Below are 227,645 nucleotides of genomic sequence, written 5' to 3'. Positions count from 1 at the left end.
AACTCGGTCGCGACAGAGAAACTCTCGGCCGCAAGGTGATCAGGACCCTCTCCGAACGAGGCATTCTGGTCGGGACCGTCGACACTGCCCAACTGCCGGCCCTGTACGCCGCGACCTCTTCCGATGCCGAACGGGGAAAGTTCTACGGACCACGCGGGCTCGGGCATGTGGGCGGCGGTCCCGGGGAGCAGAAGCTGTACTCCCGGCTTCGTGACCCCGAGGCCGCCACGCGGATCTGGCAGATCTCCGAGCGACTCACCACATCATTTACCTCGTGATCGGGCGGCTTGTTCGCCCTCGATGAACACGACCACGTGATGGAACAAAGCTTCGATTCCAGAAGTTGAGTCCGAAGTACTTAACTTTGGAGGAAACATGACCGAACTCAACCGCCTGCCGGTGTTGTTCCTGACCGATCCTGTCCTGCTTCCCGGCATGGTGGTTCCGGTCGAGCTGGATGATGCCGCACGCGCCGCCGTCGACGCCGCCAAGGCGTCCGACGCCGGCAAACTCTTGGTCGCTCCACGCCTGGACGACCGTTATCCCGCCTACGGCGTCGTCGCGTCGATCGTGCAGCTCGGCCGGATGGCCGGCGGCCAGTCAGGCGCTGTGCTCAAGGGCGAGTCCCGCGCGCACATCGGCTCCGGGACAACCGGTCCCGGCGCGGCGCTGTGGGTCGAGATCGAAGCCGTCACAGAACCCGAACTCACCGACGAGATCCGGGAGCTCGCGAGCGAGTACAAACAGCTGGTGCTGGCCATGCTGCAGCGCCGCGAGGCATGGCAGGTCATCGACTCGGTGAACAAGCTGACCGATCCTTCGGCGTTGGCCGACACCGCCGGCTACGCGTCATACCTGACCGACATCCAGAAGCGCGACCTGCTGGAGACCCCCGACGTGGGCGACCGCCTGCGCACCCTGATCACCTGGACCCGCGACCACCTGGCCGAGGTGGAGGTCAACGACAAGATTGCCGGCGACGTCCGCGACGGCATGGAGAAGACGCAGAAGGAGTTCCTGCTGCGCCAGCAACTCGCCGCCATCCGCAAGGAACTCGGCGAAGACGAACCCGACGGCAGCGACGACTACCGAGCCCGTGTCGAGTCGGCCACACTGCCCGACAACGTCCGCGAAGCAGCGATGCGCGAGGTCGGCAAACTGGAACGCGCCAGCGATCAGAGCCCCGAAAGCGGCTGGATCCGAACCTGGTTGGACACCGTTCTGGATCTGCCGTGGAACGTCACCACCACCGACTCCACCGACATCAAGGGTGCCCGTGCGATCCTCGACGCCGATCACCACGGTCTGGACGATGTGAAGGATCGCATCGTCGAGTACCTCGCCGTTCGCGCCCGCCGGGCCGAACGCGGCCTGCAGGTGGTCGGCGGACGTGGCTCCGGTGCCGTCATGGTGCTGGCCGGGCCTCCCGGCGTCGGCAAGACGTCGCTCGGTGAGAGCGTCGCTCGGGCCCTGGGTCGCAAGTTCGTCCGCGTCGCCCTCGGCGGCGTCCGCGACGAAGCCGAGATGCGCGGACACCGACGCACATACGTAGGAGCGCTTCCGGGTCGTATCGTGCGGGCCATCGGCGAGGCGGGTTCGATGAACCCCGTCGTCCTGCTGGACGAGATCGACAAGGTGGGCGCCGATTATCGCGGCGATCCCAGCGCGGCACTGCTCGAGGTCCTCGACCCGGCGCAGAACCACACGTTCCGCGACCACTACCTCGACCTTGATCTCGACCTGTCGGATGTGGTTTTCCTGGCGACTGCCAACGTGATCGAACAGATCCCGTCGGCTTTGCTCGACCGCATGGAGCTCGTCACGATCGACGGCTACACCGAGGACGACAAAGTGGTCATCGCCCGCAACTACCTGCTGCCCCGGCAACAGGAACGCGCCGCCATCACCGCCGACGAAGTCGAGGTCACCGACGACGCGCTCCGCAAGATCGCGGCCGACTACACCCGTGAGCCCGGCGTTCGCCAGTTCGAGCGTTTCCTTGCCAAGCTGATGCGCAAGGTGACGACATCGCTGAGCGGTGCGGCAGAGGGTACAAAGATCACGGTTGATGAACCCGACCTCGTCGGCTACCTCGGCAAGCCCCGGTTCACCCCCGATTCGGAAGAACGTACGGCAGTGCCGGGCGTGGCGACCGGACTCGCGGTCACAGGGCTCGGCGGCGACGTCCTCTACATCGAGGCCGGCTCGACCGAGGGTGAAGGGCTGGTCCTGACCGGGCAGCTCGGCGACGTGATGAAGGAATCGGCGCAGATCGCGTTGAGCTACGTTCGCTCGCACGCCGCGGACTTCGGTATCGAGCCGAAGTCGCTCGAACGCAGCATCCACGTGCACGTCCCGGCCGGAGCGACACCGAAGGACGGACCCTCCGCCGGTGTCACCATGGTCACCGCCCTGGTGTCGATGGCGACAGGCCGCAAGGTGCGGGCCGACGTCGCGATGACGGGCGAGGTCACCCTCAACGGCCGGGTTCTGCCGATCGGTGGCGTCAAGCAGAAGCTCCTTGCAGCGGCGCGATCGGGAATGACCACTGTATTCATCCCGAGCCGCAACGAGCCGGATCTCGATGATGTTCCGGCCGAGGTCTTGGAAGCACTGACCGTGCATCCAATGACCGATGTCGCGGACATCATCGCCCAGGCCCTCGAGCCGATCGGCGAGGTTGCCGTCACCGCAGCATGATTCTCGGTAGCGAAAGTCGCTGAGCATCAGACAATTTCATTCAGCATCAGCAAGCCCACCCGCGTCGCGGGTGGGCTTGCTGCGTTTCCGAGGTAAACACAACATTACGAAACGAAACGGACACCGGCCGTCACACTGCCGCAACAATCCATCCCTATTTTTATGCGCGTACAAGTAATCGTATTCATGTTTCGGACATCTCGGGTTCACCGTTCCGCATCTCTCCCCTGTTTGCGCACGACAATCGAAAGGTCGGCACATGCCGCAATCTGACGCTTCACCACCGAGGCCTCGTTTCCGCCGGTCGGCTCTCATCGCCCCCGCCGCGCTCACCGCGGTGGCCCTTGTCCTCACTGCCTGCGGCAGCTCGGCGAGTGAGGAGACCAGCAGTTCGGCAACGTCATGCGTGGACACCTCGGGCAGCACGGTCAAGGTCGGTTCGCTCAATTCCTTGTCGGGAACCATGGCGATTTCCGAAGTCACCGTGCGTGATTCGATCGCCCTCGCGGTCGAGGAGATCAACGCCGCAGGTGGCGTCATGGGCAAGCAGGTGGAGATCATCGGAGAAGACGGCGCCTCCGAACCCACCATCTTCGCCGAAAAGGCCGAAAAGCTGATCAGCAGCGACTGCGTCGCAACGGTATTCGGTGGCTGGACCTCATCGAGCCGCAAGGCGATGCTCCCGGTGTTCGAGGACAACAACGCACTGCTGTACTACCCCGTGCAGTACGAGGGTCTCGAGTCGTCGAAGAACATCTTCTACACCGGCGCAACCACGAATCAGCAGATCGTCCCAGCCCTGGACTACCTGAAGGAGAAGGGCGTCAAGTCGCTCTATCTGGTGGGCAGTGACTACGTGTTCCCGCAGACCGCCAACCGGATCATCAAGGCCTACGCCGAAGCAAACGGCATGGAGATCAAGGGCGAGGACTACACCCCGCTCGGATCCACCGACTTCTCCACCATCGTGAACAAGGTCCGCACCGCTGACGCAGATGCAGTGTTCAACACCCTCAACGGCGACTCGAACGTGGCGTTCTTCCGCGAGTACAACAACGTGGGCCTGACGGCCGCAGACATGCCCGTCGTGTCGGTGTCCATCGCCGAAGAGGAAATCGGTGGCATCGGCGTACAGAACATCGATGGACAGCTCACCGCATGGAACTACTACCAGACGATCGACACACCGGTGAACAATGCCTTCGTCGCCGCGTACAAGGCGAAATACGGTGCGAACAAGCCGACCTCGGATCCGATGGAAGCTGCCTACGTCTCGGTGTACCTGTGGAAGAACACCGTCGAAAAGGCACAGTCATTCGGAGTGCCCGAAATCCAAGAAGCCGCTGGCGGCGTGACATTCGATGCTCCCGAAGGCCTGGTCACCATCGACGGTGCGAACAACCACATCACGAAGACCGCACGCATCGGCGAGATTCGTCCAGACGGTTTGATCTACACCATCTGGGAATCACCGCAGCCGATCCAGCCGGATCCCTACCTCAAGGGATACCCCTGGGCGGAAGGTCTGGGCGGCTGAGCAATCGGTTCTGACATCAACTCACGAGGAAGCCGGCAAGTTGTGATCGGGAAGGGACAGCCATCGTGGATGTGCTGATCGGACAGACGTTCACCGGGCTCAGCCTGGGGTCGATCCTGCTACTGGCGGCGTTGGGACTCTCACTGACCTTCGGTCAGATGGGCGTCATCAACATGGCCCATGGTGCGTTCATCATGACCGGGTCATACACCGCTTATGTGGTGCAGGAGTACGTGATCTCCAATACCGGTGTTTCCCTGATCGTCTCGCTCTTTGTCGGCTTCCTCGTGGGTGGCCTGATGGGGGTGGCGCTCGAAGTCACCCTCATCAAACGCATGTATCACCGACCACTCGACACCTTGCTGGTCACCTTCGGTGTCGGGTTGGTGCTGCAACAGGCCGCCCGCGACATCTTCGGCGCACCCGCAGTCAACGTCGCCGGCCCGGAATGGCTCAGCGGAGGTGTCGAGATACTGGGCGCTGTCGTCCCCAAGAGCCGGATCTTCATCATGATCCTCGCGGTGGTCTGCGTGACCGCCCTCGCCGCGACGATGAAGTACACCTCCATGGGACGCCGGATCCGAGCGGTCGTCCAGCATCGCGAATTGGCGGAGACCAGCGGCATCTCCAGCCGCAAAACCGATATCACCACCTTTTTCATCGGCTCCGGCCTCGCAGGCATCGCGGGCGTCGCGCTGACCCTGATCGGCTCGACCAGTTCCAATACCGGAACCACCTATCTGATCGATGCCTTCCTGGTCGTGGTCATCGGCGGCCTCGGACAGATCAAGGGCGCCGTCATCGCGGCCCTCGCGCTCGGATTGCTGAACTCCTTCATCGAATACAACACCACCGCCTCCGCTGCGAAAGTCGTCGTGTTCGTGCTCATCGTGATCTTCCTGCAGATTCGCCCGCAGGGACTCTTCACCGTCAAGACGAGGAGCCTGGTGTGAAACAATTCGTATCGACTCGCTGGCAGGTCTACGCAGGTTTCGCGATCGCAGCGGTGCTGCTCTTTGCCGTCGCCCCTGCCGTTCTCAGCGACTTCCGGCTCAACCTGCTCGGCAAGTTCCTCTGCTTCGGTATCGTTGCGGTCGGCATCGGATTGGCATGGGGCCGAGGGGGAATGCTCGTCCTCGGCCAGGGCGTGTTCTTCGGTCTCGGCGCCTACATCATGGCGATGCACCTCAAGATCTCCGATGCCGAACTCCGCGGCGACACCGTGCCCGACTTCATGCAGATCGCCGGGATCGCCGATCTGCCCGGATACTGGCAACCGTTCACCTCGCCGGTCGTCACCATCCTCGGCATCATCTTCATCCCCACCGGGGTCGCGGTGGTCCTCGGTCTCGGCATCTTCAAGCGCCGGGTCAAAGGCGCCTACTTCGCGATCCTGTCGCAGGCGTTGGCCGCCGCGTTCGCCATCCTGCTGGTCGGTCAGCAAACGACCGGGGGTAGCAACGGGCTCAACCGCTTTCGGAGCTTCTTCGGGTTGGCGCTCAATGACCCGGCCAACAAACGACTTTTGTTCTTCATCGCGGCCGCCGCGTTGCTGATCGTCGTCGCCGTCACGCGGCAGTTGATGTACAGCCGCTACGGTGAGCTGCTGGTCGCGGTCCGCGACCAGGAAGAGCGCGTTCGCTTTCTCGGCTACGACCCCGCCAACATCAAGCTGGTTGCCTACACTGTCGCGGCACTGTTCGCGAGTATCGCAGGCGCACTGTTCGTTCCGGTCGTCGGAATCATCTCACCCGCCGACGTGGGCATCGTCCCGTCGATCGCCTTCCTCATCGGCGTCGCCATCGGTGGCCGCACCACTCTGCTCGGGCCGGTCCTGGGCGCCATCGGTGTCGCATGGGCTCAGACCAACCTGTCGGAAAGCTTCCCTTCGGGATGGGTCTACGCCCAGGGCCTGCTCTTCATCGTCGTCGTCGGGTTCTTCCCTGCCGGCCTGGCAGGCCTCGGCGCGCTGGCGAGATGGCGCCGAAAACGAGCCGAACCCGATCCGCCCGACCCTGAGCCGGACAAGGCCGAAGCGACGCCGGTGGGAGCATCCTCATGAATCCGAACGAATCACCCGTCATCGACAAGGCTCCCGTCCTCGGCGGCAACGCCGGCATGTCCAGCGACTACCTCCAGGTCCGCGGGCTATCGGTCAGCTTCGACGGCTTCAAGGCGGTGACCGACGTCGATCTGACTCTCTTGCAAGGCGATCTACGGTTCCTCATCGGGCCCAACGGCGCAGGCAAGACAACCATCATCGACGCCATCACCGGACTCGTCCCGGCAACGGGGTCGATCCAGAAGTCCGGCGTCGAACTCGTCGGCAAGAAAGTGCACCGGATCGCGCGCCTCGGTGTCGGACGTACGTTCCAGACGGCCAGTGTGTTCGAGCAGCTCACCGTCCTACAGAACCTGGACATCGCCGCAGGTGCGGGCCGCTCGCCCATGACATTGCTGCGACGTCGATCCGGCATCCTCCCTGAGATCGAGGAGGCACTGGAAACCATCGGACTGCAGGGCCTCCGCGACAAACCGGCAGGGGTACTGGCACACGGACAGAAGCAGTGGCTCGAGATCGGCATGCTGCTGGTCCAGAACGCGTCGGTGCTGCTGCTCGACGAACCGGTGGCCGGAATGAGCCATGAAGAACGTGAAGAGACCGGAAACCTGCTGCGCCGCATCGGTGGCGAACGCACAGTCGTGGTGGTCGAACACGACATGGACTTCATGAGAGCCTTCGCGACCTCCGTGACCGTCTTGGCCCGCGGCAAGGTGATCGCCGAGGGATCGGTGGCCGAAGTGCAGGCGAATCCCCAGGTACAGGAGGTCTACCTCGGCACCGCTGCAGGCGGCGCCGAACTCGAAGAAGTCGCCGCCGAAGCCGAAGGGACCGCATGATGCTCGAATTGATCGACGTACGAACCGGTTACGGTCGCTCCGAAGTCATCCACGGCGCGAGTATCGAAGTTCCGGCCGATGGTGTCGCAGCGGTCATGGGACACAACGGAGCCGGCAAGACCACCCTGCTGCGCGCAGCAGTCGGACTGCTGAAGGTCACCCAGGGAACGGTTATGTTCGACGGCGCCGACATCACCTCGATGCGTCCCAGTGCCCGCGTCAAGATGGGTCTGGCCTACGTCCCGCAAGGTCAGCAGAGCTTCGGCTACTTGACCACCGCGGAGAACCTCCAGGTGGTCGCCGATGGCCGCAAGCGCGGGAAACAGCTCATCGACGAGATGCTGGATCTGTTCCCTGCGCTCAAGGACCTCCTCACCCGTCGCGCCGGCTTGCTCTCCGGTGGTCAACGGCAGCAGCTGGCCATCGCCCGTGCGCTGATCACCGAGCCCACCATGCTGATCCTCGACGAACCGACAGAGGGCATCCAGCCGTCCGTCGTCGCGGAAATCGAGAACACCATCAGCACTCTGACCCAACGCGGCGGTATGGGCGTATTGCTGGTCGAACAGCAGATCGGCTTCGCTCTGGAAGCCGCCGGTCGCTATTACATTCTCGAGAGCGGCCGGATCACCTCGACCGGCGAAGGTGGTTCTGGGGCAGAGGCAAGTGTCCGCGAGGCGATGACCATCTGAGTTCTCCGAACATCCGGTACCTGGCGCAAATAAGCGGCGCGCCTGGGCTGTGTATCGCAGACTGAGGAGATGGCGTACGACGACGACCTCGCGAACCGGATCCGTGAACTGCTCGGTCCTGAGCCGGGACTGTCCGAGAAGCGCATGTTCGGTGGCCTCGCATTCCTGGTCAACGGTCATATGGCCGTCGCCGCCAGCGGGCAGGGTGGACTCATGGTCCGCGTGAGCCGAGACGAATACGAAACGCTGCTCACCCGCACGTTCGTGTCACCGATGATGATGCGCAACACGGAAACCCGTGGATGGCTCCGCGTCGATGCAGGCGGCTTCAAGACCAAGCGGCAGCTGCAGACCTGGGTTGCGCGTGGTGTCGAACAGGCCCGGCTCGCGACCTGAGCGCCACCGAGGACAACGCTGTCAAAGGACAACGTCGTCACCGTCCGAGCATCAGCAACCCGAGCGCGATGACGATGCCGTAGCCGGCGAAGCTCACAATCGTGTGGGATCCGGAACTGATGCGTGCCCCGAGCCGGAAGCCGGCTCCTGCCAACAGGAGTTGCCACATGAGCGACGCTGCCGACACACCCAGCACGAACATCGTCCCGGTGGTGATCTCTCCTCGCGGCAACGTGGCGGCCAGTGCGGTGAAGTAGAGCAGGGTCACTGGATTCACTGCTGTCAGAGCGACAAAGAGCGCGAACGTACGCGGATGTGACGGCGCCGCGAATGGAGAACGGGCGCCGGTCACCTCGCCGCGCGTCCGGAACATCCCCCACGCTCCCACAGCGATCAGCACCAAGGCGGCAACAGCCGTGGGCGCCCCACCCGCCGCCTCGAGCCACCGCGCGATCAATCCGCCGAGCACGAGCGCCGCAACGCAGTAAGCCGTATCGACCATCGCCACCGCCGAAGCGGCCACTGCACCCGACCGAAGGCCCGAGACAGCGCTCTGTCGGACGATGAGGATTCCGATGGCGCCGAGAGGCACGGCGACGCCCAGTCCGGCGAGCATCCCGGTTCCGAATGCGCTGGCGATCGACATGGACAAAGTTTGGCGCGTGGCTGGGTGAGTGACCGAACGATGTGCGGCGGGACCGTTATTGTTCTCGTATGGACGCGATTGACGGCGCAATTCTAGCGATCTTGCGCGGGGATGCGCGGATTTCGTTTCGCGCCCTCGGTGAATCCGTGGGCCTGAGCACCAGTGCCGCGGCCGCCCGCGTACACAAACTCGAGTCGGACGGGACGATCGTCGGATATCGGGCGGTGATCGCCGACCACAGCAGTCGTGCGCCCGGTGGACTGGAGGCTTTCATCGATGTCCGGCTAGGCGCCGACACCACCTACGACGCTTTCCTGGGCCGCATCGAGCACCTTCGTGAGATCAGGGACGCGGTCCACATGACCGGACCCTACGACTACCTACTGCACATTCAGGTCGTCGACACCGCACACCTCGATCGATTCCTGCGAGCGCTCAAGTCCGAAGCGGGTGCAGCGCAGACGCAGACGCGGATTGCGCTGCGCCCGACCTGATCGGGGAAGTGCCCGCTCTGGTCCTCACGAACACCACGGCGGTGGCGATCGTCGCCTCCACCACGGCCGCTCCCGCCGCGATCGCGGCGACCGTGCTCCCGGAGTGAGACGACATGTCCATGGCGGGCTGGGCACCGTGGACGTGCGTGCCACCGCCCATCAAGAACAGGTGAAGCCCGACCATCCCGAGGTTCATGACGGCCACCAGGCCCCAGTCCCGGACCGATGCCGGACCCCACAGATGCCAGGCGCAATACACACAACCCGCGGCCATCGCCGCCATGACGCCCATCATGGCCGGCGACGACCCGTGCCCGCCGAGCACCAACAGATGGAGCACGGCCGAGGTGGCACCGAGCATCGCCACCCCGCGCCGTACGACAACAACCGGTGCGGCCACGATCAGTCCGCGCAGCAGTGCTTCGTCGGGGACGCCGGCAGATCCAGGGACGGGTTGCGATCGAAGAAGTTCACCGGCTTGAGCTTGAACCCCGCATAGTCGACCGGCATGACCGGCCAATCCTCGGGACGCGGAAAGTGCGTCAACCCGAAGGTGTGCCAGAGGACCACGTCTTCACCATCGACACTGCGGTCTTGCGCCACGAAGGCCGGGAGACCCGCCTGGCCGGGATGCTGGTTCACGAAATCTCCTGCCGGGTAACGCTCGTCGTCCGCGTAGCGGGTGACCCACAGATGCTTGGTCGCGAACGCCGCACGCCCCGCGATGGAACTGGCCGGGTCTGCGAGCAACACTGGCTGGCCCTCGGGATGCAGAGCGTATCCGACATCCTGCCCGAGCCGGTTTTGTTTGGTCGGATTCGTGACGTGCCAGACGCGGGCCTTGAGGTTGTCGGCCAGACGTTGGGCGTCGGACTCTTTGCTCAGGCGCGTCTTCTGCGCGCGGAACGCGTTGCCCCACGGGTTCTCCGGACCCATCGGCACCGGGACCGCGTCCACTTCGTCGACGGCGTTGACCGACCCGTCGACGGCCATGTCGAGTCGCGCGGAGAACAGATGCTGGTGGAACGGGGCTCCGAGGCCGGGCGCCATCTCGGTCGAATAGCCGTCTTCCCCGCGGTAGGCCGACGTGAAGACGATTCCGGTGGCCTTCGCCTCGAACTCGATGGTGCCGTCGAGGTACAGGTACCAGTAGAAGCCGTAGTCGTAGTTACCGATGGTCAGGAAGAAGGAGATGACCAGCCGGCGCGACCTCCGGGTCTCGGTCATGCCGTTGAACATGTCGGTGTGCTTCCAGAGCACGCCGTAGTCCTCTTCGTGCAGGCAGATGGCATTCTTCATCGCTCGCGGCTTGCCGGATTCATCGGCGATGGTGACGTCGAAATACTGGATCTCACCGAGGCAGTCGCAGCCGAGTTCGAGCGAGTTCGTGTAGCGGCCGAACAGGTACTCGCCCTGATCGAAGTAGTTCTGCCAATACCGAACCGGTGACGGGTCGGCGTAGGGAACAACCATTTCCGCGATCGAGGCCCGGTAGATGACCGACCGGTCGACGCCCCCATCGGCGAACGACAGCTGGTGCAAGGTCAACCCCTCGCGCACGTCGAACCCGAACCGGAACTTCCAGTCGGCCCAGGTGATCTGGTTGCCGTGGACACTGAAGCTCGCCCCGTCGGGTTGGGTGATCTCGATGGGCTTGAGGTCCGTTCGCGGGGCGCTCGCGTGCGGTGCGGCATTCCACTCGCCGCGCTCGGCCGGCACGGGCAGCTCGATCTCATCGACCACCTTGGCGATCCGGCGTTCGGTCAGATTCACGTAGGCGACGACACCGTCGATCGGGTGAGCCCACGGTAGATCAGCGCAGTCCTCCTGAAAGAAGGCCAGTACCCGGACAATCCGCTGCCCCACCTCGTCTTCGTGGCCGAACACGCCGGCCGACAGCGGAACCGCACGCACCTTCGAGGGATCGATCGAACGCTTCTCCATGGCCGCCAGCCAGTCCGGGCTCTCGAGCAGGAACGACTCGATGTCTTCGAACTCCACGTCGAGGATCGGGACGTGGCCGTCGGCGGTGGAGTCGACCTCGGTGCTCGTGACCACGCTACGCTGCGTCACCGAGACGACGGTGTCGGTGCCGAGCCCGGTCGCGCGATCGAGGAGCAGAACGCGCAGTCGCCGCTCGACATCGTCACCGTCTTTGTGGCCCAGCACTGCTGCCTTGGCGGGCTCTTCGAGTCCGACGTATACGAAGCGGGTGCTGTCGTTGACCAGACCCTCACCGGCGAGGACCTCACGGGCGGTGTCGATCTCGTCTGCCGTGAGCGGCGCGAGTGGATGGGTGGTGCGTACGAGTGCGGTACTCATCAGATGTTCTCCTTCTCGAGGGTGTTGTCGGTGGTGGTGTCGATACGGGCAGCGTGAGGGCGCATCACCGCGACGGCCACTCCGCCGGCAAAGGTGGCGAGCAGGATCACTCCGATGATCGCGGCAAGGGTTGTCGATCCGCCTACCAGCAGCGGAAGATTTCGAATTGTCATGTACAGCAGCGCAAGCAGTCCGATCAGTCCGATGGCCGGTGCGATCACGGTGTTCCAGATCCTGGTGTCGGCACGGGTGCGGCGGAAGTACACCAACACGGCAATCGACGTGAGGACCATCAGCGCCACCACCCCGACCGCAGCGACGCCGGCGTACCAGGCGAACACCTCGGTCACAGGATCGAGACCAGCGAGCGCCGATACGCCGACCAGGATCGCGGCCGTCACGGTCTGGACGACAGAGGCGATGTGCGGGGATTCGTGCTTCGAATGGGCCAGCCCGCACTGACGTGGCAACGCCTTGCTGTTGCCCAGCGAGAACATGTACCGAGACAAGACATTGTGGAACGAGAGCAGAGCGGCGAACAGGCTGGTGATCAGCAGGATCTGAACCAGGTCACCCGCAACGGACCCGACGTACTCGGTGGCGGTCTCGGTGATCATCCCTTCCGGGTTGGTGCCGGCGAGTTCGACGGCGCCTTCGTCACCCCAGGCACTGACCATCGCCCAGCTCGAGAGGGCATAGAACCCTCCGATCACGAGTAGGGCGAGGTAGGTGGCCCTGGGAATCGTCCGCTCCGGGTCCCTGGCCTCATCGCGGAAGACAGCGGTGGCCTCGAAACCGATGAATCCGGCGATCGCGAAGATGAGCGCGATACCCGGTGCACCGGAGAAGAATTCGGACGGCTGGAACATCGCGGTGGACATACCGGTGTCGCCGCCACCCTGACCGATCACCGCTGCATCGATGACCAGCACGATGCCGACCTCACAGACGAGGAGGACAGCCAGCACCCGACCGGACAGATTGATGTGCCGATATCCCAGCACACCGACCACCGCCATCGACAGCAATGCCCACAGCCACCACGGGACCGACGGTCCGCCGTGCGAGGTGACGAGGTCGTTGATCGCAGCACCGATGTACCCGTAGACGGCGCCCTGCACCGCTGTATAGGAGATCAGGGCGAGGAACGCGGTGCCGAGTCCGGCGTGACGGCCGATCCCCTCTGTGACATAGGTGTAGAAGGCACCGGCGCCGGGGATGTACCTGCTCATCGCGGTGAACCCGACCGCGAAGAACATCAGGACCACCGTGCACACGATGTAGGAGGCCGGGAAGGCCGGCCCGTTGCCGGCGGCGATGCCGAGCGGCACGGTACCTGCGATCACGGTCAGCGGCGCCGCTGCGGCGACAACCATGAAGACGATGGCGGCGGGTCCGAGGGTGCCCGCCAATCGTCGCGGTGGAGTACTCGCGGCGGTACCGGGCGGTACCTGTGCGTTGAGGGTCATGTTTCGGCTTTCTGGTTCGCGTCGGGAAGGTTCGGAAAGAGAATGTGGTCATCGTGGTGCGACAGATTGTCGGCACCGTTGCGCGTCGGTCACGTTCTGCTGTGCTCTGAACGAGAAGGCGGCGGTGATCGGTTCTCATTCGGCCGATACGCCACCCACCCGGGTACCAAATCTGTTGCGGTGAATCATTTTTCACCGCCGTTGTCGAGCTCATCGGGTTGCTCTGGTTCGGACGTTAGTTCACGCATGTGTCCTGTGTCACCCCTTTCTCCGAGTGGGAATTCGCCTGTTTCTCTTTCTCATTCGGCTTTCGGCGCGGATCTTGTGGGGGATTCCCATTCCACTTCTGGTTGTTCTCGCAGTACCGTGCGTTTCCAGGGCCGGCTGAGACGGACCTGGATCTCTCCCGGCCGGCCGATTCTCATTTGAAATCACTCGAAATTGACCGGGGAGCGCCTCGCGACCGCCGTTTCCGGACTAACGTCTCCCCACAGAACGGAAGTGGGTGCTCGGTGTCGCAATCGAACAGGGTCCTGGCGGTCCAGACGTCGCCGCTGGCCGGGCTCGATCGCGCCCAATTGTCCTTCGCGCAGGTTCTCGGCCAGTCGGTGGCGGCGGTGGCTCCCTCCGCCGTCATGGTGACGGTGCCGGCCCTGGTGATCGCCGACGTCGGGAATCTGGCCATCGCCATCTTCGGCGTGGCGACGCTGCTGATGACCGCCGTCGGCTACTGCGTCGGCCAGTTCAGCACCCGCATGGCCGCGGTCAGCGGGCTCTACAGTTACGTGGTCAAAGGCCTCGGTCCCGTCGGTGGCGTCATCGCCGGGTGGTCCGTCGTCATCGGCTATGCCGCTGCCGCAATGGCGAGTGTGCTCGGCGCCTCGAGTTACCTTGCCGCCCTCCTGTCGAGGATCGGCGTCCCCAACGGCACGGTCACCGTGTGTCTACTCGCGGTACTGGTCGGCGTACTCACGGTCGGCCTGATGGTGCGCGGCGTCCGCCTGTCCGCCCGGATCACGTTGGTGGTGGAGTTCTTCGCCATCACGATCGCCGCGGTCGTCCTCGTAGTGGCATTCGTACACGCCGGCGGCCGGGTCCGCGCACCGCCCGATCCGGAGATCAGCGGTTCCACATTGGCGTTCACCTTGCTGCTGTCGATTGTGGCCTTCGTGGGATTCGAAAGTGCCGGCACGCTGGCCCGCGAGGCGCGGAATCCGTTCGTCGCGGTGTCCCGCGCCGTTCGGTGGACGCCACTGGTGCTCGGTGCGCTCTACCTGTTCGCCTCGTCCATGCAGACGCCCGCACTGCTCGGTGACGGCAATGATCACCTGCCCTTCGTGCTAAACCTCCCGAACTCGTCAGGCGCGGCCTCGACCACCTTGTCGGTGTTGCTCGAAATCGGCATCACCGCATCCTGGTTGGCCTGCATCGTCGGTTCGACGACAGCCCTGTCCCGGACGCTGTTCGCCATGGGCCGCGAAGGTGTTGTGCCCAAGGTTCTCGGCCACACCCACCCCCGGTTCCGGACACCCCACGTCGCATTGCTCACCGCGATGCCGATAATGGTCGCCGTGACCATCACGTTCCTGGTGGCATCCTCACCGCGGTCTGCGCTGCTCGCGCTGCTGACCGCGTCCGCACACGGCTACGTCCTCGCGTACGTGCTGCTCTGCGTGGCGACCCCTGCGTTCCTGAACCGGATCGGGGAACTGACGCCGATCCCGGTCGTGATCGGAGGGCTCACCGCCGCGATCCTGGTTGCGCTGATCACGTGGGCGGCCTTTGCCCAGACCTTCGTGGCGGGCACGACGACAGCGGTGTTCGCCGCGCTTCTCATCCTCGGTCTTGTCGTCTACCTGTGGCGGGTGAAACGCGATCCCGGGGTGCGTACACGGGTCGGTCTCTACGACGAGCCCGTAGGCCGTGACATCGTCGACAACTACCGCCCGTGGGAGGTCAGGCGATGACACCTCCCGAGATGACGTTGTCCGGGCGACAGCCACGAGCCGTGCAGAGTGCGCTCCACGTCCTCGAAGAAGTCGCCCGCGCGGGTGCCGGCGTCACGGCCAAGGAGATCACGACCCGACTCGGCATGCCCACGGCCACCACGTACCGCCTACTGAACCTGCTTGTCGGCGAGGGCTATCTGGTTCGGCTACCCGACCTGTCCGGCTTTGCACTCGGCCGCAAGGTCGGCGTGCTGGTGGACGCCTCGGTGGCCCCGGTGGTGTGTGAGGCCGCGCGGGACATCTTGACGGAGCTACGGCTGACCGTTCGGTTCGGGGTGCATCTCTATCTCTTCACCAACACTGCGGTCCGGGCGGCCGATATCGACCACGAGTACGCCCCGCCCGCCGACGAGCAGACCATCAACCGCAATCTGCACGCCAGTGCCGTGGGCAAACTGCTGATCGCGGAAAAAGACGACCCGACAACTCTTCTGGGTCAGGAACGACTGCGCCGCCTGACACCCCGGACCATCACGGCGATCCCCGATCTGCAGGCCCATCTCGCGCTGACCGTCGGACGTGGATACGCGGTCGAGATCGGCGAACTGATCGAGGACGCCGCGTGCGTCGCAGTCCCGATCCGTTCGTCCCGCGACGCACTCGTCGGCGCCGTCGAGATCTCGGGTCGCGCCGAGCACGAGCAGATCATGCAGCGGCAGGTCGATGCGATTGCGCCCGTGGTCGTGCAGCTGTCCCGGCTCCTCGCCTGAGACCAGAAATGGGTGAGATGACCGATGGTCACCTCACCCGAGGGCGTCGTACGGTCGTGACAGTCCACGATCTGTGGCCCTCCCGACACCTGGAGTCACCATGACCGAATCCGTTTCCTGGCTCACTGCAACAGAACTCGCCGAGTCCGTCCGCGCTGGGAGCACCACCCCAGCCGATATCGCCGAGGAGATGATCGAGCGTGTCGACGCGGTCAACCCCGGCATCAACGCCATCGTCGACTTCGACCGCGCGCAGGTGCGCGCCGACGCGAAACAGCTGACCGAGAGTATTTCCGACGGCACACCACTGGGCCCGCTGCACGGGGTGCCCTTCACCATCAAGGATCTGACCGCGGTGGCCGGGCGACCGTTGACCTTCGGAATGGTCCCACTCAAAGACAACATCGCAGAACACGACGCGGTCATCGTGCAGCGTTTGAAGGCCGCCGGCGGGCTGTTCCTCGGGAAGACGAACACTCCGGAGAGTGGCTACTACGGCGGGACCGACAATCACCTGTTCGGTCCGACCCACAACCCGTGGAAGCCAGGGCACAGCGCCGGTGGTTCGAGCGGTGGAGCCGCGGCTGCCGTCGCAGCGGGGCTCGGTCCCCTCGCCGAGGGCAGCGACGGTGCAGGATCGGTCCGCATTCCGGCCTCACTCTGCGGAGTGGTCGGCTTGAAACCGTCGACCGGGCGTGTGCCACAGACAATTCTGGCCGGCCGCTACTACAGCTGGGCCTACCACGGACCGATCACCCGAACAGTCGAAGACAACGCGCTCATGCTCAGTGTCATCGCAGGCCCCGACTCCGCAGATCCGCTCAGCCTTCCCTCCTCGGACATCGATTGGGTGGCCGAGACGAAAAAGGGCATCACCGGATGGCGCATCGCGTGGTCACCCGACCTCGGGTTCGCACAGGTGGATCCGGAAGTCCGGGACATCTGCGCCTCGGCGGTCCAAACCTTCGAGGAACTCGGTGCTCACGTCGAGGAGGCCACCCCGGCATGGGGCGACCCGGAAGAAGCGATGTGGAACGGCATCTGGGTACCTGGTTTCGCCGCCGAACACGACATGGTCGAGTGGGATCAGCTCCACGGGCAGGTCGACGAGAACCTGATCGAGCTGATGCGTGAAGGGGAACGGCTCACCGGTGTCGACGTGGGCCGGGCAGATCTGTTCCGTGGTCAGATGTGGGACAGCTTCTCGACGTTCATGCGCGATTACGACCTCCTGGTCTCGCCCACACTGTGCGAGGCGACGTTCACCCTCGACCAGTTCGCGCCGACACGGCTCGACGGCGCATCGCTGCGTTCGCAGTTGCTCGGATGGTTGATGACCTATCCCTTCAACATGATGACAACCCCTGCGATCACGGTGCCGGCCGGATTCACCTCAGACGGTCGGCCGGTCGGTCTGCAGATCGCCGGCCGACTGCACGACGACGCCGCCGTCCTGCGCGCCGGCGCCGCGCTCGAGAGGGTGCGGCCCTGGGCCGACAAGATTCCATCCCTGTGATCCGGAAGCGTGCACAGTCGTTCCGAAATTTCCATCCCCGTAACAGAATTCGGCCATCTCGAGCACCGGTGGAGACTATCGTCGACCTATGTCTCCGCTGGTGTTCGAGGGCCTACTCGGGGTGATGACCCGTGGCACCCCCGAGGAACGGATGAGCGGCCTGACGCGGTTTGTGACCGGTCACCTCGCCGATTCCGCCGCGGCGGTCACCTGTGTCGACCATGGCAGGCATCGGCTCGTCGCCAGCTCCGGGTACAGGCCGCCGGTCATCGACTACCTGCTCACCGAGTTCGTCGAGTCCGACCCCGGCATGAAGGTGGTTCAGCGCGAGCCCACCGGGATCCTGACGTGGCGGGACATTCCCGACTACCGCACCGGGCACACGGTGCAGGACATTCTGCAACCCGCCGGATTCGACGAGGGCACCTCGATCGCGCTCACCGGCGAACAGGGCGAGATGATCGGTGCCGTCCATGTGAGTGTCGCTCAGCATTCGGTGCCGCACTGGGTCAAAGCGCTACTGGCCGAGGTCCGTCCCGTGGCCGCCGACACCGTGACCATGGTGCGCGGGCAACGAGAAGTGGCCCTGAGCACCCGTGAGGGCGAAGTGCTGCCGCTGATGGCACGAGGCATGTCCAATGCAGAAATCGCGGCGGCCCTGTTCATTTCCCGGAGCACTGTGAACTCGCACGTCGAACACATCCTGGCCAAACTCGGGGCCGCCAACCGGGTCTGCGCTGTCGTGCGGGCGATCGAACTCGGTTTGCTCTGAGGGTCAGCCGTGCATCTGAGGTCAGCCGACCACAAGCGTCACGGGGCCTGCTTCCACCAGGCGACCACGTACAGTGCCAGCGACGCTACGAGCCCGCCGAGAACCCAGAGCACCACCGAATAGTCGACCCATGATCCGAACGGGGGTGCACCCGGGAAGATGTTGCGCAGGGGGAGCACGGCGAACAGCATCACCGCGAACCAGGTGACCATCGGGGGTTGAAATGCCTTGCGCCGACGCACGGTCTGGATCGAAACGAACAGGGTGCAGATGGGCAGGATGATGAGCATCACGCACAGGGCGAGGTCGAATGTCAGGGATCCGGCCGTCCTGGACGAGGTGATCGAGAACACCTGGCCCTCGGTGGGGTCGGTGTCCCCGGCTTCGACGTCCCAGCCGATGAGGGAATCGGTGATCGCGACTTCGGTGGGCAACTCCGCGTCGTTCGGACCATATGCCTGCACCGCCACCGATTCCGACGTGTAGGTGTCGAAAGGCCAGTGCCGTATGTCGCCGTCGCTGTACAACGTCACCGGCACTGTGCCCGGGCGCGACCCGCTCGAGAACTCGAGGGCGGACGTGGAGACCATCGGGGACACGTCGATGATCAGATCTTCTTTCAGATCCCCTCTCGCGTCGAGGAGATCCGGGCCCGGGTAAACCGATACGTGGCCGCCCACCGAGAAGTCGGCTCCATTGACGGCATCGACGTCCAGGTAGATCAGCACCCCATTCGCTGACGGCTCCCGCGAGTCCGCATCGTCGTCCGTGTTTCCTGCGGCGTAGGCCACCAGCACAGCGATGTAGACGATCAACAGCCCGACGACAATCGCCAAACCCCTCAGCCATGTTGGTCGTTTACCGGTCTGCGCCACTTCGCCGCCCCTCTGCGATCTTTCACCATTCGGCGGCCGTGAACAGGCGCCGGTCCTGGCGGTGAGTGTATCGGCTAGAGCTCGAAATAGAGGACGTTGTCGGACCAGTTCGCATCGCCGTTCGAGGTGGTGACGACGTGCAGGAGCCTGCGGGAGAAACCGCAGTCGAAGGTGCTGGCAACGGACGACTCGCCGGGATCAAGGGTGCCGAAGGCGTAGGGCCCCCACCCTGGCAAGACCTGTACCGTCACATCTGTCGCTGGTCGATCGCCACGGTTGGTCACCCGGACGGTGCAGGCGTTGAGTCCCTCCCCCTGGGCGCGCTCGATGCCGACGTCGGGCACCCCTGTACTCCCCCACGGTGCCGCGCCGGCGGTGCCCGCACCGGCCGCCGCGATGGCCAGGCCCGCAATGATCCCCAGCCCGGCCCCGAGCCGTCGTCGTACTGTCATCGGATTCCTCCCCACAGTGACCTTTTGCCTGGGTAGGTTACTCGGCAGGTAGTACACACGAGGGGAAGTTCGGGCATGGGAACAGTTCGGCACAGCTCGCAGGTCAGCGCGCCGCGGGAACGCGCGTTCGCCTACGTCAACGACCACGAGCACGTTCCGGAATGGATGTTCGGGGTGAAGAAGTTCGAGCCGGTCTCCGAGGTCACCTACGGGCTCGGTTCCTCATTCGACGTCGTGATGAATGTGGGTCCGAAGGCGTTGTCCGCGACGGTCGAGGTCACCGAGTTCGTCGAGAACGAGTTGATTCGTCTCGAGTCGATCAAAGGCTTCACAGCGGCGACCGTCTGGCGTTTCGACGACGCCGAGAGCGGCACGAACGTGTCCGTGGAGTTCTCCTACGAGCTGCCCGGGGGCATCGCCGGACGCGCGTTGGGTGCGATGATCGAACCCTTTGCAGGACAGGTCATCCGGCACACCGACTCGACGCTCAAAGCGAAACTGGACGCGTCCGCCTGAGCCCCGCCTTTCGGGGGTCAGGGGACGATGTTGACCATCCGGCCGAGGACGACGATGACCTTACGGGGCTCTCCGTCGAGGAGCTCGACGATCTTCGGGTCGGCGAGCGCCGCGGCGCTCACCGTCGCCTCATCGGCATCAGCGGCCACCGTGATCCGGCTCTTGACCTTGCCCTTCACCTGAATCGCGTACTCGATGGTGTCGTCGATGAGCCAAGCCGGATCTGGAGTCGGGAACGGGCCGTGCGCCAGTGACTCGGTACCACCGAGCCGCTCCCACAGCTCTTCCGCAGCATGGGGAGCGACCGGTGCAAGCATCAACACCAACGGCTGCACCGCATCCCGAGGAGCGCCTCCCGGATACTGCTTGGTGAGGTGATTGGTCAGCTCGATCAACTTGGCGACCGCGGTGTTGTCGCGGAGATTGCTGTAGTCCTCGCGGACGCCGGCGATCGTCTTGTGCAGCAACCGGTTGGTGTCATCGGTCAGCGCATCCTCGGTGACCCGCGTCGCTCCGGTCTCCTCGTCCACCACGAGCCGCCAGGCGCGCTGCAGAAACCGCTGGGCTCCGACGACGTCCTTGGTGGCCCAGGCCCGCGACGTGTCCAAAGGGCCCATCGACATCTCGTACACCCGCAAGGTATCGGCGCCGTAGTCTCGGCAGATGTCATCGGGTGCAACGGAATTCTTGAGCGATTTGCCCATTTTCCCGTACTCCCGATTGACCTCATTGCCCTCGTAGAAGAACTTGCCGTCCTCTTCGACGACCTCTTCGGCCGGCACGTAGATCCCCCGCGAGTCGGTGAATGCGTACGCCTGGATCATGCCCTGGTTGTACAGCCGGCGGTATGGCTCGGCCGACGAGACATGACCCAGATCGAAGAGGACCTTGTGCCAGAAGCGTGAGTAGAGCAGGTGCAGCACCGCGTGCTCGACACCGCCGACATAGAGATCGAGGCCACCGGGATCGGTCGGGCCATGCAGGTCCGGCCGCGGACCCATCCAGTACGCCTCGTTCTCTTTGGCGCACAGTTCTTTCGAGTTCTCGGGGTCGATGTAACGCAGCTGGTACCAGGAACTGCCCGCCCATTGCGGCATCACATTGGTGTCGCGGGTGTAGTCCTTGAGCCCATCGCCCAGGTCCAACTCCACGTTGACCCAGTCGGTCGCCTTCGCCAGCGGCGGCGAGGGTTCACTGTCCGCGTCATCGGGGTCGAACGAGATCGGTGCGTAGTCGACGACGTCCGGCAGTTCGACAGGCAGCATCGAGTCAGGGATCGAATGTGGCGCGCCGGCAGCGTCATAGACGATGGGGAACGGCTCGCCCCAGTACCGCTGCCGGGCAAACAGCCAGTCCCGCAGCTTGTACTGGATGGTGCCGTGACCGGCGCCGTCCGATTCCAGCTTCTCGATGATCGCCACCTTGGCGTCGTCGACGGACATCCCCGTCAAGAACCCGGAGTTCACCAGGGGACCGTCGCCCGAATACGCCTGCTCTGCGACACCCTGCTGCGATCCGATCACCTCGATGATCGGCAGCCGGAAGGCGGTGGCGAACTCGTAGTCGCGGCCGTCATGGGCCGGAACGGCCATGATCGCCCCGGTGCCGTAGCCGATGAGTACGTAGTCGGCGATGAACACCGGAACCTGCTGGCCGTTCACCGGATTGGTGGCGTAGCTGCCGGTGAAGACGCCGGTCTTCTCCTTGTTCTCCTGGCGCTCGAGATCCGACTTGGCAGCGATCGTCTCGCGATACTTCGCCACGGCGGCAGCGGGTGTCGCGGCGCCGTACGTCCACAGCGAGTCGACGTCGTCGCCCCACGCCGCGGTCGTCAGCTGATCCACCAACTCGTGCTCGGGGGCCAGCACCATGTACGTCGCACCGAACAGCGTGTCCGGGCGGGTGGTGAAGACCTCGATGGGTCCGGCCGGCGAACCGAATGCCACCTGCGCGCCGCGGGATCGGCCGATCCAGTTGCGCTGCATGGTCTTGACCTTGTCCGGCCAATCGAGCAGATCGAGGTCGTCGAGGAGCCGATCGCTGTACGCGGTGATACGCATCATCCACTGCCGCAGATGCTTACGGAAGACCGGGAAGTTGCCGCGGTCACTACGGCCGTCGGCGGTGACCTCTTCGTTGGCCAGCACGGTGCCCAATCCTGGGCACCAGTTGACGAGCGAATCGCTCTGGTAGACGAGGCGGTACTCGTCGATGACGTCGTTCTTGGCCGCCTGGTCGAGATCGGCCCACACCCGCCCGCCGGTCAGAGTCCTCGTGCCGGCGTCGAGTTCGGTGATCAGCTCCGGAATGCGACGAGCCCTGCCCTGCTGGGCGTCGTACCAGGCGTCGTAGATCTGCAAGAAGATCCACTGAGTCCAGTGGTAGAACTCGACGTCGGTGGTGGCCACCCGGCGGCGCTCGTCGTGACCGAGACCGAGCCGACGGATCTGCTCCAGATACCGCTCGATGTTGGCCTCGGTGGTCGTGCGCGGATGGGTACCCGTCTGCACCGCGTACTGCTCGGCGGGGAGGCCGAAGGAGTCGAAGCCCATCGTGTGCAGGACGTTGTGCCCGTTCATCCGGTGAAAGCGCGCGTAGACGTCGGTGGCGATGAAGCCCAGCGGGTGGCCGACGTGCAGGCCGGAGCCCGAGGGGTACGGGAACATGTCCTGGACGAACAGCTTCGCGTCGGGTCCGTCGAATGCCGAGAGGTCACCGGCCAGCTCACCGACAGGATTGGGTGCCTCGAAGGTGCGCCGCTCGGTCCAGTTCCGCTGCCAGCGCTCCTCGATCTGCCCCGCGAGCTGCGCCGTATAACGGTGCTGCGGGGAATCGTCAGGGCCAGGAGTCGTCGAACCAGTCACTTGACCAGCGTAAAGCGTTGCTCGCGCGCAGCTCACCGCGGCCTGCGCAGTGCTGATTTGCACCGGGCTCGTATCCTGTTGTGGTGACCGTTGCTGCCCTGATCTTCGCTGCTCTCGCGCTGGTGCTGGCGCTGGTCTGTCTGACCGCAGGCGTCCTCGGAACCGTGTCCCGACTGCCGCGCAATCGCTGGCTAGGGGTTCGCTCGGCCGAAACACTGCAGAGTGATGAAGCGTTTGTCCTCGCCAACCGCGTCGCCGGACCCGGCGTGATCTGCGCCGGAGTGGTGCTGACCATGGGCGCGGCTCTGGCCGCAGCGCTCGGCGGTGGAGTCGGCCTGATCGTTGCCCTCGCGGCGATCACCGTCGGTATCGGCATCGCCGGTGTCGTCGGCTCTCTGGCCATCCGCGCCGCCGCCGCAGCAGCGCCCGACCCGGCATCCGACTGCGGCGTGTCCGGTGGATGCACCAGTTGCTCGCTGCAGAGCATGTGCGTGACCGAGGACAGCGCCGCGGGCCCGAAGGCCTGAGGCGCCGACCTCACCGCATCCTCACTCCCGGTCGGTGGCCTTGCGTAGTCGTTCGATGTGCTCGGACGCCTCGGCTTTGGTCAGGTCTGCCGTGATCGTCTCGCCCGCGTCGCGGGCCAACGTGTCCAGGTAACTGCGCTGAGCCCCGGTCATCGGCTCATCCCCGGTCACCCAATCGTCGGGATCCTTTTCCGTGGTGTTGCCCGCGCCCGCGCCCAGGACCTCGCCCGTATCAGCGTCCGAGGAGCTGGCGTTCTCCGAATCTTTGTTCGATGTCATAACCCCCGGCTACCCAGAAGTTCAGGGAACCAATCGTGACACCGGCACATTGACATAGCTCGGCGCGTTCGGGTCCAGCTGGATGTGTTCCGGCTTCAGTTCGGATTCGTTCAGGAGCGGCCGCAGCGGCAGTCCCTTCGGGAAGTTCATCGCGAACACATCGATGCGCAGCCGATGCCCGGGCTTGATCAGCGCGTCAGTGGCCAGCAGACCGACATCGAGTTGCACCGGCCGACCGGGGACCACGGGCTGACGGGTTTCCAGGGTCAGTGTGTTCACCGGGTCGATCACATCGCCGTTCGGCGCGTACCCGGTCTTCTCCTCATCGAGAGCGCGCAGGGACGCCATCACCTGACCGGAGGTCAGCACCGTCGAGGTGCCGTCCGGTGCGACATCGTTGAGTGTCGCCGTCCAATAGCCGTCCGTGGCGTCCATGATCGTGTTCAGGTGCAGATTCACCGGCCCGCTGAGCGTCGTCGCCGTCGTGACCGGCGCAGTGGTGAAGGTGAGAGCGTTGGTCTCCGCTATCCGGGCGTCGTCGGCGCAGAAGGAGAACACTCCGACGATCCCTGCGGTCTGCTGCGCGGCGTCCCTGGAACACAGGGTCGTCAGGCCCGGTGCGATCGTCAACCGGCCACGACCGGTCGGCGGCGCCGTGGACAGAGATCCATCGCGGACCGCGTGCGGCGCCGTGCCACTCGGCCGGTCGGACAGGTACAGCCGCTGGTTCTCCATCCCCGGCTGCGGGAAGTCAGGGGCGGTGGTCCACCCGTTGCCCTGCTGATAGAGCGTAGCCGGGCCGTAGTTCTCGATTCCGTTGTCGATTCCCTTGAGCCACTTGTCGAACCAGGCCTGCTGCAACACATCCAGACGAGGCGGGTAGCCCGGTTCACCGAATCTGGTACCCGGATTGATGTGGTAGGTCGGACCCATGATCAGCTGCTTCTTGCCGCCCGAGAGCGGGATGTTGTCGAACATCCGCCACTCACTGTTGGTGAACAGGTCGTGCCAGCCGCCGTAGATCATCGTCGGGACCTTGATGTTCTGGGCGTAGTCCTGCCACCCGGTACGTTCGGCCGAACTCTCGTCGAGCAGATTCATCGTGCGGGGCGGGAGTTCACCGATGCTGGGTGCGGTCAACGCGTCGAGCAGCTGGGGTGCGAACACCGCGGGGTCGGACAATCGCGACGACAGCCACTTCCAGTCGAAGGTGCCGTCGAGCATCGAACCCACGTCGGGCACGAACTTCAGACCGTTGACCAGCGTGAGCCACAGCGGCAGGAATCCGAAGCCGAGTGCGCCACCGGGAGCGACGATGTCGCGGATCAGGTCACCGCCTGGCTCCACCGGGAAGATCGCCTTCAGGGCCGCCGGGTTCTTGTTCGCGGCGTGGATCTGGTTGATCGCCGAGTACGAGATACCGCTCATCCCCAACTTGCCGTCGGACCACTTCTGGTTCGCGGCCCAGTCGATGACCTCGAGGGTGTCCTGCTGTTCTCGCGCGCGGAAGACATCCCAGACGCCTTGGGAGAAGCCGGTGCCGCGAACGTCCACGACGACCTGGGTGTAGCCGGAGCGGACGAGTTTCGAATCGACCGAGAAGGCCTGTACTCCGCCGCCTTTGAGCGCCTGGATGAGATCGGCGAGACCATCGATCGGGGTACCCGAGAAGTTCAGCAGGTCAGCGAGCTGCAGGGCCAGCGGTCCGAGCACCGGGTTGGACAGCGCGGCCTCGGCGACCGCGGAGACCAATTTGGTGTACGGCGTCATATTCAGGATCACCGGCGTCTTGGTGTCGACCGGACGACCGGCCGCATCAGCGGGCCGGTAGACGTTCGCCTTGAGCACGGTGCCGTCGCTCATCGTGATCGGGACATCCCACTGCACGTGAGTTCCCGGGTACTGCAAATTTGTGTCGTGCTCTGCAGTCCAGCGCTTGCCGTCCGCGCCTCCGCTCGGATGCGCCACTGCGGCAACAGGATTGACCAGTCCTGCTGTCAACGCCAGTGACATCGCCCCTGCGACAATCCCCACGAACCGTACCGAAAGCCTCATCGGCTCCCCCTCTGATGCACCCCGACCCCAAGCACCGCCGATGAGACGACGCTCACAACTGCTGAGGAAGAGTAACAGGCTCACAACAAGGTGTGAACGGGGCGTCAGTTTTTCTCGAGTTCGATCGGGTGGGTCGACAGCAGCGGCAGCGGCCAGGGTTGGCGGCGGAGCACCTGCGACCACAGGTCCGTCTCCGCCGGGGCGAGGACGTCGTCCGGCAGCGACGGCGCCACGATCCAGCTGCCGGTTCTCAGTTCGTCACCCAGTTGTCCAATTCCCCAGCCTGCGTAACCCGCAAAGATCCGCACGCCGGAGAGAGCGGCCGCTAACTCCTCGGCGTCGGCGTCGAGATCGACGAGCACCACGCGGCCTTCGACATGTCGCAGCGCCGGGAGATGATCGATGCTCACGCCGGGCCGGACCACTCCCAGACACAAGGCCGAATCCTGCTTCACCGGACCGCCCACGAAGATCGCCTTGGGCCGGGCAGCGGTGTCGGTCCATGCCGGCAACAGATTGTGGACGGCCGTCTGGCTCATGCGGTTGAGGACGACCCCGAGACTGCCCGCGTCGTTGTGCTCGATGATGTAGATCACCGTGCGCCGAAAGGTCGGCTCGGCCAGATCCGTCGAGGCCATGAGCAAGCTGCCTGCAGACACCTCGGTTGAACTGGGTGACATCGCTTCATCATGTCACGGCGAAGGTCGGTTTTCGCGGGCGCACTTCGGCTGCGGCAGCACACCGGGGCGCCAAGGTTTGTACGCTGGTGATGGTGAACGTCGAACCGACCGCGGCGGCCTGTGGGCCGCCCTCCTGCTCCGGTAGCCATCGCCTGCCGCTGCGGCAGTTCGTGCGGTCATTCCGCGATTCACCTGGACTTTTTCGCTTGCTCTCGGTGCGACTGGGCAGTCAGTTCACCGATGGCCTCTTCCAGGCCGCGCTCGGTGGAGCCATTCTGTTCAACCCCGAACGTCACGCCGATCCCATGGCCGTGGCCGGAGGTATGGCGGTACTGCTGTTGCCCTATTCGGTGATCGGTCCGTTCGCCGGTGCCCTGCTCGATCACTGGGATCGCCGCACGGTCCTCGTCTGGGCCAACGTGCTGCGTGCGGTGCTGGTGTCACTGGTCGCCCTGGTGATCGCAACCGGCGCCAACGACACCGGCGTCCTGATCGCGGCACTGGCCGTCACCGGCGCGAGCCGGTTCGTGGCATCAGGTCTGTCCGCAGGTCTGCCCCATGTCATCGAACGGGACCTGCTGGTCGGGATGAACTCTTTCTTCACCACCATCGGGGCAGGCGCGCTCGCTCTTGGTGCAGGTGGCGCCCTGGCATTGCGAGAGATCTTCGGATCCGACAACTCCGGTAGCGCGGCGACGGTCATGGGAGCCGTGGTCGTCGCGTTGGCCGCCGCGGCGATCGCGCACCGGTTCGAACCCCTGCAACTCGGTCCGGATCATCCCGACGTCGTCGGCAAGGTCACCCCGCAGCATCCGAGCGGATCCGCCTTTCGTGCGGTCACAGTAGGTCTCGGCCACGGTGCCCGCGCCGTGTGGCAGGCCCCACCCGTCGCTGCCGCGCTGGCCGGGGTCGGTGCGCACCGGCTGGTGTTCGGCTTCAACACCCTGATGTTGTTGGTCTTGACCAAGAACTCGACGCTCGGTGGAGGTCTGTCCGGATTCGGTCTTGTCGCGGCCATGACCGCCGTCGGAATGTTGTTCGCGGCGCTGCTCACCCCGTTCCTGGTCGCGCGGTTCGGACGCCGCCGAGCAGTGGTCTCCGCCTTGGCGGTCGGCGTCGTCGCCCAGCTCACCCTGTGGAGCTTCAACGGGATCGTGATCTGCGTCGCCGCCGCGGTACTCGGACTGATCGGACAGGTGTGCAAGCTGTGCGGTGATGCCGCGATGCAGATGGATGTGGCAGACGCCCGGCGCGGGCAGGCGTTCTCGTTCCAGGACGCCCTGTTCAACTTCGCATTCGTCGGCGCCATCACGGTCGGCGCCCTGACCATCGCCGAGGATGGCCGCTCGCCGAGCCTCGTCGTGGCCGGCGCCGCCATCTACGCGATCGCGATCGTTGTCGTAGGCCTGATCCACAATCGGGAGAACGCAACCATCCCCGGGGCCGAACATCCAGGAGACCGACATGCGATACGGAATCGTCTTTCCCAAAGGTGACGCCGCGGATTTTGCGGCGATGGCGGTTGCGGCCGAGGACGCAGGCTGGGATGCGGTGTTCGGCTGGGAGGCCCTCTGGGGCAACGACCCGTGGATCTCACTGACCGCTGCGGCGATGCGTACCGAACGCATCGGGCTCGGGACCATGCTGACTCCCCTCCCCCGACGCAAACCGTGGGACCTCGCGTCCACCACGGCGACTCTCGACCGACTCAGCGGCGGCCGGGTGATCCTCGGCGTCGGGATGGGAGCGCTGCACCCCGGGTGGCTGGCGTTCGAGCGAGATCAGGGTCGCAAGACCCGTGCCGAGTTGTTCGACGAAGGTCTGGACGTACTGTTCGGACTCTGGGGCGGACAGCCTTTCGAGTACTCGGGCAAGCACTACCAGGTACAACCGACCGATTTCGAACTCCCCGACCCCATCGTCTCCACGCCGCGGATCACCACGTGGTGTGTGGGGCTACAGGGTGCGCGCACGTCCATGGCGAGGGCGGCGCGATGCGATGGACTGCTGCCCAACTTCCGTAAGACGGACGGCTCGATGCCGGACGGCCCGGTTACGGTCGGGGTGGAGCAGTGGGCGGCCATCGCGACGGAGATCCGTCGACTGCGGGACGAGCTCGGTTTCACGGGAAACTACGACATCGTGTTCGAGGGCACCTCTGATCTCACCGATCGCGACTCAGAGCGTCGCAAGGCCGCGCAACTCGCCGATGCCGGCATCACCTGGTGGCTCGATTCCGACTGGGCGGCACAGCCGGCAGATCCGATCGCGTACCAACTCGAGCGCATCAAGGCCGGGCCTCCCACGTTCTGACCGCGGAAGTCAACGGACGAACGGGTCCCGATAGAGGTAGTGACTCGTCGGCACGGTGTCGATGTTCTGGTCCGCTCCGAAGGCGCCGGTGCTCGCAAGCATCCGGGTCATCCGGTCGGTCAGTTCTTCGTCGTCCGCGGCGCCGAAGAAGGCATGGACGTCGTGGACCGCCTCGATGGGAAAGAACTCCTCGACGATCGCGTCGACCGTCGGTGCGTCAGGAGTCAATGACCGGACGACGGTGTTCTGCACGTAGCCGAACGTCGCCTGGGTCTCGATCGCAACGGGAGTGTGGTCGAGATGCCAGCGCCGTCGCCATGTCGCCTCGTCGAGGTCGACAGGTCTACGGAGAAACGCGATGTTCGCGAGCCCCGGGGTCCGCTCACCGGGGTCGACGCGGGGCACTGGCAGCGGTACCGATTCCGTCACCAGATACGCCGAAATGAGACCAAATGAGCTGTCGAGAAGGTCGATGAGTTCTGCGACCGACTGCCCGTAGGACTGTTCCGTCCAGACACTCACCACCGCCACAATCGGTGGATCGAGCGTTGTCAGAGTCATTTTAGAACCCGATACCAGATTGTCTCGAACGTTGATCGCGACGCCACCGAAACCGATCTTCGCACCCTGTTCGCGCAGGTCAGAGCACCATTTCGCACTCGGCACCGGACCCCTCACGGCAAGCATGACCTTCTCCATCTGAGTGACCTTAGCCTCTGACATAGCGACAAAAGGGCTATTCACCTGGCACTATGGTGCGCATGCGCAATCGTGATGAGGTGTCTGAGTTCGCAATAGAGCTCAATAGGCTCTGTGCGTCCCGCTGGCCAGGTGGCTCTCGGACGGCAAACGCAGAGATCGCCGATTGGGTCACGGCCGAAACCGGCCGGACCATCGATCGGCAGTTCGTGTGGCGGATTCGCAAGGGCCGCGTGATGAAGGTCGACGGCGCCGTACGTGACGCCATCTGCTCGTTCTTCGGTGTCTCGAAGGACCACTTCTCCTCCAGTCCTCGGACCCTCGGTGAAGAGGTCCAGGCAGCGATCGAAGAAACCGGGTTGCAGGTTGCGGGTCTCCGCGCCGATCAACTGTCCTCGACCGGGCGGGCCGAACTGGTCACCTTGCTCCGCGAGGTGAGCCGGGTACTCGAGGCCGAAAAGAGCGTCGGGCAATGATGACCCGCCAGAAGATGTTTCGGCTCGCCGCCGCGATCTCACCCGAGGGTGACTGGTCGTGGGAGGCGTTCGAGAACCGGTTGGCCAAGGAACTCGGCTGCCCGGTCCGATGCATCACTTCTGACAGCCTCGTCTCAGGTGAGGTCACCGGCGCGGCGTTGCGCACCAGTCGCGGAACCGCCGTCATCGTCATCCCGGCAAACGTGTCCGAGGCGCATCGAATTCACATCGCGGCGCACGAGGCCTGGCACCTACTCGCCGGTCACGAGGGTTGCGATCAGAACTCCCGGCGGGAAGCGCAGTCGGAGGCGTTCGCGACCACGGTCGGCACCCTCGCCGAGGGCCGCGGCAACCAGCCCCGTAACAACCGCGCCTTGACTGCTGCGTTCGGAGCTGTTGGCATCGTGGCATGAGAGATGCGCTCGGCGCACTTGCCTGGATCGGCGTTGTCCTGGCGGTGCTGGTCGCGCTGCGTGGAGGGTGGTATCGCCACGCAACCACCATTTCCTTCGGCGTCTGCATGGCGTTTTACTCCCTCACCGGTGAGAACTACATCAGCCTGATCCCCGTCGACGGCGTCCGCGATCCCCTCAACACCTCGGAGCGCATCTGGGGCGCCACCTCGGCCGTCATTGCCGGGTGTGCCCTCATGGGCGCCTTGATGGCGATCCGCCGTAAGAGTCGCGATCCCGACGGCGACGAATGGACCGATCCCGACCTGCATCAGCGCCTGATGATGCTGGTGCTCGGGGCCGCCGGCTCGGTCGCGATCATCAACCTGACCCTGGTGCATTCGACTTTTGCTCCGAGCACCGATTTTCTCGCGGACTACGGGAACATCTTCAACGTCGTTCTCTACGAGGCCGTGTTCTCCATCTGGATCGGATTGCCTGCGGGTTTCCTCGCCTGGACCGTCGTACGGTCTGAGCTCGGAAAGCTGCGATTCATCGTCGGAATTGGTGGCATCTTTGCCGTCGCCTGGTCCGTGTGGAAGATCATCGGCACCGGTCTCGTCTGGGCGGCCGATGTTCACATCGCCGAGAACAGTCCGGTCAGTGTCGCCCTGGGATTGCTCGCGCTCAGCTTCTGCATGGTGGGAACACTGCTGCTCGGCCTGGAGGCCGCCTTCCGGGTATGGCGCGCCGGTCGCACCTATCGCACCGCACGGGCACTGGAGGATCGGCGCCTGCGACACCGCACCGGAGAAGAAGCGGCCTGACCGCCAAGTGTTGCGCTGACCAGGGCCTCATGGTTGACTGGGCCCTACTTCGCTTTGTGATCTTCACGGTCACGATGAAGGCGCGAGGGGTGGTTCTCAGGGTGGCTGCCGACAGGGGACGGCAACCGCCCTGAGAATCCTCGCCTACACCTTGAATCCTGGCTGTCCGACGGAGAACGCAGCGTCGGCGGTGCCGTCGCGATCGCTGTCGACGAGTACCTGGTCGAGTTGCGAGTCCGCGTCGGTGTCGAGGTACAGCCTCCCACCGGACCGCATCAGGACGATCTCGGCAAGTCCATCGGAATCCCGGTCGCACACCACGTCGTCGGTGCCGTTGTCTCCGACGACGTCCACCTCTGCGCAGGCGCCCTGTGGGTCCGTGATGGCAGGACTCGTGTGCCGCTCCCCCGTCGGATCGCTCCAGCGCACTTCCTCGTCCCCGCGAGGCACCGGGTCCGAGTGGTCGAGCCCCTGACCCCACACCCCGGAGCCGTCGTCGGTGAACCAGGCGTCCGGTCGGCCGTCGTCGTCGAGGTCCAGGACGCTGCAATCGGCGCGCCCGTCCCGGTCGCGGTCCCACATTGCATCGTCGAAGCGGCCGTCGCCGTCGAAGTCGATGCGGACCGCGTCGGGCCCGCCCGAACCCAGGGTCAGGGCGGCCGGAGACGCCCACGACTGTGTCGTGCCGTCACCCGGTCCGAAGACGTACTCGATTGTCGGCTCCATGCCGGATATGACGGCGCCACCGGGTGTCTCGGTTCCATCGGGTGCGTCGCGGTAGCGTGAGAGCCGACAACCACCCATCGCCGGTCCCCCAGCCCAGGAGGTTCTACGGATGTACGTGAGCGAGCTCGGTGAACTCTGGCATCGCGCCCGTACCGAGCCGGTGAGCATCCACCTGGATTCGGCGTCGGCGTCCCGATCGTCGAAGCGGGTCATCGAAACCATCACTTCGCATCTGTGGCGCGAGGCGGAGCGCGGTGCGTACGTCGCCGAGGAACAGATCGCCGAATCGCTCGACAGGTGCCGCAGCGACATCGCGGCGCTGGTCGGGCACCAGGCGAGTGAGCTCGCGTTCCGGGAGTCCGCCAAGGCCGCGCTGCGGGCTCTGCTGACCCACTGGAATCTGCCCATCTCCGCATCGGTGTGGGTGGCCAAGAACGAGTTCGGGCCCAACCTCGACGAGTTCGAGCGTCGCGGTTACGCCGTGCACACCATTCCGTCGGCGGACGTCTACGGCCACGTCGACACCGACGCGCTCGAGAACATGCTGCAGTTCGAGCAACCCGACTTCATCCACATCTGCCACATCGGATCGCACAGCGGTGTGGTGCAACCGGTCTCGAAGATCGTCGATCTCGCCCGCGCAGCGGGTGTCCCGGTTGTCGTCGACGCCGCGCAGGCTCTCGGTCAGCGCGACTGCGCGTCCGGGGCAGACGTGGTCTACGGGACAAGCCGCAAGTGGCTGGCCGGACCCCGCGGCGTCGGATTCCTCGCCGTACGCGCCGATTCAATCCGGCCCGTCGACGTCGAGAGCTCCGAGGCGTTCATCGCCGGGCGGCTCGGACTCGGTATCGCAATCCAGGAACTGCAGAGTTTCGGGCCGGCGCGGGTCAACCGAGAACTCGCCGCCATCGGGCAGTTCACCAGGGAGCGGCTGACCGGCATCGGCAGCTGGGAGGTCCTCGAGCCGATCGACGAACCGTCGGCGATCGTCACGCTCGCACCGCCCCCGGGCTGGGAGGCCGGTGACGTATTGGCCGCTCGCAACAAGCTGCGATCGATAGGCATCCTGGTCACCAGTGCCGATCCCTGGCGGGCGCCCCTGAGTTCGGAGCAGACGGTACTGAGGATCTCACCGCACCTCGACGTGCAGCGGTCGCACCTCGACCAGCTCGCGAACGAATTGCGCGGGATGGGTTACTGATTCCGCTTCTTCTCCGCGCGCACCAGTCCCCCGCCGATGATCAGTCGCTGGATCTCGCTGGTGCCCTCGTACAGTCGCAGTAACCGGGCGTCTCGGTAGATCCTCTCCACCACAACGCCGTTCATGTACCCCGCACCGCCGTGGATCTGTACGGCCAGGTCGGCGACGTTGCCGAGCATCTCGGTACAGAACACCTTCGCCACCGACGGCGCGATCCTCCGGTCTTCGTCGGCGACCCACTTCCGCGCGGCCTCGACCACGAGCGCCCGGCCCGCCATCACCCCGGTCTGCTGATCGGCGAGCATGGCCTGCACCAGTTGGAAGTCGCCGATCGCACTGCCACCCTGAGTGGTCAGCGCCGCATGGCGCACCGATTCATCCAGCGCGCGCTGTGCCTGACCGACCGCAACCGCAGCGATGTGGATCCGGCCCCGGGCCAGAATGGTCATCGCCGCCCGGTAACCCACATCGGCGTCGCCTCCGACCAGAGCCGACCCGGCTACCCGGACGTCATCGAAGTACACCTCCGCCGTCTGCGACCCGGACTGGCCCATCTTCTTGTCCGCGGGGCCGACCCTGACCCCCTCGGCGTCGGCAGGCACGAGGAAGACCGCGATGCCCGGGCCGTCCGCGTCGGCGTCGCGATAGCGGGCGAAAACGACGAACAAGTCGGCGGACGGGGCGTTGGTGATATAGCGCTTCGATCCGCTGATGACCCAGTCATCCTTGTCGGCAACAGCTTTCGTACGCAAACCCGCCGGGTTGGACCCCGCGCCGTCCTCGGTGAGCGCGAACGAGGCGACCACCTCCCCGGAGGCGATCCTTGCCAGCCACTGCTGCTTCTGCTCGTCGGTCCCGAACTGCACCAGCACCTGTCCCGCGATGCCGTTGTTGGTCCCGAACATCGATCTCACCGCGAGTGAGGTGTAGCCGAGCTCGAGGGCCAGTGCCACGTCCTGCTCGAGGTTCAACCCGAGACCACCCCACTGCTGCGGAATGGCGAACCCGAACAGGCCCATGTCCTTGATCGCCTCGCGCAGATCGTCGGGAATGGCATTCGCGTCGGCGATCTCCTGTTCACGCGGGATCACCTGCTCGCGGACAAAAGTGCGCGTGGCCGCCACGATGTCGGCGAGATCGTCAGCACTGACTTCGCTCATGAGAGCCCACACTAACCGCACTCACCGCGGTTCGGCTCGACGCTTGCTCAGGCGGATGTCTCGGCGGCACCCTCGAAGATCTCCGCGACGGCTCCCGTCGCCCGATCGGCGTCGCCTGACACCAAACCGATCCGGGTCCGTCGGGCCAAGATGTCGGAGATCGTGCACGCACCCTCGTGAGTGATCGCGAACTCGATCTCGGCGCGCGTGACGTCGATCCCGGGAGCGATGAGCGCGGTCGGACGATCCGTGGTGGCGACGGCCAGCACGTGCTCCGACTCCCCACCGAACCGCGCGACCAACGATGCGGGCAGAGCCGAATCGGTCGCGGCGCCGGTGGCACCTATCAGGGGCAGGGTTGCGGTGATACACGGTCCGGCGGGCACTCCGGACCGAGTGACCGCCGCGTCGACCGCCTGTTCGGCCATCTGCCGGTACGTCGTGAGCTTGCCCCCGACCACGGTGATCATGCCGCCGGTGAACGCGACCAGGTGCTTGCGGGACAGGTCTGATGTGCTCATCTCGACCCCGGCCCCCACCTGATCGACCAGCGGACGCAGGCCCGAGAACACTCCGACGATGTCGGACCGGTCCAGTGGCCGGGCCAGTGCCTTGTTGATCGTCTCGAGGAGCATGTCGATCTCGGCCTCGGTGGGTTGCGGTTCGTCCGGTATCGGTCCCGGCGCGTCCTCGTCGGTCAGCCCGATGAACACACGCCCGAGTTGTTGTGGCAGAGCGAAGACGAAACGGCTGATGCTGTCTCCCACCGGCACTGTCAACGCGCCGGCCGGGTTGCCCAGCGATTCGGCAGGAACCACGAGATGTGTTCCGCGACTGGGTCGCAACCTGATCGAATGGTCGACCTCACCCGCCCACACACCCGCGGCGTTGATCACCGACCGCGCCGCGACGGCGAAGCGGCGGCCGGTCCTGACGTCGGTCAGGGTGGCGCCGTCACCGGTCACCTCGGTGGCGCGGGTGTACGTGAGGATGACCGCGCCGTGTGCGGCTGCGGTACGGGCCACCGCCACCACCAACCGGGCATCGTCGACGAGCTGGCCGTCGGCTGCCAGGACCGCCGAGCGCAGACCGTCCCTGCGCAGACCCGGGACCAGTTCCGCCGCTTGCTCCCCCGAAACCTTCCGGGAGCGAGGAAGCAGCTGGGCCGAAGTTTTTGCGTTGTGGCGCAATATGTCTCCGGCAAACATGCCGGCGCGGGTGGCAAGCCTGCCCAACACCGGACTGTCGTCGAAGACCGGCAACACCTGCGTCATCGAGCGCACCAGGTGAGGTGCGATGTCGGTCATGATCCGGTGGCGCTCGACCGCCGATTCGTGGGCAATCCCCACATTGCCGCTGGCGAGGTAGCGCAGGCCGCCATGCACCAGTTTGCTGCTCCACCGGCTCGTGCCGAACGCCAGGTCCTGGGCCTCGACAAGCGCCACCGACAGTCCCCGCGACGCGGCATCGAGTGCGACGCCGACACCGGTGATCCCACCGCCGACGACGAGGAGATCCAAAGGTTCTGTCCGAGTAGCCAATTCCGCCAGTTCGCGGCTGCGCCTGGACGCGTTGAGTGCGCCTGCCGGAATGTTGTCGTCGGGGTGGCCGTTCACCGCTCGATCCTCAGGTAGGACATGAGGGCGTGACGAAGCTCGACGGACCACTGCTCACCCAGGATCGGTTCGACGATCGCATGTGACTGGATCGCCGACTGGCAGATCAGCAGCACCATCGCCGCGAGCTGATCGGGTTTGCCGGTACGGACATCGCCGCGGCGCTGGCCGTCGACGATCGCGCGTTGCAGCAACGCGAGTACCGCCTTCTGACTTTTACCGAGCCGCACGAAGACGTACGGGGCCAGCGCGGTCGACGGCTCCCGCCACAGCACTGAGAACAGCTCGTTCTCGCGGATCGCGTCGGCCACCGCGACGAGCCGGTCGACCTGCTCGTCCAACGTCGGACCTGTGGCCGGAATGCCCGCGACCAGGCCTGCCATCTCGCGGGTCACGAGTTCACCGGTCACCGAACCCACATCAGGCCAGCGCCGGTACACCGTCGGCCTGCTGACACCCGCGGTCCGAGCGACCTCGGCCAGGGTGATCTTGCCGCCCCCGGCCCGGACGAGAGCGCTCCGCGCCGCGTCGAGCACGCGGTCGGTGACGTCTCTGGTCTCGGGGTCACGAGAACGCAGGGCAGCGGGACTATCGTTACGGATTGACATCTTATGTAAAACTGTAACGCATGACCGCCGACTATCCCCAGCACGAGTTGCCGCTTCCCCCGATGCAGTGGAACGCCTGGGGCACCACCGCGGCCGCCACCACCCTTCCCCAGCCCGTCAAAGACCTCCTTGGCCAGGTCTTGGGCGTTTCAGGCGAGCAGATCGCCGCCCCCGCCGCGACGCAGGTGCGCCTGTCCCCCAGCCGCCTGAGGGCCTCCGACATCGCCGCACTCGAGGCCATCGTCGGCACCGTCGCCACCGGCGACGGAGACCGGCTGATCCGAGCCGGCGGCAAGTCGACACTGGATCTGCTGCGACGTCGGCAGTCACACCAGGACGCCCCCGATGCCGTCGTCGCACCGGCCACGAGCGGCCAGATCGCCGACCTCCTGCGCTGGTGCGCCGACCAGTCGATCGCCGTGGTCCCCTTCGGCGGGGGTACCAGCGTCGTGGGCGGTCTCGACCCCGACGCCGGTGGTCTGCGCGGTGTCCTCTCGGTGGATCTGCGCAACTTCGATCAACTGGTCTCGATCGATCCGGTCTCGGCCCAGGCGACGTTCGGCGCCGGTGTCACCGGGCCGCGCGCCGAAGAACTCCTCGGCGCCCACGGGTTCTCCCTCGGCCACTTCCCGCAGAGCTTCCAGTTCGCGACCATCGGCGGGTTCGCGGCCACCCGGTCATCGGGACAGGCCTCCGCCGGCTACGGACGCTTCGACGACATGGTCACCGGACTCCGAGTCGTCACCCCGACCGGCATCCTCGACCTCGGCGGAGCCCCCAAAACTGCGGCCGGACCTGACCTCCGTCAACTGTTCCTCGGTTCGGAAGGTACCTTCGGGATCATCACCGAGGTCACGGTGCGAGTCCGCGCCGCGGCACCGGTCACGCTCCACGAAGCCTGGCACTTTCCCGACTTCGCGACGGGCGCAACAGCATTACGTGCCGTCGCCCAGCAGGGCGGAGGTCCGACGGTCATGCGGCTGTCCGACGAGGCGGAAACCGGGGTCAACCTCGCGAGCCCCGGCAAGATCGGGGCCACCGACGACTCGGTCTCCGGCGGTGCACTCGCGATCACCACGTTCGAGGGGACCGGCGCCGTTGCACAGGCACGACAAGAACTGACCGCCGCGGTGATGAGGGATTCCGGCGGACGGTCTCTCGGAGCTCCGCGCGGGCAGGCCTGGGAGCACGGCCGATTCGACGCGCCGTATCTGCGCGACGCCCTCCTCGCCATCGGGGTCGGCTGCGAAACCCTCGAGACCGCCACCACTTGGAGCAATCTCAGCGCGCTGAAGGCGGCCGTCACCACCGCCCTGACCGATGCCATCGAGACGTCGGGATCACCGGCCCTGGTGCTCTGCCACATCTCGCACACCTATCCGACCGGCGCCTCGCTGTACTTCACTGTGGTCTACAAGTGCGACAGCAATCCCATCACGCAGTGGCAGACCGCGAAAGCCGCTGCGTCCGAAGCACTTGTCGCCGGCGGCGGCACGATCACCCACCACCACGCCGTTGGTGCCGACCATCGCCCATGGGTCGACGCGGAGATCGGAGATGTCGGTGTACGGATCCTGCGCGCGGTGAAAGACGCCCTGGACCCCGCCGGAATCCTGAACCCCGGCAAACTGATCCCATGACCACTCGGCGCATTGCCGCACTGATCAACCCCTCGGCACGTCACGGTCTGGGAGCCGGGGCCGCCGAGACCGCACTGACGGCGCTCGCCACGCACGGCCTCGACGTCACCGAGATGATCGGCCGCGACGCGGCGCACGCTCAGCAGTTGGCGCACACGGCTGCGCGGTCCGATCACGACGCCATCGTGGTCATCGGCGGCGACGGCAGCGTCCGGATGGCATTGGAGGCGGCGCGGGGGACCGGTATGCCCATCGGTCTCATGCCTGCCGGCACCGGTAACGATCATGCACGCGCACTGGGCATTCCGGTCGACGATCCCCTCGCAGCCGCAGCGATCGTCGGTGCCGCTCACGAGCGCAGCATCGACCTTGCCCAGATCACCCTCGCCGACGGCAGTACCTCCGTGTTCGGAACGGTCGCGGCGACCGGACTCGACGCGCTGGTCACCGAGCGGGCCAACATGATGGCGCGACCGAAAGGCCAATTGCGTTACCCGATCGCAGCTGTCGCCGAGATCGTGAAGCTCAAGCCGTTCCACTACCGGATCACCGTCGACGGCGTCACCATCGAACGCGACCTCGTCCTCGCATCCGTCGGCAACACTCCCTCATATGGCGGAGGGATGCAGATCACACCGGCCGCCATCGTCGACGACGGATCACTCGATCTGACCCTCGTGCTCAGCGGCTCCCGACTGCGCCTGCTCACCCTCTTCCCAACGGTCTACAGCGGCAAGCACATTCATCGACCGGAGGTCGAACAACTGCGTGGCCGAAAGATCGTGCTCGAATGCGAACCCAGCGCACCGGTCTACGCCGACGGCGAACGGGTCGGCATGCTTCCCGCGACCATCGAAATACTGCCCGGTGCCGTAACCTTTCTGGTACCGAGATTGGAGAACACCGATCGTGGGTAGTCGCGCACACCTGATGCGCCCGAGCTTCATGCCCCTCTAAGGAGTCCCGTGCTCAAACGTGACGTTTCTGCCCACCTCGACGTCGACATCACCGCTGAGACAGATCTCGAGTTCCAGATCGCGATCGCGCCCCATCCGGGTACCGAGGTGACCGAATCACTGTCGTTCCTGCTCGACGGCGAGCCGTTGGACGTCCGTGAGGTCAGCGGTGCCCACGGCAATCGCATCCACATGATGCACGCCGGGGTCGGCAACCTGCAGGCGAGGTACGAGGCCACCGTGCTCGGCAACACCGAACCCGCCCCGGTCTCCGATTACGACCTGTCGCTGTATCTGCGTCCCAGCCGTTACGCCGAAGCCGACAAGTTCTTCGGTTTCGCCGCAAAGCAATTCGGTGACATCACCGAACCTGCCCGATTGCTGGAGAAGGTCTCGGCCTGGGTTGGTACCCATCTCGACTACGTACCCGGTTCGAGCGACCCCATCGACGGCGCTGCGGACACGCTGCTCGCCGGCGCCGGCGTGTGCCGCGATTACGCACATCTCGTCGTCGCCTCACTGCGCGCGGTGAATGTGCCGGCACGGCTGGTGGCCGTCTACGCACCCGGCTGCGATCCCATGGATTTCCACGCCGTCGCCGAGGCTTTCGTCGTCGGACAGTGGCGAGTGGTGGATGCGACGTGCCTCGCCCCTCGGCAGACCCTGGTCCGCATCGCCACCGGACGCGACGCCGCCGACACCGCATTCCTCGACAATCACAAGGGCGGCATCGTCCTGAACAACGCGACCGTCACCGCGGTCGTCGACGGCGAACTCCCCAATGACGACCTCGGCGAACTGGTTTCGCTGACCTGATCGCCCCTGCCCTCACCGCGCTCAGTTCTGCTCTGCCCACCACTGCCGGAGTGCTTCTTCGGCCTCCTCGTGCGACATGGGGCCCCGGTCGAGGCGTAGTTCCTTCAGGTACCGCCATGCCTTGCCGACCTGGGGACCTGGCGGAAGGCCGAGTAGCTCCATGATCGCGTTGCCGTCCAGATCGGGCCGGACCCGGGCGAGGTCCTCCGCCTCGGCGATCTTGTCGATCCGGGCCTCGAGGTTGTCGTAGTTCTGCTGCAGTCTCTTGGCCCGCCGCTTGTTGCGGGTGGTGCAGTCTGCCCGCACGAGTTTGTGGAGCCGGGGGAGCAGGTCACCTGCGTCCGTGACATAGCGGCGCACCGCCGAGTCGGTCCACTGGTTGTCGCCGTAGCCGTGGAATCGCAGGTGCAGGAAAACCAGATTGGCCACGTCCTCGATCACGGCCTTCGGATACTTCAGAGCCCGCAGCCGCTTGCGCACCATCTTGGCGCCGACGACCTCGTGGTGATGAAAGCTGACGCCGCCATTGGGTTCATGCCGGCGGGTGCCCGGCTTACCGATGTCGTGGAGGATCGCCGCCCACCGCAGCACCAGGTCGGGATCGCCGTCCTCCAGATCGATCGCCTGCGACAGCACCGTGAGTGAGTGGGTGTAGACGTCCTTGTGCTGATGGTGTTCGTCGATCGCCAACTTCATCCCGGGGATCTCGGGTATGACACGTTCGGCCAGACCTGTCTCGCACAGCATGTCGATGCCCTCGACGGCATGCTCGCCGAGAATCAGCTTGTCGAGTTCGGCAGCAACCCGCTCGACCGTGATCCGTTCGATCTGCGCGGCCATCCGGATGGTCGCGTCGAAGACACCGGGGGAGAGGGAGAAGCCGAGCTGCGAGACGAATCTGACGCCGCGCAGCATCCGCAGCGGATCGTCGTTGAAGGAGTCCTCGGGCGCGGCGGGCGTATCGATCACCCCGGCGAGCAGCGCATCCATGCCACCGAGCGGATCGACGAACTGCTGGCTGCCGTCGGCCCCGATCTTCACCGCCATCGCGTTCATGGAGAAATCGCGGCGGATCAGGTCGTCCTCGAGGCGATCACCGAACCGCACCTGCGGATTGCGCCCGACCCGGTCGTACGAATCGGCCCGGAACGTGGTGATCTCGATCTGCTGCCCGGCCTTGGCAGCGCTGATGGTGCCGAAATCGATACCGGTGTCCCAGATCGCCTCCGCCCACCCGTGCAGCAGTTCCTTCACCCTGTCGGGCCGGGCGTCGGTGGTGAAGTCCAGATCGTTCGTGAGACGACCCAGCACCGCATCACGGACCGAACCGCCGACGAGGTACAGCTCGAAACCCGCAGCCGCGAATCGGGCACCGAGCGGGTCGAGGACGTCCGACAGACTCCGCAGCGACACCGCAGCCGCAGCCAGCAACCTGGTCCGTCGTTCGGCGGCAGCCAGGTCATCTGTGGAATCAGCAGGAGTTGTCACGAAACGCCAGAGTACCGAGGAACATGTCGAGCTTCGCTTCCGGCACAGTGCTCGAAGCCACCATCGGCCACGCTGGAGCAAACAGCGGGTTACAGACGACTAGCATCTATTGGGTGTCAGCCGAACCCACCGAGCCGAATAGGGACGTCGCCCGGCGCCCACGGCGCAGGCGCGGCGGTAGGCGCGGGGCCGGTCGCGATGTCAACGCGAACCAGAACGGAACCGAGACCCGCCAACAACCCGCAGGTGGCGAACAGAAGGCGCCCGACGAGCACTCCACCCCCGAGTCCGGTGGCGGCGGCTCGCGCCGGTCGCGCCGCGGTCGCCGCCGCAAACCGTCGCGGCCCGCCGACAGCAGCGTCGAAGCGGCCCGCAGCGAAGCAACCGGTGTCGCGGGAAACCCCGTCACCGACGGTCGAACAGCGCAGGTCAAGCCGTCCGACGTCGGTAAGACCAAGGCACCGCCCAAGGTGCCTGCCAACCTGGCCAAGCAGCGCCTGCGCACCGTCCGGGAGACGTCCGCCGGAGGGTTGATGGTCTCCGGGCTGGACGGTCCCGGCGACGAACGCTGCGCAGCACTCATCGGCCGGGTGGATCGCCGCGGCCGGATGATGTGGTCGTTGCCCAAAGGCCACATCGAGACGGGTGAGACGGCCGAACAGACCGCCATCCGCGAGGTGGCCGAGGAAACCGGGATCAAGGGCAACGTGGTGGCGCCCCTGGGCAAGATCGACTACTGGTTCGTCAGCGAGGGCAAACGGATCCACAAGACCGTTCACCATTATCTGATGCGCTTCACCGGCGGCGAACTCTCAGACGCCGACTACGAGGTCGCCGAGGTGGCCTGGGTGCCGTTGATCGACCTACCCCGACGACTGACCTACTCCGACGAACGCCGCCTCGCACGGGTCGCCGAAGACGTCATCGCAGAACTGACCGCCGACCCGGACCGCATGGCGCAATCGGAGACGCAAGGGGCCCGCACCGAGCCCAACGCGTACGAGAAGGCTGCTGCTGCCCGCAACCAGAAACGCAATGAACCGCCGGTGGTCGCCAAACCTCGACGACGCCGCCGTCGTGGCCGTCGCGGTTCCGGCCGCAGCGGCGAGGGCGGTGAGTCCACGGACGCACCCGCCGCGCACAGTCCGCCGGCCGACTCCGGCCCACCCGACGCCACGTGAAGGCCGGATCGATGCGGGTCCTGATCGCCCTGCTGGGCGTGCTCGCGGTGGTGGGCGTGTTCGTCATCGGATCGGGTCCACCCGCCGGTGCCGCACCCGGCGACGACGGGTCCGAGACCGGGGAGTTCTTGCGGATCTCGCTCGACGCGATCGACCCGTCCGCCGTCACCACCACCAGTCCCGGCACCGTGACGGCCCGCGGCACCCTCACCAACGTCGGTGACAGGCCGGTCAACAACATCGCCATGCGTCTGCAGCGGGCGCCGCAGGTGACCACCAGCGAGGGTCTGGGGGACTCACTGTCCGCCGACGCCAACAGCTTCGATGTCGTCGGCGCATTCCAGGACATCTCCGAGCAGCTCGCACCCGGGAAGAGCCTCCCGTTCACCTTGCGGATAAACCTCTCGGACAACAGCTCGGGCGATCCCAGTCTCCAGATCGACCGCCCCGGCGTGTATCCGATCCTCATCAATGTCAACGGGACCCCCGACTACGGGGTGCCCGCCAGACTCGATGATTCGCGCACACTGCTCCCCGTGATGGGTCTGCCGGCCGACCGCGACCGGGCCCGCACAGCCGAGCAGAGCGCGGATCCGCTCACCTCACCGATCGGGGGAGACGGCTCCATCCCGCCCGACACCTCTGCGCCGGTCGGCCTGACGATGTTGTGGCCGATCGCCGCCCCGGCCTCGCTCGCGCCCGGCGTCACCGGTGGGGGAGACGAGACCGTACGGCTGATGGACAACGGGCTGCAGCAGTCGATTTCGCCGGGCGGCCGCCTCGACAACCTGCTGATGGCGATGGAACAGGTGCATGCCGACGACCCCGACTCGCAGCTCTCGCGCAGTTTGTGCCTCGCGGTGGACCCCGACCTGCTGATCAGCGTGCAATCGATGACCGAGCCCTACCTGGTCTCCACCGATCCGGGCGATCCCACCGGCCCGGCACGCGAAGGCACCGGGACGCCGGATGCCATTGCTTTCCTCGACCGGCTCAGCGCGCTGGCGGGCCAGACGTGCGTCGTCGCGACGTCGTTCGCACATGTGGACACCGCCGCGCTCACGCGAGTGGCGGACAAGGACCTATCCGAGATCGGGCTCCGCGCCCCCGCGGACATCGTCGACAACATCCTGGGCGTCAAGAGCGTGCGCGGGCTCGCCATCCCGCCATCTGGTGTTCTCGACGACGCGAGTGCGGATCTGGTCCGCGACACCTTGTCCACCGGGGCCATCGTGTCCGCCTCCGGCATCGACAACTCCGCGCCGACCTCGCCGGACGGCACGTACCCGCTCGGCGACGACCTCGCGGTACAGACCTACGACCCCGCACTTGCCAGCGCGCTCGCCGCGCTGGGCACCACCCCCCACTCGGCGCAGGTCACCCCCAACGCACAACGCGCGGGCTGGGTACGGGGCTCGGAGCAGGCCCGCCGGCAGACCGCGATCGCCTCGCTGATGTTCACCGCGCTCGAACCGTCGGCAAGCGCCGCGACACCCCAACAGCTCGCAACACCGGCACCGGCGGACCCGATCGCCGACCGGATCGGCCGCGGTGAGGTGCTGATCGCGCCGCCGACGTGGTCGGCAACGCCCGAGGACACCAAGTCGGTGCTCTCGGCGATGACCATGCTCCTCGGATCGGACCTCGCGGTGGCGCGGCCGCTGCCCGGCATCACCGAGGAGTTGACGACCATCGCCTCCACACCCGCCGGAGCCGGCCTCGTCGCGCCCCGCGCAACACAGATCGCGGGCCCGAGCCCCCAGGCCATCGCGGCGGTACGAAGCAGCAGCTCCGCGATCTCACAGCTGCAGGATTCGATGACCACGCGGTCCGACGTCCCCATCACCCCCGCCGCCTACATGGCCCCGCTGCGCGAGGATCTGCTGCGCGCCATGGCGTCGGTGTCGCCGCAGGATCAGGACGCGGCAGCACGCGCCGCATCGATGCGTACCTCGGCGGTGTCGATCACGGTGGCGAGCATCAGCGACGGCGTGGGCATCCTCGATCCGGGGGGACGCTTCACGCTGGCGTCCGAGCGCAGTCCGTTGCTGCTGGTCATCCGTAACGATCTGCCTGTTGCCATGCGGGCACGACTGAACATCACGGTGCCCGAGGGCATGACCGTCGGGGATCTGGGCGTCATCGAGATCCCCCCGAACGGCACCCGGCAGATCGAGATCCCCACCCGTGCCGACCGATCGAGATCGATGACCGTCGAGATCGGGCTGGTGACCACGAACGGCGTCCCGTTGGGCGATCCCATCAACCTGTCAGTACATTCCAACGCATATGGAAAACCGCTCTTCATCATCACCATCTGCGCCGGGGTGCTGCTGGTCTTCCTGGCGGGGCGGCGTCTGTGGCACCGCTTCCGCGGTGAACCCGACCCGGCCGACCTCGACAGGCCCGAGCCCGACGAGCGAGATCGCCTGATGGCCGATTCACGCGCACTGCACAGCCCACCCGAACGCGGTGGCCACCACCCGGACGGCGGACACCGATGACCCAGGGTGGATCAGGTCCCCCGCCGATGCGGCCGCGCCGGCAGTCGCCGGTCGCCGTCGACCCGGCGCCGGTGGTCGCCCAGCAGCCGTCCGATGACAGTGTGTTGCGGACCAGCGGTTCGATCGCGCTGGCCACCCTCGTCTCCCGGATCACCGGATTCGTGCGTACCGTCCTCGTGCTCGCGTTGCTCGGTGCCGCTATCGCATCGTCGTTCCAGGCCGCCTACGTGCTGCCGAACATGGTCGCCGAAGTCGTGCTGGGTGCGGTGCTCACCGCGATCGTCATCCCCGTGCTGGTCAGGGCCGAACGCGAAGATGCGGACGGGGGAGCGGGCTTCATCAACCGCATCTTCACCCTCACCGTCCTGGTGCTCGGTGTGGCAACCCTGCTCGCGCTCGTCGCCGCACCGGCACTGACGATTCTCAATCTGGGTGACGGCAAGGTCAACCGCGATCTCGCGACGGCGCTGGCATTCCTGCTTCTGCCCTCCGTGCTGTTCTACGGTCTGTCGGCTCTGTTCATCGCGATCCTGAACATGAAGGGCCTGTTCAAGCCAGGTGCGTGGGCGCCCGTGCTCAACAACATCGTGCAGATCACGACGCTGGTCGCGTATGCGGCGGCGCCGGGGGAGATCTCGCTGAACCCGGTTCGGATGGGGGACACCAAGCTCCTCATCCTCGGGGTCGGCACCACGCTCGGTGTGGTGGCGCAGACGTTGGTCCTGGTACCGGCGATTCGCCGCAGCGGCGTCAAACTGCGCCTGCAGTGGGGTCTGGACGCGCGGCTGCGCAAGTTCGGCAACATGGCGCTGGCCATCGTGATCTACGTCGCCGTGCTGCAGGTCGGCCTGATCGTCACCTACCGGATCGCCTCGAGTGCCAGCGAGGCAGGCGTCAGCATCTACGCCACCCAGTGGCAGCTGCTGCAGTTGCCCTACGGCGTGCTGGGCGTGACGATCCTGACCGCGATCATGCCTCGGCTCTCCCGTAACGCCGCCGCCGACGACACCCACGCCGTGGTCGACGACCTCTCCCTCGCCACCCGGCTGACGATGGTGTCGATGGTCCCGATCATCGCGTTCATGACGTTCTTCGGACCGGCCATCGGTGTCGCCGTGTTCAACTTCGGCAAGTTCGACGCCGACACCGCATCGCAGCTCGGCAGTGTGCTCTCCTGGGGCGCCTTCACGATGATCCCGTACGCGATGACCCTGGTGCAGCTTCGTGTCTTCTACGCCCGCGAGGACGCCTGGACCCCGACCTACATGGTGATCGGCATCACCGCCGTGAAGGTGGCTGCGTCCTATCTCGGGCCCGTCCTGTTCGACGACCCGGACGCGGTGATCCGTTGGCTGGCGTTGTCGAATGGGCTCGGCTACCTCGTCGGCGCGATCGTGGGGCACTATCTGCTCCGGAGCCGACTCGGCGGCGCCCGGATGGACAACGTGGGCCGCACGGTCTTGTGGACCATCGGCGCCTCCGTCGCCTGCAGTGCGCTGGTCTGGGGTCTGGCGGAAGTCTCAGGACTGCATCGCATGTCGACCGAACACGGGAAGCTCGGTTCCGTCGCCTACCTGTTCCTCGTCGCGGTGGTCGCCATCGGGCTGACCTACACCGTGCTCACCCTGCTCCGCGTCCCGGACGTGCTGGCCGTGGTGGTCGCCGTGCGCCGGCTGCTCGGCAGGTTCATCCCCGCCATCGCCCCGGCGCCCGAACCGGACACCGACGGCGCGGCCACCATGACCGTGCAGTTCCCGCGGATCTCGGCAGACGAATCCGTTCCGTATTCTGGTCAAGTCGAAGTCATCCGACGTTTCGACCGGGGGACTTCGAGCTGGCAGGCTTATGCGGTCACCAGTGGTGGCGCGGCCGGACCCGATTCACGGCCACCACAAGATCTGCGCTATCGACGGAGAGGAGCTGCTGCTTTGGGTAAACAAGAGGCCGACAAGCCGGACGTGCCGCCCACACCGCCGCGGCCGTCGTCGTCGACCGCCGACGAAACCGCGAAGATGGACCTCGGCGCCGTCGCATCGGGCGCCCCCGTGAAGCGGGACAAGGCGACCCGCCCGGCACCCCAGGGTGCACGGCGAGGGCCCAGGCTGGTCCCCGGAGCGGCCGTCGCAGGTGGCCGGTATCGATTGCTGCAACACCACGGCGGCGCGCGCGGTCTGCAGTTCTGGCAGGCCCGCGACATCAACCTCGACCGCGACGTGGCGCTGACATTCGTCGATGCGCAGCAGGTCGCGCCGCCACCGGAGCCCGGCGTCCGCATCGATCCGCGCGACGAGGGCCCACAGGCCGTCCTGTCCCGCACCCTGCGGCTCGGCCGGATCAATTCACCCGGCATCGCGCGCGTCCTCGACGTCGTACGTGGCTCCTCGGGCGGCATCGTTGTGGCCGAATGGGTTCCGAGCTCGTCGCTGGCCGACGTCGCGAAGTCGAATCCCTCGCCGGTCGGTGCCGCCAGAGCCGTTCGCGCACTCGCGGCAGCGGCCGAATCCGCACACCGCAACGGTGGTGCCCTTTCGATCGATCACCCCGAACGCATCCGTATCAGCCAGGAGGGCAACGCCTTCGTGGCGTTCCCCGGCACCCTCGCCGACTCCGACAAGTCGACCGACGTCCGCGGACTCGGCGCAGTGCTCTACGCGCTGTTGCTCGCCCGGTGGCCGCTCGACCCTGATACCGGCACGACCCTGGCGACGAGCCGCAAGTCGAACGAGCCTGTCGGCGGGCTCCTGCCTGCGGCCCCCGGCCCGGACAACCTGCCGCGCGAACCACGCGCCGAACGACCGGACATCCCCTTCGAGATCTCCGCCGTCGCCGCCCGAGCGCTGGAGGGCAACAGCGGTATCCGCACAGCCGCAACGGTTCAGCACGTTCTCGACCAGGCCACAGTGCTCGATCAGAAGACCGATCTGATCGCGCAGGTCGGCCCCGGAGGAGCCCCTGTCAGCTCTACTCCGCGAGCGAAACCGCGCATGTTGGGCGCCGGCGTCCCCGAACAGAAGAAACCTCGCTCGGTGCGGATGATCGCCACCATCGCCGGCGCCGCACTACTGACACTGTTCCTGGTCATCGCGCTGGTCGTGTGGGCGAGCAACTCGTTCGGCGCCGACGACTCGGCCCCCGACATCGACTCGATCTTCTCCTCGTCGGCACCGGCTCCCGGGCCCGGGGGCGGCCCGGCGGCAGCAGCAACTCCGGTACCACTGACCGCGGTCTCGATGCTCGACTACTCCGATCAGGAGCCCGACAGCAGGCAGAACCTCAACAACGTCATCACCGGGCAGGCGCCGGCGTGGCAAACCGACGAATACCGTGGCGGACCCAGATTCGGCAATCTCAAACCCGGGCTCGGCCTGATGTTCACCCTCGAACGCGACGCCACCCTCACCGAGGTCGTCATCCGGACGCCGACTCCCGGAATACAACTGGAGATCCGAACCGCCGACAATCCACAGGCGGCCTTCGAGACGACCCGGCGGGTCGGTGCGGCGACCCTGGACGCCCAGGAGACCCGCATCCCGATCACAGGAGCCGGACCCTCCCGATACGTGCTGGTGTGGTTGACGGCGCTGCCACGCAATGACAACGGCCGCTATCAGGGTGCGGTCAGCCAGGTCTCGATGACGGGCTGATGGTCCGGCAAGATCAGAATCCACCGGGGGATCGGCTACCCGACGGTGCCGTGCTGTGCGAGGACGGACTGGTCCGTCCGGTGTGGGCAGCACAGCCCGGGCTGATGCGCGACTACTACGACACCGAGTGGGGTATGCCGGTGTCCGGGGAGAACGCGCACTTCGAACGGCTTGTGCTCGAGGGGTTTCAGGCCGGGCTCTCCTGGGCGACGATTCTTCGCAAGCGTCCGGCGTTCCGAGAGGTGTTCTGCGACTTCGACGTCGACACCGTCGCCGGCTTCGGTGACGGGGAGGTCGAGACCCTGCTGACCGATGCCCGCATCATCCGGCACCGCGGGAAGATCGAGGCGGCCATCGGGAACGCCCGCGCCACCCAGGAGTTGCGTGCCGCCGGCGGCCTGGTGGAGTTCCTGTGGTCCTTCCGGCCCGACCGGACGCCGCACCCGCAATCGATCGCCGACGTGCCCACCACCTCGCCCGAATCGGTCGCGATGTCGAAGGCACTGCGGAAGAACGGGTTTCGATTCGTCGGTCCGACCACGATGTACGCCCTCATGGAGGCGATCGGAATAGTCGACACGCACCTGATGTCGTCTTTCCGGCGCGGCACCTCCGGGGTGTGGAACCACTAGCGCCGATATCGCCGCACCAACTCGGCGAGGTTGACCGGGTAGATGAACTCGCTGCTGTTCTCGATCTCCTCGGGACTCCACCACCGGTGGTCGAGGAACGAATTACGCTCCAGCTCCGTCCATCCGGCCGAACGGGGCTCGAACGCGGGCACGTGCGCGACGAAGTAGACCTCCGACTGGTGGATCGGTTCGCCGACGAACATGATGTCGAACTCGCGGTGCAGCACCGGACCCGACATCTCGGTCACCTCCAGGCCCGTCTCCTCCAGGACCTCGCGACGCGCGGTCTGTTCTTGCGTCTCGTCGCCCTCTCGACCGCCGCCGGGAGTGAACCACCATGATCCGGCGGCCGGGTCGGAGGGGTCGAGACCCCGGAAGAGCAGGGTGCGACCGGCGTCGTCGATGAGGACTATGCGTGCGGCCTCCCGCCGTCGACGATCCATCCTGCCACCTCTCCCACGCGCGTGACTGCCCGTACCAGCGTGACAGAGAGGATGTGGTGCCGCCGGGCACCCTGCGGGTGGCCAAGTGTTCACGCCACGAGCCCGACCTCGTACCCATCAGGGCATCCTCAGTGTGTTTGGCTAGTGTGAGTGTCGGTGATCGCCAGTATCGCCACGCACGTCCAATTGGGAAACGAGAGTGCGATGACTGCTCGCAGGGCCGAGTATCCCCGGCCGAACCACTGCATCGTCCACGTCAGTGACACGCACCTGATCATCGGCGACGAGAGTCTCTACGGCGGTGTCGACAGCACCGCCCGTCTCCAGCAGATCCTCTCCGAGCTCACCGGCTCGGGCGTGGCCATCGATGCGATGGTGTTCACCGGTGACCTCACCGACCAGGGCGACCCGGCGGCCTATCAGACCTTGCGGGACATGGTCGAGCCCGTCGCGGCCGACCTGGGCGCCGAGTTGATCTGGGCCATGGGCAATCACGACGACCGGGCGAGCTTCCGCGTAGAGCTGCTCGGCGAAGCACCCGGGACCGCACCGATCGATCGGGTCCATGACGTGGACGGACTCCGCATCGTCAACCTCGATTCGACGGTGCCCGGCAAACATCACGGTGAGTTGACCGACGCCCAGCTCGACTGGCTCGCCGAGGTACTGGCGGCCCCTGCCGAACACGGCACCATCGTGGCCATGCACCACCCGCCCGTCCCCTGCGTACTCGACCTGGCCGTTGTCGTCGAACTACGCGATCAGCAACGTCTCGCAGATGTGTTGCGCGGCACCGATGTCCGGGCGATCATCGCCGGCCACCTGCACTATTCGACAACCGCCACCTTTGCGGGCATACCCGTTTCGGTAGCGGCTGCGACCTGCTACAACCAAGACCTCAACGTGCCCGCCGGTGCAATGCGGGGCCGTGACGGCGGACAGGGTTACAACCTCATCCACGTGTACGACGAGACCGTCGTGCACTCGGCGGTACCCATCGGAACGTTCGACACCGTAGGCGAATACGTCTCACCGGAGCAGACGGCGGCGCGTCTGACCAAGGCCGGTGTGTACATCGACGAGAGCACTCGGCAGAGCGCGACGACCCGCGTGTGAACCCGGTCACCGGGCCGTCGGCGACGTGATCTCCCAGGGGGCCACGATCGGGAAGTACCGATCCAGGAAATCGGTGACCATCTTCGTCCGGAGCTCGAGGTCCACCTCGGGGAAGCTGCCGTCGTTGAGGCAGAAGAAGTCGACGGCGCGCTTGGGCAGCATCTTCTCCATCGCCTTCAGACCCGCATAACCGGTGGTGTCGATGTACTTGACCTTCGCATCCTTTTGCACCACGGCCCGGCCACTCATCAGCGCGTAGTAGTGGTACAGCGAGTTGGTCACCGAGATGTTGGTGCTGGCACGGAACACGCTGGCAGCCGTGGCCGCGAACTCGTCGGAGAACTCGCGCTCCATCTCGGCCATCACACTCTTGCGCAGGGGGGTGGCAGCGTGTTCGAGATGCCGGGTTGTCATGAGCCCGAACCGATCTTGCAACAGGCGGCGGTTCACGCGAGCTGCGTTCTCGAAACCGCTGCGATCGGTATCGCTGTACCCCAGTCCGATCCGGGTGTCGGCTTCGATGAACATGCTGATACCACCGGGGGAGAAGAACATCTGCGGCCCCACCGGACGACCGAAGAACATGTCGTCGTTGGAGTAGAGGAAATGCTCGGAAAGCCCTGGTATGTGGTGTAACTGGCTCTCCACGGCCTGAGAGTTGTGCGTCGGCAACACCGAGGTGTCGGCGAAGAAGTTCTCGCTGGGCATGAAGGTCACCCGCGGATCGTCGGCCAGCCACGCCGGGCGGGGCGAGTCGGTGGCGACAAAGATCCGCCGAATCCACGGCGCGTACATGTGAACCGACCGCAGAGCGTATTTCAGCTCGTCGATCTGACGGAAGCGCGCCGGTGAGGTATCACCTTCGCCGACGACGTAGTTCTTCATCCGCTTGGCACGCTGCGCCTGGAACTCGGCCGACGAACCGTCGACCCACGAGAACACGAGGTCGATCTCGAACCCGATGTCCGAGGCGTGTCCGGCGAACATGTTCTCGATCGACGGCCAGGTCTTGCCGAAGCGCTCCACGGTGCCCCGCACGGCCTCGTCACGCCGGACGGTGCGCCTGGTCAGCGAGTTCTCGATCGGCAGGACGATATCGGTGTCGTCGAACGACCACAGTTCGATCTGCACACCCGTGGCAGCGCCGTAGTTCAGTCCGCTCGTCGGCTCGACCCGTGGCCGGTAGAGCCGGAAGATGCGAGCCTTCGGTGACACCGAGAGCAGACCGTCGCCCACCAGCACGGCCTTGCCGCGCTCTGCATCCACGGTCTTCGAATAGAACGGTTCACGTACGCAGGCGTCGACCAACGCAGCCTTGAGAGCGGCGCGATCGGTCCACGCGATCGCGATGACCGGACGTTCGTCATTGCCCCGGACCAGCAGATATTCGATACCGGTGGTGTCGAGCACCGACCGGATGAAGAGTAGATCCTCGACCATCGCCTCCTGCGGCGTCGTCGACGTGATCTGCAGCGCGTACCTGCCTTCGAATCCGACGACATCGGGCCGCTCGCCGAGCCGGGCCACCGACGCGGCAGATTCCTGCAGAACGGCCTCGTGACGGGAGGGTTCCGGCGGAAGCAGATAGATCTCGTGCGGTGCAGACGACAAGGTGATGTGAATCCTTCCGGGGACGGCCGAGAAGTCCCCGGGATCCAACCAGTGTAGTGCCGGACGCCCGTCGTCCATCAAACAGATGCTTTACAGTTCCCCCTCGCGCGAGACATGACGGTCCACTAGTCTCCATCCATGGCCGAGTGGGGGAAGGTCGGTGGGGATGATTCGCGTACCGATGAGGAATTGTTGTCTGCGCATGTGTCCGGGGATCGCGATGCGTTCGGCATCCTGATCACCCGCCACCAAGGCCATCTGTGGGCCGTCGCCCGCCGTACTTCACATACCGGCGAAGACGCAGCCGACGCCCTACAGGACGCGCTGCTCAACGCCCATCGCATGGCTCACCGCTTTCGCGCCGACTCCAAGGTGAGCTCCTGGCTGCATCGCATCGTGGTCAACGCGAGCTTGGATCGTATTCGGCGCAACAAGTCTCGGCTGACCGTCCCGTTGCCGGAGTTCGACGTCAGTCAATTCGCCGACCCGCGTGACCACCACGGCGACATCGACCTGTCGATGTCTGTCGGACGCGCTCTCGACACCCTCCCGCCGGAGCAACGCGATGCCATTGTGGCCGTGGACATCGAGGGCTATTCGATCGCCGAGGCCGCGGCCCTGCTCGGTGTCCCCGACGGGACCATCAAGAGTAGATGCGCCCGCGGACGCGCGAAACTTGCTGTGGTGCTTGGGCATCTGCGTAATACGGCGGATGAGCCCACCAGCAACCCCTGATGGGTCGTCTTGGCGGTGGCCAACTGGCCGTTTGTTCGCCAAAACAACCCATCATCGGGTCTACTGGAGGCATGGGCTTCACTCGCGCTGAACTCGAATCGTTTCGGGATGCAGTGATCGCTGACCTGATCGGTCCCGATTGCCGACTGTTGTTCGTCGGTATCAACCCGGGCCTGTGGACGGCAGCGACCGGTGCACACTTCGCGCGGCCGGGCAATCGTTTCTATCCGGCTCTCTACAGAGCCGGGATCGTCGACCGCGTGATCGACGCCTCCGCAGGCATGAAACCGGAAGACCGTGACCTGCTGATCGAGCGGGGAGTGGGAATCACCAACATGGTCCATCGGGCCACTGCGCGGGCCGACGAATTGTCCGCCGACGAGTTCCGAGAGGGCGCCGCCGAACTCGTCGCGACCGTCGAACGGGTGGCGCCGCGGGTCGTCGCCGTCGCGGGGATCACCGCCTACCGGATGGCGTTCGGAGAGAAGAAGGCGGCGGCCGGACGGCAGGATCGACGCCTCGGCGACTCGGCGATCTCCGATGCCGAGGTCTGGGTGGTGCCCAACCCCAGCGGTCTCAATGCGCACCACACCGTCGACACCCTCGCGCAGGCCTATCGTGAGGCGGCGCTCGCCGCAGGAGTGGTGTGAGAGAACTCGGGCCGGGTAACCGGGAACCAAGTGCGACACCACGACGTCCTAGCTGGGAATCACAAAGACGAGGGAACTGGAGCTGACGACGATGTTCGGTATCGGAAGTCGGGGCGGGGCGCCTACGGAGGTGCCCGAACCTCCTTATTCCGTTGACGTCGTGGCCGACCTGCACGCCGGCGTCTATCCCGACGACATCGCGGAGCAGCTACGGCCTCGCGTGCTGGCCGACCCCGATTCCATGGCGATCTGGAATGCACTCGAGGCCACCACGGATCAGCTCCGCGACGCAGGCGCGGAGTCCGAGCCGATTCCGGAGCATGCGCAGGCCACGGTGAACGCGACACTGCGCTCGTTGCGCGACCAGGAGTCGACGACGACCCCGATACCGCTGTGGCGCAGACACTCCCGTGTCGTGGTCGGCCTGGCGGCGGCCGCGGCCGTCGCCGGCATCGCGGTGGCCACGACGTTCGCGTTCACCGGCGATCCGGCACAGCCGGTGGTCGCGGACGACCGACCGGGTCCCACCAGTGTCGGGGTGCCCACGGAACCCGCCCTGCTCGCGGCGCTCGGCCGCAGCGACACCAGCGCCTTTCCCGACGTCGCGGCCCGTGATCGTTGTCTCGCCGCGAACGGTGTCGCGCCCCGCGCACCTGTGCTCGGGGTCGGGTCACTCGATACCGGCGGTGAGCCGTCCACGGTGATCCTGCTGGCCACGGGCACGATCGGACGTTTTGACGCGCTCGTGGTCGGCGCCGCGTGCGATACGGGGAACCCGGCCACGATCAGCCGCACCACCATCGGCGACCAGTGACGCGATGGCCACAGCGGCCACCAGGCCGACGGGCGCAACGGCGAGATGATCGGTTGCGACCGCCCATAGGAGAGGCCCGGTAGCAGCCACCACTGCTGTGAGTACGACGGTGAGCATCCGGCGACCACCGACCCCTCCCGCGGCTGCAGGCACGAGGTGCATCAGCGCTGCCGCGAGCAGTATCGAACCCAGCAGGTCGCTCGGACGGTGCCATCCCCACACCATCAGGTCCTGGCTCACAAGGGTCAGCCAGCCCACCCCCGCGACTGCCAGCACGGGCGCGATCCGGCGCGGTGCAGCGCGCACGATCGCTGCAACACAACCCGCCGCTGCTGCCGCGTGTCCGCTCGGGAAGGTGTTCGTGGCCCAGGACAACGCATCGAACCCCGGCCGGGTGAGCAGCTCGTCGCGCAGGAACTGAGTCACCAAGATCGCGATCACCGGAAGGGCAAGCAGCGGGGCGATGCTCAGCCGGCGCCCGGCCCACAGTCCCAGCACGACGATGGCCACGATCGACACCACCCAGAGCCGTACGTCCGTCACCGAGCCCAGCCCGACGACATGCGGGACATCCGCGGTGGCGCCGGTTCCCCGCAGGGTCAGGAAGGCCCGCTGGTCGAGCTCCTGGCCCGCTCGGGTCTGCACGGCGACCAGGTAGACACCGGCCATCAGCGCCATCAACAGCGCCGACCACCCCAGGGACATCACCATCGGGCCGGTGGCAGGCATTGCGCGCGGAGCGCCCGGCCGGCGCAGGGACCTCGAAATCATGCACTCCATGGTGCCTGACGTAGCTGAGTGCCTTCACAGCGTTCGGCCCGGTGTTCTGCCGCCACACTGTGGTGCGGGAACAGATCCCCTTACGCTGGTGTTATCCATCGCGGGTAGAGAATCAAAGCAAGACCAGACCAGATGCCGACCCCGGATCATCTGCTCGCGGCACAAAAGCCCAAGTAAGAATACCCAGATAGGAAAGTGGAGCACTGATGAGCGCACCAGGAACCGACACCGTCCACGACGTCATCATCGTCGGATCGGGACCGGCCGGATATACCGCCGCGGTGTACGCGGCACGCGCCGAGCTGTCGCCTGTTGTCTTCGAGGGCACCCAATTCGGTGGGGCACTGATGACCACCACCGAGGTGGAGAACTTCCCCGGATTCCAAAAGGGGATCCAGGGTCCTGAACTGATGGAAGAGATGCGGGAACAGGCCATTCGCTCCGGCGCCGACCTGCGGATGGACGACGTCGACGCGGTCCGGCTCGCCGGTGACATCAAGGAGGTCGACGCCGGCGGTGAGACCTTCCGCGCCAAGTCCGTGATCCTCGCGATGGGTGCTGCCGCCCGTTACCTCGACATCCCGGGAGAGCAGGACCTGCTCGGCCGCGGCGTGTCGGCCTGTGCGACCTGTGACGGGTTCTTCTTCCGCGACCAGGACATCGCCGTCATCGGCGGCGGCGACTCCGCGATGGAGGAGGCCACCTTCCTCACGAAGTTCGCCCGCAGCGTGACTGTGATCCACCGCCGGGAAGAGTTCCGGGCCTCGAAGATCATGCTCGAGCGCGCCCGCGCCAACGACAAGATCCGCTTCATCACCAACGCCACCATCGGCAGGGTCCTCGGCGAGACGTCGGTCACCGGACTCGAACTGGTGGACACCGTCACCGGCGCGACGTCGACCATCGACGTGACCGGCATGTTCGTGGCGATCGGTCACGATCCACGAAGCGCCCTGGTGAAGGGACAGGTGGATCTCGACTCCGAGGGCTACGTCAAGGTGCAGGGGCGCAGCACCTACACCTCGCTGCCTGGCGTTTTCGCCTCCGGTGACCTGGTCGACCACACCTACCGGCAGGCGATCACCGCCGCCGGTTCCGGATGTTCGGCAGCGATCGACGCAGAGCGCTGGCTTGCAGACCAGGCCGATATCGCGCCCGCCGAGGTCCCTGAGGCCGCCGGCGTGCAGGTCTGACCCCGATCCAACCCCCTTCCGTTCATCCGAACGGACCTCGACCACGTGTGAAAAGGAGAACAAAAATGGGAGACAACACCGTCGCCGTCACCGACGCCACGTTCAAAGAAGAGGTGCTGGGATCCGGCAAACCGGTCCTGGTCGACTTCTGGGCAACCTGGTGCGGACCCTGCAAGATGGTAGCGCCGGTCCTCGAGGAGATCGCGGGTGAGAACTCTGAAAAGCTCACCGTCGCGAAACTCGACGTGGACCAGAACCCCAACGTTGCAAGGGATTTCCAGATCATGTCGATCCCGACCATGATCCTGTTCGAAGATGGCAAACCCACCAAGACGATCGTCGGCGCCAAGGGCAAAGCGGCGCTGCTGCGCGAACTCGACGGGGTTCTCGGCAAGTAGGAGCACCCGCACCAGCGTTCACCACCGCGGCCAGACACCAGTATCTTGATCTCAAAGGTCACCAAACTGGTGCCTGGCCGTATTGGCTCCCAAGGGCCATTGCTGAGACACTCTTAGCTAGTTCGGGTGCGAACGGGGGTGCCGACCAGGCACCCTGGTTGCCCACTCGCCACGCGTGACCGATTGCTAGAAGGAAGGCCGAGCGATGCCGTTGTTCCGGTTGGGAGACCACGGGTCGGCTGTTGCCGAAATACGTGCCATCCTCGCTGGCCAGGGCTTCTTGACCGACGCGCCTCTGCCGACGGGACGGCTCGTGGACCCCAACGGTTGGGCACTGCCCGAGGCTGTGTTCGATGTCGCGACAGATCAGGCGGTGCGCGCATTCCAGCAGCAGCGCGGCCTGCTCGTCGATGGTGTTGTCGGCCCGGCCACCTTCGGCGCGCTTCGCGAATCCTCTTACCGCCTGGGTGCCCGCGTGCTGTGCTACCTCACGTCGGCGCCCATGCACGGCGACGACGTGGCAACACTGCAGTCCCGGCTGCAGAACCTGGGTTTCTACACCGGTCTTGTCGACGGGCACTTCGACGTCGACACCCACAACGCCCTCCGCAACTATCAGGGCGACTACGGACTCAATCCGGACGGCATCTGCGGCCCGGCGACTCTGCGATCGCTCAAACAACTCGGAACCCGCGTCACCGGAGGTTCGCCCCACGCCATTCGTGAAGAAGAACACGTCCGCCGTCGCGGACCGCAGCTGTCCGGCAAGCGGATCGTCATCGATCCGGGCTCCGGAGGCGACCATCCCGATGCCGATCCCGCAGAGTCGGCCATCGAAGCCGAGATCTTGTGGGATCTCAGCGACCGCCTCGTGGGTCGCATGACGGCCGCCGGTATGGAGACCTTCGTATCCCGGCGCGAAGACGAGAACCCCACCGACGAAGAGCGTGCCGGTACCGCCAACGCCATCGGCGCTGATCTGCTGATCGCCCTGCGGTGTGCGCATTACCCCAACAGTCGCGCGAGCGGCGTGGCGAGTTTCCATTACGGGACCACCCACGGCTCGTCGTCGACCATCGGACGCTCGCTGTCAGGCTTCATCCAGCGCGAGATCGTTGCCAGGACGGATCTGCGTGACTGCCGCTCGCACGAGCGCACGTGGGAGATCCTGCGGCGCAGTCAGATGCCGGCCGTACAGCTCGACATCGGCTACATCAGCAATCTTCATGATGCGACCCAACTCAGTGATCCAGCGGTACGTGACACGATCGCCGAAGCGATCCTGGTGGCCGTCAAGCGGCTGTACCTTCTGGGTCGCGACGATCAGCCCACCGGCACGTACACCTTCGCCGAACTACTCGCCTCGGAGCAAGTGGCGCGCTGAGCCGACCGGCACTGCGGTCCGCTCTCGGCCGGCCACATCGATGGCCGCCATCACCACCAGCTTTTCCAGCGCACTCTCGACGCCCGCCTTCCAACCGAGGTCGTTGTCGAGTGCGAGCCGCAATCTCGGGTAGCGGTGGTGAGCGGACACGACGTCGAAGCCTTCGCCCTTCAGGAAGTGCGCGTCGATCATGCACCGCGGGCAGATCGCGTCGTTCTCCGGATCCTCGTTCGGACCGGTGTGCGCCGACCGGACGATACCGAACGCCTCGATGGCGCGAACCCCACGCCGGGTGAGATCAACGATCACCGCTTGAGTCAGTGCGGCGGCTGCTTCGTCATGGCCGGGGTCGACCCAGAGCGAATTCAAGATGACCGCATCTGCCGACACCGGTGAGGTAGGGAAGAGCAGGGACCTCGGGACGCTCCTCGGTGGGCCGTAGAACGCCGCACCGACGACCTTGCCGGTGTGCCGACTCACGGCGAGCTGTCCGCAGGTACCCCACTCGAGCAGGATCATCGAGACCCAGGCTTCTTTGTCGAACTCGCTCTCGAATGCGACCCCGCCCGGGTTGTCCGGGATGAGGTTCGGATCCATCTCCCAGAAAACACAACGTCGACTGTGCGAGGAGAGATTTTCGAATCCGTCCATCGTCAGTGGCGCTATCGTTACCGACACGGCACCGACGCCTTTCCTTCAAATCGCCCGGTTCCGGCACCGATGAGATCTTCCCGGCGCCCGAATCGACCGAAAACTGCTGCGAACACGCTCCAGCATATGCGATCGCGCAGATCCGCTTGCGGTGAGCGGTCGCGGAGTCGAAATCGGTTGCCGGATAGAGGATTCGACGCATTCGAAGGCCCGAACACCAGTCCTTTGTCACTGTGACGTTTTAGCCGCATACCTGCGTACGCGGAAATACGCGGCGAAGTTTTCACTTTTGGGCGATGATCTCGACAAGCCGTTCGAGGTCGCCAACCGACCCGAATTCGACAGTTATTTTCCCTTTTCGCTTCCCCATGGCCACCGTCACCCGAGTGTCGAGCTTGTCCGAGAGCCGCTCCGCGACGTCTTGGAGGCCGGGCATCTGCATCGGTTTACGCTTCGGCGAGGGGGGAGTGGTCTTGCCGTCACCGCGGTTGGCAAGCGTCACCGCCTCCTCGGTCGCCCGGACGGACATCCCCTCGGCGATGATCTTGGCGGCCAGTGCCTCCTGGGCATCGGCACCCGCATCGAGTGAGAGCAATGCGCGTGCGTGACCGGCAGACAGGACACCGGCCGCAACGCGGCGCTGAACCGGGATCGGCAAACGGAGCAACCGGATCATGTTGGTGATCACCGGCCGCGAACGGCCGAGTCGACTCGCCAGTTCATCGTGGGTGACGCCGAACTCTTCGAGCAACTGCTGATACGCCGCTGCTTCCTCCAGGGGGTTCAACTGCACTCGGTGGATGTTCTCCAGCAGCGCGTCGCGCAACATGTCGCCATCGGCGGTCTCGCGAACGATCGCCGGGATCGATTCGAGCCCGGCTTCCTGGCTGGCGCGCCACCGGCGCTCGCCCATGACGAGCTGGTATTCGGCACCGCCGTCGGGCTCGGGCAGCCGGCGTACCACGATCGGCTGCATGAGCCCGAACTCGCGGATCGAGTGCACCAGCTCGGCCAGCGCCTCTTCGTCAAAGGCGGTACGCGGTTGTTGCGGATTGGGCTGAATCAGGGTCGGGGGGATCTCCCGATACACCGCGCCCACCTCATCGACGCCTCGCGGATCGGTCACCGTCGGGGGAGTGGGCACCGGCGCATTCGCGCTCTGCTGCTCGGTATCCGCCAGTCGATTGGCTGCCCCGAACATCACATCAGTGGCCGCAGATCCCATACGAGGGCCCTCTGTGGGACCCGTCGGAATCAGTGCGGCGAGCCCACGGCCAAGGCCGCCCTGTCGTTTTGTCAGCCGCGCGCCGGCGCCCTTGGCCGGCGGCTTTCCGGCGCCACTTTCCTTGTTCGCTCCCGGATCGCTCACGACCGTCCCTCCTCTTCTCGTTCCGAACGCAACGCAAGTTCTCGTCCAGCGTCGAGGTAACTCATCGCTCCACGTGAACCCGGGTCGTACTCGATGATCGTGGTGCCGTATCCAGGCGCCTCCGATACCTTCACGCTCCGGGGTATGACGGCGTTGAGTACCCGGTCGCCGAAGTGCTCACGTACGCTCGCCGCCACCTGATCGGCTAGTTTGGTCCGACCGTCGTACATCGTCAGCACGACGGTCGACACGTGCAGCTCGGGGTTCAGGTGCGCCTGGACGAGGTTGATGTTCGACAGCAACTGACTGACACCCTCCAACGCGTAGTACTCGCACTGGATCGGGATCATGACCTCGCGCGCGGCAACCATCGCATTGATGGTCAGCAGTCCCAAAGACGGTGGGCAGTCGATCAGGACGAAGTCGAAGTCGTACTTCTCGAGCGTCGCTTTGTCCAGAGCATTGCGAAGGCGGTTTTCTCGAGCGACCATCGAGACCAGTTCGATCTCCGCGCCTGCGAGATCGAGCGTTGCCGGAACGCAGAAGAGGTTCTCGTTGCTCGCGCTTTGCACGATCGTGTCTGCGAAGTCGACCTCACCGATCAGCAACTCGTAGACCGAGGGGATGCCTGACCGATGGTCGACGCCGAGGGCAGTACTGGCGTTGCCCTGTGGATCGAGGTCGATGACCAGAACACGTAGCTGATGCACAGCGAGGGCAGCGGCCATGTTCACCGCGGTGGTCGTCTTACCCACGCCACCCTTCTGGTTCGCGATCGTGATGATGCGGGTGTGCCGCGGTCGAGGGAGGGCTCCGCTGCCTCCCGGGGTCAACACGCGGCTGGCCCGTTCGGCCGCCGCGGCAATTGGGGTGTCGTCGTGTGGTTGGGGTCTTGCCTCATACGCGCTGGTTCCACGTGAAACAGTTTCACGTGAAACATGCGATTCGTTGGACACGCTGTCACTCCTTCGGCTACGCCTGCTGAACATTCTGCGCTCTGTCACCGACGACCACCAACCCGCGTCGCCAACACCACAGTTGTCGGCGTCGGCAGTGCATCCGTGCCGCATTGTGCAACCCGAAGTCCGGACAAACCGATACGACCCAGCGTCCCGAGGTGGGTGGCTATTTCCTCGGCAGCCGACGAACCCTTGATCGCAATCAACCGTCCGCCGGGCCGCAGCAGGGGAGTGGAACACTTGCCCAGACGATCGAGCGGGGCCACCGCGCGCGACGTGACAACGTCGGCACGCCCCGCGATCTTCACCACCGATTTCTCTTCTGCACGTCCCCGAATCACCCGGACATCGATTCCGAGCTCACTCACCACCTCTTCGAGAAAAGTGGCGCGTCGAAGTAGCGGTTCGACCAAGGTCATCTGGACAGTCGGCTTCGCAATCGCAACTGCGATACCTGGCAGCCCTGCTCCGCTGCCGATGTCGACCACCGACTCCCCGTCCTCGAGCAGTTCGGCGATCACAGCACAGTTCAGGATGTGCCGTCCCCAGAGCCGGTCAACCTCGCGCGGTCCGATCAGTCCCCGCTCGAGACCGGCGTTCGCAAGCGCCTCCCAGTACTTCTCAGCAGTCGGCAGTCGGTCTGCAAACACCGATGCTGCTGCCGATCGGAGTTGGTCCCCACCCTCGCCCTCGAACTCAGCGGTCATCCGGTCCTCCGTTTCACGTGAAACATAACTATCACCCACACCGTCCGGGGGAGCCCGGGACGGTCTGTAAACAACACCGTTGTAACTATGCCTGGAGATAGCAGTGGGCCCCGGCGACACCGCCGGGGCCCACTGCGTCAGTTGTGCGAATCAGCCCTTCAGGACAACGACTCGTCGATTGGGCTCTGTGCCCTCGCTCTCGGAGTACACGCCGTCGACGGCAGCCACCGCGTCATGCACGATCTTCCGTTCGAACGGAGACATGGGATCGAGTTCTTCACGCTCCCCGCCGTCACGCACGCGCTCGGCAACCTCATTGCCCAGCCGAGCAAGGCGCTCACGACGGTCGGCACGCCAGCGGGCGACGTCGAGCATCAAACGGCTACGGTCGCCCGTGGTCCGCTGAACCGCGAGACGGGTCAGCTCCTGGAGCGCGTCGAGGATTTCACCGTTCTTGCCGACCAACTTCACGAGATCGGATCCACCGTCGATGCTGACAATCGCGCGGTCCCCATCGACGTCGAGATCGATGTCGCCGTCGAAGTCGAGGACGTCGAGCAACTGCTCGAGATAGTCGCCCGCGATCTCGCCTTCTTCGACGAGTCGCTCCTCGTCGGTCATACCGGAGTCGTCCGAGTCCGCATCGTCTGCCGCGGTCACGGTCTCGGTCTCCGCTGTCTCACCGTCCACCGGCAGTTGCCCGGTCGGCTGCTCGTCGGCCGCCGGCTCGTCGATCAATTCCTCGACCACCGCATCCTTGGTCTCTGCACTCATCGAACTTCCCTCGCTTTGCACTCTTCGGGGTACTGACCGGTCATGGGTCAGCGCCGCTTCTTACGTCGTTGCTGGTTCCCGCCGCGTCCTCCGCCGGGCCCTGTGGCCGGACGTCCGCCTGTCGGTTTCTTCGCGCCATTGGAACTGGGGGAGCCGGTTGCTTTCGGCTTCTCCGGAGACGTGGCTGTCTCCTCCGATTCCTCTGACGAAGTATCTGCACCCGCTGCCGCCGCACTGCCCTTCGACATGTCCACCGTCTGCGACTCCGACTTACCGGCCGGCTTCGACTTGTCCGCCGGCTTCGCTCCGGGTTTGGGCTTGGTCGTGACCGCTTTCGCCGCCTGAGGTCTGGCGCCCGGCTTCGGTGCGTTGTTTGACCGCTTCTCGAGTTTTGCGGCCTTCTCGGCTTCTTCTTCCTTCTCGATGTTTCCGAAGACGATGTGCTGCTGCACATAGGTCCAGAGGTTGTTCGAGACCCAGTAGAGAAGAATCGCGACCGGGAAGAAGGCGCCTGACACGAGGATGCCCAGGGGGAAGACGTACAACGCGAGGTTGTTCATGATCCGCGTCTGCGGATTCTCCATGGCAGCTTCGCTCTGCCGCGCCACGGAGGCCCGCGAGTTCATGTGCGTGGCGATCGACGAGATGATCACGAGCGGGATCACCAAGATGATGATGTTCAGACGCGTGAAGTCGACCGGTTCCCCGGGAGGACTGAAGGCGACCCACTCGGAGGTCGGCTGAATGATGTACGACGAGAGAGGAACGCCGAAGAGCCGAGCATCCAGGAAATTCTGGACCTGATCGACATTGAAGATGTAGTTGCCGTACGACCGCGTCTCTTCAGCCGTCATGCCCAGCTGACCGAAACCGGTGCCCATTCGGTTGAACGAGCGCAGCACATGGAACAGCCCGATGAAGACGGGGATCTGAGCCAGCATCGGGAGACAACCGAGCAGGGGATTGAATCCGTGCTCCTTCTGGAGCTTCTGCATCTCCTCGGTCATCTTCACGCGATCTTTGCCGTACTTCTTACGGATCGCCTGCATCTGGGGCTGGATCTCTTGCATCTTCCGCGTGGTGCGGATCTGCTTGACGAACGGCTTGTACAGAATGGCGCGCAGGGTGAAGACCAGGAACACCACCGACAGGGCCCAGGCGATGCCGTCGCCACCCGGCGAGTTGGGCAGGAGGAAGCTGAACGCCTCGTACCATACCCACATGATGGCCGAGACCGGCCAGTAAATGAAATCGAGCACGCGTCAGTTCCTCACTGTTACAACAAGATCCGGCTCTTTGGCCGCGTTGGGGTCGAGTTCGGTAGGTTGCTGCCGGCAGGTGTGCTCGTCATCGGCGTTCCGGCGCTCAGGTATGGGGTCGTAACCCGGCTTGTGCCACGGTCCGCACTTGGCGAGACGGATCAGCGACAACAGTCCACCACGGAGTGCGCCGTACTCGGTCAGTGCCTCGACCGCATAGGTGCTGCACGTCGGTTCGAACCGACAGGTGGGCAGACGCATGGGGGAGACCCAGGTGCGGTAGAGCTCGATCAGGAAGATGATCGCTCGTCGCGGCCAGGTGGCGATGGACGACCTGCGCACGCCGGGGGGGTTTCCCATCACACAGTCGCCTCGATGCGACGCATCGCCGCGGACACTGCCGACGACAACTGCCGTTCGAGATCTGGTTGCGAGCAGTTCGCGCTACCGCCGAGTGCGCGCACCACGATCAGCGCTGCCGGATCGCAGTCCGCGAGGAGTCCTCGAGCGGCGGCGCGCAGTCGACGCGACACCGCGTGGCGAACCACCGAGTTGCCGACCGACTTGCCCACGATCAGCCCGAACCTCGGACCACCAAGGGTAATGAGGTCGGGCTGCGACGGCACCAACACATGCGCGATCACATCACGCCGACCAACCCGCACCCCTTGTTTGAGGATGCGGGTGAAGTCTGACCGCCGGGTGATCCGGTTCGGTGGTGCCAACACGATAAGTTGCGGCCGGCTACGCAGGCAGCGATACCGCGGCCGACTCAGGCCGTGAGACTCGCGCGTCCCTTGCGACGACGAGTGTTGACGATTGCGCGTCCTGCACGGGTACGCATGCGCAGCCGGAAGCCGTGCACACGTGCACGACGACGGTTGTTCGGTTGGAAAGTCCGCTTGCCCTTGGCCACGGCCAAATCTCCTCATGGTGACGGGCTCGCGTCATTGATTGAGCCCAGCTTGTTAATCGGTGGTCTGGTCGCTACCTCGATGCGTCGGCTACCTCCCAGCCCCCTTGCGGGTGCTGAAGATCAGTGGCCGGAATCGACGATCGGCGACCGTTCGAGACTACTGATGACCGGCATCAGGGTCAAACCGCGCGCGGATGCGCTAACCACCCGCGACCTGCGGCATCGAGGTACGACACGCCTGTTCTCAGGAGATTCTTGCCTTTACCTGCAACATGTGGTGTCCAGTTGTGGCGCCGCGCCGATCTCTGTTAACTTCACCCAAGCTATCCACCCGGGGCGGAATCGCGTTAACCCATCTGGGGTTCGCTGTGTCTTCCTATTGCTCCACACCTGTGGATAACGGTGTGGACAATTGGTGACGAACCACCAGGAGGGACGACCATGCCAGCGGATTCCGATCACGATTCCTTCAGCGTGATCTGGCACCAGGTTGTCAACGAGCTCAACGACGACACCGCAGGCAACCGGATTCCCCTGTCCAAACAGCAGAAGGCCTGGCTCTCACTTGTCCGGCCCCTGACCCTCGCCGAGGGGTTCGCACTCCTGACCGTGCCGACCCCCCGCGTTCAGGAACAGATCGAACGCGGACTCCGCGAGCCGATCGTCTCCGCACTCAGCCGCCATCTCGGGCATTCGGTCGATCTGGCCGTGCGTATCGATCCGATCGCCGCCGACTCGGTACTCGACGGCGCAGCCGACCTCGCCGAAGAAGACAGCCGTCCCCTTCCGGTGGACGACTACGGCAGTTCACGGCTCACGCGTCCCGACGGCTACGGACGCCCAGACATGCCCGGGCGAACCGATATGCCGGGACGAACCGACATCTCACCTCCGCCGGAGACCTTCGCCGACCGCGACCGCGACCTCGCCAGGGCCGGAGGCAACGGCGGTGAATGGTCGAGCTACTTCTCGGCCGACTCCTCATCGAAGTCCGATTCCAGTGGCGACTCGAGCCTCAATTCGAAGTACACCTTCGAGACCTTCGTCATCGGAGCCTCCAACCGGTTCGCACACGCGGCCGCGGTGGCGATCTCCGAAGCGCCGGCCCGCGCCTACAATCCGCTGTTCATCTGGGGTGAATCGGGCCTGGGCAAGACCCACCTGCTGCACGCGGCCGGCCACTACGCGCAGCGACTCTTCCCTGGGATGCGTGTCAAGTACGTCTCGACCGAAGAGTTCACCAACGACTTCATCAACTCGCTGCGTGATGACCGCCGGGTGGCGTTCAAGCGGCGGTACCGCGACATGGACGTGCTCCTCGTCGACGACATCCAGTTCCTCGAGGGCAAAGAAGGTATCCAGGAAGAGTTCTTCCACACCTTCAACACCCTGCACAACGCCAACAAGCAGATCGTGGTCTCCTCGGATCGACCTCCGAAACAGCTGGCAACCCTCGAAGACCGCCTCCGGACCCGCTTCGAATGGGGTCTGATCACGGACGTTCAGCCACCTGAGCTGGAAACCCGCATCGCCATCCTGCGCAAGAAGGCGCAGATGGACGACATCCGGGTACCCGACGACGTGCTCGAACTGATCGCCTCGAAAATCGAACGCAACATCCGCGAACTCGAGGGCGCACTGATCCGGGTCACGGCGTTCGCCTCGCTCAACCATTCCGAACTCGACACCGCACTCGCCGATGTCGTCTTGCAGGCCCTGCTGCCCGATTCGGCGAGCCTGGAGATCACTGCCGCCACCATTCTGGCGGTCAACGCGGAGTACTTCGACATCAGCATCGAGGAGCTCCGCGGACCGGGTAAGACCAGGTCGATCGCACAAGCTCGCCAGATCGCCATGTACCTGTGCCGCGAACTGACCGATCTCTCGCTGCCGAAGATCGGCGAGACCTTCGATCGTGACCACACGACCGTCATGTATGCGGACAAGAAGATCCGCAAGGAGATGGCCGAGCGTCGTCGTGTGTACGACCAGGTGCAGGAACTCACCGCGCGCATCAAACAGCGCTCACGCCGCTAGGCGCCCCGCCCTTTCACCGCGCCCTTTCACCGGGCTCTCACGCACGTCGAGCGTGCCCTTCGATGCATCGTCCGTGCCGTTGCGCGCCTTCATCGTGCCGTTGCTTGCACCGAGTCGGCGTCCCAAACGGCACGCTCGACGCGTCCCATCGCCCGCCGACGGCGCCACACTCTCAACCCAACGGCGGCCACACTCTCAACCCAACGATGAGACTTTGGATACGTTTCCGCCCGAATTACAACCTCGGCCCCGAGCAGATCTGCCTGTGCACAAGCCGGTGGATAACTACCGAAATCTGTGGATAGACAGTGCACCTTTCCCGAACCGAGGCGCCCTGTTCACATGCACGTCACGTTGGTGCACGACCGGCTGACATTTCGCCCCCAGGCCGCCGGCGCCGATACCAGCCGAATGTGCCGGTCATCCACAAATTCACAGGACCTATTACTACGAAGAATTTATCTCTCAACAAAGCTCTTTAAAAGCAAGGGTGTGCACAAGTCGTCTCCACAGGCATCGGCCTGGGCCGAATCACAAGAAGCCCAGACGACCCCATCGGCACCGAATACTTGTCATCCGCCTTAGAGTGGAGACCCTGGCGCACGCCGCCCGGTCGAAGACTGTCTTCGACCAAGCAGGCTCAGCTCGATCAACCAGAAGGGCAAGCTGAAGACAATGAAGTTTCGGGTGACTCGCGACGAGTTCGCAGATTCGGTCGCGTGGGTGGCACGTAGCCTGCCGAGCCGGCCTCCGGTGCCGGTCCTTGGTGGTGTGCTGCTGACGGTCACCGACACCGGTCTCTCGGTGTCGGGATTCGACTTCGAGGTCTCGGCGCAGGTCAACGTCTCGGCCGAGGTGGCAGACGAGGGCCAGGTGCTGGTGTCCGGCAAATTGCTTGCCGACATCACCCGCGCCCTCCCGGCGAAACCCGTGGACGTGCAACTCGACGGCACGCGCGTCGCGATCGTCTGCGGCAGTGCGAAGTTCTCGCTGCCGACGATGCCGGTCGAGGATTATCCGCAGCTGCCGGACGTCCCCGAGAACACCGGAGCCATCCCGTCGGACGTCTTCGCGGAGGCGATCACGCAGGTCGCGATCGCGGCCGGCAAAGATGACACGCTGCCGATGCTGACCGGCATCCGGCTCGAGATCGCGGGTGACACCGTGGTGCTCGCCGCGACGGACCGGTTCCGGCTCGCCGTTCGTGAGCTGACCTGGACCCCAGAAGTCCCCGACACCACCTCGGCGGTCCTCGTGCCCGCCAAGACCTTGGCGGAGGCGGCCAGGACCGCAGGTTCGGACGGCACCTCAGCCGTGGGACTGGCATTCGGCTCCGGTGGGAGCATCGGCGCAGACGGTCTGCTCGGCATCCTCGGCTCGGGACGGCGTACGACGACCCGTCTGCTCGATGCGGAGTTCCCGAAGTTCCGGCAGCTGCTGCCGCCGAGCCACACCTCGGTCGCCAACATCGAGATCGCTCCGCTGACCGAGGCGATCAAGCGCGTCGCACTGGTCGCCGAACGCGGCGCCCAGGTTCGACTCGAATTCGGTGAGGACACCGTGCTGCTGACGGCGGGCGGTGATGATGCAGGTCGCGCCGAGGAGCAGGTCGACGTGAAGTTCTACGGCGACCCGCTGACCATCGCCTTCAATCCGGGATATCTGCTCGACGGCCTCAGTTCGTTGCACGCCGCGACCGTCGACTTCGGGTTCACCACCCCGTCGCGTCCCGCGGTGCTGCGTCCGGGATCCGATGCCGAGCCCACCCCTGACGACAACGGCGCCTACGCCGCGCCGAACAGCGAGTACACGTACCTGCTGATGCCGGTCCGCCTGCCCGGCTGATCGTGTTCTGAACGACGGTGATCCGGACCGCACCCAAAGGTGAGCGGCACCGGCGCCGCTCGACAACAATGGTTGCAGCGGACACCGGACCGCAGTGAGACGTCATCGGCGAAGGAGTGATCGACCATGCAAATGGGTTTGGTGGGACTCGGCAAGATGGGTGGGTTCATGCGCACCCGTATCAAGGACGCAGGCATAGAGGTCGTCGGATTCGACCCGCGTCCTGAGGTCACCGACGTCGGCTCCCTCGCCGAACTCACCGAGGCGCTCGACGCGCCGCGGATCGTCTGGGTCATGGTTCCTTCCGGAGAGCCGACCAGGTCGACGGTGCGCACACTGTCGGAGACCTTGTCGCCGGGTGATCTGGTGATCGATGGCGGCAACTCGAAGTACACCGACGACGCGATCAATGCAGAACTGTTGAGCGCCAAGGGAATAAGCTACATCGACTGTGGTGTCTCGGGCGGTGTCTGGGGTCTGGAGAACGGCTACGGCCTGATGTGCGGCGGTGCGAAGGCAGACGTCGAGCGCGCCATGCCGATCTTCGACGCTCTGCGCCCGCCCGGTGAGCGTGCCGACGGGTTCGTCCATGCCGGGCAGGTCGGCGCAGGTCACTACGCCAAAATGGTGCACAACGGCATCGAGTACGGACTGATGCACGCCTACGGCGAGGGATACGAGATCCTCGACGCCGAACCGCTCATCGAAGATGTCACCGGTACGCTGCGCGCCTGGACCAATGGCACCGTGGTTCGGTCCTGGCTGCTCGAGCTGCTGGTCAAAGCGTTGCAGGAGGATCCCGGTCTGGCCGAGATCTCCGACTACACCACTGATTCCGGCGAGGGTCGCTGGACTGTCGAGGAGGCAATTCGGCATTCGGTGCCTGCCAACGTCATCTCCGCGGCATTGTTTGCGCGTTTTGCGTCGCGTCAAGAGGGCGGGTCACCCGCACTCAAGGCGGTCTCGGCCCTGCGCAACCAGTTCGGTGGCCATTCGGTGGTTCCCAAGTCCGCATCGTCGCAGTGAGCCCGCGGGAGTTGATCTGACGAGGTGTTCGTCCGTAACCTGAGCCTTCGCAACTTCCGCTCCTGGGAGGATGTGTCGGTCGAACTCGACACCGGCACAACTCTTTTCGTCGGACGAAATGGTTTCGGCAAGACCAATCTCCTCGAGGCGCTCTACTACCTCGCGGGGCTGCGGTCACATCGGGTGAGTACGGACGCGCCGCTCATCCGGACCGGGGCGGAGCAGGCGAAAGTATCCGCGACCGTGGAGAACGATGGTCGAGAACTGACCGTCGACCTGCTGATCGGTGGTGCGCGGGCCAACAAGGCCGCGATCAACGGGGCTCCGTGCCGGCGGCCTCGCGACATCCTCGGGATCCTGCGGACCGTGATGTTCGCCCCGGAGGATCTGGCGCTCGTCCGGGGCGATCCAGGCGAACGGCGCCGGTTCATCGACGAACTCATCGCGATGCGGGGACCCCGCTGGGCAGCTGCGAAGGCCGACTACGACCGGGTGCTCCGGCAGCGTGCCGCGCTGCTCAAGACCGCGTCGTCGGCACTGCGTCGCGGAGACGGGGACTCGGTGATCAGCACGCTCGATGTCTGGGATGCCCAACTCGCCGACTTCGGAGCGCAGGTCACCGCAGCCCGGATCGACCTGGTCCGTGAACTCGAACCCCATGTGCAACAGTCATATTCGACCATTGCACCGCAGTCGCGGCTGGCAAGCATGCGCTACCGCCCGTCGATCTCGGTGGACATAACGCCGCAGCAGGGGGAGTCGGCCGATGTCGAATACATCGAGGCAGCGATGCTGAGCGATCTCGCGAGCCTGCGTCAGAAGGAAATCGACCGGGGTGTGTGCCTGGTCGGACCCCACCGCGACGATGTCGATCTGTTGTTGGGGACCGAGACGGCGAAAGGATTCGCCAGCCATGGGGAATCGTGGTCGTTTGCGTTGGCCCTGCGACTCGGTTCGGTGGAATTGGTGCGCTCGGACGGGGTGGAGCCGGTACTTCTCCTCGACGACGTCTTCGCCGAACTCGACGCCCGCCGCCGCGAGAAGTTGGCTGACGTGGCCGGCACCGCCGAACAGGTCCTCATCACCGCGGCGGTGGCCGACGACATACCTGCCTCGATCGGCGGTAGGACGGTATCGGTGAACATCCACGAGGCAGATGGCGTCCGGACATCGGAACTGGTGAGCTGATCATGGTCGGTGAAGGAGAGCCCAGAGAACAGGGCAGCAGCGGGTACGACATGGCCCGCAAGGCGCTCGAAGATGCCCGCGCAGCAGCTCGGGCGGCAGGAAAATCCGTCGGTCAGGGACGCGCATCACCCAGTAAGAGGACGTCGGCACCGCGGCCTGCGGCACGAAGGGGCTGGACCGGTGCCGGTCCCGACGTTCATGATCCGCAGCCGATGGGCAGGGTCGCGGGCAACCTCGCAGGTCGCCGGGGCTGGAACTCCAAGATCTCCGAGGGCACGGTGATGGGTGCATGGGATCGCATCGTCGGGGCCGAGATCGCCGCGCACGCTCAGCCCAAGATGTTGCGCGACAAGGTTTTACATGTCACCGCTGAGTCGACTGCCTGGGCGACCCAGCTGCGGCTGATCCAGTCGCAGATCCTGGCGAAGATCGCGGCCGTGGCCGGCAACAACGTGGTCACCAGTCTGCGGATCACCGGACCGCAGAGTCCGTCCTGGCGCAAAGGTGAACGACACGTGAAGGGCCGCGGGCCCCGCGACACCTACGGCTGATGCCGGCGAGCGTCTGGTCGGTGCCGCAACGGGCGACGATTCCCGCCAGAGCGCCGTCGGCACGCCGAGAGCGTCGGTCGGACTAGGTGCAAACCGAAAAAATCCGTCTGTGGAGACATCAGGGGTGTTGCAGGGGTATTCCTTGTCGCGTGACCCAGTAGTATGTAGGGAGTTGCCCCGAACCGGGGTAGACCGCGACGTCGAGGGCCCCGGACACCGCAGCCGATACCGTGCTGCGCCGGTGCCAGTGGCGTGCGCGAATTCGATGGCGATGTAAGGAGCGGACGCACTCGTGGCCGACAGCACCGAACCCCAGCAGCCGGAACAACCGGAACAGCCGGAACCGACGAAGAAGACTCCGGCGAAGAAGAAGGGGAACGCCGAATACGGTGCGGATTCGATCAGCATCCTCGAGGGTCTCGAGGCGGTTCGCAAGCGTCCCGGTATGTACATCGGCTCTACCGGTGAGCGCGGGCTTCACCACCTGATCTGGGAAGTTGTGGACAACTCCGTCGACGAGGCGATGGCGGGTTACGCAACGCGCGTGGATGTCACCCTGCGGGCCGACGGAGCTGTCCAGGTCGTCGACGATGGCCGTGGCATCCCGGTGTCGATGCACAAGACGGGTGTGCCCACGGTCGAGGTCGTGATGACCCAGCTCCACGCCGGCGGCAAGTTCGACTCTGATTCGTACGCGGTGTCCGGTGGTCTGCACGGTGTCGGTATCTCTGTCGTGAACGCCCTTTCGACCACCGTCGAACTCGAGATCGCCCGGGATGGCTTCAATTGGTCGCAGACCTACTCCACTGCCGTCGCCGGTGAACTGAAGAAGGGCTCGCCCACCAAGAAGACCGGCACCACGGTGCGGTACTGGGCGGACGAGAAGATCTTCGAGACGACGGTCTACAACTTCGACACCATCGCTCGGCGCCTGCAGGAGATGGCCTTCCTGAACAAGGGCCTGACCATCACGCTGACCGACGAGCGCCCGGCCACGATCGAGGCCGGCGACGCCGAAGACGTCGAGGTCGCCGAGGCCCCCAAGTCCGAGGACGAGCTTGCCGAACAGGCCGCGAACACCGAGCTCGCCGACGAGATAGACGTTCCCGCCGACGTCCCGGTCGATTCCGAGGGCAAGCCCGAGGGGCGCAAGAACAAGAGCCGCACCCGGATCTATCACTACCCCGGTGGGCTCGAAGACTTCGTCCGGCACCTCAACAACGGTAAGACCGCCAGCAAGACCGCGATCCACAACTCGGTCATCGGGTTCACGGCCAAAGGCACCGGGCATGAGCTCGAGGTGGCGATGCAGTGGAACAACGGCTACTCCGAGTCGGTCCACACGTTCGCGAACACCATCAACACCCATGAGGGCGGTACCCACGAAGAGGGTTTCCGCTCTGCTCTCACCGCGACGGTCAACAAGTACGCCACCGAGAAGAAGCTGGTCAAGGACAAGGGCGACAAGCTCACCGGCGACGACATCCGTGAGGGTCTGGCCGCGGTGATCTCGATCAAGGTCTCCGATCCCCAGTTCGAAGGTCAGACCAAGACGAAGCTCGGTAACACCGAGGTCCGCAGCTTCGTGCAGAAGGTGAGCAACGAGCATCTCGCGCACTGGTTCGAGTCGAACCCCGCCGAGGCCAAGATCATCATCCGCAAGGCGGTCGAATCCGCCAACGCCCGCATGGCGGCCCGCAAGGCACGAGAGTTGGTGCGCCGCAAGAGCGCCAACGACATCGGTGGTCTTCCCGGCAAGCTCGCCGACTGCCGGAGCAAGGATCCGAGCAAGTGCGAGGTCTACATCGTGGAGGGCGACTCGGCCGGCGGTAGCGCCAAGTCCGGCCGCGACTCGATGTACCAGGCGATCCTGCCGATCCGCGGAAAGATCATCAACGTCGAGAAGGCGCGCATCGACCGCGTCCTCAAGAACACCGAGGTCCAGTCGATCATCACGGCATTCGGTACGGGCATCCACGACGAGTTCGACATCGCCAAGCTCCGCTATCACAAGATCGTGCTGATGGCCGACGCCGACGTCGACGGACAACACATCACGACGTTGCTGATGACCCTGCTGTTCCGCTTCATGCGTCCGTTGGTCGAGCACGGCTACGTCTACCTGGCGCAGCCGCCGCTCTACAAGCTCAAGTGGCAGAAGGGTGCTGCGCCTGAGTTCGCCTACTCCGACCGCGAACGTGATGGGTTGCTCGAGGCCGGTGCACAGGCCGGCAAGAAGATCAACAAAGAAGATGGCATCCAGCGGTACAAGGGTCTCGGCGAGATGAATGCCAAAGAGTTGTGGGAGACCACGATGGATCCTTCGGTGCGGGTGCTGCGTCAGGTCACGCTCGACGATGCCGCAGCCGCCGACGAACTGTTCAGTGTGCTGATGGGGGAGGACGTGGTGGCACGGCGCAGCTTCATCGCCCGAAACGCCAAAGACGTTCGCTTCCTGGACGTCTGACGCTTCTTCACCTGCCGAACCTGATACGACGAAAGTGAACTCATGACCGACACCTTGCCACCGGACAGTGGCGCCGGCGACCGCGTCGAACCCGTGGACATCCAGCAGGAGATGCAGCGCAGTTACATCGATTACGCCATGAGCGTGATCGTGGGCCGCGCGCTGCCCGAGGTCCGCGACGGCCTCAAGCCGGTACACCGCCGCCTGCTGTATGCCATGAACGATGCCGGATTCCGGCCCGACCGCAGCTACGTGAAATCTGCGAAACCCGTTGCGGAGACGATGGGTAACTATCATCCACACGGCGACTCCGCGATCTACGACGCGTTGGTCCGACTCGCGCAGCCCTGGTCGATGCGCTACCCGCTGGTCGACGGGCAGGGCAACTTCGGATCCCGCGGTAACGACGGCGCCGCCGCGATGCGTTACACCGAAGCCCGCCTGACGCCGCTGGCGATGGAGATGTTGCGTGACATCGGCGAGGAGACAGTCGATTTCACGCCGAACTACGACGGCAAGACCCAGGAACCCACGGTTTTGCCCTCGCGGGTTCCCAACCTGCTGATCAACGGCTCGAGCGGTATCGCGGTCGGCATGGCCACCAACATCCCGCCGCACAACCTCGGTGAGGTCGCCGACGCCGTCTTCTGGGCGCTCGACAACTACGAAGCCGACGAAGAGAGCACGCTCGCCGCCTGTATGGAGCGTGTCAAGGGACCCGACTTCCCCACATACGGACTGATCGTCGGTGGGCAGGGTATCCGCGACGCATACACCACCGGCCGAGGCAGCGTCCGTATGCGCGGCGTGGTTCGGATCGAGGAGAACAAGGGTGCGACCACCCTCGTGATCACCGAACTGCCCTATCAGGTGAACCCCGACAACATGATCCAGTCGATCGCCGAACAGGTGAACGAAGGAAAACTCAAGGGCATCAGCAGGATCGACGACGAGTCCTCGGACCGGGTCGGCATGCAGATCGTGGTCACCCTGCGCCGGGACGCCGTGGCGAAGGTGGTGTTGAACAACCTCTACAAGCACAGTCAGCTGCAGACCAGTTTCGGCGTCAACATGCTGTCCATCGTCGATGGTGTTCCGCGAACTCTGCGGCTGGATCAGATGATCCGGTTCTACGTGGAGCACCAGATCGATGTCATCATCCGACGTACCCGCTACCGGCTGCGTAAAGCCGAAGAGCGCGCGCACATCCTGCGCGGTCTCGTCAAAGCCCTTGACGCCCTTGATGAAGTCATCGCTTTGATCCGTCGGTCCCAGACCGTCGACCTCGCGCGCACCGGCTTGATCGACCTGCTCGACGTAGACGAGATCCAAGCCGACGCCATCCTGGCGATGCAGCTGCGCAGGCTCGCGGCCCTCGAGCGGCAGAAGATCATCGACGAGTTGGCCGAGATCGAGATCGAGATCGCGGACTACAAGGACATTCTCGCGAAGCCGGAGCGGCAGCGCGCGATCGTTCGCGACGAACTGGCCGAAATCGTCGAGAAGTTCGCAGATGAGCGCCGCACCAAGATCATCGCCGCAGACGGTGACGTCTCTGACGAAGATCTGATCGCCCGCGAGGACGTGGTCGTCACGATCACCGAGACGGGGTACGCCAAGCGCACCAAGACCGACCTGTACCGCAGTCAGAAGCGTGGCGGCAAGGGTGTGCAGGGCGCGGGTCTCAAACAGGACGACATAGTCCGGCATTTCTTCGTGTGCTCCACACACGACTGGATCCTGTTCTTCACCACCAAGGGCCGGGTGTACCGCGCAAAGGCGTACGAGCTTCCGGAGGCGAACCGCACCGCGCGCGGCCAGCATGTCGCCAACCTCCTGGCCTTCCAGCCGGAGGAGCGCATCGCGCAGGTCATCCAGATCAAGAGTTACGAAGACGCGCCCTACCTGGTACTCGCCACTCTCGGTGGACTGGTGAAGAAGTCCCGTCTGGTCGACTTCGACTCCAACCGCTCGGGCGGCATCTTCGCGATCAACCTGCGCGGAGAAGACGAACTCGTGGGCGCTCAGCTGTGCAGTGCCGACGACGATCTGCTGCTGGTCTCGACCAAGGGTCAGTCGATCCGGTTCTCCGCGACCGATGACGCACTGCGGCCGATGGGCAGGCAGACGTCCGGTGTGCAGGGCATGCGCTTCAACGATGAAGATCAGTTGCTGTCGTTGAACGTCGTACGCGATGACACGTATCTGTTGGTCGCGACCTCGGGTGGCTATGCCAAGCGGACCGCGATGACCGACTACCCGGTGCAGGGTCGCGGCGGCAAGGGCGTGTTGACCATCCAGTACGACAAACGCCGCGGCGCGCTGGTCGGAGCCCTCATCGTCGACGACGACAGTGAGCTCTACGCGATCACCTCCGGTGGGGGTGTGATCCGCACTGCTGCCAAGCAGGTACGCAAGGCGGGACGTCAAACCAAGGGCGTCCGCCTGATGAACCTGGGCGAAGGAACTACGCTCTTGGCTATCGCCCGTAACGCCGACGAACCGGATGAACTGGTCGAGACGGATAACGGGCCGGCCGGCAAGAAGTAGCAGTACGCAAGCGGAGCCCGATCAACGCTCCTCCTGCACGGAGGCGAGGCAAAGGAACGCATGAGCACACCCAACGAGCCGAACAAGCCGACTCAGACCCCGGCGGGTCAGGCGCCCAAGGCGCAGCCGGCGACTGGCGACAAGGAGTCCGGCAACGGGTCCCGGCCCGCGGTCTCCGTGCAGGAGTCGGCTGCGCGCTCGGGCGACGCCTCGGCCACGAAGGCGCAGCCCGCCGCGACGCCCCCCGCGCGCCCTGCAGGCAACGGACAGGGGCCGGGCGGGGTGCCCCCGTGGCAGCGGGCAGCGGGTCCGGGCACCCAGGGACCGCAGGGCGGCCCCGGTAAGCCGCCGCCGCCTGCGGGTAGCCAGCCGCCCCCGGGCGCCGGTGGCGGGCAGCAGCCCGGTGCGCCGGGACCGGGCCGTGGTCCCTCGGGACCACCTCCGGGCCGCGGCGCTCAAGGGCCGGGGGGTGTGTCGACGGGCAAACGTCCGGTGATCACCGGCACCGCTGCGCCCAAGCCGATCGACGGGCCGACCCGCAACATCGACCGTCGCGATCTGCCCCAGGAGGAGCTACCGGACCTCGACGCCATCCATCATCCCGAGGTGGCCGCGACCGGACCGTCGCGGTCGATCGAGGCCGTTCCGTCGCCCGGTGCGATGGGGGCCCTGCGGGCGTCGGTGCAGTTGCGCCGCATCGACCCGTGGTCTGCCTTCAAGGTCTCCGCGGTGCTGTCGGTGGCTTCCTTTTTCATCTGGATGATCGCTGTCGGTGTGTTGTATCTCATCCTCGACGGCATGGGCGTGTGGGATCAGCTGAACAACTCCTTCGGGACCCTGGTGTCGAGTGACACGACCACCGAGTCGTCGTTCGAGATCAGTGCCGGCGGTGTGTTCGGGATCGCGGCTCTCATCGGTGCGGTGAACGTGGTGCTCTTCACCGCGCTCGCGACCGTCGGTTCGTTCATTTACAACCTCTCGTCCGACCTCGTCGGCGGAATGGAGATCACCCTCGCGGACCGCGACTAGAGGCCGATCTGACCAGGCGTTTTGTTGCCTGGGCATTCGGTCGGGTAATCTCTGACTTCGGTTCACGGGCCTATAGCTCAGGCGGTTAGAGCGCTTCGCTGATAACGAAGAGGTCGGAGGTTCAAGTCCTCCTAGGCCCACCGTGACGACGAGTCAGAGAACGGGAAACCCCCCGAAAGGAGGGCGCGGTGAAGACAGTATTGGTCGCCGCGGCCGTACTCGCACTCATCGTCGCAGGCTTGCTCACAGAGTCTCGACGCAATATCGAGGTGTGGCACGGCCTACCCGAAGTCCAGTGAGAACTGGCACGGGGCCTTAGCTCAGTTGGTAGAGCGCTGCCTTTGCAAGGCAGATGTCAGGAGTTCGAATCTCCTAGGCTCCACAAGTGTTTGCACACGCACCCGTTGCGCGCCAGAGTGAGAAGTATGGAACTTCGCATTTTCGTCGAACCGCAGCAGGGTGCCACCTACTCCGATCAACTGGCCGTCGCACGCACGGCAGAGGCCGCAGGATTCGGAGCCTTCTTCCGATCGGATCACTATCTCGCGATGAACGTCGAGGGCAGTCCCGGACCGACGGACTCCTGGGTGACGCTGGCGGGACTGGCCCGCGAGACCAGCACGATCCGACTCGGCACCCTCGTCACCTCTGCGACCTTCCGGCACCCTGGGCCTTTGGCGATCGCAGTCGCCCAGGTGGATGAGGTGTCGGGTGGTCGGGTCGACTTCGGTTACGGAGCGGGCTGGTTCAGCGCCGAGCACGAGGCCTACGCCATTCCGTTCCCCTCACTCGGTGAGCGGTTCGACAAGCTGGAGGAGTCGCTTGCCGTGATCACCGGGCTCTGGAAGACGCCTGCCGGACAGACATTTTCATACACGGGCGACCACTACACCGTGAAAGACTCACCCGCCTTGCCGAAGCCCGCGCAGACACCGACACCGCCCATCGTGCTCGGCGGGCAGGGTAAAAAGCGGACTCCCGCGCTGGCGGCGCAGTACGCCGACGAGTTCAACGTCCCGTTCATCTCGGCTGAGCAGGCCCAGCAAGCCTTCGAGCGGGTGCGGCAGGCGTGCGAGGCCCAGGGCCGGGACGCAGGCGACATGGTCTACTCCGCGGCGCTGACGGTCTGTGCGGGCACCGACGACGCGGAGGTCGCCCGCCGCGCCGCGAACATCGGGCGTGACCTGACGGATCTACGCAAGGACGGACTGGCGGGGTCGCCCGCGGAGATCGTCGACAAGATCGGCAGCTACCGCGAGATCGGGGCGTCGAGAATCTATTTGCAGGTACTCGACATGTCCGACCTCGGTCACCTGGAGTTCATCGCGGACTCGGTGATGTCCCAGCTCTGACCGATCGGCCCCGACCGACCCCAGGGGTGTCAGTAGCCGAGTTCTTTGCGGCGGCGTGATTCGACGTCGCGCCGCCGCTGCTGTTCGGCGGAATCGATCCCTGAGGCGTCGACGTCGCCGGGCCCCGCCCAGATGCGGATCGCGCCGTACGCCATGGGCAGGAGGATGAACACCAGCCACGCCATCGGTACCCCGAGCGCCAACAGCAACAGGAACACCAGCACGGTGCCGCCGCCGGCGAACAGGTTCAGTGTTCGTACGACCTTCTCCCTGCGATCCGGGATCCGAGCCGGTGCGGATGCGGCCCGGGCTGCGGGAGTCAGTGCGGCGCTGCCATCACCCGGACCGAACGGGGTCGGCTCCGGTAGGTCGATGAACAATTCCGACAGCTCCGACCGCGTGCGTGCGGCGGTGACGGCATCGACGCGCTCCGAGTACTCGGCGTTGTCGAGGCGCCCGATGGTGTAATGCTCACCCAGCGCCTCGAGTGCAGTGGTGCGCTCGGCGTTACCTATTCGGATCTCGCGAGGCTTTTCTGAATCCATGGACCAATTCGACCACGGGCAGGCATGTTTCGACAGATGCCCGGTGCGTGTTCAGCTTCCCTTGCCGACGATGTACAGGTATCCGCCGAGAACCAGGACGCTTGCCGCGAGGTAGAGATAGCCGACCCAGAGTGCAGCCACCGCGAATGATGCGCCCTGCTCGCCGGTGCGGCGAATCTGCGCACGGGCGACGTGGCCGCAGACGATGCCGATCAGGAAGGTCAGCCCGATCACGGACAAGATCAAGGCGACGATGGCGGTGACGTTGGTCTTGTTCGTGCGGCGTACCGGCGCGGAATTCATCTCGGTTCCGGACTCCTCATCAGGTCCGCCGTACGTGTGTCGCGGCTCGTCGTTGCGGGTGTCGGCGGGGTCCGCGGTCTGGGAGTAGGCATTCGAGTTGGTGGAGTGGCCGGAGTTCGTAGGGAGGCCGGGGCTCGCTCCGATCCCGGCTGCCGGGCCGCTCAGAGGCGCGGGGGAGTACGGCGGCGGTGGCCTGCGTACGGGGGGAGGACCCATGCCCTGCGGTCCCGTGTTCTGCCGTCCCATGCCCTGGTGGGCCGGGCCCGGTGGCGCCGGCCGATAGGCGGGGGAAGGCCCCGTGGGCCCGCCCCGCTGCTCCCAGGCCGGAATCGGTTCGACCTCTCGCCGCCGGCGGCCCTCACCACTGTCATGACTCACGGGTCACACGGTACCTGCCGCGAGCAGGTCAGTTGCCGGACTGCCCGTTGGCCGAGGGAGTCGCCGGGTCGAGCGTTTTCGCTTCCTCGCCGGCAACGGGCACATCTGCCAGGCGCGGCGGCGCTGCGGCGACACTCGGTGGCTGGGGCCGCGTGCGCCGGGTGATCGAGAATGCTGCAGCCCCCGCGGCGAGCACGGCGACCGTGACCAACGCGATCTTGAGTCTGCGCCGTGACGCAGGCCGTGTGGTGGCCAGCTGGGCCGGCAGTGCATCGGCGAGGCCGGTGCGTTCGAGCGACGACACGATCGTCGGATTGGTGAGGTGGACCGGGAAGACGTCCGCGGCCTTCTCCAGGTAATCCGAGCCGCGTCGCCGGGCGTCAGCAGCGAGTTGTGCTTCGGTGGACAACGCCTGGGCGGTGAGTTTTCTCGCCCCGGCAGCGGATTTACGGATACCGGCGGCACTCAGTGCCACGACACGGTCGCGTACTGCCTTGACGTCGGATTCGAGCTTGCTCATGAATGCCTCCTATGGTCGAGCGCCGACTTGCACGCGCCCGGGTGGTCCGCCTCAGATGGGTCCACCCTAGTGACTTTCGGAGAAGTGGCACCATGGAGGCCGTGACCACAGCATTGAAAACCGCAACCGCGATCCTGCACACCAATAACGGTGACATCAGGATCGCCCTGTTCGGAAACCACGCACCCAAGACGGTTGCCAACTTCACCGGCCTGGCCGATGGCAGCAAGGACTACTCGAAGCCGAACGCTTCCGGTGGCGACGCGGGCCCTTTCTATGACGGCGCGGTCTTCCACCGCATCATCTCGGGCTTCATGCTCCAGGGCGGCGACCCCACCGGCACCGGTATGGGCGGCCCCGGATACGAGTTCGAGGACGAGTTCCACCCCGAGCTGACCTTCAGCCAGCCGTACCTGTTGGCCATGGCCAACGCCGGGCCCGGCACCAACGGTTCGCAGTTCTTCATCACCGTCGGCCCCACCCCTCACCTCAACCGCAAGCACACCATCTTCGGTGTGGTCGAGGATGACGAGTCCAAGAAGGTCGTCGACAAGATCGAGGCCGTGGCGACCGATCGCCGCGACCGCCCGCTCGAAGACGTGGTCATCCAGAAAATCACCATCGAGTCCTGATCGGTTCTATGTGACATTCCAGCCCCCGGTGCCCGGGCATCAATCGCCCCCGGCCCAGGTGTGCGTCCGGCACCCCGACCGTCGTACAGGACTCTCGTGTAGCCGGTGCGGCCGTCCGGCCTGCCCTGAATGTCTCCACCCGGCCGCAGTCGGCCAACATTGCGTCGACTGCGTCCGGGCGGCCGGTAATCGGGTCCCGAGGGCCCGCACCATCGGCGCCGCCAAGCCGTACGCCACCTACACCCTGCTCGCGGTGAATCTGGTCATCTTCGCGATCACCGCACTCCAGGCCCGCAGCATCACCGAACTGCGTTCGTCTGAGGTGTTCACCGAAGGCGCCCTCTGGGGACCCTTCATGGCCTCGGGTGAGTACTGGCGGCTGCTCACCGCAGGTTTTTTGCACTTTTCGTTGATCCACGTCGCGGTCAACATGTTCTCGCTCTACATTCTCGGCCGCGATGTCGAGATCACCCTCGGCACAGCACGATTCGTGGGGATCTACCTCACCTCACTGCTCGGTGGCAGCGCGCTGGTGATGCTCTTCGAGAATCCGCTGGCGATCAACGCCGGTGCTTCCGGTGCGATCTTCGGTCTGATGGGCGCCACCCTCGTGGTGGTCCTCAAGGCCAAGATCCCGGCCGGGATGGTTCTCGGGGTGATCGGCATCAATGTGGTGCTGTCGCTGACCATCCCGAACATCTCCCTGTGGGCTCACATGGGCGGCCTGTTCTTCGGAGCCGCCGCTGCCGCCGGAGTCCTCTACGGTCCCGAACTGCTGCCCGCCGCGAAGAAGAACTCACGTAACGCCGCAGCGATCGGTTGGATCGTGATGGGCGCACTCATCATCCTCGCGCTGGTACTCAGCGTCGCCCGCGCCCAGACACTCTGACCGGCGCGACCTACTTACGTTCGGACATCGGCAGCCCGGCCTCGCGGAGTGCGTCGGCGACGTCGAGCGGGTTCGCACCCAGATCCCAGCGGCCGAAGATCACCAGTCGTTCGCCCTCGTGGGCCGTGGCGTCGTCGATATCGAATTCCAGATGCGGCACCCGCCTGCCCAGTCGCGGGTAGCTGATCACCTGTGCCCTGCGGACCTCGTCGAACGCATAGCGCCGGACGCCACCGGTGAGCGTTCTGATCGCGAGGGTGTGGGTGTCGACGACCGCCAGTCGCGGGCGCACCCGCAAGCCGATGGAGCCCAGCACGAGCAGGAGCACCGCCGCGATGATCATCAGCAAGACGCCTGCGGGATCGGGTCCCGCGACCAGTGCGGCTCCGCCCAGCAGAAGCCCTCCGGCGACCATGACACCTGCCATCGCGGGGGGCGTCGACCACGACAGGGTCGACAAATCAGAGTTATCCACAGGCTCTATCCACAATGGGGACTAGTTACACACATGTTGTTCCACAGCTGTGGATGAATTACACACATGTGGTTTGGTTGTTCACAGGCGTCGTAACGGCAGGTCAGCGCCACTTCATGGTCATCAGCAATCCGGCAACCATGAAGCCGAATCCGATGAGGAAGTTCCACGGTCCGAGCTCGTACATCCAGTTCAGGATCTTGCCGTCGGCGCCGAGGGATTCGGGGGTGGCGACGAGGTAGAAAACGATCAGCCACAGCAGCCCGAGCAGCATCAGGCCGAGCATCGTCGAGACGTACACCGTGCTCGACGGCCCGGTTTTCACCTTGACCGGAGTGCGGCTCGCGGGGTTGATCGTGTAATCGGTCTTCTTGCGGACCTTTGACTTGGGCATAGAATTCCTCGGTTCGCGGGCAAAACGTGTCACTACAACCTAGCTCACCAGGCAATAGAGATGTGAAGCCGCGGCGTCCTCCCAGGTAGCCTGATCGTTGTGACCGACCCGTCTTCCGCTGGGCAGCCTGCCCCGGCCCGCATCCTTGTCGTCGACAACTACGACAGCTTCGTCTACAACCTCGTCCAGTACCTCGGACAGCTGGGTGTGCACGCCGACGTGTGGCGCAATGACGACGCGCGGCTCGCAGATCCGGCCGCCGCGATCGCGGACTTCGACGGGGTGCTGCTCTCGCCCGGGCCCGGCACGCCGCAACGGGCAGGGGCGACGATGCCCTTGGTCGGAGCAGCGGCCGCCGGCGCGACGCCGTTGCTGGGGGTCTGTCTCGGACACCAGGCGATAGGCGCCGCATTCGGTGCGACCGTGGACCGTGCCCCCGAGTTGCTGCACGGCAAGACCTCGCTCGTCTCACACGACGAGGACGGGGTGCTGGCCGGTCTGCCCAACCCCTTCACGGCCACCAGATACCACTCTCTGACCGTTCTACCCGAGACGATCCCGACCGAGTTGGTGGTCACTGCGACGACCGGCACCGGCATCGTGATGGCCATGCGTCACCGCGAACTACCGATCCATGGCGTCCAGTTCCACCCCGAAAGTGTGCTGACCCAGGGCGGGCACCGGATGTTGGCGAACTGGTTGACGGTCTGCGGCATGAGCGTGCCCGATGGTCAGGTACGGGTTCTGGAAGAACAGGTCGCCGCGGCACTCGGCTGAGGGAGCACGTGATGGGGTCCGATACCGAGAAGTCCGCTCGCTCGGCAGCCACCCGCGATCGGATCCTGGTCGCGGCGGAGCGGCTGTTCGCCGAACACGGGCTGTTCGCGGTGTCGAATCGTCAGGTCAGCGAGGCGGCCGGGCAGGGGAACAATGCCGCTGTCGGCTACCACTTCGGGACCAAGACCGATCTCGTGCGCGCGATCGTGGCCAAGCATGCGGTCCAGATCGAGGAACTGCGCGCTGCAGCACTGCGCGAGATCGACGGTTCGACAGAGATCCGCGACTGGGTCACCTGCCTGGTTCGTCCGTCGACCCAGCACCTCGCCGCGCTGGGCACACCCTCCTGGTACGCCCGCTTCAACGCTCAGGTGCTCACCGATCCGACCCTGCGCGTCCTCGTCTACACCGAGGCGTCCGGAGCCTCACCGAGCCTGTCCAGATTGCTGTCCGGGCTGGGGAGCACCGTCGACGATTTACCCGAGGACATCCGCCGCGCCCGCGCCGACATGGGCCGGTCGCTGATGGTGCACATGTGCGCCGAACGCGAGCTGCGGCTCTCCGGTGAGGGTGATGCCGAGACCACCGGCTGGACCGACTTCGGCACCGACCTCATCGACGCGATCGTCGGTATCTGGACCGCGCCCGTGACCCGTTGACCTGTGCAGCCGCGTGGGATTGAGACCCCGCAGGGCCGGCAGCTCAGGGCAGCAGACTCGCTCGTCCCACAGTGATCGAGACCGAACCGTCCTTTCGGACGAGTCCGCCCGCGGCAGGAGTCTGTTCGAGGATCTTCTCGTCGTCCGGACTTCCGAGCGGCACGTTGCGCGGCACCGTGGTCAGCGTCGACCTCTCCCAGCCGGCGGCGACCAGCGCGGCCTGCGCCTGCGCGGCCGTCTGGCCCCGCAGATCGGGCATCGTGAACATGTTGCCGCGACTGATGGTGATCTGGACGATGCTTCCCTCGTCGACCTCGAGCCCAGCCTCGGGCGAACTGCTGATGACGGTGCCGGTGGGCAGATCGGAATCGGTGGCGACCACCGCGACGTCCAGCCGTAGCTGATCGAGGTTCGTGCGGGCCTGAGATTCCCGCTGACCGGTCAGATCTGGGACAGTGACCCGTCGGGGTCCGGTCCCGACCTGCATGGTGATCAACGCCGTCACGGGCTGGGTGCTACCCGATGCGGGCGTGGTACCGACGACCTTGCCCTTGGACTCCGCCGTCGAAGACACGTCTACCGGACGCACGTTCCCGAAGCCCAGGTCGGCCAGCGCCTTCGTCGCTTCTTCCGGGGTTCGGCCGCGTAGATCGGGGACTTGCTGGCGTTGCGGACCGGTGGAGATGTAGAGGGTCACCGACGATCCCTTGTCCGCACGTACCCCCTCGCCGGGGGTGGTGCGGGTCGGCGACCCGGCAGGCACGGTCGTGCTCGGCTCGTCACGGGGATTGACCCGGAAACCCATCTTCTCCAACTCGGCCCGCGCCGCGTCGGCAGACATCTCGGTGACCTGCGGGATCGACACCTGCGGGGTCGTCTCGGACGCCCACGGCCGCACGAGCAACAGGGTCACGCCCACGATGAGCAACAAGGCAAGGGCTCCGAATCCGGCGACCTTGAGTGCGGTTCGGTTCGGGGGTGCGGAATCGTCGTCGTCGTCGCGGCGGTGTGAACCCGACGGACCGACCCGGGCGACCCGCGCGCGGGGCCCGGTGTCGATGAGTGCGGTGCGGTCTTCGTCGCTCATGACCATCGGCGCGCTGGGCTTGCCTCCTGCGAGCACCTTCATCAGATCCGAGCGCATCTCCGCCGCGGACTGATAGCGGTTCGCGGGATTCTTGCTCATGGCCTTGAGGACCACGGAGTCCAGTTCGGCGGGCACTCCTGCGAGCACCGACGACGGGGTCGGCGGATCTTCACGGACGTGCTGATACGCCACTGCGACCGGGGAATCGCCGGTGAAAGGGGGTTCGCCTGTGAGCAGTTCGAACAACACGCAGCCCAGCGAGTAGACGTCGCTGCGGGCATCGACACTCTCACCGCGTGCCTGCTCGGGCGAAAGGTACTGTGCGGTCCCGATCACGGCGGCGGTCTGGGTGACAGAGTTGCCGGTGTCGGCGAGCACGCGGGCGATGCCGAAGTCCATCACCTTGACGGCGCCGGACTTGTCGATCATCACGTTCGCCGGCTTGACATCCCGATGGACGATGCCGTTCTGATGAGAGAAATGCAGGGCCGCAGCCACATCGGCGATCCACGTCATCGCCTGACGCGGCTTGACATGGCCTTCCGCGCGCAACACATCGCGCAGCGTCTCGCCGTCGACGAACTCCATCACGATGTACGGCAGCGGGCCCTCGGGGGTCGTCGCCTCGCCGGTGTCGAAGACCTGGACGATCGTCGGATGGTTCAGCGCTGCCGCGTTCTGCGCCTCACGCCGGAAGCGGAGATAGAACGTCGGGTCACGCGCGAGGTCGGCGCGCAGCACCTTGATCGCGACGTCGCGATGCAAGAGCAGGTCGCGCGCGAGATGTACCTCGGACATGCCTCCGAAACCGAGCGTCTCGCCCAGTTCGTAGCGGTCTGAGACCTGTCGGGGGTCAGCCATCAACCACCGTCCTGGGGTCCGGGCTGTTCGCTTTCGCTCAGCTCGTTGTCGTTGCCCTGATCATTGTCGCTCTCGCGCGCCGGCAGGCCGGGAATCTGGATGCTCGGCAGCGTCGGGAACGTCGGACCATCGTTTGTCGTGGTCGTGGTGGTCTCGGGGGTGGTGGTCGTGGTCGTTTCCTCGGTCGTCGTGGTGGTCGTCCGAGTGGTGGTCGTGGTCGTCTCCTCCGTGGTCGTCGGAGGCGGGGTGGTGGTCGTGGTGGTGCTCCGGGTGGTCGACGACGTGGGTGCCGGGGTGTCCGCGTCACCGGTGGAGCGCATCAACAGGAAGCCGACGAGGACCAGAGCGCCGATCAGCAGAATCACCGCCGCGGCGGCGAGCGCCTTCTGGCCGTTCGACCAGCCTTGCTGATCGTTGGTCACCGGCGGTTGCGGGCGGGGCTGCGGCGTCGGGGCCGGTCGCGGTGCGACGACGGGCGCCATCATGGCGGTGGCCGGACGTGCGCCGGTCGCGGCGCCTGGCTGTGGAGGGCGCCTTCCGGCACGCACCGCGGCCACGGCGTTGGCGAACTCGCCTCCGTCGGAGTAGCGCTGCGTGGGGTCTTTCGCCATGGTGATCTCGATGAGCTCACGCACATTGACCGGCAGATCGGTCGGCAGAGGCGGTGCTTCTTCACGGATGTGCTTCATCGCCACGGTGATCGCGCCGTCACCGAGGAACGGCCTGCGGCCCGCGATGGCCTCGTAACCGACGACACCGAGCGAGTACACATCCGACGCGGCGGTGGCGTCCTCGCCGAGGGCCTGCTCCGGCGAGATGTATTGCGCGGTCCCCATGACCATGCCGGTCTGGGTGACCGGTGCGGCGTCCACCGCCTTGGCGATACCGAAGTCGGTGATCTTCACCTGGCCCGTTGGTGTGATGAGGATGTTGCCGGGCTTCACGTCGCGGTGCACCAGACCGGCGTCGTGGGCGGCCTTGAGCGCGCGCCCGGTCTGTTCGAGCATGTCGAGGGCATTGTTCAGCGACAGCCGGCCGACCCGGGTGAGCACGGCATTGAGTGGCTCACCGTTGACGAGTTCCATGACGAGGTAGGCGACGTTGCCTGCGCCCGGATCCTGGGCCTCGCCGTAGTCGAAGACGTTCGCGATGCCGGGGTGGTTGAGCATGGCGGTGGTGCGGGCCTCGGTCCGGAACCGCTCGAGGAATTCGGGGTCGTCGGAGAACTCGGCCTTGAGGGCTTTGACGGCGACGCGGCGGTCGAGCCTGGTGTCCATGGTCTCCCACACCTGGCCCATGCCGCCGGTCGCGATCAGTCGCATCAGCCGGTACCGGCCTGCGATGGTCGTGCCTCCTTGCAAAGTCACCCGGTCACTCCTCACCTGCGAGCGCGTTGATCACTGCGCGCCCGATCGGAGCGGCTGAAGAGCCGCCCGTTGCCTGTAGTCCGCCGTCGCCGTTCTCGACGATCACTGCGACCGCGACCTGGGCGTTGCTCGACGGTCCGAACGCGATGTACCAGGCGTACGGGGTCTCATCGGTTCCCTGCGAGTCGGAGTGTTCGGCGGTGCCGGTCTTCGACGCGATGGGGACAGGACCGCCGGAGCCGCGGGTGTTGCGTTCGGAATCGATCATCATGCCGGTCAGCGTCGCCGCGGTCTGGGCAGAGATCGGCTCGTTCAGAGAATTGGGCCGGGTGGTGTTCAGTGTCTTGAGATCGGGACCCTGCAGTTTATCCACGAGATACGGCTGCATGCGAACTCCGCCGTTGGCGATGGTCGCCGCGATCATCGCGTTCTGGATCGGCGTGAACCGCACATCGCGCTGGCCGATCGAGCTCTGCCCGAGGGCCGCGAGGTCGGGAACCGGTCCCATGGATGATTCGGAGACCGGCAGCGGGGTGTCGGGGAGCTGGGTGTCGACGCCGAACGCGTTCGCCTGGTTCTTGACCGACTCGATCGGGTTCTGCAGTTTTTCGGTCGCGAGCTGTACGAACGCGGTGTTGCACGAGTACTCGAGAGCCTGGTGCATCGTCACCTGGCCGCCGCTGGAACCCGGGCAGGACTCGCCGCCGTAGTTGGTGAGTCCGGTGGTGGTCTGCGGCAGATCGATGCTGCTCGCCGCCGTGAGTCGGACGTCCTCGGTGACGCCCTGCTCGAGTGCCGCAGCGGTGGTGATGACCTTGAAAGTCGAACCCGGAGGGTAGGTCTCGTTGAGCGCGCGATTGAGCATCGGCTGGGACCCGGTGGACGTCTCGGTGGGGTTCCACTGTGCCCAGGCGTCTTCGCGGACGGTCGAGTCGTGATTGGCCAGCAGGTTGGGGTCGTAGCTGGGGGTCGAGACCATCGCGAGGATCGCGCCGGTGCTGGGCGCGATGGCGACGACGGCACCGCGGCAGCCGCCGTTGCAGCCCTTGCCCATCTCGTCGAACGCCACCTTCTGCAGCTTCGGGTTGATGGTGGTGATGACGTTGCCGCCGCGGGGATCCCGGCCAGAGAACATGTCGGCGAACCGCTGACCGAAGAGCCGGTCGTCGTTGCCGTTGAGGATCGAGTCCTCGGCCTGCTCGAGTCCCGAGCTCGCGTACTGAAACGAGTAGAAACCGGTGACCGGGGCGAATGCGTCGGCCCACGGACCGGGATAGGTACGCAGATATTTCAGTCGGTCGTCGGTGGGCACCGATTGCGCGATGACTTCTTGGCCGGCTGTGATCTGGCCGCGCTGACGGGAGTATTCGTCGAGCAATACCCGCTGATTGCGGGGATCGGCCCGCAACTCGTCGGCCTTGAACACCTGCACGTACGTGGCGTTCAGGAGCAGGGCAAGGATGATCACCATCACCGCTATGACCACGCGGCGGATCGGAATGTTCATGGGCGCTTCACCATTTGGGTAGGCGCCTCGGCAATGGGGGTCGGCTTCTTCTTCGTCGGATCCGGCTCACGGGCGGAGTTCGAGATACGTATCAGCAGCGCCACCAGGATGTAGTTGGCCAGCAGCGACGAACCCCCGTAAGAAATGAACGGGGTGGTCAGACCGGTCAGGGGGATCAATTTGGTGACACCGCCGACCACCACGAAGATCTGCATGGCGATGGTGAATGCCAATCCGGTGGCGAGGAGTTTGCCGAAGCTGTCGCGGACCATGATGCCGGTACGCAGCCCACGCACGATCAGGATCAAATACAGCAGCAGGATCGCGGCGAGGCCGACGAGTCCGAGTTCTTCGCCGATCGTCGCGATGATGAAGTCGGTGTTGGCGAACGGAACGATGTTGGGTCGCCCTGAACCGAGTCCGGTGCCGAAGAGTCCACCGGTGGCGAGGCCGAACAGACCCTGCCCGACTTGATAGCCCTGACCGTAGAAGTCGTCGAAAGGGTCCTGCCACACGGCGACCCGCACTTGCAGATGCGAGAACAGCTGGTAGGCGAGCATGGCCCCCACGGCGAACAGGCTGACACCGATGATCAGCCAGCTCACCCGCTCGGTGGCGACGTAGAGCATCACCAGCATCGTCGAGAAGATCAGCAGCGAGGTACCGAGGTCGGACTCGAAGGCCAGGACGCCGATCGAGATGACCCACGCGGCGAGCAGCGGACCGAGGTCACGCGCACGCGGCAGGTCCATCCCGAGGAAGTGTTTGCCCGCGGTGGTGAACAAGTCCCGCTTCGACACCAGCAACGAGGCGGTGAAGATGATGATCAAGATCTTCGAGAACTCGCCGGGCTGGATGTTGAACAGTGGGGTCCGGATCCAGATCTTGGAGCCGTTGATCTCCGACATGGACGACGGCAGGATCGCCGGGATCGCCAGAAAGACCAGACCGCCGAGACCGAGGATGTAGCTATACCGCGACAGCGTGCGGTGGTCGCGGATCAGGATCAGGACCGCCGAGAACGCGATGATGCCGAGCACTGCCCACAGGACCTGCTGATCGGCGTCGTGGGTGCGGTCGATGGGGTTCGCGGTCTCGCCGTTCTGGCCGGTGCCGAGATCCAGTCGGTGGATGAGGACCAGCCCGAGCCCGTTGATGGTCGCCACCAGCGGCAGGATCAGGGGGTCGGCGTAGGGCGCGAACCGCCGCACCACCAGGTGTGCAAGCCCGAACAACGCCATGTAAGCGAGGATGTACTTCGCCAGATCCCAAGTGAGGCTCTGTGATTGGGCCATCTGAACGAGAATCAAGGCCACAGCGACGATGATCGTCGACAATCCGAGCAGCAGGAGTTCGGAGTTGCGGCCGGTGTAGTTCCGTGACGCCGGCCCGGTGGCCGGGGGTTTTTGGGTGACGGCTGCCTGCGACATCAGCGCCCCCGACAGTTGGCCGGCTGGGTGACCGGCGCGGTGCTGCTGGTCGTCAGCGGCGGCTGCGTGCTCGCGCTCCCCGACTCGGGGGGTACCGGCTGGCCCGAGGGTGCCTGCGGTGCGGGAGACCCGGGCGGCGTGGCCGGGGGAGGGCTGGCCGGGGCGGGGGTCACACCCTGCGCCGACGCCGAATCCTCTTCGGGACACAACGGCAGCAAGTTGTTCATGAGCGTGCGGACCTGTGCCTCGGCGTCGTCGAGCGGCACGGGGTCGCGCCCTTCGAGCGAGGCGGGAGCGGTCCCCGTCAGGTCGGACACCTTGAGGGGTACACAATCGGCGGGTCGGTTGTCGAAGTCGACGAGATCGACAGTCGGCTGATCGGTGCCCATCCCGTGTGTACAGGTGATCTTGCTCAGCTCTTGCAGATCGAGCCCGAGGAACGAGCCCTGCAGGCCTCGGTAGAGCACCACTTCGCCGTTGTTGCTGCTGACGTAGTAGTTGGAGCGGACGATCGCGCGGCCGACGAACACACCCGCCACGAGGATGACGATGATGGCGAGCGCCACCCCGCCGATGATCCACTTGCGGCGCGGATGTGCCTGCGGCGGTTCGGGTTCGGGGGTGTTGATGGTCGGCCTACGAGGGGATTGCGCGGGTGGTCGCAGGGCAGCTGCCCGGCCGGCGGAGGTGCGGGGGTCGGGGATGTACTCCTGGTCGTCGCCTCCGGCGGCCCCACCCAGAATCGGCTTGCTGTCCCCGTAGTCGACATCCGCGACGTCGGCCACGACGACGGTGACGTTGTCCGGACCACCGCCGCGCAACGCGAGCTCGATCAGCCGGTCGGCGCAGTCCTTGTGGTTGGAGACCGACGACATCGTGTCGGCGATCGTCTCCTCACTGACGACGTCGGACAAGCCGTCACTGCACAGCAGGTACCGATCGCCGGCCCTGGCCTCGCGGACTGTCAGGGTCGGTTCGACCTCGGTCCCGGTGAGGGCGCGCATGATCAGCGACCGCTGGGGGTGGGTGTGTGCTTCTTCGGCCGTGATCCGGCCTTCTTCGACCAGGGTCTGCACGAACGTGTCGTCGCGGGTGATCTGCGTGAGCTGACCGTCGCGGAGCAGATAACCGCGGGAGTCGCCGATATGGCACAGGCCCAGGCGGGAGCCGGCGAAGAGGATGGCGGTCAGGGTCGTACCCATACCGTCGAGTTCGGGTGCTTCGGCCACCTGGTCGGCGATCGCCTCGTTGCCGTGCCGGGTTGCGGCGTCCAGTTTGGCGAGCAGGTCGCCGCCGGGTTCGTCGTCGTCGAGCGGGCGCAGGGCCTGGATCACCAGCTGGCTGGCGACCTCGCCCGCGGCGTGTCCGCCCATCCCGTCGGCCAACGCGAGCAGGCGCGCTCCGGCGTAGACGGAGTCCTCGTTGTTTGCGCGGACCAATCCGCGGTCGCTACGCGCGATATAGCGCAACACCAGGGTCACGGGCGCAACTCAATCACGGTTTTGCCCACGCGTACCGGAGTTGCCAGGGGGACGCGAACAGCTGTGGTCACTTTCGCGCGGTCGAGATAGGTACCGTTCGTCGAACCGAGATCTTCGACGTACCAGTCGTCGCCGCGGCGGACCAGACGCGCGTGCCTCTCAGATGCGTATTCATCGGTCAGCACAAGCGTGGAGTCATCGGCCCGGCCGAGGAGTACCGGTTGGGTACCGAGGGTGATCCGGGTGTTCGCCAACGCGCCATGCGTGACGATGAGGTATCTGGGGCCACCTTTGACCCTTGCGGGGGCTCCACCTCGATTGCGGCGCTCGTACCGCGTGAGCGGCCGTTGACCGGTCGCCGCATACACGTCGCTGCGTATGACGCGCAGAACGGCCCAGATCATCAGCCACAAGAGCAGCAAGAAGCCGACACGCGTCAGCTGCAGCACTATGCCCTGCACGTATTTTCACCTCCCGGGCCAGCCAACAACGTCCTGTGCATCTTATGGCCCAGCGGCGGCCCGGTAGGTATTCGGATGTGTCACTTGTGTATCGGATACCCGATTCTTCGACATCGGATGCCCGTTGGGTGACACCTGGGCGAGTGCTCCTACCTGGCGGTGCGGGACCCGGGCGAGGTCACTGGAACCGGACGGTGATGTCGGAATGTCCCACCCGGATCCGATCTCCGTCGGCGAGTTCCCAGCTGCTCACCTGCACGTCGTTGACCGTGGTGCCGTTGGTGGAGTTGAGGTCGTTGAGCAGCGCGCTCGAGCCATCCCACCGGATCTCGACGTGTCGGCGTGAGACACCGGTGTCCGGCAGCCGGAACTGCGCGTCCTGCCCGCGGCCGATCACATTAGAACCGTTGCGGAGCTGGAAGGTCCGGTTGCTGCCGTCTTCGAGCAGCAGGGTGATGGCGGTCGGCGCGTAACCGGCGGGAGCTGCGTATCCGCCGCCCGCGGCGTAGCCGCCCTGCTGGTCCGGTGCGTATCCGCCCTGCTGGTCCGCGGGGTAGCCACCTTGGTCATAGCCGCCGCCCTGATAGCCCTGGGCGTAGCCGGGCTGCTGGGAGTACTCCCCGCCGCCCTGGTACGCCGCGGGCTGCTCGTACCCGCGGTCGTAGCCGCCCTGCTGGTCCGGTGCGTATCCGCCCTGGTTGTCGTATCCGCCCTGCTGGTAGCCCTGGTCGTATCCGCGCTGGTCGTAACCCTGTTGGTCGTAATTCTGCTGATCCGGTGCGTAGCCGGGCTGCTGGTATCCACCGGCCTGATAGCCGGCCTGATCCTGGGCCGGGCCCGGTGCGTAGCCGCTCTGCTGGTCCGCGGCGTAGCCGCCCTGCTGGTCATACCCGCCCTGCTGGTCGTATCCACGCTGGTCATACCCGCGTTGGTCGTAACCCTGCTGGTCGTACCCGCGCTGGTCGTAACCGGCCTGGTCGTATGCGCCCTGCTGGCTGTACGCCTGCGGGGGGCCGTCCGACGGGGCCTGCTCCTGACCGTCATACGGCTGCTGGCTGTACGCGGCAGCTGGAGGGTAGGAGCCCTGGTCGTATCCTCCGCGCTGGTCATATCCGGAGTTCTGCGTCATGGGGGTGGCTCCTGCTTCTCGGTTGCGTTGTGGTGCGGGGGGCGGGACGGCGGGTGGTTGCGGAGGCGGAACCGCTCCCGGCGGGAACGGTGCCCCTTGCTGGGGGCCGGCACCGGGTGGTGGAACGGGCATCGGACGGGCGTCCGGGTTGACCGAACCGCGAGCCCGGAACTGCCCGGTGTGCAGCGTCGGGGAGTGTGCGAACTCCACGACCACGTCACCGTATGTTTGCCAGCCGTTGTCGCGGATGAAGTTCTCGAGATGTTTCGAGAAAGTCTTGCGATTCAGCTCGTATTCTGCGGCCATCTCCTGGTGGTCGGTCGAGCTGACAACCAGGGTGTAGGCGTTGGGGGCCAGCTTGCCACCGTCGCCGAGGTCTTCGAGGCTGTCTTCGGCCTCGCGTTGCAAAGCGTTCTCGACCTCTTGCGGAGCCACCTTGCCACCGAACACCCGGGCAAAGCCGTCGTCCACAGCGCCCTCGAGTTTGCGCTCGATTCTCTGAAGTATTCCCATGGCCAGACGACCTCCCTCCGAATTGTCAGCGTGTCGGCGTGCCAATCGTGCTGTTTGATGATAGCGACTCCGACCCTGCGATGGCACTCCAGGGAGAACATCTGCAACGCCAGCCCCAGTTGTCCCAGGTGACGTGAGTCGATGGTCGTCTCATTGAACGGTAGGCCAGTCGCGCCCGATGTCAGAATGTAGGTGGGTGGTGCGCGGCAGTCGACCTGCTCGAATGGGGGACCCGGATATGGATTTCAGGACCCGCGGGTGGTCGTGTTACCGTTTTCCGGTTCCGTTTCGAAGCACTTCGAAGTGGGGCAGCCACGGGCGAGTGGCGGAATGGCAGACGCGCTGGCTTCAGGTGCCAGTGTCCTTCGGGACGTGGGGGTTCAAGTCCCCCTTCGCCCACCACGAGCAGTTCAGCTCAGATGCGGGATCAAGGTCAGGTCGCAGAAATGCGGCCTGACCTTTTTGCATTGCCAATCACTCATCACCGATGTGCGGTGCTATTTCCGCCGGTGTCCACAGCAACGTGACGATCTGCCCAGTTGCAGCCACGCGCCGCGGGGCGCGGTCACGCGGCCATTGGACTGTCGTGTTGTCCTGTGCGCAACTCCCATGCCGCGTAGAGGACTTCGGTGGTGTAGCCGAGGTCGAGGCGTCCGCCGCCGACGGGCTCGACGGCGTCTGGTGCGATTTTCGGGTTGGGTTGCCAGCCGGTGGGAGTTGTGGTTCGAGCACAACAGGATCAGGTTGTCTGCGTCGGTAGTGCCACCGTTGCGCCATAACCGGACATGGTGTGCATGTAGGTGCCGGGTGCGGCAGCAGCCGGGGTGGCGGCATCCGCGGTCCCGCTCAAACAGCACTCGGAGCAAAGACCTGGTGGGCAATCTGCGTTTGCGTCCCCAGTCATCGCGACACCCCACTTGCCACGACGGTCCTTGCGATGTCCGACGGTGCGCGTTGATCCGCCGCACGCCGCTTCGTCGACGTCGGTCTCGGACAGTCCCGGCCCGCCGTCGAGATGTAGATCTTTCGGGGTGTCCTCGTCATCGGTGTGGATCACGATTTCGGCACCGGGGGCGAATTCGGGCATGTCTGTCATGGTCGCGGCGGCGTCGGCCATCGCGACGACTGCGTCGGCGATGTTCAAAGGCACGTGCCGCCAGAGATCAGTTTTCGCCGGAGCATTCTCGGCGGGCCCGCTGTTGGTGATGTCGGTAGGGAGATCGTGGTCGTCGCCGGTGCGGGTGCGTTGCTACTCGCTACGCACCACGCCGGCAAGGAACCTGGCGCCGTCGACCGGTCGCAGCCGCATGGTCACCGATAGCGTTCCGTCGTCATTCCACCGCCACCGGGCGTCGGAATCGGCTGGTTTCGTTGCGCTGTCGTCGTCGCGGTGGTCAACGTGTTCGATGGATCGAACGAGGTGCTCGACCTGTACCGCCGTTGCTGACAGCGCTACTGACAGCAATTCTTGTTCGCGGTCGACGGTGGCGACGCGGGTCAGTGCGCGAACTTTCGAGTACGACAGCCGTCCGTCGTGGAATGCGTTGTGCAGGTGTGGCAGTTCGGTGAGTGCATGGGCGATGCGCAGGTGGTCTTGGGCGGTGCGTAGGAACAGTCCGGTGCGCCAAGAGAGCCATTGTGGGCAGGAACGGATTCCTTCGCCGTTCAATACTCCACGGTTGTCGAACTCGACGAGCAGGTCGAAGAATTGTGCGGTCAAGGCCGCGATCTGACTGGCGTATCCGACGACTCGTTCAGTGAGTTGAACATCCGACAACCCTGCGGGATCGGCTGTGTCGAAGATGTTCGACGACCCGTCCACCACTCCGAACGGTTGTGGCTCGATTGCGTTGACCGACACTTCTGCCCCCTGATGACCCCTGATTCAGTTCTGCGGTGACAGTATCCGGACCCACCGACAAAGAGGTTCTGATGCGCTCCGCGGAGCGCGGTCGAGCATGCATGGCCTGGTGGTTTCAGTGGCATGCTGGACCCGTGGATGCCTTTTGGAACTTCGTCGGCAACTACTGGTGGCTGGTGTTCGTCTTCGGTGGCACGGTCGGCGGCGCCTTCAAGGCAGTCGGTGCTGCGAACGAGCGCCGGGCGCAACGGCGGCAGGAACGGTACCGACTGAAACAGCAGGCGAAGATCGCCGAAGCGGAGGCATCGGGTCAGCGTCGTATCGACGTCGAGGCGGTGAGGCGGGCAATCGCCAAGTCGATGGACGAGCACAATCAGACGGATGCGCGGTGGTTCGCGTACGAGACAGATGCCGCGACGCTGCTGGATTATCCGATGATGATCGATCTGCGCGACCCGTTGACCGTCGACTTCCACCGGGCCAAACGCCGGGCGGACCTGTTGCGGCCAGAGAAGGTCGATGACCTCGTGGAGGATCCCGACAGACAACGGGAGTATCGAGATCTGGTCCACGACTACGCCACCGCGTTCGACATCGCCGAGACCGAGGCCAAACGACGCCGCCGATCCGGGTTCAGCGTCGACGAGCAAGAACGCCTGCTGCGTGCCCAGCGGCTGATCAACCTCGCCCAGGACCCGGGCGCGAGTCCGGAAGAGCGGCGCAGCGCCTACGCGAAGGCGCGCAAAGAACTCGACGGTCTGATCGTCTTACCGGTGGCCACCACCGAACAACTGGAACAGCGCGTCGCCGGCCAGCTGGAGAGATGAGCGATGCCGGCTGGACGGCGGGAACTTCAGAGCAGGGTTGACCAGTAGTACCAGAACCGCTCGGTGATCAACCCGATCACGACGAGCACCCACAGCACCGGGATGACGGAGTGGACCGAGACCAGTCGGTCGACGACGCGCCGCGCGCGTCCGGTGGTGGCGAACTCGTCTGCGCTGCGCAGGCTCACATACCAGAAGGCCAGCACCACGGCGACCCACACCGCCATGCAGTACGGGCACAGCGCACCGATGCGGTAGAAGCTCTGGAACATGAGCCAGTGGACGAACACCAGGGCGGCGGTCAGTCCGACCTGCAGGCCGATCAGCACGAACCGCTGCGGGGTCCGGCCCATCATGACCGCGACGGCGAGCAAGGCGGCAAAGCCTGCGATGCCGAGCAGTGAGTTCGGGAATCCGAACACCGCCGCCTGCGAGGTGTCCATGATCGAGCCGCAGTTCACGACCGGATTGATACTGCACGACGGAACGTAGCCGGGATCGGATGCCAGCTCGAACTTCTCGACCGTCAAGGTGAAGGACGCGATCAATCCGACGATTCCGCACACGGCCAACAGCCACGGCAGCAGCTTCGGGAACAGGACCGGGGCGTCGACGTCAACCGGCGCCCCCGGATCGCGCATCTCAGAATCGAGCACCGACGCCATCTACTCCTCCTGAACTGCCCCTACTTCGCTCAGTAGCTTACGCGGGCCGGGTCCGCTCGAGCTGAGCGAATGCTTAGTGTGATCCACTGGATGCTCCCCCGAATCAGAGAAGGACTCGAGCATGGCCAAGGTGGCAATCGTCGGTTGTGGCGCAATGGGTTCGGTGTACGCCGGGCTGATGCAGGAGGCGGGGCACGAGGTGCACGGCGTCACGCTGTGGACAGACCACGTAGCCGCGGTGAACGCCGATGGGCTGCGCGTCTACGGCGATTCCGGGGACCGAACGGTTCGCCTGGCGTCAATGTCGACAACGACAGACGACATCGGGGTGTGCGACCTGGTGATCATCGCGACAAAATCCTTCGATGCCGAAGCTGCCGCGAAGTCGTCCGCAGGCCTGATCGGACCCGACACGGTGGTGCAGACGATTCAGAACGGGCTCGGCTCACCTGAGGTGGTGGCGCACTCCATCGACGCCGCCCAGATCGCGGTGGGAGTCGTCGGCGGGTTCGGGGCGTCGATCCCGACGCCGGGTCAGGCCCACCACAACGGCCGTGAGATCACCCGGTTCGGGGCTTACCGTGGCCTTCCGCGCGAGCGCCTGGAGTTCGGAGCGCAGGTGTGGTCGAGCGCCGGTTTCAAGGTCGCCATCTTCGACGACATCGATCAGATGGTGTGGGAGAAGCTGCTGATCAATGTCGCGTTCTCGGGATCTTCGTTTCTCACCGGTCTGACGATCGCGCAGATCATCAACGACCCGAAGTCGTGGCGGGTGGCGTCGGCCTGCGCCCTCGAGGCACTCGACGTCGCCAACGCGCTGGGCGTGACGATCGACGTCGGAGATCCGATCGAGTACATCCGAACCCTGGGCCTGCGCATCGGTGACGCGAAGCCGTCGATGCGCCTGGACGCAGAGCTGCGCCGGCGTGCGGAGGTCGACGCCATCAACGGGTCGATCGTGCGCGTCGGGGCCCAGATCGGCGTGCCGACGCCGGTGAACTCGGTGGTGGTCGATCTGGCGCACGCCGCCGAGTCCGGATACATCCACGATGCGGACGTCACCCGGATCGGCTGAGGCGACCCCGCTCTCCTTCAGACAGGCTGCGGTGCCAGCGACGCCAGGGTCTGCATGAGTGATCCCGTGGCGGTCGGGACGTCGATCTCGGCCACCCGCGCGGCGATACGGGCGCTCACCTCGGCGGTGTCCACCTGTTGCCCGGCCTTGTCGCCGCCTTCGGCCAGCACGGACGCCGCCGCCGCCTCGAGCGTGAGAGCCGCTTCCCTTTCGCCGAGCCCGGCCAGGCAGAGCGCTGCGGACAGCACCGCGGCGGTGGGGTTCGCCCGCCCGGTTCCGGCGATGTCCGGTGCGGAACCATGCACCGGCTCGTACATGCTGGGCGCAGACCCGAAGACGTTGAAGTTCGCACTCGCGGCGACGCCCAGCCCACCTTGGACGACGGCTCCGAGGTCGCTGATGATGTCGCCGAACAGGTTGGGCGTGACCACCACGTCGAACCGGCCCGGGTCGAGGATCAGATGCTGGCACATCGCATCGGCGTGCACGTAGTCGTGCTCGACGTCGGGGTAGCGCTCCGCGATCTGATCGACGATCTCCTGCCACAACCGTCCTGTGTAGAGCAGCACGTTCTTCTTATGGCACAGGGTCAGTCGCTTTCTCCTCGCCGAGGCCATCCGGAAGCCGAACTCCACGATCTCCGACGTCGCCGGGACGGTGGTGATCGAATGCTGGATGGCGATCGCATCGGGTGTCCCGTCCTTCACCATCACGCCGCCGCCGGTGTAGATGCCCTCGGTGTTCTCCCGCAGGATCACGAGGTCGCAGTTGTCGGCGGTCACCGCGGTCACCGGGCTGACGACACCCGGGTAGAGCCGCACGGGTCGGATGTTCACAGACTGGTGGAACAGGGTGCGCAGGGCCACGATGAGGCCACGCTCGAGGACGCCAGGGTCCACTCGTGGATCGCCGACGGCACCGAGCACGATGGCATCGAATGCACGCAGTTGCTCCGCGACCACGGCCGGAAGGGCTTCTCCGGTCCGGAGATATGCCTCGGATCCGAGATCGAAATCGGTTGTGCGCAGCTCGAATCCGAAACGATCGGCCGCGACCTTCATCGCGGTCAACGCGCAGGCGGTGACCTCCGGTCCGATTCCGTCGCCGCCGATGACTGCAAGGTTGTGTGTGCGCAAGCGAGTGTCCTTTACGTGAGGAGAGAAGCGAAGTATGGCGGCTACCGGCCGCTGCGGAAGCTCATTCTCAATTGTCGCAAACATCATTTCCATAAGCCAGGGTGAGTCTGCGCCGCCGCGCGAGCAGAGCGGTTTCTCGACTGCCCGAGTGTCTCGACGTGAGTTAGGCTGCGGACCTATCCGCCACGACGAAAGATTCACGACTATGAGGGCAGCGGTCACCCCCGAAGCCGAGAGTGCCATCGCCGACATCGCGCAGCGTCATTCGCTTTCGCAGGACGCAGTGTTCGCGATGCTGGTCGCCGTCAACAACGGTGGTGGCACGATGGCGCAATTCTCCATCCCTGAACTGGGTGGATCAGGGCAGTGGATGCGCGGCGGCATGACGATGGTCGGCAACATGTTCGACAACGGGCTCAAGGCCCGGGTCGACGGTCTGTGCCGTGAGCTCTCGCAACTGCTGGCCACCACCACGGTCTTCCCCCCGATGGCCACTGCTGATCAGCGCGGGTTCACGTCGAACAACTGGTGGCCCGCCGACCTCGGCAGCCCAAGTTCCTCCGGCGCGCAGAACAACGCCCGCTATGCCATTTTTCCGAACGCCCGCCGGCTCGCCGTTCAAACCGGCGGTGTGACACGGGTTTACGACACCGGTGAGCACCGGATCGGCGGAGTTCAACAACAGCAGGGCGGCGCCTCTGGTTCGGTGAACTTCACGAGCCAGTTCGGGACATTCGACGTGTCGAGTTTGTCGGAGATCGGCTCCCCGCCCCAACCCCAGTCCCGGACCCAGCCCCAGGCGCCGCCGACCCAGCCCCAGGCGCCGCCGACCCAGCCCACGCAGTCTCCGCCTGTCCCCGCGCAGCGGCCACTCGCCGGGATCAGCGACGCCGATGCCATCGTCGCCGCCATCGAGTCACTGGCCGGACTGCATCAGCGCGGCATCCTCTCCGACGATGAATTCTCCACGAAGAAAGCCGAGTTACTCGGCAGGCTCTGAGTTACGGGGTTGACTGGGCTCACACCCACCAACCCGAGGAGTAGCCATGCCGGACACAACCACAATCGACACCTGGCGTCGTCGATCATTGGCGGCGACGTTCATCGCCGCGTTCGTGACGCAGAACGCGATCGCCGTGCCATACGTGAAGGAGAACGGCCCGAAGTCGGTCCTGGACTTCTTCGTCGGAGACATCCACAAGACGGCCCCCGGCCGGTTTGCGATGGTCGATCTGCTCTATGTGGTTGTGGGTTTTCACCTCTGGGCGATCGTCGAGGCCAAGAAGCTCGGCATCATCCGTTGGTGGGTCGCGTCGTTCGTGATGACCTTCGGGGTCGGCATCGCCACCGCGATACCGTTTTTCCTGCTCGCCAGGGACCTCGCTGTGGAACGCCGCGGCTGAATCCCCCCGCCACACTGAGTAGCGCTTTCAGCGCACTTCGCGCGGCGTCAGGATCCACGCCCCGACGCCCGTGAGTGCGAAGACCGACGACATCGTCAGCAGCGTCATGACAAAGCCGTGGTCGCCGCCGCCGTAGACCGCCACCAGGGCGACACTGGCTGCGCTGCCGACGCAGAAGCCGAGATACCTCAGCACGGTGTTGAAGGCAATCGCGCTGCCGGTCTCCTCCTGCGGGATATGGGGCACGATGAGCACCGCCAGCGACGAGAAGGTGAAGCCGCTGCCGAGGCCACCGACTCCCGTCCAGATCAGCACCCAGACGATGTTGCTGTGCGCGAGCGCCAATCCGACTGTTGAGCAGATGAAGACGGCGCAGCCGATCGGCAGGATGATCCTCGGGCCCAGTCGCCGGGCGGCGGCGAGCGCGAATCGGCTCCCTGTCACGCTCATGATGGAGTACGGCAGCAGTGTCAGGCCGGCCATGATGATCGACCGTCCCAGCCCCCACTCGTCGTTCTGCACCATGACGATGGTCAGGGTCAGCAACGTGTACATCGCGAGCCCGGCCCCGAACGCGATCAGGTTGGGCGCAGCGACTCCTGGCCGTGCCGACAGTCGAAGGTCGACGAGCGGATTGCTGCTGCGCAGCGTCCAGACGACAAAAACCAAGACGAACAGGACACCGGTCGCCGCGAGGCCGATGGTCAGCGCCGACCCCCAGCCCCAGTGATCGCCCTGACTGACGGCGAGCAGTACGCCCACCATCCCCAGGGACAGCAGAAGCGCGCCCCACCAGTCGACCCGCATGCGAGTCGCCGACGTCGACGCCGGGATGAAACGCACCGCCATCACCAGGGTGAAGGCACTGAGCGCTGCGCCGATCGCGTAGGCCACCGATACGCCGAGATACTGAGCCACAGTTGCGGTCAGGGGATAGCCCAAACCCGCGCCTGCGACCACTGCAACCGAGAGCATCGACACCGCGGACGGCAGCCGGCTTGCCGGAAGTACCTCCCGCGCAACGGCCAGCGCCAGCGGGACCAACGCGAGACCGACGCCCTGCATGGTGCGCCCCACCACCATGAGGACGAATCCGAACTCGACAGCGGACAGTATGGATCCGAGCGTGACGATGACCAGGCCGGTCAGGATCGTCGGCCGCCGCAGCGGGCCCGCACCGAGACGCCCGATGATGGGCGTTGCCACCGCCGCCGTGAGAAGTGTTGCTGTCAAAGCCCATTGCGCTTGTGTGATGGCGATGTCGAAGTCATCGGCGATCGCGGGGATGAGCGGGGCGCCGAGGCTGCTCACGATGGCGGTGATCGTGGTGAGCAGGCCGAGCGTGAACAGCAGGATCCCGTGGCCCTGTGGCCGGGTTGCTTCCGGCGCCATCAGTACGGCAGCGGTGACGCGGTGGTCACCGCTGGCTGTCCCACTGCGCCAATACGGTTCGCAAGGTCGCCACCAGCGGCAGCGGCTGATCCATCATGGGGTGGTGACCTGCGTCGGCGAGTTCGACGACGGTCGCAGGTCGCCCGAAGAGTCCGGCGATCTCGCGAGCCATGTCGGGGCTGACCATCCCGAGCTCGCAGCGGATGTAGATGGCGGGTACCTGAACCCCGGGGAGCAGCTTGCGCAACTGCACGCGGTCGCCGCTCTGGTGACGTTTGCGGAACATGTCCGGATCGAATTTCCAGATCCATCCGGCTTCGGTTTCGCGCACGGACTCTTCGGCAACGTGCTGCGCCACATAAGGCAAGAGGGTGTCCTGCACCGGTTCCGTCCGGAAGCGGCTCACGATCTCACTCCTGGTCGGGTAGGCCCGCGACTTACGGTTGAGCTGCCTCAGGATGACCTCCTCCGGCGGCTCGTCGAACAGCGGCGAGTCGATGATCACCAAGCCCGCCGCGTCGGAGCCCCGCAGTGCCCCGACCGCCGCGGTGACCCATCCGCCCATGCTGTGTCCGACCACGTAGGGCGAGCCGGAGATACCGCCGGCCTGCGCAGCCGCGATGACCTCGTCGGCCCAGAGTCCCAGCGGATACTGCGACCGCACGTCGCTGTCGCCGTGCCCGGACAGATCGAGCGCAACCACTCGATGCGACGCAGCGAGCAGTGGAGCGATGTGGTCCCACCAGCCCGAATGGGCCGATCCACCGTGGACCAACACGACGCCGCGGGTGTTCTCACGTCCCCAGCAACGAAGCTGGACCGATCCACCGGCGACCTCGACGGACCGTCGCTCGGGAATCTCTTCGAGGGCGGTCCGGAACCACCGGGGTGCCGTAGCAGCCGCGTCCGCTGTCATCACCATCTCCTCGTCGCCAGATCATTCCTCTCCTTGGACCATATCCACCAAGAATCTCCAGCCGCTTGCCAGTGGGGTCGAACGGGCAGACGATGATCAGGTGAAAGACAAATTCGGTGATGACGACTGGAATGGGCGAGAGCGCAACGAGACTCCGACCCAGCGTCTCGACCGGAATTGGTCCGGCCTCCTGCAAGAACTACGGGTGGTGCAGACCGGTGTCCAACTCCTGACCGGATTCTTGTTGACGGTCCCGTTTCAGGACCGTTTCTACCTGCAAGACAATGTTTTCCAGACGATCTACCTCATCACGGTGAGCGCCTCGGTCGGTGCGACGATTCTGCTGCTCGCACCTGCCTCCATGCATCGGATCCTCTTCCGTCGGCACCGCCTCAAGACGCTCATCGACGCGTCCCAACGTTGCGCGCTCGGCGGTCTGGTGTTGCTCGGTATCGCACTGACCGGTGTCATGACGCTGGTGTTCGAGCTCGTCATCGGACGAACGGCGGGCTGGGTTGCGGGCGCGGTCACGGTTGTCCTGTTCCTTTCGTTCTGGTTCGCGATCCCGTGGCGTTACCGCGAGCTCGGTGACGAGCAGGACACGCACGACCAGCCGGTTTAAGAGCTGGCGTTGCTGTAAGTGCGCAACTGCGCACATACAGCTAGCATCGTCGGCATGAGGGGTGTGCTGGCGAACCGCACTTTCCGCCATCTGTTCGCGGCCCAGGTGGTGGCACTGGTGGGGACCGGGCTCCTCACGGTGGGGTTGGGTCTGCTTGCCTTCGACATTGCGGGACCCCAAGCGGGTGCCGTTCTCGGTACGGCGTTGGCGATAAAGATGGTCGCTTATGTTGTTGTGGCGCCCGTTGTTTCCGCGCTGACGGTCGCAGTTCCGCGGAAGACGCTGCTCGTCGGCGCCGATGTCGTGCGCGTTCTCATCGCCCTGAGTCTGCCGTTCGTGGAAAAGGTCTGGCTGATCTACGTCTTGGTCTTCGCGTTACAAGCCGCGTCGGCCACCTTCACCCCGGCCTTTCAATCCGTCATCCCATCCGTCCTGACGACCGAGAATGACTACAACCGCGGACTCTCGCTCTCGCGGCTGGCCTACGACCTCGAAGCCGTCCTGAGTCCCGTTCTTGCTGCCGGACTTCTGACGGTGGTCACGTACAACGTGTTGTTCGTCGGCACGGTGGTCGGATTCGTGCTGTCGGCTGTGCTGGTGGTCGGCGCGGTTCTGCCGCCGGCTCTCTCGCTCCCGGCGACGGGGCTCCCGGAGGAGGGGACCCGTCGGCACCGCATCGTGCGAGGTGTTCGCGACATGGCCGCGAATCCGGCTCTGCGGGGGCTCCTCGTGGTCAATGTGGTCGTCGCTGCCGGGACGTCGCTGGTCATGGTCAACACCGTCGTATATGTCCGGGACACCTTCGGCGGGGGCGATGCGATGGTCGCTGCCACCCTTGGGTGTTTCGGCGCCGGATCGATGATCACGGCGCTGCTCTTGCCGCGCCTCCTGCGCTCCGTAGCAGTGCGGACGGTGATGCTCGGGGGCGCGGTGCTGACGTCGACCGGACTGGCCGTGGTGTCAGTGATTCTCTTCGCCGCTCCGGGGCAGCCAGTCCTGCTGATGGCGACGTGGGTTGTGCTCGGAGTCGGCGGTTGTCTGATGACGACGCCGGCGGCTCGTCTGATCGTCGACGGCTGCCCGCCAGACAGGAGGGCCGCTGCGTTCGCAGCGCAGTTCTCGCTCTCCCATGTGTGTTTTCTGCTGACCTACCCGATCGCCGGGTGGGTAGGTGCCGGTGTCGGACAGGTCGAGGCCGCGCTGATCCTTTCCGCGCTCGCTATACTCGCCACCGTAGTTGCGGCCCGGATGTGGCCGACACGCGTCGAGTCCGGCGCGGCAGTGATGCCGGGCCCGAAGCGATGACCGTCCACTGCGGGGACATGTGCGGAGAGAAGGCGAGCGCGATGGGCGAGGAAACCTTGCCGAGTGCTCGGGTGTCGCCGAAGACCCTCTCCCACCGTGTGATTCCCGATGCAGACCGCTTGGCGGCGGCGAGTGAGACGCTACGCATGCTCGCCGATCCGACCAGGCTTCACATCCTCTGGGTGCTGACCACTGACGAGGCCGACGTCACCAGTCTCACCGGCGCCGTCGGTGCTTCGCGAACTGCTGTCAGCCAGCATCTTGCGAAACTCAGGTTCACCGGGTTGGTTCAGACCCGCAAGGTAGGCCAGCGGGTGATCTATCGCATCCGCGACGGCCACCTCGTGCGGTTGGTGCAAGAGGCGATGAATCATGCCGATCACACTGTGACCGGTGAACCACCCCACGAATGAGGCAGCGGCTCATCCCGCGGTCGAGCGGACCCGCCAACCGGTCCGCTGAGCCCACTGCTCAGCCCGGCCGGTGATCTCCCGGATGAGCGGACCTTTCGCCGCGGCGTAGTCATTCATGTCCGACCATTCTCGGGCTGCCAGGGACTTCTTCAGGCTCTCGTACCTGTCACGGTCTTCGACGTTGTGCCGCAGCCAATCCCGGAACAACAGATGCCGACGTTCCCAATCGCTGCCGGAGGCGCACAGGTGGACGTGCACGTCGAGTTCCGGGGTGCGCACCATGCGATGGCCGGGCTCGCGGACCCGGAGCAGATACCCGACAGACTCCAGCGCAGGCAGGTAGGCGGGTTCATCGTCAGGATCGCGGACGGTGAGGTCGATGTCGATGATCGGTTTCGCTGACAGGCCGGGAATCGACGTGGAGCCGATGTGGTCGATTCGGAGAGCCGCCGGACCGAGCGCGGCCTCTATCCGCTGCCGTTCGCGAGCGAAGTCCGCGGGCCACGCCGGATCGTAGGCGACCAGAATGATCGTTCGATGTTCGATTCCGCCGATCAACTCGACGTCGGGTTCCATATATGCCAGCCTAAAACCACCACACAGGTCGAGGAGCGTGCCTATGACAACGGTGTTGAGCGGCCGTGAATTGATCGGTGTCGCCGATGCCATCGCCGAGCGCGCACACCGCGGCCAGGTCGACAAGGTGGGTGGGGAGTACATAGTCCACCCGCGGTCGGTGGCATCGCGGGTCGCGCCTCGCGAACCCGAATACATCGCGACCGCACTCCTGCACGACGTCATCGAAGACTCGTCGTTTACCGCCAACGACCTGCGCAAAGCCGGGATCCCCGAATCGGTCGTCGTCGCGGTGACCCTGCTCACCCGCACCAGTGATGTCGCGCCCATCGATTACTACGCCGGCATCAGGACCGACCAGATGGCACTCGCGGTCAAACTCGCAGACTTGGCTGACAACACCGATCCGGAACGGCTCGAGCGTCTGCCCGCCGACACGCAGGATCGGCTGCGCTCGAAGTATCGACTGGCCTACTCCGAGCTGGGCGCTGCGGAGCTGGCTGCCGCCCTGTAGTAGATCGGATCGGGCGTCGCACAAACGTGTCGTAGCCGCGGCAGCAGTGGCATCCTCGAACGCATGGCCATCGACCTGTCCACCGCCCGGCGCCTGTGGCGGCTGCTGGAACCGATCCACGCCGTCACCTACTTCTCCGATGAGACCCGAGAGGCAATGGCCGCCGTCGGGTACCGCGGCTTCTGGATGGGCTACTTCGCAGGCCGGTCGGCGCCGCTAGGTCCCGTGGGTCCCGAGATCGTCACGGCACTGTTCTACAACTTCGCCCCGGGGCGCGTCGCTCGGGCACTCCCCGACGCCTGGGACTACGCGCCGCCCGAAACGGCACTGACAGTCCGGCGCGACGCCGCAGTCGCCACACTGACACGGATGCTCGGCGAGGACGGCGAAGACGCAGCCGACCGTGTGGTCGCGCTGCTGCGTCCGGCCGTCACCGGGGCCGACCTCGGTGGGCGGGCACTGTTCGCCGCGAATTCCGCGCTTGCGTGGCCGGGCGATCGGTACGGCGCGCTCTGGCATACGGCGACGCTGCTGCGTGAACACCGCGGCGACGGACATGTCGCGGCGCTGACCGCCGCGGGCATCACCGGCCGCGAGGCTGGGGTGCTCCACGCAATGGCCACCGCCACACCACGGTCGGTGCTCGAGACCAGCCGGGATTACACCGAAGCCGAGTGGGAGACGCTGGCAGCGGCTCTCGCCGACCGCGGGCTCCTCGAGCATTCCGGTGGGATCACGCCGGCCGGACGGGCACTCAAGGGCGAGATCGAAACGACCACCGATCGCCTGGCCGCACCGGCCTACGCCGGACTTCGCGACGCCGACGTCGAGGACCTGACATCCGCCCTGATGTCCCTCGCCAAAGTCGTGGTCGCCAGCGGAGAGATTCCGCCTCAAACACCGATCGGCCTCGATCTGGACGACGTCGGCTGATCGAGGATTAGACTCCCACCATGGGTTTCAACGACGACATCATCGCGGAGTTCCGGGCCAACGACGGCAAGGTGGGTGGCAATTTCGAAGGCGCCCCGCTGTTGCTCCTGCATCACAAGGGCATCAAGAGCGGCAAAGAGTACGTGGCACCGCTGGTGTATCTGGAAGCCGACGGCAAGCGCTACATCTTCGGCAGTTATGCCGGTGCCGACATCGATCCGCAGTGGTACAAGAACATCAAGGCCGCGCCGTCCACCACCATCGAGGTCGGTACCGAGACCGTCCCGGTCACGGCCACCGAGGTGACCGGCGCCGAGCGTGACCGGCTCTTCGCCGCACAGGTCGCGGTGATGCCGGGATTCGCCGACTACGAGAAGAAGACGTCCAGGGTCATCCCGGTCGTCGAACTCGTACCCGCTTAGGACGAGATCGGCGCCAGGGCGTTTCAGTACGCGGTCTGGCGGGGCGGCGGCGCGTAGATTCCGCCGCCGTCGGTGTCGACGATCTCCGCGCCCAGCGGAAGCAGCGACACCGGCACCATCTTGAAGCTCGCGATTCCCAACGGGATTCCGATGATGGTGATGCACAGCGCGATGCCGGTGACGATGTGCCCGATGGCCAGCCAGATACCGGCGAAGATCAGCCAGATGACATTGCCGATCGCTGATCCGACCCCGGCAGTCGGCTTACGGATCACGGTACGGCCGAACGGCCAGAGCGCGTACGCCGCGATTCGGAACGACGCGATACCGAAGGGGATCGTGATGATGAGGATGCAGCAGATGATTCCGGCGGCGACGTATCCCAACGCCATCCAGAATCCGCAGAGCACGAGCCAGATGACGTTCAGGATGGTCTTCATCCGTTCATTCTGCCAAATGTGACGCGTGACGCACGGGTGAATGGTTCTCAGCGCCTCGGTTGTTGGACAAGATTAGGTACTTGTTCACAATCGAGGTGTTGCAATGAGGCTCGGGTTTCGCGAAGTTCTGTGGTCGGTCGGCGTGACGATGATCGTTGTCGTCCGGGTGGTCACCACGCTGAGCACTGCGTTGCTCGTCATGGGTTGGGTGGTCGTGGCATTCCGGTCGGATCTGTTCAACGCCTGGCTCTGGCCGGCCGTGATCTCCGGGGTGTTGCTGGCCGGCAGTACGCTGCTCTACAACGTGGCGCGGGGTTAGGGCTTGAGCGGCAGGGGCCCGAATAGCGCTCAGGGACTCGAATAGCGCTCAGACACCCAGGTAGGCGAGTACGGCGAGCACCCGGCGGTTGTCATCGGCGGACACCGGTAGGTCGAGCTTGGTGAAGATACTGTTGGAGTGCTTGCTGACGGCCTTCTCCGACACGAACATCGCCTCCGCGATGGCCGCGTTGGAACGCCCTTCGGCCATGAGTGCCAACACTTCTCGTTCGCGGACGGACAGGCGCTCCAGCGGCCCGTCGGCTCGTTGCCCGGTCAGCAACTGCGACACCACCTCCGGATCCAGTACCGTACCGCCCGCGGCCACCTGCCGAACCGCGTCGATGAACCCGGCCACGTTTGCCACGCGGTCTTTGAGGAGGTACCCGACCGCACCCTCGCCGCTCTCGAGCAGTTCCCGGGCATACAGCTGTTCGACGTACTGAGAGAGCACGAGGACGGGAAAGCCCGGCCGCCGGCCGCGGATCTTGATGGCGGCGCGCAGCCCCTCGTCGGAGAACGTCGGCGGCATCCGGACGTCGAGCACCGCCACGTCGACGGATTCGTCGGTCAGGGCGACGTCGAGTTCGGTCGCGTTGTCGACGGCCGCGACGACCTCCATCTGATGCGCGGCGAGAATCCTGGTCAGTCCGTCACGCAGGAGCGCGTGGTCTTCGCCGATGACTACCCGCACGGGACCTCCATCGACACGATGGTCGGACCACCGACGGGACTGTGTACGAACATTTTTCCGTCGAGGGCGACGAGTCGTTGGGTGACCCCGTGCAGGCCGGAACCGGTGGCTGCCGCCCCGCCGATCCCGTCGTCGCCCACCTCTACTCGCAGCACACCGTCGAAGATACCCATGGCGATCCAGGCGTTGCGGGCGCGGGCGTGTTTGCCGATGTTCGCCAGGGTCTCGGCTACTGCGAAATAGACCGCGTTCTCCATCGAAGCCGGAAGGCGCTCGCGCACACCCAGGTTCAGTGTGATGGGTAGCGGCATGTCGAGTGCCAGCGCCTCGACGGCGGCGCCGACGCCTCGGTCGGCCAGCACCGGCGGATGGATACCGCGTACGACCGAACGCAATTCGCCGAGCGCGGCGGTCGCCGACCCCCGCGCCTCGGCCATCAGTTGCTTGGCGGCAACGGGATCGCTCTCGATCTGACTCTCGGCAAGCCCGATGGTCATGCCGAGGGCTGCCAGCCGTGCCTGGGTTCCGTCATGCAGGTCACGTTCCACCCGCCGGAGTTCCGCCGCCGCGGAATCGACAGATGCAGCGCGCGATTGGGTCACCTCGTGGACTCGAGCCGCCAGCACCTCGTTGCGGCTGCGGTTCAGGGCCCACAGGTCCAGTCGTGCCCTCGTCTGCATCAGGGGCTCGGCGAGGGGGAGGAACACGATGGAGACGACAAACACGAGTGCCACCAGCGAGAGAACGAATCCTGCCGTGGAGGCGACGACAAGCCAGCCGAGATCGCGCCAGCGCACCGAGTCTGTACTCCAGACATGAAGCAGGCGGAGAATGCTCTTGCTGCCGCCCAGTCGGTAGTCACCCCGTCGGGCAGGCCGGTCGAGCATGCCCGCCGCCATCCGGCGATGCAGATCGCACAGGGCGGCGGTCAACGGTACGAACAACCACAGCACGAGCGCCCCGACCGTAACCAGTACCAGCGGGATGGCGACCACCACCACGACGAAGAGCACCACGGTCAGGGGAAACGCCAGTGTGGTGACGAGTGCGTACATCGCTGCCCGTAACCAGCGAATTGCGAGGTCGGGGCGCTCGACGGTGTTCACAGCGGGCCTTTCTCGCCTGGGATGAGGACTTCATGATGACCGCATCTCCCGGGGGAACACAGTAGTGCCAGGTCTACCCCCGTGGTCGGATTATTCACCACCGGCAGGGGGTTCCAGGGCTCCTGACCAGCGCCGGTGTTCCGAGCAACCTTGAGGACAGCCCGGAATCCACCGGGTGTGCCACCGAGGCGGACGCCGCCTCCTGCACAAGGAGATCACATGGGAAGAATGACGCGGGGACCCCAGGCGGTGGCCCGTTGGAGTGCGCACAATCCCTGGCGCGCAATAGGTCTGTGGCTGGCGCTGGTGATCGCGGCAGTGGCTTGCAGCGCGTTGATCCAGACCCAGGTCACCGACGACGCCGACTATCGGGTCGGGCAGTCCGGCCGGGCGGATCAGATGATTCACGATGCGGGACTCGCTGCGCCCGACACCGAGTACGTGCTGATCACCGGGGACCGTGCCGAAGCTGTGGCCGCCGCGGATCAGCTCGCAGCGGAACTCGCCGGATCCGGCGAGGTACAGGAGATGTCTGCGCCAGTGTTCTCGCCCGAGGGAACGCTGTTGTCGTCGATAGCGCTGCGGGCACCGCCGGCCGACGAAGACCCTTCGATCACCGATATCAACGCCGCGGTCACGACGATCACGGCTGACCATCCGAACCTCACCATCGGCCAGTTCGGCGACATCTCGGCCGATGAAGCCATCAATGAACGGGTCGCCGACGATCTGCTCTCGGCAGAGATGATCAGCATCCCGATCACGCTCGGCATCATGCTCTTCGCCTTCGGTGCGCTCATAGCGGCCGGAATCCCGGTGCTGCTGGCGATCACCTCCGTCGTGGCGACGATCGGCATCTACGCGCCCATCTCGTACCTGGTTCCGTCTGAGATGACCGCATCGTCGGTGGTGATGCTCATCGGTATGGCTGTGGGAGTGGACTATTCGCTGTTCTACCTAAAACGCGAACGGGAGGAACGCCGCAAGGGGCACAACACGATCGATGCCGTCGAGATCGCCGCGGCCACGTCGGGACACTCGATCATCGTCTCCGGCGTCGCAGTCATCGCGTCACTGGCGGGGGTCTACGTGCTCGGCAGTGCCACCTTCAACTCGCTCGCGACGGCAGCCATCATCGTCGTTGCGGTTGCGGTGGTCGGATCACTCACCGTGCTGCCTGCCCTGCTGGCGAAGCTGGGTAAGTGGGTCGATCGCCCACGGGTGCCGCTTCTGTGGCGGGTCAATGACCGGATCGGCGAAGGAGGCATTTCGTCCCGCATAATCGGACCCGTCATCCGCAGGCCGATGACCGCGCTGCTGGCCGGTCTCGTCGTGATGATCGCTCTCGCAGTCCCCGCGTTCTCGATGACCCTGCGCGGCGCCGGACTCGACACCCTGCCGCAGGATCTTCCCGAGGTCCAGGTCGCCCAGCAGTTGAACGAGCAGTTCCCGTCCGAAGGGCCTTCGGTGCGAGTCGTCGTCCATGGCGGCGATCCCGCGGCCGTTGCGACGGCCCTGAACGAGGTCGGTGCCGCGGCGACAGACAGTGGCGCGTGGACCGTCACCGCACCGATGATCACCTCGGCTTCCGGCGTCACCACCGTCCTCGATCTGGCGAGTACCTACCCGCCGAACGATTCCAGGACAACGGACGCACTACTCGACCTGCGGGACACCGTGGTTCCCGAACGCGTCGATTCGGTGCAAGGGGCGGAGTTCGCGGTCGGCGGCGACGTCGCAGAGCAGTACGACACCACGAAGGTCCAGTCGGACGGTCTGCCGATCGTGGTCGCGGTGATCTTGACCCTCACCATGCTGATGCTGATCGCGACCTTCCGGAGCCCGGTGATCGCGGTCGTGTCGACCGTGTTGAACCTCATGTCGGTCGGAGCCGCATTCGGTGTGCTCGCGCTGGTCTTCCAGCACACCTGGGCAGAGGGCTTCCTCGACTTCACCTCCAACGGCACCGTCGTCGAGTGGATCCCGATGTTCATGCTCGCGGTGCTGGTGGGCCTCTCGATGGACTATCACGTGTTCGTGCTCAGCCGGATCAAAGAGGGAATCGACAAGGGACTGCCGCCGACGGTGGCTGTCCGGGCCGGGGTCACCCAGACCGCCGGAGTCGTGACCAGCGCGGCGCTGGTGATGGTGTCGGTGTTCGCGCTTTTCGCCGCACAGAGCATGGTGGAGATGAAGCAGATGGGCGTCGGACTCGCGGTGGCCATTCTCATCGATGCGACCATCGTCAGGTTGCTCTTGCTGCCCTCGATCCTGGTTCTCCTCGGCCACCGCGCCTGGTGGCCGCTGCGGACCCGATCCGACGCGCCACAAAGTATGGGCGCGAGCCTCAACCAGCCATCGGATCGCCAGGTCATACCTGCACAGGTGTGAGGTGGTGCACAATTGAACAGATGGCCGAAGCCGGGATGGGAGAGTACCGATGGGCGAGACCGCACCCACGCGGGACTTCTGGACCGCTCTTGGTCCCGGCGAGGACCCGGCGACCCGGCTCGCCCAGGTCCGCCGTGCGCACGAGCTGTTCGTCCAGACCGGAACCCTTGCCCCTGCCACCGGCCCGACCTCGGTCCGCTCGGTCGTCCGCGATTCGTGGATGCGGTCGGTCAAAGGTGGTGTCAATCCGTCGGGCATGGTCGACGACGGCGACATGTCGTGGAACGACTTCCTCGAGTACCGCGCTCGCCATCCCATGGCGGCCGCCTACCCGCTGGTGCGTTCGCTCATGCTCGATGAAGTCTCCGACTCCGGCGTAGTGGTGGCGCTCACCGATGACGTGGGTCGGCTGTTGTGGGTAGAGGGTGACCACAAAGCGAGGGATCAGGCCGGCGACATCAACTTTGTCGAAGGAGCGTTGTGGGCAGAGCGTGTCGCAGGCACCAATGCTCCTGGCCTGGCCCTGGAGGTCGATCACGGGGTACAGATCTTTGGCGCGGAGCACTTTTCGGTGCCCGTCCAGGAGTGGAACTGCGTCGCGGCGCCGGTCCACGATCCGGTGACCGGCGCAGTCATCGGGGTCATCGATGTCACCGGCGGCGAGCGCGTGGCGGCACCGTTCGCGCTGTCGATGGTGAAGTCGGTGGTCGCGGCGGTCGAGAGTGAGCTCAGGGTGCGGACCCTCACCGCGGGCGGCCCCGCGATACCTGCGCCCGCGGGTCCGACGCTGCTCGTCCTCGACGGCGACCGCTACTTCTGGCGTACCGGCGACGGTCCGGCGCTGCGGTTGTCGCGGCGGCACGCAGAGATCTTGGTGCTGCTCGGCGAGTACCCGGACGGGCTCGGGACCGAGGAGATCGCCACCATGCTCGCCGAAGACGGGATCGATCCGGTCACCGTGCGCGCAGAGATCTCCCGGCTGCGCCGTGACCTCGGGGCCGACCTCGTCGCGTCCAGGCCGTACCGGTTGACTCTGCCCGTCGACTCCGACATCAGCCAGGTGCGGCGCATGCTGCGGACCGGCGATGTGTCCGGAGCCATCGAGAAGTTCGGTCGCGGTGGTCTGCTGTCGGCGTCGCTGGCACCGGGTCTCGGGGACCTTTTCGAAGAACTCAAAGAAGACCTGCGGTCGGCGGTGCTGACCGCCCGCGATCCCGAATTGCTGAGGGCCTGGACGGGGTCGGTCCACGGCCGGGAGGATCTGGCCGCGTGGCGGCGCTGGGCGCAGACCCTGACCCCGGGCCACAGCGACGAAGCTCTCGTCAAAGGCCGCGTACGACTTCTGGATCGTCGCTTCGGCATCTGAACTCACTGGTAGATGTCGGGGATCCCGTCGTGGTCGTCGTCGCGCTCTTCCTGCTCGCGGATCGCGCGGTAGTGACGGTTTCTCGCCCGCAGGACCATCGACGCCAGGAGGGCTGCGAGCAGTGATCCGACGAGGACGCCGATCTTGACGTGTTCGTCCCGTTCGGATCCCAAGCCGTAGGCGAGATCGCCGATGAGCAGGGACACGGTGAAGCCGATGCCGGCAAGCATGGAGATGCCTGCGACGTCGATCCACTTGACGCTGGCATCGAGCGACGCCCGGCTCACGGAGGAGAGCAACCGGGTGGTGCCGAAGATGCCTACTGTCTTGCCGACGACGAGACCGCACACGATCCCCAACGCGATGGGATCGGTGAGTGCATCGGTGAGCCCCCCGAGCCCTCCGATGGTGACGCCTGCGGCGAAGAACGCGAAGATCGGAATCGCCACCCCGGCGGAGATCGGCCGGATCCGGTGTTCGAAATGCTCCGCCAGCCCCGGCCCGGCGTCGGGCCCGCCCGCAGCCTGGCTCCGCAGGACGGGAACGGTGAAGCCGAGCACGACGCCGGCGACGGTGGCATGGATGCCGGATTCGTGGACGAAGACCCACGTCAGGACGGCCAACGGGATGAGAATCCACCATGACCTGATCCGTCGCTGCACGCAGAACGCGAAGAGTGCGAGCGGTATCAGGGCGATGAGCAGAGCGCTCGGCTTGAGGTCTTCGCTGTAGAAGAACGCGATCACAGAGATGGCGAGCAGGTCATCGACGACGGCCAAGGTGAGCAAGAAGGTCCGCAGGGCAGCGGGCAGATGGGTGGAGATGACCGCCAGGACCGCGACGGCGAACGCGATGTCGGTGGCGGTCGGGATGGCCCAGCCCTTCATCGCGCCGTCGCCGACGTGTGCGGTGAACGCGACGAAGATGACGGCGGGCACGATCATGCCGCCGACCGCGGCAGCGATCGGAAGCGCGGCGCGAGCAGGATCGCGCAGGTCGCCTGCGACGAACTCGCGTTTGAGTTCGAGGCCCACGACGAAGAAGAAGATCGCGAGCAACCCGTCGGCAGCCCAGGTGGCCAGCGACAGATCAAGGTGCACGCCCAGGGCATCGGTCCCGACGTGCAACGCACCGAGGTCGCTGTACGAATCCGACCAGGGCGAATTGGCCCAGACCAGGGCGATGACGGTGGCGACCAGCAGCAGGGCGCCGCCGACGGTTTCTTTGCGGAGGATGTCGGAGATACGTGCGGTCTCGGACCAGGATCCCCGTGCGAACAGGGTGTTGCGGGGTTGCTGAGAGTTGTTGTCGGGCATGGAGAACCACCTCATGACGCGGTTGTCGTCGATCGGGACAAGAGCAACACGCACCACCCGCCATCAGCGGGACCTTCAGCGCGCGGCCGACCAGACTTCCCGGCACACCGGTCCAAACCCTACCGGCCGGTCGCGGCGACCCACAATTCGTGGACGGCACAGTGTGGTGCCGCCGGTCAGTTCTTGTCGTCGTCCTTCTTGGGCTTCTTCTCGTTGCCGTTGCCGTTCTCACTCCCGTTCCCGTTGTCGGTGGAGTCAGGAACGGGAACCACCACCGGCGCCGTGTCCGTCGTGGTGGGGTCATCGAGGGGCGTCTCGCCCGTGGCGGGGGGCGCCGGAGCCGTCGTTGTCGACGACGGGATGCCCGACGGCGACGTCGCAGGGCTGTCGCTGCCTCGGGAGGCGAGCACCACCACACCGATGAGCAGCACGGCGACCACGGCAGCGATCACCCCGGCGATGAGTAGTGGCCGCCGACCGGACGTGGGAGGAGACGGCGTCGCGCGAGTCGGGGGCAGGGCGGGCCCGGGCGGTGGAGCCGCGAACGGGATCGTCCCCGTCAACGGCCCCGGCCCAGGCACCGGCGCTGGCCCCGGCACCGAGCGAGCGTGTAGAACTCCCAGCATTGCCCCCGCTGTGGGAAACCGTGCTGCCGGATCGGGCGCCATCGCCCGCTCGATCGCGTGAACCAGCGCGGGATCCACGTTGGAGCGGATGGCGGCGATGGGTTCGGGGCGATGCTGCAGGATGTTTCGCGCCATCGAAGCGATGTTGTCGCCGGCGAAGGGGCGGCGCCCGGTGATGGCCTCGTATCCGACAACTCCCACGGCGTAGAGGTCGTCGCCCGCGGTGGCAGGTCGGCCTTCGATGCGCTGGGGGCTCAGGTACGCGACAGTACCCAGCACCTCACCGGTGGCCGTATGGGCGGAATCGGCGGTTTTGGCGATCCCGAAGTCGGCGACCTTGACGATGCCTGCGGACGAGAACAGCACGTTCCCCGGCTTGATGTCGCGGTGCAGGATGCCCGCCGCGTGCGCGGCGGCGATCGCGGACAAGACGTCGGACAGGACGGTGCGGATCCGATCGGGCGCCATGGGCCCCGCCTCGATCTCGTCGGACAGGGTGCGGCCGGGCAACCGTTCCATGACGATGAACAGGACGCCCTGGTCCTCACCGCTGTCGTATACGGAGACCACGTTGGGGTGGTTGAGGGTGGCGGCCGTGCTCGCTTCACTCTCGAAGCGGATGCGGACGTCGGCGCTGTCGGCGAACTCGGGCCGGAGCACCTTGACGGCGATCGGGCGCCCCAACCGCTCATCCCATGCGTCGTAGACGTCGCCCATTCCGCCGTGACCCAGGAGATCGCGGAGGCGGTAGCGCCCGGCGAGGATGGTGGGAACGGGCATCTGATCACGCTAGCCGAATCGTCGGAATCGGATCAGGGTCAGCCCGGATCAGATCAGGAGCAGCATCGCGACGTTGATCGCCGCGACGGTGATGGCGCCGTAGAACGGCGCGCGGCCCGGCATCCGCATCGTGGCGCCCGACGTCACCACGACCACCGCCAGCCCCACCCACAGCCACCAGGTCGACGAGTTGGCGACGACCAGCAGGGCGGTCGCGGTCACCATGAGGGCGGCAGCGACCAGCGGTACCCGCTTCTTGCCGAGCCGGTGGGGGAGTCCCTCGATCCCGGTCGCGGCGTCGTCGTCGAGGTCGGGCAGTGCGTTGAGCAGATGCGCGCCGACGCCAAGCAGCGCCGCCCCTGCGACCATCCACGCGGGCGGCAATTCACCGGGGTGCACCGCGAGCGAGGCAATGACCGGCAGCGAGCCGAACGCGATGAAGTACGGAATCCACGACAGCACCGTCGCCTTGAAGTACGCGTTGTAGGCGAGCCCGGATCCAACTCCCAGCACGAGGTGGACCGTACCCGCAGCCCACCCGCAGGCGAGCGAGCTCACCACGCAGGTGATGACGGCGACCGTGATCGCGACGACCACGGTGCGGGAGGAGAGTTCGCCTGTCGCCAAGGGCTTGTCGGAGCGGCCGACTTGCCGGTCACGATTGCGGTCGAGGAAGTCGTTGGTCCACCCGATGAGGAGTTGACCGCTGAAGATGGCGACCACGATGGCGATCAGTGTCCGGCTGTCGGCGCCGTCGGAGGCAGCCAGCAGGCCGGTGAACAGGGTGACCGCGACAGCGGGGACAGCGTGGCTTGCACGGATCAGTGCAACCGCGCCCCCGATCCGTGGCTGGTTCACCGCGTGCCGCGGAGGACGATGGCCGGGACGAGCTGCTCGGCGGAATCCCAGGAACCGTGATGGCCGATGAGCGCCGACTCGAGGGGTTCGGCGACCGACCGGATCATGGCGGTGTCGCCGCGGGCAGCTGCCACCACATCGCCGATCCGAACCCGGTGGTCGCCCGCTACCGTCGATCCGAACCAGCCGGCGTCGATGGCGTCGTCGCGGCGCATGACGATTGCGCGGTCACCGAGCATGGTTGTCCAGGTGTCGAGGACGTCGCCGGCTGCCCCCGCTTCGGAATACACATGCCGTACCCGGGCTTCCCCGGCGATGGCTGTCACTCCGAAGGCCAATTCATGGTGGAGATCGAGGTCGAAACGGCCTGCGGCGGTGTCGATCATCCCGTGGTCGCCGGTGACCACCACCTGGCGTCCGGCGGGCAGCTTGTCTGCGAGAGCGCCGACCATCGCGTCGATGAGGCGCAATTGCTCACGCCATGCCGGCGACCCGGGTCCCTCGAGGTGGCCTGAGAGATCGAGACCTCCGTAGTACGCGTAGGCCAGGGTCGGCGCGGCGGTCATCATCTCGGCGAGGATCGATGCCTGCAGTTCGTCGAGGTGATCGGCCGCGGTTCTCCTGTTCGCGCCTCGCCACGAGGCGCGGGTGAGCCCGGAACCCTCGTGGTACCCGGGCACGATGGTGACGGTGTCGAATCCTTGGGCGCGGCACCGCTCGAAAATCGTCGACTGTGTCTGGAACTCTTCGGGCACAACGGTTTTTCGGAGGTCGTGGTCGTGGTCGCCATGCACGCACCAGCGGAGCGTGTTCAGGACCGGCGTTCCGGCGTCGCTGCCTCCAGCGCGGAATGTGTAGCCGAGGATGCCGTGCGTGCCCGCCGACCGACCGGTGGACAGGCTGGTGATACTGACCGCCGTGGTGGCAGGAAACCCGGCGGCGACGGTTGTCGAATCGGCGAGACCTGCGGCATTGAGGTGAGGAGCGTCGTCGGGATGCGACGCGACCAGCTCGGCCCCCAGGCCGTCGATCAACAGGACGGTCGCCGACTGGGCCGGAATCAGCTGCAACCGGTTGTCGAGGTCGGCGGCGCCCAGAGAGGCAGCCACCGATTCGAGGACGCAGGACAGGGGCGGCAGGGTGTGGCGCGGATCGAGTTCACTCATCGTCTTACGACGCTAGCGCGCCCACCGGCTTACGTGGCAGAGAAACGAGTGAGGCGGCCAAGAAGCAGAGTGCTCCGATGAACGTGCCGGCCTGGCCCACGAAGGGTGCAACGACTTTCCCGGTCTCGGGGTCGATGTAGGCGGCGACGGCGGAGAAGCCGAAGGCGATGGAGCCGGCGGTGTTCAGGACAGTGGCCGTCCAGCCGGGAGCGTCCGGCTCGTCGCGGCGCCGGTAGAGCTCGGTGGCGAACACGGCCAGGCCACAACTGATCAAAAAGGCCGCGGATCCGTAGACATCCGGCCGCCAGCCGAAGCGGTCGGCGTCGACCACGGAATGCACGATGAACACCGCACCGGTGCTGATGTTGAACGCGATCGTGCCGGCGAACTGCACCATCGCCGACCACCACTCGGATCGGTGGACCTCTCGTCCGACGCGCGGCGACCCGGCGATCGAGGCGGTCGGACCACGCAGCGAACCACACAGTTGGAGCTGAACGAACGCGGCGAATGTGAAGAACCACGATCCGACGAAGAAGGAGACGTTCGCGGCAGGCGCCCCCGCCCAGTGCGCGAATCCCGGTGCCGAGCCGACTGCGAACAGAGTCGATCCCACCGCGAACCCCCAACACTCGGAGCGCACGTTGTGGCGGATCACGCGATGAGGTTATCCCGGCAGATCAGGGGCCTGTGATCGTCGTTGCAACTTTGATGCAACGACACCGGTCGTACTGTGTGCCTTACGTCACACGTGACCGCCGCGCACTGGTGGGTCACGAGAGGGCCAACACAGGCAAAGAGGAGCACCGAACATGACCGTTTATGCCAATCCCGGAACACCAGGCGCCGTGATGAACTTCGAATCACGCTACGAGAACTGGATCGGCGGCAAGTGGACGCCGCCGGTGAAGGGTCAGTACTTCGAGAACCCATCCCCGGTGAACGGCAAGACCTTCACCGAGGTCGCTCGCTCGACGTCTGAGGACATCGACCTGGCGCTCGACGCAGCACACAAGGCCGCTCCGATGTGGGGCCGGACCTCGGTCGCCGAGCGTTCCCTCGCCCTGCTGCGCATCGCCGATCGCATGGAGGCCAACCTCGAGAAGATCGCCGTCGCCGAGTCGTGGGACAACGGCAAGGCCGTCCGCGAGACCCTCGCCGCCGACATCCCTTTGGCCATCGATCACTTCCGCTACTTCGCCGGCGCTCTCCGCGCCCAGCAGGGCGGCATCTCAGAGATCGACGAAGACACCGTGGCGTACCACTTCCATGAGCCGCTCGGCGTTGTGGGACAGATCATTCCGTGGAACTTCCCGATCCTCATGGCCGTCTGGAAGCTGGCTCCCGCCCTCGCTGCCGGCAACGCTGTCGTCCTCAAGCCCGCCGAGCAGACCCCGGCGTCGATCCTGTTCCTGGTCGACCTGATCAAGGACCTGCTCCCGGCCGGCGTCCTGAACATCGTCAACGGATTCGGTGTCGAGGCCGGCAAGCCGCTCGCCTCGAGCAACCGCATCCGCAAGATCGCCTTCACCGGTGAGACCACCACCGGCCGCCTGATCATGCAGTACGCATCGGAGAACATCATCCCGGTGACCTTGGAGCTCGGTGGCAAGAGCCCGAACATCTTCTTCGCCGATGTGATGGCGCAGGACGACGGCTTCCGCGACCGCGCACTCGAGGGCTTCACGATGTTCGCCCTCAACCAGGGTGAGGTCTGCACCTGCCCGAGCCGTGCACTGATCCAGGAGTCGATCTACGACGACTTCATCGATCTCGCCGTGGCGCGCACCAAGAAGATCAAGCAGGGCAACCCGCTCGACACCGACACCATGATGGGCGCGCAGGCCTCCAACGATCAGTTCGAGAAGATCTCCTCGTACCTGTCGATCGGTAAAGAAGAGGGTGCCCAGGTGCTCACCGGTGGTGAGATCGTCGAGCTGGAGGGTGATCTCGCAGGCGGCTACTACATCCAGCCGACGATCTTCGCGGGCACCAACCGGATGCGGATCTTCCAGGAAGAGATCTTCGGCCCGGTGCTGTCGGTGACCAAGTTCTCCGACTACGCCGACGCGCTCTCCATCGCCAACGACACCCTCTACGGGCTCGGCGCCGGTGTGTGGACGCGTGACGGTGCCACCGCATACCGTGCGGGACGTGAAATCCAGGCCGGTCGCGTCTGGACCAACACCTACCACGATTACCCGGCACACGCCGCCTTCGGTGGTTACAAGCAGTCCGGTATCGGCCGCGAGAACCACCTGATGATGCTCGAGCACTACCAGCAGACCAAGAACCTGCTCGTGGGTTACGCTCAGGAGGCCAAGGGCTTCTTCTGATCGAAGAGCCTTTACCGCAGAGCCGCAAGAGTTTTCATCGAATTAAGGACCTGTGATGACTGCTACAGACAGAGTCGTCGCAACTGACTCCGCCGTGGAGCTCCTGACCAAGTTGTCGGAGCTCCACGGCGGCCTCATGATTCACCAGTCCGGTGGATGTTGTGACGGATCCGCGCCCATGTGCTACCCCTCGGGTGAGTTCCGGGTAGGGAGCCGCGACGTCCTACTCGGCGAGATCGAGTTGCCCGAACTCTTACCCGCCGTGCGGGTGTGGATCCAGGGCGACCAATATGAACTGTGGAAACACACGCAGCTGATCCTTGATGTGGTCAAGGGCCGGGGAGCCGGATTCAGCCTGGAGGCGCCCGAAGGGGTTCGTTTCCTCGCCCGTTCGCGGGTCTTCGATGAGGCGGAGAACGCCTGGCTCGATGGGTGCCCACCGCGCAAGGGCGCCGACGTCACCTGAGGGCTGTTCGGATGTCCGGCGCATTCTCCGGCGCGTGAATGGGTACTCGCCCTCGCATGACGAAGTCGGCCGGGGACAGCAGGAACGTACGCGTTGATCGAGAGGTGGAGGCCCACCCGAGGTCACTGAGGCTGCCCGGCATAGTGCTGGGTGTCGGTCTCGGCGGTTTCGTCGACGGCATTCTGCTGCACCAGATCTTGCAGTGGCATCACATGCTCACCAGCACCGACACCGACCGTATCGGTGTCGACAGCTATCCGGCCGACACGGTCCACGGGCTGCAGATGAACACCGTGTGGGACGGGTTGTTCCACACTTTCACCTGGCTCGCAGTACTCGTAGGGCTCGCGCTGCTCTACTCGCGAGTCACCACCGCACGGCGAAGAGTGTGGACTTCGCGGGCCCTGTGGGGTTGGGTGCTGGTCGGTTGGGGTCTGTTCAACCTGGTCGAAGGCATCATCGACCATCATGTCCTCGGCATTCACCATGTCCGCAGTGGTGAGCACCAGACGCTGTGGGATCTCGGATTCCTGGTACTGGGACTCGCCTTGGTGGTGGTCGGCTGGCTGATCCAACGATCTGCCCGGGCCTTGGACCTGGGTAACGCGGCGTGAACGCCCTCGCCCACGGAGCGAACACCGCGCCTTCCACCGACTGGGGCGTGTGGTTCACCTACGCTGCGCTTGCCACTGCTGCAATCGTCTACCTCGTTGTAGCGACACGACAACAGCGCGAGCCACGCGGTTGGAGTCGTTGGCGGACGACCAGCTTTGTGGTGGGCATCGTCATCCTGATGGTCGCGCTACGCCCGTCGGTGTCGGAGTCCTTCGGCGACCACATGACGGGTCACCTCCTGATCGGGATGTTCGCGCCCTTGGCGTTGGTCATGGCCGCCCCCGTGACCCTGTACTTGCGAACGGTCTCGGCCCGGCGAGGGCGAGCGCTCGTTCATGCACTCGCCTGGAAGCCGCTGCGGTGGGTCATCAACCCGATCACCCTGCTGGTGGCAAATGTGGGCGGGCTGGCGGTGCTCTACTTGACGCCGCTGTATGCCTTCGCCGACTCATACCCGCTCGTGCACACCGCGGTCCACGTGCATTTCTTCGTCGCCGGATACCTGTTCGCGTGGATGATCGCAGGACCAGACCCCGGACCGTCCCGCCCATCGGTACCCCGGCGACTCGTCGTCCTCGGGATCGCGATCGCCGGCCATGCGGTGCTGGCGCAAATGCTGTACGCCGGGATCTTTGTCCGCGTGGATGCCCCGCCGAGTGAACTACGGGACGGGGGCACCCTCATGTACTACTGGGGCGACCTCGCAGAGATCCTGCTCGCGCTCGCCCTCCTGCTCACCTGGACGCCCGATCATCGACGAGGTAGCGAATCGTCGAAAGACGGCCGGGGGCACCATCATCGACCGCCAGCAGATCTGAGAACTCCTGGCCCTGCGCCGCGGCCGCCGACCGGGCGACCTTCTCGAAGAACGTGAATCGTTCCAGATCCGAGTTCCACAGGGGCTCGCCCAGCGGGACGCGGAACTGAGTGGTTCGAACCCAGGGGGATGACCTGAAGCCATCTGCGGCGGGAAGGGTGGCCGACGTGGAGACAACTTTCACCATGGTCAGCCTTCGATCCCACGTAGGAATTCGTGACAGCGGGCGGCCCGCTCGGAATCTTGGTTCATCACCTGTTCGAAGAACTCGGCAATGTCGTCGCGCCCGGCATTGCGGGCATCGCGCACATACTGGCCATAATCGTGCCCGGCTTTGAGCGAGTGATACTGCACCGAGATCAGATCAAAGGTGAGGTCGTCGAAACCGGTTTGTCCTGCAGGCATGGCATTTCCTTTCTCGTTCTATTTCTTCTGTTGAAGCCCAGAGTTCTTTTGTTGAAGCCAGAGTTCCTTGTTAGGAAGATGACTAAACACGTGCGAGTTTGCCGCGGGGGCGGACGGGTATCTGATTCCGTAGTCACTATCAACGTCGCCTGACAGGGATCGGAATGGATCTGAACGTCGACGCAGCGCATGCGGCCGCCGGTGGAGGAGGCGGCACATGGCTGCCCGTTGTCGACAACTTGACCTGGCTGACCCAGTACGTGATCTCGGAACCGCCGGTCTTCGTTCGTTACTCACGGGGCCCGTACGACGATGCGATGCTCGGACACAGCCGCGATCTCGAGGCGGATGTGCTCTTACCCGGCTGGTCCGTGACCTCGCTGACGCCCGAGCCGTGGTGGCCACGGCCGGAACAGGACTGGGTTTCCAGACGCATTTACAAATACGCTGAAATCGCTCGTGATTCTGAGCGCTTTCCGTGGATCCTCAAAGGAACCGTCATCGGCAGAGGCACCGACCACGAGCCCCTGGTGGTCGATATCATCCCGATAGCGAGACTCGGAGCGGAGGTCCTGGCGCAAGCGGCCGAACATTACCGCGAACATTTCAACGCGGGGCTCGGTCCGTCCGGTTGAGGAACGCGTTACCAATGTCTGTGGTGATCAATCGGCGGGCCGAGTCGATAGGATCGGCAGATGCGCGAGGTATCAGTGGTCCTGTTCGACGGCTTTGAACTTCTCGACGTCTTTGGTCCCGTGGAGATCCTCAGTGTGCTGCCCGAGCAGTTCCGGGTCACCATGGTGGCCGCCGAAGCAGGACTGATCGCGAGTTCGCAGGGGACGCGAGTCGAGGCGGCAGGCTTTGTCGGTGCAGCGACACCCGACATCGTCATGGTGCCCGGTGGAATCGGATCCCGACCACTGGTGGACGACGACCGATACCTCGAGCAGCTCCGTACCTACGTCAGCGGCGCACACCTGCTGACGTCCGTGTGTACTGGTTCGGCGATTCTCGCGGCGGCAGGACTGCTCGACGGGTATCGAGCGACGTCCAACAAGCGGTCGTTCGACTGGGTTGCGACACAGGGAACTTTGGTCAACTGGGAGCGGCGAGCTCGTTGGGTCCACGACCGGGACCGGTGGACGTCTTCCGGAGTTGCGGCAGGAATCGACATGACAGCCGCACTGATCGCCGACCTCGTCGGCAACGAACTCGCGGAGCATGCCGCCGCGGTGATCGAGTACGAGCCGCAGACCGATGCGGACAATGATCCTTTCGCCGATCGCTAGGTGCTCGGCATCAGCGGGTGCGTTTCGACGTTGCCGGGTCGAGGTACCTCCGGAGTGCGGTCGGAACGTCGATCTAGGAGAGGTGAGCCGATGACGTCGAAGACGCACGATGCTGTCGCCGAGGTATGGGACGAATGGCGAGACGCGGTGAACATGACGGCGAAGGAGCTGGCGGAGTTTCTCGACACTCCTGAGTCGAAGTCGGTCGGAGACAAGGGGTCAGGCGGCGAGTCGACGGGTCACGCGTCGGGACGACGGATAGTGGAGATCGAGCGCTCGAAGAAAAGTGACCTGACCGACGACGACGCCGCGCACATGCGCAAGGTCGTCGGTTATGTACACCGACATCTGGCGCAACGTCCCTCGGGCGATGTGAAGGACTCGGCGTGGCGCTACTCGCTCATGAACTGGGGACACGACCCCACGAAATGACACCGGTCCCCAAGGGGGCGACTGCGGGTGTCGGATCCGGACATTACGGGCACACTGGGGTCCATGGGCAGATCTGATGTGGTGGCAATCGTGCAAGCCGGTGGCAAGGGTTCACGAATGGACGTGCTGACCGATTGCAGAGCAAAACCGGCGCTGCCCTTCGGTGGCAACTACCAGTTGATCGACTTCCCGCTCTCCAGCTTGCACCGCAGCGGAATCGACGAGGTTTGGTTGTGCGTGCAGTACGAGGCCCACTCGCTGCTCGAGCAGGTGGCAGGTGGGCGGCCGTGGGATCTCGACCGCACGAGCGGCGGCCTCCGATTCGTCCTGCCTCAGGAGACGAGTGACGACGACACCGAGGACGGGTTCGCGACCGGGAATGCCGATCTGCTGTATCGGATACGCGGGCAGATCGCCGATCGCGCGCCGGAGGTGGTGATTGTCATGAGCGCCGATCACGTCTACTCCTTCGATCTCGAAGACGCACTTGGGACCCATCGGGACGCCGGTGCCGAATGCACCGTGGTCACCACGACGTGCCCCCGCGACGAGGCGTCATCGCACGCAACTGTCACCGCGAACAAAAAGGGAAAGGTGACGGGCTTCGCCTACAAACCGGAGCAGGCTACGACGAACGTCATCGCGGCCGAGATCTTTGTCTACGACCCGCAAGTACTCGTGGCGGCGTTGGAAGAACTGATAGGCGACACCAACGACAACAACAACGACGACGGTGACACCGGGCTGGGTGATTTCGGCGAGCACCTGGTGCCATGGTTCGTCGACCGGGGCAAGACGGTCGCTCATCGGATGCCCGGGTACTGGATCGATGCCGGACGCCCTGAGACCTATATGCAGGCCCACCGCGATCTCATCGACGGCACCATCGACCTGGCCGACTCGCGGTGGCCGATCCTGACCCGGCAACCCCAGCGCTCGGCAGCCCGGATCGCCGCGAGCGCCACTGTGGTCGACAGCATGATCAGCAGCGGCGCCCACATTCTGGGTGACGTCCGGCGTAGCGTGATCGGGCCGGGCGCGGTCGTCGAACGAGGCGCCACGGTCAGCGACTCGATCGTGTTCGCAGACAGTGTTATACGGGCGAACGCGAGCGTTGACTGGTCGATCGTCGATGAGCGCGTCGTGGTGGGTGCCGGCGCAACGGTGGGCGGTCGGCCCCGGGCCAGGCCTGTGCCCAGCGAGAAGATCACCATCATCGGCATGAATGCCTCTGTCGCCAAGGGATCCCGGGTCGCGCTGGGGGATCGGATACCACCGGCGGGTCGCGTCAGGCGCTGACCCACCCACAGCTCCCGGCGAGTTCCGCAGCGGCGGCAGGGCCCGATGAGTGTGGCGCATAAGATTGTGGCGCAGGTGGGTTCGCGAGCAGGGGGGCCGCGACCTCCCAGACATGTGCGAGCCCGTCGGGCCTGGTGAACAGCGAACGGTCGCCGCGGAGAACGTCGTTGATCAGCCGGGAATACGGCGAGAGGCCGTCGGCGACGGAATCGAGCGGCAGCGACAGATGCCCGGTCGACAACGCGGTCCCCGACCCCGGTTCTTTCACCGTCATGGTCATGTCGATCGAGCCGTCACCCTTGAGGTCGAACGTCAGGACCGTGCCGTCGGCGGGTACATCCGTGATCGGACCATCGACGGGACGCCGGAAAACGAGACTGACACGTTGGGCGCTGTGGTCGAGCATCTTGCCTGTGCGCAGGATGAACGGAACATCGCGCCAGCGGTCGGTGTCGACCCAGAGGCGCGCTGCGACGAAGGTTTCCCGGGTCGAGTCAGCAGCGATTCCCTCGGTGTCTCGATAACCCTCGTACTGTCCGTAGACCACCTCGGCCGGATCGAGTGGCCGAAACGCGCCGATCACTGATTCGCGGGCCTCCTGCAGGTCGTCGGCGGCAAGACTCACCGGTGGCTCCATCGCGACCTCGGCGGCGACCTGGAACAGGTGTGTCACCACCATGTCGAGGAACGCGCCGGTGGCATCGTAGAACTCGGCACGATCGTCGATGTCGAGGGTCTCGGGAACATCGATCTGCACCTGCTCGACGTGTTCGCGGTTCCAGACGCCCGACACCATGCCGTTCGCGAATCGCAGCACGTGCAGGTTCTGGGTGCTCTCCTTGCCGAGGAAGTGGTCGATTCGATAGACCTGCTTCTCGTCGAACACCTTGTGGACGGCGACGTCGAGCTCGCGGAACTTGTCGGGAGACGTGCCGAATGGCTTCTCGTAGACCACGCGGGCATCGGTGGCGAGTTGATGCGCCCCCAGCGCTTCGGTGTAGTCGATGAACGTCGTCGGAGGAAGTGCGATGTAGTGGACGAGTTGGACACTGCCACCCAGTTTTTCGCGCAGGTCGTCGATGACCGAGGGGAGATCGCCCGGGTCGTCGACGGTGAACCCACCGCCGGCGAAATGTACGTTCTTCGCGAACGTCTCCCACTGGTCGTCGTCGGGTGCGGCGGCGAACTCGGTGAGCGAGTTCTTGATGTGGTCTCGGAACTCGTCATCGGAACGATGACCGCGGCCGTTCCCGATGAGGGCCCACGAGCGGGGCAGCAGATTTTCCACCGCCAGCTCATAGAACGAGGGCAGAACCATGCGTTTGGCCAGATCCCCGGTGGCGCCGAACAATACGAATATCACTGCCGGGGACTCGTCGGGCATGGGCTGGCTCCTTGGTGTCGGTACTACCTGGCTACCGACGAGTCTAGTGCCCGGGGCGCGGTCTCAGCGGTGAGTCGTACGGACGAGAATCCACGTCAGGACCACCGCGGCCACCATGAAGGCTCCGACATATCCGGCAACGCCGATCCAGCCACCGAGGGTGAATGCGACCCCACCGAGCGCGCCGACGACAGAACTGCCGAGGTAGTAGCCGAGCAGGTACAGAGACGATGCTTCGGCGCGGTGTGTGATCGCCCGGGCACTCACCCAACCACTGGCGACTGAGTGCGCAGCGAAAAAGCCTGCGGTGAAGAGCAATATGCCGACGAGAACGGTGGGCAACCAGTCGGGCAGGCTCAGCGCGAGTCCGCCGACCATGAGGATCATGGCACCGACCAGGACCCGACCGCGGCCCAGGGAGTCGGACATGCGGCCTGCCGTCGCCGACGACACGGTGCCGGCCAGATAGAGCAGGAAGACCAACCCGGCCAGGGTCGCCGGTAGATCGAAGGGGCTCGCAATGAGCCGGTAGCCCAGGAAGTTGTAGACGGTGACGAAGCCGCCCATCAGCACGAACGCCAGACCGAACAGGCAGAGCAGTGGAGTGTCGCGCAGGTGCGCGGCGAGGTTGCGCAATGTCTGGCTCGGCGCGACCGGCTTCGGCTCGAACTGCCGCGACGCCGGTACCTGTCGCGCGAACCAGACCGCGAACAGCAAAGCTACGAGTGAGGCGATCTCCAACGCCCACTGCCAGTCGGTGATGTCGATCGCGAGGGTCGGGATCATGCGGCCGACCAGACCGCCGATCGTGGTTCCGGCGACGTAGGTGCCCATCGCCGTGCCCAACGATCTCGCGTCGATCTCTTCGGCGAGGTATGCCATGGCGACGGCGGGTACGCCCGCGCACAGGAGTCCTTGCAGGGCCCGCCCCGCGAGCAGCACCTCGAATGTCGGAGCCCAGGGCAGGATGACTCCCAGCAGCGTTGCGGAGACCGCCGAGATGGTCATGACGCGCACCCGGCCGTATCGCTCGGACAGCACACTCGCCGGAACGATCGCGAGGGCGAGCAGTCCGGTCGCCACCGATACCGCCAGCGCAGACGTGGCCGGCGACACACCGTAGTGCTCGGAGAACACCGGCAGCAGTCCCTGGACGTAGTACAGCGTCATGAAGGTGGCCAGGCCGGCAGCGAACAGCGCCAGGGTGGCCCGCTTGTAACCACGTTCACCGACCCGATGACCGGCCGGCGCGGGCAGGCAGCGCGCGGTGGAGGTATCGGTTGCGTTCACTGTGTCCACAGTTCCAGGCATGCAGCTGTAGCGGAAATGAATGAATTGCACATGTCTTATACGATGGGAGCATAAGGAGGAGGCATGGAGAACACGTGGTTCGTCACACTCGCAGAACTGGAGAACATGTCCGCTGCCGCCGACGAGCTGCATGCCACCCAGCCGACGCTGTCGCGGCAGCTCGGTCGACTCGAACGCGATCTCGGGGTGAAGTTGTTCGACCGCAAGGGAAAGCGCCTGTTGCTCAATGCTGCCGGGCGGATCTATCTCGGTCACGTTCGGCGGGCCGTTGCGGAGATCGACGCCGCCCGTTACGAGCTGGCCGAACTGGCGAATCCCGTCGCGGGCCGGATCGATCTCGGATTTCTGCACTCGTTCGGCATGTGGCTGGTGCCGACGCTGATCCGAGAATTCCGGCGCGAGTCCGCTCAGGTCGTCTTCGGGCTGGCCCAGGGTGCAGCCGAGGACATCCTGCAACGGGTTCTCGGTGGTGATTCGGATGTGGCCATCGTCTCGCCGAGGCCGAACAACGTCGACGTCGGATGGGCTCCCATCATGCGGCAGCACCTCGGCCTTGCGGTTCCCGATGGGCACCGGCTGGCCCAGCGCGAGAGCGTGACGATCGCCGATGTGCGTGAGGAGAACTTCGTTGCGATGGAAACCGGCTTCGGGATGCGCAGAATTCTGGAAGAGCTCTGTGCGGCAGAGGACTTTCGTCCGAAGATCACCTTCGAGTCCACTGAGTTGGCGACAGTCGCGGGCCTCGTCGCAGCAGGGCTCGGGGTCGCGGTGATGCCGGTCGAACATGACGCGCAACTCCCCGCAGGGGTCGCGTTGATCGTCCTCGACGGCCCGGCGAACATTCGCGAAGTGGGGCTGATCTGGAAACGCGATACCGCGATCAGTCCCGCCGCGGCCAGGTTCAGGGATTTCGTATCCGGGTGGGCGGACAGCAATGACCGCGGGATCGCCATCGGCACGTAACGGGTACCGACCGCGGACGTGCCGATTACTTCCGGCGACGGACAGGGTCATCACAACCGAATACGACGCGCACCGCGTGCGTCTGAGCTTTGGAAGGACACATCACATGACCGCGCCCAAAGGACCCGCTTCCTACTTTCCATCGATCGAGAAGAAATACGGGCGACCTGTTGCTGAATGGCTGACGCTGATCAGGAGTTCACCCCTGACCAAGCACGGCGAACTCGTGACCTGGTTGAAGACCGATCACGGGCTCGGACACGGGCACGCCAACGCGCTGGTCGCGTATGTCCGGAAGGAAGACGGGGCCTGATGTGACGGCCCCGGGCCCTGACCGTCTGCTCCCGGAGGATCATGTCGTGAGTGGAAACGACCGATACCGCGGTGGACAGCAACCCCGAGACGACGCCATCGCCGCCGTGGTGGCGCAGGCAACTGAATCGGTACGCGTACAGCGGCATGGCGGTGGCAGTGGTGTTGCTCCTGCTGTCGCTGACCCCGTCCTTGCTGCCCAGGGGACCGCTGTTCCAGGGTGTGGTCAGCGGAGGATCGGCGGCCGTGGGGTACGCACTCGGGGTGTTCGGTGCCTGGTTGGCCGGATTCATGATGTCGCGGACCGAGCCCTGGCCGAGTCCGAATCGTGGGTGGTGGATCGGACTCGGCGCAGCGTCGGCAGTCTGCATCCCGCTGATGTTCTATTGGTTCTCGGTGTGGCAGAGCGAGGTCCGAGACCTCATGGCTGTCGAACATCTGCGGTGGACGGCGTACCCGACGAGTGTGGTGATCACGATCGTGGTGTTCGTAATTCTGATGACGATCGGCCAGGCCTGGGGTGCGCTGGTCCGACTGCTGGTCCGCAGGCTCAATCGAATTGCACCGCCACGTATCTCGGCGTTCGTCGGTGCAGCGGTCGTGGTCGCGATCACCGTGGTGGTACTCAACGGTGTCGTGGCGCGCTATTCGATGGAGTGGCTGAACAGTACCTTCGCGGCGGTGAACGACGAGACGACGGCCGATTCGTCACCGCCGACCAGCACAGTGCGTTCGGGAGGGCCGGGATCGTTCGTTTCGTGGGGCTCGCTGGGTAAACAGGGCCGGATCTTCGTTTCCAACGGACCGGATCAGAACGCACTCGAAGACTTCAACGGCGCGCCGGCGATGGAGCCCGTCCGCGCCTTCGTCGGACTCGGTTCGGGCGACAACCTGCGGGCCAACGCGGAACTTGCTGCGCGAGAACTGGAACGGGCCGGGGGTTTGGACCGCGCTGTCGTGGCGGTGGCATCGACCACCGGAACTGGATGGATCAACCGGGCAACTGTGGACTCCCTCGAGTACATGTACAACGGCGACACTGCGACGGTGAGCATGCAGTACTCGTACCTGCCGAGTTGGCTTTCCTTCCTTGTCGACCAGGAGCGCGCACGACAAGCCGGTCAAGCACTGTTCGAGGCGGTGTCGAAGCGGGTACAGGACATGCCCGAGGCCGAGCAGCCGAAACTGGTCGTCTTCGGCGAGAGCCTGGGATCTTTCGGCGGGGAGTCGGCGTTCGGCACCATCCCCGACGTCGCCGCCCGCACCGACGGAGCATTGTTCGTCGGTCCGACCTTCAACAACACGTTGTGGGACGACACGTCCGGCAATCGCGACCCGGGTTCGCCGGAATGGTTGCCGGTGTACGAGAACGGCGAAAATGTTCGCTTCATCGCCGAGGAGTCCGACCTCCGTCGCCCGGACGCCCCGTGGGAGGAGAACCGGCGGGTGGTCTACCTCCAGCATGCTTCCGATCCGATCGCCTGGTGGTCGCCCAATCTGATCCTGCAGAAACCGGATTGGCTACGGGAAGACCGAGGCCGTGACGTCCTGTCGTCGATGCAGTGGATACCTTTCGTGACGTTTCTGCAGGTGTCGGCGGACATGGCGGTGGCCACCGGCGTCCCCGACGGACACGGTCACAACTACCTGTCTGCGATTCCCTACGCGTGGTCGGCGATCTTGCAGCCGCCGGGCTGGACTGACCAGAGAACCGAAGAACTGCTGCCGCTGCTGACGCGGGACTGACGACTGGTTCGGCGAAAGTGCTGGTGTGATTCGGCGCGGTTTGTGAATCGAAACAGCGGGGTAGCTATCGGTCATCATCACGCGAGAGGACCAGAAAATGAACACCCCGATCAACGAAACCGGCACCGGCACGACGACCACGACCTCCGCCCCGAGAAGAGGCGGTCGTATATCGACGATATTCGGACTGATCGTCGCCGCCGTGCTGGTGGTCGCTTTCATCGTCTTTGTCACCCAGAACACCGAACAGGTGCAGATCGAGTTCTTCGGCCTCAATCTCGATCTCGCCCAGGGCGTGGCGTTGCTGCTCGCCGCGGTCGTAGGATTCCTCATCGCTGTCCTGGGCGCCGGTGCGCTGCGTCTGCGCAGCAAAGTGCGTAGGCGCCGCAGCTGATCACTGCTGACAAACTGACGTCTCATCAGGACGGCCCCTTCGCACGCTGCTGACTCGAACAAAGATTCGACACAATCGCATTTTTTGGGGTATAGTCAGGCGTAGAGAAACTCTTCTGACGGCGAATCATTTTTTTGGTTGTTGTTGTCTGCGTCTGGTTCTCGGTTCCCTGGGGAGGGGGTCTTTGTGTCGGAGGGTGTTGTTGTTGATTCGCCGGTTGTTGCTGCGGTGTCGGGGCTTGATGCTGCGATCGCGTTGTTGGCCGAGCTGGATTCGACGGCGTTCTCTGATTCTGAGTGTGTGCGGTTGACTGAGCGGTTGGAGATCGCGGCGCGGCGGTTGCAGTCAGCCAGTTTGCCGGTATTGCGGGATGTATCTGTGCGGCGGGCGTATTCGACGGTGGGGTGTTCCTCTCCAGCGGCGGTGTTGACGTCGTTGACGCGGATGCGTCCGGGTGCAGCCCGGGCGCGGGTGGAGGCGATGGATGCGTTGACCCCGTCGGTGACCCCCAGTGGTGAAGTCATCGCCCCGCGGTTCCCGGAGACGGCTGAGTTGTTCGCTGCGGGGGTGATTGATCTTGATCATGTCGGGGTGGTGATCGAGGTGATGGCGTCGATCCCGCACAAGATCGATGCCGAGCAGCGCGCGAACACCGAGGTGGCGTTGGCGGATCTGTGCAGTAAGTATCCGCCGGGGCAGGTCAAGACGATCGGTGAGCGGATCGTGGACTATCTCGATCCCGACGGCACCCTCGCTGACGATGTCGATCGGGCGCGCAAGCGGGGTGTGGATCTGGGTAAGCCGGCGACGGATTTGATGGCGAAGGTGGCCGGGCATCTGGATCCGACAACCACAGCACTGATGGAAGTGATGTTGGCGGTGTGGGCGGCGCCGGGGATGAACAACCCCGACGATGAGCTGTCCCCGTCAGGCGCTGCTGATGATCCAGCGCTCGATCCTGTGGTCCTGCAGGCGGCGGCCGACAACGACCTTCGTACTCAGTCGCAGCGCAATCATGATGCGCTCAAAGCAATGCTCATGTATCTGCTCGAGTCGGGGCAGTTGGGTAAGACTCATCGTGGGTTGCCGGTGCAGTTGATCATCAATATGACCAAAGACCAACTCGACGAGGCTCTGCGCAAGCAGTAAGCGGACGCCCGCCCCGAGCCCAAACCCGAGCCCGAGCCCAAGCCGGAGCCGGAGCCTGACCCGGGCACGCATTGGGAGGATCGGGAGTGGTTGCCGACGTTGGCTGGTGGGTCGTCGCGTCCGTACGGCCACGATCTGGTCTATACCGCCACGGGGACGGTGTTGCCGATCAGCGATGCCATCAAGCTGGCTGCGCGTAGCGATAAGGCGTTGGCGGTGTTCGCCAACCACAGCAACGAAGTGCTGTACCTCGGTCGGGCGAAACGGTTGGCCAGCGAGGCGCAACGTATCGCGATGTTCGCTGCGCACCGGGGTTGTTCGTTCGCTGGATGTTCGAATCCGGCGATGTGGGCCGAGGCCCACCACACCGTCGAATGGGCCCTCGGCGGGCTCACCGACATCACACACCTGGCCCCGGCATGCCCACAGCACCACAAGCTGGTGGGACCTGGTGAGCATCAGTGGCAGACGGTCATGATCACCGACGGCCCCGACGCCGGCCGCTGCGCGTGGATCCCGCCGGCGTTCCTGGACCCCGAGCGAACACCACGGGTCAACCGTGCCCATCACCCGGACGAGGCCTTGATCGAAGCCCGGCAGGCGATGCTCGCACGCCGCAAAGCCCAACTCGAACAACGGAAACGAGGACTCGGGGTCCAGTCACCCGACCCACCTGACGAATAGCGGTCGGTTGGTGTCGACGGCTTGCTCTCCCGCGGGTGAGTACAAATCACCCCAGTTTTGGGTGGGGCCGTGTGCAGATCTGCCGGGACAAGCTACCTCCGACGTGCGTAGGTATCGACATACCGTTGCCCGGACATCTCGCGAATCTGCATCATCAGCTGATCGGTGCCGGCGCGAACGCTCTCTCTGCGCAGTTCCGACGGCGGTCCGATCATGACACGAGTGCGGTGCCAGGGACGTACCCGCGCAGTGCGCTGTAGGGCAACGGGGATTACCGGCGCGCCCGTCAGGGCGGCAACTCTGGCGACGCCCGTCCGTCCGCGATGCAGATGCCCGTCCGGTGACCGCGTGCCTTCAGGGTGGATGGCCCAGACACCACCGGACTCCAGGATCGACGTCGCGGCATCCAAGGCAGTGGTCGCGGCGGTTCCGCCCGAACGGTCGACGGGTACCTGACCTGCAGCCGTGAAGAACCAGCGTTGCAGGGCGCCGCGTAAGCCAGGCCGCGTGAAGTACTCGTTTTTGGCGAGGAAAGTCAGCCGCCTGTTGATGACGAGGCACAAGACAAACGAGTCGATCACGGCCAGATGATTGGCCGCAATGATGACCGGGCCTCGCTCTGGTATGTGATGGATACCGGATACACGTGGGCGGGCGACCATTCGCAGCGCGGGTCCTACCAGCACAAACTTGAGTATCCAGTACCACATCGTGAGTGAGCCCCTTCGTCGATTGCATGCGTAGACATTGTCTACGTCCAAATGATAGACAATGTCTACATGGCTGAGGATCTTGGTACGCGGGCGCGGCTCGTTCAGGCAGGCGTGGAACTTCTCGAGCATGGTGGAGTGGCGGCCGTCGGGCTCAGGGCGATCACACGCGCCGCCGGCGTATCCCACGGCGCGCCGAGGCGCTACTTCCCGACCCATCGCGCGCTGCTGGCTGCGATCGCGGAAGCGGGATTCGCCGATCTGCGAGCTGAACTCGGACCCGCGCTGTCGGGTTCTACGGAGCCGACCCGCGCACGACTACTCGAGATGGCCCGCCTGTACGTCGCTTTCGCGCGGCGTCGTCCAGATATGTTCACGCTGATATTCCGGCACGATCTGCTCGAGGGTGCCGGAGAAGACCTTCGTGACAAGACGGTCCCGGTTGTCGATGCGCTGGCGAAGCTGGTCGGTGGGCAGGCGGAGTCGCAACGCGCGTTGGGGCTCTGGGCTTCCGTCCACGGGATTGCGATGCTCACCTCGACTCGAGCGCTGGATCTTTTCGACGCCGACGTGGATGCACTGATCGTCGCTGCGGTCGATTCGGTGGGTGAATAGGCCCGAGACTCTTCCGTCGATCGCAACAACACCTATATCGGACCGACGAGCCTCTGCCCCAGTGCAGTCAAGGTCTCGATGAACTCGTCCTCGGTCAATGCGAGTGTGTCCCGTAGCCAGCGGTCGAGAAGTTCAGTCGCACCGGCGACCATCAGGATGGTCGAGGCGCGATCTCGCGGGTTGTCTGGATCGGTGCCGAGGACCTCGGTCATGAGCAGGGGCGTCAGCTCATCGACGATCTGACGCCGACGCGCCTCCAATGTGGTGTTCCCCGACGCCGAGGTATAGAGATATGCCGCGCGGGGATCTGCGGTCAGGGCCTTGACCAGGGATGACGCAACATGCGCGATACGTTCGTCGGTGGACAGCTCGGCAGGGAGCTGCTCAACGAGCGCGGTACCCAGAGGCCCGAGAACGTCGTCGATCGCCTCCACGAGGATGGCGTCGCGGTCGCGGAAGCTCTCGTAGAAGTAGCGCTTCGACAGGCCCGCCCTGGCACTGATCGAGTCGACGGTGATCGTGGTGGCGCCTGACTCGGCCACCAGATCGAGGCACGACTGCAGCAACTGTTCGCGGCGCTGATCTCGACGCGTCTGTGCGGCGACACCCCGGTAGGGACGTACGACGGCGGCCATGAAGCCATTTTGACACCATTGTGTTCTCGTCGGGAAAGGCAATCGGCCGCGGGTTCGCCTGGTAAGAGATTTCCTCCTCGCGACACTAGGATCAACCGAGCGCAGTGCGGACGGAAGGACACGGTGTGGACGGACTTCAGGTGGTGGTGGCAGATGACGATCTGCTGCTGCGGGAAGGCCTGGCGAGTCTGCTGAGCCAGTCGGGGCTCGACGTGGTCGGACAGGCGGGTGATGCCGATGAACTCCTCGCGCTGGTCCGCAAGGCGCCTCCGCAATTGGCCATCATCGACATCAGAATGCCACCGTCGCACAGCGCCGAAGGTCTAGATGCCGCCAAGGTGATCCGACAGGAGTTTCCCGATGTCGCGATGCTGCTTCTGTCGGCACATGTCGAGGTCGACCATGCGCTGGAACTGCTCGACAGCGGCAAGGGAATCGGGTACCTGCTCAAGAGCCGGGTCACCGACATCGCGGACTTCGTCGACACGCTGAGCCGGGTGGCGAACGGCGCTTCGGTCATCGACCCCGCGCTCGTCCACGAACTGATCGCCGCGAAGCGGCGTGACGATCCACTGGCGGTCCTGAGCAGCCGCGAGCGCGACGTCTTGACGTTGATGGCCGAAGGACTCTCGAACTCCGGTATCGCCAAGCGGCTGTGGATAACCGAGGGCACGGTCGAGAAGCATGTCCGGAGCATCCTCAACAAGCTCGACCTGAACGAGACGTCCGAGGACCACCGGCGAGTCCGTGCGGTCATCCTCTACCTCGACGCCATGAGCTGACCAAGAGGTCAGGCACCGTTCCTTTCGCGGGCGACAATTCCCAGAATGCGATCGGCAGACAGCTCGAACTTCGGCAGGAATCCGACCGCTGAACTCGATTCCACCATGTCCGCGAAATCTTCTTCGTCGTGCGTCGACACCAAGATCATGGTGAACCGCGGGTCGTCGTCGTGGAGTGCCTCGACGACGTCGAAACCGCTTTCTCCGCCCAGGTCGATATCGACCAAGATCAGATCGGGACGAGAGGACCGCGCAGACTCGATTGCGGTGGCAAGAGTCGACGCCGTCCCCACGACCGTCATCCCGGCAGCCTCCAGCACTCCGCGCGCCGCGACGCAGAATGCGGTGCTGTCGTCCACGATCAGACAGCGATGGTCAGGAGGCTTCACTCTTCCGAGGGTGTCAGAGAACGCGCTGTGAGGCATTCCCGCTAGCGGTACTTCCGCTCGATGACCGCAGACGCACTACGATCGCCGTGTGCGTGATCACGACGGTGGGACCTGGCGAGATCGGCTTGTCACCACTGTGTTGCGCCCGAGCACCCCGCCCGTCGCGTGGGGGATCGCTGTCGCGGCAGGGTTGATCGCACTCGAGATGGTGATCGTGTTCCTGCTGGAACGGATCGCTCCCGACAGTGCGTTCGGTGCTGTCTTCTTGTTCGGCGTCTTGGTGTTGTCGGCGGGGTGGGGCTTCGGTATCGCGATCGCGACCTCCATCGCAAGTGCTGCTGCCTATGCGTACGTCCATGTTTCAGAGAACAGTCAGAGTTTGTTGCCTGCGGTGATCGTGTTCACGAGCGTCGCGCTGCTCACCAATGTTCTGGTAGGCCAATCTCGGCTTCGTGCAGCAGAATCCGATCAACGACGCCGGGAAGCCGACATGATGGCGGCCTTTGCGCGAACCATGTTGCGCGAGCCGATGTCGCCGGAGATGTTCAGCACCGCGAGCGCTCGCCTGACCGAGGTTCTCGACCTCCCCTCTCCCTATGCGGTCCTCGGCCCTGCCGATGCTTCCGTGACGCCCGACCAGCAGCGGATCGATCTGCTGGACGAGGGTGTTCCCGCTGGGTCGCTGCTGGTACCCGCGGTGCTCTCGGCGTCGGATACGCGACGCGTCCGGCGGATCGTGCCCGCGCTCGAAGCGCTACTCGCAGCGGCGCGCGACCGGCACGAATTGGGGGAACACACCGAATCCCTGGCACGCCAGCAGGCAGCCTTGCGGCGGGTCGCGACGCTGGTCGCCCAGCGGGGAGAGCCCGACGTCGTATACCCGGCCGCAGCAGCGGAACTCGCGAATGGGCTGGACGTCGAGCATGTGTCGTTGGTGCGTTTCGGCGACGACGAATCCTGTGTGGTGCTCGCGGCGTGGGACGGTGGCCCCCGAGGTCATCACCTCATCGTGGGGGAGCGCTTGCCGCTCGGTGGACACAACGCGAGCACCCTCGTCAAGGCTGCCGGGACGAGCGTGGCCGTCGACTACGCGGAGGCGACGGGTCCGATGGCCGAGCGATTGATACGACGGGGGTTCCGCTTCGGGCTCGGCGTACCGATCAAGATCGACGGGTGCACCTGGGGCGCAATCATCATCGGTGCTGCCGACCGTAGGCCGGCGCCGGACGTCGAGGAGCGGGTGACGGACTTCGCCGAACTGGTGGCCACCGCCGTCTACAACAGCGAGACCCGCGCCCAGTTGACCCAGTCGCGGGCTCGGGTCGTGGCGGCCGCCGATCAGGCGCGGCGAGTGATCGAACGAGACCTGCATGACGGCGCTCAGCAACGCATCGTCTCGCTCGGCATGGAACTGCGTGCGGCTCAGATGGCGGTGCCGCCCGAACACCAGGATCTGCGAGAACAGCTGGACCGCAGCGTCGAAACGCTGTCCCATGTGCACACCGATCTACAGGAACTGTCGCGAGGGATACATCCGGCGATCCTGTCCCGCGGCGGGCTCGGTCCCGCGCTCAAGACCCTGTCGCGACGGTCACCGGTGCCGGTGTCACTGACGATCTCGATACCCACCCGCCTGCCCGACACCGTGGAGGTGGCCGCCTACTACGTCGTCGCCGAGGCGTTGATGAACACCGCGAAGTACGCGCATGCAACAGAGATCTCGATCTCCGCGGCGTCGGAGGACGGTTTCCTGGACTTGACGGTCACCGACGATGGTGACGGCGGCGCAGACGCAGGCAACGGGTCGGGACTGATCGGGTTGCACGACCGAATCGACACCGTGGGTGGAACTTTGACGATCACGAGTCCACAGGGCGTCGGTACCAGTCTGGTGGCACGGATACCTGTCTCGCCCAGGTGACCCGAGCTTGATTCGGCCGACTACCGGCTAGCTGGTATGCCCACCCGCCGAAATACCTCCCCTTGTTTGGACGCCAGCAGCGACGACGTCCGCGTCCGAATGGACGAGAGTTGTTCTCACAAGAGCGAGACACCAACCGCAGGAGGACACCATGCCGTACATCACCACCACCGACGGAACAGAGATCTACTACACCGAGCAGGGCACCGGCCAGCCCGTGCTGTTGAGCCACGGTTGGCCGCTCTCGTCGGATGCCTGGCAGGTGGAGCTCAAGCTGCTCGCGGACGCCGGCTACCGGGCAATCGCCCATGATCGTCGCGGACACGGCCGCTCGTCGAAGACCTACCAGGGCAACGACATGGACACCTACGCCAAGGATCTCGCCGAACTCGTCGAAGCGCTGGACCTCAAAGACCTGGTTGTCGTCGGGCACTCCACCGGTGGCGGCGAAGTGGTCCGCTACGCGGCCCAGTACGGCAAAGGCCGCGTCGTCAAGGTGATCACCGCCGGCGCCGTGCCCCCGGTCATGCTGAAGTCGGACACCAACCCCGAAGGCACCCCGATCGAGGCGCTCGACGACATCCGCAACGGTGTCCTGACCGACCGCTCGCAGTTCTACAAGGACCTCGCCGAGGCGTTCTTCGGCGCCAACCGCGAAGGCTCCAAGGTCTCGCAGGGAGCCAAAGACGATTTCTGGCGGCAGGGCATGCTCGTCAACCTCGCGGCAGCCTACGACTGCGTGAAGGCGTTCTCCGAAACCGACTTCACCGACGACCTCAAAGCACTCGACGTCCCGATCCTCATCGCTCAGGGTGACGACGACCAGATCGTGCCCATCGCCGCGGCCGCGAAGAAGTCCATCGAGCTCGTCAAGAACGGCCGCCTCGAGGTCTACCCCGGAGCTCCACACGGAATCTACGGCGACTACCAGAAGGCACTGGACACAGACATTCTCAAGTTCATCGCCGAATAAGACCCGCATCGCGTCCCACTTCACTCGCAGGAGCAAACCATGACCACACCGACAATCGTTCTGATCCACGGCGCATTCGCCGACGGCGCCAGCTGGGCGCCGGTCACCCGACGCCTGCTCGACAAAGGCCACACCGTGCTCGTCCCGCCGGTGCCGAACCGCAGCCTGATCGGTGATTCGGCCTACATCCGCTCGTTCGTCGAGCAGATCGAGGGCCCCGTACTCCTGGCCGGACATTCTTACGGCGGAGCAGTCATCACCGTCGCCGGGGTCGCAGAGAACGTCGTCGGACTTGTCTACGTTGCCGGTTACGCGCTTGAAGAAGGCGAGAGCCTCGGCGAACTGCAGGGTCGATTCCCCGACTCCGATCTGGCAGCCAATCTCGTCTACTCGCCGTTCCCGATCGAGGGAGCCGAACCCGGCACCGACGTATCGGTGAACATCAAGACCTTCCACGAAATCTTCGCCGCCGGAATCACCCAGGAAGAGGCAGAGGTGCTCGCAGTATCTCAGCGACCCTTGGCCGCAGCTGCTTTCGGTGAGGCTGCACCGGTCGCCGCATGGAAGACCAAGCCCGGCTGGGGCATCGTCAGCCGCGACGACCACACCATCAACCCGGACGTCGAGCGCTTCGGATACGAGCGTGCCGGCCTGCGCAAGGTCGTCGAGATCGACGCTCCGCACCTGGCGATGATCGCCAAGCCGGCAGAGGTCGTCGCCGTGATCGAGGAAGCCCTGTCCGAAGTGACCTCGCCGCAGGAAGCCCCGGCCGCGGGCGCCCTGTCCTGAAACACTGGATCTCGACAGCGGAACGGAAGGCTCGAAGCCATGACCGGAGCACTCACCCTGGGGCCGATCGGCAACATCTTCTACTTCGTCGACCAGTTCGATGAAGCGGTCGAGTGGTACACCACCCGTCTCGGACGCGAACCGGTGGTGCGGGGTGGTGCCCTGGTCGCCTTCGACATCGACGGGGTCAGGCTGACCATCCACAAGTCCGACGAGTTCAACTCACCGGGGCCGACGGGCGTCTCCGCGTACTGGACTGTGTCGGACGTCGACGCGATCGTCGCCGACTGGACCGCGCACGGCGCAGTGGCCCACCGGGGCCCGAAAACCGTCTTCACCGGCGAGAGGCTGTGCCAGCTGCTCGATCCGTTCGGAAATCTCTTTGCGATCCGGGAAGCGCCGAGGTCTGCGGGCGTCGAGTCAGGTGCGTCGTCATGACCACCGCCGCGTCGACCGGAAATCCGGCATGGGCGCCACTGCGTAACCGGATCTACCGGATGCTCTTCATCGCCCAGCTGGTGTCGAACATCGGCCTGTGGATGCAAACCGTTGGCGCGCAGTGGTTCCTGGTGGAGCACCACAGCAGCGCGGTCATCATCGCGCTCGTGCAGACGGCGAGTCTGCTCCCCACCCTGTTCCTGGCGCTTCCGGCGGGCGGCCTGGCCGACCTGCTCGACCGGCGCCGGCTACTCATCGCCGTGAGCGTGTACACCGCGCTTGCCGCGGGGGTGCTGACCTTCTTGGCCTGGACAGACGTCTTGACACCGGTGATGCTGCTGGCGATGACCTTCCTCCTCGGGTGTGGATCGGCACTGTCGGCTCCTGCCTGGCAGGCAATCCAGCCGGAACTGGTTCCCAAGGAACAGATTCCGGCCGCGTCCGCCCTGGGCAGCGTGACGGTCAACGGCGCTCGCGCCGTCGGCCCGGCGATCGGTGGCGTACTGGTGGCAGCGGCGGGACCGGGTGCCGTCTTCGCAATCAATGCACTGACGTTCCTTGCGATCATTGGCGCATTGATCTGGTGGCGGCGACCAGCAGACAACAAGGCGGTCGACCGCGAACGGTTCGGGCGGTCGATGGTCACCGGAATGCACTACATCCAGTCAGCGCCGGTCGTTCGCCGGATCATGTTGCGCTCAGCGTTGTTCGCTTTCCCGGCCTCCGCGCTGTGGGCGCTGCTACCGCTGGCGTCGTCGGAGAACCTACACTTCGGGGCGTCGGGTTACGGCCTGGTGCTCGGGCTACTCGGTGCCGGCGCGCTCATCGGGGTCGTCGTGTACCCCCGGGTGCGTAAGAAGTTGTCGGCGAACGGTGTTCTGGTCGGATCGGCCGTCGCCTATGCGGTGGGGGTCGTGGCGGTGGCCTACCTCCCGATCTGGGCGGTGCTGCCCCTGTTACTGGTTGCCGGAGCGGCTTGGATCGGTACCCTGACCACGCTGAATGCCTCCATCCAGCTGTCGCTCGCCCCGTGGGTCCGGGCTCGGGGTATGTCGATATACCTGCTCGTGTTCATGGGTAGCCAAGCGCTCGGCTCGTTCATCTGGGGCGTGATCGCCTCGCACACCGGCTTTGCTACCGGTCTGTTGATCTCGGCTGTCTTGCTGGTCATCGCGGCAGCGAGTGTCAAGGCGCTGCCGCTGCGCCCCGAGACCGGGACGCTGCCGCGTGGGGTGTCCACTGCGTGGCCGACGCCGATGGTTGTGTTCGGGCCCGAACCGGAGGACGGCCCCGTCATCATCACCAACACGTTCCGAGTGCGGCCGGGCGAACTCGAGCAGTTCGAGCAGGAGATGATCGCGGTGGGCAGAGCTCGTCGCCGGACCGGGGCGTACTCGTGGGGTCTGTACTGCCACGGCGGCGACTCCGACGTTCGAGTCGAACAGTTCACCGTCCCGTCGTGGGGGGAATTCGAACACCAGCATCGCGAGAGGTGGACCGACTCCGACCACGATCTCATCACGGCCGCGCTCGCTCACACGGTCACCGGTGCAACCGAAGACGAGCAACAGTTGTTCGCGCTGCGGGCAAAGGTACGTTCGTCGTCGGCCTCGACGAAGTAGGTTCGGCGGGGCCCCGATCAGCCCGAGCGTTCACCGCAACTGTCGCTCGTCACCCGTGTCGTCGAAGCTGGGTGCCTTACCAGCAGAGCTGCGGGCCGGATCGGTCGTACGGACAGGTTGCCGCCGCAGTTGGGACAGCGACGATCGGGGAATCCAGCGGCGCACGCCGGACACCACGTGCACTCGAAGGTGCAGATCCAGGCTTCGTCCTCTGGCCGCAGGTCGCGGTCGCAGCATTCGCAGTTGGGTCGGATCTCGAGCATCGGATCACCTCCTCCGGTGTCCCGCCGAGTCTAAGGGGTTGTCACGACCGGGCGCGTCATCGGCGAATCAGTCTGCTCGGGTGCAGGATCCGAGGGCGGCCGGCGACCTCGCGACCTGGCGATGACTGCGATGTTGGTGCCCGAGATGAGCGCGATGCCGAGCCACTCGTGAAGGCCGAGAAACTGCCCGAGCACCACCATTCCCGCGATGGCGGCCCCCACCGGGTTGAAGCTGGTGAAGATCGCGAACAGCCCGGTGGGCACCCGCCGAAGCGCCAGCAGGTCGACGGCATAGGGCACCGCTGATGCGAGCACGCCGGCGCCGATCGTGAACCAGAGCGTCGACCCCGTCAGCTTTCCGGCCGAGATGGTGAGTACGAGTACAGGGAGGTAGATCAGGGTGGCACCGGTGGTGGCCAAGGCGGCCCCGTCCAGACCCGGTAACCGCGTGCCGACGACACGGTTGAGCACGATGTACGACGCCCACCCCGCAGCCGCGATGAGGCCCAACCCGACGCCGAGGTAGTCCGTGGACGGGCTGGGCCAGACGAGGATGTAGACCCCGGCGCCCGCGATCACCACGAAGATCAGATCGGCTCGCCGCCGCGAGGCGAACATGGCCACCAGCAGCGGGCCGAGGAACTCCAGCGACACCGCCAGGCCCAGCCCGATGCGGTCGATGGCGAGGTAGAGGGTCAGATTCATGGTCGAGACGGTGATGGCGAGCAACAGCACCGGCCGCCACTGGGGCCACCGGAGTGCTCGCACCTGCGGTCGGGCGATGGCGAGCAACACTGCTGCGGCCACGACCTGCCGCACTGCGACCACGGCCGCCGGACCGACCGCCGCGAAGGCATGTGCGCCGAGACCCGCACCGATTTGATTGCTGAGTCCACCGGTCAGCATCAGCGCGACACCGCCCGCGGTGGCACGTGTATCGGACGGCGCTACGGTGGCGGCCCCCGAGACTGCGACCGCACCTGGATCGGTGCTCATGTCACCCAGTCTTGCCCGCGTACGCCCACAGCAAAAATGCCTGACGCGCATGCGTTATACGCTTGGCGTATGGCAACGGATCTGCATCAGCTCCGAGCTTTCGTCGCGGTGGTCGACGAAGGCACCTTCACCGACGCGGCAATCGCCCTGCAGCTCTCGCAGGCCGCGGTGTCGCGTGCGGTCGCGGGGTTCGAGGCATCGATCGGCGCGCGGCTCCTCCACCGAGGCCCGCGGGAGGCGACGCTCACCACTGCGGGTTCCAGAGTGCTCGTACACGCCCGGCGGGTGCTGGACGAGGTCGCGCGACTGGAGGAGTCGTTGTCGCGCCCCGCCGGTGAGTTCCGGATCGGCTATCACTTCGCCGTGCTCGGCGCGCACACCGTTGCCGTGCAAAGGGATTGGTCGGCCCGACATCCCGGCAACCCGCTGGTGTTCGTGCAGTCCACGAGCGCGAGCGCCGGTCTCCACGAGGGGCTGGTAGAAGCGGCGGTGCTTCGGCGAGTGCCTTCGGTGCGCAGGATCGCCACCGAACTGATCGGCACCGAGAATCGCTATGCCGCAATCGCTGCATCGGACCCATTGGCTCGACGCCGGCGGCTGAACCTGAAAGATCTGGAAGACAGGATCATTGCGGTGGATCCGCTCGTGGGGACCACCTCGGGCGACTTGTTCGCAGGCAGGCCGGTAGAGGTTCGGACGACCCACAACATCGACGAGTGGATGACGGCGATCGCCGCGGGTCAGGCCATCGGTATGACGCCGGAATCCACCGTGCACCAGTATCGTAGGCCCGGCATGGTGTACCGACGCGTCGTCGACGTCGAGCCGGTGTCGGTGTGGCTTGCCTGGCAACGCGACGCGCCGCCGGACCGCATCGACGATCTGTTGGCGATGATGCGCAAGTCCTACGCGAGCTGAACCTATTGGAGGTTCCGCTTGTGCGGCGTGATCTGATGGGGCTCGACGTCCATGTCGCCGGCGGCGAGGCCGAAAGAGATGATCTTGGTCGGATGGATCCGGATCAACGGTCCCTGATTGCCGCGCTCTGACCCGGACTCGACCTGCTCGGCCCTGCCGCGGATCTCCAGGCAGCGCACTCTCCAGGGATCTCTGGAGGCGATGTCGTCGACGACGAAGGCAACCGTCGGATTGGTCGCCAGATTCTTGTACTTCTGGCTGGCTGCCATGTTGAAACCACCGATGTCGATGGTGCCGAGATCAATGTTGCACGTGAAACCAACCGGGCTTGCCTGCAAGGTCCCGTTCGGCTGCATGGTTGCCAATCTGCCGAGATCTTGGCTGGTCAGGTACTCGATCTCGGCGTTCGTGAAAGTCATCGTGATCCCTCGTGTCGTCGGGCGGGTGCTGCGCCCAGTCTGCGACTTCACGTCGGCTTGAAGTCAACACCGCGGCCGGGAGCGCACAACGGGTGCACTCCCGGCCAGCCCTGGTAGTCACTTGAGGGTGAAGGTGGCGTTGGCGTTGGGGAACGCTGATTGGATGCCTGGGATGAGGACGTAATTCGTCGACCCGTCACCGTTGATGCCCGAGCCGAAGGTGCTCGCCCCATCCATCTGCGAATCGACGACCCGGTACGTCGCGACCGGACCGGTCGCCCCGATCTGGTACTCCACATCGGTCTCCAGAATGTTCTCGGATCCCGCGACCGCAACGATGGTCTCGCTCTCCCCGGGCGCCAGGGTGTCCTTGGGGCCATTCACCCAACCGCCCGATGACGACTCGTTCCCGACGAGATACTCGGTCTGGTTGGTGTTGTTGCTGATCGTCATGGCGATGGACGGCTCACCCGGGTGCGTGACGGGGACGGTGCCGGCGTTGGCTGCGCCCGCTACCCCGAATCCGATCGCCGCAGTCGCTGCGATTCCCAGGCAACCGGCGCCGATGCGGTTCAGGGTGCGTCGTGTGGTGTTTGTCATTTCATTCTCCCTGTCTGGCAGTACTTCTCGTGATTCTCTCCGGCTTGTTGTCGGCGATGAATCAACTATGTGCCCCGGGAGGATGAACCGGTGTCGGGCCAATGGACCGTTGAGGGGATGAATCCCATGTCCGCCGATAGGTGGACATCGCGCCTCAACTCGGTGGTTCCGTGGCGGGGGAGCGGCGATCGCGCAGCACGGTCAGGACGATCACGCCGACACCCACGAGCAACACGAACGCGTTGGCGAACGTCAGAGCGGCCACTTCGGATGTCGTCGCGCCGTGGGTGTGGCCCAGATGGAACAGGAAGTGGGGCAGTGCGAAGACGGTGTATGCGGCGGCGGCAGGGATGACGAAGGCCGCGCGTGGCTTGATCAGCGCAATGAGAAGCAACAATGCGATACCAAGCGTGGCGCCGCCGAAGTCACGCGCGTAGTGCTCGCTGTACGGCGGGGTGAGGTCGACCGTCGGGAAGTTGTCGTAGAACGACGCCGGAAACACCTGGTTCCAGAGTCCGACGACAAACTCGACGACGAAGAGGATGAACAGGCCGAAGCGGATCAGTGGGGTCATACCGGACAGACCGGCGACGACCCTCAAACGTGACGGGCTTCCGCGGCGCGGGGCAGCGTCGCGCGACCGACGAGCTCGGTGGTCAGTACCAGCGCGCAAGAACTCACCGCGAGGATCGAGAAGAGCACGAACAGTTGCATGACCGCTGCGTCCGCCGGTGATGCACCGCCCAGCACCATCCCGACGAATGCTCCGGGAATGGTCACCAAACCCACCGTGCGGGTCTGGTCGAGCGCGGGGACGAGTGCGGTTGCCGCGGCGCTGCGGCAGACCTCCATCCGTGAGTGATAGTCGGAGATGCCCAGTGACATCGCCGCTTCGACCTCACCTCGGCGAGCCGAGAGTTCGTCGAAGGCGCGACGGCCCGCGAGCGACGTGGTGTTCATGGCCCCACCGATCATGATGCCGGCACTGGGTATCACAGCCAGCCCGGTGGACGGAAGTACCCCGGCCGCAACCAGAATGGCGACCACCACGATCGACGCGGCGGCCACCGGAAGCAGCATTGTGGCGGCCTCGCCCACCGTTGGTCGACGGTCTAGCACGCGTCCCGCGGAGGTCCACGCCGCGACAAGCGCCATGATGGCAACGAATCCTGCTGATGCCCAGAGATGCTGGACCAGGACGCCGAGAACCAGCGCCAACAACCCGAGTTGGACGGCGGCGCGCACCGACGCCCACGCCACTGCGCGATGATGCCCGGTCCTTCCCAGGTAGGCGATTGCGGTGGCGGCGATCGCCGACAACACAACTGCAACAGCCAAAGCGGGACCGATGCGGATCACAGTGTCTGACAATTGTCCTCCCGTAGCCGCCGAGCGTGCCGAAATCGCCGCCGAGCGGGCCCTACTCGTTCGTTTCCGGCGATGTCGTACCCCTTTGATATTCTCTTGCGGACAGCTCATGGTACTTCGAAAACCGTTGTAAGACAATGAAATCGATACATTCGAACCCTTGTGCGAATGCCGAGATTGCAGTAGATTTGAGTCATGAACTTTCGGGGGTTGTTCGAACACTTATCAACGATGGCGGCTGATCCATTGCTGCTCGCGCCGCTCGACGATGTGGCGTTGTCGGAGGAGACGGTGTGCGCGCTGCGGGCGAAGAATGTGTTGGACGCATTGCTGTTTCGGTTCACCGCTGATCTCGACAAGCGTGGTGTGGCCAAGACACTCGGTGCGGATTCGACCGCGGCATTGCTGCAATCGGTGCAGGTATCACCGGCTGTCGCGCACCGCTACGTACGGGTCGGTCGCGCCCTCGGCTCCATTCCCTCGGTCGCTGCGTATGCCGTGGATGGGACTCTGTCGGGGGAGCACGTGGACGCCATCGTCAAAGGCTTGCATCACATCGACCGCCGCGACCCGGACCTGTCGGAGTCCGATCGGGACGACTGTGTCCGTGGGTTGTTGACCGAGGCCCGTATCTCGACGCCGGCCGCGGTCATTGAACGGGCCCATGAGATGGCGATCGCCTTGTCGCCGCCGGACAAAGAAGTGCCCGATGCGGAGAATGATGAGCTGAACGAGGTGTCGTTCGGTACCGGCGATGACGGCCGCACCCACGGCACCCTGGACGTGGACAAAACCCTCGGGGAGAAACTGGCGACCGCGTTGCGTCCGCTGGCCAAGCCCGTGCCTGAACCGGATGGGTCACCCGACCCGCGCAGCACCTCGCAGCGTCTCGCCGAAGCCCTCGGAAAAATCCTGGACGTGTTTTTCGCCCACCACGACCGGCCCACCGAAGGCGGCGTCAAACCTCGGGTGACGATGACCGTCTCGGCGGAGCAGCTTCTGGCGTTTCAGATGAACGGCATCGTGGGCGCGAAAGTCCCGACCGCGCCCGCGACGTTCGAGTGGACGGGTCCGGTCTCGGTGCCGACCGCGCAGATGACCGCGTGTGATTCGGTGATCACCAAGATCTTGCTCGACAACAACGCCGTACCCCTGGAGGTGGGGCGTGAGTTTCGGACGGTCACACCCGCCATTCGCAAAGCCCTCATCGCCCGGGACAAAGGCTGCGCGTTCCCCGGCTGCGGCTGCCCCGCCGGCTGGACCGATGCCCATCACATCACGTTCTGGAGTCACGGTGGTGAGACCAGCCTGACCAACACAGTTCTGTTGTGCAGACGGCATCACAACTACATCCACCACAAAGGCTGGACCGTGTTCCTCGGACACGACGGCCACCCCTGGTTCATCAAACCCGGCACCAGCACGCCCATGCGGTCCCATGCCACACGCACCATGACCAACGAACCGCTCGCCGCCTAAACGGCCCACAAGTTCACGAGAAGCTCCACACGACGACGCAGCGCGAAGGTACTACCGCAGCACAGGTCAACCCCTGCGCGGCTTGATGTTTGAAAACTCCATAGTGTGATCCTCTCCGTCGACGGGAGATAGCAGCGGCATGACATCTGTCATGCGGTTCTCGTGACATCGGCAGTGGGTGGGCCCGTCCCGGATGCAGCAATGTTCTTCTCATGAACACACCCGCAATCGAATTGAGCGGACTGACAAAGACGTTCGCTTCATCCACTGGGCCCGTCAGGGCTGTCAACGGCATAGACCTGCGCATCGGGGCGGGCGAGATAGTCGCGTTCCTGGGCCCGAACGGCGCAGGCAAGACGAGCACCATCGACATGATGCTCGGACTGTCCACACCGGATTCGGGGAGCGTCCGAGTCTTCGGTACCGATCCCGTGACAGCTGCGGGAAACGGACGAATCGCCGCCGTCATGCAAACCGGGGGATTGTTGCCCGACTTCACCGTTGCCGAGACCGTACGCATCGTTGCAGGCACCTTCGGGGCAGCCGCCGCCGTCGACCGGGTCGTCGAGCGAGCCCGGCTGACGGACATCGCCGACCGCAAGGTCTCCAAGTGCTCCGGTGGTGAGCAGCAGCGACTGAAGTTCGCATTGGCGCTGTTGCCCGATCCCGACCTGATCGTGCTCGACGAACCGACAGCCGGGATGGACGTCGAATCACGTCGGTCCTTCTGGGCGACGATGCGCGCCGACGCCCAGAGCGGCCGGACCGTGGTTTTCGCGACCCACTACCTGGAAGAGGCGGACGATTTCGCCGACCGCATCGTCATGGTGGCGAAAGGTCAGATCGTCGCGGACGGATCGACGGCGAGTATCCGCGCCCAGGCAAGCGGCCGGACCGTCTCGGCAATCCTCAATCCCAACGATCTCGAAATGGTCCGCGCGACGTTCCCGGAACTGACCGACGTCAGCGAGCGCGGTGGGCGCCACCACCTCCATACGCCCGACTCCGATGCGCTGGCCCGCCATCTGCTCACCGCGACGGGCGCTCGCGAGGTCGAGATCACCTCTCACAACCTCGAAGACGCCTTCGTCGCGCTGACCAGCGAGCACTCGCAGACCGCAACCCCCGAAAGGATCAGCTGATGACCACCCTGACCACCCCGACCGCTCGCTCGCGGCACGCAGTCCAGCGAGGCTTCTCCACCACGTATGTCCGCCTCGACCTCAGCCGGGTGATGCGTAACCGACGAGCAACGATCTTCACGTTGGCCGTGCCCACCCTGATGTACCTCATCTTCGGGGCCACCGCGGACTACGGCAGCGACAAGATAGGCAGTGCGGACACCGCGGCGTACGTCATGATCCACATGGCGATCTATGGTGCGATCCTCGCCACGACCACCACTGCGGCATCGGTGGCCCTGGAACAGCAGGCCGGCTGGACACGAACACTGCGGATGACGCCCATGACACCAGCCGCCTATGTGGTGTCGAAAGTGCTCGTGGCACTGACCGTCGCAGCGCTCCCTCTGATCCTGTTGTCGGCAGTCGGAGTCGCCACGGGAGCGAGTGCTCCGATCGGCGACTGGGTCGCCGCCGTCCTGCTGGGGTGGCTCGGTTCGGGGCTGTTCGCCGCATTCGGCCTGGCGGTCGGCAGCGCCCTGCGATCTGATGCCGCGACGCAGGTGCTCGGCGGGGTCCTGACCCTGCTGGCCTTCGCGGGCAACGTGTTCGTCCCGCTCAAGGGCGCGATGCTGACGTTCTCCATGTTCACGCCGATGTTCGGGGTGAGCCAACTGGCGAACTACCCGATCACCGGGGGCGTCACCGCATACGGCGATCACATCTCGCTGCTGGTGTGCTTCGTGAACATTGCGGCATGGGCAGCAATCTTCGGATATGCGGCAATTCACTACTACCGCAAGAGCACGGCGCGTCAGTAGGTAACTTCAACAGGGACCACACGTCGCAACCACAAACCGGAGAGTCCACATGTCCCTCACTGCCCTCCTCGAAGTCAAGTTCAAGCCCGAAGCCCTCGAAGAAGCGACGGCGGTGTTCAAGCGGGCTCTGAACGAGACACGGGCATTCGACGGATGCGAATCCGTCGAGGTCCTCGTCGATGCGGCGGATCCGACGCGTTGGGTGATCCTCGAGCGGTGGGCGTCGGTGGAACAGGACGCGAAGTACCGCGAGTTCCGGGCGGGTGAAGGTGCGATCACCGAACTGGGCCCGCTGCTGGCAGGCGCTCCCAGCCTCACGTCGTACCACACCGACGACAACATCTGACCTCTGCGAATTTGATCCTGGACAACCAAAACAGAAACATGTTCTAGTTCTTGCATGTTGCACTTCGCGCAAGAGGATGTCGACGACGCAGAACTCGACCGGCTTCGTGGCCTGTACGGCTCGTTCACCGAGGCTGTTCGTGACCTGGTGGACGCGACCATCCGCACGGAGGTCGACGAGGACACGCTCCTCGGCGTGCAGGCCGAGATCGAGGCGGCAACCGCGCGACTGCGGACAAAACAACTCGACGGTCCGTACGGGGTGCGCGTCACTCCGACGGGCAAGAGCATGGCGTGGGGCAATGCGGCGGTAGGACTACGCAACGCCGCGGCGCCGCCGATGGTGATCAATCACGACGGGGAGGGCAGCTCGTGGGCAGAAGTCGACCTGGGCGCCGCCTACGAGGGCCCTCCCGGCCTCGTTCACGGTGGTGTGGCTGCCCTGCTGCTCGACCACATCCTCGGAGAGACCGGCAGCTTCGGGCGCCGGACCAACCTCACCGGGACGATCGAGATCAAGTTCCTGCGCGCAACACCGCTGGGGCATCTTCGGGTCGAGGCGCGAATCGACCGCGACGAGGAATACAAGACCTTCGTCGTGGGGAGCATCTCTGATGCCGAAGGAGTCACCGTGGAGGCGAGCGGGGTCTTCATCGTCCCCAAGTGGGCCCGCGGCGAAGGAAACCTCTGGGGGACGCAGACCTAGTCGCCTCGACCTGTGGCGAGACGTGCGGTGGGGCTTTGCCGCCGTCTGGCTGTTGTTCCTGATCTACCCCATTGCGTCGGTGGTGTCCTCGGACACGCTCAGTCGAACCGAGCGCATCGTCACCCTGATCGTGCTCGGATGCTTCGCGCTGGTCTATGTGCTCGCCTGCGTCTACGTGTTGTTTCGGCGAGATCTCCCAGAAGAGGTACGGGCACGCAGATCGATCGCAGTCTTCGTGCTGCTGATCGCTCTGGCAGCAGCTGCGATGGTGACACTCGGCGAGGACGTGTTCTCTCTCGCGCCGTATCTGATGGCGGTGTCGGCATTCGCGTTCGCTCTGCCGATCGCGGTCGCGACCTGTGTGGTCTTGCTCGGCGCCGCGATCATCGCGCCGGAGGTCGTCACCGGCTGGTCCGTCGACACCGGCATCGTGGTGATGCTGTTGGTGGTCGGCCCGACGCTGCTCGCTGTCCGCGTTCTGCGGTCCCGGGAGGAGTTACGTGAGCAAACCGTCGCAGCGTCACGACGACTGAACGAGCAGCTGGCAGTGGTGGCGGAGCGGGAACGGGTTGCTCGCGACGTCCACGACATCCTCGGCCACTCTCTCACCGTGATGACGGTGAAATCAGAGCTCGCGGGCCGGCTCGTCGACGTCGATCCGGACGCGGCGAAAGCGGAACTGGCTGATCTGCATCGAATCTCACGCGAGGCCTTGGCCGAGATCCGGGCGACGGTCGGGGGGCTGCGTTCGCCGGATCTGGCCACCGAACTGCTCTCGGCCCGCACCGCGCTCGTGGCGGCTCAGATCGAGCCGTCCCTGCCCGGTGATGTCGAGGTGGTGAACCCGGCCCACCGGGTCCTGTTCGCCTGGGCGCTGCGCGAGGCCGCCACCAACGTAGTTCGCCATTCGGGTGCTACGCAAGCGTGGGTCACGCTGGAAGAGAACATGATTCGGATCTCTGACGACGGCGTCGGCTTGACCGGCCGAGCCGACGGGAATGGCCTGCGCGGGCTGCGCGAACGCGTCCATGCCTCCGGGGGCACCCTGCGTGTCGCCGGGGAGCCGGGAACAGGCACAACGATCGAGGTGCAGGTGTGATGAGTGAGATACGACTGTTGCTGGCCGACGATCAGGCACTGGTTCGCGGAGCACTCGCCGCGCTGCTGAGCCTGGAGCCCGACCTGAACGTGGTGGCGCAGGTGGGGCGAGGCGACGAGGTACTCGATGCGGCCCGTGGGGCGGCCGTCGACGTCTGCCTGCTCGACATCGAAATGCCCGGCGCGGACGGGATCGAGGTGGCGGCACTCGTGCACGCCGAACTCCCGACGGTCCGGACCCTCATCGTCACCACCTTCGGAAGGCCGGGATATCTGCGTCGGGCGGTGGAGGCAGGCGCGTCGGGTTTTGTCGTCAAAGACACCCCCGCCGCCGAACTGGCCGACGCGGTACGCCGCGTCCATGCCGGCCTGCGGGTGATCGATCCCACGCTCGCGACGGAAAGCCTCACCGCCGGAGGCAATCCGCTGACCCAACGCGAACGCGACGTGCTCACCATCGCCCTGGCCGGGGCGCCGGTGGCCGAGATAGCCGCGCAGGTCCACCTGTCGGCGGGAACCGTGCGCAACTATCTGTCCAGCGCAATCGGCAAGACCGGTGCGGAGACCAGGGCCCAGGCCGCCCGTATCGCCCAGCAGCGGGGCTGGCTCTGACCAGCGGGCTCCGCTACCCCTTTTGCGCCTGTAAGTCGAGTTCTGCAGGCCCGTGTCGGAGGGCTTTCGAGCTCGCCGATTTCAATACGACGAGGGTGGCGTGAGAAAATGATTCGATGCTCATTGCCGGGGTGATCCTCCGTGCAATGATCTTCCGATCATCTGCGGTCAGCAACGGCGCTGGCCTGGAGTAAGAGGTGCAGCCCACCTGTGGAGTGTCAGCGCTGGTGGACGTGGTTCTAGGCTTGCCCGACAGGGTAAGTCCCAGCTCACATGCCGTATCCTCTGCTGAAACGGTGCGCCCCACGTGGGTGCGATGTTAAGGGCGAAAAAGTATGAAGCACGCTCCCGGCCCCATAGGGCTCTACGATCCGCAGAACGAGCACGACTCGTGCGGTGTTGCGTTCGTCGTCGACATGCATGGTCGACGCAGTCGCGACATCGTCGACAAGGCGATCTCGGCACTGGTGAACCTCGAGCATCGAGGTGCAGCCGGCGCGGAGCCGAACACCGGTGACGGTGCCGGCATCATGATCCAGGTCCCAGACGCGTTCTTCCGCGCCGTGGTCGACTTCGATCTGCCCGCCGAGGGCTCCTACGCGACCGGCATCGCATTCCTGCCGCAGGGATCCGGCGATGCCAAGACCGCATGCGACGGCGTCGAGAAAGTCGTGACGTCCGAAGGCCTCACTGTGCTCGGCTGGCGCGACGTACCCATCGACGAGAGCTCACTGGGCGCTCTGGCCCGCGACGCGATGCCGACGTTCCGACAGATCTTCGTCGCGGGAGCCTCCGGTGACGACCTCGAGCGACGCGCCTATGTCGTCCGCAAGCGGGTCGAGACCGAACTCGGCAACAAGGGCGCCGGACAGGACGGCCCGGGCCGCGAAACGGTCTACTTCCCAAGTCTTTCGGGACGCACCTTTGTCTACAAGGGCATGCTGACCACCCCGCAGCTGCGGGGCTTCTACGTCGACCTGCAGGACGATCGAGTCGAGAGCGCGCTGGGCCTGGTCCATTCGCGGTTCTCCACCAACACGTTCCCGAGCTGGCCGCTGGCCCACCCGTTCCGCCGCGTCGCCCACAACGGTGAGATCAACACCGCGACCGGCAACGAGAACTGGATGCGCGCCCGCGAGGCGCTCATCGACACCAGCGTGTTCGGTGAGGGCACCGGCGAGAAGATCTTCCCCGTGGTCACCGAAGGCGCCTCCGACACCGCGCGCTTCGACGAGGTGCTCGAATTGCTGCACCTCGGCGGGCGCTCTCTGCCGCACGCCGTGCTCATGATGATCCCGGAGGCCTGGGAGCGTCACGAGTCGATGAAGCCGGAGCACAGGGCTTTCTACGAGTACCACTCGACGCTCATGGAGGCCTGGGACGGCCCCGCGTCGGTCTGCTTCACCGACGGCACCCTGATCGGCGCCGTCCTCGACCGGAACGGACTGCGCCCGAGCCGCATCTGGGTCACCAAGGATGGGCTGGTCGTGATGGCGTCGGAGGTCGGTGTCCTCGACATCGACCACGGCGACGTGGTGCAGAAGTTGCGCCTGCAGCCCGGTCGGATGTTCCTGGTGGACACCGCCGCGGGTCGCATCGTCGACGACAACGAGATCAAGGACGAGCTCGCCGCCGAGCACCCGTATCAGGAATGGCTCGATGAGGGCATGAAGCACCTCGACGACCTGCCCGGCGAGCCGCACAGCCATATGGCGCACGATCGGGTGAAACTGCGTCAGCAGGTCTTCGGATACACCACCGAGGAGATCAGTCTGCTGGTCGAGCCGATGGCCCGGACCGGCGCCGAGGCGATCGGCTCGATGGGTACCGACACTCCCATCGCGGTTCTCTCGCAGCGTCCCCGGATGCTCTTCGACTACTTCCAGCAGATGTTTGCGCAGGTCACCAACCCGCCGCTCGACGCCATCCGGGAAGAGGTCGTCACCAGCATCGGTGTCACGATCGGTCGCGAGGCCGATCTGCTGAACCCGGGCCCCGAGTCGTGCAAGCAGATCGTGCTGCCCCAGCCGATCCTCGACAACGACAACCTGGCCAAGCTCGTACGTCTCGGCGAGGACGAGCGGTTCGCCGACTACCGCAGCGTGCAGATCCGTGGCCTGTACCCGGTCGCCGACGGCGGCGCCGGATTGCGTAAGGCCCTTGATGACGTCCGCAGGCAGGTCTCCGAAGCGATCGCCGACGGTGCCCGTCTGGTGGTCCTGTCGGACCGTGAGTCGGACGAGACCCTTGCCCCGATCCCGTCGCTGTTGCTGACCTCGGCCGTGCATCACCACCTCGTCCGCGAGAAGACCCGCACCCAGGTCGGGCTCCTCGTCGAGGCCGGTGACGCCCGCGAGGTGCACCACATGGCCGCACTCGTCGGCTTCGGTGCCGCCGCGATCAACCCCTACATGGCTCTCGAGACCATCGAGGACATGGCGCTGCGTGATGCGCTCGGTGGGCTCGACTACAAGACGGCCCAGAAGAACTACATCAAGGCCGCAGGCAAGGGTGTGCTCAAGGTGATGTCCAAGATGGGCATCTCCACCTTGGCGTCCTACACCGGCGCTCAGCTGTTCCAGGTCATCGGCATCAACCAGGACACCGTCGACGAATTCTTCACCGGGCTGCGGTCGCATCTCGGTGGCATCGGTCTCGACGAGATCGCGGCCGACGTCGCCATCCGGCATGCCGTGGCGTTCACGGGCCGCCCCGAAGAGCGGGCGCACCGCGAATTGGAGGTCGGCGGCGAGTACCAGTGGCGCCGTGAGGGCGAATACCACCTGTTCAACCCGGACACCGTCTTCAAGTTGCAGCATTCCACCCGCACCGGTCAGTACTCGGTGTTCAAGGAGTACACGAAGCTCGTTGACGACCAGTCCAAGCGCATGGCGTCGCTGCGGGGGCTCTTCGACTTCAACTTCGACGACCGCGACCCGATCCCCATCGACAAGGTCGAATCGGCCCGCGACATCGTCAAGCGGTTCTCGACCGGTGCGATGAGCTTCGGCTCCATCTCCGCCGAGGCCCACGAGACGCTGGCGATCGCGATGAACCGTCTCGGCGGCCGTTCGAACTCCGGGGAGGGCGGCGAGGACGTGCGCCGCTTCGAGCACGACGAGAACGGTGACTGGCGGCGCAGTGCCATCAAGCAGGTCGCATCAGGCCGCTTCGGCGTCAACTCGCACTACCTGACGAACTGCACCGATATCCAGATCAAGATGGCCCAGGGTGCCAAGCCCGGTGAGGGCGGACAGCTCCCGCCGCACAAGGTGTACCCGTGGGTCGCCGAGGTCCGCGGCTCGACACCCGGTGTCGGACTGATCTCGCCGCCGCCGCACCACGACATCTACTCGATCGAAGATCTCGCACAGCTGATCCACGACCTGAAGAACGCGAACCCGGCAGCTCGGATTCACGTGAAACTTGTGTCCGAGGTCGGTGTCGGGACCGTCGCCGCTGGCGTGTCGAAGGCGCACGCCGACGTGGTGCTGATCTCGGGCCACGATGGTGGCACCGGTGCGACGCCGCTGACGAGTGAGAAGCATGCCGGCGGTCCGTGGGAGCTCGGCCTGGCCGAGACGCAGCAGACGCTGTTGCTCAACGGACTGCGTGACCGCATCGTCGTGCAGGTCGACGGCCAGCTGAAGACCGGACGCGACGTCGTCGTCGCAGCGTTGCTCGGAGGCGAGGAGTTCGGGTTCGCCACCGCACCGCTGGTGGTCTCGGGCTGCATCATGATGCGGGTCTGCCACCTCGACACCTGCCCGGTGGGTGTCGCGACGCAGAACCCCATCCTGCGTGAGCGGTTCACCGGTAAGCCCGAGTTCGTCGAGAACTTCTTCCTCTTCATCGCCGAAGAGGTTCGGGAGCTGCTCGCTCGACTCGGCTTCCGGACGCTGCAGGAGGCCGTCGGCCAGGTGCAGATGCTCGACACGGCGAAGGCACTGAACCACTGGAAGTCGGCCAAGGCAGGCAAGCTCGACCTGTCGGCCATTCTGACGCAAGCGGATTCGCCGTTCATGAACCAGGATCTGTACTGCTCCGGCAGTCAGGACCACGCCCTGGACAAGGCGCTGGATCAGCAGCTGATCACCCAGGCGCGCGCCGCCATCGACAAGGGTGAGCGTGTCAGCTTCTCGTCCGAGATCGCGAACGTCAACCGCACTGTCGGTACGATGCTGGGTCACGAGATCACCAAGAACTACGGCGCCAACGGGCTGCCGGACGGAACGGTGATCATCGACTTCAAGGGTTCGGCGGGCAACAGCTTCGGGGCTTTCGTCCCGAAGGGCGTGACGCTGCGTCTCAAGGGTGATGCCAACGACTTCGTCGGCAAGGGCCTGTCCGGCGGTCGGATCGTGGTCAGCCCCGCGGACAACGCGCCTGAAGGCTTTGTGGCAGAAGAGAACATCATCGCCGGCAACGTCATCGGATTCGGCGCCACCGGCGGCGAGATCCTGCTGCGCGGCGTGGTGGGCGAGCGCTTCTGCGTCCGTAACTCCGGCGCGACGGCAGTCGTCGAAGGCGTCGGCGACCACGGGTGTGAGTACATGACCGGTGGCCGTGTCGTGGTGCTCGGACCGACGGGGCGTAACTTCGCGGCCGGCATGTCCGGCGGCATCGCCTACGTGTACGACCCGGCGAATGTCCTGAAAGACAACCTGAACACCGAACTGGTGCTGCCCGAGGCGCTGGAAGACGAGGATCTCGAGTTCCTCCAGGCCATTGTCGGCAAGCACCGCAACGAGACCGGATCGCCGGTCGCCGAGCGCATTTTGAACGACTGGGACAACAACTCTCAGAAGTTCGTCAAGGTGATGCCCCAGGACTACAAGCGGGTGTTGCAGGCGATCGCGTCGGCCGAGAAGGACGGACGCGATGTGGACGAGGCAGTAATGGAGGCCGCACGTGGCTGATCAAAGAGGCTTTATCAAGCACACCGAGCGGGAGCTGCCCCAGCGGCGGCCGGTGCCCTTGCGGTTGATGGACTGGAAAGAGGTGTACGAGGACTTCGATCGCGATGCCCTCAAGACCCAGGCCAGCCGCTGTATGGATTGTGGTATCCCCTTCTGCCACAACGGTTGCCCACTCGGCAACCTCATTCCCGAGTGGAATGACCTGGTGTACAAGGATCGCTGGGCCGACGGTATCGAACGCCTGCACGCGACCAACAACTTCCCGGAGTTCACCGGCCGGTTGTGCCCGGCGCCCTGCGAGGCATCGTGTGTGCTCGGCATCAACCAGCCTGCGGTCACCATCAAGCAGGTCGAGGTCGAACTCATCGACAACGCCTTCGACGAGGGCTGGGTCACGCCGGTGCTGCCGTCGGAGAAGACCGGCAAGTCGGTTGCCGTGATCGGATCCGGTCCTGCGGGACTGGCAGCGGCACAACAACTCACCCGCGCCGGTCATGACGTGACGGTGTTCGAGCGGGCTGACCGGATCGGTGGATTGCTGCGTTACGGCATTCCCGAGTTCAAGATGGAAAAGCGGCACATCGATCGCCGCCTCGAGCAGATGGAAGCCGAGGGGACGCGGTTCCGTGCCGGCGTCAACGTCGGTGTCGATCTCACGGTGGAGCAGCTGCGCGCCGATTTCGATTCCGTCATCCTCGCCAACGGTTCGACCCAGGGCCGCGACCTGCCGATTCCCGGACGTGAGCTGGACGGCATCCACCAGGCCATGGAATTCCTGCCGTGGGCCAACCGGGTGCAGCAGGGCGACGACATCCTGGACGAAGACGGCCAGCCGCCGATCACGGCCAAGGGCAAGAAGGTCATCATCATCGGTGGCGGCGACACCGGCGCAGACTGCCTCGGCACCTCGCTGCGGCAGGGCGCCGAGATCGTGCACCAGTTCGAGATCATGCCGCGGCCGCCGGACGAGCGCGCCGATTCGACCCCGTGGCCCACGTACCCGCTGATGTTCCGGGTCTCGTCAGCCCACGAAGAGGGCGGCGAACGTGTGTTCTCGGTGAACACTGAGGAATTTGTGGGCAACGACGGCAAGGTCGCCGGGTTGCGCGCGCACGAGGTCATGATGAACAACGGCCGCCCCGAGAAGATCGACGGCAGCGACTTCGAACTCGAGGCTGATCTCGTCCTGCTCGCGATGGGCTTCATCGGGCCCGAGCGCGCCGACTTCCTCGACAAGCTCGGTGTCGACTACAACGAGCGCGGAAACGTCAAGCGTAACGACGCTTTCGAGACCACTGTGCCCGGTGTTTTCGTCGCCGGCGACGCGGGCCGTGGTCAGTCGCTGATCGTGTGGGCCATCGCCGAGGGACGGGCCGCGGCCGCCGCAGCGGACCGATTCCTCACCGGCGAAACACTGCTCCCCGCGCCGATTGTCCCGACGCAGGCGCCGCAGCGCTAGGACTCGCGAAACCGAGTCCGAACTGCAATGATGATTTCGGTTCGGGGAGCTTGGCGAGTCATGTAGTGGGCGGGAAACTGCCCGGCGCGATCAATGAGTGAAGGAAAGTACATGCGTGTGCGGCGGTGGGTCAGTGCTCTGGCGGCAGGAATCTTGACGGCGGGGACCGTCAGCGTCTTATCCGCACCGGCGGCGATCGCCGACCCCGCAGACTGCCCGGAGCTCTACGTCCTGGCCATCCCGGGAACCTGGGAGAACTCGGCCGACGGACAGGTGCCGGGCATGCTCTCGTACCCGACGTCCGGCCTCGGGTCGGAGACGCGGGTGCAGCTGGTCGGTTACAACGCGACCGCGTTCCCCTGGGAGACCGGCGGCAGCATCTACGGCAAGTCCAAGGCTCAGGCCGTGGCCAACGCCGAGGGGCTGGCCATCACGATGACCAACCGGTGCCCCGGCACGAAGATCGCGGTCATCGGCTACAGCCAGGGCGCAGACGCGGCAGGCGACTTCGCCGCGGAGGTCGGCACTCGCCGCGGCGTCATCAAGCCGAGCCAGTTCGCGGGCGCCGTGCTGATCTCTGATCCGCGACGCACCAAAAAGGATGCGCTCATCGGTCCGAAGCTGACCGGTGAAGGCAACGGCGGGCCCCGTCAGGGCGGGTTCGGCTGGGTGAGCGACCGCACCTTCACGATCTGCGAGCCCGGTGACCAATACTGCAACATCCCGCGCGACTACTACGTCTCGCGAATCGCCGGCTATCTGGCAGAGACCAGCGACCCCAACCCTGATCAGCTCGGTCAGTACCAGGCAGAGGCCTGGGCGATCGTCAGCGAGCTGGTGACCAGGGGTGGACCGGGTGCACTGGTCAATGAGCTGAGCAACGAGAAGGCGCGCGCACAGATCATTGCGTTCAACCGCTTCCTGCAGTCCGGATCGCATGGCGACTACGCGCGCTTCCAGGTCGAGCCCGGCGTGACCGCACTCCAGTGGGCACAGAACTACCTCGCCGGTCTGGCCTGACTCACCCACCACCGTCACCGACGTTGTCGGTTGACTGACAGATCCTTGTGATTCCTGGGGCAGATGTGGTTTGCCCGCGTGTGCTACCGACCAAGTGGTCTTTGCGGGCGTAACGTGTGCTACGTCACAGCGTTCGGAGACCGATATCGCGTTGACCAGCGAAGAGTAACAAGGCTTTTGGTCATCACGACACATATCGCGAGGGATACTTGTGTTTCTGGCTGGCGGTCAACCGGTGAGCGACATAAAGTATCGAAAAGAGTATCCACAGCATTAAACAGGATGTGATCTGTCGTGAAGCTGGCGAACCCCCGCACCCGCCGCCGCACTCAACTGCTCGGAATGACCCCGCATATCTTCGGGTCCGATGGTTATATCGCCCACCGACGTCTAGCCCGCCGGCTGCCCGAGAACCGCGAACGGCTCGTCACCACGGACGAGCTCCGCAGCTTCAACCTCTGACGACGAGTTCGGCGCCGAAACCGTCGATCAGCTCGGCTGCCAGCGTCGGCTGCTGGACCACGAAGAAGTGTCGCGCTGGGCTCAGTGGCAGGTACCGGGCCCCCAGGAACCGTGCGTACCGCTCCTGTTTCCAGTTCCATAACAATCGCACCGGTGTTCGTCGCGCGGGAAGCGCGGACACCACCAACGCGGGAACAGACAGCGGATGCGTATGTCGCAGCGCGACCACTTCTGAGTTCAGCACCCCGAAGGCCGCTTGCTCCACCAGCAGTGCCCGCGGATAGCGCGTCCCACCGTAGACCTCTGCGATCCAGAGTCGCTGCGCTTTGGTGAATCCATCGGGTGGGCCGGGCCTGGTGGCAAGGGCATGTCCCCAAACCACCACCGAACGGGGTAGCCGCAGTGCTTTGATGACACGCGCCGCCAGGTGCGCGAGCCCGTTGCTCCAGCTCGGCGGGACCAGCTGCAGCGGCAGCATGACGTACGAACCGTCGAGCATGATCACGCCGGCGACCCGATCCGGCCGCATTCTCGCGTAGCCCTCGACATAGAGGGACGCCAGCGAATGGCCGGCGAGCAGGACGGGCTCGGTGATCCCGAGGGCGTCGAGGACGGCGTCGATTCGGGCGGTCTCGTCCGCGATCGACGGGATCTGCCCGGCCGGGAGGGAATCGGAGAGGCCGTACCCCGGCCGGTCGTACCGGATGACCGTCCAGCGCTCGGACAGGATCTCGGTGACCTGATCGAAGTCGAACCAATTGCCGCCCAACGCTGCCAGGAACAGCAGCGGCGGACCCGCACCGTCGACCACCACATGGGTTCGGATACCCGCAACGGTGTGAAAGGTCCCGGGTGGCTGCACCTGGGCCAGTTTAGGCTGTGCCGGCGTCGACCGGGCTACTCACGGCCCCCGACGAGATCGCGCATCCTCTCGCGGCGGTTGACGTACACCTCGTATCGCTTCTCGGCGCGCGCGATCTTCTTCGGCGAGTAGAACCGTTTGGCCCAGAACGAGGTGGGGTGAGCCAGACGGAGGGTGCCGATGAAGCCCAGTGCGGGTACCGCCAGGCCGATCAGTCCGGTGGCGAGCTTGCCCTTCAGCAGACACACCATGGTGTAGGCAACGTGAATCAGCACCGCGATGGCGATGGAGATGACGCCGACGGCGTTCCCCGGATTGCCCTCGATGCCGAGCGGTGTGGTGCCGACCAGGAGTGCCAGCCCCACCACTGCGGCGATCATCACCGCGTCGATCGACTTGCGTCCCTCGTCGGACCAGTAGACGTCCTCGAGATGCAACCAGAGCGCGAACTCGTCGAGAGCGAGTGCCGCACCGATTCCGAACATCGCGGCGAGCACCTCACGCCACGGCGAGTCCGGTTGGAAGCGGAACTCGAGCAGCCCCGCGACCAGGATCAGCAAGATTCCCCACACCTGGTGGTGGATGTGCACCCCACCGATATAGATGTCGTTGACGGCGCCACCGGACTCTTCGCCCTCCGGCGCAGGTGTCGCGCTGCGGGCCTTGATCTTCCGGGTGATCGAGCGGGTGATCCCGTAGGTGATGATGAACCCGACCATCGCCACCAGAGCGGCGGACCGGCCGGTGTCGACGATGTGTTCGGTGAACCAGTTCACGTCCCTACACCCCCGCAGAGGTCGGCCCCTGTCACTTCGGCTTGGCGAGCGGGAACGCGAGGGTCTCGCGGATCGACTGCCCGGTGAGGAGCATGACGATCCGGTCGACACCGATTCCGAGACCACCGGTCGGGAACATCCCGTGCTCGAGGGCTTGCAGGAAGTCCTCGTCGAGTTCCATCGCCTCGGGGTCGCCGCCGGCGGCCAGCAGTGACTGCTCGGTGAGGCGCTTGCGTTGCTCCACCGGGTCGGTCAGTTCGGTGTAGGCGGTACCGAGTTCGACACCCCATGCCACCAGGTCCCAGCGTTCGGTGACCCCGGGGATGGTCCGGTGCTGACGCGTCAGTGGCGACACAGACGTCGGGAAATCCTTGTAGAACGTCGGGAACGTCGTCTGGTCCTCGACGAGATGTTCGTACATCTCGAGCGCCACCTGCCCGGCGTCCCAGTCGTTCCGGTACGGGATGTCGTGCTTGTCGCACAGCGCTTTCAAGGTGTCGACGTCGGAGTACGGGGTGACGTCCTCGTTGATCGCCTCCGACACCGCGCCGTGCAGCGTCTTCACCGGCCACTCGCCGGAGATGTCGACCTTCTCGATCTCCCCGTCCTTGCCCTCGATGTAGACGACCTGCTCGCCGTGCGCTGCGACCGCGGCTTTCTGGATCATCTCTCGGGTCAGATGCAGCATCCGGTCGTAATCGCTATGTGCCTCATAGGCTTCCAGGCTGGTGAACTCCGGGTTGTGCTTGAAGTCCACGCCCTCGTTCCGGAAGTTGCGACCCATCTCGAAGACCCGCTCCAGGCCGCCGACGCACAGCCGCTTGAGATAGAGCTCCGGCGCGATGCGGAGATAGAGGTCGAGGTCGTAGGCGTTGATGTGGGTACGGAACGGTGCGGCATTGGCGCCACCATGGATCTGCTGGAGGATCGGGGTCTCGACCTCCATGTAGTCCCGGCCACCGAGATAGTCCCGCATCGACTTAACGATGGCGCTGTGCACGCGCATGAGTTCGCGCGCCTTCGTGTTGATCGTCAGGTCCACATATCGCTGGCGAACGCGGGCCTCGGGATCGGTGAGGCCACTCCACTTGTCGGGCAAGGGATGCAGACATTTGCCGAGCATCCGCCAGTCCTTGGCCAGCAGCGACAACTCGCCCTTGCGGCTGCGGCCGACGACACCGCTGACCTCGATGAGATCGCCGAGGTCGACCGTGCTCGCGAGGTCGAGGGTGTCGGGACGCAGTGCGCTCGCATCGACGAGGACCTGCATGTCGCCACTCCAGTCGCGGAGGTCGCAGAAGACCACCTTGCCGAAGTCGCGCATACGGATGACGCGCCCGGCGATCCTGCCCGTCGTCCCCTCGGGAGCGGCGACCGCCTCGGCGATGGTGTGGGTGGGCGGGTAAGCGGGTGGATAGGCGTCGACGCCCGCGGCGGTGAGCTGTTCGAGCTTGGCCAACCGGACGCGAACCTGCTCGGGCCGCCGCGGGCCACGATGCTCGGCCTTTTCCATGCCGGCGATCTCGGCAGCCACGGCATCCACGTCGACCCCGTCGGGGATGGACGACGCCTGACCGGTGAAGTCCCGGCCTTTACCGAACTTGGGGAGTTTGACGAACCCCTCGTTGACGACGGCGGCAAGACCCACACGAGGCACCGTCCGGGCGTCCTCGAAACAGAGGAAGCGCGGCACCCACTGCGGCTGATACTTGGCGTTGGACTTGTACAGCGATTCCATCTGCACGTACTTGGACGCGAAGGTCAGCGCGCCGTACATCGTGCGCATGATCGGGCCGGCGCCGATCTGGCCGCCCTCTTCGAATACGGCGCGGAAGGCCGCGAAGTTCATGGAGATGTACAGGATGCCGAAGGCTTCGGCGTTCTCGGCAAACTCGGTCACCATGGTCTCGGTGAGCCCGTTGATCGAGTTGTGGTCGCGGCGCATCACGTCCAGCGAGGCGCCGGTGGTGCCCCAGGGCACGAACGAGAGCATGCCGACGACCTTCTCGTCGTCTGTGCCCGCGTTCTGCACCGCTTCGACGAGAATCGATCGACCGTCCTGCGGATCGCCGAGTCGGCCGAGCGCCATGGAGAAGCCACGCTCTTCGTCGGTGTCGCGCCAGGCGTCGGCGCGGGCGATCATCGCAGCCATCTGCTCGTCGCTCAGGTCTTCGTGACGAGCGATGCGCACGGTGATCCCTGCGCGCTTGGTGCGGGCGACGGACTGCCGGACAGCTTTCATGTCCGGACCGTTGAGGTTGTATCCGCGGGTGTGGACGATCGCCTCGTCGCCGATGTTGAGCGTCGTGAACCGTGCGGCCTCCCAGACCTCGGCCCCGTGGAGGCTGACGCCGATGGCGCCCGGATGCCATCCGTATTCATCGCAGACCTTGATGAACTCGGCCACCGCGTCGGGCCAGTATTTCTTGTCGCCGATGGGGTCTCCGCCGGCCATGGCCGTCCCGACTTCGACGCGGTAGGTGATCGCGGCCATGCCGTTGGGTGCGAAGACAACCGCCTTGTCGTGCCGGGTGGAGAAGAAAGCCAGGGAATCGTCGCCGCTGTATCCCTCGATCAGCAACCTGATGAGGCGTTCGTCCGCGGGCGTCATGGAGTTGCTCGAGCGCTGCGATCGGAACAGGATCAGCGCGGCCGCGATGAGCGCCAAGGCCCCGAGGAGGCCGAGGAACGTCTCGAGCGCGGCGTAGGTGTGGTGGTTGTCGAAGTCGGTGGACACGTCGATCGACCCGAAGGTCACCACGTGGTTGATCGCGTACGGCAACCGCTCGGACTGCTTCAGGTCGCGCGGCCAGATCTCGACCAGGCCCCAACCGATGAGAGATGCGGCGACGAGGCCTGCGACGAGAACGCCGAGGGCCCGCCAGATCGCGCCACTGCGGACCTTTGTATAGAACTGCCGGTAGCTGGCCACGAGGTAGCCGAGCGCGAGCAACTGGATCGCCAGGCCGATGAAGATGTTGACCCGGACAACCGTGTCGACGCCGTTGTCGGAGGCGAAGGGCTCGAAGAGGTAGATGACGTTGGCCGTGCCGAACAACAGAATGTAGACAACCGTGAGCCACCAGGCGATCCGCTTACGGGAGGCAAGCGCAAATGCCAACAGTCCCAGCACGAATGCCCACGCGAAACTGGTATCGGGGGCCACGACAATGTAATTGTCGACGTACGTGCGAGGTACTTCGGTGAGGCGTCGGAATTGCACAGAAAGGCTGCTGATGAGGGATATCCCGGCGAGGACGCCGACGACCCAGCTCGTGTGCCGGGGCGCGTTCTTGAAGAAACCCGACGGGGGAGTTCGGCGCACCACGTGATGCTCGGTTGGCCTTGCCACTTCTTGGCTTTCAGGTAAATCCACGCTCACAGGTGTTGCCTTTCCACGGCTGGTCCGACGTAACGTTATCGTGGCGGTGCCATGATTGAACGGTGAGCCGAGAAACAATTCCGATCCGCGACAACACCATCCGTCTGGGCCAGTTTCTGAAACTCGCCAATCTGATCGAATCGGGGTCCGAGGCGAAGGAAGTGATCGCCGACGGACTGGTGCGTGTCAACGGTGACATCGAGACCCGCCGCGGCCGGCAACTGGCGATCGGCGACGTGGTGGAGATCGGCGGCACCGAGGCAGAGGTCGGGTCCGGGGATGCCGCGGAGCCGGACATCAACTGGTGACCGGGCGGGCGGTGGATGCCCGCTCCGACCCGTTGGTTACCGGCGAGTAAGTACAAGTCGTTACGCTGTTGTCCATGACTGAGACGACCTTTGTCGCGACGGCCGATCTGGTAGACGAAATCGGCGCGGACGTACGCAGCTGCGATCTTCAATTCACCCAGTACGGGGGCCGGCGCGAGTTCGTCGGACGGGTCACGACCGTGCGGTGCCTGCAGGACAATGCCCTGCTCAAAGAGGTGCTCGGTGAACCCGGCAACGGTGGGGTACTGGTGATCGACGGTTCCGGATCGTTGCACACGGCTCTCGTCGGCGACGTGATCGCGGAACTGGGCCGGTCCAACGGCTGGGCAGGGATCATCGTCAACGGCGCGATCCGCGACTCCAAGATCATCGGGACCCTGGACATCGGCGTGAAGGCGCTCGGGACCAATCCTCGCAAGTCCACCAAGTCCGGAGCGGGCGAGCGAGACGTGCCGGTCGAGCTCGGCGGCATCACTTTCACTCCCGGCGATCTGGCATACAGCGACGATGACGGCATCGTCCTCGTCGCCTCGGAATAGGGGAAAACGACATGGCCAAACCAGACACAGCGACATTCGACCGGTTGCGCGGACTCATCGCGATCGACGACATGGGATCCCGGCCGACGCGGCCGGTGCTCGAGGCGTTCAGCGGCACCGAGATGACGACCGTCCCGGTGGGAACCGCCGCCGACGTCGATGCCGCCTTCGAGATCGCGCGTGCCGCCCAACGCACGTGGGCACAGGTGTGGCCGCGTGAGCGGGCGGCGATCCTCATCGAGTTCGCGGCGTTGGTGATGAAGAATCTCGACGCGCTGGCCGACATGGCGCAGGCCGAGACGGGCAAGGCTCGCAGCTACGCCCAGGAAGAGGTCCTCGACGTCGCGATGACCGCGCGGCACTACGCCAAGACCGGTCCGAAGCTGCTCGCCGCAGGCAAGGTCAAGGGCATGCTGCCGCTCGCGACCGACGCCCGGGTTCGTTATCAGCCCAAGGGTGTGGTCGGCGTGATCTCGCCGTGGAACTACCCGATGACGCTGGCGGTGTCCGACGGGCTGGCCGCCTTGATGGCCGGTAATGGCGTGGTCCTCAAGCCCGACAGCCAGACACCCTACTGCGCCCTGGCGATGGTGGAACTGCTGTACAAGGCCGGTCTCCCCAAGGAGCTCTTCGCCGTGGTGCCTGGCCCGGGCTCCGTGGTGGGACAGGCGATCGTCGCCAAGGCGGACTACCTGATGTTCACCGGCTCGTCGGCGACCGGAGCAACGCTCGCCGAGCAGTGCGGCCGCCGCCTGATCGGCTTCTCCGCCGAGCTCGGTGGCAAGAATCCGATGATCATCACCAAGACCGCCGATATCGACAACGCAGTCGAGGGGGCCGTGCGCGCCTGCTACTCCAACTCCGGGCAGCTGTGCATCTCGATCGAACGGATCTACGTGGAGAACCCCGTCGCCGAGGAGTTCTCGGCGAAGTTCGCCAAGCGGGTCGCGGAGATGAAGTTGGGCAGCGCCTACGACTTCACCACCGAGATGGGATCGCTCGCCTCCGCCGCCCAGGTCGACACCGTCGCCGCGCATGTCGCGGACGCGAAAGAGAAGGGGGCGGTGGTACTGGCCGGGGGCAACCGCCGCGACGACCTCGGCCCGTTCTTCTACGAGCCGACCGTACTGACCGGGGTCGCCGAAGGCATGGAGTGCTTCGCAGCCGAGACCTTCGGGCCGCTGGTCGCGGTCTATCCGGTGGACACCGTTGACGAGGCGGTGAAGCGGGCCAACGACACCGAATACGGCCTCAACGCCAGTGTCTTCGCGGGAACGTCGGACGAGGGACGCAAGATCGCCGCAGAACTGCGGGCGGGCACCGTGAACCTGAACGAGGGTTACGCCGCCGCCTGGGGTTCCACGGCCGCTCCGATGGGCGGCATGGGAATCTCCGGGGTCGGACGTCGCCACGGCGCCGAGGGGCTGCTCAAATACACCGAACCGCAGACGATCGCCGAGCAGCGGGTCATCGGTCTCGGCGGAATCAAGGGCGTTCCGCGGAGCGTCTTCCTGCGCATCGTGCCGACCTTCATCAAGTCGCTGAAGTTCCTGCCCGGGCGGTAGGTACGCCGGCGCTTCGCCGAACCAGCACCGCCCAGACAGTAAGCCCGGCAACAACATCGGGACGAACAATCGACAGCAAGAACATGAAAGGCACGAAATACGTGCAATGGGAAGAGTTGGGCGACCCGATACCGAGAAAGGAAAACTGCATTTCATCGTGATGTCTTTTTACGCACGTGCGAAGGATTGATGAACGCTGAATAGACAGTTCTTTAATCCCGGCCGGGTGGGATCAGTAGGTGCGCGAAACATGTACGGCCAGCGGCTGACTGCGATAGCGTGGTGCAACTTCAGCGAGGGAGCGCCATGCCTGCCGACTTTTCCGATCGCACCGATTTCGACAATGCCAATCGTGGATTGATCGCCACGTTGGAGCCCGCGCAGATTCGCGCCGACGATGGTCGGGTGGTGTACGACGCAGCCGGGTTCGCGGCAGCCACCACGGGGGATTGTCCCGATACGGTGAACCCCAGCTTGTGGCGTCAGGCGCAGCTCACCGCCATTCACGGCCTTTTCGAGGTCACCGCGGGCATCTACCAGATCCGCGGCTACGACCTGTCGAACATGACCATCGTCGAGGGCGATACCGGTGTCGTCGTCATCGACCCGCTCGTGTCCGCCGAATGTGCGTCGGCCGGACTTGCGCTCTATCGCGAGCATCGCGGCGACCGGCCGGTGAGCGCCGTGATCTACACCCACTCGCACATCGACCATTTCGGTGGGGTGCTCGGCGTTGTCGACGCCGACACCGACGTGCCGATCATCGCGCCCGAACACTTCCTCGAGCACGCTGTCTCCGAGAACGTCTACGCCGGCGGGGCAATGCTCCGCCGAGGGATGTACCACACCGGTATGGTGCTCGAGGTCAGCGCGACCGGCACCCTGGGAGCCGGCCTGGGACCGAGTACGTCGAAGGGGTCCGTCGGGCTGATCGCACCGACTCTCGACATCACTCACACCGGGCAGGAGGAGACCTTCGACGGTGTGCGGATGATCTTTCAGGTGACGCCTGGCACCGAAGCCCCCTCGGAGATGAACTTCTACTTTCCTGATCACCGCGCACTGTGTTTGGCGGAGAATGCAACTCACAACCTGCACAACCTGTTGACGTTGCGGGGTGCAGAGGTGCGGGATGCGCGCAACTGGTCGCGGTACCTCGCCGAAGCCATCGAGATGTTCGGGTATGACTCCGACGTCGCGTTCGCCTCACATCATTGGCCGACCTGGGGCACTGACGAACTCATCGGGTTCATCACCGAGCAGCGTGACCTCTACGCCTACCTGCACGATCAGACCCTGCGCCAGCTCAACCGTGGGCTCACGGGTTCCGAGATCGCCGAGGACTTCCCCATGCCGCCGGCCTTGGATGCGGCATGGCACACCCACGGGTACTACGGCTCGGTGAGCCACAATGTGAAAGCGATCTACCAGCGTTACCTCGGTTGGTACGACGGCAATCCCGCGCACCTGTGGCAGCACCCTCCGGAGGCGTCCGGCGCCCGTTATGTTCGCGCCCTCGGTGGGATCGACGCCGCCGTCGCGAAGGCCACCGAGTTCGCAGAGGAGGGTGATCTGCGTTTCGCGGCCGAACTGGCCAGCCACGCGGTGTTCGCCGAACCGGGTCACGCCGGCGCAAGAGAAGTCCTCGAAAACGTCTTGACCCGACTGGGATTCGGGTCGGAGTGCGCAACGTGGCGCAACAACTTCCTGGTCGGTGCCGACGAGGTCAACGGTCCACCACACCCGGCCGACGTCAGCGCCGCAGGTATGGCCACCGCACTGACGATCACGCAGGTCTTCGACAGCCTCGCCATCCGCATCGACGGCCCCAGTGCCTGGAGCGTCGCGGCGTCGATCCGTTGGCACTTCACCGATTCCGGCGACACCTATCGGATGGAGCTGTCCAACGGTGTCCTCATCCACTACCCGACCCGGCGGTCAGACCCTGCCGACCTCGTGGTCACCCTCACCAAAGCGCAACTGCTCGGACTGCTCGCCGGCTCGGGAACCGACGGCATCGAGATGGACGGCGATCCGAAAACCATCTCGACGATCGTCGGATTGACCGGCGATCCTGATCCGGCATTCACCATCGTCACCCCGTAGCGGTGTGCCTGCCCATCCTGGGCCTCAGCTCCTGCGCTTCGAACATCGCATCAGATAGATCACGACCGCACCGAGTAGCGCCAGTGCGACGCTCAGCACCGGTATCTGCCGCGTCGGCTCGGCAACCGGTGTGGGCTCGGTCCGCTTGAGGGTGGTGAACCGTGCGCTGTGTTCCTCGCTCGAGGTGGGGGCGGGCGTGGAACGAACCGGCGGTGGTGGTGCAGACGCGACCGCCTGCGCGGGTGTCGACTTGGGCGGCGCGGTGTTACCCGGCTTGTCCGGACCCTTCTTGGTCGGCGGCTTGCGGGGCGCCGACTTCGCGGCGGCATACTTCGCGGCAGGCACCGAATCCGACGACCCTGTCGGCTTCACCGGCGGCGCCTTCTTTGCCGGTGGGGTTTTCTTTGCGGGCGGTGCCTTCTTCGCCGGGGCCTTCTTGGCGGCCGCCTTCTTCACCGGGGCTTTCTTGGCCGGTGCCTTCTTCGCGGGGGCTGCCTTTTTGGCCGGAGCGGCCTTCTTTGCGGCTGCCTTCTTCGCGGGGGCCTTGGCCGCGGGTGGAGTCTCGGGCTTGTCGGAAGGAGGCTGCTCGGCGGGGATGTTCTGATCCGGGTCGGCCATGGAAGATTGCGCTCCTTCGCTCTCGGCTGCGTCGGTGCCAATCATGCCCGGTACCGACGCAGTCGGCTCAGTCGGGTGCAGTGGTTCCCAGACCGGCGGCAAGCCCGATCACCACCGCCATCAGCACCACTTCGACGAGCGCCCGCCGCACCGACGTGTCTTCGTCGATGCGGTGCGCACGCGCTCCCGGTAACCAGGTGGTGCGCTGTGTGAAAGCAACGATCATCAGCACAGCGAGCCCGGCGGATTTGGCCAGCAGGATGCGGCCGTAGCCGGTGCTCGTCATCTCGCCGAGTGAGTCGAGTTCAAGGAACGCCGCCACGACGCCGGTCAAGAACAGCACCAGGACGCACCACTGGGCGTATCCGGAGAACAGCGGCAGGCTCGTCGCCCAGCCCTTGCGGCCGCGAACGGTCAATGCCATCGAAGCCAACGCGCCGCACCACCAACCGGCCGCGAGGACGTGTACGGCAACCAGTATCGGCCCGCCGGTCTGTTGACCGAGGTGACCGGTGACGGGACCGATCAGCAGACCGAGTGCGGTCACGGCGGCGGCTGCCTCGGGTACCGCCATGGTCGGCCGGTACATCCAGACGACCGCGAACACCGCCACCAGCAGTGCGCATCCGGTGCCGATCAGCGCAGGCGTCGCGCCGCTCACCCGCACGAAGTCCGCCGCGCCGACGGATCCGGGGGAGCGTCCGGTCCGCTCGGCCACACCGAGCCAGGCGGCGACCAGCGCGGCCACGAACCAGACGCCGGCCAGGATCGCCGTCAACCGCAGGGTCCGCGGCTCGGTGGGCTCCCCACCGAGCACCCGCAGGCTGGTCAGCCCCAGCACCGTGATGGCTGCGCAGATGGCCACCGCAGTCGCCGGGGCGTCCAACTCGGGGCCGCTCGGGCGGGCGAGCAGCCAGCACAAAGCAACCCCGAGCCATGCCGCGGGCACGGCGCCGACCAGCCATCCACGGCGGATCGTGCCCGCAGCAGGCACGGCCTACTTCCTGCGCTGCAGGCGGAACGCCACAGCGAGACCACCGACGAACAACACCACTGCGGCGACGAGGAACGGCCACACCGGGATTCCCGACGATGAGGATTCGTCGTCGTCCACAGATGCGCCGGGGGTGCCCTGCCCGGCAGTGGTGAGGGTGAAACTCAGCTGACCCTCGACCGGATGCCCGTCCGCGGAGGTGACCCGATAGTTGATCAGGTACTCACCCGCAGGCCCCAACTCACGCAACTGCGTACTGACGGTGCGGCCGGTGACCGTCGGTTCCCCGTCCTGCCAGTAGTTCCGATCGGGGCCCACCACGGTCAGCGCCGGAAAGCTCTCCTGCAGTGGCTCGTTGAAGGTGAGCGTCACGGTCGGGGGTCCAGCACTGACAGAGGCCCCATTGGCGGGGTCGGAGCCGACCAGTGCCGAGTGCGCCGAGGCCATCGGAGTGAATGCGAGCGTTGCCAGCAGTGCCAAGGTGAAAGCGCCGATCGTCAGCGCGACACGCCTCACGAGCGTTTGCGGGCCAGTGCGCCGACTGCCACGCCGACGCCCAACGCGCCCAATACGATTCCAGCACCCGCTAGCCATCGCGCGGTGTTGTCCGTGCCCGACTCCGACGACGCTGACGACTCGGACGCGGTCTGGGTGTCCTCTTCATGGGTTGCTGTGTCGGCGCCATGGCCGTGTCCGTCGGCGGTCTCCGCGCCCAGCGTCACGGTCGGAGCAGGCTTGTCCGGCTCCGGTTGGCCTTCGACCGTCGGCTGATCCCACGCCACCACTTCACCATCGGAATAGGTCTGCACGGCAGGCAATGTCATTGTTTCCTGCTCGGGCAACGGTCCACCGGAAAGCCGGAACTGAACGAACTCCCCGGGATTGATACCCGGGCTACCGGGGGCGGCCGTCCACGTCACGGAGGTGGCCTCCTCGGTGGCCGGATCCTTGGCGATCTCGGCGGTCCAGCCCGGCATCGGTTCGGTGCGTGCGGATTTGAGATTCGGCAAGGTAACCGCCACCTTCGTGGTGCTCGCGGTGTCCGACTCGTTGGGGACCCGGAAGGTGATGACGCCGTAGCCGCCCTGGGTGAGGTCGTCGCCGACCGCGGTGACGTGTGCCGCAGAGACGCCTGCGCCGAGCAGACTCAAACCGCCGACCACGGTGGCGGCAGCGAGTGACGCGCCCAGGACGCGGGCGCGTCGGGAGAATGAAGACATGGTTGTTCCTGACTGAATGTTGCAGTGATGCCACCGCGCCGTGAAGGGCGGGTGGTGGGGAGGGGCAGGCGATCAGATCGCCGGCGGACCCCGGACCCCGATACCGCCGGGTGCGAAGACTCCGACAAGTGGTCGCCGCTGCGGCGGTGCCTGCAGGAAGAATCGGGTCAGGTCGGTGACCGGGCCGGCGACCAGGAACTGCAGGGTCGCGATGACCGAGGTGATCACCGAGTAGAGCCTGCCGGACGCGGCGATGAGCAGTGCGCAGACCGGGATCGCGACGAGGTGGGTCGCAACCATGGCGTTCGTCGACGAATGCGCGTGGGTCATCGGATCAGCGGTCAGCGACAGCACCTGATGGCCGGCCAGCTGGGCGCCGGTGAGCAGCGCGCCGAAGGCCACGACCGAGCTGAGTCGGCGGGAGAGCGCACCGGCCGCGAGGCCCAGCACCACGAGCAGGACGAGCCCGGCCGAACCGGGCAGATGGCCGGACGCCGCACCGTGGGCGGCGACCGCCAGCGCCGGTGCGGTGAGAGTGACGGCCAGAGGGATCAGGGACGGACTCCCAGCCGGGCCAGGAGGTCGGCGTCGATGGCGGCCAGTTCACGGCTGATGGCTGCGTGCGCGCTGCGCCGACGCGCTGCCGGCATGTGTTCGGCAGCCGCGACCGCCGTCGACAGATCGGACAGCCGCTGCCCCATGATCGTGCTGAACGTCTTCGTCTCGGCGTCCGAGTGCTTGGCCGTCAGCGTCTGCAGGGACTCGCTCGCGCCCGAGATACGCGCGGACAGCGCGGCACCGTGGCCGCTGTAGCGGTTGAGCTCCGCGACGGGGACACCCGCGCGGTCGGCCTGGATACGGCTGATCTGCTCACGGGCCGCCGTGCTCGCGCGGTAGGCGATGGGGACGAGCACCGGAGACAAGACCTTGGCGACCTGCAAGTAGCGCTTGACGCGGGTGGTCGAGAGGAACTTGCCGTCGGCGACGGCCTTGGCGTTGGCCTGAGCGATCTTGAGGTTGTTCTCGTTGGTCTTCGACAGGACCTTCGCAGCGTTCTTGTCCAGCTGGGCCTGCGCCTTGAACGACTTCTTCGCGAGCTTGCGCTGCTGCTTGCGCTCGGCTTTGGCGTCCTTGCGGCCGGACTTGTCCTCGAGCCGGGCCTCCAGTTTGGCCTTGGCCTTGAGAGCTTTCGCCTGCGCCTTGCGCTGGGCTCGGCTTGTGCGACCGGAACTGAACAGACCCATGCGGTGCGACCCTCTCGCTTGTTTCGACCAAGCCCCGCCTGCGGCGGTGTGCGAATTGTCGTGCAGTTGCGGTACAAGCATTACATAGCGTGCTTACAGGAGTTGTAGGCCCGAGCGCACAAGACGGAGGATGGTGTCGATGGCAACTCGATCATCGGTGCCATCTGGCCCGACACGGACAACTCTGCTGACCCCTCGTGACCTGAGCGGTTGCGAGCATCGTCTCGCCCTCGACTCGACGTTTCCCGCCGCGGTCGCCATCCCCGACGATGCCGGGGTGGCCATGCGCAAAGAAGCGGCGGCCGACCACAGGAGCCGGGTCCGCGACATGCTCCACGCGCTGCACTCCGACGAACTCGCGGGCTGGGCCGACGCGTCCTCGGGCGGTCGGTCCTACCGCGTGCAGCAGACGATGGCGGCCATCTCCGCGGGGGCTCGCTGGATCTGGGGCGCGACCCTGCCCGACGACGTCGAAGGTGGCCGCCGCGGCTGGGCGGAGTTGTTGATCAGGGTGGACGACACCCGGGGCGCCGAACCGCATGAGGGCGCGGCGTACGTCCCGGTGATCGTCGTCAACCACAAGGCGTCGGACCCCGGCTCGGGCGCCATCACCAGTCCGGTGTGGGCGTGGCAGCCGATGGTCGACGAGACCCGCAAGGTTCGTGGCAACTCCCGGGACACCACCCGGCTGGCGCAGCTCTATCGGATGCTCGAGACACTCGGCGTCGCCGGTGTCGGCTTGCTTCCCTCCGGACCCGCGGGCGGCGTCATCGGCCTCGACACGGACTGCCTGGTGGTGCTGGATCTCACGGATGCCCTGATCAGGTACGACGCGCTGCTTGCCAGACGGCAGGGGATCACGGCCGGCGAAGTGGCCACGGCGCCGTCCCGGATCGGCGAATGCCGCACGTGCGCCTGGTGGACGAAGTGCGGACCCGAGCTCGAGGCGGCCCGCGACGTCAGCCTGGTCGTGAACGGCAATCTGACCCAGCTGCTCGCAACGGTCGGCGTGCGGACCATCGATCAGCTGGCCGGCTACGACGGCCCGGCGCCGGAAGGCTGGCCGGGGACTGTCGACGACGCGATCCTGATGGCGCGTGCCCGGCTGGCCGACGTGTCGCTGATCCGCCGGACTCCGGAGGTCGAGGTGGTGCGCGCAGACGTCGAGGTCGATGTCGACATGGAGAGCTATCAGGACGACGGCGCCTACCTCTGGGGCACGTTGCTCACCGACAACACGGACCCGTTGCGGCCCGTGGTCTATCGGCCGTTCGTCACCTGGACGCCGTTGCCGACCCGCGACGAGGCCCGCTCGTTTGCGGAGTTCTGGACATGGATGATCGGCGAGCGGGACCGCGCTGTCGCGGCAGGCCGGACGTTCGCGGCCTATTGCTATTCACAGCAGGCAGAGAATCGGTGGTTGCTCGGCTCAGCGGACCGGTTCGCCGGTGAGCCCGGGATCCCGTCTCGCGACGAGGTACTCGCGTTCATCAATTCACCGCAGTGGGTGGACATCTACGAAGCCGTCAGCCGTAACTTCCTCAGCCCGCTGGGCAAAGGCCTCAAAAAGGTCGCCCCCCACGCGGGGTTCCACTGGCGTGACGACGAAGCCGGCGGTGAGGCGTCGATGCAGTGGTATCGCCGCGCCGTGGGGCTCGACGGCGACGAGATCGACCAGACCCAGCGGGTCCGCTTGCTCGAGTACAACGAAGACGACGTCCAGGCGACGAAGGCGTTGCGGGAGTGGATGACTGTGGGTGCTGCGGAACAGGTGCCGTTGGGCTCGGAGCTTCCCGCCCCCGGCTGACCGGCTCCATCGCAAACCCAGGTTCTCCAGGGAAAACCAGGTGCCGCAACACCTGGGTTTGCCTGGAGTCAGTGGGTTTGTCAGCCGCGGAGTGAGCCGCGGAGAGATTCGAGGAACGAACCGCTACCGAGGAGCGCCAGCGCGCCGAGGGCGAGTAACCCGGCCGGGGCGAGGTCGCGTGCGGTGTCGGCGCCGGAACATCCGCCCGCCGAGTCGGCACCCAGAATGCAGCCGGCCGCGGTAGGGACCGGCGCTGCCACATCTGCGGTGACCGGTCCGGGAGGTCGAGCCGGATTCACAGGTGTCACGGCTGGGTTCTGCGGGGCCGCCGGCGCCGAGGAGTTCCCGGGTACGCCGACAGTCGGTACCGAGACGACCGCGTTGCCACTCCCACCGGTGGAAGCACCGCCACCGCCACCGGCACCAGCACCGCCACCAGCACCGCCGCCGGGTGTACCCGGTACGCCGCCCGGGGCCTCGGCTGCGGAAGGTTCGGCCGGGGCCGGTGGTTTCCGCTTCGGGACGGTGCCGGGCGGGCGCGTGCCCGTGGACCTTCCCGTCGAAGTAGGAGCAGTGGATGTTTGGCCTGCTCCGCCCGAGCCACCACCGATGATCGGGGGCACGAAGGCCGACGAGGTCGTGGTCGTCGGCTCCGTGGTGGTCGTGGACTCGCCGGTCGTCGGCTCCGTGGTGGTCGGCTCCGTGGTGGTTGCCTCTGTGGTGGTCGACTCGGACTCGGTTTCACTCGGGACGTCGCAGTGATGGTGATGCTGATTGCCGGGATGACAGTGCGCATCGGCGGGAGAAGAGGTGGTCAAAGCCAGTGCGATGCCACCGGCGAACAGGGCAGCTGCCGCCACGGAGGCCGACCATCGCAGGACATGCCCACGGGGCGCACGGTGCTTCGACATCGAACCTCCATGGGGTGAACAGCGCTGTGCTCTTGAATTTTCGCCCTGTTCACGGTTTATTCAGGTGGGCCCGGTCAGCGTCGACCTGGAGTCCACAGCACTTTGCATGCCATCGGGGGCAGCCTGCACCGCCTTGGCAGCAATATGCCGATAAGCTACCATATGGCAAACACGACGTGCGGAGTAGTGAATTTCTTACTTCTAGTCGATCGCTGCGCGGCGATCGGCCCTCATTGGGAGGCACACCTGAGATGCGCGTGGAGCGTGGAATGTCTGACAACGTGAACCCGGTGGATCCCGACACCACTTTCGATCCGGGCCTGTTCGCACGAAGGCTGGAAGAGTTGTTCCGCACGGTTCCAGGCCCGAACGGACGTGCATACAGCGCCAAAGCGATCGCGAACCGGTCGACCGAGCTGGGGTTCCGGCTCGGTGAGTCTTACCTGAGTCAGCTCCGGTCGGGTAAGGCGAAATCGCCGTCATTCCGGACCGTCGAGGGTATCTCTGCCGCGTTCGGCGTCGACGTGCACTACTTCCTCGAGGACCGGGCGGCCCAGCGGACTCGCGACCAGATCGACCTCATGCGCCTGCAGGCCGACACGAGCGTGCAATTGGCTGCCTTCCGACTGGCAGGATTGTCCAGCGATTCGGTCACGGTCGTCAACGAGCTCATCAAGGTACTCCGGGTGCAGCAGGGTCTTCCTGCTGATCCTCCTGACCTTCTCAAATCGTCGGAGCCCGAGCTCGGGCACGGCCATTCCGGTCTGCGAGTGGTGGAAAGGCGAGAGGCAGCCGACTAGCAGGTCAGGAAACCGAAGGATGGTTTATGCGGTCCGAACGAATCCTGCGGGCACTGTGCCGTCGTGAACTCGCCGACCTCGAGCTCGATCTGCCGCTCGATGCCGAGCAGTTGTGTGCCCGTTACGGGGACAAGCGTGGCCGGGCGATCAAGATCCTCGCTCATCCGCTTCCGGCAGGTACGCCCAACGGCGTCTGGCTGATGGCCGACGACGCCGACTACTTTTTCTATCAGGCGAACACCACAAAACTGCATCGCGATCAGATCGTCATCCATGAATTCGGGCACCTGATCGCCGGGCATCAGATCCTGGGAACGCCCGGGTCGCTGCTGGCTGCGGGTGCGCCAGACGAAGGCGAAACATCTGAGGCCTTGAGCCGGACGTGCTACTCGGATGAGCGGGAGTGGGAGGCCGAGATGCTGGCCACGATCATCCGTGAATGGGCGGCCAAGGCCACCCAAGGCGTCGGCCAATCGGCCAAACACGACGGATTGCGCGGAATCCAGAGCATTCTAGGGGGACATTCCGGATGGTTATAGGCCACCGATGGTGATCGCCACCATCAATGCAGCCGCGCTCGCGTTGTTCGCGATCGCACTGTGCTGGCGTATCGACCGTATCCGTCGGGAGGGCGCCGGACTCCAGCCGACGGCCATGACCGTCGCCATCTCCGCCATGACCCTCGCCTTCGTGAGCATCAATCCACACGTGCGCGAGTGGCTGGACTCGACCTTGTTCACCGGGGCGGCCCGGGTGATCTTCTACTGCCTGCTCGCGTTCGCGGTCGCGGCACTGGTCATCGTCTTCTTCTTCGGATCCGCCGAGCGCCAGCGCCAGCGCCGGGCCGGGGTGGAAGCGGTGCCGCTGGTCATCGCGATGATCGGGCTGAATGTGGCGATGTTGGTCACGCCCACCCCGGTGCGCACCGAGAGCGTCTCCGAATGGACGGTGCAGCACTTCGGGTTTGCGCTCTTCTTCGTGATCGCCGGCTGCTATCTGGTCTATGGCCTCGGGTCGTGTGTGCTCTCCATCCGGCGATACGTCGGACTGGCCGACGGCTATCTCCGACATTCCTTGATGGTCCTGCTGACCGGGCTCTCGCTCGTGGGGCTGGGCTCACTGATACAGACGATATTCGTTGTGCTGTCCGGACTCGGCCTGGCCACAGTCCCTGTGTTGCTGAAGATCTCTGCGGTGATCTCTTCCGTCGGTGCCGTTCTCTTCCTGGCCGGGATCTGCTACCCGATGGTGCGGGCCCGCTGGATCAAGGTGCGCTACAACCTCCGTCACCGCCGGGACTACGCGGACCTCGAGCCGCTCTGGTCCTTGACCACCTCGGCCCTGCCGGAGGTGGTGCTGCCCCTGCGTTCGGTTGCCGACGTCGACGGTTCGATCAATCTGCTCTACCAACGCCGGGTCGTGGAGATCCGAGATGCGCTGTTGCAGCTCAGTCCGCTGCTACCCGACGACTTCGATCAACTGACCGATCGGGACCAGGTCTTCTACCTGCGTGACGCGGTGGAGGTGTATCGCGAGGCGGGCGGCTCGTCCGGTGCCGTGCGGCAGGTGCTCGTCGGCGCACGAGATGACCTCGACGCCGAAGCCACACCGCTACTGCACATCTCGCGTGCATTGGCCGACCAGCCGGTGGCCCGCAAACACAACCGGACCGGTTAGTGAAACGTCATCGCGCACGGCGACCGGCGGCGCGAACCATGTCGCCGACCGTGGTGAACTTGACCCGAGGACGTTCGAGTTCTGCCCCGGCTCTGCGTTCGGCGCGGTCGATGGCACGAACGCCGCGGTAGCCGATGACGGTGCGCTTACGCTTGCGCAGCAGGGTCTCGAAATCCGATGGTGAGTGCCGCGAACGCGACACCGCCCCGGCGGCAACGTCATTGAGGAATAATTCGACGGTGCTCTCGGCGCACACTTTGTTTGCACCGATGCCGCCCCGCGGTCCGCGCCGCGCCCAGCCGGCCACGTACGCATTGGGGACAACGGCGCCGTCATCGCCGACCATTCGGCCGTCGACGTTGGGGAAGACACCGCGCCCTTCGTCGAACGGAAGTCCGGCGATCGGTGTCGAGCGGTAGCCGATGGACCGGACGACGAGGTCGGCGGCAATTTCATGCGTGCGCTCACCCGTACGGACCCGCAGTCGTTCGACGTGCTCGTCACCGAGGATCGACTCCGGTGTGGTGTGGAAGAGGAAGACGATGCGGCGTCGGTCCGGGTCCGCAGCGTTTTCCAGGTCGACATCGGTCTCCGGATCGTCGTGAACGATCACCTCGACGCCGGGGATCGACGACAGCGCGCGGTATTCCGCCGCGGAGTAGGCGGCGCCGGCTTGATCTCTGCGTCCCACCACGATCACCTCGCGGACGTTCTGTTCCCTCAGGACCGCCAGGGCGCGGTCGGCGATGTCTGTGGTCGCCAGTATCTCGGGCGGTGAGACCAGGATTCGCGCGACGTCGAGCGCGACGTTGCCGGTGCCGATGACCACCACGCGACCGGACCGGTCGGTGGCGTCGATCGGAAGCTCGTCGAGGTCGGGGGCCGAGTTGTACCAGGCCACGAGATCGGTGGCGGACGTCGATCCGGGAAGGTCTTCGCCCGGGATGCCCAGGCGCCGTGAGTCACTCGCCCCGACGGCGTAGATGACTCCGTCGAAGTGCTCACTGAGTTCGGCGGGGGTGATCTGGCCGGCGGCCACGTCGTCGCCGATCTCCACATTGGTCGCCATCGTGACGCGGGGGTCGCGATAGAGCAGATCGAAGCCCTGCAGCACCTTCTTGGTGCCGGGGTGATCCGGTGCGACGCCGGCCCGGACCAGACCGCCGGGGGTAGGGAGTTTGTCGATGACGGTGACCTGTGCAGAGCTGCGGTCGAGCAATGTGCGTAGGGCGTATCCACCCGAGGGGCCGGTGCCGACCAACGCGACCCTAAGTCCCGCAGGCAGTTTCGGGATCACCGGATACGTGATCGGGGTCCACCCCGAGGTGACGTCGGCGTTGTCCCGGTAGTACGAGGCATTGATCTCGATGAACACCTTGTCGCGGGTACCGAGCTTGTCCGCGGGATAGATGGCGTCCACGGGGCAGGCATCGGCGCACGCGCCGCAGTCGATGCACGCCTGCGGGTCGATGTGCAGGATGTCGGAGCTACCGAAGCCGCGCTCCTCCGGTGTCGGATGGATGCAGTTGACCGGGCAGACCGAGACACATGCGGCGTCGCTGCAGCACGTTTGGGTGATGACGAACATCAGAGCATGTTGACTTTCCGGTAGACCCGCGCAGCGGGCTTGGTGAGCAATCCGACCTCATCGAGGAAGCCCATCAGGTGTCCGCAACTGCTGCGGACCATCGACTTGAAGTGCTCGTTCTCCCGGCGGGCGGCCACTGCGCGCTTGGCGTCGAGTCCTGCGTCGGAGTACGCCTGCGGCCGGATCATGCTGGTGAAGATGAACGCCGCGCCGACGGCGATGACGAATGCGCTCCACTGTCGGCGCGCCCATCCGACACCCTTCATCGAATCCCGGACCTCTTCCCGGGCAAACTTCATGTGGCGCGATTCTTCGAGGACATGGATCTCGTTGACGGTACGGATGAAGGGAAGTACCTGTTCGTCGCGCATGCAGCCGCGCTGGAAGACATCGAGGATTTCTTCGGCGACCAGGATGCCGCTGTAGGCGACCTCGGCGCGCGCGGTGCGCATGAAGACCTTGCCGAGACGGCCGACGAACTTCGAAGGGTGGTAGGACTTACCGACCATCTTCTGGGACGCCTTGGCGAACATGATCGAGTGTCGGCATTCGTCGGCGATCTCGGTGAGCGCGAACTGGAACTCGGGCGTGTGGTAGTCGCCGAGGTACTGATCGCGGATCACCATCTCCTGCAGGATCATCTCGAACCAGATGCCGATGTTCATGATGGACGCGAACTCGTGCCGGGTCAGCGACACCCGCTGCGCCTCGGTCATCTCGTCCCAGTAGTCGGTGCCGTACAGCGACGACCATTCCGGGCTGCACCCGTACTTTGCCGGGTCCATCGGCTGATCCCAATCGATTTCGGTCATCGCGTTACGCGAGAGCCGAGCCGACGATGCGAGCAGGCGCTCGGACACCTCGTCGGCACCCTGATCGCGCAAGCTGACGACGTTGTCTCCGTGATCGTGAATGGTCGATGTGTTCGCAGCTGTGGCCACCATGGGGAGTCCCTTTCACCCGAGTCCGACAATGCTCATTGATATAACAATGAATGTTGTCACGATGGGCGATCGTGGTCAAGAGGTAGCGGGAACGAAAAGGCCGGGCTCTGGATGAGCCCGGCCGTCCGGTCCGCAGGGTGCCGCTCAGCGCGGCGCGCCCTCAGGCGGTGAGGAGTCGAAGGACCAGCGCCGCAATAGAGAGCACGGCGAGGAACGCGGCCGGGCCGACGCCGGCGACGTCCTTGACGCGCAGGTGTGCGATCACCGCGCCGACGAAGTACAGGATCACCCCGATGGCGGCCGCAACACCGATCGGCCACCAGAACAGGCCGATCACCAGGCCGATCGCCCCGGCGATCTCGAGGTAGGCCAACGTAGGGATTCTGTGTGCAGGCACACCTACGGTGTTCATCGATTCGATCACGGCAGGCATCTTGGTCAGCTTGCCGACAGCGGAGACTGTCAGCGCGACCGCCAGGAAGATCGAGACGATGAGTGTCGCAATGAACATGGGGGCAGCCTCATTCTGTAGGTGGAACCGAACAAGCCGGGCTCATCTGAGCCCGGCTTGTCTTTTTGGTGTGAAGAATCTAGCGCGGTGCCATACGCAGCGCACCGTCCATACGGATGGTCTCGCCGTTGATGTAATCGTGATCGACGAGGAACGCGGCCAGCTTCGCGTAGTCATCGGGCTCTCCGAGGCGCTGCGGGAACGGGATCCCGGCCTCGAGGGTCTTCTTGAACTCAGGGGTGATCCCGTCGAGCATCGGGGTGTTGATGGTGCCCGGTGCGATGGTGTTGACGCGTACGCCGACCTGCGCGAGGTCGCGGGCTGCGGTGATGGTCATTGCGTGCACGCCGCCCTTGGAAGCGGTGTAGGCGATCTGACCGATTTGGCCTTCGAACGCGGCGACCGAAGCGGTGTTGATGACGATGCCGCGCTGGTTGTTCTCGTCCACCGCGTCCTGCTTCTGCATACGGTTGGCGGCCAGGCGCATGACATTGAAGGTGCCGACGAGGTTGATCTCGATGACCTTCTTGAACAGGTCGAGTTCGTGGGGGCCCTTCTTGGTGAGGATGCGGCTCGCCCAGCCCACGCCCGCGCAGTTGACCGCGACGCGCAACGGGGCGCCGGACTCTGCGATGGTGTCCAGTGCTGCCTCCACGTCGGCCTCGCTGGTCACGTCGGCGGCGATGAGCGTCACGCCCTCTGTCGCGCCCGCCTTCTCGATCGACGGCGCCAGATCCAGCCCGAAGACGACTGCGCCCGCGTCGGCGAATCGCTTGGCGGTGGCCGCTCCCAGGCCTGATGCGCCGCCTGTGACCAATACTGCTGAACCTGAGATCTCCACTGCTGTTGCCGTCCCTTCTACAAGTGTCCGCAGGGCCGCGGTGATCGGCCCCGCCCAGATGAGAGTAGTCGGGGCACTAATCGGCGGTGGCGGCGACCGAACGCTCGACCGGTGTTCGGCCGGTGGCGGGGACTCCCGAGTGCTCTTGGTCTGCGAGCTCTTCCTGCACCAGGCGGGCCTGCTCGCGGTGGCTGCGGACGTACCAGGTCCCCGCACTGACGATGACGGCGACTGCGGTGATGGTGAACATGGTGACTACGAAGTTGTTCGCGGTGACGAGTCCGTCGGTTGTCAGCCAGACGGCGAAGACGAAGAACAGCACTGCCGCTCCGTAGGCGATGGCCTTTTCCGGGAGCCGACGGCCGAGGAGAGCGCCGACGGCGATGGCGAGGCCGTCTGCGGCGACCATACCGATGGTCGATCCGATCCACACGCCTGCCCAGTTGTGATCGGTGGCCAGCGTGATGGTGGCGAGCATGGTCTTGTCGCCCAGTTCGGCGAGGAAGAACGATCCGACCACCGCGAGCAGGATCGACTTGCTGACCCGCTCGGCCTTGGCGGACTCGTCGTCGTCGAGGGAGTCGCCGCGCAACGTCCAGAAGCCGAAGACCAGCATCGCCAGCCCGCCGACGATCGACATCAGGTCGCCTGGGATGGACAGACCGAGGAAGTGGCCGAGACCGACCGACACCGCATGTACCGCAGTGGTGGCGATGGTGATGCCGAGGACGACGACCCACCACCGGTAGCGGAGGGCGAACGTCATAGCCATCAGCTGGGACTTGTCGCCGAGTTCGGCAACAAAGATCACGCCGAAGCTGACCAGGAATGCGGTAATCACCCGATCAACGTAAGCCTGCCTCACCAGTTCGTGCAACAGCTCGCAGCACCGTATCTGCCCAGGTGGGAGGCCCTTTCTTAAAAGTTAGGGGACCCGAAACTTAGGTTTCCCTTACCCGTTGTTCGAGGTCCGGGCGAGCGGTGTGTGGGCGGAGGTTCGCCGAGACTGCGTTGACGTGCACGATCCCACGATGTGGACGCGTGAATCGGGGTCGAATGCGGTGCCTCAGGCAGCGAGGAGCATCGCAAGGACGGCCGTGTCCGGGTCATTTCCGAGGTCGACGCCGACTTGGTTGCGCATCATCACCACAGTGCCGTCGGCTTCGGCCTCGGCCCATCCGGCGCGATGCTCCAACCCCAGTTCGGGCAAACCGGGTAGCAGTACGCATCCGGACGCGACGTCAGAGCACTCGGGGAGCGACGGACGCGTCTCCGACGGCGGATGCAGCATCAACAGTGCAGGTGGCGGCGTGTAGAACGGACCGGCGTCGACGAAACCGTTGTCGATGACGCTGCCGACCGCCAGCATCAGCCCGACGGTGTCCGGATCGCATACCTCCGGACGGTCCTCGATCACGCTGAACACCGTCGTCGTGCGCAGGAAGCCGGGTCGGCAGGCAATCCGTACCGATGCGACGAGGGTCTGCGTCCATTCGAGTGTGGTGTCGGGCCAGCGACCGGAGATCAGGATCCCCCGTAGTTCACCGTCGCGGTGAAACGGCGTGAGGCCGATCGGGACGGACCCCGATCGGGGCTTCTCGTGACCGGTGGTGTCCTCGCTCATGGTGACCTCCTGTTGCCGGAAGTGCCTATATCTCTACGCGATCGCCCTTGATCCCTAGATGCTGTTTCGACGTACTCGCAGCATGCCTGGTAAACGGTTGGCACACAAGCCGACTCGAGTGCTAAAAGCGCTGGTTAACACGAAGTTTCTATTGGTTGAGGAAAGGTACGCAAAACGGCGACCCCCCGAAGGGAGCCGCCGTGTACGAGATTGTGGTGCGAGTGCGCTCAGGCAGGCACGATCAGGCCGGAGCCCTGTGCCTGAGCCTTGGCGAAGCGCTCGGAGGCGTCGGCCCAGTTGACCACGTTCCACCAAGCCTTGACGTAATCCGGCTTGACGTTCTGGTAGTCGAGGTAGAACGCGTGCTCCCACATGTCGAGCATGACGATGGGGATGAAACCGACGGACGTGTTTCCGTGCTGATCGGTCAGCTGCTCGATCAGGAGCTTGCCCTCGATGGTGTCGTAACCGAGGATCGCCCAGCCGCTGCCCTGCAGGGTGGTGGCCGCGGCGGTGAAGTGCGCCTGGAACTTGTCGAACCCGCCGAACTGATCGTCGATGGCCGCGGCGAGGTCGCCTTCAGGCTTGTCGCCACCGTTGGGCGACAGGTTCTTCCAGAAGATCGAGTGGTTGGTGTGTCCGCCGAGATGGAAGGCGAGGTTGGCCGACAGTTGGAAGACCTTGTCAGCGATGGTGCCGTCTTCACGCGCAGCCGCGAGCTTTTCGACTGCCGTGTTCACGCCCTTGACGTAGGTGGCGTGGTGCTTGCTGTGGTGCAGCTCCATGATCCTGCCGGAGATGTGCGGCTCGAGAGCTGCGTAGTCGTAGTCCAGGTCCGGCAAGGTGTATTCAGACACAATGTTCCTCTCACTATGCGGGGACGGAAGGTCCCCATTTGTCGTCCTCTATGGGCTCTACCCGGTTGAGTGCACTTCCTACCCTTACGCAGGATATGGGGATGTGCAATAGCGCGCGCCAGATGCACCTCAAGCCTGGTTGAGGTTTGACGAGGTCGTTCGGCCGCGGCAAACGGCGCTGCTTCTGCGTGTTACGAGACGAAGATCAGGATGGCGAGCACCAGCAGCAGGGCGACGACACTGATCCCGGTGGTGAGGCATCGGGCCCCGACGTTGATGGGTTCGGCACCCGGCCACGTACGCGGACGGCGCTCGAACAATGGAGCGTCGTTTCCGGAACTGGTCGAGGCTGCCACCCGTTCTCCTGCCGTCCGTTCCCGCCGGTGATGCGTCGACTCGTGAGTGATAACCGTCACAAGTGCGCGTGTGTCGGCAAGCTAAGCATGTCTGCGGCCAGGACTCAAGCCGTGATCGCCCGATGGGACCGGGCCGGCCGTCCAACTATCATCTTCCTCGGGGCACTCGATGCGAATGCCGTGCGTCCAAACGCCAGGAAGATCGAGCGGAGGTGGATCGATTGGCACGCCCAACCGCGGCGCAGCTCTATGCCGCCTACGGTGACAACGCCGACAGCGACGTCACGCTGCGACTGCTCCGTTCTCGAAACGCCGTTCCGTACCTCGCGATCATGGCCGCGCGGCTGGCCGACGGTCAGGTCGACGGCGACCACCTGAGCGCGGGCGTGGAGAAGGACCTCAATGATCTGGCCGACCACTGGCTCCAGCGCGGCTGGGAGCTGCCGACGGCGGACGACCTCCTCGATCGCTGGGTTCGCGCGGGCTATCTGGCTCGCACGCTGGTGGCCGAGACCCAGGTCGAGCGGTATCAGCTGACCCGGGGTGCGACCCAGGCCATCGCCCAGGTGCAGGCTGTACGTCAGAACCGCACGGTCGCCACCGAGACGGTACTCGAGCTGGTGATGTCGCGATTGTCCAATATCGCGGTGTCGATCAATCCCGACCCGGGCGAACACATACGCGACATCGATCACAAGATCAGTGAGTTAACCTCGCGCAGAGCGGAATTGGCGGCCGGCGCGATTCCGGCCGTGGATACGCGCCGGGTACTCGACGACATCCGGATGGTCAGCTCGCTCGCAGAACGGATGCCTGCCGACATCATCGGCTATGGGGAGAAGATGCGGGAGAACTCGCGCGCGCTGCTCACCAGCGGCCTCGACGCCGACCAGGGGTCGCACGCGGATGTGCTCAACCGGATGTTCGACGGTCACGATGCGCTCGCCGACTCGGACGAGGGCAAGGCCTTCGACACGTTCTACACGCTGATCGCCGACCACCGGCTGCGCGAGGATCTCGAGGCGAGTATCGCGGCGATCGCGTCGGGGTTGCCGAACCTGCCGCACGATCTGCTCGACACCCTCACCGGGTTCATCGACCGGATGTGGGACGAGGTGCAGTCTGTGGACGAGGTGCGGGGTCAGGTCTATCGCCGGATCAACACGTTCGTCAAGGACGGCGACTTCCTGCACTACCGGGCACTGCGCAGCCAGATCGCCGACGCCCAGCGGGCCGCCGCCGCCGCCTTCGTTCACGCGGGCCCCGGCAAGGACATGGCGATCGCCGTCCCGATGAGCGCTGCGAGCTCCAACTCGGTCGGCGCGTTGGTCTTTCACGACGGCATCATCGACTCGCCGGGCGCGGTTGCCGACACCGCGGGCGAGATCCGGATCGACCCCGCCGACCTGGTCGGTGTGGAGTCGATCGACTGGCACGCCCTGACCGATGCGGTGAACGACGCCATCGCATCGGGACCAGCCGGAATCGACGAGGTGCTGGCGTTGCTGCCGACCGCGCGGACCGGTGATGTGATCGGGATCTGGTCGCTGGCGCAGCGACACGGAGCCACCGACGACACTCGCGGCGAGATCACCGTGCTGGCCCACACAGCTCGCGGGCTGCGCGAGATCAACATGCCCGCAGTACTTTTCACTCATTCACTGCCCGATCCCATCACTGCGCAGCCACATGAGGTGATGCACTTGCTCGACGAACCAGATGAAGCAGCACAGAAGGCGGTCAGGTGAGTACTCCGGAAGAGCCGACGGGCGAGCAGGAGATCCGGCAGCAGGAGGGCGAAGACCTGTTCGTCGACGATCCCGAGGCTCTGGCCGAATCGCCTGTTGACCTGTCGCACTTCGCGTTCGACGGCTCGGAGCCGGTCGGAACGATCAGCGATCCCCAGGTGGACGCGCGGTTCGATGGCGACACCTCTGCGCTGCCCGCACCGGTCTGTTACGCGTTGCAGGAGTTGGTTGCCGCCGCGCACGTCTCGATGCGTTCGCGTAACTGGAAGACCATCGAGGTGCACGAAGAAATCATCCGATCCCGGCTCTCGGAGCTCAACCTGCAGCTGGAGATCAACCGCGAGCACAAGTACGCGTTCACCCGGCAGGTCTCGGAAAACGATCCACGACAGCGCAATATCCTGCGCGCCCAGACCCTGACCCTGGCTGCTTCGGTGTTGGCGCTGTTCCTGCGGCAGAAGTATCTGACCAGCGCGGACGAGTCGGTGGTCGCAGAACGTGGCGAGATCATGGACCACATGCTCACCTATAAGCCGGTGTCCGACACCGACGAGGCGGGGTTCATCAAGCGCATCGATGCCGCCATCAACCAACTCGAGTCACGCAAGATCATCCGTGCCCTACCGGGTACCGATCGTTATGTGGTGCACGGCGTCATCGCGTCGTTGCTGGGGCCGGAACAGGTGGCCGCATACACCGAGGCGTACCGGCGCCTCGCCGGTGAGCATGCCGAAGACGGCACCGACCTGACCGAACTCGACGACCGGGAGCGCACGCCATGACCGAGATCCTGGAGACCCCGATTCGTGCGGGCAAGCGGACGATGAACATCGGCCAGTTCCGGCTGACCCGAATCCAATTGGTCAACTGGGGAACGTTCGACGGTTACAAGGACTACCCGATCGACGAGCGCGGGGTAATGCTCACCGGACCGTCGGGCTCGGGTAAGTCGTCGATGATGGACGGTCATTCGGTGGTCTTGCTGCCGACCTACGACCAGGTGTTCAACGCCTCCGCCGATCTGTCCGCGAAGGGTGCCAAGAAGGCCGCTCGTTCCATGGCCGATTACGTCCGCGGGGCCTGGGCCGAGAACGACGACCGTTACAACCAGTCGCAGGTGCAGTATCTGCGTGCCGATGGCGCGACGTGGTCGGCGATCGCGGCCACCTATGACAACGGAGCGGGCTCGTCCACCACCGCGGTCGCCATCAAGTGGTTCCCGGGGTCGGGCACGGACGGCAGTTCGCTGCGTTCCTGGTATCAGTTGCATGCCGGGCACTTCGACCTGTTGTCGCTGAACATCTGGGCGCAGAGTGGTTTTGACATCCGCCGGTACCGCGCGGCGAATCCCGCGGTGGAATGTTTCGACGTGCAGAGCGCTTATCAGGAGGCTCTGCGACGCCGGGTGGGTATCGGCCAGTCGTCGGCTGCACTGTCACTGATGGGCAAGGCGAAGGCGATGAAGAACGTCGGAGACCTCAACCTGTTCATCCGCACCTACATGCTCGATCGGCCGGAGACGTACGCGAAAGCGGAGCGTCTCGTGGAGAACTTCACCCAACTCGACGAGGCCTATCAGGCCGCGGCCCGCGCGAACGCTCAGGAGCAGGTGCTGCGCCCGATCCCCGATGCGTGGAACACCTACTGCAGTGCCGAGGAATCGACGACCCGGGCCGGGACACTGCTGGGTCCGCCGATGCGTGCGTTCATGCGGGAGCACCGGATGACGCTCCTGCAGGCGCGTCTGGACCAGATCGACACCGACCGTGAGCGTCTCGACAACGAGGTGGCGAACTGGGAGAACCTGGCCGACGAACGTGAGGAGCGGCATTCGTCGCTGCGCGATCAGCTGACGTCGGAGAAGGGTGAGCTGACCACGCTCGAATCCGAGCTGAAGTCGTTCGAGCAGCAGGTGACCGCGCGCAACCGGGCGTACGAGCGGTACGCGACACTGGTCGGTGGGCTCGGCGAGCAAACACCCGAGACGCAGGACGAGTTCGCGGCGTTGCGGCTGAGAGCTCCCGAAATCGCCCGAGCTGCAAGAGAATCCGCTGAAAGACTGGCTACGACGGCGCATAGTTTCTTCGCTGCCGAGACCGACGCTCGCCGAGAGTACGAGGCGGCAGTCGAAGAACTGGCCAGCCTGAACACCCGACGATCCCTACTGCCGCGTGAGGTCTTGGGCCAGCGGGACGGTATCGCCCAGGCCACCGGCGTGCCCGCCGAGGACCTGCCGTTCGCCGCGGAGTTGATCGATGTCGATCCGGCTGAGAAGGACCGGTGGGCAGGCGCGGCCGAACGGGTACTGCGCGGGCTGGGCATGACGATGCTCGTCCCCGAGGCGCACCGGGCGAGGATCGGCGAGTTCGTGAACCGCACCAACCTGGGCGGTGTGCTCGAATATCGTGTCTATCAGGAACACTCGTCGAGTGCGGCTGATCCGGTTCCCGGTTCGCTGGCCGAGAAGCTGCTGGTCGACGAGCGTCACCCCGCGGGTGGCTGGCTCGCCGCAGTGGTCGCGCGCAGTGCTGAACACATCTGTGTCGAACTCCCCACGCAGCTCGATCAGCATCCGCTGGCCGTGACGCCGCAAGGCCTGGTCAAGTCGGGTCGCGACCGGTTCCGCAAAGATGACCGCCGCTCGGTCTCCGACCGCACGCAGTGGATCCTCGGATCCAACACCGACGGCAAGCGGGCCGCGCTCGAGGAATTGCGCGATCACCGGGAAGCGCTGTTCGCCGAGGCGCGTCAGGCAGCCCAGGACAAACGGGATCTGTTGGAGGCGAACAGGGAACGGGCAAAGAATGCAGATGCCCTCGCGGCCTACGCCTCGTGGGCCGAGCTGAACTGGTGGTCCTCGCGGCGGGACGCCGATGAACTCAACGCGCGAATCGACCGCGTCCGGGAAAACCGCGTCGACCTCGCCGAACTCGAGGAGCAGGTCGAGATCGCCCGTGCCGATTGGCGCGAGGCCGTGGCCAGGGTCGGCGCGCTCGGTGACCAACTCGGCCATGTCGGCTCCGACTGGGACCGGTGGTTTGCCGAATCCGAACAGGTGAAGGCGGAGAGCACCAAACTCGACGACACTGACCGGGAGTACCTCGCCGGTGTGTTGGCGGAGACCCTTGCGGCCGGCGGGAAGACCCTGACCCTCGACAACTACGGCGAGGTCCGGTCGGATCTGCGCAACGCGCTGGAAGCCGTGGTCGGAAAGGCGAATGCCGAACGCGACGGCGCGGAGAACCGGATCGTGCGGGCGGGCGAGGCATTCCTGCGGGAGTGGCCCGAGGCCTCGGCGAACCTGAGTGCGAGTGTCGAATACGCGGCCGATCTGGTGTCCATCCACGAGAGCCTCGTCGAGCACGGGCTGGCCTCGACCCAGCAACGGTTCAGGCAGCTGATCACCACCGACATCAGCCACTCGGTGTCGAACCTGTACAAGGAGATCGCAGACACGAACAAGCGGATCACCCGCGGTATCGCCGAGGTCAACATCGGATTGCAGCGCGTCGACTTCAATGAGGGCACCTACCTTCAGATCGCACAACTGCACAACCCGACGGACGAGTCGCGGGAGTTCGCCAAGATCGTCGACTCGATGATCCGGGACGCCCCGGCGGCAAAGTCCGGCGATGGCGCCGTACTGGCGCGGCAGTTCTACCGCATCCGTGGTCTCGTCGCACGGCTCACGGGAACCGATGCGGAGAACCGTCGCTGGTGCGACAACGTGCTGGACGTTCGCAACAGTTACACCTTCTACGGCAAGGAGCTCAGTTCTGGAGCCCCTGCCGACGACCCTCCTGTACACACCTACCGCAACACCGCCTCCAACTCCGGTGGCGAGCAGGAGAAGCTCGTCGCATTCTGTCTTGCTGCCGCCCTGAGCTTTTCGCTCTCACATGGAGAAGATCACCGGCCCGGCTTCGCGCCGTTGATGCTGGACGAGGCGTTCAGCAAGTCGGATGAAACCTTCAGCTCGCAGTCACTTCGGGCCTTCGAGCAGTTCGGTTTCCAGTTGATCATCGCCGCGCCGATTCGCATGGTCGGGATCGTCGAACCCTTCATCGGGCAGGTCATCCTGGTGGACAAGCAGACCGGCGAAGGTGGCGCCCGCTCGGACGCCCGCGCAGCAACGTTCGGTGAGTTGGCAGCAGCACGGGCAACCGGCGGGAGAAAGTAGATCGTGACCCGAGAGATCACGCTGCGGCAGTGGAATCGGACGCTGCTGCAGCGCCAGCATCTGCTCGAGCGCGTCGACGAGGACATCCTCGAGGTACTCGATCGCTGCGTCGGGCTGCAGTCGCAGGATCCGCGGGCCGCGTTCTACGGGTTGTGGTCTCGCATCGCCGATTTCGATCCACTCGATCTCGACGATCTGATGACCGACCGGGACGTGGTCCGGATGGCGTTGCTGCGCAGCACCGTGTTCCTCATGGACGCCGAGGACGCTCGCTGGGTCCGTCCGCTCGCCCAGGCGAGTCTGGACGGGGAGCTGCGATCCAATCATGCGAAACGGCTCGCCGGTGCCGAACTGGCCGAGGTGGCCGACTACGGCCGGCAATTGCTCTCGGGCACACAGCTTCCCGTGAAGTCGCTGAAGGACTCGTTGGCCGAGCGCTGGCCGGACGCCGAAAGCGCGTCGCTGGTCACCGTGGTCCGTTGCATGGTGCCACTGGTGCAGGTGCCACCGCGGGGAACTTGGACCGGTTCGGCGACGACCACCTACAGCCTCTACGACGATTGGTGCGGCGCGGGCGAATCATCTGTGACCGGTGAGGATGCGATCAAAGACTTGATCCGGCTGTATCTTCGGGGTTTCGGGCCCGCCAGCGTCAAAGGCCTCCAGACCTGGGCCGGTATGACCAGGCTGCGACCCATCGTCGAAGCGATGGAAGCCGACTGGGAATTGGGCACGATCGAGGGGCCGGGCGGCGAGGTGTTGTACGACATCGAGGGCTTGCCGCTCGCCGACGAGGACACGCCGGCGCCCGCGAGGTTGGTGGCGCCCTTCGACAACATCGTGTTGGCCCAAGGAGCGGACCGCGGGCGGGTCGTCGACGACGACGTCTTCAAGAAGCTCGCAACCCCGAACGGCCGGTCGCCGGGCTTCGTGCTGATCGATGGTCGTGTCGCCGGGGCGTGGCATCCGCGAAAGGACGGCAAGGCCACCACGATCGAGTTGGACATCTTCTCGAAGATCTCCGCCGCCGATCGTCGGGCGGTGCAGGAGGAGCAAGAGCAGCTCGTCGAATTCTGCAACGCCTGACCGGTCTGTAGTTACTGTCTATGCTGACAAGTAAGTCATGCCTTGACATGAACATGCCGTCGAACTCGGAGGTTGCACACATGACGCGGTTGCAGGACAAGGTCGCACTGGTCACCGGCGGGGCCTCGGGTATCGGCGAGGCCACCGTTCGCAGATTTGTCGACGAAGGAGCACGCGTCGTGTTCACCGACGTCGCGGACGGCACCGAACTGGCCCATGAGACCGGATCGACGTTCGTGCGCCAGGACGTCTCGGATCCCGAGGCGTGGACCGAGGTCGTGCGCTCGATCGAAGAGCAGCACGGCAAGCTCGACGTACTGGTGAACAACGCCGGGATCGTCGGCAATCAGTCCATCGTGGATACCGATCTGGAGACATTCAACCGGGTGATGGCCATCAACGTGACCGGTGTCGCCCTCGGAACCCAGGCCGCCATCGCCAGCATGGGCAAGAACGGCGGTGGGTCGATCATCAACGTCGCGTCGACCACGTCGTTCCTCGGTCTCGCATTCGACCTCGCGTACACGGCGTCAAAGCACGCTGTCGTCGGCATCACCCGGTCGAGCGCCGCCTACTGCGCACAGGAGCGGTTGGGTATCCGGGTCAACACGCTGCATCCAGGCGCCATCTATACGGCGATCCTGCAGAGTCACGTCGAGAAGCGGCCAGAACTGTTCGACGTCTTCAGCAACATGGCCCCGGTGGGACGTATGGGTGATGCCTCGGAGGTGGCGTCGATGGCGGTCTACCTGGCATCGGATGATTCGACCTTCTCGACGGGGGCACAGTTCGTCGTCGACGGCGGCATCGTCAACACCCATCCCTCGATGTAGTTCAGTTGTCGGGCAGGTTGCCCGAGCGCGGGTTTCGATGGGTGATGCAGTAGCGGCGTCCGATGGGGTCGGCCATCACGGTCCAGAACCGCTGCTGTTCGAGCACTCTCGCGCCCCAGCCCTCGTGCCGCGCGACCTCTTCTTCGGGATGCGTGCTCGCGAGGTCCAGATGGCCGCCCACGTGCGCTGATCCGACCCGCTGCAACAGGATGCGCAGTGGCATGTCCTTGGGGCGTTGCAGATTGCGGAACTCCGGCATGACCCCTTGGCGCCACGCCCAGTTGGTCAGAGTTGCCCAGAAGGTGCATTCGGACTCGAAGTCGGCTTCCGGGACGTCGATGCACAACTGGTCGATGATGCTGATGGTGTCGCCAGGCCAGCGGATGGGCCGCGACCGCTCGTGCTCGCCCTGCCAGGGGACCAGACAGAACGGGAAGCCCGCAGGCGAGCGCAGTACCACCACGGTCTTGCTCTCCGAGACCACATTCGCGCCGAGCGCTTTCGCGTGGATGGTCGACTCGCGTAGGTCGTCGACGTGGATGTCGAGGTGAACGCCTCCGGGTCCTTCTTTGACACGTTGGACCCTCAGGTGCGGATCACCGTTGAAGGGCTCCAGCGAGGCGAACTCTCGGTCCACCCCACGCGCCGGCGAGACGGTGCTCCCGGCGATCGCCCGCCAGAACGTGACCTCCGGTCCGAAGCTGTCTGCGGGCAGGTCGAGGAACGCGGTCAGCCATTTGATCGTCACGGGCGTCGTCACCGGGCCTCGGTCTGCGCGTCGTCGATGCTCTCGGGCGACATGGGGTGATTGCGGCCGAGGATGGGGAGGATGACCATGACGGTCAGTCTTGCAGTATCGGCATGCCGCGCAGACGGTAAGGCGACGTCGGGCTCAGCGATGCTGCTCCGGGACCCGCATAGGCTGGCAGACATGGGTCCATTGAAGAAGATCGCAGAGAAGTTGGCCAAGGCACACGCCGACAAGGTCGCGGTGGTGCGTCTCGACGGCACGATCGGCGTGAGCGGAGCGGGTCGTGGTGGACTGACTGCCGACAATCTGGAATCCAACCTGAGGAAGGCTTTCGACACCGAGCGGCTCAAAGCGGTTGTTCTGGTGATCAACTCGCCCGGTGGATCGCCGGCGCAGTCGGAATACATTGCCGAACGCATCCGGCAATTGTCGTCGGAAAAGGGCGTTCGGGTTCTCGCTTTCTGTGAAGATGTGGCCGCCTCCGGTGGCTACTGGATCGCGTGTGCCGCCGACGAGATCTACGCCGCGCACACCTCGATGGTCGGCTCCATCGGTGTGGTGTCGTCCGGCTTCGGGGTCAAGGACCTGATCGGCAAGGTGGGTGTCGAACGGCGTGTCTACACCGCCGGAGCCAACAAAGCCCGTCTCGACCCGTTCCTCGAGGAGAAGCCCGAGGACGTGGAGTGGCTGCACAGTATCCAGAAGGATCTGCACGACGCCTTCATCACCTGGGTGCGGCAGCGCCGCGGTGCCAAGCTCGTGGGCACCGACGCGGAACTCTTCAGCGGCGACGTCTGGATCGGGCGCGGCGCGCTCGATGTCGGTCTTGTCGACGGTGTCGGCGTGCTGCGCTCGGTGCTCGCCGAACGCTATCCCGACGCGGAGCTCGAAGTGATCGCCTCACCCAAGCCGCTGTTCGCTCGACTCACCGGAAGCGTCTCCTCTCCGGACGCGGTCGTGTCGTCTTTTGCAGCCCAGGCTGTCGACGGAATCGCCACCGGACTCGTGGCCGCCATGGAGCGGCGCGCAAATTGGACCCGTTACGGTCTGTAGCAGTTCGGCGTGGCGGCCCGGCGAGTCCGATGGGTATTGGCCTCGGAGGCCGTCTGTCCATGTGCTGGTTACCTGTGAGTAGTCGATCGGCCAAGTCCGGAAGTTATCCACAGGCTGCTCCTAAAGTGCTGGTTCAGAGCGTGTCGACCAACACTAAACCTGTGGATGAGGCTGTGGAAACTGTGGAGAACTCGGCAACTTTGCAGCACCTTTAGTGAATCGGGTCACAATATGGGTTCACTTTGATTAAAAAAGATGTCAGATAATCAACTAGTGCGGTTATGGTGCAAGAAAATCAGCAGAACAAAGGCCTGTGGATAACCTGTTGAAAACTACGGGGCGCCGCCGCATTTCTCTGCTGCATGCCACCATGGTCAGGTGACTATGTCGGAGATTCCGTCGGTGCCCGTTTCCGAATTGCCGGACGATTTCACCGAAGAGACGAACCGCGTCCTGCTCGATGTGCGAGAGGACGACGAATGGGAGTCCGGTCACGTGGCCGGGGCCCTGCACATCCCGCTGGGCGACGTGCCCGCGCGGATCGATGAGATCGACCTCGATTCCGAGCTGTTCGTCATCTGTCATGCAGGTGGCCGCTCGGAGCGAGTGCTGGGCTACCTGATCCAACGCGGTTACGAGGGAACCAATGTCAGCGGCGGTATGGCCGCATGGGCGGGCGCAGGCCGGCCGATGCAGACCGGGCCGGGAGGCTCCCGGGGCGCCGCCCCGGATTCCGGGGCCCCCCTGTGAGTGGACCCCGGGGCAGTGATCTGAGCGGGCCTCCCGCCAGGGACTACTGCCCGCGGTGCCGCATCGCTGGACCCCACGACATGGGTAGGCCCCACTGCCCCCGCTGTGGTGGCCCTCTGACGCCACTCGACGCCTACGGCCGAGTGGCCCAGCCCGTCAGGCCGATGGCCCCGCCGATGCCGCGGGCCATGGCCAACAACATGTATGTGCCGCCGCGCACCCCGCCTCCGCGGTCTGCCGCGCCTTCGCGGCCCGCGGGTGTTCCCGCGCGAAGTGGCAGGGCGCGGGTGCGCTGGGTCGCCCTGCGGCCCCCATCTGCACGGCCAAGACCCCGCGTCGACGTCGACGCGCAGGATCGCCCTACGCCGCGATACGAACGCAATCCGGGCTGGGGATTGCGCGACCTACCGCCGGTCGAGCCCGCGGAACCGCAGCGCAGCCTGCTCGAGCGGCTCCGCGATGCATTGCCGAACCTCTTACTCGCGGCCGCTGGCGTGCTGGTGCTTGCCGCGGCGGCAGAGGCCTGGATCTACGCGTTGCTCGTGGTCAACCTCGAGGACCCGATCAGCAGGCCGATGCAGGTCGCTGCCGAAACCGCCGTCTGGTCCACCGGGTTGGCCGCAGTCGCGCTGATGGTCGCCTGTCTCGGTGGCGTTGCCGGGTGGCTCATCGACGAACGCCGGGCCGCGTACTCCGATCACGAAGAAGTCGACCCGAGGTCGCGCAGGCAATTGATGATCGGCCTGTGGGTGCCTGTCCTCAATCTCCTCTGGCCGGTCGCGTTCTTTCGTGAACTGCTCGAGCGCCGTGACGATCTCCTGCCCGTCCACACCCGGAAGCGGCTCTGGTGGCTGTGGTCCGGATGGTTGTGCGTGAACGTGCTGGTGGCGGTTGGTGTGATGGTTCGGATCTTCTCGGAATCGCTGGTCTGGCAGGCCAATGCCGTCGTGCTGGTGATCATCTCGAATCTGGTGAGTGCAGCGTTCGCCGGTGGACTCTGGTGGACGATCACCCGGTTGTTCGCCCGCGACGCTCCCGCAGCGACGCCGACACGATGGCTGGCCGCGGTATGAGCGATACCCACCGGGTACTACGACAGGACATGCCGGCGGTGGTCGCGCACCGTGGTGCGTCCGGGCACAAACCCGAACACACCCTCGCTGCCTACGAGCTCGCGCTCGAGCAGGGTGCGGACGGCCTGGAGTGCGATGTGCGGCTGACGGCAGACCATGAACTCGTCTGCGTCCACGACCGCACCATCGACCGGACGTCCGATGGGACAGGGGCCGTGAGCGAGCTGACACTCGCGCAGCTGCGTGAGTACAACTTCGGTGGATGGCACACCTCCGGTCTCGACGCGCAGGTGCTCACGTTGCGGGAGCTGCTCGAGTTGACGCTCGATTGGAAACGCCCGGTGCGTCTGTTCATCGAGACCAAACACCCGGTTCGGTTCGGTGGGCTGGTCGAACAACTGCTGCTGGCCGAGTTGCAGAGGTTCGGGGTCGCAACTCCGGCCTCGGCTGATCACAGCAGGGCGGTGGTCATCTCCTTCTCGACGGCCGGGGTCTGGCGCATCCGTCGCAACGCCCCGATGCTTCCGACGGTGTTGCTCGGAGACACCGCACGGTTCTTGGGTGGCAGCGCCGCAACGGCGGTCGGCGCAACCGCTATCGGACCCTCGATCACCACGCTGCGCGAACACCCGGACGCCGTCGATCGGGCCGCAGCTGCTGGGCGCGCCACCTACTGCTGGACCGTCGATGAACGGCGCGACGCCACCTACTGCGCAGATCTCGGCGTCGGCTGGATCGCGACCAACTACCCGGATCGGGTTCTCGGCTGGCTCGCTGCCTGACGCCCCTGAGTCTGGGTGTTCGAGCGCACCGCCGGCCTGGTACAGGTCTTCTGGCCTGCGCGGGTGTCGATCCAGTACTCCCGATTGTTTCGCATCTCGACCCGGATGATCCCTCTGGTTTTGAGGTCGTGGTGCTCCTTGCACAGGCATGCGAGGTTGGACTCGATGGTCCAGCCGCCGGCCATGGGGTCGGCATGGTTGAACGGCACGATGTGGTCGATCTCGCAGTCCTCCGCCGGCTTCTCACAACCAGAGAAACGGCACGTCCCATCCAACATCCGAATGATCCGGGCCAGCTTGCGCCCCGGCTTGTACTTCAACGCACCCCGCGGCGGATGTTTCCACCCACCGTGACCATTCGCGGTCGGCGGATCCTTCACCGGCGGCGCCGGACCGACATCCTTCTCCCCCAACACCAGCCGATTGCCGTTGTCGACAGCGTTCATCAACGCAACCGTCAGCTCCTCCGCGGTGACAGCACGACCATGGGCAGCATTGATCAACTCCACCAGCGCAGCGATCGCATCCTCACCAATCGTCACCAACGCACGCCACCGAGACCGGCCCGCCAGCGACCGCGACTGATCACAATCAACAGACCCATACCCCAGCAGATACCCAGGATCCTTCGACAGCCCCAACAGTGTCGGAAGATCAAGCACCAACTCCGTCCACGCCCGCTTGGCCGCACGAGCACGAGCAGGTTCGGGCGAAGGTCCACCGGCGGCATCGGCCTCGGGCTCAGGCTCGGGCTCAGGTTCCTCAGTAGCGGCGGCGTTGGCCGTCGCTATCGCATCAAGCACCGCATCAACCTCACCCGCGCGATCGTCGATGGCCATCTCCTCGAGCTGAGCCTTCGCGCGGATCGCCTCCTCCGCCGTACACCCCGTCGTCAGGCTCGCCATCCCACCCGCACGCCGCCGTACCGTCACCCGCCGCGCCGGATCAGCCGCCGCATCATCATCAGGACGATCGGGCTCGAACGGCATCAAATGACGATCTAATTCCTCGGCGAAGGTGCTGTCACCCAGCAACATCGCATCCTCCGCAAGCACCCCATCGAGATCCATCAACGCATCCCGATACCCCCGAGACGCCCGGTGATACAACGCCTTGAGTTTCTCAATGGATACCTCACCCGCCGAAAACGCCTCCGCCGACTCCGGCAGATGATCCAACAACCGCCGGCACCGAAGAAGATGATCAGCCTGACCCGTTGTGCACCGCCACGCCACCGCAATCTCACACGCCGCCGCCCGCGTCCCGTGCTCATCCTCGGTGGAGGACACATAGCGGTAGTACGCCAGACCGTCCTCCAGACGCGCAACCCACGCCTGATTCACCTCACGCGTCCCAGACTGCACCCGCGACAACAACTCCGACGCCTCCGCGTCCATCAGAGACGAAGCGCAGCTGAGCTCGACCCCATGCTCCGTCGCTGCCCTGTCCCACCCCATGAATAGAACATACATTCGAGGTCTGACATCATGCGGTCGTCGCGAATCGTCGTACCGTGGCGCGGTGATCTCTTCACCCCGGGAGTCCAAGACTTCTGCGCGCTGCGTAACGTCGTGCTGTGGCTAACAAGAGCAAACGCGGCAGTGGTCCGCGCCCCGGAAGTAACCGCGCCGAGCGCGTCGCCGCACGTAAAGAGCGGCAGGCGCAGGAGGTCGCGCCCGTCGAGCGCCCGTTCGCCGGCGTCGCCGCGGAGTGCGATCTGGTGGCGCTGCGGTCGTTCGTCGCCTCGGCAACCGCAGATCTGACGCTTGTCGGTTCGTCTGCGAACACCGTTCGACTGGTCACCGTGCTCCCCGGTGCGGGTCCGGCGCTGGTCCGTGAACAAGACGGCAAGCCGGTGGCTTTGGTGGCTCTGCAGACCGAACCCGAGCCGGCAGATCCGGGTGATGCGTTGTCCGTCGCGATCGAGTGGGCTGCAGGAGCCGAGGCGGGCGAGACGCTCACCGAGGTCGACGCGTCCGAGGCCAAGCCGCTCTCCGAGGTACTCGACCCGAAGGCGTCGCTGGAGGTCACCGTTCAGAAAGACTTCAACTGGTGGATCGAGGGCCAGTCCGATCCGGCCCCCCAGATCGTGCAGATGATCGAGCAGGCCAACGCCGCCATCCTCCCGACGGCTCGTCTGGTCGGCGACTTCGTCGGCGCACCCTGGTGGGTCGACGCCGGCGAACGTGCGCACCTGCGCTGGGTCCGTCCCGAAGATGAAGACGACGTGATGGCGGCACTCGCTCGGGTCCACGCCTCCGGCGGTCTGACCCTGGGTGAGGGCTCGCGATTCGCGGGCTCGTTCCGCACCCACGGCCTGCTGGTGCCGGTGTTCGACCTGGACCGGGAGATGCATCATCAGGAGTGGACCGAAGGCGCCGAGAAGTTCAATGCCGCGCTCAACGAGGCGCTGGCCTCGGACGCCGAACTGACCAGCGTCGAGCGCCGGTCCCGTGACGGCATCCGCGGCCGTCAGGTCACCTTGCGCTAGCGACAGGCTCCACACACAACACAACGGGCGCCCCCAAAAGGGGGCGCCCGTTGTGGGCTGCAGAGATGGTCTCTTTAGATGGAGCCACCGGCGGCGGCCGGTGCGGTGGCGTCGCTCGTCGCGGCGACACCGATCTCACGTGAGATGAAGTTCTCCAGATCGAACAGGTTGCCGTCGCAGCGGTCTGCGACCGTCTGAAGGGTGCGCATCACTGCGACCTCCTCGACCTGCTCCTTGAGGAACCACTGCATGAACTGCTCGCCGAGGTAATCGCCCTCGTCGCGGGCCACCTTGGCCAGCTGGACGATCTGGTCGGTGACGCGCTGCTCCTGCTCGAGCGCGAGCTTGATGGGCGCGCGGTAGTCCGCGAAGGAGTTCTCGGGCTGCTCGATGCCGGGCAGCTGCACGGTGATGTCGCGGTCGAGGAAGTACTGCACGATCATCATGGCGTGGTTGCGCTCTTCGACGGACTGGCCGTAGAAGTGCTTGGCCAGCTGCGGCAGATCTTCGTTGTCGTAGAACGCGGCTACGGCGATGTACTGCTGAGAAGAAGAGAACTCGTGGCGGATCTGCTCCTGCAGCAGCGAGTGGAACTTGGTCATCTTGTTGCTCATGACGACCAAGGTAATGGCAGGTCAAAGCCCTTGTCACCCAAGTTCATCCTTACTTAGGATGGCTTATCCAAAGGGTTTTGAGGCAAGGGTTACCTTGGAATGCAACGGCTTTCGTTGGCCGCCTCCACTGCTTCGCCCGGGTCCGACACCGTCGGTCAGGCCTGATCGTCGAGCCGCCGACGAGCGATACGGTCGGCGGCCACGCCGGGGAGAATCGATTCCCGGTCGGCGGTGTCGAGGATGAAAGCCATTGTGTCAAAGACTTTTTCGACCCGCGAGCGAACCTCGTCCGGGCCCCGTCCACGTAGCTCGCCCTCCACCTGGATCAGGCCTCCCGAGTTGGCCACATAGTCCGGGATCCACACGATTCCCCGATCGGCGAGAGCGCCTTCGATGACGGGTGTCAGCAGCTGGTTGTTGGCTGCGCCACAGATGATCGATGTGTCGAGTGTCTCAACGGACGTGGCGTTCACAGTCGCGCCGAGAGCGCAGGGGGCGTAGACGTCGAGCCGTTCATCCCGCACGTCCCCAGCGACTCGTACGCGGGGGAAAGCGGCCAGCACTCGGTCCAGCGACGGCTGATACGGGTCCGCCACGACAATGTCTGCCCCTGCGTCGGTGAGCAGGGCGATCAGCTCGAAGCCCACTTTGCCCGCGCCCTCGACGCCGACAGTCCGGCCTTGGAGCTCGCGATCACCCCAGGCTCGCACCGCTGCGGCCCGCATGGCCTGAAAGACGCCGAGCGCGGTGTTGGGGCCGCTGTCGCCCGATCCGCCGGCCGCGGTGTTGCGGCCGACCACGTGTGCGGTGGTCTCGCCCATGATGTCGAGGTCATTGCTGTTGGTGCCGACGTCGCCTGCGGTGACGTAGCGCCCCCCGAGGCGTTCGACGAAAGAACCATAGGCGCGTAGGAGTTCCGGCGTCTTGACGGCGCGGGGTTCGCCGATGATGACGGCCTTTCCGCCGCCCAGCTCGAGTCCGGCGGCCGCAGCCTTGTAGGTCATCCCGCGGGAGAGGCGCAGGACATCTGTCAGAGCCGCGCCTTCGTCGCTGTAGGCGCGGAATCGGGTGCCGCCGAGGGCAGGCCCGAGAGTGGTGGAGTGCAGCGCGATGATGGCGCGCAGTCCGGTGGTGCTGTCCTGGCAGAACACCACCTGCTCGTGGGCAGGCTCCTCGACGGGAAAGTCCGTCCGGTCGAACACGTGGCTCGTGGCCGTGTCGACGCTTGACGGGGTGATGGTGACTGACATGGAAACCTCCGGGTGGGTGGTCGACGCCATTCGGCGAGGATGTGCAAACAGCTGAGGGAATGCTGTAACGATGCGCCGATATGTGCAACAGCGAGATCAGAACTTGCGCATAGCGCCCAACTTGTGGCGTTGCGGAGGTGCATCATTGGTCACAATGTGTCGCCCGACCCGAATGCGGGAGTTCAGCGACCTCGTGCGAGCCGCTCCAGCAGCGGGCGGGTGCGGTAGGGAATCGCATCACGCATCGCCACCGACATCGTCGTCCGTTCTATGCCCGGAACGGCCAAGACCAGCCCGGCGACCCGGTAGAGATCGTCTGCGTCGACGGCCGCGACAGCGACGAGGAGGTCGGCGTCTCCGGAGATTCCGATGACCTCGATCACCTCGGTGATGTCGCCGAGGAGCGCGATGATCGGTTCGAGCCGGTGTTGGTCGACGACGGCGCTGATGTACGCGCGCAGTGTGTATCCGAGGTCGCGGGTCGAGATCAGTCGGTCCATCGGAGATAGCACCCGACGTTCCTCCCAACGTGCCAGCCGTGATTGAACGGTGTTGCGGGCCATCTGCAACGCGGCGGCCAACTGGACGCCGGTTGCGCGGGGGGTGTCGCACAGAGCGAGGAGTAGGCGGGCGTCGGATCGATCGAACTGCGTCATATCGCCAAGTGTTTCACGTCTCACGGACGCAAATCTGCGCATCGTGCTCAATTTCCCGAACTTCTCTTGTGCAAAGTGGCGCCCACTGATTGCCTGGCGACCGCAATTGCTTCCGTTGGCGGCATGCGCCCGCCGAAAGCCTACTGAGTGGAGATCTCCGGTGACCGATGACGATGACCTGGTCCAATTGATCACTCCGACCGGTGAGCGGGTCGAGCATCCCGACTACTCCGAACTGGTCGAAGACATCGATATCGAGGCACTAGGTCGCATGTACGAGGACTTGGTCGTGGTGCGTCGCATCGACTCCGAGGCCACCGCGCTGCAGAGGCAGGGCGAACTCGGACTCTGGGCGCCGCTCCTCGGGCAGGAAGCGGCGCAGGTGGGTTCGGCCCGCGCCCTGGACCCGGATGACTTTGTCTTCGCAAGCTACCGAGAGCACGCGGTGGCGTACTGCCGAGGCGTCGATCCCACGCAGATGCTCCGATTCTGGCGAGGCTCCACCCATTCGGGCTGGAATCCGTTTGAATACCGCATGACCACGCCGGCGATCATCGTCGGAGCGCAGGCGCTGCATGCCACCGGTTACGCCCTCGGTATGCAGTTCGACGGCGTCGACGGTGCGGCCATCACCTATTTCGGTGACGGCGCGACCAGCCAGGGCGACATCTCCGAGGCCTTCGGCTTCGCTGCGAGTTTCCATGCGCCGGTGGTGTTCTTCTGCCAGAACAATCAGTGGGCGATCTCCGAGCCGGTGTCGCTGCAGACCCGGGTGAGTATCGCCGAGCGGGGCCGGGGATTCGGGGTGCCGAGTGTTCGGGTCGACGGCAACGATGTGCTCGCGGTCATCGCGGTGACGAGAGCAGCACTCGCCCGGGCCCGTGAGGGCAGCGGCCCGACGCTCATCGAGGCGGTCACGTACCGGATGGGCCCCCACACGACGTCCGATGATCCCTCGCGCTACCGCCCGGCCGCGTTGGACGACGAGTGGCGCGCCAAGGATCCGCTCGACCGCATCCGGCTGCTGCTCGAGAGAGAAGGCGCCCTCGACGATCGTGTGCGCGCTCAGATCGCGGAACAGGCCGATGAGACCGCGGCCGCGCTGCGTCGTGGATGTCTGGAGACCGTAGAACCCGCGCCGCTCTCGATGTTCGACGAGGTCTACGCCGAGCCCCATTCCCTGATTGACGAAGAGCGCCGCGAGTTCGCCTCGTACCTGCAAGGATTCGAAGGAGACGTCCGATGAGCACGGCAATCACCCCCGAAGTTCTTCCGATCGGCAAGGCGATCAACTCCGGTCTGCGAGCAGCCATGGAGAATGACCCGAAGGTTGTACTCCTGGGTGAGGACATCGGAAAGCTCGGTGGCGTCTTCCGCGTCACCGACGGCCTGCAGAAGGATTTCGGGCAGCAGCGCGTGATCGACACCCCGCTCGCGGAGTCCGGGATCATCGGCACCGCAGTGGGTCTGGCGATGCGTGGCTACCGACCCGTCTGCGAGATCCAGTTCGACGGGTTCATCTATCCGGCATTCGATCAGATCGTCTCCCAGGTCGCCAAGCTCCACTATCGCACCGGCGGAAACGTCAAGATGCCCATCACGATTCGGGTGCCCTACGGGGGCGGTATCGGAGCCATCGAGCACCACTCGGAGTCCCCCGAGGGGTACTTCGCCGCGACCGCCGGATTGCGGGTCGTCACGTGCGGGACATCGGCCGATGCCCACCAGATGATCCAGCAGGCCATCGCCTCAGATGATCCGGTGATGTTCTTCGAACCCAAGCGCCGCTACTGGGAGAAGGGCCCGATTGCCGCCGGCGACCCGTACCCGCTACACAAGGCCAGGGTCGTCTCGGCCGGCTCCGACGTCACGCTGGTCGCCTACGGACCGTTGGTCACGACGGCGGTTCAGGCAGCGAAGGTCGCAGCGGACGAGGGCCGCTCCATCGAGGTCATCGACCTGAGGTCCATCTCACCGCTCGACGTCGACACCATAGCCGAGTCGGTGCGCCGCACAGGACGATTGGTGATCACCCATGAGGCGCCGGTCTTTCTGGGTATAGGTGCCGAGCTCGCCGCACGGATCGGGGAGCGCTGCTTCTTCCATCTCGAGGCGCCGGTGGGCCGGGTCGGCGGCTTCACGCTGCCGTATCCGCCGTCCAAGCTCGAAGAGCATTTTCTTCCCGACGTCGACCGGATCCTCGACGCCGTCGACCGCACGTTCGCACTGTAGGAGCTGACCAACCATGCCGACCATCCAGACGTTCCTCCTGCCCGATCTCGGTGAAGGCCTCACCGACGCCGAATTGCTGACCTGGCTGGTGGAGGTCGGGGACACCGTCGAACTCAACCAGAACATCGCCGACGTGGAGACGGCCAAGGCCTCGGTCGAGCTACCGTCCCCATACGCCGGAACAGTGGTGGCCCTTCATGCCGAGGAAGGCACGACTGTCGAGGTCGGCAGTCCCTTCATCGATATCGAGGTGGCCGGTGCTCACGCATCTGACCCTCCCGAACCCACCGCCCCCGAACCCACCGCCCCCGAACCCACCGCCGCGGAACCGGCGCCCGAACGCACCCCGGTGCTGGTCGGGTACGGGGTGGCTGCCGAGAGCACCGGGCGCAGGCGCCGCCGGTCGGAGCCCGCGGTCGAGGTGGCCACGCCTGCCCAACAGGAACGGCCACTGGCTGCGCCACCGGTCCGATACGCCGCCCGACGAAGCGGCGTCGACCTGAAGGACGTGCAGCCCACCGGCAGTCGCGGCGAGGTGACGCGCGACGATCTCGAACAGTATCTGGCGCAGCCGGCGGTCGATGAGCCCGCCGCGTCCGTCGCGCCTGCCAGGCTCGATGAGGAACGCTCACCGATCAAGGGGGTGCGCAAACATACCGCGGCCGCCATGGTCCAGAGTGCTTTCACCGCACCACATGTCACCGAGTTCATCACCACTGACGTGACGCCCATGATGGATCTCCTGGGACAACTGAAACAGTCGAAACATTTCGAGACCGTGCGGATCACGCCGCTGGCCCTGGTGGCGAAGGCACTGCTCGTGGCGCTGCGCACGAATCCGTCACTCAACTCTTCGTGGGACGAGGCGAACCAGGAGATCGTCACCAAGCGATACGTGAACCTCGGTATCGCCGCCGCAACCCCGCGAGGCTTGATGGTCCCCAACATCAAGAATGCCCACACCTTTGGTCTGCGTGACCTGGCGCAGGCTCTCGTCACGCTGACGACCACAGCGAAGGAAGGCCGGACCGGGCCCGACGATCTCTCCGCCGGAACCATCACCATCACCAATGTCGGTGTGTTCGGCGTTGATTCGGGAACCCCGATCCTCAACCCCGGTGAGGCGGCCATCCTGTGTTTCGGGGCGATCCGCCGGCAGCCCTGGGAGTTCGAAGGCGAGATCGCGCTGCGATCGATCACGACGCTGAGCCTGTCGTTCGACCACCGCCTCGTCGATGGCGAACAGGGCTCGCGGTTCCTCGCGACCATCGCCGACATCCTGTCCGACCCGATCAGTCTGATCGCGCTGAGCTAGTCCTACACACCGAACACTCACGAGGAGAACAGATGTCCGATCGCCCCGATGTGCTGATCCTGGGCGGTGGTTCGGGTGGTTACGCCGCCGCGTTCCGCGCAGCCCAACTCGGCAAGAGCGTCACCATCATCGAAGAGGACAAGGTCGGCGGAACGTGCCTGCACCGCGGGTGCATCCCCACCAAAGCGTTGCTGCACGCCGCCGAGGTGGCCGACACAGTGAGGGGAGCAGCACAGGTCGGCATCGGAGCGGATCTGTCCAAGATCGACGTCGCCGGGATCCACGCCTACAAGGACTCCGTGGTCGACCGGCTGTACCGCGGTCTGCAGGGACTGGTGAAGGCTCACAAGGTCGAGGTGGTGCGCGGGGCGGGCAGGTATGCCGGCGGCCGCTCTGTGACCGTGGATGACCGGACCCTGACCGGCCGGTCGCTGGTTCTCGCGACGGGATCGTATGCCCGTACCCTTCCGGGCATCGAGCGTGGTGGCCGCATCCTGACCAGTGATGACGCTCTGCAACTGCCGAGCGTGCCCGGACGGGTGGTGGTTCTCGGCGGCGGCGTGATCGGCGTCGAGTTCGCCAGTGTCTGGGCCTCTCTGGGCGCCGACGTCACCATCGTCGAAGCGCTGCCACGGTTGGTCGCAGGCGAAGACGAGTGGTCGTCGAAGCAGCTGACCAAGGCATTCAAGAAGCGCGGGATCACTGTCAAGACGGGTGTCAGTTGCCGCAGCGTCGTCGAAACCCCCGATGGCGTGACGACAACACTCGATGACGGCGAGGCGTTGGAAGCAGACGTCGTCCTGGTTGCCGTGGGCCGCGGACCACGCACCGGGGATCTCGGACTGCTCGAGGGTGAAATAGACCTCGATGAAAAGGGCTTCATCGCCGTCGATGCCACTTTGCAGACGTCGCAACCGGGTGTGTACGCAGTCGGCGACATCGTCGCGGGGCCGCAACTGGCTCACCGCGGATTCGCGCAGGGCATTCGGGTGGCCGAGACCATTGCCGGGCAGGATCCGATCCCGGTCGCCGACCATCAGATTCCGCGGGTCGCGTACTGCAACCCCGAGGTGGCGTCGGTCGGACTCACCGAAGCCGCCGCGCGCGAGCAGTTCGGCGACGTCGCGGTGGTCGTCTACGACCTCGCCGGCAACGGTAAGAGTCAGATTCTGGGCACCGGTGGTGGTGTGAAACTGATTCGAGCGGGCAAGGACTCAGGACCTGTCGTCGGCATCCACATGGTCGGAGAACGGGTCGGGGAACTGATCGGTGAAGCTCAGCTGACCGTCGGCTGGGGTGCCTATCCCCAAGACGTAGCCGGCATGATCCATGCCCATCCCACCCAGTCCGAAGCGCTGGGCGAAGCCCACCTGGCAATGGCCGGCATCCCGCTGCACGCGCACGGTTGATTCGGTAGCACGCGCACAAGCGCCCGACCCCGTCGATTTCTCGATGAGGTCGGGCGCTTTCGTTGTCTGCGGTGCCGGTTCAGTGTGCCGCGTCGACAGCGAACCTCTGGTTCCGCGCCTGCAATTGCGACTCGGTCGCGGGCACCAAGAAGTCCCGCGCTTCTGAGACGCCCTCCTGCGCGGTGGCGACCCGTGGACGCATGTGTTGCTCGTATCGGCCGAACGCCTCGGTGTGCTCGGAAGGCGCCGCGGCCAATTCAGTCGCCAGATGATGGGCGCCGATCATGGCCAGTGACGTGCCGCGGCCCGAGAAGAGTGACGCGGCATGCGCGGCGTCACCGATGAGCGCGACGCGACCGCGGGACCACCCCGGCATGTGCACCTGGCTCACCGAGTCGAAGTAGAGCCGGTCGGTCTCGGCGATCGACTCCAGCAAGAACTCGGATCGCCAACCGCTCTCGCCCGCCAGTAGTCCCGTCAACACCCTTTTCTGGTCGGCGAGGTCCCGGTTGTCGTACTCGACCTCCGGGGTTCTGGCAGCCATGAACCCGATCGTACGGTGCCCGTAGTCGTTGATACAGAACATCTTCCCGGGTGCACTGAAGGTGACACTCTCGCCGGCTGTTCCCGAACCGAGGGGAAGGTCCACAAGCGCGGTGTAGGTGTCGAGGTGCTTGCGGTATTGGTGCTCGGGTCCGAAGATTGCTTCCCGTACCGTCGAATGGATACCGTCCGCGCCGACGACGTGGTCGTACCGGGCTGATCGCCCGGAGGCCAGAGCCACTTCGACGACTCTGCCGGTGTCGACCACGGTTTCGATGGAGTCGTTGTAGACGAACTCGACGCCGGAGCCGATCGCGTCGTGCAAGATGGCGATCAGGTTGTCCCGAGCGATTTCGATGTCGTCCGGTGAGTCGGTTGCGTATTCGTTGGGCAGCACGGCGATCGGCTGGCCCAGGGAGTCGACCCAGGTGGTGAAGGCGTCTCGTCCAGACGTGGAGACCCGCTGGTCGTGTATCGCATCTCTGATGCCCATCTCGGCCGCAACCCCCAGTGCGTCGCCGCGGATGTCGATCGGCGACCCGGAGACGCGAAGGGCCGGCGCGCGTTCGACGACGGTGACCTCGAATCCGAAGCGGTCGAGCCAGTACGCGAGCGACAAGCCGGCGATGCTCGCTCCTGAAACCAGCACTGCCATGGTTGCCTCCTGTTGAGAGTTCGTTAAGTCGGCATTCAATCGTATTCAATCCGACTAGGATAGGATCCAATCTAGCAGTCCGTGGTGTTCGGCGCACGGTTTGTGTGAGATAAGTATGGCGACGTTCCCTCGGGACGGCGCCTGCCCGACCGGTTCGAGAAAGTAGCTGCGATATGCAGGACGAAACAATCACACTCAGCGACGGACGCACGGTGAAGTACTCATCAGTGGGCTCCGGCGAATCTTTGCTGCTGATCCACGGGATCGGCAGCGACCGTACCCAATTCACGGATCTCGCAGGTAGGTTTGCGGCGGGGATCGAGGCTGTCGCCTACGATCAGCGCGACACCGGCGACCAGATCAGTGACCGCCCCGCGTATTCGATGGGTGACCTCGCCGACGACGCGGCGGATCTCATGACCGCCCTGGGGTGGTCGTCAGCGCATGTGCTGGGCACCTCGTTCGGAGGAGCGATCGCGCAGCATCTCGCCATTCGTCATCCGGAACGTGTGCGCACGCTTGCGTTGGTCTCGACGACGGCAACCCACGCCTCGACGCGGACGTTCGCCGAGGGTTCGACCGCGATGACAGCGGAGGAGCGCGCATCGGCGATGCTGGACGCAGCACTGAGTCCCACTGTCAGAGAGCATGATCCCTCGATCGTCGAGACGGTACGTGCGGCGCTGGTCCGCCGGCCCGACGAACTGCATGCTCGCAGGATCGGTGCGCTCGCAGGCCACGACACCACCGAACTCCTGGCATCCATCCGTATGCCCACGTTGGTGGTGCACGGAACCGACGACACGGTGATCCCGTACGAGGCCGGACGCCTGCTGGCCGAACGTATTCCGGGCGCAGCATTCTGGGGCATCGAGGGTGCCCGGCATGCCACCGCGTTCGAATGTGCCGACGAACTCGTGCGGCGGGTGTCGCAGCTGATCGCCAAGTACTGAGCATTGTCACCGAGCATTCACACAACGATGGGGGCGCCCGGTCCAGGCGTCCCCATCGTCGTTCGTGTGTCGTCCTCAGTCGGCGAGATGCTTCTCGAGGTCCTGACCTCGCCCGCGGCGATAGATGACCGCGCCGTAGATCGCACCGAGAACGGGTAGTGCGGGCATCGCGGCGACGACCCACGACGAACTCCCGGTCACATCCTGGTAGTTGATCACCACGATGACGCCGATGGCGGCGAGGAGTACGCCGGACAATGCCGGGGCGATTCGCGACGACCACATCGATTCGCCCTCGAGGAGCCCCCGGTATGAGGCGACCACAACACTGAGGCTGCACCCGATCATGAGGCCGAGGATCGAGAGGGAGGTGATGCCCGAGACCGCGGGGAACAGGTTGATGATCGGGTCCGACTCGGCGATCACGAACGGGACCAGCACGATGAGCGAGATGGCGATCTGAATCGCCCCGGAGACCTGGGGAGTTCCGAAACGTGGATTGACGTCCGCGAGGCGATGGGGAAGCAGCCGGGAGCGACCGAGCGCGAACATGTATCGGGCCGCCATGTTGTGGAACGCGACGGCCGCGGCGAGAAAGCTGAATGCCACCAGCAGGCTCAACATCTGTTCGGACCAACCGCCGAGATAGAGATCGGCGGTTGCGAAGATCAGCCCACCTGGGTCTTGTGCGGCGACTGCTTGCACATCGGAGAATGCGGCGACGATCGACCAGGTCGAGCCCATGAAGATCAGGACGAGAAGGGCCAGTGCGCAATAGGTCGCGACCTTGATGCTGCGCCGCGCCGCCCGCGCCTCTTCACCGTAGATGGCGGTGGCCTCGAAACCCGCGAACGACAGCACACAGAAGACCAGCGAGAGTGCCAGGTTGCCCTCGAACATCCGATCCGGCGCGAATACGTCCATGGAGAACCCTTCGGGCCGCTGCACGACTATGGCGATACCCAACCAGATGATGATGACGAACTGGGCGATCGACACGATGGAGGTGACCCTCTTCGTGATCTCGACCCCGATGAAGCCGAGGGCTGCTGTCACGACCAGCGCCAGAGCTCCGTACACGTACCAGGGAAGGTCGATATCGAACATCGAGCTGACGGCGATGTCGGTGAAATAGCCTGTTGCGGCGATCATTCCAGCGGCTGCGAGGTTGTATGCGATGGTGGCGACGAATGCCGAGGCAGATCCTGACGCCTTGCCGAGTCCGTAGCCGATGAAGGCGTAGTAGGCGCCGGCGTTGATGACACGACGGCTCAGGACCACGTAGCCGGCGGTGAACACCGCAAGAAGTATGCCCACCAGGAGCAGCAGCCCGACCAGTCCTTCGCCGACCCCGAATGCGAGGCCGATCGACAGGTTCGAGGCCATGGCGGTCAGGGGTGCGGTCGCTGCGACGACCATGAACACCATGCCGGCCACGCCGATGGTGTTTCGTTTGAGGTGATCTGTCTCGGTGGTGCTGATGAGCTCGTCGTTCGGGACGGCCATGTCGATCTCCTGAGAGGTGTGATGGATCTTGTCGAGGGCGTGGGGTGACCACGCAGGTCGCGTCGCCGCGATGGTGCCGAAGAGTTCGGTGAGGTGGGGGAGCCGGTGGCGGCTCGATGTGCGGGGTGGGGCGCAGCGGTGTCAGCGACCGTCGGGGGTCGTGAACGAACCGCGATCGTTGTGCTGCCAGGGAAGCTCGACTGCACTGGGCGAGGTCTCGAGGAGTTCGATGATGAAGTGGGTGACCTTTTCACCGCCGAGGTTACGAATGCGGTGTGGGTGCAGCGGTTTCGAGGATCCAACGGTCTTGTACAGCACGAAGCCCGGATCGGCGTGCTGGGCGATGCCCCACTCAGCGTCACCGAGTTCTTGACCCTGTACGTCGCCGGCGTCCGGCCAGATGACCACGTGATCGTGATGGTGCTGGTGGAAATCGAACATCCCGCCGGGCTCCAGGGTCATCGACCAGACACGTACACGATCGTTCTCGAAGACGAGTGTGTCTCCGGGCGTGGGAGGGATGGCCTCGCCGGAATATGCCGGGGTGTCTGTCATGAGTCGCTCCTTGGGTGTGGGTACCGGCTTCAGTCTCGCCGATACCGGCCTGTTTCGTAGTTGGATCCCAGAAAATGATTCAGGATGCAGTTGAGACGATGCCACCGACGTTCGGCGGCGTCAACCCCTCATCTCGCCAAAGCCCCTGCTAGATGATGTTTCTATGGTGTTACATCAGCTGATGCCTGCCTCCTTTCTGCAGAGCGGGACACATCGCACCGCCACCCTTCCGCCGATGTGTCTCGCGAAATGCGGTATCTTTGGCCAAATAGGATCCAATCATTCCGCCGACACGAGGAGAACCATGTCGTTCGCCGCCCCCGCCGAGTTCCAGACCAGGCCGGACCTCACCGGCACCTTCGGAATGTCTGCGTCGACCCACTGGCTGGCATCAGGGACGGCGCAGTCGGTTCTCGAACGGGGTGGCAACGCATTCGACGCGGCGACGGCTGCCGCCTTTGTGCTGCACGTGGTGGAACCGCATCTGAACGGCCCCGGCGGCGATCTGGTGGCCATCGCCTCGCCGGTGGGAAAACCCCCGGTTGTGCTGATGGGCCAAGGTCCGGCGCCGGCTGCAGCCTCGATCACCCATATGCGGAGGCTGGGATTGGATCTGGTCCCGGCTGCGGGTGCGCTGGCGGCGGCAGTGCCGGGAGCTGTGGATGCCTGGCTGTTGATGCTGCGCGATCACGGCACGTGGGAGCCGGCAGACGTGCTCGAGTACGCGATCGGATACGCCGACAACGGCCACGTACTCTCGGATCGGGTGGCCGCGGTGATCGGCACCGTCGCAGACCTGTTCTTCGAGCACTGGCCCACCTCGGCGGCGTTGTGGATGCCCGACGGCCGTATTCCCCGGTCCGGCAGCTTGTTCCGGAATCCGGCCTACGCCGCCACACTGCGACGGCTGGTGAGCGCCGGTCGCGGTCACCGGTCGCGGTACGAACGTATCGATGCAGCTCGTACGGAGTGGTGCTCGGGTTCGGTCGCAGGCGAGATCGACGAGTTCGTGCGAAGGCCACACCGACATTCGGACGGACGGGACCATCGCGGCGTGCTCCGCAAGTCAGATATGGCCGCGTTCAGCGCATCCTGGGAGGAGCCTGTCGAGTTCGACTTCCGCGGTGTCACGGTCCTGAAATCCGGCCCCTGGGGCCAGGGCCCGGTGCTGCTGCAGGCCCTCGCCATCCTCGACGAGTTCGGTGACACCGAGATCGACCCGTCGACGGCGATCGGCGCCCATAACGTCCTGGAGGCGCTCAAACTCGCGTTGGCCGACCGAGACGCCTACTACGGCGACGGGCTGGATCGGGAGCATCTGGAGACGCTGCTGTCCCGGGAGTACGCGTCGATCCGCCGGAAGGAGATCGGAGAGCGTGCGTCCGCCGAGTTCCGGCCGGGTGTGTGCGCCATCGACCCCTTCCTTCCTCCCCTCGTCGAGACCGCATCGGGTGCAGCGTCGGGTGCCACCGGCGAACCGACCGTCACGGTGACCGGTGAGACGCGGGGCGACACCTGCCACATCGACGTCATCGATCGGTGGGGAAACGCCGTGTCGGCCACACCTTCTGGTGGTTGGTTGCAGTCGTCACCGACGATTCCCGAACTCGGGTTCGCGCTCGGGACCCGGCTGCAGATGACCTGGCTCGACCCGGCGAGCCCGTCTGCGTTACGCCCCGGCATGAGGCCCCGGACCACACTGACGCCGACGATGCTCATGCGCGATGGCTGGGCGATCGCGGCGCTGGGTACTCCGGGTGGCGATCAGCAGGACCAGTGGCAGTTGAGCTACCTTCTGCGAACCGTCGTCGGCGGCTACACGCCCCAGCAGGCGATCGACGCACCGACACTGCACACGACGTCGATGCCGGGATCCTTCTGGCCGCGCGCCTGGGAGCCGGCGGGAGCCGTGGTCGAAAACAGGTTGGGCGACAGTGTGATCGACGAGCTGATCGCTCGCGGACATCGGGTGACCAGGGCGGGTGACTGGGCACTCGGACGTCTGAGCGCGGTCACCCGCGACCCGGCGACGGGCGTCCTGGGCGCGGCGGCCAACCCCCGCGGAGCGCAGGGTTATGCGGTAGGCCGATGACGTCGTGTCCGTCAGGGCGCGAACGAGTCCTGCGACCGGCTGGTGATCAACTCCCGGGCCCGGCGAGAATGCTCGATCATCTGCGCTCGCGCGGCTTCGCCGTCCCGACGGTCGATGGCCTTGGCGATCGCCTCGTGTGCGTCCGCGTTCTCGGCGAGGAGGCGGGGATCGGCGTCCAGGGCCGTCCAGGTGAGGTTCCGCGGGATCCGGTGGTGGAGCGAGGACACGGTCGCCCGCAGCTGGGTGTTGCCGCCCGCCTCGAGAATGGTGTCGTGGAAAGTCGAATTGGCCTGCACCCAGCGGCGACGCAGTTCGGCGGGCTCGAACTCGCCGGTGAGCGCATCGGCCACGATCCCCCGGAAATCTTCGACCGTCGCGTAGAGGACCTGCAGTTGCGCGTGGGTGATGAGGCGGGCCGCCTCATGCGCTGCGTGACCTTCCAGCAGGGCCCGGACCTCGAAGACCTCGGTCAGCTCTCGCAGGGACGGCTGCCGCGGGCGCGCCCCACGGTTCGGCACCATCTCGACGATCCCGAGGGCCTGCAGCTGCCCGAGGGCCTCGCGGATCGGCATCCTGCTGACTCCGAGTTCCTTGGCGAGCGATTCCTGTCGGATCCAGGTGCCGAAGTTGTAGTCACCGCGGCTGATCCGTTCTGCGATGGTGTCGGCGAGCTGCTGCACCAGCGGCGACGTGGTGCCGACCGGATCCGCGCCGCCCGTGCCGCGAAGTCGGTGCCCATCGGGGCCGTCTGTCATCGAGTTCCTTCCGCGGGTATCTACAAAGATTGGATCCAGATGAATGCTACTGAGTACACCGCCGCCGTGTGGGGGATGGTGCCCACACCGTTCACGAGCGACGGGAGCGAGGTCTGTCAGCGGTCGGTCCGAGCGGTCACCCGTGAGCTGCTCGGTAGAGGTTGTACGGGTTCGATCGCACTGGGCGTGATCGGGGAGCCGGCGGCGTTGTCCGCTGCAGAGAAGATGTCGGTCGTCGAGGCGGTGCTCGAGGAGTCCGGCGATGCCCCTGTCGTCGCCGCGGTGATGTCACTCGACGAACAGGTCGCACTCGACGAGATCACGACGCTCTCGAATGCGTTCGGGAGTTTGATCACCGCGGTCATGGTCCCTGTGTCATCGCCCGATCCGCAGACGCTCCGTCGATCTGTTCTGCGGGCTCATGCCCGGAGCGGGCTGCCTGTGCTGGTCCAGGACCTGCCATCGGCCACCGGGGTCCACACGTTATCGAGGATCTGCTGGTGGCGCTCGAGGGTCTGGACCAGACGGTATGGGCGGTGAAATCGGAGGCGCCACCGACCTTTTCGCGGATCCGGCGGCTCCGCAGCGAGATACCGGTGACGATCATGGCAGGAGGCGGGGGCATCGGGTTGGTCGACGATCACCTGGCTGGTGCGCAGTGGGCCGCCGCGGGGATCTCACGCCCGGAGGCGATCGTCGACGCCATGAACCTCTTGAGCGCGGGGGACCCGCTCCGCGCGCAGGATGCCATCGCCGCGGTGTCGGCGCTGATCGCGTTCGAAACCCAGGCCGGCACCAGTATCGGGATCCGCAAAGAGCACTGGCGCAGACAGGGAGTGATCGAGAGCTGCACGGTCAGGCCGCCGGCCACGCCCTACGACCCTGCGCTGAACGAACACAGCGAACGACTCGGATTCGAGGCAGCATGACAAAGCCGGCACCCGGAGTTGCCCTCCGCCAGAGCGTCCAGAAGCGCGGACTGCTCTTGATGCTCGCGTTGACCTTTGTCACGGGTGTGGTCGACGCGGTCGGCTTCCTCGGCCTCGATCGGGTATTCGTCGGGAACATGACCGGCAACATCGTCATCCTCGGAATGGGTGTCGCGGGCGCTGATGAACTGCCTGTCCTGGGGCCGGCGGTGGCGCTCGGGACGTTCGTCGTCGGAGCGTTCGTCGCGGGAATGGTGTTGCGCACCAGAGCACAAGGGTGGACGACTGCAGTGACCTGGTGTCTGGCGCTGGGCTCGGCGATTCTGTTCGGCGCGGCCCTGGCCGCTGCGCTGACAGATGTCACAGGCGGGGGCGCCCAGATCGCGGTCGCTGCCGCCACTGCCGCCGCTATGGGCGTTCAGGCGTGCGTCGCACGCAAGGTGGCGATCGCCGACATGACGACGGTGGTGGTCACCTCGACTTTGACGTCGCTGGCCGCAGAGACCTGGACGCGGGGTGGGCGAGAGGCCCTGTGGAATCGCAGACTCGGGGCGATCGCCACGATCTTTCTCGGCGCTGTGCTCGGCGCGCTGATCCTGTCCGCAGGGGGCGTCGCGGTGACGCTGACCCTGGCCGCCGTGATGTCGCTGGTGGTGACGATGGCCGGCCACCGGTACGTGCGAACCGCAGCGACCGACGCGTGAGAAGTCAGCCGCCGGTTTGAATGAGCTCCGGCGGTACTTCCTTGCCGTCGGCGATCGCGGCGAAGAACGCAGTGGTGTTGTCACCCCAGGCAAGTGAGTCGCCGTCGTCGGTGAAAACCGAACCCCCATTGGGGGTGGTGACCGTGACGGGGTCGCTACGCAGGGCCCAGGCGAGCCGCGCCAGATGCCAGATGTGATCACCGTTGTCGACGGTGAGCGACCCCACGGTCCCGCTGACCAACGGCCAGAACCGGAATGGGTTCAAGATCGTCGAGAAGCTGGTGGCCTTCTGCATGAGCGCGGCCATGAACTTACGCTGATTCACCACCCGATCGAGGTCGGCATTCGCGAAGGCTCGGGTACGGACGAAGCCGAGAGCTTCTTTACCGTTCAGCGTCTGGCATCCGGCTTGCAGGTCGATGCCGGCGAGCGGATCGTTGATGGGTGCATCGAGGCACATCTCGATGCCGCCGACGGCGTCGACGAGTTTGTCGAAGCCGCCGAATCCGATCTCGGCGTAGTGGTCGATGTGCACACCGGTATTCGTCTCGATCGTCTGCACCAGCAGCTCCGGTCCGCCGATGCTGAAGGCGGCGTTGATCTTGTGCGCACCATTGCCGGGGACGTCGACGAAGAGGTCGCGGGGGATCGAGATGATCATCGGTTTACCGCCCGACCCGAAGTGGACGAGCATGATGGTGTCGGTCCGCGAACCCTCGCTGTCTCCGGTGGCCAGCGCAGCGCGTTCTTCCGCACTGAGGTCGGCTCGCGAGTCGGAACCGACCAACAGCCAATTTGTGCCTGGGGTTCCGGCGACTCGTCCCTCGTAGTTGGACAGCGCGTCGACCCGGTTCAGCTTGGTGTCGAAGTACACGAACAGGCCGACGGTGCCGAGCACCATCACCAGCAGCAGGATCAGGACAGTGCGCAGGATCGGGATGCGGCGTCTGCGCCGCGTTCGAGAGGGGGGAGGCGATGCGAAGCGATCAGCGGGCCGGGGCGGTCGATCCCGCGGCGGTTCGGGAGGGCGGGGCCGGTTGTAGGCGACGATCGGCGGCGGCGGACTCTGCCGCGGCGCCTGCTGCGGTGGCCGGCCGGTGCGGGTTTCCGGTGCATCGGACTGTGACCAGGCGCGCGGGGACTGATAGCCGGGCTGACCCGGCGGCGCTCCTCTGCGGGTCATCGGAGGGGGCGGGCCCGCCGAACGCCCCTGTTGCGGGGGATACGGCCGGTACGGTTGCTGTGGGTTCTGCTGGGGCCGACGACCGTGTCGCGGCGGCCCCTGTTGCGGCGATCCCTGTTGCGGCGGCCCCTGTTGCGGCGGCCCCTGACGGGGGCGGCGGATGAACGGCTCTTCCCGGTCGCTCATCGCATCTCCCCAGTTGTCATTGCACAGACTTTAGCGAAGCCAGCTGAGATGGTCCCTCAGGAGCGCGAAGCCGACGAAGGCGACGGTGTCGATGAGCGCATGTCCGATGACCAGCGGCCATATCCGGCCGGTGCGCTGGAAGACCCTGCCGTAGACCAGGCCCATGATGATGTTGCCGAGGCCGCCGCCGAATCCCTGGTACAGGTGGTAACTGCCGCGCAGGACCGCCGAGAACAGCAGACTGCGATTCTCGCTCCAGCCGAGCTGCCGTAGCCGGGTGATGAGGTAGGCGACGACCAAGAACTCTTCGGCAGCAGAGTTGGCGATCGCAGAGAACACGAGCATCGGAAGACGCCAGAACGTCTCGTCGAGGTTCGACGGCAATACCTGGACGTTGAGGTCGAGGGCGCGGGCCACCAGATAGAGACCGAGCCCGGGGATGCCGATGAGCGCGGCGAGACCGACGCCCAGACCGATGTCGAACTTGGCCCTGAGTTTCGGGAAACCGATGCGGGCCAGTGGAACCCCCGCGCGCCAGATCAGGTAGATCGCCAGTGCCGCGACAGCGAAAAGTTTGGTGGCAGAGAGCAACTGCTGGAAGAAGTCGATGAGGCCCAGGTCGGACGAGCTCGAGTTCAGGGCGACGCTGGCGCCCGCGAGCCCCTCCGCGGACAACAGGTCCTCGATGATCGAGAGCAGGGACGACGCGGCCGAGAGGCCGAACGTGAGGGTCAGGACGATCGCGATCTCGACACCGATGGCGCGGCGTCCCACCCGATCGGTGACGACCTCGATCTGCGCCGGACGAGTCGGCTGTAACCACGGGCGCAGGTTCACCCGTCAGAGGTTACTGATCGAGTATGTGGACCGTTCTCAGCTGTGACCGGGGAGGCTGTTCAGGAACGGGCAACCTGCCAGGGTACGGAGCGCCTTCGACAATTCCATGACGTCGCCGACGGGCCGCGGGAACGGCAGTCGCACGTCGGAGTCGCTCTCGGGACCCTCGATCCGGAAGCGGATACCGAAGCGATCGATACCGAGCGGCCGAACCCGGCCGTCGCGGAGTTCGGTGGGCAGCCGGTTGCTCAGTGCGGTGATCAGGTCCGCGTGATCGGAATCCATGTGGGCGACCCAGTCGGCCTCGAATTCCCAGAAGGGATCCGGTACGGCCTCGGCGAGTTCACCCGAACTGACCGACGCTGCGCCACCGCTGTTCGCCAGAACCGCCGAGGTCAGACCCAGGCGGAGCAGGGAGTAACCGTGGCCGATGTCGAGCAGGCCGGGGCACGGATGATCGGTGGCGATCTCGCAGGCGAGGTCGCGTTCGAGATCCGACGGGACCGAATGCAGGGTGCCGTTGAGCCAGATCAGTGAGCGGACCTGTTCGCGCAGATCGATGGGTGCCACGTCGGTGACCTCGACCATCGCAGGCAGGCCGCTCGATCCGGCCTGCCACGCCAGTGCGCTGGCCACGCTGTCGGTGGGCACGAGCACGAACGCCTGCGAGTCATACAGATGCACCATGGTCACCGGTGAGGGTTCGCTGCCTTCGATGGCGAGCATCGCATCGGTCACCCGCATGCAGGCGGTGCGAACCGACTCGGCGTCGGACGGTCGATCGATCGCGGTTTTCTGCATCTCGGTCCTCGCGGTGGTTAGGGGAGCCTTTGTAGGTAACCCTAACCTAAACCTCTCGGCGGTGAGTTGGCAACCCTCGAACCGACATCGGTCGCTGCCGTAATCTCGGATGGTGCCTGCCATCGCCTACTTCGGACCATCCGGAACGTTCACCGAGATGGCGCTCGATCAGTTGCTGACCCAGAACTCGTGGCTGACCGATCAGGGCGCCGTCGAGCGGATCAGTGCCAGCAGTCCTGCCGCGACCTTGACCCTTGTCCGCGAGGGTCGCGCCGACTACGGATGCGTGCCGATCGAGAGCTCCATCGAGGGGTCGGTGCCTGCGACACTGGATGCCTTGATCAAGGGGTCTCGAGTGCAGATCTTCGCGGAGACCGTCCTGGACATCGCATTCACCCTTGCTGCCCGTGAGCAGATCGAGGCGTCCGACATCGCGACCATCGCGGCGTATCCGGTGGCCTCGGCCCAGGTCCGCGAGACGCTCGAGGGGCGCTATCCGGACGCGCAGGTCATCACCAGCGCCTCCAATGCCGCGGCCGCTCAGGACGTGGCGGCCGGCCGCGCCGACGCAGCTCTGACCACGGCATTGGCGGCTCGTTTGTACGATTTGCAGGAGCTGGCAACAGGTCTCGCCGATGCATCCGACGCCAACACCCGCTTCGTGCTCGTCGGCAGTCCGGGACCGGTCCCACCCCGTACGGGTCAGGATCGCACCTCGGTCACGTTGGACCTGCCCAACATCCCGGGATCGCTGATGTCGGCGATGTACGAATTCGCCACGCGCAACATCGATCTCACGCGAATCGAGTCCCGCCCCCGGCGTGCCGGCGGGTTCTTCTTCAACCTCGACGTCGTCGGCCACCTCGACGATCCGCCCATCGCCGAGGCGCTCGGCGCCCTGCACCGTCGTGCCACCGCGATGCACTTTCTGGGGTCGTGGCCATCGGCTCGCCCGAACGGGACCCCGCCGCCCCGCCATGACGAGTCCGACAAGTGGCTCGAATCGATCCGGTTGGGGAAAGACCGATGAGCACACTGCACTTGGTACGACACGGTGAGACGACGTCGAATGTGTTGCAGCGTCTGGATACGGCATTGCCGGGTGCCGGACTCACCGACTTCGGGGCGCGACAGGCCGCACGTTACGCTCTCGAGCGTCCCGACGCCGGCACCCCGATCCTCATCTCGTCGGCGGCGCGCCGGGCGCAGCAGACCGCAGAACTCATCGGATCCGTGTGGGGCGTGACCAACGAGGTGCGGGATGGGCTGTTCGAGGTGCAGGTGGGCGACTTGGAGGACCAGACCTCCGAAGGTGCCCACGAGATCTTCTCGACCACGGTCCGCAGTTGGTTCTCCGGTGACACCGCGGTGCGGATACCGGGTGGCGAGTCGCTCGACGACGTCTATGCCCGCTATCTGCCGGTGATCGACGCGATCGCGGAGAAACACCTGGCGGGTCCGGACGCCCGCGACGTGCACCTGGTCAGCCATGGCGCCGCGATCAGACTGATTGCGGCGCGCCTGGTCGGGATGCCCGCGGAATTCGCGCTGGCCCATCATCTGAAGAACACCGGTTCCATCGAGCTCACCCGCACCCCCGACGGCTGGACCTGCCGTCGCTGGGGCAATGAGCTGCCCCCGTTCCACACCGACGACGAGCCGGAGTTCGCCCGCGATCCGATGGGCTGAGCCCCGCTCCTCCCCACAAACGCTCCACAAATACAAAGACGCGCCACAAATATGTGGAGCGCCTTTATATTTGTGGAGCGTTTGCGAGCTCAGCCCCAGCCGTTTGCGTGCAACCAGTCGTCGGAGATCCCGAAGTGGTGTGCGATCTCGTGCACCACGGTGATCGCCACCTCCGAGACCACCTGCTCTTCGTCGTCGCACATGTCGAGGATCGGTTCGCGGTAGATCGTGATGGTGTCGGGCAACGTGCCGCCGTAGTGGCTGTCGCGTTCGGTCAGCGCGATGCCGAAGTAGAGCCCGAGTAGATCGGGCTCCTCCTCGTTGTGGGGTTCCACCAGGATCACGACGTTGTTCATCGCCGCGGCGAGCTCTTCGGGGATGGTGTCGAGCGCGTCGGAGACCAGCTCGTCGAACGCGGTGTCCGACATGGCAACCGGCATCGATCAGCCTCCACCGCCGCCGGCGGGGGCCGGCGTCTCGAGGGGATTGGGCTCGACGCCGGGCGGAAGCGGTACCGGGGTCGGATTGAGCCTGCCCGGCGGCTCGGCCGGCGGTGGGGTGGGTACGACGCCGTTGATCAGCAGGTTCCCCTTCGCGTCGCCGACGAGCGTCGCGAACCCACCCTGATCAGGAAGGCCGATGTAGCACACCACTTTTCGGCTTCCGGCGAGCCAACTCGGCTCGGTCAGGGTCGACCACTGCAGGTTGAGCGTGGTCTGCGCCAGTTTGTCGTTGCCGCCGAGGAACTGGTCGGTGACGCCGGGGCAGGTCGACTGCAGGTAGGTGTTCTGCTCCTCGACGTTCGGCCAGGGCGAACCCGCAGGTCCGTACTTGAGGCCGAGGTCGATGACCGCGGTCACCTGGAACGAGTGCGGTTCGGTGCAATCGACCGGGTCGGTCGGCTTACGGGTTTCCAGGTCGATCCCGATACAGGTCCCCGAAGGCCACTGCTGGGATTGGTCCTGGTCGCGGACGTGACCGAGGAAGGGCTTCAACGTGCCGGTGGTGCCGGACAGCTGCAGGCCGCATCGCAGGGTGCGCTCACCGTCTGCCCACTGTTCGGCGGAGGGGTACATCAACCCGATCGAGAACCGGCCGGCCGGGTCGAGCTTGCCGCCGAGGTAGCTGCTGACCACCGCGGGGCAGTGCTCGTCCCGGATGGTCGTGAACTGCTGCGGCCCGGGCCAGGGTGCGTCCTCGCCGAACTGGACGCCCGGGTACGCCGCGGTGTCGAGCGCGCCGGCCACCTCGAACATGTGCTCTTGGGTGCAGTCGACCAACGATTGACTCGCCGGGAGTTCTTCGGGCCAGGTGAGACAATCGCCCGCCGCGGATTCGGTGAACGGCGTGGACTTGGCCGACGCCTTGGCGTCGCCGATCTCATCGCCTTTGACCGTCCCGGCGTCGTTGAAGCCTCCGACGAGTGCGACCACTCCGGCGCAGATCACCGCGCCCACCAGCACCGCGGCGAGCAACACGCGCACCGGGTGCTGCGCTGCCGCCACGGCCAGGCGTTTTCGCTGTCCTCCACTGTCAACCATCGGCCTCCATAATGCCCTGGCACCGCGCCCCGATGGCGAGATGGCCCCACGTGTCCTCCAGTCGACACTCGTATCAGTCGGCGCTCGGCGTTATCGTCGGACCATGGCAGTCGACGGCACAGGCGAGATCCCAGAGACGAACACCCCTGGCGAGGATGTCGCAGAACTCGCGGGCCGGATGTTCGAGATGGCCCGCGCCGGGGACTCGGCGCTGATCGACTATGTGAAGGCCGGCGTGCCGGCAAATCTGACCAATCAGGCGGGCGACACCATCCTGATGCTCTCGGCCTACCACGGTCACGCGCCGGTGGTGTCGGGGCTGATCGAGCTGGGTGCCGACGTCAACCGGCCCAACGACAAGGGCCAGACCCCACTGGCGGGCGCGGTGTTCAAGTCGCACGACGACGTGGTGGCGGCGCTCATCGCGGCGGGCGCGGATCCCGACGCCGGTCACCCGACGGCGCGTGATGCGGCGTCGATGTTCGGGCGCGAGGACTACCTGGGTTTGCTAGACAAGTAGGGTTTCTTCCGTGATCGACCTGAAGATTTTGCGTGATGACCCTGATCTGGTCCGCTCGTCTCAGCGGACCCGCGGCGAGGACCCCGCGTTGGTGGATGTGCTGCTCGAAGCAGACTCCGTCCGTCGCGCCGCGATCGTGGAGGCCGATCAACTGAGGTCGCAACAAAAAGATCTCGGCAAACTGATCGGTAAGGCCCCGGCCGATGAGAAGCAGGCCCTCCTAGCGAAGGGCAAGGAGCTCTCTGACCAGGTCAAGGCCGCGAACGCGCGTGAGTCGGCTGCCGACGAGCAGATGAACGCGGCGCACCGGGCGATCAACAACATCGTGGCGCCACAGGCGCCCGCCGGCGGTGAGCAGGACTTCAACCTGCTCGAGACCATCGGCGAACCGGCCGACATCGAGAATCCGAAGGACCACCTCGAACTCGGCGAGAGCCTAGGACTGCTGGACATGGAGCGCGGTGCGAAGGTGTCGGGGTCGAGGTTCTACTTCCTCACCGGAGCCGGCGCCATGCTCCAACTCGGGCTCCTGCAGCTCGCTGCGCAGAAGGCGACCGCCAACGGATTCACGGTCATGATTCCCCCGGTGCTCGTGCGCCGAGAGGTCATGGAGGGCACCGGATTCCTGGGCGCCCATGCGGCAGAGGTCTACCACCTGCCGGATGACGACCTGTTCCTCGTGGGGACCTCCGAGGTACCGATGGCCGGCTATCACATGAACGAGATCCTGGACCTGTCTGCAGGACCCAAACGGTATGCGGGCTGGTCGAGCTGTTTCCGCCGAGAAGCGGGCAGCTATGGCAAAGACACTCGGGGAATCATCCGGGTCCACCAGTTCGACAAGGTCGAGGGATTCATCTACTGCCGACCGGAAGACGCCGAGGCGGAGCACGAGAAACTGCTCGGCTGGCAGAAAGAGATGCTGGCCGCGATCGACGTGCCCTACCGGGTGATCGATGTCGCCGGTGGCGATCTCGGATCATCTGCGGCCCGCAAGTTCGATTGCGAGGCCTGGGTTCCCACCCAGAACACCTATCGCGAGCTGACGTCGACGTCCAATTGCACCACCTACCAGGCACGCCGGTTGCAGGTCCGGTATCGGGGCGAGAACGGAAAGCCGCAGGTCGCGGCCACCCTCAATGGCACCCTGGCCACCACGCGGTGGATCGTCGCCATCCTGGAGAACCATCAGCAGCCCGACGGCAGTGTGCGGGTTCCGGCGGCGTTGGTGCCGTTCGTCGGCACAGATGTTCTGACACCGACATAATCCCCTCATGATCATCGGTATCCTCGCCGCGCTCTTTGCGTGTGTGGCGTACGGCGTCTCGTCTGTGATGCAGGCTTACGGCGCGCGAAAGTCCAAGCAGGCGGCGGCCGAGCGGGGCGAGGCAGGATTCGAGACCGAGACCGGCGCTCCGACGATGAAGTCGACGATCGCGGCGGCGCTCACGGCAGCCTTCATCATCGGCACGATGCTCGACGTGGTCGGTTTTGCCGGGAGTGCGGTCTCGGCTCGGCTCATCCCGCTCTTCCTGTCCCAGACGATCGTCAGTGCGAACCTCATCATCACCGCGATCCTGGGAATCTTCGTCCTCGGCATCAACCTCCACCGCCGCGACTGGTTGGCGATCGCCGTGGTGGTGATAGCCCTTTTCGCACTGGGGATCTCGGCCGACTCTGAAGGGACCGGGCACGACGCCGACTGGTTCCACTGGG

Annotated in this window: 224 protein-coding genes, 3 tRNA genes and 2 pseudogenes (2 of these 229 only partly in view); 128 read left to right on the top strand and 101 right to left on the bottom strand. The window is 65.3% G+C overall.

The annotated features are described in order from the left end of the window. From DFR67_RS08980 to DFR67_RS08945, 8 genes are all read left to right on the top strand, one after another. A protein-coding gene (locus DFR67_RS08980) for an SDR family oxidoreductase (protein WP_110469169.1) crosses the window boundary here: on the top strand, positions 1-278 show its end. Its footprint begins 661 nt before the window's first position; the window shows 278 of its 939 coding nt (coding positions 662-939); its start codon lies beyond the left edge, outside the window; the stop codon is at positions 276-278. A gap of 97 nt (positions 279-375) precedes the next feature. Next, positions 376-2,700: an endopeptidase La gene (lon, locus tag DFR67_RS08975; protein WP_110469168.1), complete on the top strand. Its 2,325-nt coding sequence runs from the start codon at positions 376-378 to the stop codon at positions 2,698-2,700. A gap of 259 nt (positions 2,701-2,959) precedes the next feature. Then, entirely contained in the window at positions 2,960-4,237 is a 1,278-nt protein-coding gene (gene urtA / locus DFR67_RS08970; RefSeq protein WP_110469167.1) for an urea ABC transporter substrate-binding protein, read from the top strand. Positions 4,238-4,302: 65 nt separating this feature from the next. Then, complete coding sequence (urtB, locus tag DFR67_RS08965; RefSeq protein ID WP_110469166.1) at positions 4,303-5,190, top strand: urea ABC transporter permease subunit UrtB; 888 nt, start codon at positions 4,303-4,305, stop codon at positions 5,188-5,190. Continuing rightward, on the top strand, positions 5,187-6,299 hold the full coding sequence (gene urtC / locus DFR67_RS08960) for an urea ABC transporter permease subunit UrtC (protein WP_110469165.1): 1,113 nt from the start codon (positions 5,187-5,189) through the stop codon (positions 6,297-6,299). The genes urtB and urtC overlap by 4 nt, the downstream gene beginning before the upstream one ends. After that, complete coding sequence (gene urtD / locus DFR67_RS08955) at positions 6,296-7,138, top strand: urea ABC transporter ATP-binding protein UrtD (RefSeq protein WP_110469164.1); 843 nt, start codon at positions 6,296-6,298, stop codon at positions 7,136-7,138. Before urtC ends, urtD begins: the two co-directional genes overlap by 4 nt. Then, positions 7,138-7,830, top strand: coding sequence for an urea ABC transporter ATP-binding subunit UrtE (gene urtE, locus DFR67_RS08950; protein ID WP_110469260.1), 693 nt, complete (start codon positions 7,138-7,140; stop codon positions 7,828-7,830). Before urtD ends, urtE begins: the two co-directional genes overlap by 1 nt. 69 nt (positions 7,831-7,899) lie before the next feature. Next, positions 7,900-8,226: a TfoX/Sxy family protein gene (locus DFR67_RS08945; RefSeq protein WP_110469163.1), complete on the top strand. Its 327-nt coding sequence runs from the start codon at positions 7,900-7,902 to the stop codon at positions 8,224-8,226. A gap of 37 nt (positions 8,227-8,263) precedes the next feature. On the opposite strand, the gene DFR67_RS08940 is transcribed toward DFR67_RS08945, so the two are convergent. Then, entirely contained in the window at positions 8,264-8,872 is a 609-nt protein-coding gene (locus DFR67_RS08940) for a hypothetical protein (RefSeq protein WP_110469162.1), read from the bottom strand. Between the two features lie 68 nt (positions 8,873-8,940). On the opposite strand from DFR67_RS08940, the pseudogene DFR67_RS31490 reads away from it, so the two are divergent. Together DFR67_RS31490 and DFR67_RS31485 are read left to right on the top strand one after the other, a co-directional pair. Next, a pseudogene (locus tag DFR67_RS31490) lies at positions 8,941-9,069 on the top strand (AsnC family protein); the annotation flags it as partial. Positions 9,070-9,099: 30 nt separating this feature from the next. Then, complete coding sequence (locus DFR67_RS31485) at positions 9,100-9,366, top strand: Lrp/AsnC ligand binding domain-containing protein (RefSeq protein WP_425451263.1); 267 nt, start codon at positions 9,100-9,102, stop codon at positions 9,364-9,366. Here DFR67_RS31485 and DFR67_RS08930 read toward each other — a convergent pair. The 3 genes from DFR67_RS08930 to DFR67_RS08920 are packed head-to-tail and all read right to left on the bottom strand — an operon-like array spanning position 9,308 to position 13,157. Beyond that, positions 9,308-9,766 carry a hypothetical protein gene (locus tag DFR67_RS08930; RefSeq protein ID WP_146240404.1) on the bottom strand — a complete coding sequence of 153 codons (459 nt, stop codon included), beginning with the start codon at positions 9,764-9,766 and terminating at the stop codon, positions 9,308-9,310. The two genes, DFR67_RS31485 and DFR67_RS08930, sit on opposite strands and share 59 nt — an antisense overlap. Before the next feature lie 2 nt (positions 9,767-9,768). Further along, the gene (locus tag DFR67_RS08925; RefSeq protein WP_110469159.1) at positions 9,769-11,688 is read right to left on the bottom strand and encodes a primary-amine oxidase; all 1,920 of its coding nucleotides are present in this window, start codon (positions 11,686-11,688) and stop codon (positions 9,769-9,771) included. Next, on the bottom strand, positions 11,688-13,157 hold the full coding sequence (locus DFR67_RS08920) for an APC family permease (protein WP_110469158.1): 1,470 nt from the start codon (positions 13,155-13,157) through the stop codon (positions 11,688-11,690). The genes DFR67_RS08925 and DFR67_RS08920 overlap by 1 nt, the downstream gene beginning before the upstream one ends. Before the next feature lie 512 nt (positions 13,158-13,669). On the opposite strand from DFR67_RS08920, the gene DFR67_RS08915 reads away from it, so the two are divergent. The 4 genes from DFR67_RS08915 (at position 13,670) to DFR67_RS08900 (ending at position 18,164) form a co-directional block, all read left to right on the top strand. Further along, positions 13,670-15,124: an APC family permease gene (locus tag DFR67_RS08915; protein WP_110469157.1), complete on the top strand. Its 1,455-nt coding sequence runs from the start codon at positions 13,670-13,672 to the stop codon at positions 15,122-15,124. Beyond that, a complete protein-coding gene (locus tag DFR67_RS08910) occupies positions 15,121-15,876 on the top strand; it encodes an IclR family transcriptional regulator (protein WP_110469259.1) in 756 nt (251 codons plus the stop codon). The genes DFR67_RS08915 and DFR67_RS08910 overlap by 4 nt, the downstream gene beginning before the upstream one ends. A 100-nt stretch (positions 15,877-15,976) precedes the next feature. Then, positions 15,977-17,392, top strand: coding sequence for an amidase (locus tag DFR67_RS08905; protein WP_110469156.1), 1,416 nt, complete (start codon positions 15,977-15,979; stop codon positions 17,390-17,392). 88 nt (positions 17,393-17,480) lie between these two features. After that, entirely contained in the window at positions 17,481-18,164 is a 684-nt protein-coding gene (locus tag DFR67_RS08900; RefSeq protein WP_110469155.1) for a helix-turn-helix domain-containing protein, read from the top strand. A 38-nt stretch (positions 18,165-18,202) separates the two neighbouring features. Here the strand turns inward: DFR67_RS08900 and DFR67_RS08895 are convergent, their stop codons facing one another. Next, positions 18,203-19,000 (bottom strand): DUF4436 family protein, encoded by a 798-nt coding sequence (locus tag DFR67_RS08895; protein WP_245937827.1) that lies wholly within the window; start codon positions 18,998-19,000, stop codon positions 18,203-18,205. Positions 19,001-19,113: 113 nt separating this feature from the next. Beyond that, entirely contained in the window at positions 19,114-19,491 is a 378-nt protein-coding gene (locus DFR67_RS08890) for a hypothetical protein (RefSeq protein WP_170135203.1), read from the bottom strand. Positions 19,492-19,566: 75 nt separating this feature from the next. On the opposite strand from DFR67_RS08890, the gene DFR67_RS08885 reads away from it, so the two are divergent. Continuing rightward, positions 19,567-20,007, top strand: coding sequence for an SRPBCC family protein (locus DFR67_RS08885; RefSeq protein WP_110469153.1), 441 nt, complete (start codon positions 19,567-19,569; stop codon positions 20,005-20,007). A gap of 17 nt (positions 20,008-20,024) precedes the next feature. Here DFR67_RS08885 and leuS read toward each other — a convergent pair whose 3' ends face one another. Beyond that, a complete protein-coding gene (leuS, locus tag DFR67_RS08880; RefSeq protein WP_110469152.1) occupies positions 20,025-22,871 on the bottom strand; it encodes a leucine--tRNA ligase in 2,847 nt (948 codons plus the stop codon). A gap of 83 nt (positions 22,872-22,954) precedes the next feature. Here leuS and DFR67_RS08875 point away from each other — a divergent pair, with 83 nt between their 5' ends. After that, positions 22,955-23,398 carry an SdpI family protein gene (locus DFR67_RS08875; RefSeq protein WP_110469257.1) on the top strand — a complete coding sequence of 148 codons (444 nt, stop codon included), beginning with the start codon at positions 22,955-22,957 and terminating at the stop codon, positions 23,396-23,398. 21 nt (positions 23,399-23,419) lie between these two features. Here the strand turns inward: DFR67_RS08875 and DFR67_RS08870 are convergent, their stop codons facing one another. From DFR67_RS08870 to DFR67_RS08860, 3 genes are all read right to left on the bottom strand, one after another. Next, positions 23,420-23,677, bottom strand: coding sequence for a DUF3072 domain-containing protein (locus DFR67_RS08870; RefSeq protein WP_110469151.1), 258 nt, complete (start codon positions 23,675-23,677; stop codon positions 23,420-23,422). 21 nt (positions 23,678-23,698) lie between these two features. Next, positions 23,699-25,732 (bottom strand): CocE/NonD family hydrolase, encoded by a 2,034-nt coding sequence (locus DFR67_RS08865; protein WP_110469150.1) that lies wholly within the window; start codon positions 25,730-25,732, stop codon positions 23,699-23,701. 104 nt (positions 25,733-25,836) lie between these two features. Further along, positions 25,837-26,412, bottom strand: coding sequence for a YqgE/AlgH family protein (locus DFR67_RS08860; protein ID WP_110469149.1), 576 nt, complete (start codon positions 26,410-26,412; stop codon positions 25,837-25,839). Between the two features lie 89 nt (positions 26,413-26,501). On the opposite strand from DFR67_RS08860, the gene DFR67_RS08855 reads away from it, so the two are divergent. Further along, positions 26,502-27,908, top strand: coding sequence for an MFS transporter (locus DFR67_RS08855; protein WP_425451261.1), 1,407 nt, complete (start codon positions 26,502-26,504; stop codon positions 27,906-27,908). Next, positions 27,877-28,725, top strand: coding sequence for an LLM class flavin-dependent oxidoreductase (locus DFR67_RS08850; RefSeq protein WP_110469148.1), 849 nt, complete (start codon positions 27,877-27,879; stop codon positions 28,723-28,725). The genes DFR67_RS08855 and DFR67_RS08850 overlap by 32 nt, the downstream gene beginning before the upstream one ends. Before the next feature lie 9 nt (positions 28,726-28,734). On the opposite strand, the gene DFR67_RS08845 is transcribed toward DFR67_RS08850, so the two are convergent. Next, complete coding sequence (locus DFR67_RS08845) at positions 28,735-29,424, bottom strand: EthD domain-containing protein (RefSeq protein WP_110469147.1); 690 nt, start codon at positions 29,422-29,424, stop codon at positions 28,735-28,737. Positions 29,425-29,486: 62 nt separating this feature from the next. Between DFR67_RS08845 and DFR67_RS08840 the strand changes: the two genes are divergently transcribed. From DFR67_RS08840 to DFR67_RS08830, 3 genes are read left to right on the top strand one after another with little or no spacing between them, the layout of a single operon-like run. Then, a complete protein-coding gene (locus DFR67_RS08840; RefSeq protein WP_143695264.1) occupies positions 29,487-29,900 on the top strand; it encodes a hypothetical protein in 414 nt (137 codons plus the stop codon). Next, positions 29,897-30,313, top strand: coding sequence for an ImmA/IrrE family metallo-endopeptidase (locus DFR67_RS08835; RefSeq protein ID WP_211324976.1), 417 nt, complete (start codon positions 29,897-29,899; stop codon positions 30,311-30,313). Before DFR67_RS08840 ends, DFR67_RS08835 begins: the two co-directional genes overlap by 4 nt. After that, entirely contained in the window at positions 30,310-31,119 is an 810-nt protein-coding gene (locus DFR67_RS08830; RefSeq protein WP_110469145.1) for a hypothetical protein, read from the top strand. Before DFR67_RS08835 ends, DFR67_RS08830 begins: the two co-directional genes overlap by 4 nt. Before the next feature lie 144 nt (positions 31,120-31,263). On the opposite strand, the gene DFR67_RS08825 is transcribed toward DFR67_RS08830, so the two are convergent. Next, positions 31,264-31,845, bottom strand: a complete 582-nt coding sequence (locus tag DFR67_RS08825) for a hypothetical protein (protein WP_110469255.1) — start codon at positions 31,843-31,845, stop codon at positions 31,264-31,266. Positions 31,846-31,954: 109 nt separating this feature from the next. On the opposite strand from DFR67_RS08825, the gene DFR67_RS08820 reads away from it, so the two are divergent. After that, positions 31,955-33,046, top strand: a complete 1,092-nt coding sequence (locus tag DFR67_RS08820; protein ID WP_110469144.1) for an aminotransferase class V-fold PLP-dependent enzyme — start codon at positions 31,955-31,957, stop codon at positions 33,044-33,046. On the opposite strand, the gene DFR67_RS08815 is transcribed toward DFR67_RS08820, so the two are convergent. From DFR67_RS08815 to DFR67_RS08805, 3 genes are read right to left on the bottom strand one after another with little or no spacing between them, the layout of a single operon-like run. Then, positions 33,040-34,206: an acyl-CoA dehydrogenase family protein gene (locus tag DFR67_RS08815; protein WP_110469143.1), complete on the bottom strand. Its 1,167-nt coding sequence runs from the start codon at positions 34,204-34,206 to the stop codon at positions 33,040-33,042. The genes DFR67_RS08820 and DFR67_RS08815 overlap by 7 nt on opposite strands. 47 nt (positions 34,207-34,253) lie before the next feature. Further along, positions 34,254-35,822, bottom strand: a complete 1,569-nt coding sequence (locus DFR67_RS08810; protein WP_245937826.1) for a glycerol-3-phosphate dehydrogenase/oxidase — start codon at positions 35,820-35,822, stop codon at positions 34,254-34,256. Beyond that, complete coding sequence (locus tag DFR67_RS08805) at positions 35,819-36,430, bottom strand: TetR/AcrR family transcriptional regulator (protein WP_110469142.1); 612 nt, start codon at positions 36,428-36,430, stop codon at positions 35,819-35,821. The genes DFR67_RS08810 and DFR67_RS08805 overlap by 4 nt, the downstream gene beginning before the upstream one ends. A gap of 20 nt (positions 36,431-36,450) precedes the next feature. Between DFR67_RS08805 and DFR67_RS08800 the strand changes: the two genes are divergently transcribed. From DFR67_RS08800 to DFR67_RS08790, 3 genes are read left to right on the top strand one after another with little or no spacing between them, the layout of a single operon-like run. Then, positions 36,451-38,070, top strand: a complete 1,620-nt coding sequence (locus tag DFR67_RS08800) for an FAD-binding oxidoreductase (RefSeq protein ID WP_425451260.1) — start codon at positions 36,451-36,453, stop codon at positions 38,068-38,070. Further along, the gene (locus DFR67_RS08795) at positions 38,067-38,987 is read left to right on the top strand and encodes a diacylglycerol kinase (protein ID WP_110469141.1); all 921 of its coding nucleotides are present in this window, start codon (positions 38,067-38,069) and stop codon (positions 38,985-38,987) included. Before DFR67_RS08800 ends, DFR67_RS08795 begins: the two co-directional genes overlap by 4 nt. 48 nt (positions 38,988-39,035) lie before the next feature. Beyond that, positions 39,036-39,842 (top strand): transglutaminase-like domain-containing protein, encoded by an 807-nt coding sequence (locus tag DFR67_RS08790; protein WP_110469140.1) that lies wholly within the window; start codon positions 39,036-39,038, stop codon positions 39,840-39,842. Between the two features lie 21 nt (positions 39,843-39,863). On the opposite strand, the gene DFR67_RS08785 is transcribed toward DFR67_RS08790, so the two are convergent. Continuing rightward, on the bottom strand, positions 39,864-41,330 hold the full coding sequence (locus DFR67_RS08785; protein WP_245937825.1) for a CCA tRNA nucleotidyltransferase: 1,467 nt from the start codon (positions 41,328-41,330) through the stop codon (positions 39,864-39,866). 113 nt (positions 41,331-41,443) lie between these two features. Here DFR67_RS08785 and DFR67_RS08780 point away from each other — a divergent pair, with 113 nt between their 5' ends. From DFR67_RS08780 to DFR67_RS08765, 4 genes are read left to right on the top strand one after another with little or no spacing between them, the layout of a single operon-like run. After that, a complete protein-coding gene (locus tag DFR67_RS08780; RefSeq protein ID WP_245937824.1) occupies positions 41,444-42,511 on the top strand; it encodes an NUDIX hydrolase in 1,068 nt (355 codons plus the stop codon). Then, positions 42,508-45,015 carry a DUF6049 family protein gene (locus DFR67_RS08775; protein WP_110469138.1) on the top strand — a complete coding sequence of 836 codons (2,508 nt, stop codon included), beginning with the start codon at positions 42,508-42,510 and terminating at the stop codon, positions 45,013-45,015. The genes DFR67_RS08780 and DFR67_RS08775 overlap by 4 nt, the downstream gene beginning before the upstream one ends. Further along, on the top strand, positions 45,012-48,659 hold the full coding sequence (gene murJ / locus DFR67_RS08770) for a murein biosynthesis integral membrane protein MurJ (RefSeq protein WP_342766719.1): 3,648 nt from the start codon (positions 45,012-45,014) through the stop codon (positions 48,657-48,659). Before DFR67_RS08775 ends, murJ begins: the two co-directional genes overlap by 4 nt. Next, positions 48,659-49,291 carry a DNA-3-methyladenine glycosylase I gene (locus DFR67_RS08765; protein WP_110469136.1) on the top strand — a complete coding sequence of 211 codons (633 nt, stop codon included), beginning with the start codon at positions 48,659-48,661 and terminating at the stop codon, positions 49,289-49,291. The genes murJ and DFR67_RS08765 overlap by 1 nt, the downstream gene beginning before the upstream one ends. On the opposite strand, the gene DFR67_RS08760 is transcribed toward DFR67_RS08765, so the two are convergent. Continuing rightward, positions 49,288-49,734, bottom strand: coding sequence for an NUDIX hydrolase (locus DFR67_RS08760; protein ID WP_110469135.1), 447 nt, complete (start codon positions 49,732-49,734; stop codon positions 49,288-49,290). The two genes, DFR67_RS08765 and DFR67_RS08760, sit on opposite strands and share 4 nt — an antisense overlap. A 204-nt stretch (positions 49,735-49,938) precedes the next feature. Between DFR67_RS08760 and DFR67_RS08755 the strand changes: the two genes are divergently transcribed. Beyond that, positions 49,939-50,850, top strand: coding sequence for a phosphodiesterase (locus DFR67_RS08755; protein WP_110469251.1), 912 nt, complete (start codon positions 49,939-49,941; stop codon positions 50,848-50,850). Between the two features lie 6 nt (positions 50,851-50,856). Here DFR67_RS08755 and DFR67_RS08750 read toward each other — a convergent pair whose 3' ends face one another. Continuing rightward, positions 50,857-52,290: a stealth family protein gene (locus tag DFR67_RS08750; RefSeq protein WP_110469250.1), complete on the bottom strand. Its 1,434-nt coding sequence runs from the start codon at positions 52,288-52,290 to the stop codon at positions 50,857-50,859. A gap of 309 nt (positions 52,291-52,599) precedes the next feature. Between DFR67_RS08750 and sigM the strand changes: the two genes are divergently transcribed. Continuing rightward, complete coding sequence (gene sigM, locus DFR67_RS08745) at positions 52,600-53,196, top strand: RNA polymerase sigma factor SigM (RefSeq protein ID WP_110469134.1); 597 nt, start codon at positions 52,600-52,602, stop codon at positions 53,194-53,196. A 71-nt stretch (positions 53,197-53,267) separates the two neighbouring features. Next, positions 53,268-53,846 carry a G/U mismatch-specific DNA glycosylase gene (mug, locus tag DFR67_RS08740; protein WP_110469133.1) on the top strand — a complete coding sequence of 193 codons (579 nt, stop codon included), beginning with the start codon at positions 53,268-53,270 and terminating at the stop codon, positions 53,844-53,846. A 670-nt stretch (positions 53,847-54,516) separates the two neighbouring features. Here mug and DFR67_RS08730 read toward each other — a convergent pair. Next, positions 54,517-55,431, bottom strand: coding sequence for a phosphatase PAP2 family protein (locus DFR67_RS08730; RefSeq protein WP_146240403.1), 915 nt, complete (start codon positions 55,429-55,431; stop codon positions 54,517-54,519). A gap of 215 nt (positions 55,432-55,646) precedes the next feature. Between DFR67_RS08730 and trxB the strand changes: the two genes are divergently transcribed. The 3 genes from trxB (at position 55,647) to DFR67_RS08715 (ending at position 58,415) form a co-directional block, all read left to right on the top strand. Next, positions 55,647-56,633 (top strand): thioredoxin-disulfide reductase, encoded by a 987-nt coding sequence (gene trxB, locus DFR67_RS08725; protein ID WP_110469130.1) that lies wholly within the window; start codon positions 55,647-55,649, stop codon positions 56,631-56,633. A gap of 65 nt (positions 56,634-56,698) precedes the next feature. Continuing rightward, entirely contained in the window at positions 56,699-57,031 is a 333-nt protein-coding gene (trxA, locus tag DFR67_RS08720; RefSeq protein WP_110469129.1) for a thioredoxin, read from the top strand. Positions 57,032-57,236: 205 nt separating this feature from the next. Continuing rightward, positions 57,237-58,415 carry an N-acetylmuramoyl-L-alanine amidase gene (locus DFR67_RS08715; protein WP_110469128.1) on the top strand — a complete coding sequence of 393 codons (1,179 nt, stop codon included), beginning with the start codon at positions 57,237-57,239 and terminating at the stop codon, positions 58,413-58,415. Here the strand turns inward: DFR67_RS08715 and DFR67_RS08710 are convergent. The 9 genes from DFR67_RS08710 to rpmH form a co-directional block, all read right to left on the bottom strand. Beyond that, entirely contained in the window at positions 58,386-59,093 is a 708-nt protein-coding gene (locus tag DFR67_RS08710; RefSeq protein ID WP_110469127.1) for a hypothetical protein, read from the bottom strand. The genes DFR67_RS08715 and DFR67_RS08710 overlap by 30 nt on opposite strands. A gap of 256 nt (positions 59,094-59,349) precedes the next feature. Then, positions 59,350-60,366: a ParB/RepB/Spo0J family partition protein gene (locus DFR67_RS08705; RefSeq protein ID WP_110469249.1), complete on the bottom strand. Its 1,017-nt coding sequence runs from the start codon at positions 60,364-60,366 to the stop codon at positions 59,350-59,352. Between the two features lie 65 nt (positions 60,367-60,431). Then, entirely contained in the window at positions 60,432-61,424 is a 993-nt protein-coding gene (locus DFR67_RS08700) for a ParA family protein (protein WP_110469126.1), read from the bottom strand. Positions 61,425-61,435: 11 nt separating this feature from the next. Continuing rightward, positions 61,436-62,101, bottom strand: a complete 666-nt coding sequence (gene rsmG, locus DFR67_RS08695; RefSeq protein WP_110469125.1) for a 16S rRNA (guanine(527)-N(7))-methyltransferase RsmG — start codon at positions 62,099-62,101, stop codon at positions 61,436-61,438. Between the two features lie 150 nt (positions 62,102-62,251). After that, on the bottom strand, positions 62,252-62,875 hold the full coding sequence (locus DFR67_RS08690) for a Jag family protein (RefSeq protein WP_110469124.1): 624 nt from the start codon (positions 62,873-62,875) through the stop codon (positions 62,252-62,254). Positions 62,876-62,922: 47 nt separating this feature from the next. After that, positions 62,923-64,134 (bottom strand): membrane protein insertase YidC, encoded by a 1,212-nt coding sequence (gene yidC, locus DFR67_RS08685; protein ID WP_110469123.1) that lies wholly within the window; start codon positions 64,132-64,134, stop codon positions 62,923-62,925. Positions 64,135-64,137: 3 nt separating this feature from the next. Continuing rightward, positions 64,138-64,494, bottom strand: coding sequence for a membrane protein insertion efficiency factor YidD (gene yidD, locus DFR67_RS08680; protein ID WP_110469122.1), 357 nt, complete (start codon positions 64,492-64,494; stop codon positions 64,138-64,140). Continuing rightward, positions 64,494-64,859: a ribonuclease P protein component gene (rnpA, locus tag DFR67_RS08675; RefSeq protein WP_211324974.1), complete on the bottom strand. Its 366-nt coding sequence runs from the start codon at positions 64,857-64,859 to the stop codon at positions 64,494-64,496. The genes yidD and rnpA overlap by 1 nt, the downstream gene beginning before the upstream one ends. A gap of 47 nt (positions 64,860-64,906) precedes the next feature. Beyond that, the gene (rpmH, locus tag DFR67_RS08670) at positions 64,907-65,050 is read right to left on the bottom strand and encodes a 50S ribosomal protein L34 (protein WP_084837894.1); all 144 of its coding nucleotides are present in this window, start codon (positions 65,048-65,050) and stop codon (positions 64,907-64,909) included. A 441-nt stretch (positions 65,051-65,491) separates the two neighbouring features. On the opposite strand from rpmH, the gene dnaA reads away from it, so the two are divergent. From dnaA to DFR67_RS08615, 11 genes are all read left to right on the top strand, one after another. Then, on the top strand, positions 65,492-67,087 hold the full coding sequence (dnaA, locus tag DFR67_RS08665) for a chromosomal replication initiator protein DnaA (protein ID WP_110469121.1): 1,596 nt from the start codon (positions 65,492-65,494) through the stop codon (positions 67,085-67,087). Between the two features lie 675 nt (positions 67,088-67,762). Continuing rightward, positions 67,763-68,932, top strand: coding sequence for a DNA polymerase III subunit beta (gene dnaN / locus DFR67_RS08660; protein WP_110469120.1), 1,170 nt, complete (start codon positions 67,763-67,765; stop codon positions 68,930-68,932). 126 nt (positions 68,933-69,058) lie between these two features. Further along, the gene (gene gnd / locus DFR67_RS08655) at positions 69,059-69,958 is read left to right on the top strand and encodes a phosphogluconate dehydrogenase (NAD(+)-dependent, decarboxylating) (protein ID WP_110469119.1); all 900 of its coding nucleotides are present in this window, start codon (positions 69,059-69,061) and stop codon (positions 69,956-69,958) included. Positions 69,959-69,982: 24 nt separating this feature from the next. Next, a complete protein-coding gene (gene recF / locus DFR67_RS08650; RefSeq protein ID WP_110469118.1) occupies positions 69,983-71,146 on the top strand; it encodes a DNA replication/repair protein RecF in 1,164 nt (387 codons plus the stop codon). A gap of 2 nt (positions 71,147-71,148) precedes the next feature. After that, the gene (locus DFR67_RS08645; protein ID WP_110469117.1) at positions 71,149-71,697 is read left to right on the top strand and encodes a DUF721 family protein; all 549 of its coding nucleotides are present in this window, start codon (positions 71,149-71,151) and stop codon (positions 71,695-71,697) included. Between the two features lie 400 nt (positions 71,698-72,097). Next, positions 72,098-74,164, top strand: a complete 2,067-nt coding sequence (gyrB, locus tag DFR67_RS08640; RefSeq protein ID WP_245937843.1) for a DNA topoisomerase (ATP-hydrolyzing) subunit B — start codon at positions 72,098-72,100, stop codon at positions 74,162-74,164. Positions 74,165-74,206: 42 nt separating this feature from the next. Further along, positions 74,207-76,714, top strand: a complete 2,508-nt coding sequence (gene gyrA, locus DFR67_RS08635; RefSeq protein WP_110469115.1) for a DNA gyrase subunit A — start codon at positions 74,207-74,209, stop codon at positions 76,712-76,714. Positions 76,715-76,774: 60 nt separating this feature from the next. Then, positions 76,775-77,743, top strand: a complete 969-nt coding sequence (locus tag DFR67_RS31370; RefSeq protein WP_110469114.1) for a DUF3566 domain-containing protein — start codon at positions 76,775-76,777, stop codon at positions 77,741-77,743. Positions 77,744-77,809: 66 nt separating this feature from the next. Beyond that, positions 77,810-77,883, top strand: a tRNA-Ile gene (locus DFR67_RS08625). A gap of 169 nt (positions 77,884-78,052) precedes the next feature. After that, positions 78,053-78,125: transfer RNA gene (locus DFR67_RS08620), tRNA-Ala, on the top strand. Between the two features lie 43 nt (positions 78,126-78,168). Beyond that, positions 78,169-79,095, top strand: coding sequence for an LLM class F420-dependent oxidoreductase (locus DFR67_RS08615; RefSeq protein WP_110469113.1), 927 nt, complete (start codon positions 78,169-78,171; stop codon positions 79,093-79,095). A gap of 29 nt (positions 79,096-79,124) precedes the next feature. Here the strand turns inward: DFR67_RS08615 and DFR67_RS08610 are convergent, their stop codons facing one another. From DFR67_RS08610 to DFR67_RS08600, 3 genes are read right to left on the bottom strand one after another with little or no spacing between them, the layout of a single operon-like run. Beyond that, positions 79,125-79,640: a DUF1707 SHOCT-like domain-containing protein gene (locus tag DFR67_RS08610; RefSeq protein WP_110469112.1), complete on the bottom strand. Its 516-nt coding sequence runs from the start codon at positions 79,638-79,640 to the stop codon at positions 79,125-79,127. Between the two features lie 51 nt (positions 79,641-79,691). After that, on the bottom strand, positions 79,692-80,321 hold the full coding sequence (locus tag DFR67_RS08605) for a DUF4190 domain-containing protein (protein ID WP_146240402.1): 630 nt from the start codon (positions 80,319-80,321) through the stop codon (positions 79,692-79,694). Between the two features lie 28 nt (positions 80,322-80,349). Beyond that, positions 80,350-80,841, bottom strand: a complete 492-nt coding sequence (locus DFR67_RS08600) for a hypothetical protein (protein ID WP_110469110.1) — start codon at positions 80,839-80,841, stop codon at positions 80,350-80,352. A 92-nt stretch (positions 80,842-80,933) separates the two neighbouring features. Between DFR67_RS08600 and DFR67_RS08595 the strand changes: the two genes are divergently transcribed. Together DFR67_RS08595 and DFR67_RS08590 are read left to right on the top strand one after the other, a co-directional pair. Further along, entirely contained in the window at positions 80,934-81,473 is a 540-nt protein-coding gene (locus DFR67_RS08595; RefSeq protein ID WP_211324973.1) for a peptidylprolyl isomerase, read from the top strand. Between the two features lie 58 nt (positions 81,474-81,531). Beyond that, positions 81,532-82,362: a rhomboid family intramembrane serine protease gene (locus DFR67_RS08590; RefSeq protein ID WP_245937841.1), complete on the top strand. Its 831-nt coding sequence runs from the start codon at positions 81,532-81,534 to the stop codon at positions 82,360-82,362. A gap of 10 nt (positions 82,363-82,372) precedes the next feature. Here the strand turns inward: DFR67_RS08590 and DFR67_RS08585 are convergent, their stop codons facing one another. Continuing rightward, a complete protein-coding gene (locus DFR67_RS08585; protein ID WP_110469108.1) occupies positions 82,373-82,837 on the bottom strand; it encodes a PH domain-containing protein in 465 nt (154 codons plus the stop codon). Between the two features lie 103 nt (positions 82,838-82,940). Then, positions 82,941-83,231, bottom strand: coding sequence for a cell division protein CrgA (crgA, locus tag DFR67_RS08580; RefSeq protein WP_084892611.1), 291 nt, complete (start codon positions 83,229-83,231; stop codon positions 82,941-82,943). 99 nt (positions 83,232-83,330) lie between these two features. Between crgA and DFR67_RS08575 the strand changes: the two genes are divergently transcribed. Both DFR67_RS08575 and DFR67_RS08570 read left to right on the top strand, forming a co-directional pair. Further along, positions 83,331-84,008 carry an aminodeoxychorismate/anthranilate synthase component II gene (locus tag DFR67_RS08575; protein ID WP_110469107.1) on the top strand — a complete coding sequence of 226 codons (678 nt, stop codon included), beginning with the start codon at positions 83,331-83,333 and terminating at the stop codon, positions 84,006-84,008. Between the two features lie 11 nt (positions 84,009-84,019). Continuing rightward, complete coding sequence (locus DFR67_RS08570) at positions 84,020-84,667, top strand: TetR/AcrR family transcriptional regulator (RefSeq protein ID WP_110469106.1); 648 nt, start codon at positions 84,020-84,022, stop codon at positions 84,665-84,667. Between the two features lie 43 nt (positions 84,668-84,710). Here the strand turns inward: DFR67_RS08570 and pknB are convergent, their stop codons facing one another. The 7 genes from pknB to DFR67_RS08535 all read right to left on the bottom strand — a co-directional run bounded on the left by pknB (position 84,711) and on the right by DFR67_RS08535 (position 94,503). Further along, positions 84,711-86,615 carry a Stk1 family PASTA domain-containing Ser/Thr kinase gene (gene pknB, locus DFR67_RS08565; protein WP_110469105.1) on the bottom strand — a complete coding sequence of 635 codons (1,905 nt, stop codon included), beginning with the start codon at positions 86,613-86,615 and terminating at the stop codon, positions 84,711-84,713. Next, entirely contained in the window at positions 86,615-87,982 is a 1,368-nt protein-coding gene (locus DFR67_RS08560) for a protein kinase domain-containing protein (RefSeq protein ID WP_110469104.1), read from the bottom strand. The genes pknB and DFR67_RS08560 overlap by 1 nt, the downstream gene beginning before the upstream one ends. A 4-nt stretch (positions 87,983-87,986) precedes the next feature. After that, the gene (locus DFR67_RS08555) at positions 87,987-89,489 is read right to left on the bottom strand and encodes a peptidoglycan D,D-transpeptidase FtsI family protein (RefSeq protein WP_110469103.1); all 1,503 of its coding nucleotides are present in this window, start codon (positions 89,487-89,489) and stop codon (positions 87,987-87,989) included. Further along, positions 89,486-90,919, bottom strand: coding sequence for an FtsW/RodA/SpoVE family cell cycle protein (locus DFR67_RS08550; RefSeq protein WP_110469102.1), 1,434 nt, complete (start codon positions 90,917-90,919; stop codon positions 89,486-89,488). The genes DFR67_RS08555 and DFR67_RS08550 overlap by 4 nt, the downstream gene beginning before the upstream one ends. After that, on the bottom strand, positions 90,919-92,400 hold the full coding sequence (locus tag DFR67_RS08545) for a PP2C family protein-serine/threonine phosphatase (RefSeq protein WP_110469101.1): 1,482 nt from the start codon (positions 92,398-92,400) through the stop codon (positions 90,919-90,921). Before DFR67_RS08545 ends, DFR67_RS08550 begins: the two co-directional genes overlap by 1 nt. Continuing rightward, a complete protein-coding gene (locus DFR67_RS08540) occupies positions 92,397-92,861 on the bottom strand; it encodes an FHA domain-containing protein FhaB/FipA (protein WP_110469100.1) in 465 nt (154 codons plus the stop codon). Before DFR67_RS08540 ends, DFR67_RS08545 begins: the two co-directional genes overlap by 4 nt. 178 nt (positions 92,862-93,039) lie before the next feature. Then, a complete protein-coding gene (locus DFR67_RS08535) occupies positions 93,040-94,503 on the bottom strand; it encodes an FHA domain-containing protein (protein ID WP_110469099.1) in 1,464 nt (487 codons plus the stop codon). Positions 94,504-94,819: 316 nt separating this feature from the next. Here DFR67_RS08535 and DFR67_RS08530 point away from each other — a divergent pair. After that, positions 94,820-94,905, top strand: a tRNA-Leu gene (locus DFR67_RS08530). Between the two features lie 95 nt (positions 94,906-95,000). Here the strand turns inward: DFR67_RS08530 and DFR67_RS31480 are convergent. The 3 genes from DFR67_RS31480 to DFR67_RS31470 form a co-directional block, all read right to left on the bottom strand. Continuing rightward, positions 95,001-95,360, bottom strand: coding sequence for an HNH endonuclease signature motif containing protein (locus DFR67_RS31480; protein WP_342766718.1), 360 nt, complete (start codon positions 95,358-95,360; stop codon positions 95,001-95,003). After that, positions 95,243-95,653 (bottom strand): hypothetical protein, encoded by a 411-nt coding sequence (locus tag DFR67_RS31475; RefSeq protein WP_342766722.1) that lies wholly within the window; start codon positions 95,651-95,653, stop codon positions 95,243-95,245. Before DFR67_RS31475 ends, DFR67_RS31480 begins: the two co-directional genes overlap by 118 nt. A 99-nt stretch (positions 95,654-95,752) precedes the next feature. Then, the gene (locus DFR67_RS31470; protein ID WP_342766717.1) at positions 95,753-96,364 is read right to left on the bottom strand and encodes a DUF222 domain-containing protein; all 612 of its coding nucleotides are present in this window, start codon (positions 96,362-96,364) and stop codon (positions 95,753-95,755) included. A 101-nt stretch (positions 96,365-96,465) separates the two neighbouring features. On the opposite strand from DFR67_RS31470, the gene DFR67_RS08520 reads away from it, so the two are divergent. Further along, a complete protein-coding gene (locus DFR67_RS08520; RefSeq protein ID WP_170135206.1) occupies positions 96,466-97,191 on the top strand; it encodes a hypothetical protein in 726 nt (241 codons plus the stop codon). A 26-nt stretch (positions 97,192-97,217) separates the two neighbouring features. Here DFR67_RS08520 and DFR67_RS08515 read toward each other — a convergent pair whose 3' ends face one another. Beyond that, positions 97,218-97,856 carry a vitamin K epoxide reductase family protein gene (locus tag DFR67_RS08515; protein WP_342766716.1) on the bottom strand — a complete coding sequence of 213 codons (639 nt, stop codon included), beginning with the start codon at positions 97,854-97,856 and terminating at the stop codon, positions 97,218-97,220. Positions 97,857-97,977: 121 nt separating this feature from the next. Here DFR67_RS08515 and DFR67_RS08510 point away from each other — a divergent pair, with 121 nt between their 5' ends. Continuing rightward, on the top strand, positions 97,978-98,931 hold the full coding sequence (locus DFR67_RS08510; protein WP_110469097.1) for a ketopantoate reductase family protein: 954 nt from the start codon (positions 97,978-97,980) through the stop codon (positions 98,929-98,931). Between the two features lie 17 nt (positions 98,932-98,948). Here the strand turns inward: DFR67_RS08510 and DFR67_RS08505 are convergent, their stop codons facing one another. Then, positions 98,949-100,067, bottom strand: coding sequence for a 3-isopropylmalate dehydrogenase (locus DFR67_RS08505; protein ID WP_110469096.1), 1,119 nt, complete (start codon positions 100,065-100,067; stop codon positions 98,949-98,951). A 205-nt stretch (positions 100,068-100,272) separates the two neighbouring features. Here DFR67_RS08505 and DFR67_RS08500 point away from each other — a divergent pair, with 205 nt between their 5' ends. Both DFR67_RS08500 and DFR67_RS08495 read left to right on the top strand, forming a co-directional pair. Continuing rightward, positions 100,273-101,067, top strand: a complete 795-nt coding sequence (locus DFR67_RS08500; RefSeq protein WP_110469095.1) for an SHOCT domain-containing protein — start codon at positions 100,273-100,275, stop codon at positions 101,065-101,067. A gap of 46 nt (positions 101,068-101,113) precedes the next feature. After that, the gene (locus tag DFR67_RS08495; RefSeq protein WP_110469094.1) at positions 101,114-101,470 is read left to right on the top strand and encodes a DUF2834 domain-containing protein; all 357 of its coding nucleotides are present in this window, start codon (positions 101,114-101,116) and stop codon (positions 101,468-101,470) included. Between the two features lie 27 nt (positions 101,471-101,497). Here the strand turns inward: DFR67_RS08495 and DFR67_RS08490 are convergent, their stop codons facing one another. Continuing rightward, positions 101,498-102,862 carry an MFS transporter gene (locus tag DFR67_RS08490; protein ID WP_110469093.1) on the bottom strand — a complete coding sequence of 455 codons (1,365 nt, stop codon included), beginning with the start codon at positions 102,860-102,862 and terminating at the stop codon, positions 101,498-101,500. A 25-nt stretch (positions 102,863-102,887) separates the two neighbouring features. Next, a complete protein-coding gene (locus tag DFR67_RS08485) occupies positions 102,888-103,778 on the bottom strand; it encodes an alpha/beta fold hydrolase (RefSeq protein WP_110469245.1) in 891 nt (296 codons plus the stop codon). A gap of 100 nt (positions 103,779-103,878) precedes the next feature. Between DFR67_RS08485 and DFR67_RS08480 the strand changes: the two genes are divergently transcribed. Genes DFR67_RS08480 through DFR67_RS08470 form a run of 3 tightly spaced genes read left to right on the top strand, consistent with a single transcriptional unit; the run spans position 103,879 to position 106,118 of the window. Continuing rightward, positions 103,879-104,400 (top strand): DUF6328 family protein, encoded by a 522-nt coding sequence (locus DFR67_RS08480; RefSeq protein WP_110469092.1) that lies wholly within the window; start codon positions 103,879-103,881, stop codon positions 104,398-104,400. A 54-nt stretch (positions 104,401-104,454) separates the two neighbouring features. Continuing rightward, on the top strand, positions 104,455-105,705 hold the full coding sequence (locus DFR67_RS08475; protein WP_110469091.1) for an MFS transporter: 1,251 nt from the start codon (positions 104,455-104,457) through the stop codon (positions 105,703-105,705). A gap of 41 nt (positions 105,706-105,746) precedes the next feature. Further along, positions 105,747-106,118: an ArsR/SmtB family transcription factor gene (locus DFR67_RS08470; protein WP_110469244.1), complete on the top strand. Its 372-nt coding sequence runs from the start codon at positions 105,747-105,749 to the stop codon at positions 106,116-106,118. 9 nt (positions 106,119-106,127) lie between these two features. Here the strand turns inward: DFR67_RS08470 and DFR67_RS08465 are convergent, their stop codons facing one another. After that, the gene (locus DFR67_RS08465; RefSeq protein WP_110469090.1) at positions 106,128-106,694 is read right to left on the bottom strand and encodes a GrpB family protein; all 567 of its coding nucleotides are present in this window, start codon (positions 106,692-106,694) and stop codon (positions 106,128-106,130) included. Positions 106,695-106,746: 52 nt separating this feature from the next. Between DFR67_RS08465 and DFR67_RS08460 the strand changes: the two genes are divergently transcribed. The 3 genes from DFR67_RS08460 (at position 106,747) to DFR67_RS08450 (ending at position 108,563) form a co-directional block, all read left to right on the top strand. Then, complete coding sequence (locus DFR67_RS08460) at positions 106,747-107,208, top strand: guanosine-3',5'-bis(diphosphate) 3'-pyrophosphohydrolase (RefSeq protein WP_211324982.1); 462 nt, start codon at positions 106,747-106,749, stop codon at positions 107,206-107,208. 63 nt (positions 107,209-107,271) lie between these two features. Continuing rightward, positions 107,272-108,141, top strand: coding sequence for an SCO6745 family protein (locus DFR67_RS08455; RefSeq protein ID WP_110469088.1), 870 nt, complete (start codon positions 107,272-107,274; stop codon positions 108,139-108,141). Between the two features lie 20 nt (positions 108,142-108,161). Continuing rightward, positions 108,162-108,563: a nitroreductase/quinone reductase family protein gene (locus DFR67_RS08450; RefSeq protein WP_110469087.1), complete on the top strand. Its 402-nt coding sequence runs from the start codon at positions 108,162-108,164 to the stop codon at positions 108,561-108,563. Between the two features lie 23 nt (positions 108,564-108,586). On the opposite strand, the gene DFR67_RS08445 is transcribed toward DFR67_RS08450, so the two are convergent. Further along, positions 108,587-109,003, bottom strand: a complete 417-nt coding sequence (locus DFR67_RS08445; protein ID WP_110469086.1) for a YccF domain-containing protein — start codon at positions 109,001-109,003, stop codon at positions 108,587-108,589. A gap of 103 nt (positions 109,004-109,106) precedes the next feature. On the opposite strand from DFR67_RS08445, the gene DFR67_RS08440 reads away from it, so the two are divergent. Then, entirely contained in the window at positions 109,107-109,322 is a 216-nt protein-coding gene (locus DFR67_RS08440) for a hypothetical protein (protein ID WP_110469085.1), read from the top strand. Positions 109,323-109,370: 48 nt separating this feature from the next. On the opposite strand, the gene DFR67_RS08435 is transcribed toward DFR67_RS08440, so the two are convergent. Both DFR67_RS08435 and DFR67_RS08430 read right to left on the bottom strand, forming a co-directional pair. Next, positions 109,371-110,015, bottom strand: coding sequence for a response regulator (locus tag DFR67_RS08435; RefSeq protein WP_110469084.1), 645 nt, complete (start codon positions 110,013-110,015; stop codon positions 109,371-109,373). Continuing rightward, a complete protein-coding gene (locus DFR67_RS08430; RefSeq protein ID WP_146240401.1) occupies positions 110,006-111,121 on the bottom strand; it encodes a sensor histidine kinase in 1,116 nt (371 codons plus the stop codon). The genes DFR67_RS08435 and DFR67_RS08430 overlap by 10 nt, the downstream gene beginning before the upstream one ends. Positions 111,122-111,340: 219 nt before the next feature. Here DFR67_RS08430 and DFR67_RS08425 point away from each other — a divergent pair, with 219 nt between their 5' ends. Continuing rightward, the gene (locus DFR67_RS08425; RefSeq protein WP_110469082.1) at positions 111,341-113,512 is read left to right on the top strand and encodes an MMPL family transporter; all 2,172 of its coding nucleotides are present in this window, start codon (positions 111,341-111,343) and stop codon (positions 113,510-113,512) included. A 49-nt stretch (positions 113,513-113,561) separates the two neighbouring features. Then, positions 113,562-114,878 carry a sigma-54-dependent transcriptional regulator family protein gene (locus DFR67_RS08420; RefSeq protein WP_110469081.1) on the top strand — a complete coding sequence of 439 codons (1,317 nt, stop codon included), beginning with the start codon at positions 113,562-113,564 and terminating at the stop codon, positions 114,876-114,878. A gap of 2 nt (positions 114,879-114,880) precedes the next feature. On the opposite strand, the gene nhaA is transcribed toward DFR67_RS08420, so the two are convergent. The 5 genes from nhaA to DFR67_RS08395 form a co-directional block, all read right to left on the bottom strand. Next, complete coding sequence (gene nhaA / locus DFR67_RS08415; RefSeq protein ID WP_245937823.1) at positions 114,881-116,194, bottom strand: Na+/H+ antiporter NhaA; 1,314 nt, start codon at positions 116,192-116,194, stop codon at positions 114,881-114,883. A gap of 176 nt (positions 116,195-116,370) precedes the next feature. Further along, entirely contained in the window at positions 116,371-117,600 is a 1,230-nt protein-coding gene (locus tag DFR67_RS08410) for a serine/threonine-protein kinase (protein ID WP_110469080.1), read from the bottom strand. A gap of 48 nt (positions 117,601-117,648) precedes the next feature. Further along, entirely contained in the window at positions 117,649-118,458 is an 810-nt protein-coding gene (locus tag DFR67_RS08405) for a UbiA family prenyltransferase (RefSeq protein WP_245937822.1), read from the bottom strand. After that, the gene (locus DFR67_RS08400) at positions 118,455-119,624 is read right to left on the bottom strand and encodes an alkaline phosphatase family protein (protein ID WP_110469079.1); all 1,170 of its coding nucleotides are present in this window, start codon (positions 119,622-119,624) and stop codon (positions 118,455-118,457) included. Before DFR67_RS08400 ends, DFR67_RS08405 begins: the two co-directional genes overlap by 4 nt. A gap of 4 nt (positions 119,625-119,628) precedes the next feature. After that, positions 119,629-120,282 carry a hypothetical protein gene (locus DFR67_RS08395; protein WP_110469078.1) on the bottom strand — a complete coding sequence of 218 codons (654 nt, stop codon included), beginning with the start codon at positions 120,280-120,282 and terminating at the stop codon, positions 119,629-119,631. Between the two features lie 154 nt (positions 120,283-120,436). On the opposite strand from DFR67_RS08395, the gene exaC reads away from it, so the two are divergent. From exaC to DFR67_RS08375, 4 genes are read left to right on the top strand one after another with little or no spacing between them, the layout of a single operon-like run. Then, the gene (gene exaC, locus DFR67_RS08390) at positions 120,437-121,960 is read left to right on the top strand and encodes an acetaldehyde dehydrogenase ExaC (protein ID WP_110469077.1); all 1,524 of its coding nucleotides are present in this window, start codon (positions 120,437-120,439) and stop codon (positions 121,958-121,960) included. Positions 121,961-122,015: 55 nt separating this feature from the next. After that, complete coding sequence (locus DFR67_RS08385; protein WP_110469076.1) at positions 122,016-122,426, top strand: DUF779 domain-containing protein; 411 nt, start codon at positions 122,016-122,018, stop codon at positions 122,424-122,426. A 56-nt stretch (positions 122,427-122,482) separates the two neighbouring features. Then, positions 122,483-123,040, top strand: a complete 558-nt coding sequence (locus tag DFR67_RS08380) for a DUF2243 domain-containing protein (RefSeq protein ID WP_110469075.1) — start codon at positions 122,483-122,485, stop codon at positions 123,038-123,040. Next, positions 123,037-123,915, top strand: coding sequence for a cytochrome c oxidase assembly protein (locus tag DFR67_RS08375; RefSeq protein WP_245937821.1), 879 nt, complete (start codon positions 123,037-123,039; stop codon positions 123,913-123,915). The genes DFR67_RS08380 and DFR67_RS08375 overlap by 4 nt, the downstream gene beginning before the upstream one ends. A gap of 132 nt (positions 123,916-124,047) precedes the next feature. On the opposite strand, the gene DFR67_RS08370 is transcribed toward DFR67_RS08375, so the two are convergent. Beyond that, positions 124,048-124,263 (bottom strand): acyl carrier protein, encoded by a 216-nt coding sequence (locus DFR67_RS08370; protein WP_110469074.1) that lies wholly within the window; start codon positions 124,261-124,263, stop codon positions 124,048-124,050. Between the two features lie 164 nt (positions 124,264-124,427). Here DFR67_RS08370 and DFR67_RS08365 point away from each other — a divergent pair, with 164 nt between their 5' ends. The 4 genes from DFR67_RS08365 to DFR67_RS08350 all read left to right on the top strand — a co-directional run bounded on the left by DFR67_RS08365 (position 124,428) and on the right by DFR67_RS08350 (position 127,283). Then, positions 124,428-124,898 carry a DUF6098 family protein gene (locus DFR67_RS08365; RefSeq protein ID WP_110469073.1) on the top strand — a complete coding sequence of 157 codons (471 nt, stop codon included), beginning with the start codon at positions 124,428-124,430 and terminating at the stop codon, positions 124,896-124,898. 60 nt (positions 124,899-124,958) lie between these two features. Then, a complete protein-coding gene (locus DFR67_RS08360; RefSeq protein ID WP_110469072.1) occupies positions 124,959-125,552 on the top strand; it encodes a DJ-1/PfpI family protein in 594 nt (197 codons plus the stop codon). Positions 125,553-125,642: 90 nt separating this feature from the next. Further along, complete coding sequence (locus tag DFR67_RS08355) at positions 125,643-125,984, top strand: DUF3140 domain-containing protein (protein ID WP_110469071.1); 342 nt, start codon at positions 125,643-125,645, stop codon at positions 125,982-125,984. A 63-nt stretch (positions 125,985-126,047) separates the two neighbouring features. Then, positions 126,048-127,283 (top strand): glucose-1-phosphate adenylyltransferase family protein, encoded by a 1,236-nt coding sequence (locus DFR67_RS08350; protein WP_110469070.1) that lies wholly within the window; start codon positions 126,048-126,050, stop codon positions 127,281-127,283. Here DFR67_RS08350 and DFR67_RS08345 read toward each other — a convergent pair. Both DFR67_RS08345 and DFR67_RS08340 read right to left on the bottom strand, forming a co-directional pair. Then, positions 127,273-128,667: a glucose-6-phosphate dehydrogenase gene (locus DFR67_RS08345; protein ID WP_110469069.1), complete on the bottom strand. Its 1,395-nt coding sequence runs from the start codon at positions 128,665-128,667 to the stop codon at positions 127,273-127,275. The genes DFR67_RS08350 and DFR67_RS08345 overlap by 11 nt on opposite strands. A gap of 63 nt (positions 128,668-128,730) precedes the next feature. Further along, positions 128,731-129,978 (bottom strand): MFS transporter, encoded by a 1,248-nt coding sequence (locus tag DFR67_RS08340; protein ID WP_110469068.1) that lies wholly within the window; start codon positions 129,976-129,978, stop codon positions 128,731-128,733. A 63-nt stretch (positions 129,979-130,041) separates the two neighbouring features. On the opposite strand from DFR67_RS08340, the gene DFR67_RS08335 reads away from it, so the two are divergent. The 5 genes and pseudogenes from DFR67_RS08335 (at position 130,042) to DFR67_RS31085 (ending at position 135,226) form a co-directional block, all read left to right on the top strand. Next, complete coding sequence (locus DFR67_RS08335; RefSeq protein ID WP_110469067.1) at positions 130,042-130,941, top strand: LysR family transcriptional regulator; 900 nt, start codon at positions 130,042-130,044, stop codon at positions 130,939-130,941. Positions 130,942-131,047: 106 nt separating this feature from the next. Further along, the gene (locus tag DFR67_RS08330; RefSeq protein ID WP_084837979.1) at positions 131,048-131,254 is read left to right on the top strand and encodes a DUF4287 domain-containing protein; all 207 of its coding nucleotides are present in this window, start codon (positions 131,048-131,050) and stop codon (positions 131,252-131,254) included. Between the two features lie 50 nt (positions 131,255-131,304). Continuing rightward, a complete protein-coding gene (locus DFR67_RS08325) occupies positions 131,305-132,999 on the top strand; it encodes an alpha/beta hydrolase (protein WP_425451259.1) in 1,695 nt (564 codons plus the stop codon). Positions 133,000-133,096: 97 nt separating this feature from the next. Next, positions 133,097-133,393 (top strand): lipopolysaccharide assembly protein LapA domain-containing protein, encoded by a 297-nt coding sequence (locus DFR67_RS08320; protein ID WP_110469066.1) that lies wholly within the window; start codon positions 133,097-133,099, stop codon positions 133,391-133,393. Positions 133,394-133,579: 186 nt separating this feature from the next. Then, positions 133,580-135,226: pseudogene (locus DFR67_RS31085) on the top strand (HNH endonuclease signature motif containing protein). 92 nt (positions 135,227-135,318) lie between these two features. Here DFR67_RS31085 and DFR67_RS08305 read toward each other — a convergent pair. Then, entirely contained in the window at positions 135,319-135,936 is a 618-nt protein-coding gene (locus DFR67_RS08305) for a lysophospholipid acyltransferase family protein (RefSeq protein WP_110469063.1), read from the bottom strand. A gap of 69 nt (positions 135,937-136,005) precedes the next feature. On the opposite strand from DFR67_RS08305, the gene DFR67_RS08300 reads away from it, so the two are divergent. Then, on the top strand, positions 136,006-136,551 hold the full coding sequence (locus tag DFR67_RS08300) for a TetR/AcrR family transcriptional regulator (RefSeq protein WP_245937819.1): 546 nt from the start codon (positions 136,006-136,008) through the stop codon (positions 136,549-136,551). 32 nt (positions 136,552-136,583) lie between these two features. On the opposite strand, the gene DFR67_RS08295 is transcribed toward DFR67_RS08300, so the two are convergent. Continuing rightward, complete coding sequence (locus DFR67_RS08295) at positions 136,584-137,186, bottom strand: TetR/AcrR family transcriptional regulator (protein WP_110469061.1); 603 nt, start codon at positions 137,184-137,186, stop codon at positions 136,584-136,586. 125 nt (positions 137,187-137,311) lie between these two features. Here DFR67_RS08295 and DFR67_RS08290 point away from each other — a divergent pair, with 125 nt between their 5' ends. Further along, the gene (locus DFR67_RS08290; protein WP_110469060.1) at positions 137,312-137,968 is read left to right on the top strand and encodes a response regulator; all 657 of its coding nucleotides are present in this window, start codon (positions 137,312-137,314) and stop codon (positions 137,966-137,968) included. Between the two features lie 8 nt (positions 137,969-137,976). On the opposite strand, the gene DFR67_RS08285 is transcribed toward DFR67_RS08290, so the two are convergent. After that, positions 137,977-138,357 (bottom strand): response regulator transcription factor, encoded by a 381-nt coding sequence (locus DFR67_RS08285; RefSeq protein WP_342766715.1) that lies wholly within the window; start codon positions 138,355-138,357, stop codon positions 137,977-137,979. Positions 138,358-138,445: 88 nt separating this feature from the next. On the opposite strand from DFR67_RS08285, the gene DFR67_RS08280 reads away from it, so the two are divergent. The 5 genes from DFR67_RS08280 to DFR67_RS08260 all read left to right on the top strand — a co-directional run bounded on the left by DFR67_RS08280 (position 138,446) and on the right by DFR67_RS08260 (position 144,100). Continuing rightward, positions 138,446-140,278 (top strand): GAF domain-containing sensor histidine kinase, encoded by a 1,833-nt coding sequence (locus DFR67_RS08280; protein ID WP_425451258.1) that lies wholly within the window; start codon positions 138,446-138,448, stop codon positions 140,276-140,278. A 151-nt stretch (positions 140,279-140,429) separates the two neighbouring features. Beyond that, positions 140,430-141,251 carry an alpha/beta fold hydrolase gene (locus tag DFR67_RS08275; protein ID WP_110469058.1) on the top strand — a complete coding sequence of 274 codons (822 nt, stop codon included), beginning with the start codon at positions 140,430-140,432 and terminating at the stop codon, positions 141,249-141,251. Between the two features lie 39 nt (positions 141,252-141,290). Continuing rightward, entirely contained in the window at positions 141,291-142,040 is a 750-nt protein-coding gene (locus tag DFR67_RS08270; RefSeq protein ID WP_110469057.1) for an alpha/beta fold hydrolase, read from the top strand. Between the two features lie 39 nt (positions 142,041-142,079). Next, positions 142,080-142,478 carry a VOC family protein gene (locus tag DFR67_RS08265; protein ID WP_110469056.1) on the top strand — a complete coding sequence of 133 codons (399 nt, stop codon included), beginning with the start codon at positions 142,080-142,082 and terminating at the stop codon, positions 142,476-142,478. Next, positions 142,475-144,100 carry an MFS transporter gene (locus DFR67_RS08260; RefSeq protein WP_110469055.1) on the top strand — a complete coding sequence of 542 codons (1,626 nt, stop codon included), beginning with the start codon at positions 142,475-142,477 and terminating at the stop codon, positions 144,098-144,100. Before DFR67_RS08265 ends, DFR67_RS08260 begins: the two co-directional genes overlap by 4 nt. Positions 144,101-144,117: 17 nt before the next feature. On the opposite strand, the gene DFR67_RS08255 is transcribed toward DFR67_RS08260, so the two are convergent. After that, complete coding sequence (locus DFR67_RS08255) at positions 144,118-144,363, bottom strand: DUF1272 domain-containing protein (RefSeq protein WP_110469054.1); 246 nt, start codon at positions 144,361-144,363, stop codon at positions 144,118-144,120. A gap of 30 nt (positions 144,364-144,393) precedes the next feature. Continuing rightward, positions 144,394-145,359, bottom strand: a complete 966-nt coding sequence (locus DFR67_RS08250; RefSeq protein ID WP_110469053.1) for an EamA family transporter — start codon at positions 145,357-145,359, stop codon at positions 144,394-144,396. Between the two features lie 69 nt (positions 145,360-145,428). On the opposite strand from DFR67_RS08250, the gene DFR67_RS08245 reads away from it, so the two are divergent. After that, positions 145,429-146,277, top strand: coding sequence for a LysR family transcriptional regulator (locus tag DFR67_RS08245; protein ID WP_110469052.1), 849 nt, complete (start codon positions 145,429-145,431; stop codon positions 146,275-146,277). Between the two features lie 2 nt (positions 146,278-146,279). On the opposite strand, the gene DFR67_RS08240 is transcribed toward DFR67_RS08245, so the two are convergent. The 4 genes from DFR67_RS08240 to DFR67_RS08225 form a co-directional block, all read right to left on the bottom strand. Then, positions 146,280-146,696 carry a PPOX class F420-dependent oxidoreductase gene (locus DFR67_RS08240; RefSeq protein WP_110469050.1) on the bottom strand — a complete coding sequence of 139 codons (417 nt, stop codon included), beginning with the start codon at positions 146,694-146,696 and terminating at the stop codon, positions 146,280-146,282. Positions 146,697-146,813: 117 nt separating this feature from the next. Further along, positions 146,814-147,296 (bottom strand): hypothetical protein, encoded by a 483-nt coding sequence (locus DFR67_RS08235; RefSeq protein WP_110469049.1) that lies wholly within the window; start codon positions 147,294-147,296, stop codon positions 146,814-146,816. Positions 147,297-147,450: 154 nt separating this feature from the next. Further along, positions 147,451-147,870: a hypothetical protein gene (locus DFR67_RS08230; RefSeq protein WP_110469047.1), complete on the bottom strand. Its 420-nt coding sequence runs from the start codon at positions 147,868-147,870 to the stop codon at positions 147,451-147,453. 23 nt (positions 147,871-147,893) lie between these two features. Further along, positions 147,894-148,667 (bottom strand): ABC transporter permease, encoded by a 774-nt coding sequence (locus DFR67_RS08225; protein WP_245937818.1) that lies wholly within the window; start codon positions 148,665-148,667, stop codon positions 147,894-147,896. 228 nt (positions 148,668-148,895) lie between these two features. On the opposite strand from DFR67_RS08225, the gene DFR67_RS08220 reads away from it, so the two are divergent. From DFR67_RS08220 to DFR67_RS30450, 11 genes are all read left to right on the top strand, one after another. Continuing rightward, entirely contained in the window at positions 148,896-150,143 is a 1,248-nt protein-coding gene (locus tag DFR67_RS08220; protein WP_245937817.1) for an HNH endonuclease signature motif containing protein, read from the top strand. A 212-nt stretch (positions 150,144-150,355) separates the two neighbouring features. Next, a complete protein-coding gene (locus tag DFR67_RS08215) occupies positions 150,356-151,285 on the top strand; it encodes an ABC transporter ATP-binding protein (RefSeq protein WP_110469045.1) in 930 nt (309 codons plus the stop codon). Then, the gene (locus DFR67_RS08210) at positions 151,285-152,085 is read left to right on the top strand and encodes an ABC transporter permease (RefSeq protein WP_110469043.1); all 801 of its coding nucleotides are present in this window, start codon (positions 151,285-151,287) and stop codon (positions 152,083-152,085) included. The genes DFR67_RS08215 and DFR67_RS08210 overlap by 1 nt, the downstream gene beginning before the upstream one ends. Before the next feature lie 49 nt (positions 152,086-152,134). Continuing rightward, a complete protein-coding gene (locus tag DFR67_RS08205) occupies positions 152,135-152,431 on the top strand; it encodes a putative quinol monooxygenase (protein WP_110469042.1) in 297 nt (98 codons plus the stop codon). 54 nt (positions 152,432-152,485) lie between these two features. Next, entirely contained in the window at positions 152,486-153,136 is a 651-nt protein-coding gene (locus DFR67_RS08200; RefSeq protein ID WP_110469041.1) for a PaaI family thioesterase, read from the top strand. Between the two features lie 22 nt (positions 153,137-153,158). Then, a complete protein-coding gene (locus DFR67_RS08195) occupies positions 153,159-154,235 on the top strand; it encodes a sensor histidine kinase (RefSeq protein WP_245937816.1) in 1,077 nt (358 codons plus the stop codon). After that, a complete protein-coding gene (locus DFR67_RS08190) occupies positions 154,235-154,846 on the top strand; it encodes a response regulator transcription factor (RefSeq protein WP_110469039.1) in 612 nt (203 codons plus the stop codon). Before DFR67_RS08195 ends, DFR67_RS08190 begins: the two co-directional genes overlap by 1 nt. A gap of 335 nt (positions 154,847-155,181) precedes the next feature. Continuing rightward, positions 155,182-159,765 (top strand): glutamate synthase large subunit, encoded by a 4,584-nt coding sequence (gltB, locus tag DFR67_RS08185; RefSeq protein ID WP_110469038.1) that lies wholly within the window; start codon positions 155,182-155,184, stop codon positions 159,763-159,765. After that, the gene (locus DFR67_RS08180) at positions 159,758-161,224 is read left to right on the top strand and encodes a glutamate synthase subunit beta (RefSeq protein ID WP_110469037.1); all 1,467 of its coding nucleotides are present in this window, start codon (positions 159,758-159,760) and stop codon (positions 161,222-161,224) included. The genes gltB and DFR67_RS08180 overlap by 8 nt, the downstream gene beginning before the upstream one ends. A gap of 111 nt (positions 161,225-161,335) precedes the next feature. After that, a complete protein-coding gene (locus DFR67_RS08175) occupies positions 161,336-162,244 on the top strand; it encodes a cutinase family protein (RefSeq protein WP_110469036.1) in 909 nt (302 codons plus the stop codon). A 294-nt stretch (positions 162,245-162,538) separates the two neighbouring features. Beyond that, the gene (locus tag DFR67_RS30450) at positions 162,539-162,706 is read left to right on the top strand and encodes a hypothetical protein (protein WP_158539926.1); all 168 of its coding nucleotides are present in this window, start codon (positions 162,539-162,541) and stop codon (positions 162,704-162,706) included. Here the strand turns inward: DFR67_RS30450 and DFR67_RS08170 are convergent. From DFR67_RS08170 to lysX, 3 genes are read right to left on the bottom strand one after another with little or no spacing between them, the layout of a single operon-like run. Beyond that, a complete protein-coding gene (locus DFR67_RS08170) occupies positions 162,696-163,568 on the bottom strand; it encodes an alpha/beta hydrolase (protein WP_245937815.1) in 873 nt (290 codons plus the stop codon). The two genes, DFR67_RS30450 and DFR67_RS08170, sit on opposite strands and share 11 nt — an antisense overlap. Before the next feature lie 35 nt (positions 163,569-163,603). Further along, the gene (locus DFR67_RS08165) at positions 163,604-164,344 is read right to left on the bottom strand and encodes a hypothetical protein (protein ID WP_110469034.1); all 741 of its coding nucleotides are present in this window, start codon (positions 164,342-164,344) and stop codon (positions 163,604-163,606) included. Positions 164,345-164,375: 31 nt separating this feature from the next. Further along, entirely contained in the window at positions 164,376-167,672 is a 3,297-nt protein-coding gene (lysX, locus tag DFR67_RS08160; RefSeq protein WP_425451262.1) for a bifunctional lysylphosphatidylglycerol synthetase/lysine--tRNA ligase LysX, read from the bottom strand. Between the two features lie 116 nt (positions 167,673-167,788). Here lysX and DFR67_RS08155 point away from each other — a divergent pair, with 116 nt between their 5' ends. From DFR67_RS08155 to DFR67_RS08140, 4 genes are all read left to right on the top strand, one after another. Further along, on the top strand, positions 167,789-168,034 hold the full coding sequence (locus DFR67_RS08155) for an RNA-binding S4 domain-containing protein (RefSeq protein ID WP_110469236.1): 246 nt from the start codon (positions 167,789-167,791) through the stop codon (positions 168,032-168,034). Between the two features lie 74 nt (positions 168,035-168,108). Next, complete coding sequence (gene rraA, locus DFR67_RS08150; protein ID WP_110469033.1) at positions 168,109-168,594, top strand: ribonuclease E activity regulator RraA; 486 nt, start codon at positions 168,109-168,111, stop codon at positions 168,592-168,594. An 11-nt stretch (positions 168,595-168,605) separates the two neighbouring features. Beyond that, positions 168,606-170,159, top strand: coding sequence for a succinic semialdehyde dehydrogenase (locus DFR67_RS08145; RefSeq protein WP_110469032.1), 1,554 nt, complete (start codon positions 168,606-168,608; stop codon positions 170,157-170,159). Positions 170,160-170,465: 306 nt separating this feature from the next. Then, complete coding sequence (locus DFR67_RS08140) at positions 170,466-172,265, top strand: alkyl/aryl-sulfatase (protein ID WP_110469031.1); 1,800 nt, start codon at positions 170,466-170,468, stop codon at positions 172,263-172,265. 24 nt (positions 172,266-172,289) lie between these two features. Here the strand turns inward: DFR67_RS08140 and DFR67_RS30910 are convergent, their stop codons facing one another. The 6 genes from DFR67_RS30910 to DFR67_RS08110 all read right to left on the bottom strand — a co-directional run bounded on the left by DFR67_RS30910 (position 172,290) and on the right by DFR67_RS08110 (position 176,341). Then, positions 172,290-172,883: a hypothetical protein gene (locus tag DFR67_RS30910; RefSeq protein WP_211324971.1), complete on the bottom strand. Its 594-nt coding sequence runs from the start codon at positions 172,881-172,883 to the stop codon at positions 172,290-172,292. 67 nt (positions 172,884-172,950) lie between these two features. Beyond that, positions 172,951-173,877 carry a copper resistance D family protein gene (locus tag DFR67_RS08130; protein ID WP_110469030.1) on the bottom strand — a complete coding sequence of 309 codons (927 nt, stop codon included), beginning with the start codon at positions 173,875-173,877 and terminating at the stop codon, positions 172,951-172,953. A 3-nt stretch (positions 173,878-173,880) separates the two neighbouring features. Then, a complete protein-coding gene (locus DFR67_RS08125) occupies positions 173,881-174,393 on the bottom strand; it encodes a copper resistance CopC family protein (RefSeq protein WP_245937813.1) in 513 nt (170 codons plus the stop codon). Next, positions 174,390-175,097 carry a YcnI family copper-binding membrane protein gene (locus tag DFR67_RS08120; protein ID WP_110469029.1) on the bottom strand — a complete coding sequence of 236 codons (708 nt, stop codon included), beginning with the start codon at positions 175,095-175,097 and terminating at the stop codon, positions 174,390-174,392. The genes DFR67_RS08125 and DFR67_RS08120 overlap by 4 nt, the downstream gene beginning before the upstream one ends. A gap of 72 nt (positions 175,098-175,169) precedes the next feature. Next, entirely contained in the window at positions 175,170-175,550 is a 381-nt protein-coding gene (locus tag DFR67_RS08115) for a hypothetical protein (protein WP_110469028.1), read from the bottom strand. 98 nt (positions 175,551-175,648) lie between these two features. Then, positions 175,649-176,341 carry a DUF6474 family protein gene (locus DFR67_RS08110; RefSeq protein WP_110469027.1) on the bottom strand — a complete coding sequence of 231 codons (693 nt, stop codon included), beginning with the start codon at positions 176,339-176,341 and terminating at the stop codon, positions 175,649-175,651. A 139-nt stretch (positions 176,342-176,480) separates the two neighbouring features. On the opposite strand from DFR67_RS08110, the gene DFR67_RS08105 reads away from it, so the two are divergent. Next, positions 176,481-178,148: a TM0106 family RecB-like putative nuclease gene (locus DFR67_RS08105; protein WP_110469234.1), complete on the top strand. Its 1,668-nt coding sequence runs from the start codon at positions 176,481-176,483 to the stop codon at positions 178,146-178,148. An 80-nt stretch (positions 178,149-178,228) separates the two neighbouring features. Here the strand turns inward: DFR67_RS08105 and DFR67_RS08100 are convergent, their stop codons facing one another. Beyond that, positions 178,229-179,059, bottom strand: a complete 831-nt coding sequence (locus tag DFR67_RS08100) for a hypothetical protein (RefSeq protein ID WP_110469025.1) — start codon at positions 179,057-179,059, stop codon at positions 178,229-178,231. Positions 179,060-179,328: 269 nt separating this feature from the next. Between DFR67_RS08100 and DFR67_RS08095 the strand changes: the two genes are divergently transcribed. Genes DFR67_RS08095 through DFR67_RS08085 form a run of 3 tightly spaced genes read left to right on the top strand, consistent with a single transcriptional unit; the run spans position 179,329 to position 181,536 of the window. Next, a complete protein-coding gene (locus DFR67_RS08095) occupies positions 179,329-179,859 on the top strand; it encodes a helix-turn-helix domain-containing protein (RefSeq protein WP_084834811.1) in 531 nt (176 codons plus the stop codon). Positions 179,860-179,885: 26 nt separating this feature from the next. After that, the gene (locus DFR67_RS08090; RefSeq protein ID WP_110469023.1) at positions 179,886-180,398 is read left to right on the top strand and encodes a hypothetical protein; all 513 of its coding nucleotides are present in this window, start codon (positions 179,886-179,888) and stop codon (positions 180,396-180,398) included. 7 nt (positions 180,399-180,405) lie between these two features. Continuing rightward, positions 180,406-181,536 (top strand): MAB_1171c family putative transporter, encoded by a 1,131-nt coding sequence (locus tag DFR67_RS08085; RefSeq protein ID WP_110469021.1) that lies wholly within the window; start codon positions 180,406-180,408, stop codon positions 181,534-181,536. A gap of 7 nt (positions 181,537-181,543) precedes the next feature. Here DFR67_RS08085 and DFR67_RS08080 read toward each other — a convergent pair whose 3' ends face one another. From DFR67_RS08080 to DFR67_RS30445, 8 genes are all read right to left on the bottom strand, one after another. Then, the gene (locus tag DFR67_RS08080) at positions 181,544-183,124 is read right to left on the bottom strand and encodes an FAD-dependent oxidoreductase (protein WP_110469019.1); all 1,581 of its coding nucleotides are present in this window, start codon (positions 183,122-183,124) and stop codon (positions 181,544-181,546) included. Continuing rightward, positions 183,124-184,068, bottom strand: a complete 945-nt coding sequence (locus tag DFR67_RS08075) for an AurF N-oxygenase family protein (RefSeq protein ID WP_110469017.1) — start codon at positions 184,066-184,068, stop codon at positions 183,124-183,126. Before DFR67_RS08075 ends, DFR67_RS08080 begins: the two co-directional genes overlap by 1 nt. Positions 184,069-184,228: 160 nt before the next feature. Beyond that, positions 184,229-184,579 (bottom strand): DoxX family protein, encoded by a 351-nt coding sequence (locus tag DFR67_RS08070; protein WP_110469015.1) that lies wholly within the window; start codon positions 184,577-184,579, stop codon positions 184,229-184,231. Positions 184,580-184,658: 79 nt separating this feature from the next. Further along, positions 184,659-185,420: an SDR family oxidoreductase gene (locus DFR67_RS08065; RefSeq protein WP_110469013.1), complete on the bottom strand. Its 762-nt coding sequence runs from the start codon at positions 185,418-185,420 to the stop codon at positions 184,659-184,661. A 76-nt stretch (positions 185,421-185,496) separates the two neighbouring features. Next, positions 185,497-186,261: a TMEM165/GDT1 family protein gene (locus DFR67_RS08060; protein WP_110469011.1), complete on the bottom strand. Its 765-nt coding sequence runs from the start codon at positions 186,259-186,261 to the stop codon at positions 185,497-185,499. A gap of 225 nt (positions 186,262-186,486) precedes the next feature. Continuing rightward, positions 186,487-187,044 carry a peptidase gene (locus DFR67_RS08055; protein ID WP_110469009.1) on the bottom strand — a complete coding sequence of 186 codons (558 nt, stop codon included), beginning with the start codon at positions 187,042-187,044 and terminating at the stop codon, positions 186,487-186,489. 227 nt (positions 187,045-187,271) lie between these two features. Next, the gene (locus DFR67_RS08050) at positions 187,272-187,901 is read right to left on the bottom strand and encodes a superoxide dismutase (protein WP_084834821.1); all 630 of its coding nucleotides are present in this window, start codon (positions 187,899-187,901) and stop codon (positions 187,272-187,274) included. A 191-nt stretch (positions 187,902-188,092) separates the two neighbouring features. Next, positions 188,093-188,257 carry a hypothetical protein gene (locus DFR67_RS30445; RefSeq protein ID WP_158539925.1) on the bottom strand — a complete coding sequence of 55 codons (165 nt, stop codon included), beginning with the start codon at positions 188,255-188,257 and terminating at the stop codon, positions 188,093-188,095. Positions 188,258-188,478: 221 nt separating this feature from the next. Between DFR67_RS30445 and DFR67_RS08045 the strand changes: the two genes are divergently transcribed. The 5 genes from DFR67_RS08045 to DFR67_RS08025 all read left to right on the top strand — a co-directional run bounded on the left by DFR67_RS08045 (position 188,479) and on the right by DFR67_RS08025 (position 196,104). Then, complete coding sequence (locus DFR67_RS08045) at positions 188,479-190,005, top strand: DUF3375 domain-containing protein (protein ID WP_110469233.1); 1,527 nt, start codon at positions 188,479-188,481, stop codon at positions 190,003-190,005. Then, positions 190,002-190,787: a DUF4194 domain-containing protein gene (locus tag DFR67_RS08040; RefSeq protein WP_245937812.1), complete on the top strand. Its 786-nt coding sequence runs from the start codon at positions 190,002-190,004 to the stop codon at positions 190,785-190,787. The genes DFR67_RS08045 and DFR67_RS08040 overlap by 4 nt, the downstream gene beginning before the upstream one ends. Beyond that, positions 190,784-194,185, top strand: coding sequence for an ATP-binding protein (locus DFR67_RS08035; RefSeq protein ID WP_110469007.1), 3,402 nt, complete (start codon positions 190,784-190,786; stop codon positions 194,183-194,185). The genes DFR67_RS08040 and DFR67_RS08035 overlap by 4 nt, the downstream gene beginning before the upstream one ends. A gap of 3 nt (positions 194,186-194,188) precedes the next feature. Next, on the top strand, positions 194,189-195,271 hold the full coding sequence (locus DFR67_RS08030; protein ID WP_110469006.1) for a winged helix DNA-binding domain-containing protein: 1,083 nt from the start codon (positions 194,189-194,191) through the stop codon (positions 195,269-195,271). 80 nt (positions 195,272-195,351) lie between these two features. Further along, on the top strand, positions 195,352-196,104 hold the full coding sequence (locus DFR67_RS08025; protein WP_110469231.1) for an SDR family oxidoreductase: 753 nt from the start codon (positions 195,352-195,354) through the stop codon (positions 196,102-196,104). Position 196,105: 1 nt separating this feature from the next. On the opposite strand, the gene DFR67_RS08020 is transcribed toward DFR67_RS08025, so the two are convergent. Together DFR67_RS08020 and DFR67_RS30440 are read right to left on the bottom strand one after the other, a co-directional pair. Next, positions 196,106-196,852: a VOC family protein gene (locus DFR67_RS08020; RefSeq protein ID WP_110469230.1), complete on the bottom strand. Its 747-nt coding sequence runs from the start codon at positions 196,850-196,852 to the stop codon at positions 196,106-196,108. 8 nt (positions 196,853-196,860) lie between these two features. Continuing rightward, on the bottom strand, positions 196,861-197,037 hold the full coding sequence (locus tag DFR67_RS30440; protein ID WP_158539924.1) for a hypothetical protein: 177 nt from the start codon (positions 197,035-197,037) through the stop codon (positions 196,861-196,863). Between DFR67_RS30440 and DFR67_RS08015 the strand changes: the two genes are divergently transcribed. The 4 genes from DFR67_RS08015 to DFR67_RS08000 all read left to right on the top strand — a co-directional run bounded on the left by DFR67_RS08015 (position 197,036) and on the right by DFR67_RS08000 (position 200,513). After that, positions 197,036-197,908 carry a S49 family peptidase gene (locus DFR67_RS08015; RefSeq protein ID WP_110469004.1) on the top strand — a complete coding sequence of 291 codons (873 nt, stop codon included), beginning with the start codon at positions 197,036-197,038 and terminating at the stop codon, positions 197,906-197,908. The two genes, DFR67_RS30440 and DFR67_RS08015, sit on opposite strands and share 2 nt — an antisense overlap. Positions 197,909-198,292: 384 nt before the next feature. Next, entirely contained in the window at positions 198,293-198,658 is a 366-nt protein-coding gene (locus tag DFR67_RS08010; protein WP_110469002.1) for a rhodanese-like domain-containing protein, read from the top strand. Positions 198,659-198,822: 164 nt separating this feature from the next. Then, positions 198,823-199,731, top strand: coding sequence for a DUF4328 domain-containing protein (locus DFR67_RS08005; RefSeq protein ID WP_211324970.1), 909 nt, complete (start codon positions 198,823-198,825; stop codon positions 199,729-199,731). After that, entirely contained in the window at positions 199,728-200,513 is a 786-nt protein-coding gene (locus tag DFR67_RS08000; protein WP_211324969.1) for a glycerophosphodiester phosphodiesterase, read from the top strand. The genes DFR67_RS08005 and DFR67_RS08000 overlap by 4 nt, the downstream gene beginning before the upstream one ends. Here the strand turns inward: DFR67_RS08000 and DFR67_RS30905 are convergent. After that, a complete protein-coding gene (locus DFR67_RS30905; protein WP_158539922.1) occupies positions 200,477-201,970 on the bottom strand; it encodes an HNH endonuclease signature motif containing protein in 1,494 nt (497 codons plus the stop codon). The two genes, DFR67_RS08000 and DFR67_RS30905, sit on opposite strands and share 37 nt — an antisense overlap. 119 nt (positions 201,971-202,089) lie before the next feature. Between DFR67_RS30905 and DFR67_RS07990 the strand changes: the two genes are divergently transcribed. Then, positions 202,090-203,004 carry a DUF5926 family protein gene (locus DFR67_RS07990; RefSeq protein WP_110468995.1) on the top strand — a complete coding sequence of 305 codons (915 nt, stop codon included), beginning with the start codon at positions 202,090-202,092 and terminating at the stop codon, positions 203,002-203,004. Between the two features lie 74 nt (positions 203,005-203,078). Here DFR67_RS07990 and DFR67_RS07985 read toward each other — a convergent pair whose 3' ends face one another. From DFR67_RS07985 to DFR67_RS07975, 3 genes are all read right to left on the bottom strand, one after another. Continuing rightward, complete coding sequence (locus DFR67_RS07985; protein ID WP_110468994.1) at positions 203,079-203,618, bottom strand: ferritin; 540 nt, start codon at positions 203,616-203,618, stop codon at positions 203,079-203,081. Positions 203,619-203,773: 155 nt separating this feature from the next. Further along, entirely contained in the window at positions 203,774-204,868 is a 1,095-nt protein-coding gene (locus DFR67_RS07980) for a Glu/Leu/Phe/Val family dehydrogenase (protein WP_110468992.1), read from the bottom strand. A gap of 182 nt (positions 204,869-205,050) precedes the next feature. Continuing rightward, a complete protein-coding gene (locus tag DFR67_RS07975; protein WP_110468990.1) occupies positions 205,051-205,524 on the bottom strand; it encodes an Lrp/AsnC family transcriptional regulator in 474 nt (157 codons plus the stop codon). 160 nt (positions 205,525-205,684) lie between these two features. On the opposite strand from DFR67_RS07975, the gene pdhA reads away from it, so the two are divergent. The 4 genes from pdhA to lpdA are packed head-to-tail and all read left to right on the top strand — an operon-like array spanning position 205,685 to position 210,480. Then, positions 205,685-206,770 (top strand): pyruvate dehydrogenase (acetyl-transferring) E1 component subunit alpha, encoded by a 1,086-nt coding sequence (gene pdhA / locus DFR67_RS07970; RefSeq protein ID WP_110468988.1) that lies wholly within the window; start codon positions 205,685-205,687, stop codon positions 206,768-206,770. Beyond that, a complete protein-coding gene (locus DFR67_RS07965) occupies positions 206,767-207,756 on the top strand; it encodes an alpha-ketoacid dehydrogenase subunit beta (RefSeq protein WP_110468986.1) in 990 nt (329 codons plus the stop codon). The genes pdhA and DFR67_RS07965 overlap by 4 nt, the downstream gene beginning before the upstream one ends. A gap of 13 nt (positions 207,757-207,769) precedes the next feature. Continuing rightward, positions 207,770-209,071: a dihydrolipoamide acetyltransferase family protein gene (locus DFR67_RS07960; RefSeq protein WP_110468984.1), complete on the top strand. Its 1,302-nt coding sequence runs from the start codon at positions 207,770-207,772 to the stop codon at positions 209,069-209,071. A gap of 32 nt (positions 209,072-209,103) precedes the next feature. Then, positions 209,104-210,480 (top strand): dihydrolipoyl dehydrogenase, encoded by a 1,377-nt coding sequence (gene lpdA, locus DFR67_RS07955; protein WP_110468982.1) that lies wholly within the window; start codon positions 209,104-209,106, stop codon positions 210,478-210,480. A 79-nt stretch (positions 210,481-210,559) separates the two neighbouring features. Here lpdA and DFR67_RS07950 read toward each other — a convergent pair whose 3' ends face one another. Beyond that, positions 210,560-211,678 carry an FAD-dependent monooxygenase gene (locus tag DFR67_RS07950; RefSeq protein WP_110468980.1) on the bottom strand — a complete coding sequence of 373 codons (1,119 nt, stop codon included), beginning with the start codon at positions 211,676-211,678 and terminating at the stop codon, positions 210,560-210,562. Between the two features lie 173 nt (positions 211,679-211,851). On the opposite strand from DFR67_RS07950, the gene DFR67_RS07945 reads away from it, so the two are divergent. Then, a complete protein-coding gene (locus DFR67_RS07945; RefSeq protein WP_110468978.1) occupies positions 211,852-212,631 on the top strand; it encodes an alpha/beta fold hydrolase in 780 nt (259 codons plus the stop codon). 75 nt (positions 212,632-212,706) lie between these two features. Here the strand turns inward: DFR67_RS07945 and DFR67_RS07940 are convergent, their stop codons facing one another. Next, the gene (locus DFR67_RS07940; protein WP_110468976.1) at positions 212,707-214,137 is read right to left on the bottom strand and encodes an APC family permease; all 1,431 of its coding nucleotides are present in this window, start codon (positions 214,135-214,137) and stop codon (positions 212,707-212,709) included. 141 nt (positions 214,138-214,278) lie between these two features. After that, on the bottom strand, positions 214,279-214,692 hold the full coding sequence (locus tag DFR67_RS07935) for a hypothetical protein (RefSeq protein WP_110468975.1): 414 nt from the start codon (positions 214,690-214,692) through the stop codon (positions 214,279-214,281). Between the two features lie 304 nt (positions 214,693-214,996). Here DFR67_RS07935 and DFR67_RS07930 point away from each other — a divergent pair, with 304 nt between their 5' ends. Then, on the top strand, positions 214,997-216,784 hold the full coding sequence (locus tag DFR67_RS07930; RefSeq protein ID WP_110468973.1) for a gamma-glutamyltransferase family protein: 1,788 nt from the start codon (positions 214,997-214,999) through the stop codon (positions 216,782-216,784). An 11-nt stretch (positions 216,785-216,795) separates the two neighbouring features. Here the strand turns inward: DFR67_RS07930 and DFR67_RS07925 are convergent, their stop codons facing one another. After that, complete coding sequence (locus DFR67_RS07925) at positions 216,796-217,539, bottom strand: GntR family transcriptional regulator (RefSeq protein WP_110468971.1); 744 nt, start codon at positions 217,537-217,539, stop codon at positions 216,796-216,798. Positions 217,540-217,578: 39 nt separating this feature from the next. Here DFR67_RS07925 and DFR67_RS07920 point away from each other — a divergent pair, with 39 nt between their 5' ends. Genes DFR67_RS07920 through DFR67_RS07910 form a run of 3 tightly spaced genes read left to right on the top strand, consistent with a single transcriptional unit; the run spans position 217,579 to position 219,172 of the window. Beyond that, positions 217,579-218,079: a dihydrodipicolinate synthase family protein gene (locus DFR67_RS07920; protein WP_146240400.1), complete on the top strand. Its 501-nt coding sequence runs from the start codon at positions 217,579-217,581 to the stop codon at positions 218,077-218,079. After that, entirely contained in the window at positions 218,040-218,468 is a 429-nt protein-coding gene (locus DFR67_RS07915) for a hypothetical protein (RefSeq protein WP_110468968.1), read from the top strand. The genes DFR67_RS07920 and DFR67_RS07915 overlap by 40 nt, the downstream gene beginning before the upstream one ends. Beyond that, positions 218,465-219,172: a YoaK family protein gene (locus DFR67_RS07910; RefSeq protein WP_245937811.1), complete on the top strand. Its 708-nt coding sequence runs from the start codon at positions 218,465-218,467 to the stop codon at positions 219,170-219,172. Before DFR67_RS07915 ends, DFR67_RS07910 begins: the two co-directional genes overlap by 4 nt. A 4-nt stretch (positions 219,173-219,176) precedes the next feature. Here DFR67_RS07910 and DFR67_RS07905 read toward each other — a convergent pair whose 3' ends face one another. Genes DFR67_RS07905 through DFR67_RS07895 form a run of 3 tightly spaced genes read right to left on the bottom strand, consistent with a single transcriptional unit; the run spans position 219,177 to position 222,179 of the window. After that, complete coding sequence (locus tag DFR67_RS07905; RefSeq protein ID WP_170135202.1) at positions 219,177-220,541, bottom strand: LCP family protein; 1,365 nt, start codon at positions 220,539-220,541, stop codon at positions 219,177-219,179. 30 nt (positions 220,542-220,571) lie between these two features. After that, positions 220,572-221,378, bottom strand: a complete 807-nt coding sequence (locus tag DFR67_RS07900) for a CPBP family intramembrane glutamic endopeptidase (RefSeq protein WP_110468966.1) — start codon at positions 221,376-221,378, stop codon at positions 220,572-220,574. Between the two features lie 36 nt (positions 221,379-221,414). Beyond that, the gene (locus DFR67_RS07895; protein WP_110468964.1) at positions 221,415-222,179 is read right to left on the bottom strand and encodes a DUF2470 domain-containing protein; all 765 of its coding nucleotides are present in this window, start codon (positions 222,177-222,179) and stop codon (positions 221,415-221,417) included. 109 nt (positions 222,180-222,288) lie between these two features. Between DFR67_RS07895 and pheA the strand changes: the two genes are divergently transcribed. Then, on the top strand, positions 222,289-223,209 hold the full coding sequence (gene pheA / locus DFR67_RS07890) for a prephenate dehydratase (RefSeq protein WP_110468963.1): 921 nt from the start codon (positions 222,289-222,291) through the stop codon (positions 223,207-223,209). Further along, positions 223,206-223,868, top strand: coding sequence for a histidine phosphatase family protein (locus DFR67_RS07885; RefSeq protein ID WP_110468962.1), 663 nt, complete (start codon positions 223,206-223,208; stop codon positions 223,866-223,868). The genes pheA and DFR67_RS07885 overlap by 4 nt, the downstream gene beginning before the upstream one ends. 89 nt (positions 223,869-223,957) lie before the next feature. On the opposite strand, the gene DFR67_RS07880 is transcribed toward DFR67_RS07885, so the two are convergent. Beyond that, positions 223,958-224,308, bottom strand: coding sequence for a metallopeptidase family protein (locus DFR67_RS07880; RefSeq protein ID WP_110468960.1), 351 nt, complete (start codon positions 224,306-224,308; stop codon positions 223,958-223,960). A gap of 3 nt (positions 224,309-224,311) precedes the next feature. Beyond that, positions 224,312-225,409: a septum formation family protein gene (locus tag DFR67_RS07875; protein WP_110468959.1), complete on the bottom strand. Its 1,098-nt coding sequence runs from the start codon at positions 225,407-225,409 to the stop codon at positions 224,312-224,314. A 103-nt stretch (positions 225,410-225,512) separates the two neighbouring features. Between DFR67_RS07875 and DFR67_RS07870 the strand changes: the two genes are divergently transcribed. The 3 genes in view from DFR67_RS07870 to DFR67_RS07860 are tightly spaced (at most 10 nt apart) and all read left to right on the top strand, a layout consistent with a single transcriptional unit that may run on beyond the window. Next, complete coding sequence (locus DFR67_RS07870; RefSeq protein ID WP_110468957.1) at positions 225,513-225,929, top strand: ankyrin repeat domain-containing protein; 417 nt, start codon at positions 225,513-225,515, stop codon at positions 225,927-225,929. A 10-nt stretch (positions 225,930-225,939) separates the two neighbouring features. Beyond that, positions 225,940-227,196: a serine--tRNA ligase gene (gene serS, locus DFR67_RS07865; protein ID WP_110468955.1), complete on the top strand. Its 1,257-nt coding sequence runs from the start codon at positions 225,940-225,942 to the stop codon at positions 227,194-227,196. Positions 227,197-227,203: 7 nt separating this feature from the next. Further along, a protein-coding gene (locus DFR67_RS07860; protein ID WP_110468954.1) for a DMT family protein crosses the window boundary here: on the top strand, positions 227,204-227,645 show its start. The gene runs 494 nt beyond the window's last position; 442 of the gene's 936 nt are visible here — the first part of the coding sequence; it begins with the start codon at positions 227,204-227,206; its stop codon lies beyond the right edge, outside the window.

It is taken from the genome of Williamsia limnetica (assembly GCF_003217475.1).
Classification (GTDB): domain Bacteria; phylum Actinomycetota; class Actinomycetes; order Mycobacteriales; family Mycobacteriaceae; genus Williamsia; species Williamsia limnetica.
Note: the sequence above shows the minus strand (reverse complement) of the source record. Positions and strands in the feature narration are given on the sequence as shown.

Coding starts and splice junctions, on each gene's coding strand:
- lon (WP_110469168.1), top strand. CDS start 376: ATGACCGAACTCAACCGCCTGCCGGTGTTGTTCCTGACCGATCCTGTC.
- urtA (WP_110469167.1), top strand. CDS start 2,960: ATGCCGCAATCTGACGCTTCACCACCGAGGCCTCGTTTCCGCCGGTCG.
- urtD (WP_110469164.1), top strand. CDS start 6,296: ATGAATCCGAACGAATCACCCGTCATCGACAAGGCTCCCGTCCTCGGC.
- urtE (WP_110469260.1), top strand. CDS start 7,138: ATGCTCGAATTGATCGACGTACGAACCGGTTACGGTCGCTCCGAAGTC.
- DFR67_RS08945 (WP_110469163.1), top strand. CDS start 7,900: ATGGCGTACGACGACGACCTCGCGAACCGGATCCGTGAACTGCTCGGT.
- DFR67_RS08940 (WP_110469162.1), bottom strand. CDS start 8,872: ATGTCGATCGCCAGCGCATTCGGAACCGGGATGCTCGCCGGACTGGGC.
- DFR67_RS08925 (WP_110469159.1), bottom strand. CDS start 11,688: ATGAGTACCGCACTCGTACGCACCACCCATCCACTCGCGCCGCTCACG.
- DFR67_RS08920 (WP_110469158.1), bottom strand. CDS start 13,157: ATGACCCTCAACGCACAGGTACCGCCCGGTACCGCCGCGAGTACTCCA.
- DFR67_RS08910 (WP_110469259.1), top strand. CDS start 15,121: ATGACACCTCCCGAGATGACGTTGTCCGGGCGACAGCCACGAGCCGTG.
- DFR67_RS08905 (WP_110469156.1), top strand. CDS start 15,977: ATGACCGAATCCGTTTCCTGGCTCACTGCAACAGAACTCGCCGAGTCC.
- DFR67_RS08900 (WP_110469155.1), top strand. CDS start 17,481: ATGTCTCCGCTGGTGTTCGAGGGCCTACTCGGGGTGATGACCCGTGGC.
- DFR67_RS08890 (WP_170135203.1), bottom strand. CDS start 19,491: ATGACAGTACGACGACGGCTCGGGGCCGGGCTGGGGATCATTGCGGGC.
- DFR67_RS08885 (WP_110469153.1), top strand. CDS start 19,567: ATGGGAACAGTTCGGCACAGCTCGCAGGTCAGCGCGCCGCGGGAACGC.
- DFR67_RS08870 (WP_110469151.1), bottom strand. CDS start 23,677: ATGACATCGAACAAAGATTCGGAGAACGCCAGCTCCTCGGACGCTGAT.
- DFR67_RS08865 (WP_110469150.1), bottom strand. CDS start 25,732: ATGAGGCTTTCGGTACGGTTCGTGGGGATTGTCGCAGGGGCGATGTCA.
- DFR67_RS08860 (WP_110469149.1), bottom strand. CDS start 26,412: ATGTCACCCAGTTCAACCGAGGTGTCTGCAGGCAGCTTGCTCATGGCC.
- DFR67_RS08855 (WP_425451261.1), top strand. CDS start 26,502: ATGGTGAACGTCGAACCGACCGCGGCGGCCTGTGGGCCGCCCTCCTGC.
- DFR67_RS08850 (WP_110469148.1), top strand. CDS start 27,877: ATGCGATACGGAATCGTCTTTCCCAAAGGTGACGCCGCGGATTTTGCG.
- DFR67_RS08845 (WP_110469147.1), bottom strand. CDS start 29,424: ATGGAGAAGGTCATGCTTGCCGTGAGGGGTCCGGTGCCGAGTGCGAAA.
- DFR67_RS08840 (WP_143695264.1), top strand. CDS start 29,487: ATGCGCAATCGTGATGAGGTGTCTGAGTTCGCAATAGAGCTCAATAGG.
- DFR67_RS08835 (WP_211324976.1), top strand. CDS start 29,897: ATGATGACCCGCCAGAAGATGTTTCGGCTCGCCGCCGCGATCTCACCC.
- DFR67_RS08830 (WP_110469145.1), top strand. CDS start 30,310: ATGAGAGATGCGCTCGGCGCACTTGCCTGGATCGGCGTTGTCCTGGCG.
- DFR67_RS08825 (WP_110469255.1), bottom strand. CDS start 31,845: ATGGAGCCGACAATCGAGTACGTCTTCGGACCGGGTGACGGCACGACA.
- DFR67_RS08820 (WP_110469144.1), top strand. CDS start 31,955: ATGTACGTGAGCGAGCTCGGTGAACTCTGGCATCGCGCCCGTACCGAG.
- DFR67_RS08815 (WP_110469143.1), bottom strand. CDS start 34,206: ATGAGCGAAGTCAGTGCTGACGATCTCGCCGACATCGTGGCGGCCACG.
- DFR67_RS08805 (WP_110469142.1), bottom strand. CDS start 36,430: ATGTCAATCCGTAACGATAGTCCCGCTGCCCTGCGTTCTCGTGACCCC.
- DFR67_RS08800 (WP_425451260.1), top strand. CDS start 36,451: ATGACCGCCGACTATCCCCAGCACGAGTTGCCGCTTCCCCCGATGCAG.
- DFR67_RS08795 (WP_110469141.1), top strand. CDS start 38,067: ATGACCACTCGGCGCATTGCCGCACTGATCAACCCCTCGGCACGTCAC.
- murJ (WP_342766719.1), top strand. CDS start 45,012: ATGACCCAGGGTGGATCAGGTCCCCCGCCGATGCGGCCGCGCCGGCAG.
- DFR67_RS08765 (WP_110469136.1), top strand. CDS start 48,659: ATGGTCCGGCAAGATCAGAATCCACCGGGGGATCGGCTACCCGACGGT.
- DFR67_RS08760 (WP_110469135.1), bottom strand. CDS start 49,734: ATGGATCGTCGACGGCGGGAGGCCGCACGCATAGTCCTCATCGACGAC.
- DFR67_RS08755 (WP_110469251.1), top strand. CDS start 49,939: ATGACTGCTCGCAGGGCCGAGTATCCCCGGCCGAACCACTGCATCGTC.
- DFR67_RS08750 (WP_110469250.1), bottom strand. CDS start 52,290: ATGGTCGAGGATCTACTCTTCATCCGGTCGGTGCTCGACACCACCGGT.
- sigM (WP_110469134.1), top strand. CDS start 52,600: ATGGCCGAGTGGGGGAAGGTCGGTGGGGATGATTCGCGTACCGATGAG.
- mug (WP_110469133.1), top strand. CDS start 53,268: ATGGGCTTCACTCGCGCTGAACTCGAATCGTTTCGGGATGCAGTGATC.
- DFR67_RS08730 (WP_146240403.1), bottom strand. CDS start 55,431: ATGATTTCGAGGTCCCTGCGCCGGCCGGGCGCTCCGCGCGCAATGCCT.
- trxB (WP_110469130.1), top strand. CDS start 55,647: ATGAGCGCACCAGGAACCGACACCGTCCACGACGTCATCATCGTCGGA.
- trxA (WP_110469129.1), top strand. CDS start 56,699: ATGGGAGACAACACCGTCGCCGTCACCGACGCCACGTTCAAAGAAGAG.
- DFR67_RS08715 (WP_110469128.1), top strand. CDS start 57,237: ATGCCGTTGTTCCGGTTGGGAGACCACGGGTCGGCTGTTGCCGAAATA.
- DFR67_RS08700 (WP_110469126.1), bottom strand. CDS start 61,424: ATGTTCAGCAGGCGTAGCCGAAGGAGTGACAGCGTGTCCAACGAATCG.
- rsmG (WP_110469125.1), bottom strand. CDS start 62,101: ATGACCGCTGAGTTCGAGGGCGAGGGTGGGGACCAACTCCGATCGGCA.
- DFR67_RS08690 (WP_110469124.1), bottom strand. CDS start 62,875: ATGAGTGCAGAGACCAAGGATGCGGTGGTCGAGGAATTGATCGACGAG.
- yidD (WP_110469122.1), bottom strand. CDS start 64,494: ATGGGAAACCCCCCCGGCGTGCGCAGGTCGTCCATCGCCACCTGGCCG.
- dnaA (WP_110469121.1), top strand. CDS start 65,492: ATGCCAGCGGATTCCGATCACGATTCCTTCAGCGTGATCTGGCACCAG.
- dnaN (WP_110469120.1), top strand. CDS start 67,763: ATGAAGTTTCGGGTGACTCGCGACGAGTTCGCAGATTCGGTCGCGTGG.
- gnd (WP_110469119.1), top strand. CDS start 69,059: ATGCAAATGGGTTTGGTGGGACTCGGCAAGATGGGTGGGTTCATGCGC.
- DFR67_RS08645 (WP_110469117.1), top strand. CDS start 71,149: ATGGTCGGTGAAGGAGAGCCCAGAGAACAGGGCAGCAGCGGGTACGAC.
- gyrA (WP_110469115.1), top strand. CDS start 74,207: ATGACCGACACCTTGCCACCGGACAGTGGCGCCGGCGACCGCGTCGAA.
- DFR67_RS31370 (WP_110469114.1), top strand. CDS start 76,775: ATGAGCACACCCAACGAGCCGAACAAGCCGACTCAGACCCCGGCGGGT.
- DFR67_RS08615 (WP_110469113.1), top strand. CDS start 78,169: ATGGAACTTCGCATTTTCGTCGAACCGCAGCAGGGTGCCACCTACTCC.
- DFR67_RS08610 (WP_110469112.1), bottom strand. CDS start 79,640: ATGGATTCAGAAAAGCCTCGCGAGATCCGAATAGGTAACGCCGAGCGC.
- DFR67_RS08600 (WP_110469110.1), bottom strand. CDS start 80,841: ATGAGCAAGCTCGAATCCGACGTCAAGGCAGTACGCGACCGTGTCGTG.
- DFR67_RS08595 (WP_211324973.1), top strand. CDS start 80,934: ATGGAGGCCGTGACCACAGCATTGAAAACCGCAACCGCGATCCTGCAC.
- crgA (WP_084892611.1), bottom strand. CDS start 83,231: ATGCCCAAGTCAAAGGTCCGCAAGAAGACCGATTACACGATCAACCCC.
- DFR67_RS08570 (WP_110469106.1), top strand. CDS start 84,020: ATGGGGTCCGATACCGAGAAGTCCGCTCGCTCGGCAGCCACCCGCGAT.
- pknB (WP_110469105.1), bottom strand. CDS start 86,615: ATGGCTGACCCCCGACAGGTCTCAGACCGCTACGAACTGGGCGAGACG.
- DFR67_RS08555 (WP_110469103.1), bottom strand. CDS start 89,489: ATGAACATTCCGATCCGCCGCGTGGTCATAGCGGTGATGGTGATCATC.
- DFR67_RS08550 (WP_110469102.1), bottom strand. CDS start 90,919: ATGTCGCAGGCAGCCGTCACCCAAAAACCCCCGGCCACCGGGCCGGCG.
- DFR67_RS08535 (WP_110469099.1), bottom strand. CDS start 94,503: ATGGGAATACTTCAGAGAATCGAGCGCAAACTCGAGGGCGCTGTGGAC.
- DFR67_RS08520 (WP_170135206.1), top strand. CDS start 96,466: ATGGCCTGGTGGTTTCAGTGGCATGCTGGACCCGTGGATGCCTTTTGG.
- DFR67_RS08515 (WP_342766716.1), bottom strand. CDS start 97,856: ATGGCGTCGGTGCTCGATTCTGAGATGCGCGATCCGGGGGCGCCGGTT.
- DFR67_RS08510 (WP_110469097.1), top strand. CDS start 97,978: ATGGCCAAGGTGGCAATCGTCGGTTGTGGCGCAATGGGTTCGGTGTAC.
- DFR67_RS08500 (WP_110469095.1), top strand. CDS start 100,273: ATGAGGGCAGCGGTCACCCCCGAAGCCGAGAGTGCCATCGCCGACATC.
- DFR67_RS08495 (WP_110469094.1), top strand. CDS start 101,114: ATGCCGGACACAACCACAATCGACACCTGGCGTCGTCGATCATTGGCG.
- DFR67_RS08490 (WP_110469093.1), bottom strand. CDS start 102,862: ATGGCGCCGGAAGCAACCCGGCCACAGGGCCACGGGATCCTGCTGTTC.
- DFR67_RS08485 (WP_110469245.1), bottom strand. CDS start 103,778: ATGACAGCGGACGCGGCTGCTACGGCACCCCGGTGGTTCCGGACCGCC.
- DFR67_RS08475 (WP_110469091.1), top strand. CDS start 104,455: ATGAGGGGTGTGCTGGCGAACCGCACTTTCCGCCATCTGTTCGCGGCC.
- DFR67_RS08470 (WP_110469244.1), top strand. CDS start 105,747: ATGGGCGAGGAAACCTTGCCGAGTGCTCGGGTGTCGCCGAAGACCCTC.
- DFR67_RS08465 (WP_110469090.1), bottom strand. CDS start 106,694: ATGGAACCCGACGTCGAGTTGATCGGCGGAATCGAACATCGAACGATC.
- DFR67_RS08455 (WP_110469088.1), top strand. CDS start 107,272: ATGGCCATCGACCTGTCCACCGCCCGGCGCCTGTGGCGGCTGCTGGAA.
- DFR67_RS08450 (WP_110469087.1), top strand. CDS start 108,162: ATGGGTTTCAACGACGACATCATCGCGGAGTTCCGGGCCAACGACGGC.
- DFR67_RS08445 (WP_110469086.1), bottom strand. CDS start 109,003: ATGAAGACCATCCTGAACGTCATCTGGCTCGTGCTCTGCGGATTCTGG.
- DFR67_RS08440 (WP_110469085.1), top strand. CDS start 109,107: ATGAGGCTCGGGTTTCGCGAAGTTCTGTGGTCGGTCGGCGTGACGATG.
- DFR67_RS08425 (WP_110469082.1), top strand. CDS start 111,341: ATGGGAAGAATGACGCGGGGACCCCAGGCGGTGGCCCGTTGGAGTGCG.
- DFR67_RS08420 (WP_110469081.1), top strand. CDS start 113,562: ATGGGCGAGACCGCACCCACGCGGGACTTCTGGACCGCTCTTGGTCCC.
- nhaA (WP_245937823.1), bottom strand. CDS start 116,194: ATGCCCGACAACAACTCTCAGCAACCCCGCAACACCCTGTTCGCACGG.
- DFR67_RS08410 (WP_110469080.1), bottom strand. CDS start 117,600: ATGCCCGTTCCCACCATCCTCGCCGGGCGCTACCGCCTCCGCGATCTC.
- DFR67_RS08400 (WP_110469079.1), bottom strand. CDS start 119,624: ATGAGTGAACTCGATCCGCGCCACACCCTGCCGCCCCTGTCCTGCGTC.
- exaC (WP_110469077.1), top strand. CDS start 120,437: ATGACCGTTTATGCCAATCCCGGAACACCAGGCGCCGTGATGAACTTC.
- DFR67_RS08385 (WP_110469076.1), top strand. CDS start 122,016: ATGACTGCTACAGACAGAGTCGTCGCAACTGACTCCGCCGTGGAGCTC.
- DFR67_RS08380 (WP_110469075.1), top strand. CDS start 122,483: ATGACGAAGTCGGCCGGGGACAGCAGGAACGTACGCGTTGATCGAGAG.
- DFR67_RS08370 (WP_110469074.1), bottom strand. CDS start 124,263: ATGCCTGCAGGACAAACCGGTTTCGACGACCTCACCTTTGATCTGATC.
- DFR67_RS08365 (WP_110469073.1), top strand. CDS start 124,428: ATGGATCTGAACGTCGACGCAGCGCATGCGGCCGCCGGTGGAGGAGGC.
- DFR67_RS08360 (WP_110469072.1), top strand. CDS start 124,959: ATGCGCGAGGTATCAGTGGTCCTGTTCGACGGCTTTGAACTTCTCGAC.
- DFR67_RS08355 (WP_110469071.1), top strand. CDS start 125,643: ATGACGTCGAAGACGCACGATGCTGTCGCCGAGGTATGGGACGAATGG.
- DFR67_RS08350 (WP_110469070.1), top strand. CDS start 126,048: ATGGGCAGATCTGATGTGGTGGCAATCGTGCAAGCCGGTGGCAAGGGT.
- DFR67_RS08345 (WP_110469069.1), bottom strand. CDS start 128,667: ATGCCCGACGAGTCCCCGGCAGTGATATTCGTATTGTTCGGCGCCACC.
- DFR67_RS08340 (WP_110469068.1), bottom strand. CDS start 129,978: ATGCCTGGAACTGTGGACACAGTGAACGCAACCGATACCTCCACCGCG.
- DFR67_RS08335 (WP_110469067.1), top strand. CDS start 130,042: ATGGAGAACACGTGGTTCGTCACACTCGCAGAACTGGAGAACATGTCC.
- DFR67_RS08330 (WP_084837979.1), top strand. CDS start 131,048: ATGACCGCGCCCAAAGGACCCGCTTCCTACTTTCCATCGATCGAGAAG.
- DFR67_RS08320 (WP_110469066.1), top strand. CDS start 133,097: ATGAACACCCCGATCAACGAAACCGGCACCGGCACGACGACCACGACC.
- DFR67_RS08305 (WP_110469063.1), bottom strand. CDS start 135,936: ATGTGGTACTGGATACTCAAGTTTGTGCTGGTAGGACCCGCGCTGCGA.
- DFR67_RS08300 (WP_245937819.1), top strand. CDS start 136,006: ATGGCTGAGGATCTTGGTACGCGGGCGCGGCTCGTTCAGGCAGGCGTG.
- DFR67_RS08295 (WP_110469061.1), bottom strand. CDS start 137,186: ATGGCCGCCGTCGTACGTCCCTACCGGGGTGTCGCCGCACAGACGCGT.
- DFR67_RS08275 (WP_110469058.1), top strand. CDS start 140,430: ATGCCGTACATCACCACCACCGACGGAACAGAGATCTACTACACCGAG.
- DFR67_RS08270 (WP_110469057.1), top strand. CDS start 141,291: ATGACCACACCGACAATCGTTCTGATCCACGGCGCATTCGCCGACGGC.
- DFR67_RS08265 (WP_110469056.1), top strand. CDS start 142,080: ATGACCGGAGCACTCACCCTGGGGCCGATCGGCAACATCTTCTACTTC.
- DFR67_RS08260 (WP_110469055.1), top strand. CDS start 142,475: ATGACCACCGCCGCGTCGACCGGAAATCCGGCATGGGCGCCACTGCGT.
- DFR67_RS08255 (WP_110469054.1), bottom strand. CDS start 144,363: ATGCTCGAGATCCGACCCAACTGCGAATGCTGCGACCGCGACCTGCGG.
- DFR67_RS08250 (WP_110469053.1), bottom strand. CDS start 145,359: ATGAGCACCGATCCAGGTGCGGTCGCAGTCTCGGGGGCCGCCACCGTA.
- DFR67_RS08245 (WP_110469052.1), top strand. CDS start 145,429: ATGGCAACGGATCTGCATCAGCTCCGAGCTTTCGTCGCGGTGGTCGAC.
- DFR67_RS08240 (WP_110469050.1), bottom strand. CDS start 146,696: ATGACTTTCACGAACGCCGAGATCGAGTACCTGACCAGCCAAGATCTC.
- DFR67_RS08235 (WP_110469049.1), bottom strand. CDS start 147,296: ATGACAAACACCACACGACGCACCCTGAACCGCATCGGCGCCGGTTGC.
- DFR67_RS08230 (WP_110469047.1), bottom strand. CDS start 147,870: ATGACCCCACTGATCCGCTTCGGCCTGTTCATCCTCTTCGTCGTCGAG.
- DFR67_RS08220 (WP_245937817.1), top strand. CDS start 148,896: ATGGCGGCTGATCCATTGCTGCTCGCGCCGCTCGACGATGTGGCGTTG.
- DFR67_RS08215 (WP_110469045.1), top strand. CDS start 150,356: ATGAACACACCCGCAATCGAATTGAGCGGACTGACAAAGACGTTCGCT.
- DFR67_RS08210 (WP_110469043.1), top strand. CDS start 151,285: ATGACCACCCTGACCACCCCGACCGCTCGCTCGCGGCACGCAGTCCAG.
- DFR67_RS08205 (WP_110469042.1), top strand. CDS start 152,135: ATGTCCCTCACTGCCCTCCTCGAAGTCAAGTTCAAGCCCGAAGCCCTC.
- DFR67_RS08200 (WP_110469041.1), top strand. CDS start 152,486: ATGTTGCACTTCGCGCAAGAGGATGTCGACGACGCAGAACTCGACCGG.
- DFR67_RS08190 (WP_110469039.1), top strand. CDS start 154,235: ATGAGTGAGATACGACTGTTGCTGGCCGACGATCAGGCACTGGTTCGC.
- gltB (WP_110469038.1), top strand. CDS start 155,182: ATGAAGCACGCTCCCGGCCCCATAGGGCTCTACGATCCGCAGAACGAG.
- DFR67_RS08175 (WP_110469036.1), top strand. CDS start 161,336: ATGCGTGTGCGGCGGTGGGTCAGTGCTCTGGCGGCAGGAATCTTGACG.
- rraA (WP_110469033.1), top strand. CDS start 168,109: ATGACTGAGACGACCTTTGTCGCGACGGCCGATCTGGTAGACGAAATC.
- DFR67_RS08145 (WP_110469032.1), top strand. CDS start 168,606: ATGGCCAAACCAGACACAGCGACATTCGACCGGTTGCGCGGACTCATC.
- DFR67_RS08140 (WP_110469031.1), top strand. CDS start 170,466: ATGCCTGCCGACTTTTCCGATCGCACCGATTTCGACAATGCCAATCGT.
- DFR67_RS30910 (WP_211324971.1), bottom strand. CDS start 172,883: ATGGCCGACCCGGATCAGAACATCCCCGCCGAGCAGCCTCCTTCCGAC.
- DFR67_RS08120 (WP_110469029.1), bottom strand. CDS start 175,097: ATGTCTTCATTCTCCCGACGCGCCCGCGTCCTGGGCGCGTCACTCGCT.
- DFR67_RS08110 (WP_110469027.1), bottom strand. CDS start 176,341: ATGGGTCTGTTCAGTTCCGGTCGCACAAGCCGAGCCCAGCGCAAGGCG.
- DFR67_RS08105 (WP_110469234.1), top strand. CDS start 176,481: ATGGCAACTCGATCATCGGTGCCATCTGGCCCGACACGGACAACTCTG.
- DFR67_RS08100 (WP_110469025.1), bottom strand. CDS start 179,059: ATGTCGAAGCACCGTGCGCCCCGTGGGCATGTCCTGCGATGGTCGGCC.
- DFR67_RS08095 (WP_084834811.1), top strand. CDS start 179,329: ATGTCTGACAACGTGAACCCGGTGGATCCCGACACCACTTTCGATCCG.
- DFR67_RS08090 (WP_110469023.1), top strand. CDS start 179,886: ATGCGGTCCGAACGAATCCTGCGGGCACTGTGCCGTCGTGAACTCGCC.
- DFR67_RS08085 (WP_110469021.1), top strand. CDS start 180,406: ATGGTGATCGCCACCATCAATGCAGCCGCGCTCGCGTTGTTCGCGATC.
- DFR67_RS08080 (WP_110469019.1), bottom strand. CDS start 183,124: ATGTTCGTCATCACCCAAACGTGCTGCAGCGACGCCGCATGTGTCTCG.
- DFR67_RS08075 (WP_110469017.1), bottom strand. CDS start 184,068: ATGGTGGCCACAGCTGCGAACACATCGACCATTCACGATCACGGAGAC.
- DFR67_RS08070 (WP_110469015.1), bottom strand. CDS start 184,579: ATGTTCATTGCGACACTCATCGTCTCGATCTTCCTGGCGGTCGCGCTG.
- DFR67_RS08055 (WP_110469009.1), bottom strand. CDS start 187,044: ATGAGCGAGGACACCACCGGTCACGAGAAGCCCCGATCGGGGTCCGTC.
- DFR67_RS08035 (WP_110469007.1), top strand. CDS start 190,784: ATGACCGAGATCCTGGAGACCCCGATTCGTGCGGGCAAGCGGACGATG.
- DFR67_RS08025 (WP_110469231.1), top strand. CDS start 195,352: ATGACGCGGTTGCAGGACAAGGTCGCACTGGTCACCGGCGGGGCCTCG.
- DFR67_RS08015 (WP_110469004.1), top strand. CDS start 197,036: ATGGGTCCATTGAAGAAGATCGCAGAGAAGTTGGCCAAGGCACACGCC.
- DFR67_RS30440 (WP_158539924.1), bottom strand. CDS start 197,037: ATGTCTGCCAGCCTATGCGGGTCCCGGAGCAGCATCGCTGAGCCCGAC.
- DFR67_RS08010 (WP_110469002.1), top strand. CDS start 198,293: ATGTCGGAGATTCCGTCGGTGCCCGTTTCCGAATTGCCGGACGATTTC.
- DFR67_RS08005 (WP_211324970.1), top strand. CDS start 198,823: ATGGCCCCGCCGATGCCGCGGGCCATGGCCAACAACATGTATGTGCCG.
- DFR67_RS08000 (WP_211324969.1), top strand. CDS start 199,728: ATGAGCGATACCCACCGGGTACTACGACAGGACATGCCGGCGGTGGTC.
- DFR67_RS30905 (WP_158539922.1), bottom strand. CDS start 201,970: ATGGGGTGGGACAGGGCAGCGACGGAGCATGGGGTCGAGCTCAGCTGC.
- DFR67_RS07985 (WP_110468994.1), bottom strand. CDS start 203,618: ATGAGCAACAAGATGACCAAGTTCCACTCGCTGCTGCAGGAGCAGATC.
- DFR67_RS07980 (WP_110468992.1), bottom strand. CDS start 204,868: ATGTCAGTCACCATCACCCCGTCAAGCGTCGACACGGCCACGAGCCAC.
- DFR67_RS07975 (WP_110468990.1), bottom strand. CDS start 205,524: ATGACGCAGTTCGATCGATCCGACGCCCGCCTACTCCTCGCTCTGTGC.
- DFR67_RS07965 (WP_110468986.1), top strand. CDS start 206,767: ATGAGCACGGCAATCACCCCCGAAGTTCTTCCGATCGGCAAGGCGATC.
- DFR67_RS07960 (WP_110468984.1), top strand. CDS start 207,770: ATGCCGACCATCCAGACGTTCCTCCTGCCCGATCTCGGTGAAGGCCTC.
- lpdA (WP_110468982.1), top strand. CDS start 209,104: ATGTCCGATCGCCCCGATGTGCTGATCCTGGGCGGTGGTTCGGGTGGT.
- DFR67_RS07950 (WP_110468980.1), bottom strand. CDS start 211,678: ATGGCAGTGCTGGTTTCAGGAGCGAGCATCGCCGGCTTGTCGCTCGCG.
- DFR67_RS07945 (WP_110468978.1), top strand. CDS start 211,852: ATGCAGGACGAAACAATCACACTCAGCGACGGACGCACGGTGAAGTAC.
- DFR67_RS07940 (WP_110468976.1), bottom strand. CDS start 214,137: ATGGCCGTCCCGAACGACGAGCTCATCAGCACCACCGAGACAGATCAC.
- DFR67_RS07935 (WP_110468975.1), bottom strand. CDS start 214,692: ATGACAGACACCCCGGCATATTCCGGCGAGGCCATCCCTCCCACGCCC.
- DFR67_RS07930 (WP_110468973.1), top strand. CDS start 214,997: ATGTCGTTCGCCGCCCCCGCCGAGTTCCAGACCAGGCCGGACCTCACC.
- DFR67_RS07925 (WP_110468971.1), bottom strand. CDS start 217,539: ATGACAGACGGCCCCGATGGGCACCGACTTCGCGGCACGGGCGGCGCG.
- DFR67_RS07920 (WP_146240400.1), top strand. CDS start 217,579: ATGAATGCTACTGAGTACACCGCCGCCGTGTGGGGGATGGTGCCCACA.
- DFR67_RS07910 (WP_245937811.1), top strand. CDS start 218,465: ATGACAAAGCCGGCACCCGGAGTTGCCCTCCGCCAGAGCGTCCAGAAG.
- DFR67_RS07905 (WP_170135202.1), bottom strand. CDS start 220,541: ATGAGCGACCGGGAAGAGCCGTTCATCCGCCGCCCCCGTCAGGGGCCG.
- DFR67_RS07895 (WP_110468964.1), bottom strand. CDS start 222,179: ATGCAGAAAACCGCGATCGATCGACCGTCCGACGCCGAGTCGGTTCGC.
- pheA (WP_110468963.1), top strand. CDS start 222,289: ATGGTGCCTGCCATCGCCTACTTCGGACCATCCGGAACGTTCACCGAG.
- DFR67_RS07885 (WP_110468962.1), top strand. CDS start 223,206: ATGAGCACACTGCACTTGGTACGACACGGTGAGACGACGTCGAATGTG.
- DFR67_RS07880 (WP_110468960.1), bottom strand. CDS start 224,308: ATGCCGGTTGCCATGTCGGACACCGCGTTCGACGAGCTGGTCTCCGAC.
- DFR67_RS07875 (WP_110468959.1), bottom strand. CDS start 225,409: ATGGTTGACAGTGGAGGACAGCGAAAACGCCTGGCCGTGGCGGCAGCG.
- DFR67_RS07870 (WP_110468957.1), top strand. CDS start 225,513: ATGGCAGTCGACGGCACAGGCGAGATCCCAGAGACGAACACCCCTGGC.